The following is a 230021-nucleotide window of genomic DNA, read 5'->3' on the forward strand; positions in this document are numbered from 1 at the left end:
CCAGCGCTTATGTGTTGCACCGCAAGTCCACTCACCAAGTGCTGGTGCAGAACTTCAGCGAAGAGCACGCGGTGCAGCCGACGGGGGTGCTGGTACAGGGCGTGAGTGCGGCGCGTTATGTCGAGCAGATGGTCGGCGTGGTGACCGCTCAAACCGCCCAGCAGGCCGCTCAGGCGGCGCAGGCAGCCGCCGCTGCGGCCGTTGCCGCCGCACAGCAAGCGGCCAGCCGCAGCCAGCCGCCGATCAATCAGGGCCCGGTGGACAACCGAGTCAACAGCCAAATGCCTGCCTCGTACGGGGCAACCGGAGCAACGCAGTGGGAGCTTTGAACGTATCGCGATGGCCAGGTCTTGCCGTTGTCGGCCGTTGCGGACTGAATGCGCTGGGGCTCGCTCTGCTGCTGGCCGGTGAAGCGCAGGCCCAGGTGCCGCCGGCCGGCGTGCCGGGGCAGATCGACCCCGGTTTGCAACGCGAGCAGCTGGAGCGCAACCAGCGCCAGCAAGCCATCGAGGAGCGCGCCAGGCGGGTCGTGGTGCCGGCGCTCAAGGGCGAGGCGCCGGATGCGCAGCAGTTGCCCGAGCAGGGCGAGCGCTTCGAGCTCAGCGGCATCAGTTTCAATGCCTCGGTATTCCTGGAGAAGCAAACGCTCGAAGCACTGGCGCGGCCGTACATCGGTCGCCCGATCACCTTCGCCGACCTCAACGCGCTGCTGCGTGAAGTGAACGCTCTGTACGAACAGCAGGGCCAGCTCACCGCCCGGGCGCTGATCCCGCCACAGACACTGAGCGATGGCCGCCTGAGGATCGTGCTGGTGGAGGCGAAAGTCGACCAAGTGATCTGGCAGGGGCAGCCGCCGAAGGTCGACCAGGCGTTCTACGAGGCGCGCATGCCGGTACAATCCGGCGAGACGCTGGACAGCCTGGCGCTGATGAATTCGATCGAGCGCTTCAATGCCACCACGCCGGGACCCCAGGTCACCGCCAGCCTGGCGCCGGGCCAGAGTTTCGGCACCACACGCGTCGAGCTCGAGGCGTTCGAGCCCGGCACCTTTCAGTGGTCGGCCTTCGTCAACAACTATGGCAACGAAGGCACCGGTCGCGAGCAGTACGGCGGAACGGCCACCTGGTTCTCGCCGACTGGCGTGGCGGATGCGTTCAGCGCCATCGTCGTTGCCACCTCCGGTTCGCAGTACGGCAGCCTGCGCTACAGCCGTCCGGTCAACCGCTACAACGGCATCGCCTATGTCGAGGCCGGGGCCAACACGCTGGAAATTCAGACCGGGCCGTTCGCCGCGTTGAACATCGAGGGCGAGTCGCAGACCTACGGCCTGGGTTACGACCAGCCCTGGTGGATCGATCGCCAGTGGTTGCTGCTCGGCGGCCTTGGCTGGAATCACCAGGAATCCGAGACCACCATCGAAGGGCTCGCGCTCAGCGAAACCAGCGTCGACGAGATCGTGCTCAAGGGCCAGTTCGAATACCGCGCGGCACCGTGGTATGCGCGCTATGAACAGCGCATCCGGCAGGCCAACACCGACAACCAGGTCACCGGCGAAAGCGGCAGCTACCAGCTGCTCAACGGCACGGCCTACCTGAGCCGCTCGTTGGCGGAGCAGCGGTTTGAAGTCGTGGGCCGCCTCGGTTGGCAGTACGCCAGCGATACCGAAACGCTGCCGTCCACCTTGCTCTATCAGTTCGGCGGCATCAGCAGCGTCCGTGGCTACGATCCGGGCGTGATCGCTGCACCACAGGGTATGACGCTGAATCTTGAGGCCTACTGGAATTACAGCGAGCGGTGGCAGCCGTTCGTGTTCTTCGACTACGGTCGCGCCATGGAGCTGGGCACGGCGGACGTGGACCTCGACAGCATCGGCGTCGGGCTCAACTTCAACTGGGGCAAGCACCTGAGCGTCAGCGTGGTTGCCGCCAATACTCTCACCGACGTGGTGCCTGACCAGGATAGCGGACAAGTCCTGGCGCAGATTACCCTTCGCTAATCGCTTCACGGAGATCTTCATGACCACCATGCTGCTGTATAAAGAAATCAAGGCGTTGAACCGCGATGAGCACAAGGGCCTCAAGCTGAAAGCCGCGCCGAATTGCGATTTTGCTGCCAATACCCACCTGGTGCCGATAGCCGGGCTGGAGTTCTTCCAGGCCGCGCGTCACTACCCGATCGTCTTCATCGGTGAAGGTGCTCAGGCCATGCCCATCGCCTTGCTCGGCCTCAAAGACGGCCACAACGGCTACATCGACGAGCAGCACGCTTGGCAGCCCAATACCTACATTCCCGCGTTCGTCCGCCGTTACCCGTTCGTGCTGGCACAGGACGATGCCAACAACTTTACCGTCTGCTTCGATGCCGCCTATCACGGTTGGAACGAAGAAGAAGGTCGTGAACTGTTCGATGCCGAAGGCAAGAACACTGAATTCCTCGATGAGATGATTCAGTTCCTGCAGAACTTCACTGCCGAGATGGAGCGCACCCGCCTGTTCGTCGCCAAACTCAACGAACTGGAGCTGCTTTCAGCGCGCACGCTCAAGCTGAACCACACCAGCGGCGAAAGCTTCGTGCTCAGCGATTTCCAGGCAGTGGACGAAGAGAAGTTCATGGCACTGGGCGACGAGCAGATTCTGGAACTGCACAAGTCCGGTGTGCTCGGGTGGGTCTACGCGCATCTGATGTCGCTGGGCAACACCAACCAGCTGTTCGACCACTACCTGGCGCGCAAGGCGCAGGATGGCGCCGACGCCTGAGTGGACCCGCGCCGGCTCAGCCCTTGCCCTTGGTTCGCGTCAGATGCGGGCCGGCGTTTTTTTCCAGGTACTGGATGATCAAACCGGCGACGTCCTTGCCAGTGGTTTCCTCGATACCGGCCAGGCCTGGCGAGGAGTTCACTTCCATCACCAACGGGCCGTGGTTGGAGCGCAGGATATCGACGCCGGCTACACTCAGGCCCATCACCTTGGCGGCACGGATCGCGGTCATGCGTTCTTCCGGGGTGATCTTGATCAGGCTGGCGGTGCCGCCGCGGTGCAGGTTGGAGCGGAATTCGCCGGGCTTGGCCTGACGCTTCATGGCGGCGATCACCTTGTCGCCGACGACGAAGCAGCGAATGTCCGCGCCGCCGGCTTCCTTGATGTATTCCTGAACCATGATGTCCTGCTTCAGGCCCATGAAGGCCTCGATGACCGACTCGGCAGCCGTGGCGGTTTCGCACATGACCACGCCGATGCCCTGGGTGCCCTCGAGCACCTTGATCACCAGCGGCGCACCGTTGACCATCTGGATCAGGTCGGCAATGTCGTCCGGCGAGTGGGCGAAGCCGGTTACCGGCAGGCCGATGCCGCGACGCGACAACAGCTGGAGCGAGCGCAGCTTGTCCCGTGAACGGGCAATCGCAACCGACTCGTTGAGCGGGAACACGCCCTGCATCTCGAACTGGCGCAGCACCGCGCAGCCATAAAAAGTGACCGAGGCGCCGATCCGCGGGATCACCGCATCGAAGCCTTCCAGTGGGCGGCCGCGGTAGTGAATCTGCGGCTTATGGCTGGCGATATTCATGTAGGCGCGCAGGGTGTCGATCACCACCACTTCATGGCCACGTTGCTGACCGGCCTCCACCAGGCGGCGGGTCGAGTACAAACGTGGATTGCGCGACAGCACGGCGATTTTCATTGGGCACCGGGAGAGGTAAGGGTTTGGGGTTTTTCCTGCACGTAGGTGCGTGCAGGGTCGACCAGCCATTTGCCGTCCATCAGGGCTTTTGACCCCAGCAGCAGGCGATAGCGCATGGTCTTGCGACAGGTAAGGGTGAATTCCACTGGCCACAGGTGGCTGCCCAGCGCCAGCAGCGTACGCACCACGTAGCGGGTCTGTACGTGGCCATTCGAACTCTTGATGATCTTGCGCGCCACCAGCGGCGCTTCGCAGCGATGCCGGCTCTGCACGAGCGTGCCCAGATGCGCGGTAAAACGAACCCAGCGCTTGCCGCCGCGCTCGAATTCGCTGATCTCGGTGGCATGCAGTGCGGAGGTGCTGGCACCGGTATCGATCTTTGCGCGCAGACCGACCACGCCGAGTTCGGGCAGGGCGATCCATTCGCGCAAACCGATGACTATTTGGGGGTCGGGACTATTCAAAAAACGTATCCAGTAGATTTCCGCGCATTCTAGACGGGGTACATGACAACCGCATCTACCTGTACGACCCTATGACAACGAGACGTTACGCAGAGTTGAACGATGAGCGAAAAAGATGACGGCAAAGTCCGCCTGGACAAGTGGTTGTGGGCCGCACGCTTCTATAAGACTCGCGCCCTGGCGAAGGCCGCCATCGAGGGTGGCAAGGTGCATTGTCGCGGCGAGCGCTGCAAACCGAGCAAGGAACCGAAGGTTGGCGAGGAGTTGGTCGTTCGCGCCGGCTTCGATGAGCGCACCGTGGTCATCCGCGCCCTTTCTGCGGTGCGAAAGGGCGCTCCGGAAGCGCAACTGTTATATGAGGAAACCGCTGACAGTCTGGCCCGGCGCGAAAACGCCGCCGCCATGCGCAAGGCCGGGACTCTCGGAGTGGAAACCGATGGCAGACCGAGCAAGAAACAGCGCCGCGCCTTGCAGCGCTTTCGCTCGGACGCCGAATGATTCCACCGGTTGGATGGTCGCCACTTTCGCCCTAGAATGCGGTCCCTTCTCTCAGGCGCCCATGCAGATTCCGAGATTCGATGAATCGCGGTATCCCAGCCAACGGCCCCGGCCTTCCACCTGCTCTGGTCATGCCCATGCTCGATTCCGATTACACCCAGCGTTTCCTTTTCGATAACACCGACGTGCGGGGCGAGTGGGTCGGGCTCGAGCGCAGCTATGCCGAAGTGCTGGCCAAACACGCCTACCCGGAGCCGGTCGCCCAGCTGCTCGGCGAACTGCTCGCCGCAGCGGCGCTGCTGGTCGGTACGCTGAAGTTCGACGGGCTGATGGTGTTGCAGGCGCGTTCAGCTGGCGCGGTGCCTCTGTTGATGGTGGAGTGCTCGAGCGACCGCGAAGTGCGCGGCATCGCCCGCTATCACGAAGAGCAACTGACCCCCGGTGCGACACTGGCCGAGCTGATGCCCGAAGGCGTGCTGGCGATGACCATCGATCCAGCCAAGGGCCAGCGTTATCAGGGCATCGTTGCGCTGGATGGCGCGACCCTGGCGGAAAGCCTGTCGAGCTATTTCGCATCGTCCGAGCAATTACCGACGCGCTTCTGGCTTGCCGCCGATGGCCGCCGTGCCTGCGGCATGCTGCTGCAGCAGCTACCGGCCGATCGCATCCGTGACGGTGAAGAACGCGAAGCCAGCTGGCAGCACTTGCGCACCCTTGCCGATACGCTGTCGACCGAAGAACTGCTCGGTCTCGATACCCAGACCGTGCTGCACCGGCTCTATCACGAAGAGCAGGTGCGCCTGTTCGAGCCGCGGCCGATCGTCTTCCGCTGCAGCTGCTCGCGCGAACGCTCGGCCAATGCGGTGATCAGCCTCGGTCAGCACGATGCCGAGCAGCTGCTCAACGAACAGGGCGGCGCAATCTCCATCGACTGCCAGTTCTGCAATCACAGCTACCGCTTCGATGCGGCCGATATCGCCCAGTTGTTCGCTGGTGCGGGAACCGAGGGCCCTTCCGGCACGCGGCATTAAAAGGCCGTGGGGCGTAGAACCTTTTCGCCATTACGCCCTCATACCCAGCGCAGCGTCATTTCTGTCATAATCGCGCGCACTTTTTTTCGATGTAGTTCACTGTCAGGTGGGCTACAACAGCATGGAGGATTCGGCCCAAGGCCGACGGAAACTCATGACGCAAGCTATTAACGCCGTGTACGTTGATATCAGCACCGCTCGATTGATCGAAGAAGCCATCAAGCGCGGTGAGGGTGAATTGGCCGCCAATGGCGCGCTCGTTGTCAGAACTGGTCATCGGACCGGTCGTTCGCCAGCCGATCGCTATATCGTCGAAGAGCCGAGCACCAAGGATTCCATCGCCTGGGGCCCGATCAACCGTCCGTTCCCTGCCGACAAGTTCGATGCCCTGTGGGATCGCGTCGAGGCCTTCAACAAGGCCCAGGAACACTTCGTTTCCCACGTCCATGTAGGCTCGTCCGAGGGCCACTACCTGGCGGTCAAGATGACCACCGCGACAGCCTGGCAGAACCTCTTCGGTCGCCAGCTATTCATCAACCCGGCGCAGTACAACCCAGCCGGCAAGGAAGAATGGCAGGTTCTCAACGTCGCCAACTTCGAATGCTCCCCTGAGCGTGACGGCACCAACTCCGATGGTTGCGTGATCATCAATTTCGCTGCCAAGAAGGTCCTCATCGCCGGTATGCGCTACGCCGGTGAAATGAAGAAGGCCATGTTCTCCGTACAAAACTATCTGCTGCCCGAAGCCGACGTGCTGCCGATGCACTGCGCTGCCAACATCGGCGAAGAAGGTGATGTCACCCTATTCTTCGGCCTGTCCGGCACTGGCAAGACCACCCTGTCCGCCGACGAATCGCGTTACCTGATCGGCGACGACGAACACGGCTGGGGCACCGGTGTGGTGTTCAACATCGAGGGGGGCTGCTACGCCAAGTGCATCGACCTGTCCGAGAAGAACGAGCCGGTGATCTGGAAAGCCATCCAGTTCGGCACCGTGCTGGAAAACGTCGTGCTCGATGACGAGCGCATCGCTGACTACACCGATGACAGCCTGACGCAGAACAGCCGCGCCGCCTACCCGCTGGAGTACGTCGAGAAGCGTTCCGAGAAGAACCTCGGCGGCGAGCCGAACGCGGTGATTTTCCTGACCTGCGACCTGACCGGCGTGCTGCCGCCCGTTTCGATCCTTAACGATGAACAGGCGGCCTACCACTTCCTCTCCGGCTACACCGCACTGGTCGGTTCCACCGAGATGGGTTCGGGCAGCGGCATCAAGTCGACGTTCTCCACCTGCTTCGGCGCGCCATTCTTCCCGCGTCCGGCCGGTGTTTACGCCGAGCTGCTGATCAAGCGCATTCAGGCGTTCGGTTCAAAGGTCTATCTGGTTAATACCGGCTGGACCGGTGGCGGTTACGGCGTTGGCAAGCGCTTCAATATCCCGACTACGCGGGCTGTGATCGCGGCGATCCAGAGCGGCGCGTTGATCGGTGCGCAAACCCAGCACCTGCCGATCATCAACCTGGACGTGCCGACGGCCGTCCCGGGTGTCGACACTCAGCTGCTCAACCCGCGCAATACCTGGGCTGACCAGAACGCCTACGACGAAGCGGCTAAAGAGCTGGCGAACAAGTTCATCGAGAACTTCAAGAAGTTCGATGTCTCCGACGCCATCAAGGCCGCAGGCCCGCAGCTTTAAGCCGTAAGCCGTTGCGTCAGAACTAGCCGCCCCCGGGCGGCTTTTTCGTGGCTGCTCACCAGAAGATGTGTGTTAGCCGTTCGTGTCCGTAGGGTGGGCCGGGCGGCGCTCCGCTTTAGCCCACCGCCTGCGACATCGGTGGGCTAAAGCCCACCCTACGGCATATACAGAACTATGCGTCTCAAGCCCACCTGTACCGTCCAAAGAATCAACGACTGCGATAGATATCATCAGCAAAGACGCATGGATTCGATCATTCCGTCGACATAGCATGGCAGCCACACTTTCAACCCGTGGAGCCGTTCATGCACATCGAAGAAGCTATCCAAACCCGTCGCGCCATCAAGGCCTACGACACCGACTTCCAGCTCAGCCGGGAAGAAAAGGACGAACTGCTGCAATTGACGCTGCTAGCCCCGTCGGCTTTTAACCTGCAGCATGTGCGCTTCGTCGAGGTCAGCGATCCGGCATTGCGCGCGCAGATTCGTGAGGTGGGTTGGAACCAGGCGCAGATGACCGATGCGTCAATGCTGGTGGTGGTTTGCGCGCAGCTGGACAGCTGGGAGAAGAATGTACGCCGCGTTTGGGAAGGCACGCCGCCGGAAGTGCAGGACTATATGGCTGGCGCCATCGATAACTACTACCGCGGCAGGCCGCAGGTACAGCGCGACGAAGCCATGCGCAGCTGCGGCTTGATGGCCCAAACACTGATGCTCGCCGCCCGTGGCAAGGGGCTGGATTCCTGCCCCATGGATGGCTTTGATTTCGACGCGGTCGGTAAGTTGATCAACCTGCCGGAAAACCATGTCATCGCCATGATGGTCGCGGTGGGCAAGCGGGCCGCCGAACCCAAGCCGCGTGTCGGTAAGCTGCCGTTCGATGAAGTGATCATCCGCGATCGGTTCTAAGCATGCAGCAAGGGGCGCTCGGTATGGCGCCCCTTCGTTGTCAATCAACCTTTCAGTTGACCAGAGCCCTGCAGCCCAGCAAGTCCGTCGGAGCGCCGGCTATCGAGACGGCCGATATCAGTTCTGGTTCTTGCAGGCATCGGACAAGGTCCGATACGAAAGCTTGCGTACCTCGCCGGCGGAATCGCGATAAGTCATGACCGCGTCGGTAACCTCGCAATAGGGTGTGGGTTCGATCTTGATCGACATCACAGACGCGATGTCGGTCTTGGTACCGTAGGTGTAGGTCTCGGGTTCGGCGCTGTTGGCATGGACGAGCGAGGCGGCGGATAGCAGAAGGGCAGTGGTAGCAAGGGTAACGCGCATGGTGGGGCATCCTGTGTTCTGATTCGTATGGCGTCCTGTTCACGAGCCGCATCACCTGATCCAGCTTCGCTTATGGTTTTTCTCAGGGCCCGGCGATCGTAAAAGTAGTGAGCTTGCTAACGATAATTGCGGTTTCCAATGATCGTGATTGAGCGAAATGTTGGCCGCCTCGCTTGCTGCAGACCTGCAAGTGCTCTTGCATCCCTTGGCCGAATTCTCCGAGCGATTATCGACGGCTGACCGCGCCCTGGCCGCCCGTTTGCTTTACCGTCTCCCTCCTTTTGCTACCCTCCGACTCCCAGTCAAAGGAGTGACTCAGCATGATCGAACAGACCCTCGCCCAGACGTTTGGCTACGACGGTTTCCGCTCTGGTCAGGAACAGGCCATTCGCGCCGTGGTGGCCGGTCGCTCGGCTGCAGCGATCTTCCCGACCGGCTCCGGCAAGTCCCTGTGTTATCAGCTGCCGGCGCTGTTGCTGCCGCATCTGACGCTGGTTGTATCGCCCTTGTTGGCGCTGATGCAGGATCAACTGGCGTTCTTGCATCGGCATGGCATCGCCGCTGGCAGCATCGATTCGGCGCAGAGCCGCGAGCAAGCCAGCGAGACCATGGCACGCGCCAAGTCGGGTGAATTGAAGATCCTGATGATCTCGGTGGAGCGTCTGAAGAACGAGCGCTTTCGCCACTTCATCAGTCAGGTGCCGATCTCGCTGTTGGTGGTGGACGAGGCGCACTGCATCTCCGAGTGGGGCCACAACTTCCGCCCGGACTACCTCAAGCTTCCCGATTATCAACGCCAGTTCAATATTCCTCAGGTACTGCTGCTGACCGCCACGGCTACGCCGCCGGTGATCGCCGACATGCAGGCCAAATTCGCCATTGCCACGGGCGATGTGGTGACTACCGGCTTCTATCGTCCCAACCTCAATTTGCTGGTCGAGCCGGTCAGCGGATTCAACAAGCAGCGCCGGCTGGTGGAGTGGCTGGCAGACAAGGCTGGCCAACCGACCATCGTCTACGTTACCCAACAGAAAACCGCCGAGCAGGTCTCCGAGCACCTGGCGCAGCGAGGCTTTCCGGCCAGCGCCTACCACGCCGGCATGGATCACGAGCTGCGCGAATCGATCCAGCGCCGCTTCATGGACGGCGAGCTGAACTGCATCGTCGCCACCATCGCCTTCGGCATGGGCATCGACAAGTCGGATATCCGCAACGTGGTGCATTACGACCTACCCAAGTCGGTGGAGAACTACAGCCAGGAAATCGGCCGTGCCGGGCGCGACGGCCAGCCGTCGGACTGCTTGGTGCTGGCCAATCGCGACAGCCTCAGCGTGCTGCAGAACTACGTTTACGGCGACACGCCGGAGCGCGAGGGCATCCGCTGCGTCCTCGACGAGCTGTTGCAGGCCGCCGCTCCGGATCAACGGGGTGGCGGCCAATGGGAGCTGATGCTCAATCAGCTGTCCGACCAGAGCAACATTCGCCAGCTGCCGCTGAAAACCCTGCTGGTTCAGCTGGAACTCAAGGGCATCATCGCCCCACGCTTCGCCTATTTCGCCGAATATCGCTTCAAGTACCTTCTCGAACCCGAGGCGCTGGTGGCGAAATTTGACGGCGAGCGTCGGCAGTTCGTCGAAGCCATCGTGCAGACCTCGGCCCCAGCGCGAACCTGGTGCACGCTGGACTTCGATGCGCTCTACCAGCAGCACGGCGCCGATCGGGCGCGGGTGGTCAAAGCGCTGGAGTATTTTCAAGAAAAGTGTTGGATCGAGCTGGAAAGCAAACAGATGACCGAGGTCTACGCGCTGCTGGACCCAAGCTTCGATCCTGATTCGCTCAGCGCTGAACTGCACGCCTATTTCAAACAGCACGAAACCAGTGAAATCATCCGTATCGACAACATGCTGGCGCTGTTCGGGTCGCGTGAATGCCTCAGCCAGCGCCTGGCTGCGTATTTCGGTGACCGCCAGGCGCCGCAGCAGTGTGGTCACTGTTCGGTATGCCGGGGACACGTTGCGCAGTTGCCCGAGCCGCCAGCGCTACCCCGATTGGAGGAAATCGACGTCGCCGCCCGCTGTGCCGACTTCAGTCAGCGCTATCAGCAGCTGAAGAGCTCCGCGCCCAGTGTCGAATGCCTGACACGTTTTCTCTGTGGCATCAGCGCGCCGGTATTCACCAAGCTCAAGGCGCGCGGCATCCCAGGGTTCGCTTCGCTGGAAGCCTACCCGTATGCAGAGGTGCGTGAGCGGGTGAGGCGCACGTAGCGCGAGTGGGTCCGTTGGCAGCCGGGCAGTCTCGCCGCTTTTCGTAAGACAAGGGTCTGCCGATAGCCCAAGGGCTTCGGCAGTCATTGTGCATATTTCGACCAATGACCTCATGCGCAAGGGCAGAGCTGCCGATAGCAGGACAATCCGTCTATGGGGCGCCGCCATGTCTCGCTTTTTCACCAATCTGGGCTTTCGCTGGAAAATTACCTTGCCGGTCGGCTTCCTGGCCCTGCTACTCGTGTTGATGGGTTGGTCCGGCATGCGCGGCATCGACCAGACAGCAGAGTCGAGCAGTCTGCTGACCAAGCGTTATTTACCGGCCATCAGCCTGCTGCTGAACGCCGACCGCGACTTGTACCAGGCGTTTGTCGCCGAGCGCAGCATGCTCGACAGCGATGCCGAAGAGCATGTTCAAGCGCTGCGGGAGAGCCATGCGGAAAACCTCCAGCAAGCCCGTGACCGCGTGCAGCAATACGCTGCGATGCAGCCGGGAGCCGAAGCCTTAGCGCTGGTCGAACAGTTCAATCGTGGCTTCGAACAGTGGTCGGCGATCTCACAACGGGTCATTGAGCAGATCGCCGTAGACCCGCAGGCGGCCAGCGCGCTGAGTTTCGGTGACAGCGAAGCGCGTTTCGATGCCATGCGTGATGCTATCGACAAGCTCGGCGAACTCGAAGACCAGGCCTCACAGCGTGAGGGCGAGGCGGCAATTGCCGAGGGCGCGACCGCTGAGTCGCTGCAGGCTGGCCTTCTGCTGTTCGGCCTGCTCGGTTGTGTGCTGCTGGTGCTTGTATTGCCGCTGGTGGTGCTAAGGCCGATGCGCCGACTGCTCGATCGCGTCCAGCAGATCGCCGAAGGCGATGGCGACCTGCGAGCCCGGCTGGATGTGCGCTCGAACGACGAGCTTGGCCGGCTCGGCAATGCATTCAATCGATTCCTCGACAAGCTGCAGCCGCTGATCGCCGAAGTAGGGCGGGTGACCGGAGAGGTCGATGCTGCCGCACGCGGCATGGCCGGAATGGCCGCCATCAACGATCGGCTGATCATCAGCGAACATGCGGCGGTCGATCAGGTCAGCACGGCGGCCACCGAAATGAGCGCCGCCGTACATGAAGTCGCGCTCAATGCGCAGAACGCTTCGAACGCTGCGCGCGATGCCGAAAACCAGTCACGCCAGGGTGCAGCGGTGGTCAGCGGCACTATCCAGTCGATCCGCCAGCTCGCTCAGGAGGTGGAAAGTACCTCGCAGACCATCGAGGCGCTGGCCGAAGAAACCGCCAACATCGGCGCCGTGCTCGAGGTGATTCGCGGTATCGCCGAACAGACCAACCTGCTTGCGCTCAACGCTGCCATCGAGGCTGCTCGGGCCGGTGAGCAGGGTCGCGGCTTCGCCGTGGTGGCCGATGAAGTACGGGCACTGGCGGCACGCACCCAGGATTCGACCAAGGATATTCAGGTACGCATCGAGCGTTTGCAGGGCGGTGTCGCCAAGGCTGTGCAGGCGATGCATGCCGGCAGCGGCAAGGCTCGCGACAGTGTCGAGCGCGCCGCGGATGTCGATCAGGTGCTGGCCGAAACGTCGCAATCGGTTCAGCGCATCAATGACATGGCGGCGCAGATCGCTACGGCCTGCGAGGAGCAGAGCAGCGTCACCGAGGAGATCGCGCGCAACATCACCGACATCCGTGATCTGTCCAACGACGCGGCGGCGAACTCGGCCAAAAGCATGCAGGCCAGTCAGCAGCTCTCCACGCTATCCCAGAGCCTGGCGGAGCTGGTCGGGCGGTTTCGCGTCTGAGTTGGTGCTACAAGAAAGCAGGCGTTGAAGCGCTCGGCTAAAGCGTGGCGCTCGATTCGGCATCCAGCTCGCTGCGCAGCAGCTTGCCCAGGCCGGTATCGCCGGGCAGCAGCAATAGGCTGAGAACGAACACCAACAGCAGACCCAGCGCATAGGCAAGGTTGATCAGCCGGTGCCGCCGCGCCTTGAATCGCCGAGCTGACTGCTCAGGTCTATCAGACGAGGCGGTCGAGGGTTGGCCGGTCGGCTTGGTCGGGTGACTGGACATGGGTGTCTCGATTGTTGCGAACCTGCGCAGGCACCAACGGGTGCGGCGCAAGGATCAACGGCCATCAGGCGCGGCGAAGTAGAACCGAATTGGAGGCATATTGCCATTATCGGAGAAATCGATCCTCTGAAATTTTCGGCTGTGTTCGGTAAAAGCTGACGCAGGTGACCCGCTGTCGAAACAAACTGAAAAGCTCCTGTACGTCGGATGGCCGATGTGTCCGACGGAGTCGACCATACTCAGGCGTCGACGCCGCCGACTGGCCAACACTGACCGACCTGGAGAATTCGCCCATGCAGACGCGCCGCCAGCTCCTCCACCGTTCCGCCGTACTGGCGGCTATCGCCGCTCTCGGACCGTTGCTGCCGTCTCTGGCGCAGGCCGCCGAACCGCTACGGATGCGCACGATTCCGGCCTCCGGCGAAATGTTGCCGGTGATCGGGCTCGGCACTTCGCGTACGCATGACATCAGCCTCGACGATGTCGAAATGGAAGCGTTGCTCGACGTGCTGCGGGTATTCGTCGAAGGTGGCGCCAAGGTCATCGACACCGCGCCGAGCTACGGCAATGCGGATCGCGTGGTAGGCGAACTGGTCCAGCGACTCGATGCACGAGATCAGGTATTCCTCGCCACCAAGGTTTCTTCCACCGGCCGTGAACGCGGTATGGCGCAAATCGAGGCCAGCTTCAAAGCACTACAGACCGACACCATCGACCTGATCCAGGTGCACAACCTGCAGGACACCAGCACCCAGCTCGGTCTGCTGCGCGAGCTGAAGGAGCAGGGGCGCGTGCGCTATATCGGCGTGACCCACTACGTCGAGTCGGCCCATGATCGGCTGCTCGATGTGCTCAAGCAGGAGAAGGTCGACTTCGTTCAGTTCAACTATTCGGTCGGCGAGCGCAATGCCGAGAAGCGGCTGCTGCCGTATTGCGCCGACAACGGCATCGCCACGCTGATCAACCGGCCATTCACTCGAGGCAATCTGTTGTCGCGGGTCAAGGGCAAGCCGCTGCCGGCCTGGGCGGCGGAGATAGACGCAAGCTCCTGGGCGCAGCTGCTGCTGAAGTTCATCCTGGCCGAGCCGGCCGTCACTACGGTCATTCCCGCCACCTCTAACCCGCGCTACATGGCCGACAACATTCTCGCCGGGCAGGGTCGCCTGCCGGACGAGCGCCAGCGGCAACTGATCGTCGAAGCCTTCCGCTAAGCGCCACGCCGCCGCAGTCTTCGCCGCTGGAGGCTATATGTCCGTCCCGCTCGACGCACGCGCTGCCGCACTGATCAATGCCCGCCCCGGCGAGCTACGCGCCGCGCTGGCGGGGTTCGGGCTGTTCTTCTGCCTATTCTCCGGCTACTTCATGCTGCGGCCGATCCGCGAGTCGATGGGTATTCAGGGCGGCGTCGACAACCTGCAGTGGCTGTTCACAGCGACCTTCCTCGCCATGCTGGTTGCGGTGCCGCTGTTCGCCTGGCTCAACTCGCGAGTGGCGCGCATTCATTACATCGACTGGGTGTACGGGTTTTTCTGCATCAACCTGCTGCTGTTTGCCGGACTGTTCTTCCTGTTGCGGGACAGCATCTGGCTGGCACGAGTGTTCTATGTATGGATCTCGGTCTATAACCTGTTCGTGGTTTCGGTGGCCTGGAGCCTGATGGCCGACGTATTCGACGCGCCTCAGGCCCGTCGCCTGTTCGCCTTTATCGCCGCCGGCGCCAGCGTCGGCGGCTTGGTAGGGCCGGCGCTGAGTGCGTTGCTGGTGGGAATGCTAGGGCAGTTCGGCCTGATGTTACTGGCAGCGCTGTTGTTGGCCGCCGCCGTGGCGCTCAAGCATCAACTGATGGCCTGGCGGGAAGTACATGGCGCCGGTCGACCCGGCGCCGAACGGGCAGAAAACCCGCGTCGCCCGGTTGTCGGCAATCCGTTCAGCGGGCTCACGCGGGTACTCGGGTCGACCTATCTGCTGGGCATCGCCGCGTTCGTACTGCTGCTGACTACGGCCAGCACCTTTCTCTATTTCGAGCAGGCGCGGCTGGTGGCCGAACTCTTTCCGGATCGCGCCGAACAGGTACGGGTGTTCGGTGCGATCGACTTCGTGGTGCAGGCTGGCGCGCTGCTGTCACAGTTATTCATCACCGGGCGCATCGCCCAACGCCTCGGCGTGCGCATGCTGCTGGCCGCCGTGCCGGTATCGGTCTGTCTGGGCTTCATCGGCCTGGCGCTGGCGCCGACTTTCGCCGTGCTGGCCGCTGTGATGATCGTGCGGCGCATCGGCGAGTACGCCTTCGTCCGGCCCGGCCGCGAAATGCTCTTCGCCCCGCTGGATGCCGAGAGCAAGTACAAGGCGAAGAACTTCATCGACACCGTGGTCTATCGCGGCGGCGACGCCTTGAGCGGCTGGGCCAAGAGTCTGTTGGATACCCTCGGCCACGGCGCGGTGCTGATCGCCATAGTGGGCGCGGCCTGCGCTGCGGTATGGGGCGTGTTGGGCTGGTATCTGGGCGGTCGTGCAGACCGTGGCAAGGCCGAGCAGGTAAATGCAGGCGATTAGCGTTGAACCGGCCTTTTCAGAGGGGGATGGGGGTGAAGAAAAATGGTGCAACCCGCATACCTTCCAGCCTCATTCGCAGCCTAGCTTCTGCCAGCATTCATTGCTGCCTGAACCGCCATGCAGACAAATCAGCCAGACGAAGCCGCTGAACCTCGGCGCCGCAGATCCCTCGAACCTAACAGGTACGTCATCAATCAGGAGTAGTCGTATGTATGTTCAAGTTAACAGCCAACACGTTCGCGGCAGTGTCGAAATGCATGAATGGGTGGGTTCGACCGTAGAGGAGCGGCTGGAGCGTTTCGACGACTTTCTCACTCGAATCGAAGTCCACGTCAGCGATGAGAACGCGCAAAAAGCCGGCGCCGACGACAAGCGTTGCCAGATCGAAGCGCGGCCCAAAGGCCATCAGGCCGTATCCGTCACGCACAAGGCCGAGTCGCTGCAACTGGCCGTCGACGGTGCGTCGGAAAAGATGCGCCATGCGCTGGAACACCTGATGGGCAAGCTGGACAGCAAGGTTCTTTCCAGCGGCGAACTCAACGACCCGCTACGCGCCGAGCAGCCGCAAGCGGTCAAGGACGCCATGCTCGAAGAAGACTTCCTGGAAAAGCAGGACGCACTCGGCAAGGAATAAACCCGGCGATTCCGCTCGGCAAGACGGGCGGATGCGTCCCCAATTTCATCATGACCCACTCGCGCCAAGCGAAATGGCGGCCGACCGCGATCGTGCTAGCCGTCCGGAACCGCCAGCTCCGGCACGTTTCGAAGGTTCATCTTTTTCCAGCTGGTCCCGCCAATGCAGATAATCCTGGTGCGTCATGGTCGGCCTGGGCACTCGGCCGCTCGCTGGAGCACGCCTGCCGGCATGAAGAGTTGGGTGGAGCGCTACAACTCGGCTAGCGTCGTCGCCACGGAGCGACCTGAAGCGCTAAGGCAGCTGGCCGGCTCGGTCGGTGTAGTGCTGTGCAGCTCGCTAATGCGTTGCGTGGAGTCGCGCGCCTACCTGAGTTGCGAATGCGGCCATGAACCCGAGCCCCTGTTCGCCGAGGCGCACCTGCCGTACCCCGACTGGGCTTACCCGCTGATGCCCTCGCGTTTCTGGCGCATCACCTTTCGCACCGCCTGGTTCCTCGGCTTCGCCAGTCACACCGAGCCGGTCAGCGAATCGAAAAAGCGTGCCAGCGCCGCCGCCGATAAGCTCATCGAGCTGGCCGAGACCCACGGGAGCGTGTTGCTCATGGGCCACAAAATCATGAATGCGCTGATTGCCACGCAGCTGCGTCGACGCGGCTGGCGCGGGCCTGCGTTGCCGCTGCTGTCCGGCTATTGGCACCCCAGCCGCTATTCGAAGCCGTCCTGATCCCACCGAGCATCTAGTCCGCTACGAGCTGCTCGACACGAAGCCGCGGTCAAGGATGCGGACAAACGAGTTAGGGCGATCCTGACCGGACGCCACACGGAGGCGGAAACGAACTGCTGGTGATTGGGCCAAAGGGCTAATCCCGGCCGTGGCCAGACGGCTGCGGCTGCTGAACCAGCGGCAAGTGCCGTTTGCAGAGAACGGTGATGTTTGTGTTGGTCTGTTCGCAAATGATCATCGGCGCAAATGTGCTAATCCGCTCTGACCAGGGGCTTGCCGCCTTTCATATAGCCGGCTCAGCGGCGTTTCCCCGGTGCGCTCCTGAATGCGCCGATGGGCTGCGACTGGTGTAATGAGAAGCGGCTATAGCGAAAGGCTTACAAAACGTCGCGCCGTTCGCCGCTTTAGCTCCCTGCCGCGGATGATTAATCTACACCCACTCTGAAGCGCAGGACGCGCTCAGGATCAGGAAGATCGACCATCGCCAGGACGGCACTCGAAAGGATTCGGTAAGGTCAGAAAAAAACCCGCTTCGGCGGGTTTTTTGCTTTCTGATGAAAAAGCGGCGGTCGGATTAGGCAGTTTTTTCTGCAACAAGCGCCTAGCGTATAGAGCGATCCGTAGACCGTAAGGTGGAAACGCGAAGCGTGGCACCAGACGTCTCTTGCTGCTATGAAAGGCGATTAAGCGTCAATGGCGAGCAACTGCCACAATCTGCTCTATCAACCAATGCAGCGCCGCATCCCGCTCCCGCTGGGCGACGCTGACGATATCCAGCCGGAAGCTGCCGAGATCGAAGGGCAGATCGAACAGTTGCAACGGCAGCAGTTCCGTGAAATAGCGCGCCAGCTCTGTTGGCAGCACGGCGGCCAGGTCGCTGTGGGCGACGATGTGTGCGGCCTGTAGGTAGTTCGGCGTGGTGTAGACAACGTCGCGGCTGAGGCCTTGTTGCTCCAGCCATTGATCGACCATCCCGCGCGTCTGCCCACCGTGGACCCAGAGGTGGCGAAGGCGCAGGAAACCTGGAAGGTCCAGCGTCTCGCCAATCATCGGATGGCCTTTGCGCACTGCGACCTGCAAGGTTTCGCTGGCCCAGCTACGGGTATGGAAGCGCGTCGGCACGTCGACGAAACGGCCTAGTACCAAGTCCAGCCTGCCGTCATCCAGCGCCTCGGCGGGCAGGCTTGGGGTCAGGTGTTGAATGGCGAGCTGGATGCCCGGTGCCACGCGCGCAAGATGCGCCATCAGCGCAGGCATGCAGATTAGCTCGACGTAGTCGGTCACGGCGATTACGAAGCGCTGGCGGCTGGTGGCGGGATCGAAGAAGTCACCGGCGTTGAGCGTATGTTCGATTTGCTGCAACGCGTCGCGGATCGGCGCCTCGAGGTTCAGCGCACGCGGGGTCGGCTGCATGGCGCGTCCGACGCGCACCAGTAGCGGGTCGTCGAGCAGTTCCCGCAGCCGATTCAGCGCATTGCTGACGGCCGGCTGGCTGAGTGAAAGCCGCTCGGCGGCGCGGGAGACGTTGCGTTCGCGCAGCAGGGCGTCCAGCACGCGAAGCAGGTTGAGGTCGAAGCTGTAGATATTCATCTAATGAATCTGAATCATCACAAGACTAAATTTCAAAAATAGTACCTTCTTCATCTAAGGTAGGTCTTCTGATTTTTCTGCTTGCGACGAGGACTGCTGCAATGAGCCAAACCCGCTTCGATATCCAGCGCGCCGCCGTCATCGGTGCCGGCACCATGGGCCGTGGCATCGTCATGAGCCTGGCCAACGCCGGCGTACAGGTGCTGTGGCTGGACAACAACCCCGAGATGCTGGAACAGGCGCTGGGCGTGGTGGCCGACACCTACGCGCACAACGTCCGTCAGGGCCGGATCGACGAGGCGCAGGCCCAGGCGCGCCGCGCCTGCATCGGCAAGGTGGTCGATTACCAGGCGCTGAAGGACGTCGATCTGGTGATCGAGGCGGTCTACGAGAACCTCGAGCTGAAGCAGAACATCTTCCGCGAGCTGGACGGCATCGTTAAGCCAGCCGGCATTCTCGCCAGCAACACCTCGGCGCTGGATATCGACGCCATCGCTGCCGTCACCGGGCGCCCCGAGCAGGTCGTGGGCCTGCACTTCTTCAGCCCGGCGCACATCATGAAGCTGCTGGAAATCGTCCGCGGTGCGAAGACCTCGAAAGCGGTGCTGGACGCCTCCACCGAACTCGGCAAGCGCATGGGTAAGGTCAGCGTGGTCGCCGGCAACTGCCAGGGTTTCATCGGCAACCGCATGCTTGCCACCTACGTACGCGAGGCGCGCATGATGCTGCTCGAAGGTGCCTACCCACATCAGGTGGACGCGGCGCTGCAAGGCTTCGGCTTCGCCATGGGGCCGTTCCGCATGTACGACGTGGTCGGCATCGACCTGGAATGGCGCGCCCGCGAGCTGGCCGGCAAGGGCCAGGACGAGCCTGAGGTGCAGATCGACAACCGCCTCTGCGAGCTGGGCCGCTTCGGGCAGAAATCGCGCATGGGCTATTACCGCTACGCCGAGGGCAGCCGTCAGGCTGAACACGACCCCGAAGTAGATGCGCTGGTGCAGCGCGAGTCCGAGCGGCTGGGCTATCGGCGCCGCGACATCGGTACGGAGGAAATTCTCGAGCGCTGCTTGCTGGCGCTGGTCAACGAAGGCGCGAAGATTCTCCAGGAAGGCATGGCCGAATCCAGCACCGACATCGATACCGTCTATCTCAACGGCTACGGCTTCCCGGCCGAAGTCGGCGGGCCGATGACCTGGGCGGACCGCCAAGGCCTGCCAGCGATTCGCGATCGCTTGAATGCGCTGGCCGAGCGCCACGGCCCGCACTGGAAGCCGGCCGAACTGATCGACAGCCTGGCCACGCTCGGCGGTCGCTTCGTCGACTACAAGAAGGAGGCCTGAGCATGGAGTACAAGGCCCCGCTGCGTGACATGCGCTTCGTGCTGCACGAACTGTTCGATGCCACGGCCCACTGCGAGCTGCTTGGCAACGGTCTGGATCACGAATTGATCGACGGCGTGCTGGAAGAGGCTGCGCGCTACACCGGCGGCGAGATCGCCCCGCTCAATCGCAACAGCGATGAAGAGGGCGTCACCCTGCAGGACGGCGAGGTAAAAACGCCCCAAGGTTTCGTCGAGGCCTACAAGCAGTACGTCCACAACGGCTGGGCGAGCATGACCGGGCCGAGCGAATACGGCGGCCAGGGCTTTCCGCAACTGGTGGCCTGCAACTTCCACGAGATGCTGATGGCGGCGTCGCTGTCGTTTCGCATCTATTCCGGCCTCACCGAAGGCGCGGTGCTGGCGCTGTACAAGCACGGCAGCGATGAGCTGAAGAATGCCTATCTGGAGAAGCTGGTCAGCGGCAGCTGGAGCGGCACCATGTGCCTGACCGAGCCGCAGGCCGGTACCGACCTGGCATTGTTGCGCACCAAGGCCGAGCCTCAAGCGGATGGCAGCTACCGGGTCAGCGGCAGCAAGATCTTCATCTCCGGTGGCGAGCACGACATGAGCGAGAACATCGTGCATTTGGTGCTGGCGCGCCTGCCGGATGCGCCGACCGGGGTGAAGGGCATCAGCCTGCTGTTGGTACCGAAGTTCATCGCCAAGGCCGACGGCACGCCGGGCGCGCGCAACGCGCTGAGCTGTGGCGCCATCGAGCACAAGATGGGCATCAAGGGCGCGGCCACTTGCGTGATGAACTTCGACGGCGCCACCGGTTGGGTCGTCGGCGAGCCCAATCAAGGCCTAGCCTGCATGTTCACCATGATGAACGACGCGCGCTTCCAGGTCGGTTTGCAGGGCCTCGGCATCGCCGAGCAGGCGTATCAGGGATCGCTCACCTATGCTCGTGAACGTCTGCAGTCGCGCGGGCTGACTGGCATACAGCACCCAGACAAGGTTGCCGACCCGATCATCGTCCACCCGGACGTGCGGCGCATGCTGCTGACGCAGAAGACCCTGGTGGAAGGCAGTCGCATGCTGGCGGCCTATTGCGCGCGACAGCTGGATCTCGAACACGGTCACCCCGATACCGCTGCACGCAAGGCGGCGGGCAAGCGCGCCGCGCTGCTGATTCCTATCGTCAAAGCCTTCTTTACCGACATGGGCCAGGAGGTCGCCAGCCTCGGTGTGCAGATCTACGGCGGCCACGGCTATATCCGCGAGTGGGGCATGGAGCAGCTGATGCGCGACAGCCGCATCACCCAGCTCTACGAGGGCACCAACGGCATCCAGGCGCTGGATTACATCCGCCGCAAGCTGCTCGGTGACGGTGGCGCGGAGCTGTCGGCGTTGCAGGCGGAGTTCAGCGAAATCTGCGACCAGCAACTCGACCGGCCGGCGTTGCAGGAAATGGCGCGCAAGGTTCAGGCGCGCATCGGCGAGTGGCGAGAACTGACCGCCGAGATTCTCGCCGCTACCGAGCGCGACCCTCAGGAAATCGGCGCGGTGTCGGTGGATTTCTTACAGTATTCCGCCTATGTGTTGTTAGCCGGGCTCTGGCTGCAGGCGGCCGCTCGGGCGCAGGATGCGCTGGAGCAAGGCGCCGGTGAGGAGGCGTTCTACCAGGCCAAGCTGGCCAGCGCGGACTTCTATCTGCGTCGCGTATTGCCGCGTGCCAGCGCGCACCGGGAAGCGATTCTCGGTGGCGCTGGGTGTTTGATGGCGTTGCCGGAGAGCGATTTCGCGTTTTGAGTGGGGCGAGTTGGTGATCGAGCGGGCGCCGCTGCCCCTCACCCCAGCCCTCTCCCCGGAGAGGGGGCTGGGACAGAGTGGGGTTGAGTTTCGGCGCTCGGGCGAATGCACGGAAATACCCCCTCTCCCTTAGGGGAGAGGGTTGGGGTGAGGGGGCTTTTGATTTGCTCGCTGAATCCGAACCATAACGAAACCAGGAGGCACCGATGCATCCATTCAGCTTCTCCACAACCGCCCAGTTGATCTGCGAGCCTGGCTCGTCGCGGCGTCTGGCCAATATTTGTAAGGAGCGGGGCGCGCGTTCGGTGCTGGTGGTGACCGATCCCGGCATCACCCGTTTCGGCCTGCTCAGCGAGGTGCTGCCGGGCTTCGAGCCTGAAGGCCTGCAGGTTGCCGTCTACGATCAGGTCGTGGCCGACCCGCCGGAAAATATCGTGCTTGCTGCGGTGGAGCAGGCCAGAGCGGCGAAAGCGGATCTGGTCATCGGCTTTGGCGGCGGCAGCTCGATGGACGTCGCCAAGCTCGTCGCGCTGCTGGCCCACCCGAACAACGGGCAGACGCTGCCGGATATCTACGGCGTGGGCAACGCCAAGGGCCAGCGGCTGCCGCTGATCCAGGTGCCAACCACCGCCGGCACCGGCTCGGAAGTTACGCAGATCGCCATCATCACTACAGGCGAAACAACCAAGATGGGTGTGGTCTCGCCGTTGCTGTTGCCGGACCTGGCGTTGCTCGATGCCGACCTTACCCTCGGTCTTCCACCCGCTGTGACTGCGGCTACCGGTATCGATGCCATGGTGCATGCCATTGAGGCCTACACCAGCGCGCTTAAGAAGAACCCTCTGTCCGATTTGCTGGCCCGAGAAGCGCTGCGTCTGCTTTCGGCCAACCTCCACGAAGCCGTGCACAACGGCAAGAACCGTGAGGCGCGCCAGGCCATGCTGCTCGGCGCCTGTCTGGCCGGCCAGGCGTTCGCCAACGCGCCGGTGGCGGCGGTGCATGCGCTGGCCTATCCGCTGGGTGGCAACTTCCACATCCCGCACGGGCTGTCGAACGCGCTGGTGCTGCCGCAGGTGCTGCGCTTCAACGTCAGCGCGGCGACCACCCACTACGGCGAGCTGGCGCCAATCATCCTCGGTGACCGACTGCGCAAGGATGATCCTTCGACCTATGCCGAGCAGTTGATCGAGGAGTTCGAGCAGATGAGCGCCCGTGTTGGCCTGCCGACCCGCCTGCGTGACGCTGGCGTGCCGGAAGAGATGCTGCCGCAGCTTGCCAAGGAGGCGATGCTGCAACAGCGCCTGCTGGTGAACAATCCGCGCGAAGTTACCGAAGCCGATGCGTTGGCCATCTATCGCGCCGCCTACTGATCCCTCCGGCGCATTGCGTTGAACGCGACGCGCCAGCCTGCCTTCAAGGACTTTCGAATGGCCGAACAACCGCAGCATCTGCGCGCTGACTACCGCCGCTTTCAGCCTGTCACCACGCGCTGGCACGACAACGACATCTATGGCCACGTGAATAACGTCGTCTATTACAGCTATTTCGACAGCGCAGTGAATGCCTATCTGATCGAGCACGGCGGGCTGGATATCCACGAAGGCGACGTGGTGGGCTTCGTGGTCAGTTCCTCATGCGATTACTTCGCGTCCATCGCTTTTCCGGATGCCTTGGAAGTCGGCTTGCGGGTGGGCAAGCTCGGCAACAGCTCGGTGCAGTATGAGCTGGCGATCTTCAAGGCTGGGGAACCACAGGCATGTGCGGCGGGGCGCTTCGTCCATGTATTCGTGGATCGCGCCAGCAACCGGCCGACGCCGATCCCGAGTGGTTTGCGCCAAGCGCTTGAGGCGCTGTTGGTAATGGCCGAGTAAACGTCGCCCCGCAACGTCTTGGTGATCGCCCCGCCCGGGTAGGGCGGAACCTGCTTATTGCTGCCTTAGCAACTGATTGGCCGTGTAATCCACCGCTACGGCACAGCAGAATCAGTCGTGATGCTTGTGTTTGTGCTTGTAATGCCCCTTGGCTTTGCCAGGGTGGCCATGGCGATGGTCGTCTCGGTAGCGGCGATCACGGCGATCGTAGTCATCATCGTCGCCGTACTCATTGCCGATCGCCCCACCGGCGCCGCCACCTACCGCTGCGCCGATCAGGCCGCCCGTACTGCCTCCGACGCGCTGGCCGATAACGTTGCCGCCTGCCGCACCAAGACCGCCGCCGATTGCGGCCTCGGTACGGCTGCGCTTATCCGCACCAACCATGCCACCAGCCGCACCGCCGACTCCGGCACCGATGGTTGCACCCGTCGAGCCGCCAAGATGTTCACCGACCACTGAGCCGAGTGCTCCGCCCAGTGCGCCGCCAACGGCCGCTTCGGTGTTGCTTCCGGCAAATGCGGCGCTGCTGAGCAGGCTCGCGGACAACAGCAGAATGGGGGAATACTTCATGGCGAAACCTCTAATGGATGGCGCCGCGATCCTCACGTGCCGACCAAGCTTACGCAAGTATTTGCCGATAAAAGGTGTGATGCCTTTCACTTCTCATAAGTATTTGATTTGGCGTGGGAACTGGAAACAACCGAAGCGGTCCTAGCCCCCTTCATCTGGCGCTATCAGGCGCCTTTATTTTGCGGTTGTGAGAGTGCCTGCGACCAACGGATTTCCCTGCGCGGCGTACAGGCGAATGGCGACGGACTTGGATGTCGGCGTGTGGCTGCCGATACCGACACTGGTCAGCGGTACCAGTGGGTTGGTTTCCGGGTAATAGGCGGCCGCCTGGCCTGGTGGAATATCGAAGGCGAGCAGAGTGAAGCCCTCCACCTTGCGCTCAATACCATCATTCCATAGGGACTGGATATCGACCTGCTGCCCAGGTTCGAAGCCCAGCCGACGGATATCGACCGGGTTGACGAAGATTACCCGGCGCTGGCCGCGAACGCCGCGATAGCGGTCGTCGAGGCCGTAGATGGTGGTGTTGTACTGATCATGCGAACGCAGCGTCTGCAGTGTCAGGTCCGGCAGTTCGCCGGTGCTGCGTACCGCTTCGTCGAGCAAGCTCTCCGGCAGCGGACTGGCCATGAAGCTCGCGCGCCCGCTGGCGGTGTTCCAGAGCCGTGACGCGGCTGGGTTGTCCAAGTGAAAGCCACCCGGTGACAGCAGACGTTGGTTGAAATCGGCGAAACCGGGAATGGTATCGGCGATCAACCGGCGGATGCTCGCGTAGTCGGCAATCAGCGCTTCCCAATCCAGCGGATGCATGCCGAGGGTGGCCTTGGCGATGCCCGCTACGATGGCCGGCTCCGAGCGCATCAGCGGCGAGAGTGGTTCCAGCTGGCCATGGGAGGCGTGGATCATGCTGAACGAATCTTCCACGGTAACCGCCTGCGGGCCGCTGGCCTGACGGTCGATGTCGGTGCGGCCGAGGCACGGCAAGATCAGCGCGTCGCGGCCGACGGTCAGATGGCTGCGGTTGAGCTTGGTACTGATCTGCACGGTTAACGCGCATTGCTGCAATGCCTGATGTACGCGCGGGCTGTCCGGCGTGGCCTGGGCGAAATTGCCGCCCAGCCCGATGAAGACCTTCGAGCGGCCTTCTAGCATCGCTTCGATCGCCTCCACCACGTTGTGGCCGGATTGGCGCGGCACTTGAAAAGCGAAGCGATTTTCCAGCGCATCGAGTAGCGCCACCGGCGGGCGCTCGTTGATGCCCATGGTGCGGTCGCCCTGCACATTGCTGTGGCCACGCACCGGGCACAGGCCAGCGCCGGGCTTGCCGAGGTTGCCGCGCAGCAGCTGCAGGTTGGTGATTTCCTGAATGGTCGCAACCGAGTGGCGATGCTGGGTGATACCCATGGCCCAGCAGACGATAACCCGCTCGGCGTTGCGGTAGATTCGCGCCGCCTGTTCGAGCTGGACCAGATCAAGGTCCGATTGCTGCTCGATGTCTTCCCAACTAGTGGCGTCCAGCATTGCCAGATAGCTGTCCAGGCCGATGGTGTGCTGTTCGATGAAGGCGTGATCGAACACCGATGGCTCGCCTTTGGACTGGGCTTCGCGCTCCCAGAACAACAGCAGCTTGGCGATGCCGCGCATGGCCGCCATATCGCCGCCCAGAGCCGGGCGGAAAAACGCCGTATTCAGCGGAGCGGAGCCGTTGGCGAGCATTTCCAGCGCGTGCTGCGGATGCTGGAAGCGCTCCAGGCCGCGCTCCTTCAACGGATTGAAACAGACCACCTGGGCACCCCGGGCGACTGCTTCGCGCAGCGGTTCGAGCATGCGTGGGTGATTGGTGCCGGGGTTCTGGCCAAGGATGAAAATCGCATCGGCCTGTGCGAAATCCTCGAAAGTAACGCTGCCCTTGCCGACGCCAATGCTTTCACCAAGGGCGACGCCACTGGCTTCGTGGCACATGTTCGAGCAATCGGGAAAGTTGTTGCTGCCGTAGGCGCGGACGAACAGCTGGTAGAGAAACGCCGCCTCGTTGCTGGTCCGCCCAGAGGTGTAAAACTCGGCCTGGTTGGGGTTATCAAGTGCCTTGAGGTGTTCGGCGATCAACGAAAAAGCGGCGTCCCAGCCGATCGGCTGGTAGTGGTCGCTGGCGGCGTCGTAGCGCATCGGCTCGGTGAGCCGGCCCTGGTATTCGAGCCAGTAATCGCTCTGCTCGCGCAGCTGGCTGACGCTGTAGCGCGCAAAAAAGCTAGCGTCGACGCGGCGGGTGGTGGCTTCCCAATTCACGGCCTTGGCGCCGTTCTCGCAAAACTTTACGGTACCGTCTTCCGGCGAATCACCCCAGGCGCAACCGGGGCAGTCGAAGCCGCCGTTCTGGTTGGTCTTCAGCAGCGCGCGCAGATTCTTCAGCGGCTGCTCACTGTCGAGCCAGGAATGCGCGACGCTGCGCAGCGCACCCCAGCCGGCGGCGGCGCCGGTATAGGGTCGATAGCGCGGCTTTTCGGGCTGCAGACTCACCGCTGGTCCTCGGCCGTACCGGCCGCCGTGCTGTAGACCCGCGGCGGGCTGCGGTGGGGGATATGGATCAGGTTGATGTTGTGTCGCTGTGCCCACTGCGCTGCCAGGCCGGTCGGCGATGAAAAGCTGACCAGGGTGGGAATGCCGGCGCGCTGCACCTTGTGGATCAGCTCCAGACTGCAGCGGCTGGTGACTACCGCGACGCCGCCCGCGACGTCATGACCGGCGCGGCTGAGCGCACCGATCAGCTTGTCCAGCGCGTTGTGCCGGCCAATATCTTCGCGGCCCAGGAGGATCTCGCCCTGCGCATCCATGAACAGGGCGGCGTGCACCGCACCGCAGGTTCGTCCGAGGGGCTGGTATTCGGCGATGCGCTGGCGCAGATCGTCCAGCCAATGCGCCGGAGGCAACGGCGCGACTGGCATTACCGGCAGCTGCGGCAGTGCCTGCTCCAGCGCCTCTACGCCGCATAGGCCGCAGCTGGCATTGCCCGGCAGCTGGCGACGCTGCTCCTTGAGTTTCCAGAAGGCGCGACTGGCGATCTCCACGTCGGCCTGCCGGCCGCTGCCGGTGCCGCTGATATGGATGTCGTAGATATCGTCAGCCATTTCGACGATGCCACTACCGAGGCTGAAGCCCACCACGAAATCTTCGAGGTCAGCCGGCGAAACCATCATCACTGCCTGGCTGATGCCGTTATAGGCGATGGCCAGGGCGCATTCCTCGGCCAGCTCGACCGGCTCTTGCCGTGTCTCGCCAATAGCCTGGAAGTGATAGCGCTGGCTGGCATCAGCCGGCGCGCTGCTATCCGGGGGCGCAATGGGGCGGCGTGGGGCGTTCATGGACAAGCTCGATGGTTGATCGTACGAACGGGTTTTTGTGCCGACCGGCTGACTGTGCGCGGCTCAGGCAGGTTTTTCAACGCGTATCGCGCCTGCGTAGTCACGGCCGTTTCAGCGACCTTCATCATCACGATGCGTTACTGGCCAGCATTTCACGCACCCGCGTGGCCAGGTGGTCGATAGCGAACGGTTTGCTGATCATGTCCATGCCCGCCTCGAGAAATCCGCTGCTAGCCGCTTGTTCGGCGTAGCCGGTCATGAACAGCACGCCCAGTCCGGGGCGATGCTGACGGGCGATATCCGCCAGCTGCCGACCGTTCATCCCCGGTAGACCGACATCCGAAACCAGCAGGTCGATGCGTTCGCTGCTTTCCAGAATTTTCACGGCGGCGTTGGCCTCGGCTGCCTCCAAGGCTCGATAGCCGAGCATGCTCAAAACGTCCAACACCAGTTGTCGCACGGCCGGGTCGTCTTCGACTACCAGCACGGTTTCGCCTTGCAAAGCCTGTGGCGGCTGCTCCGCTGGGCTGCTGGTCGCCGCTGGTATCGGCATTGCGTGGTGCGCCGGAAGATATAGCGTGACCTCGGTGCCTTTACCGGGTTCGCTGCGGATTTGCACATGGCCGCCGGCCTGGCGGGCGAAGCCGTAAATCATCGATAGCCCGAGTCCGGTGCCTTGGCCGATCGGTTTGGTCGTGAAGAACGGCTCGAACGCAGCGGCCAGCACCTTGGGCGTCATGCCGCAGCCGCTGTCGATCACGCTGAGAGTGACGTAACGGCCCGGCGCCAGTTCGCCCACTTCCGACTTACGCAACAGCTGCACATTTGCGGTGGCGATATACAGACTGCCGCCGTCGGGCATGGCATCGCGAGCGTTGATCACCAAATTGAGCAGCGCGCTCTCCAGTTGGTTTTCGTCGCTGTTGGCGGCCCACAGGTCCGGCTGCAACTGGGCGTCGACCAGAATATGGCTGCCAAGGGTGCGCACCATCAGGTCGCGCATCGATTCGACCATCGCATTCAGATCAACCCGCTTGAGGTTCAGCGGCTGGCGCCGGGCAAACGCGAGCAGGCGGTGGGTGAGCGCCGCGGCGCGGTTGGCCGAGGTGGCGGCGGCATCGATGAAGCGCTGGGTTTCGGCGTGACGGCCGGTCTGGTTGTAACGCTGGATCAGGTCCAGCCCGCCGATTATGCCGGTGAGCATGTTGTTGAAGTCGTGGGCGATGCCACCTGTGAGCTGACCGACCGCTTCCATCTTTTGCGCTTGGCGCAGGGCCTCCTGAGCTTGTTCGCGGCTGGCCATTTCCTTGAGCAGCCGCTCGTAGACCTCGGCCAGCGCAGTGGTGCGTTCTTGCACGCGGCTTTCCAGTGTCTCGTTGAGTTCGCGCAACGCCTGCTCGGCGCGCCAGCGCTCGGTAACGTCTTGGGTCAGGACAAAGAAACCTTCTACTTTTCCTCCGCCGTCATGGTGCGGCAGGTAATGCATCCAAGCTCGGCGCAGCTCACCGTCGCGGTGGGGCATGGACGCCTCGAAGATAGCCTCTTCACCGGCAAGGGCGGCCTTGATCCGTTCGCGGCGCTCGTTGTAGGCGCGCTCGCCGATCACATCTTTTAGGTGCTTGCCGTAAATGGAGTCGAGGGGCTGGCCGAACCAGGTTTCATAGTGACGGTTGTTGAAGCGATAGCGCTCGTCCCGGTCGACGTAGCCGATGAGAACCGGCAAGGCGTCGGTGATCATGCGGATCTTCGCTTCGCTGCGGCGTAGCGCTTCCTCTTCGCTATTGCGCATGCACAACAGCTGTCCGGCGATCTTCTGGCCGTCGCGGATGGGGCTGAGAGCCAGATCGAACCAGACGTCGTCAGACTCGCCATTTCCAGGCAGGCAGTGGTTGCGTAGCAGACATGCCTGGCTACGCTTATCGCCGTTGCACGCGTCGACCAGCTCCGCCCAGATTTCACCCCAGGTGGAGGCGACCGGCGCACCGAGCGCGGCGGGGTGGCGACCTTCAATCAGTGCCGCGTGGGCGTCGTTGTACAACTGCACGCCACTGTCGTCCCAGAGCACGCACATCGGTAGTGGCGCTTCGAGCAGAGTGGCGACCAGAACCCGCAGCGAGACCGGCCAGTTATCGATCGGGCCCAGCGGCGTTGCGCTCCAGTCGTGGCGACGGATGCGGCCACTCATTTCGCTGCTGTCGTGCGGCCAGAGTTCTGGATCTACTGCCATATGTCGTCCATCGATGCGCGGTGGGTCATTAGGTAAGCGTCGCGCTTGAGGGGCATTCATATGCCCGGTATGGCGCAGCCAGGGCTGGGCCGTGTCGTTGTTGTCGTCACCTCGTATGTTACCGAGCGGCTACCTCCGCTCTCGGGCGAGCATGGTTTTACGCAATCAAACAGACCAGCGGCATGCCTGCGTTCAGCCCGCGTAACCCTGCAGGCTGCGAATCAACTCTAGGTAATCGTCGACGGCGGAGAATTCTTCAGTGTTTTTTTGCCCACGACGGCTATCCGGTTCGCTGATGGCCAAGAGATGCGCGACGCCGAAACCGCGGGCGCTGCGCAAGACCGGCAGGCTGTCGTCGATGAACAGCGAGGTGGCGGGATCGAAATCCAGGTCAGCTTGCAACGCGTACCAGAATTGCGCCTGCTCCTTGGGAAAGCCGTAGTCATGTGAGCTGATCAGACGGTCAAACCAGGGTGCCAGTTCGATGCGTTCGAGCTTCAGCGACAGGGAGTCGCGGTGGGCATTGGTGATCAGGACCACACGTTTACCGGCTTGGCGCAGGGCGGCGAGGAATTCGTCCGCCGCCGGACGCAAGGCGATCAGGTCGGCGATCTCGCGCTTCATCTCGCGGATCGGCAGGTTCAGCTCGCGGGTCCAATGATCCAGGCAGTACCAGGAGAGCTTGCCCTCGTGCTCAGCGAACAGCGGAATCAGCTCCATTTCGGCCATGGCACGACTGATGCCGTGCAGTTCGGCATAGCGCTGCGGCAGGAATTCGAGCCAGAAATGGTTATCGAAGTGCAGGTCCAGCAGAGTGCCGTCCATGTCCAACAGGACAGTGTCGATCTCGGACCAGGGCAGTGAAGCGATCATGGCAGGCTCTCGTGGTTCGGCAATCGGTAATGGTGCGGCAGTGGTCGGATCGATGCAAAGCGTTCACGGTTGGTGCAAAAAGCCGGGTTATGATTGCGGTTCGCGTTTCAAGGAACTTCCCATGCGCCAGAAACCCACTGTGCTTGCCCGTGAGATCGTCGCCACCAGCCGTCTGTTCCGTGTCGAGGAGCTGCAGCTGCGGTTTTCCAACGGCGTCGAACGCACCTACGAACGGCTGGTCGGCAAGGGCACCGGCTATGGCGCGGTGATGATCGTCGCGCTCGATACTGACGGCAGAGCGTTGCTGGTCGAGGAATACTGCGGTGGCACCGACACCTACGAGCTGTCATTGCCCAAAGGGCTGATCGAGCCGGGTGAGGACGTGCTGGACGCCGCCAACCGCGAGCTCAAAGAGGAAGCTGGCTTCGGCGCGCGCAACCTCGAGTTGCTTACCGAGTTGTCGCTCTCGCCGGGCTACATGAGCCAGAAGATACAGGTCGTGCTGGCCCGCGATCTTTACCCCGAACAGTTGCCGGGCGACGAGCCGGAGCCGATGCGAGTCGACCGCATCGATCTGCGCGAACTGTCGAGCCTGGTCCAGAACCCGCAGTTCAGCGAAGGACGCGCCCTCGCCGCGCTATATCTGGCGCGTGATCTGCTCACCCAGCGGGGGGAATTCGCCCAATGAGCCATCCGTATCTGGCGCCGGTCATTGACCTGGTCCGTGCCGCCGGCGAGGCCATCCTGCCGCACTGGCGCAACGATGTGTATGTGCATGAGAAGGCCGACGCATCGCCCGTCACCGCTGCCGACATGGCGGCGCATCATTTGCTGGCCGATGGCCTGCGCGCGCTGGACGCTGGCATCCCGGTGCTCTCCGAGGAAGACTGTGCGCTGAGCCTGGCCGAGCGCGCCGGATGGACGCGCTGGTGGCTGGTCGATCCGCTGGATGGCACCAAGGAATTCATTGCCGGCAGCGAAGAATTCACCGTCAACGTCGCGCTGATCGAACAGGGGCGGGTGCTGTTCGGCGTGGTGGGCATTCCGGCCAATGGCCGCTGCTATTACGGCGGCGCTGATTTCGGTGCATGGCGCGCCGAGGCCGATGGCGCCGCGCGGCCGTTGAAGGTGCGTCAAAGCCCGGCGGAAGGATTCACGGTCGTTGCCAGCCGCCGCCATTCCAGCCCCGCGCAAGAGCGATTGCTCGAAGGCTTGCGTCAGCGTTTCGGTGAGTTGGTATTGGCCAATGTCGGCAGCTCGCTGAAGTTATGCCTGCTGGCCGAAGGCGCCGCTGACTGCTATCCACGATTGGCGCCGACTTCGCAGTGGGACACCGCCGCGGCTCAGGGCGTGCTCGAAGGTGCAGGCGGCGAAGTGCTGGATGTCAGCGGCGCGACCCTGACCTACGAGGCGCGAGAAAGCTATCTCAATCCGTCTTTCCTGGCGCTGCCGCGAGGTGTTGATTGGCGCGCCGGACTGATCGAACTGGCGAGCCGCTAAGCTGGCGTTCGCCGAATCGGACAAGCTCAGGCTGTCCGGTATTGCTGTCTGTTATGCCAATCTTGCCGAAGCCAGCCCGTTGCGGCGATGCTATGACGGCGTTGGCCAGGCCAAGCGTTTGATTCGGATCGCTGGAGGGCGTTGTGTCATCGAAAACCCCTACCGGGATACGACAATGGATCTGGCGCGCCTTCGTCCAGAGCGCGCTGATCCCGCTGGTGCTGGTCGAGGTAGTGCTGATCGCGGCCTACCTGCTGACCAACAATGCCATCCGTGATGCGCAGATCGAGCATCTGCGCGAAACCGCGCTGTCCGAATTACAGGCTGCGGCCGATCGCGAGTCGCGAATCATCAGTCAGCAGCTGCAGCAGGTGGCGAGCGCCACGACGCTGTTTCGCAATTTCACCGTTCGTGCGCTGGACGACACCCGCGTCGAGCCGCAACCGCCCTTAACGCTTGGCTCCGGCGGCGTGCGCTATAGCCCGCGCGACGAGGGCGGTGCGGCGAGCTTCTATTCCGCTGTCACCGCGCCTGAACTGCAGGATCTTGAGAAAGTGGCGCGCTTGCGTCGTCTCGATCCGCTGATGAAGGAGCTGCATGCTGCCAACCCGCTGATCGCCAGCCTCTATTTCAACAGCTGGGACAGCTACAACCACATCTATCCCTGGTTCGACACTGCGGAGCAGTATCCGTCGGACATGAACATTCCGAGCTACAACTTCTATTACCTGGCCAGCTCCTGGCACAACCCGGCGCGCAAGGTCGTCTGGACTGACGTGTACCTGGACCCGGCCGGGCACGGCTGGATGATGTCGGCCATCGCGCCGGCGTATCGAGGTGATTTTCTCGAGGGCGTCAACGGCATCGACATCACCGTCAGCGGCATTCTGAAGCAGATAGGCAAACTGCGGGTGCCCTGGAACGGCTATGGCGTGCTGATCAGCCGCGACCTCAACATCATGGCGCTGCCCGAGGCGGGCGAGCGGCAGTTCGGCCTCGACGAGCTGACCGAACACTCATACGACGAAGCGATTCGCCGGGAGATTTTCAAACCCGAAGACTTTCGCCTCGGCCGCCGGCCGGAAACCCGCGCGCTGGCGCACGCCATCGCCGCGCAGACCGAAGGTGTGCAGCGTCTGAACCTCGATGGCCGGCAGCAGTTGGTGGCTTGGACCACCGTAGAGCAAACTGGCTGGCATTTGCTGGCGGTGGTGGACGAGGCTGAAGTGTTCAGTCAGACCAACGCCTTGGCCAGCCGCTATCGGCAGATCGGCTATCTACTGATCGCCGGGCTGTTGCTGTTCTATCTGTTGTTCTTCGCCTATATGTGGCTGCGTGCGCGACGGCTCAGTCAGGCACTGCTCATCCCGATCGCCAGCATTTCGCGAATGATGGGCCAGATCGGCCGCGGCCAATGGCGGCCGCAGCCAGTCTCATCGGATATTCGCGAACTCGACGATTTGGCACAGCACACTCAGGCTATTGGCGGGCAACTCGAACTCAGCGAGGCGCAGCGTTGGCAAGCACACAAACGTCTCGAACTGGTGCTTGAAAGCGCCACCGAAAGCCTCTGGGAAAACGACATGCGCAGCGCCACGCTGCAGTTCCGCGGACGCCTGCCAGCTCGCTTCGGGTTGCCCTCGTCGCGGCTCAGCGAAGCGCAGTTCCTGCAGCGCATCCATCCGTTCGACGTGTCCAAAGTGCGCGCTGAACTGGCCCGCATGCATCAAGGCGATGCGCTGCATTATGAAAGCGAGTTCCGCTTCGCCGACGCGCTCGGGCAATACCACTGGTTGCTGAGCCGCGGCCGCGTGCTCGAACGCGACCCGCAGACCGGCGAAGCCACGCTGGTAGCCGGCACTCATGTGGATATCGATGCGATCAAGCGGGTCGAGGAGGACCTGCGTCAGGTCACTCAGCAGGCCCAGATCGCCAACGAGGCCAAGACGCATCTGATCTCCAGCATTAGCCACGAGCTACGCACACCGCTCAACGCGATCCTCGGGTTCGCCCAGTTGATGCGCATGGACTGCTCGCCCGAAGCCGATCCGGACGCAGCCGATTACCTCGACGAGATTCTGCTGGCCAGCCGGCATCTGAATCAGCTGCTCGGTGACATCCTCGACTGGTCGAGCCTGCAGGCGGAGCGGCCGCGGCTGGAGTTGAAGCGGGTCGAGGTCACCGCGCTGATGCGTGAGTGCGCCGAGCTGGTTGCTCTGGACGTGCAGCGCCAGGGTCTGCGGCTTGAATTCGATCTGCCGGATGCGCCCATCGAGGTGCTGGCCGAGCCACGGCGGCTGCGCCAGGTGCTGCTCAATCTGCTGTCCAACGCGATCAAGTACAACACGCCGTCCGGGCAGATCCTGCTCAGCATCGAAACGGTGGCCGGGCAGGTGCGTCTGCTGGTCGAAGACACCGGCCTGGGTATCGATGAGACGCTGCAGACGCGGATGTTCGAACCTTTCCAGCGGCTAGGACGCGAAAGTTCGAACATCCAGGGCGCCGGGATCGGGCTGTCGCTGTGTCTGGAATATGCCAAGCTCATGGGCGGCAGCATCGGTGTGAAGAGCGAGCTCGGCGTCGGCAGCCGCTTCTGGATCGCCCTGTCGGTGCTGGAGCCGCAACTTGTGTTGCCAGCCCATGAGCGGCCGCGCATCGTCTATGTCGAAGACGATCCGGCCAGCCAGCTGCTGGTGCGCAAGGCCCTGGCCGACATGGGCGAGGTCAGCGTGATCGGTAACGGCCGGCTGGCCTTGGAGCATCTGCTGACCGACCCGCCGGAACTGCTACTGCTGGACCTGAACCTGCCCGAGCTGAATGGCGAGGAGTTGTTGTCGCTGCTGCGCCAGGCGCCGGCGACCCGCGAGCTACCGGTCATCGTACTCAGCGCTGCCAGCGAGACGCGCGGCGGATTCGATTGCCAGGGCCGCCTGAATAAACCGCTGGACCTCGACGAGTTACGCCGGCTGGTCCGCGCTTGTCTGCAGACGCCGGGTCCTAAGCCGAGCTGAATGGCGTGCGGGTTTCAATCGGCCCGCTCACCGCAGAGATCGAGGGCGAACCAGTGTTCCACTTCCTTCTGCGACATGCCGGTGCCGAGCAGCGAGAACAACTTGCCCAGCGCCGCTTCGCGGGTCATCCCGCCGCCTGAAACCAAGCCAGTGGCCGCCAGTTTGCTGCCGGCCGCATAGATGCCGAATTCGACATGACCCTGCGGACATTGGCTGATCGCCGCCAGCACCACGCCGCGCTCATGCGCTTGCTTCAATGCCGCCAACAGCTCGGCATCGTCAGCCGGGCCGGTGCCGCTGCCGTAGCATTCGAGCAACAGGCCTTGCACGTCACTGGTCAGCATCGCGCGAACCTGCGCCGCCTGGATGCCCGGATACAGCGGCAGCACCGCGAGGCTGACCGGGCGGCGCGGCTGACGATAATCGAGCGCGGCGGGAATATTCGGAGCCCGCTGGCCGTGCCGCTCGCGAGGCTGGACGGCAAAGGCATCCAGCGTGGCGGTGCCCCGCTTGCTGGCCCGCGCGCCATGCATCAGCTGGCCGCTGAAGTACAGATGTACACCCGGCTCGACGCCTGTGTGAAGCGTCTGCATGGCGCCGAACAAATTACTCCAGGCATCGCTGCCGGGCGCACCGGCTGGCAGCATGGCGCCGGTCAGCAGTACCGGGACGTCGAGCCCAAGCAGGAGGAAGCTCAAGGCCGCGGCGCTGTAGGCCAGGGTGTCGGTGCCGTGTAGCACCAGCACGCCATCGCAGCCGTCCTGTTCGACGCCGGCGCGAATGGCCTCGGCTATCGCCAGCCAATTGGCCTGGTTCATGTTGGCGCTGTCGATGGGGGGTAACAATTCGCGAAACTGCCAGTCAGGCAGCTGCAGCTGTGGTTGCTGGTCCTGCTGCTCACGCAGTCGACTGGCGAAACCGGAGGCGGGCATCAGACCCTCGGCGCTTTGCTGCATGCCGATGGTGCCGCCGGTATACAGCACCAGGATATTTCTGGAAGCCGGCATGGAGGACTCCTAAATAAAACAGGGGGTCGAGCCCCCTGTTCATGACACTCGCAGGCTACTGCTGACGAACCGGGGATGGGCTGACGGTACCACTTGTCGGTACCGTGCCGGGCACCTTGTTCGGCCAGGCGGCGTGATCGAGGTCCAGATCAGCATAAGCCTTCGGATCGAACACGGGTGTCTTCACGCCCTCTTTGCGCTGGCTGTCATAGTCACGCATCAGGCGGATGCCAGTCTTGAACAGCAGGAACACAGCCGCGAGGTTGACCAGCGCCAGCAGCCCCATGGTCACGTCGGCAAAGCCGAATACGGTGGACAGATCCTGCATGGAGCCCCACAACACCAGCGCAATCACCAACACGCGGTACACCTGCAGCAGCGAACGTTTGGTGCTAAAGAAGCTGAGCGCGTTTTCACCAAGGTAGTAGTTGTATACCAGGGTCGTGAAGACGAAGAGCAGCAGCGCGGTGCTGACGAAAATCCTGCCCCACTCGCCGACTTCTGCGGCCAGTGCGGTCTGAGTCAGAACCACGCCCGCGACTTCTTCGCTGCCTGGCTGGTAGACGCCTGAAAGCAGGATGATCAGCGCGGTGCTGGTGCACACCAGCAGGGTGTCGATGAACACGCTGAGCGACTGGACGATACCCTGCGCGGCCGGGTGTTTGACCTGCGCCACGGCGGCGACGTTCGGCGCACTGCCGAGGCCGGCTTCGTTGGAGAACAGGCCGCGTTTGACGCCCATGATGATCGCCGCGCCGATGCCGCCTGCGAATGCCGGCTCCAGGCCGAATGCGCTGCGCACGATCAGCCCCAGGACTTCCGGCACCTCGCCAATGTTCATGCCGATCACCACCAGTGCCATACCGATGTAGGAGAACGCCATGATTGGTACCAGCACGTCGGCCATGCTGGCGATGCGCTTAATGCCGCCAAAGATTATGGCGCCGATCACGCAGACCAGGGCCAGTCCGCTGATCCATGTCGGCAGGCCGAAGGTATCGTTCAGCGATGTGGCGACGGTGTAGGACTGCACTGCGTTGAAGCCGAAACCGAACGTAACCAGCAGCAGGATTGAGAAGATCACTGCCAGCCAGCGTTGACCCAGGCCATGCAGGATGTAGAACGCCGGGCCGCCACGATAGGTGCCGTCGGCCTCACGGCGCTTGTACAGCTGCGCCAGAGAACACTCGAAATAACTGGTGGCCATGCCGAGCAGCGCAACCAGCCACATCCAGAATACTGCGCCGGGACCGCCGAGCATGATCGCTACGGCAACGCCGGCGATGTTGCCGGCGCCTACACGGCCGGCTACGGAGAGCATCAGCGCTTGGAATGAGCTGAGCTGCCCCGGCTGACGCTGGAACGCTTCGGCAAAGATGCTGAACATGTCGCCGAAGTAGCGAAACTGCACGAAGCGTGAGCGAATCGAGAAATACAGGCCGAGACCGACCAGTGCGACGATGAGGACCTTGCTCCAGAGCAGGTCATTGAGAAGATCGAGCATGATGAGGTTGTCTCTTGTTGTTCTGGATGGGCGAGGCCGCGTCACTGTACGTGCGGCCCCGGAATGGTTAGTCAAGCGCGCCTTGCAGGCAATTACGCAGATCGCGGCGAACTGACGCGAGTTGATGCTAATATCGCGCCGCTTGCATCATTGGAAATCACATGTACGACCATCTTGGCACTAACCTGAAGCTGCTCTGCAGCCACTACCGCTCCATTGCTGAGGTGTGCCGCAAACTGGCTATCAATCGCGCCCAGTTCAACAAATACATCAACGGGCAAAGCCGGCCGACAGCACACAACCTAAAACGTATCTGTGATTTCTTCGGTGTCGAAAGTTACGAACTGGGTCTGCCGAGCGAACAATTCGCACAGCTGATCGGCATACGCAGCCACGATCAGGAGCGCATCGCTGCCAGCGATCCCTTGCTCGAGCTGTTCCAGCCACTGCGCGACAACGCCAGCAGCCTGTCGCGTTACTGCGGCTATTATTTCGAATACGCCAACTGCCTGTCGGTTCCCGGGCAAATTCTGCTTTCTTTAGTGCACCTGCGTGAGGATCGCGGCAGCTTCGTCTTTGAACGGCAGGAGCGCCAGGAGCAGTCGCGCGCCGACAATCCCAAGGCCGAAGATTGGGTGGTGCGCTGCCGCTACCTGGGCGCTGCCTTTTATCTGCAGGACCGCCTGTTTCTCATCGACTATGAGTCGCTGACGGGCAACGAGATGAGCCAGACGATCCTGATCCCCAGCTTCAAAAGCCGCATCAGTCGCCTGAACGGCCTGAAGACCGGCGTCTCCAGCGGCGACCGTCGTACCCCGGCCTGCACCCGCGTGGTTTGGGAGTACCTGGGCAAGGAGATCAACCGGGTCAACGCTTATCGCCAGGTGATGCTCTATGCCATGGATGACCCGCGGATCGACCCGGAAATCCGTGAGCGGCTTGCGTCGGCGTCGCTGCGAGACGGACTGTTCGAAATCGAATAAAAAGGTGGGTTGCCCGGTTCCGACAACTGGTCAAGCGGGGCCCCTGTCTGAGAGGCGAGCCTGGGCGAGGCGATGAGCGGATACGGTAAAGCGGTCCAGGCTGCGATGGCGCTGTTGCGCCGTCGTCCAATCGGAGGAGCTCAGCAGAGTTCAGGGTGTTTAACGGGAGTTCCGGCATGAACGGCGCCCGCTAACCGGGCGCCTTATTGCCGCACGCAGTGGCGCGTGGGCGTCACCCCTTTAACGGCACCAATCTCGGCGCAATCATGTTTTCGGGACGCAGGATGTCATCGAGGGTGGCATCGTCCAGCAACTGCTCTTCGCGCACCAGTTCCAGCACGCCGCGGCCGCTGAGCAGCGCCTGGCCGGCGATGCGGGTGGCGTTTTCGTAGCCGATGTAGGGGTTCAGCGCGGTGATCAGGCCGATGGAGTTTTCCATCAGGCGTCGGCAGTGATCTTCGTTGGCGGTGATGCCGACGATGCAGTGCTCGCGCAGCATATCCATGGCGCGCTGCAGCAGGCCGATGGAGTCGAATAGCTTGTAGGCGATCAGCGGCTCCATGACGTTGAGCTGCAGCTGGCCGGCTTCGGCGGCCATGGTCAGCGCGAGGTCATTGCCGATCACCTCGAAGGCGACCTGGTTGACCGCCTCGGGAATCACCGGGTTGACCTTGCCCGGCATGATCGAGCTGCCCGGCTGGCGCGGCGGCAGGTTTATTTCGTTGATGCCGGTGCGCGGGCCGCTGGAGAGCAGGCGCAGGTCGTTGCAGATCTTCGACAGCTTCACCGCCAGGCGCTTGAGCATGCTGGAGAAGGTGACGAAGGCGCCCATGTCGGAGGTGGCTTCGATCAGGTCGGCGGCGGGCTTCAGCGGATGGCCGCTGATGGTCGCCAGGCGCTGCACGGCCAAGGCTTGATAGTTGGGATCGGCGTTGATGCCGGTGCCAATGGCGGTGCCGCCGAGATTCACCTCGACCAGCAGCTGTGGTGCGATCAAGCGCAAGTGCTCGAGGTCTTCGCCAAGGGTGGTGGCGAACGCGCGGAATTCCTGGCCGAGGGTCATCGGCACCGCATCCTGCAGCTGAGTGCGGCCCATCTTGAGGATGTGCGCGAACTCGGCCGACTTGCCGGCGAAGGCCTGTACCAGGCTGTCGAGGCTGGCCAGCAGCGTGTCGTGACCCAGTAGCAGGCCGAGACGGATGGCCGTGGGATAGGCGTCGTTGGTAGACTGCGCCATGTTCACGTCGTTGTTTGGATGCAGATGACGGTACTCGCCCTTGGCGTGGCCCATGTATTCCAGCGCCAAGTTGGCGATCACCTCGTTGGCGTTCATGTTGGTCGAGGTGCCGGCACCGCCCTGGATCATGTCGACGACGAACTGATCGTGATACTCGCCGCGGATCAGGTGCGCGCAGGCCTGACTGATCGCCGTGTGCTTGGCCTCGCTGAGGTGTCCGAGCTCGCGGTTGGCGTCCGCCGCCGCCTGCTTGACCATAGCCAGCGCGACCACCAACTTGGGGTAATGCGCCAGCGGCACACCAGATAGGCGAAAGTTGTGCACGGCGCGCAAGGTCTGGATGCCGAAATAGGCTTCAGCGGGTACTTCGAGGGAGCCGAGCAGATCTTTTTCGAGCCGGAATGATGCAGCAGAGGACATGAGGATTCTCATCCGAGAGAAAGCGGTATTTACCGCGAAGGCCACTACCATAAGGGCTGTGGCCTGTTTCCGGCCAATGCCGTTAAACGCTGCCTCATGCGCGATCGGCATAATAAAGCTGTGACGCCGTTTCGATGACAAGCGTTATTGCTGGGCATTCGATAGCAAAAAACCAAGCCAGCCAGGAGCCGGCATGAACATCGAAACCAAATGGCTGGAAGATTTCGTCACACTGGCGGCGACGCGACGCTTTTCCCAGGCGGCAGAACGGCGCTTCGTCACCCAGCCCGCGTTCAGCCGGCGCATCCGCAGCCTTGAAAACAGTCTCGGCTTGACGCTAGTGAACCGCGCGCGCACGCCCGTGGAGTTGACCGAGGCCGGGCAGCTGTTCCTGATCACTGCGCGTAGCCTGGTCGAGCAGCTCGGCGAGGTGCTGCGTCATCTGCATCATCTGGAGGGCCAGCAGGGCGAAGTGCTGCAGATATCCGCCGCGCATTCGCTGGCGCTCGGTTTTTTCCCGCAGTGGATTGCTGGCCTGCGCGAGCTGGGCCTGAACCCCAGCACGCGGCTGATGGCGACTAACGTAGGCGATGCGGTACATGCCTTGCGCGAAGGTGCTTGCGACCTGATGCTGGCCTTTCACGACCCGGATGCCGCGCTGCAGATGGACCCGCAGATTTTCCCATCCATGCACCTGGCTCATAGCGAGATGCTACCGGTCTGCGCCGTGGATGCGCAGGGCGCTGCACTGTTCGATCTCGAAGGTGGGCAGAGCGTGCCGCTGCTGGCATACAGCGCCGGCGCCTTTCTCGGTCGTTCGGTCAACGGCCTGCTGCGCCAGCGCCGCCTGCGCTACACCACGGTGTACGAAACCGCCATGGCCGACAGCTTGAAAAGCATGGCCCTACAAGGGCTCGGCGTCGCCTGGGTGCCGCGCCTGAGCATCGCCGCCGAACTGCAGCGCGGCGAACTGGTGGAGTGCGGCGACGAAACCTGGCGGCTGCCGCTGGAAATCCGCCTATATCGCTGCGCCCTGGTGCGCAAGGCGACGGTACGGTTGCTCTGGCGCAAGCTGGAGGGTGACGCGGGATAAGGCAGCGAGGGCGGACCGGGTGGCGTTCCTTTCGGCGCGAAAAACCATGAAGGGAAAAAGCGCCATTCATCCGATGAAATCGACCTTGCAGTTACGCAGACAGGTCGTAACGCCAGGCTGCGCGACATCTACGGCTTTCCGGTATAATGCCGCGCCTTCGAACCAGCGCCTTTCGCTGGTTTGCCCTACATGCAAGCCACGCTCCTGTTGCGTGGCTTGTTGTTTTGTAGCGCTGCGCAGCGCACCACGAAGAGGCACGACGATGACCGCACTGGTAGGCGTGATCATGGGCTCCAAGTCCGATTGGTCCACCCTCAGCCACACCGCCGAGATGCTGGAAAAACTCGGCATTCCGCACGAAGTCACCGTGGTGTCCGCACACCGCACCCCTGATCTGCTGTTCCAATACGCCGAACAGGCCGAAGCGCGCGGGTTGCGCGTGATCATCGCCGGTGCTGGCGGTGCTGCTCATCTGCCGGGCATGTGTGCCGCCAAGACGCACCTGCCGGTGCTCGGTGTGCCGGTGCAGTCGTCGATGCTTTCGGGTGTGGATTCGCTATTGTCAATCGTACAGATGCCCGCTGGCGTACCGGTTGCCACCCTCGCCATCGGCAAGGCCGGCGCGGTCAATGCGGCGCTGCTTTCGGCCAGCATCATCGGCCACGAATTTCCCGAGTATCACGCGGCGCTGAAGAAATTCCGCGACGAGCAGACGCAGACGGTACTCGACAATCCGGACCCGAGGGACGCGTAAATGAAAATTGGCGTGATCGGTGGCGGCCAACTGGGCCGCATGCTCGCCCTGGCGGGGACGCCGCTGGGCATGAACTTCGCCTTCCTCGATCCGGCACCGGACGCTTGTGCCGCCACCCTCGGCGAACACCTACGCGCCGACTATGGCGATCAGGATCACCTGCGCCAGCTGGCCGATGAAGTGGATCTGGTGACCTTCGAGTTCGAGAGCGTGCCGGCCGAAACCGTGGCCTTCCTCTCGCAGTTCGTGCCGGTTTACCCCAGCGCCGAGGCGCTACGCATCGCGCGTGACCGATGGTTCGAGAAATCCATGTTCAAGAACCTCGGCATTCCTACGCCGGAATTCGCCGACATCCAGTCCCAGGCAGATCTTGACGTCGCCGCATCCAGCATCGGCCTGCCGGCGGTACTCAAGACACGCACGCTTGGTTATGACGGCAAGGGTCAGAAAGTCCTGCGCAAGCCGGCCGATGTCGCCAATGCCTTTGCCGAGCTGGGAAGTGTGCCATGCATCCTGGAAGGCTTCGTGCCGTTCACCGGCGAAGTCTCACTGATTGCCGTGCGCGGTCGCGATGGCGAAACCTGTTTTTATCCGCTGGTGCACAACACGCACGAGGACGGCATCCTGCGGTTGTCGGTGGCCAGCAGCAGTCATCCGCTGCAGCCGCTGGCCGAGGATTACGCCAGCCGCGTACTCCAGCAGCTGAACTACGTCGGCGTGCTGGCCTTCGAGTTTTTCGAGGTTGACGGTGGGCTCAAGGCCAACGAGATCGCGCCGCGCGTGCACAACTCTGGTCACTGGACCATCGAAGGCGCCGAATGCAGCCAGTTCGAGAATCATCTGCGCGCCGTCACTGGGCTGCCGCTAGGCTCGACGGCGAAGCTGGGCGAAAGCGCCATGCTGAACTTCATTGGGGAAGTGCCGCCGGTGGAGAAGGTCATCGCCGTCGAGGATTGTCACCTGCATCACTACGGCAAGGCGTTCAAAGTCGGACGCAAGGTCGGCCACGCCACGCTGCGCTGCCCCGACCGCGCCACGCTGGACCGACAGATCACGGCTGTCGAGTCGCTGATCGCCCGCGACTGATCACCGGCCGTCTGGCCTGCAGCATTTGGCGGCGAACTGCCTAGTCCGCCTCAGGTCCGAAGATACGTAACGCGTATTTTTCGGACCTGAGGAGACTGCCAATGGGCATCATCGGAACCATCATCATCGGCCTGATCGTAGGCCTCATCGCACGCTTCCTGAAGCCCGGCAACGACAGCATGGGCTGGATCATGACCATCCTGCTGGGTATCGGCGGTTCGCTGCTGGCCACCTATGGCGGTCAGGCGCTCGGTCTCTATGAAGCGGGCGAAGCTGCAGGCTTTATCGGTGCGGTGGTCGGTGCGATCATCCTGCTGGTGATTTACGGCATGGTTACTAGCCGTAAACATTGATCCGTCGGGGGCCGCGCCTCTGGCGGCCCCGTTTTCTTCGAATTCTTCGGTTCTCATGCGCTCGATAGTTTTCTCGCTGCTGTGCTTTGCTTCCGTCGCTCACGCTGCGCCAGCTGAGCTCGACTGGCTCGAATTGATGCCCGCCGAAGACCGCAGAGCGTTGGAGGAAATGCCGGAGATCGAGCACAACTCTCCCGAGGCCAACGGCTTTAGCGACCAGGGTGGGCTTAAACAGGGTGCCGGTTTGCCAGAAGTGATGTATTCGGCCAAGACTGTGCCGGCACTGAACGGCCAGACGATCCGCCTCGGCGGTTATCCGGTGCCACTGGAAACCGACAGCAAGGGACGCAGTACCGAGTTTTTCCTGGTTCCCTATCCAGGCGCCTGTATTCATGTTCCGCCGCCGCCACCGAACCAGATCGTGATGGTCCGCTATCCGGCTGGCATCGCTCTGGAGGACATCTATGCACCGCTTTGGGTGGACGGTACGCTGCGGATCGAGCCGGTCAGCAATGATCTGGCCGACGCGGCGTACGTAATAACCGCAGCCGAGGTGTCCTTGGTGGATGAAAGCGACCTCTAAGCCGAAACGGGACCCGATACCGCTCGATCAGGCAGAGCGCGAAGCATTTCGCGCGCTCGCGTCCGAGATCGAAGGCGTCGATGTGTCGGTCTATCAGAAATTCGACAAGGATCCGCTGGAGCCGATCATTGGGCTCGGCCGTGCCGACGCGCCTCTTGCCTTTTTCGGTCGTGACCCCGGCCGTGAAGAGGTCCGATATGGTGAGCCGTTCATTGGCAGTGGCGGTCAGCTGGTGCGCCGTGTGCTCTACCAGCATCTGCACGGCGAAGAAATGCCCGATTTCGAGGCCGGGCGTGCGCTTGGCCAAGCCTTCTTCTGGATCAACACCGTGCCCTACAAGCCGCTCGGCAACCGTGCCTGGTCGATGACTATCAAGCGCCGCTTTCATCCGCTCATGCGGCGCCTGCTGATCGATAACTGGCATGGTCGTGACATCGTCACGCTCGGTCGAGAGGCGTTTCTCTGGTTCGGCATGGAGCAGCCGCGCGAGGTGCGCCAACAGCTCGAAGCGTACTGGCAGCGCGAAGACCGTTTCACTGCGCATTTCAATATCGAACTGGCGACGGAGCAGGGCGCCACGCGGGCGTTTCGTCTGCACCCCTTGCCGCATCCATCGCCGCGCAACCTGGCCTGGTTCAAACGTTTTCCGGCATTGCTGGAGGCGCGTCTGCAGCAGCTGCTCGATTGAACGGGGTCAATCTTCGGCACCGTGCTGACGCATGAAGCTACGGTCGATGTAATCTTTCCAACGCCACAACAACCTGCCTTCCGCTGCCACTCCCGCCCAGCTCAGCATCGCTCCGCGGTGGCCGTCGGCCAGAAGGGCGAGGCTATGGGACGGTGGATGATAGTGACGCAATGGTTGGCCGATCGCTGCCTGCCCCAAATTGGTCGCCAGCACACCAGCCTGGCGCACCGCTTGGACGCCGTTGCGTGCGGCGCCGGGAAGGCTCGCACAGTCGCCGCTGGCAAAAACGTGTGGATGAGAGCGGCTCTGCAGCGACGGCGATACATCGATGAAGCCGCGTGCATCCAAGCGCAGACCAGATTCGCGTAGCCATTCCAGCGGGCTGGGGCCGGTTGCGACGACCAGGCGTCGACCTTGCCAGCGGATCTGCCCATCGCCGACCAGCGTGTTGCCATGCACCGCCTGAATCGGCGTCTGTTCGTGAACCGTTACATCGGCACGTTGCAGATGGTGCAGCGCGAGGCGGCGCAGGCGCGGCGGATGTCCAGCAAGCAACTCGCCATCGGTGAACAGAGTCAATGCCGGCACTCGCCCGGCCATGGCCAGCGCCAACTCGACCCCCGCTGCGCCGCCTCCGAGTACCGCCACCCCTTCGGGAATCTCCTCCCACTGCTGCCAGCGGCGAATGAATTCGGCGAACGGCTTGACCGAAAGCAGCTCCATGCCGTCGCCGCTCTGCTCCGGTAGCCAAGGCAAGGAACCCAGGTTGAGTGACATCCAGGTACTGCGCAGCGTCTCGCCAGTTGCCAGCAACAATTCGGGTGTTTCAGGGAGCAGCGCGACCATGGTGCCCTGGATGAACTCCACTTCCGCCGCCGCGCAGAGCTTGGGTAGCGCGACACGGCACTGGCGGGTTTGGTAATGCTCGGCGATGAGGCCTGGCATCATGCCCGAATACCAGGCGTGGGGTTCGGCCGAGACCAGGCCGATTCGGCCCATGGGACGTTCACGACTGGCCCACTGGCGCAGTACGCCGAGGTGGCTGTGCCCCGCGCCGGCAAGCAGCAGGTCGAAATCGTTATTCATGGCGCATCAGCTGAAAAAAACTGATGCAAATGGCGGCGAATTGGTTGAGGTCTGCTTGAAGTAGCGTGGCTTCCATGACACAGGTCCTCCAGGGCGCTGCGACTGGCCGGCAGGCTCCCTAAGCCGAAACCCGGCGGTATGCCGGCAGCGGCGGGATGGTCGCTTGCAGTATAGATTCAATGCTGCTGGATGCCTGCCGCCTCTTCGTTTCAGACTGGTGTTTGGCTGCTACAACGCCTCGACGCCAATCGAGACGCTCAGGGTATGGCTAGCGCCAGCGCCCAGCCGGACCATGTCGCCCAGCACATTGGCGGTTTCAATGCAGAGCATTCGCTGCCAGGCATCGTCGGCAAATTGCGACAAGCGCTGCGCCTTGGCGATCCATGGATTCCAGAGCACGGCCGAGCGAGAGCCGCGAGTCTCTATGGTTATTCGTCGATTGAGGCCGGGATCGCGCAGGCTCAAGGTCGCGGGGAGATCCAGGTAGATGCGGTCGGTCTCGCCGCTGAAACGGAGGTCGCTCTGCTGTAGGCGCTGCTGCCAGTCATCCAGGGTTTCGATATAGGGGCGACCATCGAGACCTTCTACCGCGACCTGACGGATATCGCTGATGGCGAAATAGCTGTGCAACGCCTGGGACAGAGCGACCGGGGCATCGCCTTGGTTGTGGCTGGTCAGCGACAGGTGCAGGCCTTTCCGATCCAGGCGGATCTGCAGGTTCAGTTCGACAGCGTGTGGCCAGCCGGGCAGGGTGCGATCGGCATTGCAGCAAAATTCCAGGCTGGCGCTGTCGGCATCGCTGCGTGAGTCCTGCAATACCCAGTCGATGCTACGTACCAGACCGTGCGCCGGAGCCGGTTGGTTGCCCAGGTACGCTTCCTGTACTGCTTGAGGATTGCGTGCCAGATCGCCAAACCAGGGCCAGCACACCGGAACGCCGCCGCGCACCGCCTGCCCCTTCTCGAAAGCGGCCTCTTCGCTAAGCCAGATGATCGGCGTCGCTTCGCCTTGGCGGTAGCTGAGTACCTGCGCGCCCTGTTCGGCGACGATCACCTCGGCATCACCGTTACGGAGGCGCCAGCAGGCAAGTTGGTCCATTTCGATGCGCTGAATGTCGGCGGGCATGGGCGGTCTCGTTGGCAATATGATCGGGTTGTTTCTGACCCTGCCCACGCCGGAGGATTCCACCGCCGCGGGACTTTGAGTCAATGGCAGGGGCGGATCGGTAACGTATCGAGCGGTCCGCGGCTGGCGCCAAGGTTGATCGAAATCGAGACTCTCGATTCAGCGCCCCTGGCAGGCATCCACGCGCAGCCAGCGCTCCACCAGCTTGAAGCCCTGCATCAGCACGAACGCGATGATCAGATAGATCAGGCCAGCGGTGAGGAACATTTCCTCGTGCATATAGGTGCGTGCGGCGATCTTGCGCGCCATGCCGGTCAGTTCGAGCAGGGTGATGGTGCTGGCCAGGGCGCTGGCCTTGAGCATCAGTATCACCTCGTTGCTGTAGGCCGGCAGACCGATACGTGCCGCGCGCGGCAGGATGATATGCCACAGCGCCTGGCGGCGGGACATGCCCAGCGCGCGAGCGGCTTCGACTTCGCCCGCGGGCACATTTTGGATCGCGCCACGCAGAATTTCAGCGATATAGGCGGCGGTGTGCAATGTCATGGTGATGATCGCGCACCAGTAGGGATCACGCAGAAAAGGCCACAGGACACTTTCGCGCACGACCTCGAACTGAGCCATGCCGTAATAGACCAGAAATAATTGCACCAGCAACGGCGTGCCGCGGAAGAAGAAGATGTAGCCATAGGGCAACGCGCGCACCGCGAAAATGCGCGAAGACCTCGCGATGCCCAGCGGCAAAGCAAGGATTAGCCCTGTTATGACCGACACGCCGACCAGCTGCAGCGTCAGCCAGGCGCCTTCGAGAAAGTCTGGTAGCCACTTGATGAACAATTCCCAACTCATGCGGCGCTCCTGACAAAACCGCGTCCGGCGCGTTTTTCGAGAAAGTACATGCCAGTCATGGCGATGACCGTAAGGCCGAGATAAATGAAGGCGGCGACGACGAAGAAGGTGAAGGGCTCCTTGCTGGCGGTCACGGCGATTTGCGAGCTGCGCATGATCTCTTCCAGGCCGATCACCGAGACCAGCGCGGTGTCCTTCATCAGAATCATGAACAGGTTGCCCAGACCGGGCAGGGCCAGGCGCCACATCTGCGGCAGGATCAGCCGCAGGAAGATGCGGCGTTTGCCCAGGCCCAGCGCCAAGCCAGCTTCGCGGTGGCCCTTGGGAATGGCGAGCAGGGCGCCACGGAACACTTCGGTCGCATAGGCGCCGAAGCAAAGGCCGAGGGCGATGGTGCCGGCGACGAAGGGACTGAGGGCGAGATTTTCGATACCAAAGATCTCACCGATGCCGCGTACCAAGCCGATGGTGCCGAAATAGATCAGCAGTACCCAGAGCAGTTCGGGCACACCGCGGACGATCGTCGAGTAAGTGCCGCCGACCCAGCGCAGGGTCGCGTACGGAGAAGTCTTGGCGAGTGCGCCGAGCAGACCGAGCACCAGGCCCAGGGCCAGGGATGCGAGGGCCAGCTGAATGGTCATCCAGGTGCCGGCGACCAGCGCCGGACCGAATCCATGAAGGTCGGGAATCATAAGGGCTCAAACACCAAAGCCCGACCTACCAGATTAGCGGCCGGGCTTCGGTTCAGACGGATCAGTAAATATTGAAAGGGAAGTACTTGGCGTTGATCTTCTCGTAAGTGCCGTCGGCAATGATTTCCGCCAGTGCCTTGTTCAGCTTCTCACGCAGCTCATCGTTGTCCTTGCGCACGGCCATGGCAATCTTGTCGTTGTCGAATACCGGCTCGCCCTTGAATTCGAAGTCCTTGCCGGCGTCGCTCTTGAGCCATTCCCACTGTACGAAGGAGTCGGCGAGGATGCCATCGACGCGGCCCGAGGCCAGGTCCAGATAGGCATTTTCCTGGGTGTCGTAGAGCTTGATTTCGACGACGTCGTCCATGTTGTCTTCCAGCCAGGTGCCGGCGATGGTGGCGCGCTGGGCACCGATGACCTTGCCATCGAGGTAGTCTTCGTCTGTCTTGAAGTCGACCGATTTCGGCGCCACGAACTGCAGTTTGTTGGTGTAGTAATGGTCGGTAAAGTCGACGGCCTGCTTGCGCTCCTCGGTGACGGACATGGAGGCGGCGAGGAAGTCGAACTTGCCGGCGTTCAGCGCAGGGATGATGCCGTCCCAATCGGACGTGACCACTTCGCACTCTACTTCCATCTTGGCACAGAGCGCGTGGGCGATATCCAGATCGAAGCCGACCACTTGGCCGCTGGCATCGATCAGGTTAAAGGGTGGGTAGGCGCCCTCGGTACCGATACGCAGCTTGTCGGCGGCGACGGCATTGGCGCCGATCATAAGGGTGGCGGCGGCGGTCAGCAGAATCTTCTTATAGCTTTTCATGCGGTGTTGCTCCATTAATGATGGCTGGACATGAACTGTTTACAGCGTGCCGATTGGGGGTTGTCGAACACCTGCTCGGGCGTTCCTTGCTCTTCGATCCGGCCCTGGTGAAGAAAAACCACTTCACTGGAAACCTGCTTGGCGAAGTTCATTTCATGAGTGACGAGCAGCATGGTGCGACCCTCGTCGGCCAGTGACCGGATCACTGCAAGCACTTCTTGTACCATTTCCGGGTCGAGCGCCGAGGTCGGCTCGTCGAACAGAATCACCTGCGGCTGCATCGCCAGGGTGCGCGCAATCGCTGCACGTTGTTGCTGACCGCCGGATAGTTGGCTGGGGTAAACATGGCGTTTGTCAGCGATGCCTACCTTGGCCAATAACGCTTCAGCGCTTTCGATGGCTTCGGCCTTGCTCAGGCCAAGCACGCGACGTGGCGCCTCGATGATGTTGTCCAGCACGCTCATGTGCGGCCAGAGATTGAAATTCTGAAACACGAAGCCGAGCTTGCTGCGCATCAGGTTGATCTGCTTGGCGTCCGCGGCAACCAGATCGCCGTCTTTTGCACGCTTCAGGCGCAGTTGTTCGCCAGCGACGAGGATCTCGCCCTCGTTGGGGTTTTCCAGCAGATTGATGCAGCGCAGGAACGTGGATTTTCCGGAGCCGGACGAGCCGAGGATGGAGATCACATCACCGTCGCGCGCTGTCAGCGAGATGCCCTTGAGTACTTCCAGATCGCCGTAGCGCTTGTGCAGGTTGCGGATTTCCAGTGCGGATATGGCCTCAGCCATTGAGCTTCCTCTTCTCGGACCAGGGCGTTGCATGGTCCTTTTCTGTTTAAATTGCGCTCCGGCCAACTGCTCGCCATCCTGGCGAGGCGCAAACCTAGCATGGGCTGGGGCATGCGCCAAGCGTGGCGCCGTTTGCCATGAGACTGACCGACCAGTCACTGCATGATCGAGTGACTTGTCTGCTGCGAAGCGGATCGCCTCTATCTATATAGATGAACTTGCGCTCTTTTGCGTCTTACGGCTCGGGCTTTGGTGCATCGGGTTCGTTGCTGAGCATCTCGTCGTGCTCGTCCATCTTCCAGGGCAGGCTGCCGGGCGAGATATGCAGGAAATGCAGGTATTTCTCGAACTGATCAAGTATGTCGCTGATGATGTCCTGCTGGTCGTAACCATAGACGTCGTAGTGCTGGCCGCCGCGGCGTAGGAATACTTCGGCGCGGTAGTACTGCTCGTTTGTATCCGGATCCTCAGTGAGCACGAAGGACGGCATGGCATAGCCGACCAGGCGGATCTCGTAGATGAAATCGACCTGGTTTTCCTTAATGACCTCCAGGTAGACGCGCAAATTATGCTCATCGGTATGCACCTCGGCCGGCCAGCCTTGTTCGGCCAGCGCGCGCTGCACCCGGCGCATGCCCTTGAGCACATTGGTGGCGATGAAGTTTTCCGCTTCCTCGCGGCTGGGGAAGTTGACCAGTCCGGCCAGGCGCTTTTTCCATAGTCCGGGCCCGGCATTGCTGGCCAGCCGGCTGCCCTGCATGTGGCTTTGCAAGCTGACTTCGTGATGACCTTCGATCACCAGGGCGCGCCACATGCCCAGCGCCGCAATAATCATGACGATGGCGAACGGAAGCGCACTGGTGATTGCCATGGTCTGCAAGGCGCTTAGGCCGCCCGCAACCAGCAGCGCGATGGCGACGAAGCCCGCCGAAGTTGCCCAGAACACCCGTTGCCAGATTGGTGTTTGCGCCACGCCGCCCGCCGCCAGCGAGTCAATTACCAACGCCCCAGAGTCGGCTGAGGTGACGAAGAAAGTGGCGATCAGAACCACGGCGACGAAGGAGGTGATGGAGCTCAGCGGTAGGTGTTCGAAGAGTTTGAACAGTGCGATGGCGTGGTCGCTCTGCACGTCGTTGATCAGTTGGGTGTAGCCCTCGACCATGATCAGATGCAGGGCGGTGTCGCCGAAGATCGAGAACCAGAGGAAGGTAAAGATCGTCGGCACGAACATCACGCCGAAGACGAACTGGCGAATGGTCCGGCCGCGGCTGATCTTCGCGATGAACAGGCCCACGAACGGCGACCATGCGATGGTCCAGCCGAAGATGAACAGCGTCCAATTACCAATCCAGTCGCTGCGGCTGTAGGCCTGCAGGTTGAAGGTGCGCTCGATGATGTTGTTGAGATAGCTGCCGGTGTTCTGCAGAAAGGTTTCAAGAATGAAGATAGTCGGCCCCACGAGGAAAACGAACAGCATCAGCGTGATGGCCAGCGCCATATTCAATAGCGACAGGTTCTTGATGCCCTTGTCCATCCCGGCCACCACCGAGCAGGTCGCAAGCGCCGTAATCGCCACGATGGAAATGACCTGCACCATGGTGCTGATGGGAATCTGCGGCCATAGGTAATTGAGACCAGCATTGATCTGAGTGACCGAAAGGCCGAGGGTAGTGGCGATGCCGAACAGCGTGCCGAGAATTGCGAACACATCCACCACATGCCCGATTGGACCGTGAATGCGCTCGCCGATGATCGGATACAGCGCCGAGCGCATCGACAATGGCAGACCGTGGCGGAACGAAAAATAGGCCAACACCAGGCCGGTCAGGCCGTAAATCGCCCAGATATGGAAGCCCCAGTGGAAAAAGGCGATCTGCATCGCTTGCTTGGCGGCATCCACGGTTTCCGGCGCGCCGGCCGGCGGCGTGGAGAAGTGCAGCACCGGCTCAGCTACGCCGAAGAACAGCAGCGCGATGCCGTAGCCTGCAGAGAACAGCATGGCAAACCAGGCAGGGAAGCTGTACTGCGGCTCGGCGTGATCAGGGCCGAGCTTGATGTTGCCCCATTTGGTGCTCGCGATGCCGACGATAAACACAAGAAAGAAGGCCACCGCCAGCATGTAGAACCAGCCGAACGAGCGGGTGATGAACGCCAGCGTCGAGCTGAACACCTCGCCTGCCAGGTCTGGGTTACTAATCGTGCCGATCACCAGAAGCAGGGTCACTACCACTGCAGGGATGAACACCGGGAAGAGGATGATGGCCTTGGGGAGTTTCTTTTCTGCTTCCATATGTCGTTCTGGGCTCTGGTTGGAGAGAGAGGGACGGAAACGCGCTATGGCTCCGAAAGCGAAACTGCTGTCAGAAGGGTAGACGGTGATTTGCCGGGGAATGCTCACTCGGTAGTCGAATTGGGGACGTATCCGCCTGCGTCAGCTGCGTTCGAAGGTACGTCATGCATCATTCAGACTTGTGGCGGACGAGGTCGATGCCAATCCACTGATTAGCGACGCGTGGAGGCGACAAGGCGGGCAATGAAGCGCAGCCAGCCGGGCCTCCAGCTCAAAGTGAACGACAGGCTGAGTGCGCCCGCGCTGAGGAGCGTCATCCAGAGCAATGAGCCGAATGCACCGCCCTGAGTTTCAAGCAGAAGCGACAAGGCGATCCCCAAAAGCAATGCTGCACCCAGCCGCTTCCGTTTCTGGGTCGGACGATCTGGCGCGGGCGCGTTTGGATCTACCACTTTCATATGTGCCGACTGGCTAAGTGCGAGCAGGGCGAAGGCGAAATAGCAAAGGGCGAAGGCAAGTATCGACGCCAATGGTTCAGGCACCTTGCCGTTCCTCTCGTGGCGCGCCAGCGGTGGCTGGCATTGAGCGATGGGCTCGTTGGATACGGGTCGCCGTTAGCAGGCAAAAGCCGGCGAGCACCAGCAACATCAGGTCCATGCCGGCAACGCCTGAATATTCGGCGGTCAAGCTGCGCAGTGGATGGTCGGCGGTGGTGAGCCAGTTCAGCAATACCGCGCTTACTGCCATCACGGCGGCCATCTGCAGTTGTCTGCGCCATGCATGCGCCGGACATAGCATGGCGTGAGCCAGCGCCAGCAGCCAGCACAGATAGAACGCCCAGCCTTCCAGGGCCGCACGGCGATTTCCGATCACCTCGCTATCCAACGGCAGCAGGCGATTTGCGATAAAGAAAGCCAAGGTCGCAATAACCAGTCCGGCGCTGGCGGCCACGCTCAATGCTTCGACCAGGCGCGCGCCGATCCGGCCCTGACGTTCATGCCTGGCCCGTCGTGAGCCGGTCCAGAACAGCAGGCCGGTTCCGATCAGCACGCAGCCACTCAGGCCGCCAGCGAAGTACAACCAGCGCAGCGTCCAGTGATCGAACTGGATGAAATGCAGGCCCGTCATAAATCGCTGCACACCGGCGACGGGTGCCGTCGAATGTTGGTGCAGCAATGCGCCGGTCGCTCCGTCGAAGGTCAGCCGATCAACGTTCATCGTCACCTCGTTCGCGAAGGACCGACGGATTTCCACCAGCGCGTTGCGATCACCGGGATTCCGAATACGCACGAGGTAGCTCTCGCCGGGGGTGCCGTTGTCCGTCCAGATGGCTTTCGCGCTCGTCAGCATGGTGTCGAGCGACGCGCTGTCGGCGGCCATCCCGGAGGCCGGACGCGAGTAGGTGCCCAGCGCTTCAAGTTGGAATTGCGCCTGACCTTGCGGATAGAGCGCCTGGGTAATCCCCGGAAAATAGATCAGGTAGAAAATGACCAACCCGGACAGGGTGATCACGAAATGAAACGGCAGCACCAGCACACCGGTAAGGTTGTGTAAATCGAGCATGCTGCGCTGCAGCCGCTTGCGCGGGCGAAAGGTGAAAAACTCGGCGAACAGCTTGCGGTGCGCCACCACGCCGGACGTCAATATGACCAACATGCCCATGCCAGCTATGCCTACCAGCCAATAGCCGATGCTGCGCCAGCCGAGGTGCAGGCTGAAATGGAAAGGGAAGATGAACCGGGTTCCGCCCCAGCTGCCCTGATCGGTGATCAACTCGCCGGTATGCGGATTGATATAACGGCGTACGGGTCCCTGTTGCGGGTCCTGATAATCTAATTGCAGGGCCGGTGCGCGCGGCGTCGGCAAAGTGATCGTCCACACTGGCGCGCCGGCAGCGAGTCGCTGAGCATGCGGCAACACGAGGCGGTCGAGCGATAGTTGCTCTGGTGGTGCAGCCAGGCGCGTGCCTGGCTGCATCCAGCGGTCGATCTCTCGATCGAAAACCGACAGCGAACCGGTCCAGAAAATCGCCAGTAGCAAACCGCCGAGCAGTACTCCGGCCCAGGTATGCAGCCAACTCATTGATCGGCGAAAGCCTTGTCCAGGTTCCATTCAGCTCTCGATCAGTAAAGAAGCCAGGTTATGCTGCACTAGCAGACCGATCGCAACGCCAGCGACCAATAATGTCCAGATTCGCCAGACTCGGGGTTCGGAGAAGCTCCATAGCAGCAGCACGAGATAGAGGATGAACCCCAGCAGCGCTGTGAGTATCACCGCTTCGCTGCGTGCCATCCCGCCGAGCACAACTAATAGCTGTGCACCGGCTGAACCCAGTGCCACGGTGCAGGCGTAGCCGCCGCCGATGGCCGCGACGACGCGCAACGCCAGACTGCCTCGCCGTGACCAAGGGTCGCTGGATGTCTGCCTGCGAAGCTTCATCGTGGCTGCGCCCCTATGCTCAGAAACTGACCTGATAGCCGAGCGTGAAGGTGCGCCCGCGACCGTTGAATACTCGCCCGTTCCGGGTGACATCCGCGCCGGTGTTGGCGGCCTGGGAATAGTATGTCAGGTAGTCGCGGTTGAGCAGGTTCTCGATGCCGAGGTTCACTTCACCGACCGGCAGGCGATAGCCAACGAAGGCATCCACTAGGCTGTAGCCATCGAACTCCAGGCCGGGCGTATCGAAGTCACGACTGGCGTAGTGGTTGGCTTGCAGCAGGCTGTGCAGTTTGTCGGTCCAGTTGGCTTGCCAGCTGATGCCATAGCGATCCGGCGAGATGTTCGCGCCGTTGAGGTCGGTGTCGACCTTGCCGTCGCCGTCGGTGTCGGATTGGCCATTGACCTGGGCATATATCAGCTTCAGGCGATGCGCATCGTTGACCTGCCAGCCGCCAGTGAACTCGACGCCGTCGATCTCGGTGCGCTCGCGGCGGATCTGATAGACGCCGCCAACACTGTCTAGACGCGAGCCGAGATCGGCGTCGGATTCGTAATAGCTGATCTCGGCATCGAACGGACCTTTGTTCAGACGGAAGCCGATCTCACGGTTCTCAGTGACGATGGGTTGCAGGTTCAGGAAGTTATCGACGCTGGTATCAGGCGTACCGATGCCGCGCAGCACGCGGCCCACATCAGGCATGCCGAAGCCTTCCGAATAGTTGGCGAACAGCTGTACCCAGTCGGTCATCTGCCAGACTACGCCAGCGTTGTAGAGCGTTTCTTCGAAGGTCGGATTGCCGCCTTCGACGTCAACTCCGCCTAGAGCCGGATTGGTCGAGGCGATGGTGCGAAAGCTGTCTACGTCCAGCTCGGCAAACTCGTGGCGGGCGCCAACAAAGAAGGTCAGCTGTTCAAGGGCACGGATCTCGGCCTGGAGAAAAGGCGCGTAATTGCGGAATACCGTCTCTGGCACCCACTCGCGATCGGTGAGGATCAGTTGCTGGCTGGTGGTGTCCTGCAGCACGTCGAGGCCGCCGGTGAGCCTCAAATGGTTGTCGAACATGCCGTCGCGGCTGAGCGTGAGCTTGCCGCCGTACTTGTCTGACTCGTTCTGCGACTGGTCGAACAGCGCGCCGATCGGAGCGATGTCGGCATCCTGGAAAGTGCCATTGGTACCACCGCCGAAGCGGCCGCGGAAGCGCTGGGTATAGAGCTGCAGCCCCAGTTCGTTGCCATACAGATCGGCGTGCTTGTAAGACAGGCTGGTCGCCAGCACTTCGTTCTGTGGCGCCTTACCCAGCGGGTCGCCCTTGCGCGACGTCGCGGGAATCTCGGCGTCGGCATCACCGGGGACGTTGACGTACTCGTGCTCACCTTCAACCTGGTAACGATTGACCATCAGGCCGATGTTCTGATTGTCATCGAGCCAGTAGCCGAGCTTGAGTAATAAGTCGGTGCTGGTCGAATCCATCACGTCACCCTGGGTGTCGTCGACGCCGATAAGATCGCCGTTGGCATCGTAGAACATGCCCTGGGTCTGCCAGCTGGTGCCGACGAGGTAGTCGAAGTTGCCCTGAGTCCCCTCGGCGCGATAGTCCAGCTTGTAGCCGAGGCCTTCGGACTCATAGTCGGTGGGCGCCGTGAAGCTGACCCCGGCGTGCTGGCGAAGGGTGCCGCTTGCAGGGCGACGAGTAACGTAGTTGATAATTCCGCCAGTGGCGCCAAGGCCATGCTCGGCGCTGGCACCGTGGATCACCTCGATTCGCTCGACCATCGACAGGTCGATGACGTAGCCGTCGCGCTGGCTATCACGCAGTGGAGTGGACTGCGGTACACCATCGATGAGAATTAGCGCCGAGCGTCCACGGAAGGTTTCACCCGCGCTGCTCATCTTCTGCCGGCTCGGCGAATAGGACGGAATCAGGTTGCTCAGCACCGCACCGTGGTCCGAAGTAATCGCCAGCTGCTGCTCGATCTGCTCACGACTGATCACTGTAATCTTTTGCGGTGTCTTGCCTGCCTCGCTACGGGCACGCGTTGCGCTGATGGTTACCGCTTCAAGCTCTGTCGCCTCTTCGGCCAAGGCTGGGGCCGAAGAAAGTGAAAGGGTTGCTAGCGAAATGGATAGGCAGAGACAGGATTTGCGAAACACGTGAGCGCTCCCGATGTTGGTCTTATGTGGAAAACGGGGCGGGAATGTAAACTAAATGAAAATAATTTGCATTGTGTTTAGTTGTTTGGTTGGTGCGCTAACTTGCTCCGTTATTAATCGGAAGGAAGCCAAGATCGGGCTTTCGAAACGGCACATGGGGAGGCATAAGTCGAGCGAGCGGAACAGCACGAGCTGCTCATCGATGCCGGTTGGTGCCGAGATGCTCCCGTTCTCCAGCCCAATCGTGGCGAGTCCGATGAATGCGCTGTCCCTGGGTCTAGTAGGGCTGGAGAGTAGGTGCGGCGGGATGTGGCAGGGCAAGACGTGGCTAAGCGAAGCTCAATGCTTTTCTTGTTATCCATCTTGCTGTTTGCTGTGAGAGGGTTTTGCGAATCGCGCCCGGTCGAACCCCGGAAAGCAAAAAGGCCCACCACTAGGATGAGCCTTTTCGTTCGATATTAGTGGTGCCCAGGGACGGAATCGAACCGCCGACACGGGGATTTTCAATCCCCTGCTCTACCGACTGAGCTACCTGGGCAACGGGGCGCTATTAGACGGATTTGGCTTTTGCCTGTCAAGCGCGGCCGGGAAAATATTTAGCCAGAACGGGCGCTTAGCTTTGCGATCGGATTTTTTCGTTGCTGCGGGCCGCTACGGCGAAGGAACACAGCGCGAGCATGGTTGAGGCCGTACTCGCTTGTAATCGAATCATTCGCTCGGCGGTACGTAGCCTTCGGCTTGGGCGTAATCCTCGCCGGAGAAGAACTTGTCCATTTCCGCCTGCAGGAACTTGCGATCCTCGGTGTTCATCATGTTCAGTCGACGTTCATTGATCAGCATGGTCTGGTGCTTCTGCCAGTCATCCCAGGCCTTCTTCGATACGTTGTTGTAGATATCCTCGCCCTTCGGACCTGGATACGGCGGGCGATCAAGGCCGGGGAGCTCTTCTTTGTACTTACGGCAGTTCACGGTGCGAGTCATGACATTTCTCCTGCGTTCAATTCAGCGGTGGCACGCTTGAGCAGCGTCTTCACTGGGGCGGCAAGGCCCAGTCGCGGCGGGGCGGCGAGGTTATACCAGAGCCAGTCTGCCTCGGCCACGGCGCCGGCCTTGGGCTGAACCCGGATCAGCCAGGGCTCGATGGCTAGTTGGAAGTGGCTGAACGTATGAGTCAGGCCGGGCAATGCCCGACGTTCCTGCAATTGCAGGGCGTGACGCTCGGCGAGCGGGTCGAGTGCGGCCAGATCGTCCAGCTCCGGCAAGCTCCAAAGCCCGCCCCAGAGGCCGGTCGAAGGGCGGCGATAGAGCAGGATGGCACCCTCATGGTTCGCCAGCAAGGGCATCAGGGTGCGCTTCTGCGGCAGCGCCTTGCGGGGTTTGGGTACCGGAAACTCGGTTTCTCGGCCGAGCAGATGCGCACGGCAGCCAGCTTTCAACGGACAGAGCAGGCAGCTTGGTTTGCTGCGGGTGCAGAGCGTCGCGCCGAGATCCATCATCGCCTGGGTATAGTGGTTGACCCGATCTTGCGGGGTAAAGCGCTCGGCCACGTCCCAGAGCTGTTTGGCGACTTTTGGTTCGCCCGGGTAGCCATCCTGCGCGACGTAGCGGGCCAGCACGCGCTTGATGTTGCCGTCGAGTATCGGCGCGCGCAGACCCATGCTCAGGCTGGCGATCGCGCCGGCCGTGGAGCGGCCAATACCGGGCAGCTCGGCCAACTGATTGACGCACTTCGGAAACTCGCCGCCATGCTCGGCAACGATCAGCTTGGCTGTCTTGTGCAAATTGCGCGCGCGGCTGTAGTAGCCGAGTCCGGTCCACAGGTGCAACACTTCGTCCTCGGCCGCGCTGGCCAATGCTTCGACCGTAGGTAGAGCGTCCATGAAACGATCGAAATAACCCAGCACAGTGCCGACCTGAGTCTGCTGCAGCATGATCTCCGATACCCAGACCCGGTACGGCGTGATGCCTTGCTGCCAAGGCAGATCCTTGCGGCCGTGGCGGTCGTACCAGTCGAGAACGGCCGCGCCGAACTGCTCGGCACTCATTGGCTCGGGACTCATCGGTTGAACAGGCCCTTTAGTGCATCTTTCAGCTCCGGGCTGACCTTGTCGCCAAGCTTTTCTTCGATTGTCTCGTTGAGCTTTTCCCCGGCAAGCCTCGCGGCGATCTTGCCGAGGCCGTCATTGTCGAAGCGGCAGGCCTTGGCGCCCAGTTCCAGCGGTCCGCGGCAGCGCAGCGGCCATTCGATACCGATATAACGCTCATTTACTTCGCAGGCCGGGTCAGGCATCGCGCCCTTGTCGCCTTCGATGACGATGCCGATGCGGTAATCCATGCCCAGTACGCGTAGGTCGACATCGCCGTTGCCGTTCACTGTCAGACCGGGAATGCTCGCCTTGAGGTCGGGATTGCTAGCCACGCCGTTGCGCAGAGTGAGGTTGCCTTTCAGCTCGCGGAAAGGCGTGTCTTTGCTGCGCGGCTCGCTGGTAAGCGGCTTGCGGTTGAGCGTGGCGATGGCGCGGCAGAGTTGCTGTTCGAGGTTGGCGTCGACGAGGATGCCGTTGTCGATGATGAAGCCGATCTTGCCGTTGAGGTTGTCGATCCAGGCTTTCTGGCTGTTGCCCTGGGTGCGAATGTCGCTGTCCAGATTAAGCAGACCCTTGACCACTACCTTCTCGCCCTGGCTTTCGAGCAAGCGCTCGACCGGGACGTGTGCGAGGCGCGTCTGTGCGGTTATCAGGGGTACCGCGGGCCTTACATCGAGGCTGGCCGAGGCTTCCATCTGGCCGTTGTAGATACCGCCGCGCATTTCTTCCAGCGTTAGCAGGCCGCCGGCGGTTCGGGCTCTTAATACGAAGCCGTCGAGCGGCAGTTTCATTGCGGTGAGGCTGCCGACGTCCAGATTGATTTGCGTGTCGAGGCTGCGCAGCGCTCCGATCGGCAATACCGAGGCCTCGCTCCATGCCTGCTGGGTGGGCTTGTCCGGTAAAGGTGTGGTGCCAGTGCCAACTACGGCTGCTTCGGTGGCGTCTACCTCGCTCTGGCGTGCCGCGCCGGCCGAGTCGTCTGCACTTGGCGGCGGCAGATAACGGTCGAGATTAAGTCGATCGCCTTTGAGATCAACCCGCAGTGCCTGCTTGGCAAAATCGCTGATGCCGATCTGGCCGGTAAAGGTGCTGTCGTCCAGCTTCAGGTTGAGCTCTTCGAGCGTCAGGCTGGTCGATGTGCCGGCCAGACGGGTGACCAGCTCGGCTTTGCTCAGCGCGTTAGTGTCGGCCATTGCTGGGAGCTGCTGGCCGATGCTGTCGAGGAAGGCGCGCAGGTTGAGCTCGGCGATCGACAGGGTGCCGGTGATCTTTGGCTGGTCCTGCAGGTCGCGTGCCTTCAGCTCGCCTAGACCTCGCAGCTGGTTGGCGGTGAACTTGAGGCTGGTCCATTCGGCAATGTCTGCCGCCAGGTCGACCAGCAACTGCCCTTGGGCGCTGAAGGATAGCGTCTTGCCCTGCAGTGGCTCGCCGGAGGCCTCGCCACTCAGTCGCAGATTTTCGAGCTGATAGCGCTGTAGTTTGTTATCGAAGCGCAGTGCGCCCTGTAATTCGGTGCGCGCACGCATCACCGGTTTGTTGCTGCCGAAGAATGCGTTGAGCTTGACCGGAATCGATGTAGCTTCGCGAATCGCGCCGGTTGTCAGCTCGATGCCTTCAGCGCTGAATTGCTGGCCGCTCTGCGCGTCGTGGTAGGCCATCCGTGCATCGCTGACGGTCAAGCTGTCAATGTCGAGCCGCAGCGGGCGGCTGGTTCTGTCCGGTTTTTGATCCTCGGTAGGGGGCTCGGTCTGCTCCGCTGGCGGTGTCTCGCCGGGCTGTTCTTCGCTGGCGGCCGGCTGGCCTACTCCTTCCCAGTTGCCTTTGCCGTTTTCGTCGCGTGCCAGGGTCAGATTGAGGCCGTTGAGTGTAATGTCGCTCATCTGCACTTCGCGGCTGAACAGCGGCAGCACCCGCACCGAGAGGCCGAGCATGCGCAAGTCGGCGAACGGTTGCTGCGGCGTGCGCACGCTGGCCAGAGTGGTCTCGTGCAGTTCCAGGCCGAGCCAGGGGAAAAGACTCCAGCCGATGTCCCCGCCAATATCCAGTTCAAGTCCGGCCTTGTCGCGGGCAAGCGCACGGATTTCGTCCTTGTAGTCGTTGGGGTCGAACAGATGCGTCAGGGCGAAGCCTAGTGCGACGATGAGGAGCAGCAACCCGAGGATTACCAGGCCCAAAGTCTTGCCGAGCGCTTTCATGGACAGGTCCTTTGTGTTTGGCGTTCAAAAGCAGCGAGTATAGCGCCGCGAGCCATGGCTTACGTCGCAGCTGCCGTTTGAGTGGCGCCTGTGGCTGTGGTTCCTGCGAGTGGCCGATGCGCTCTAGAAAGTCCACTAGGCGTCGCTACGCAGTGATCGATAGCTACAGATGATCCAACGGCAAATGCATCCGCGCCGCCAGTGCCTGGGCTTCGAGCTGTTCCGGCGGCGCCGCCAGATGCAGCATCTTGCCGGCTTCACCTGCCAGGCGTCGGCTTTCCTCAAGGATGCGTTTGCCCACACCACGGCGGCGTGTGATCTTGCGTACGCACAGGTGTGACAGGCGCCAATGCTGCTCGCCGCGCTGCAGCAGGGCCGCGCCGAGCAGGCGATCGTTGAAGCGACCGGCGATCAGGATGCCATCGGTCAATGCTGCCTCGATCAGCGCTGTGGCATCCGCATAAGGTGCCAGCAACCAGGTAGGCGCGTCGGCGAAAATCTTCGCCAGATCGATGCGATCCTGCTGGCTGGGCTCGGTGAGGGTTTCGACGAATACGGGCATGCTGACCTGGTGCTCTATGTGGTTGCCGGCAAGCATAACCGTGCCGACCTGCAAGCGCACGACACCCCGGCGCTTCGATCCCTCCGGCTGGACGCTGCAAGGCATCGAGCCGCCAGGCGCGTATCCCCGCTGGAGGGTTTGCGCCTATAATGCCGCTCTTTTTTAGCCCCACGATCAGCGGAGCTGTCGATGTCCGAACGTACGGCGTGCGTAGAGCGCAATACTCTGGAAACCCAGGTCAAGGCCACTATTAATCTCGATGGCAGTGGCAAGGCCCGCTTTGCCATTGGTGTGCCTTTTCTCGAGCACATGCTCGATCAGATCGCCCGTCATGGCCTGATCGATCTGGATATCGAGTGCAAGGGCGATCTGCATATCGATGACCACCACACCGTTGAGGACGTCGGCATCACCCTCGGCCAGGCCTTCGCCAAGGCAGTCGGCGACAAGAAAGGCATGACCCGTTACGGGCATTCCTATGTACCGCTGGACGAAGCGCTGTCGCGTGTGGTGATCGATTTCTCCGGGCGTCCGGGCCTGCAGATGCATGTTCCCTACACTCGTGCGACCGTCGGTGGGTTCGATGTCGATCTGTTCCAGGAATTCTTTCAGGGCTTCGTCAACCATGCCCTGGTTACCCTGCACATCGACAATCTGCGCGGGCACAACACCCATCACCAGATCGAAACGGTATTCAAGGCCTTCGGCCGCGCGTTGCGCATGGCGGTGACGCTGGATGAGCGCATGGCGGGGCAAATGCCATCGACCAAGGGTTGCCTGTAATGCAGACCGTCGCTGTCATCGATTACGGCATGGGCAACCTGCACTCGGTTGGCAAGGCGCTCGAGCACGTCGGCGCCGGCCGGGTGCTGATCACCAGCGATGCGCAGGTCATCCGCGAGGCTGACCGCGTGGTCTTTCCCGGCGTCGGTGCGATCCGCGATTGCATGGCCGAAATCCGTCGCCTGGGTTTCGACGAGCTGGTGCGGGAAGTCAGCGTCGACCGTCCCTTCCTCGGCATCTGCGTGGGTATGCAGGCCCTGATGGAGCGCAGCGAGGAGAACGGCGGTGTCGATTGCATCGGGCTGTTTCCTGGCCAGGTGCGCTTCTTCGGCAAAGACTTGGAAGAAGATGGCGAGCGCCTCAAGGTCCCGCACATGGGCTGGAACGAGATGGAGCAGGCGATCAGCCACCCGCTGTGGCACAACATCCCAGCCGATGGCCGCTTTTACTTCGTGCATAGCTATTACATCGAGGCGGGCAACCCACGCCAAGTAGTCGGTCGTGGCCGTTATGGTAAGGACTTCGCGGCGGCACTGGCTGACGGCTCGCGCTTTGCCGTGCAGTTCCATCCCGAGAAAAGCCACACCCACGGCCTGCAGCTGCTGCAGAATTTTGCCGCCTGGGATGGCCGTTGGTAATGAGCCGGGCGAAGCTCAAGGCACCGGTCCTGACGCTGGATTCCGCTCAGGAGCAAGCTGCGCAGCAGATCATAAAGCGCTTTCTGGAAGACCGTTTCGAGCTGGAGCTTGGCTCCTTCGAGGCGCAGGAAGTGCTTGATCTATTCGCGCGGGAAATCGCTCCGCTGTATTACAACAAGGCGATTTTTGATGTGCAGACGCACCTGAAAGAGCGGTTCGAAAGCATCGAAAGCGACTTATGGGCGCTCGAAAAGAGCTGACCTTAACCGATACCGATTTGAACAGGTTCAAGCCATGCTGATTATTCCCGCGATCGATCTCAAGGATGGCGCCTGCGTGCGTCTGCGTCAGGGTCTGATGGATGACGCCACCGTGTTTTCCGATGATCCGGTGGCGATGGCCGCCAAGTGGGTCGAGGCCGGCTGCCGCCGCCTGCACCTGGTCGACCTCAATGGCGCCTTCGAGGGCCAGCCAGTCAATGGCGAGGTAGTCACGGCGATCGCCAAGCGCTACCCGAACCTGCCGATCCAGATCGGCGGCGGCATTCGCTCGCTGGAAACCATCGAGCATTACGTCCGCGCTGGCGTCAGTTACGTGATCATCGGCACCAAGGCGGTCAAGCAGCCGGAGTTCGTCGGCGAGGCCTGCCGTGCCTTCCCGGGCAAAGTCATCGTTGGCCTGGATGCTAAAGACGGCTTCGTCGCTACCGACGGCTGGGCCGAGGTCAGCAGCGTGCAGGCTGTCGATCTGGCTAAGCGCTTCGAGGCCGATGGCGTCTCGGCGATCGTTTACACCGACATCGCCAAGGACGGCATGATGCAGGGCTGCAATGTCGAGGCCACCGTGGCGCTGGCCAAAGCCAGTCGAATCCCGGTGATCGCCTCCGGAGGCATTCACAACATCGGCGATATCCAGAAACTGCTGGATACCAATACCCCCGGCATCATCGGCGCCATCACCGGCCGTGCGATCTACGAAGGCACGCTGGATGTGGCCGAGGCGCAGGCGCTATGTGATCTGAAGTTCAAGGACGAATAAACGTAGGGTGGGCGTAGCCCACCGTAATCGATGCATTCTTTGGTGGGTTGCACCCACCCTACGGGAAATCCGCTATGGCTTTGGCAAAACGCATCATTCCCTGCCTCGACGTGGACAACGGTCGCGTGGTGAAGGGCGTCCAGTTCGAGAACATCCGCGACGCCGGTGACCCGGTGGAGATCGCCCGGCGCTACGACGAGCAGGGCGCCGACGAGATCACCTTTCTCGATATCACCGCCAGCGTCGACAACCGCGACACCACGTTGCACACAGTCGAGCGCATGGCCAGCCAAGTGTTCATTCCGCTGACCGTCGGCGGTGGCGTGCGCAGCGTGCAGGACATTCGCAACCTGCTCAATGCCGGTGCTGACAAGGTATCGATCAATACCGCCGCGGTGTTTACACCGGAATTCGTCGGCGAGGCTGCCGAGCGTTTCGGTTCGCAGTGCATCGTCGTCGCCATCGATGCCAAGCGGGTCTCCAAGCCGGGCGAAGTGCCGCGCTGGGAAATCTTCACTCATGGCGGGCGCAAACCCACCGGGTTGGATGCGGTGCTCTGGGCGCAGAAGATGGAAGCATTGGGTGCGGGCGAAATCCTGCTGACCAGCATGGATCAGGACGGAGTGAAAAGTGGTTACGACCTTGGCGTGACCCGCGCCATTAGCGAAGCCGTGCATATTCCGGTGATCGCCTCCGGCGGTGTCGGCAACCTCCAACATTTGGCCGACGGCGTCATCGAAGGCAAGGCCGATGCGGTTTTGGCGGCAAGCATTTTCCATTTTGGCGAATACACCGTGCCGGAAGCCAAGGCCTATATGGCCAGCTGCGGCATCGTGATGCGTTGAGCCTGCCCCTTTGGCTGGTTAGAAATCTTTCACGATGCTCGGCTGTAGCGATGCCGGCGTTGCGGCCAGCCAATGTAGAAAAGCTGCAGAGCAGCGGCGCCAGCTCTGGGCAACGGGTGATCCAGCGTCTGCGCCGCCGCTATCTTTGAAGGGGGCCGTCAGCGGTAGATACCGCCAGCGCCGTGAGCGACCATTGCCCGATTGCCCCGCGTGGCGATCATCTGACCGATGTCCACCCAGTCGATTCCCGCATCTTGCAAACGCGGCAGCTCGCGCTCCAGAACCGCAAGCGTGCTGGTGTGAGGATGCCCAATGATCACCACTGAGCCCTGTTTGCGCGCCAGCTCCAAGGCCGCTTGGAACTGCGCGGCAATGGCGGCGGGGCTGGGGTCGTCATCGAGAAAGATGTCGCGGGACAGACTGGCCAATCCGATGCGTTGCGCGACGGCCGCCGCGACCGTCCTGGTACCGGTGCGGCTGTCGAGAAAGAACAGGTGGCGCTGCTGTAACTCAGCCATCAGCGATGTCATGGGCAGCTGCCGATCGGTCATCTGGCTGCCCATGTGATTGTTTACGCCGCTTGCATGGGGGACCTTCGATAGTGCGCGGTCCAGACGGCGCGCCAGCTCCCCTGGCTGCAGTTGAGGCTGCCAGGCGTAGGGACCGTCGGCGGGAGCCATCGGGAGATGCAGCATGACAGTCTTGCCCGCCGCGTTGGCTCGTTCAGCCAATGAGGTGGCGTAGCGGGTATCCGGCAGAATCGCCATGGCCACCGGGCCAGGCAATGCCAGAACCCGTCCGTCTCGGGTGGGGTTCTGGCCTAAGTCGTCGATCACCAAGGCCAGCTTCGGCATTCTCGATACTGCAGCCAGATGTTCCGTTTCAGTGTGTCGTGGCTCTACGGGATTGCCGCCGCCAGCCGGAGCGCCGGTTACGAGCAACGGCGCAAAGATACCCAATAGCAGAAGTGCAAGCCGACACATCCGTTACTGGCCGCGGGTGAGATTCAAGCCCTTGAGCAGATTCAGTGCCTGACCGAGCTGGAAATCCTCGTCCTGAGGGCGCGGAGAGTCGCTGGCGATCTGGGTGCTGGAAGGGCGATCCGGGCCGCCATTGCCGTTGCCCAGATGGCCGGCGAGGTCCGCTTCCCGAATGCCTTCGGCCGTCTGTTCACGAGTGAGCTTGGCGCGGGTCACTTCGATATCCGGCTTGATGCCCTGGGCCTGGATGGAGCGGCCATTGGGCGTGTAATAAAGGGCTGTGGTGAGTTTCAGCGCGCGGTCGTTATTCAGTGGCAGCACGGTCTGTACCGAGCCTTTGCCGAAGCTGTCGGTGCCCATCACTACGCCGCGCTTCTGGTCTTGCAGGGCGCCGGCGACGATTTCAGATGCAGAGGCGCTGCCACCATTGATCAGCACGACCAGCGAAACACCCTCACTGGCATCTGCGGGGTCGGCATTGAAGCGCAATTCGGAGTTGGCGATGCGGCCCTTGGTATAGACGATCAGACCGTCGGTGAGGAAATGGTCGGACACCTCGACAGCCGCCTGAAGCACGCCGCCCGGATTGTTGCGCAGATCGAGCACCAGTCCGTTGAGCTTCTTGCCGTTTTCCTTGCGCAGCTGCGCGAGCGCTTTGCCGACTTCCTCACCGGTATTGATCTGGAACTGCGTGACGCGTAGATAGCCGTAGCCGGGTTCGAGCAGTTGGCTCTTGACGCTGTTGACCTTGATGATCGCCCGGGTAAGCTTGACCGTGAAGGGTTTGCCGCCCTCACGCACCAGCGCCAGCGAGATATCGCTGCCTGGCTTGCCGCGCATCATGCCGACTGCGTCCATCATCGACATGCCCTTGGTCGGCTTTCCATCGATCTTGACGATCAGATCCCCTGCCTCGATGCCGGCTTTGGATGCCGGGGTGTCATCGATTGGCGATACGACCTTGAGGAAGCCGTCCTCCATGCCGACCTCGATCCCGAGACCACCAAACTCGCCGCTGGTGCTTTCCTGCAGCTCGGCGAAAGCTTCGGGTTCGAGATAAGCGGAGTGCGGATCGAGATTGCTGAGCATGCCCTTGATGGCGTTTTCCAGCAGGGTCTTGTCATCGACTGGCTCGACATACGCGGCCTTGATTCGGTCCAGCACCTCGGCGAAGGTGCGCAGCTCTTCCAGCGGCAGCGGTGCCTTGGTGGTCGGAGCTTCCAGCGTGATCGGCTCTGGCGCCAGCTCTGCCGGTGGTTGCTGAGCCCAGGCACTACCGTACATCCCCAGCATGATGGCCAGGGCTAGGGTGGATGGACGGGCGAAACGGCACAGGTGCAGCATGTCTGACTCCAGTTGTGAGGGGCGCGCTAGCAGCCGAACCGGCTTATCCTTGCGCACGACACCATTGTGCCGGATCGCTCGGGCGACCCTGTTGGCGAATGGCGAAATACAGTGCGGCAGATTCCTGCCCGCCACTGTTTCCTACGGTGGCGATCGGATCGCCAGCCTTGACTATTTCTCCTGCGTCGCGAAGCAGGCTCTGGTTGTGGCCATACAGGCTGAGGTAGCCGTTGCCGTGATCGAGGATCACCAACAGACCGGCGCCACGCAGCCAGTCGGCAAATACCACCCGGCCGCCATGCACCGCGCGAACCTGTGTGCCGATGTCGGCACCGATCAGGACGCCGTCCCACTTGGTTCGAGCGTCGCCGCCGCGCGGAGTGCCGTAGCGAGCGACCAATCTTCCATCCACCGGCCAGGGCAGCTTGCCCTTGGCGCTGGAGAAAGGGCCGCCGAAATTGCCGCCTGCACTTGAAACCAACGGGCCGGAAGGTGCTGAAGCGGTGCTACCGGAACGCTGCTGGCGTGACTGTTCCTGGCGTGCGAGTGCCAAGGCTCGCTGACGTTCCTGCTCGGCTTCGCGTGCCTGGCGGGCCAGGGTTTGCTCGATGGTTTTGAGAACGCGCTCGAGTTGAGCCTGTTCCTGTTTGCGGGCTTTGAGCTTCTGGTCTCGACCGGAAATGTCGCGGTCGAGCTTGGCCAGTGTCTGTTGGCGTTCCTCGCGGATTTCGGCGAGCTGGGCGCGCCGCTCCTTCATTCCATCCTGCTGCTCTGCGAGTGTCGCCTGTTGCGCCTCGATGCCGGCTTCGACATTGGCCAGTTGAGCCAACGTTTCGTTAAAACTCTCGACCTGTTCGAAGCGAGCTTTGCTGAGGTAGTCGTAATAGGTCAGGGTGCGGCTGAATTTTTCCGGGTTCTGCTGGTTGAGCAGCAGCTTCAGATATTCTTGCCGGCCACTTTGGTAAGCGGCGCGCGCCTGGATGCCAATCAACCGCTGCTGCTCGATGCGGGCGCCTTCGAGGGTGGTCTTCTCTTCATTGAGGCGTTCCAGCTCCGCTTCGCTGCGATCGATCTCCTGCTGCAGTGAGTCGACCTGCTTTTCCAGCTGGCCCATCTCGCTTTCGGTGGTCTGCAGCTGCTTCTGTACGGCGGACTTCTCCTGCTCGATTTGCTTGAGCAGTTTCTGTAGCTCGGCTACATCTTTGCGCGCCGCTTCGATCTGTTTGCGGGCGTCAGCGCGCTCGTCGGCGATAGCCGAACCAAGCAGGCAGAAAAGCGCGAATGCGAGAAAAATACGAGGCATGAGAGGGTGTAACCGAGAGTTCAACGACCACCGTAGTATGCCTAAAAAACCAGCGGCAAGCTGCAAGCCTTGCGCCGTAAATAGCCGCGACGATAACCGGTACGCCTTTGCAGGCGCACCGGCATTATGGCCTGTCAGTTCGGGGCGACGTGGTTCAGCTCAGCTCGACGATCGAGCGACCGGTCATTTCCGGCGGCACCGGCAGGCCCAGCAGGGTCAGCATGGTTGGCGCCACATCGGCGAGTACCCCGCCTTCGCGGATCGTCAGGTTGCGCTTGCCGACATAGATGAACGGCACCGGCTCGCAGGTGTGAGCGGTGTGCGCCTGCCCCGTCATGACGTCTTCCATCTGCTCGACGTTGCCGTGGTCTGCCGTGATCAAGGCTTCGCCGCCGACCTTCTCCAGTGCCGAGACGATGCGGCCAACGCACATATCCAAGCATTCCACAGCTTTCACTGCTGCCTCGAAGACCCCCGTGTGGCCGACCATGTCGCCGTTGGCGTAGTTGACGATGATGACGTCGTACCGCTGGTTCTCGATGGCGTCGACGATGCGGTCGGTCACTTCCGGCGCGCTCATTTCCGGCTTCATGTCGTAGGTGGCGACCTGCGGCGACGGGATCAGGATGCGCTCCTCGCCGGCGAACGGCTCCTCGCGGCCGCCAGAAAAGAAAAAGGTGACGTGAGCGTATTTTTCCGTCTCGGCGATGCGCAACTGGGTCTTGCCGTTGTTCGCCAGGTACTCGCCGAGCACGTTGGTTAGCGCTTCCGGTGCGAAAGCACTGGGCGCTGGGATGCTCGCGGCGTATTGCGTGAGCATCACGAAGCCGGCCAGTTGCGGCATGCGGGCACGTGGGAATTCGTTAAAATCAGGCTCCACGAAGCAGCGCGTCAGCTCGCGGGCGCGGTCGGCGCGGAAGTTCATGAATATCACTGCGTCGCCGTCTTCCACTCGCACCGGCTCGCCGATGGTGGTGGCCTTGACGAACTCGTCGCTCTCGCCGCGCTCGTAGGCGGCAATCAGACCATCGACCGCGTAATCAGAGTGGTAGTCGGCCTTGCCGTCGACGATCAGGTGGTATGCCTGCTCGACCCGATCCCAGCGGTTGTCACGATCCATGGCGAAGTAGCGGCCGATCAGGCTGGCGACGCGGCCCTTGCCCAGGCGTGTAAAGGTGGCCTGCAACAGTTCGATGGAGTGCTGCGCGCTTTTCGGCGGGGTATCGCGGCCGTCGAGAAAGGCGTGAAGGTAGATTTTCTCGGCGCCACGTTTGGCCGCCAGTTCTGCCATGGCGACCAGATGGTCTTGATGGCTATGAACGCCACCATCTGACAGCAGGCCAAGGATATGCACCGCCTTGCCGGCGCTGGCAGCCTTGTCGACCGCAGCGCAAATGTTCGGGTTCTCGAAAAAATCGCCGTCGCGGATCGATTTGGTCACGCGGGTGAAATCCTGATACACCACGCGGCCTGCGCCCAGGTTCATGTGGCCGACTTCGGAGTTGCCCATCTGGCCATCCGGTAGACCTACGTCCATGCCGCTGCCGGAGATCAGCCCGTGTGGCTGAGTAGCGCACAGATGGTCATAGACCGGCTTGTTTGCTGCGTGAATGGCATTGAATTCCGGGCTGTCGCTATGTCCGAAGCCGTCGAGGATGATCAATACCAAGGGTTTTGGCGCGGCAGGCATGTGTCTGGCTCCTTGCACGGGGGCGCATAAAAATGGCGGCGAGTCTACTGGCTAGCCGGTTTGGCGTCACGATTCGCTAGGGTTCAGCCTGATGGGGTGGGCTGTGTATACTGGCCCGCATTTTATCCTCTGGGTACCCTGTTGATGGTCGCTAACCTGATTGAATTTGTCTCTAACCACTATGTTCTGGTCAGCATCTTTCTAGTGCTGCTGATCCTTCTGGCCTTTACCGAAGCGCGAAAGGGCGGCAAGAGCCTGAGCAATCGCGAGCTGACCAGCCTGGTCAACCGCGAAGAAGGCGTGGTCTTGGACGTGCGGGCGAAGAAGGAGTTCGACGCCGGCCACATCGTCGATTCATTGAACATTCCCTACGAGAAACTGGTCAGCCGACTAGGCGAGCTGGAAAAGCACAAGGGCAAGACGATCATCGTCGTCGATGCCATGGGCCAGCACGCCGGAACGGCCTGCCGCGAGCTGCAGAAGGCGGGCTTTACTGCCGCCAAGCTGTCCGGAGGGATTTCCAGCTGGCGCGGCGAGAATCTGCCAGTGGTCAAGTAACTATGCCTAAAGTCGTCCTCTATACCACCGCCTGGTGCCCGTTTTGTGTTCGGGCGAAGAGTCTGCTCGATCGCAAGGGGGTCAACTACGAAGAAATTGCCGTAGACGGCAAGCCGGCGTTGCGCTCGGAAATGGCAAGCAAGGCCGGGCGTACCTCGGTTCCGCAGATATGGATCGGCGACGAGCATATCGGTGGCTGCGACGAGCTGCATGCGCTGGAGCGGGCCGGTCGGCTGGATGCGATGCTGCAGGCTTGATTCGATTTAACGGAACCTGCTGCAGACGCTGGTGAGAGCCGGTCCTGCCAGGGCGATTTACATACAACACGCACAACAAGAAGGCTTCACATGACTGAACAAGCAAACAACGGCGCGGCCGCGGCTCAGGAAGAGCAGGGTGCACAGTTTTCCCTGCAGCGGATTTATGTTCGCGACCTTTCCTTCGAGGCGCCCAAGAGTCCTGAGATATTCCGCCAGGAGTGGAATCCGAGCGTTGCGCTGGATCTGAACACCAAGCAGAAGTCGCTCGAAGGCGATTTCCATGAAGTGGTGCTGACGTTGTCTGTAACGGTCAAGACCGGTGAAGAAGTCGCCTTTATCGCGGAAGTTCAGCAGGCCGGCATCTTCCTGATCAAAGGACTCGAAGCGCAGGCCATGAGCCACACCCTTGGCGCGTTCTGCCCGAATATTCTGTTCCCCTATGCGCGTGAGGCTTTGGATAGCTTAGTCACCCGTGGTTCTTTCCCGGCATTGATGCTGGCGCCGGTGAACTTCGATGCGCTGTATGCCCAAGAAATGGCGCGCATGCAGCCGGGCAACGAAGCGCCGGCTACCGCTCACTGATAAAAACTCCGGCGGCCGTAGGGTGGGCTTCAGCCCACCACAAGCAGATGGCGATCCCGTCACGGTGGGCTGAAGCCCACCTTACCTCGCTTCCAGCTTGCGTTAGCGCACCTTTACGACCAGTTTGCCCACGGCCTTGCGCTGACCCAGCGTATTGATCGCTTCAGCGGTCTGTTCGAGGGCAAAAATCTGCGATACCAACGGTTTGAGTTTGCCTTCGGCATGCCACGCGAATAGCTGCTTGAAGTTGGCGGCGTTGTCGTGCGGCTGACGTTGCGCAAAGCTGCCCCAGAATACCCCGATCAGCGAGGCGCCCTTGAGCAGCGGTAAATTTGCCGGCAGCGACGGGATGTCGCCAGCAGCGAAACCGACTACCAGCATGCGACCGTTCCAGGCGATGCTGCGGAACGCCTCTTCGAACAGCTGACCGCCCACCGGATCGTAGATTACGTCCACGCCCTGGCCACCCGTAAGTTCCTTCAGACGCTCCTTGATGCTCGTTTCGGTGTAATTGATCAGCTCGTCGGCGCCCGCGTTTTTCGCGACCGCTAGCTTCTCAGCGTTGGAGGCGGCGGCGATTACTTTGGCACCCATAGCCTTGCCGATTTCTACTGCTGCCAGGCCAACGCCGCCGGATGCGCCTAATACCAGCAGGGTTTCGCCAGGTTGCAGGTTGGCGCGTTGTTTCAGCGCATGCATCGAAGTGCCGTACGTCATGCTGAACGCGGCGGCTGTTTCAAAATTCATCTCCGGAGGAATCGGCATTACGTTATGCCCCGGAACGATGACCTGTTCGGCGAAGCTGCCCCAGCCAGTCAGCCCCATTACCCGGTCGCCAACTTTGAGGTGGGTGACCTTCTCGCCGACCGCGGCGACCACCCCAGCAGCCTCGCCACCCGGCGAGAATGGAAAAGGCGGTTTGAATTGATACTTGCCTTCGATCATCAGTGTGTCTGGAAAGTTGACACCGGCGGCATGCACATCGAGCAACACGTCGCCCTTCTTGATTTGTGGGCTATCGACTTCTTCAATGACGAGTTTTTCGGCCGGGCCGAATTCTTTGCACAGGACAGCTTTCATCGGGTTTCCTTTATCGTTATCAGGTGAATGAGGCCGTGGCCGCTTTGTCCGGTCAGTCTAGAAGGCTACTCATTCGGCGCAACGAGCATGGTCTGTCCTGATGGCAATACATAAGGCCGGGCTTGGGTCCGCGCCTGGCACTGGTTATGCTGATCGCTGTTTTCCCTGGAGTTGCCCCGTGACGCGAATTCTTTTCCTTTGTCTGGCTCTTGGCATGGCATTGCCGGCTCTGGCCGAAACATCCGAAGCCGATGCGGCTGCGACGAAAACCATTTATTACGCGCTGGTGCCTGCATTGGTCGGTAATTACGGTTCGGATGGCCGGCTGAAATACTACAAGGCAGATATCGCGCTGCGCGTCAGCGGCAGCGAGGCGGAGGCGAAGGTCAAGCACCACGAACCGTTGATTCGCAACCAACTGGTGTCGCTGTTTTCACAGCAGACGGACGCCAGCCTGGGTACTGTCGAGGCTAAAGAAGCGCTTAGGCAGGAAGCGCTCAAGCAGGTGCAGGCAGTGCTCACTCAAGAAGAAGGCGAGCCCTTGGTGGACGACCTGTTGTTCAATAATCTGATTATCCAGTAGCGCCCGCGGCGCGGCGGAAGGTCCGGCTGGATCAGCGCATGGCCAGGATGGCGTGCCACTCGCTTTCGTTAACCGGCATTACCGAGAGTCGGTTGCCTTTTTTCACTAGCGCCAGTTGTGCCAGGGCCGATTCCATCTTCAGCTGCGGTAGCGTCAGCGTGGAGCAGAAGCACTCGACGAAGCAGACATCGACCGCGCTCCACGGATTTTTCGTTTCGCTGGCCTTGCCGTCGAAATAGGGGCTGTCAGGTTCGAGTGCGGTTGGGTCAGGATAGGCGGCGCGCGTGATCCTGCCGATTCCGGCAATGCCTGGCGTCGCACAGCTGGAGTGATAAAAGAAGAAAGAATCCCCTTCTGCCATCGCGCGCAAGAAGTTGCGGGCCTGGTAGTTGCGTACGCCATCCCAGCGTCCCGTGCCGAGTTGCTGCAGGTTCTGGATGGAAAATTCATCGGGTTCGGATTTCATCAGCCAGTACGGCATGTTCTTTGCTCATCGCTCTTGCTTGGAAAGGGTTCTCGAATGCAAATTCCCCGACAACCGGTCACGACGCTTGTTTGCGCTGTACCGAGGCATGGCGGAGAATGCCGCGCTTGAGGTTGGCAGTGTCGAGTCCAAAACGAAAACGAACTGACTCGATGCAAGATTGTTCGCCTGGCAGGGGGAGGCAAAAACTATGAAACGCAAGCCAGATATTCTTTGGGTCTTGGTGCTGATTTTTGGTCTCGGCGTAGTAACCACGGGCTATACCCAGGGGCTATGGGAGCAATCGGCTGACGCATCTTCGATGGTTCCAATCAGCCACTCGCAACAACTTCAGCGCTAATCAGCTAAGCCGCATGGATGCGGCCGCAACACCGTCTTGGATCGTCCCGCCTCATTTCGCATACCAGCCGCGATCCGTCACCGTAGCCTGCAGGCTCACGTCCCAGATTTCCATCGGCAAACGATCAACCTTCTGGCATTCATGGGCGAGTCCCAAAAGAGTCGGTTTGTGACCTTTTTTGCGCCTTTTGCGATACGCCAGACTGCGATCATAAAAACCTCCGCCCATACCCAGGCGGCCGCCGTACTCGTCAAATCCCACTAGTGGCATCAGAACCAGGTCGAGCGTCCAAATCGGTCGCTGCCGCGCGGGGCGAAAGCCCGGCTCGGCGATACCGAAGCGATTTGGCTTCAGACGTTCGTTCGGCATGATCCGCTGGAACAGCATTCGTGTTCGCGGCCAGGCGTTGAGCACGGGCAAAAAGGTTGCCTTGCCGCGTCGTTGCGCTTCCAGCAAGAGCGGTCGAGGATCTATTTCGCCATCGTTGGGCAGGTACAGGGCAATGTGGCTGGCGCGGCGAAAAAGCGGATGCTGGGCCAGCTGTCGATAGAGCGCTTTCGCCGCTCGACGCTGCTGGATGGGGGAGAGCTGGCGGCGAGCTTGCCGCAACTGGCGTCGCAGCACCCGGCGAGAGAGGCCTTCGGCTACGATCATAGAATCAGGCTCCCCAGCATGCCGCTGCCCGCGTAGGCCCTTGAACCCGAGAGTTCAAGGTGGCGACTACAGAGTACCTTAAGGCTTTCCGTCAGGCGGACATGCACACCGGCACTACGTGTAGCCTCCATGGTGTTGCTTATCGGGAGAGGGTCATCGCCGACTGGCGAACATGCCAGGGAGTTGGCGGGATTATAACGCAATCTGCCTGCCGTTCATCAGTTGCCAGAAGGGTTTGGATCGGTGGCCAGGGCGCTGTCGACCCGCTCCAGCAAGGTACGGACGTGCGCACGGGCGCTGTTAGCCTCAGCGTCCAGGCGATCATGCTTGTGCAGTAGTTCGTGCGTGATATTGAGCGCGGCCATCACTGCGACGCGGTCGGCACCGATGACTTTCCCGCTACTGCGAATTTCGCGCATCTTGCGATCCAGGTAACTCGCTGCACCTTCAAGGTTGCTGCGTTCTTCGGGCGGGCAGGAAATGCAATATTCCTTGTCCATGATGTGCACGGTAACGGTGTTCGGCTGGGTCATGAGTCCTGCTCCAGGGCTTTCAGGCGCGAAATCATTGATTCGACCTTCACCCGGGCCATTTCGTTCTTTTCAATCAGATGAGCGCGTTCCTCACGCCAAGCCTGCTCACTGTGGAGCAGCAGGTGATTTTGCGCCTTGAGTTGCTCGATGCGCTGAATCAGCTGTTCCAGCCTGGCGGTCAGTAATTGCAGGTCGGCGTCTTCCATGGGATTCCCGGTAAGTGGCGCGAGCGTTGGGCGATCCGGCTTCGATGGTCTTGGCTCGTGCGCCGATGCTAGGATACAAGGCCTTCATTCTAGACATTAGCGCCTCTGTGCGCCTAGCTGCCAATGCCCATTCAGAACTCGCCGTATGCTGCTTTCGCCACACTGCTGGCCAACAGTGCCCAACCCGTCACACCCGCCGAGCTGCACGGCCTGTTGCTAGGACGCAGCTGCGCAGGTGCCGGATTCGATGCTGAGTCTTGGCTGGTCGACGCCACCGAGCTGCTCGGTGCCGCGCCGGAGGACTCGGTTCGTCAAGCGCTTATCGGATTGCAGGAGATGGTTAAAGGCGAACTCGCCGGCGACGACATCGCTATTGTGCTACTGCTGCCCTCCGACGATGCACCGCTGGCTGAGCGTGCGCTCGCGCTGGGCCAGTGGTGTCAGAGCTTTCTTACCGGCTTCGGTCTGGTCGCTGGCGATCGTGCGCTGAGCAGCGAGGCGATGGAGGTCCTGCAGGATCTGGCCGCGATTGCTCAGATACAGGATGCGCTGGACGAGTCCGAGGATGGCGAAAGCGATTACATGGAAGTCATGGAATATCTGCGTGTCGCGCCGTTGTTGTTGTTTACCGAATGCGCCAAACCGGTGCCGCCGACACCCAAGCCCTCCTTGCATTGAGGACCAGTTTGCACATGAACCGCATCCCGAAGTCGGATTACGCTCGTCGGCGCAAGGCGCTAATGGCGGAGATGGAGCCCAACAGCATCGCGATTCTGCCAGCGGCGCCGATGTACATCCGCAACCGCGATGTCGAGCATATCTACCGTCAAGACAGCGATTTCCAGTACCTCTCCGGTTTTCCCGAACCTGAAGCGGTGATTGCGCTGATTCCCGGCCGCGAACACGGCGAGTACGTGCTGTTCTGTCGTGAACGTGATCCGGCCCGCGAATTGTGGGATGGGCTGCGGGCGGGGCAGGACGGCGCCATCGCTGAATACGGTGCCGACGATGCCTTTCCCATCGGCGATATCGACGACATCTTGCCGGGGTTGATCGAAGGTCGCTCGCGTGTTTACTACGCCATCGGCAGCAACCAGGAATTCGATCACCGCCTGATGGAATGGATCAACACCATCCGCTCCAAGGCCCGCCAAGGCGCCCAGCCGCCGAACGAGTTCGTCGCTCTCGATCATTTGCTGCACGACCTGCGTTTGTACAAATCGGCGAACGAAGTGAAGGTCATGAAGCAAGCGGCGGAAATCTCCGCCCGCGCCCATGTCCGCGCCATGCAAGCCAGCCGTGCCGGGCTGTACGAATACCATCTCGAAGCGGAGCTGGACTACGAGTTCCGCAAGGGTGGCGCGAAAATGCCGGCGTACGGCTCGATCGTCGCGGCCGGCAGGAATGCTTGCATCCTGCATTACCGCGAGAACGATGCCGCGCTCAAGGACGGCGATCTGGTCTTGATCGACGCTGGTTGTGAGATCGATTGCTATGCCAGCGATATCACTCGGACCTTTCCGGTCAACGGTCGCTTCTCGCCCGAGCAGAAAGCCATCTACGAGCTCGTGCTGGCTGCCAATGAAGAAGCCTTCAAGCACATCGCACCGGGCAAACATTGGAACGAAGCGCACGAAGCGACGGTACAGATCATCACGGCCGGACTGGTCGAGCTGGGGCTGCTCCAGGGCGACGTTGAAGAGCTGATCACCACTGAAGCCTACAAACCGTTCTATATGCATCGCGCCGGTCACTGGCTGGGCATGGATGTGCATGATGTCGGCGATTACAAGATCGGTGGTGAATGGCGGGTGCTTGAGCCCGGCATGGCGATGACCGTCGAGCCGGGTATCTATATCGCTCTCGACAACCAGGACGTGGCTAAGAAATGGCGTGGCATCGGTGTACGCATCGAGGATGACGTAGTGGTGACCCGCACCGGCTGCGAAATTCTCACTGGCGGTGTGCCCAAGAGCATCGCCGAGATCGAGACATTGATGGCGGCAGCCACCGAGGTCGCGTAGCCATGGGCACGCTGGCCATCGTTGGTGGCGGTCTGGTCGGTGCCAGTCTGGCGCTGGCGCTGCAGAAGGGCGCCAAGGAGTACGGCTGGACGATTGAACTGATCGAGCCGTTCGAACCTGGCAACGAATATCAGCCAAGCTACGATGCGCGCTCCACGGCACTGTCTTACGGCACCCGCCTGATCTATCAACGGTTGGGCGTCTGGGGGCGGATTGCCGAGCGTGCCGAGCCGATCACTCATATTCATGTTTCCGATCGCGGTCGCGCTGGCGCCACTCGACTGGATGCCAGCACCGAGCAGGTGCCAGCGTTGGGCTATGTGGTGGAGAACGCATGGATTGGCCATTGCCTGTGGCAGGCGCTGGATGATGAGGTGGTGGTTCGCCATTGCCCCGCCGAAGTCGAACGCATGCAAGCGTCGGCAGGCGGCTATCAGCTGACGCTGACTGACGGAAAACAGCTCGACTGCGATTTGGCTGTGCTTGCCGATGGCGGGCGATCCGCGTTGCGCGAGCAGCTTGGCATCGAGATCAAGCGCACCCCCTATGATCAATCGGCGCTGATCGCCAACGTGACGCCGGGTAAACCCCACGGCGGCCATGCCTTCGAGCGTTTTACCGACGAAGGGCCGATGGCGCTGCTGCCGCTACAGGACAATCGCTGCGCATTGGTCTGGACGCGTCCGGAGCAGGACGCCGCGCGCCTGGTCGCACTTCCCGAAGCGGAATTTCTTGATGAGCTGCAGCAGGCGTTCGGCTATCGTCTCGGTGGCTTCCAGCAAGTCGGGGCGCGGCATCTTTACCCACTGATGCTGATCGAGGCCGATGAGCAGGTTCGCTCCGGTCTGGTCGTGCTCGGCAATGCTGCGCACAGTTTGCATCCTATTGCTGGGCAGGGTTACAACCTGTCGCTGCGAGATACCGAGGCGCTTGCTTCGATGCTGTTGAGTAGTCCGCAGCGGCTGGGTGAGCTGGGTGTGCTGCAGGTTTACCACAAACGCCAGCGTTCGGATCAGCGGCTTACGGTCGGCTTTTCCGACCAGTTGACCCAGCTGTTTGGCGAGTCAGGGCGTCTGGCTATTGCCGGTCGTAATCTCGGCCTGGTTGCGCTGGACCTTTTGCCGCCCGCCAAGAAATGGTTCGCACGTCAGGCGATGGGGTTGGGCGTACGCAAACTCTGATTTGCGGGGCCGCCGGATGTGCGGAACGCGCTGGTCGCGTGGGAACGAAGGCCCTCTATATAAGCCGCAGCCGCAGGCCCGGCACGCAGGAGAGAAGTGATGCAAGCGGACCTCATCATCGTTGGCGCCGGGATGGTCGGCAGCACGCTGGCGCTGGCGCTGCAGCATTCCGGGCTGACCGTCAAACTGATCGACGCGGGCCCGTTGGAAAGCCAGGCCTTTGCGGTCGCCGATCCGTTCGAGCCGCGCGTCAGCGCATTGTCTGCGGCCAGTCAGCGGATTCTCGAGCGCGTCGGCGCCTGGTCGGGCATCGTCGATCGGCGTGCCAGCCCTTATTCCGACATGCACGTGTGGGACGGTTCCGGTACTGGGCAGATCCACTTCTCTGCCGCGTCGGTGCATGCCGAGGTGCTCGGCCACATCGTCGAAAACCGTGTGGTCCAAGATGCTCTGCTGGATGCGTTGAAAACTAACGACGCGATCGAGCTGATGCCTGGAGCGCGCCTCGAACAGTTGCATCAGAATGAAGCCGGTTGGACCCTGACGCTGGCGGACGGGCAGCAGCTCAGCACCGGTCTGCTGATTGCCGCTGATGGCGCCAATTCGGCGGTGCGCCGCCTGGCTGGCTGCGAGACCCGCGAATGGGACTATCTGCATCACGCCATAGTGACCAGCGTGCGTTGTACCGAGCCGCATCAGCAAACGGCCTGGCAGCGCTTTACCGATGACGGCCCGCTGGCGTTTCTGCCGTTACGGCGCGAGGCCGATGATCACTGGTGTTCGATCGTCTGGTCGGTCACCGAAGACGAGGCACAACGCCTGATGGCACTGGACGATGATGCGTTTCGCCAGACGCTTGGGCGGGCCTTCGAATATCGTCTGGGCGAAGTGCTCGAAGCCGATCCGCGTTTATGCATCCCGTTGCGTCAACGCCATGCCAAGCGCTACGTACAGCCGGGCCTGGCCTTGATCGGCGATGCCGCGCACACCATTCACCCGCTGGCAGGGCAGGGTGTAAATCTCGGACTGTTGGACGCTGCGGTGCTCGCCGAAGTCCTGCTCGCAGCGTCCGCTCGCGGTGTCCAACTTGGCGATCCGCGTGTGCTTGGACGTTTCGAACGTCGGCGGATGCCGCATAACCTGGCCATGATGGCCGCGATGGAGGGGTTTGAGCGCTTGTTTCAGGCCGATCCACTGCCGCTGCGCTGGTTGCGCAACGCCGGCCTGAAGGGTGTGCAGGTGCTACCTGAGGCGAAGGCGATGTTCGTGCGGCAGGCGTTGGGATTGAGCGGCGATCTACCGGATCTGGCACGGCTCTGACAGCGGATCAGCGGACATTCATCGTGGTCAGCGATAATGTCGCGTTGAGAAACTAAATGACATTCACTACTATTTGGCCTCGTTCACGAATTTATAAGAGGCTGATCCATGCAGGCAAGCAAAGGTTTACTCGCTGCTCTGGCGCTCACTGCGCTGTCGAGCGCTGCACAAGCTGCCGATGAAGTGGTGGTCTATTCCTCTCGGATCGACGAGCTGATCAAGCCCGTTTTCGATGCCTACACGGCCAAGACGGGTGTGAACGTGAAGTTCATTACCGACAAAGAAGCGCCGCTAATGGCCCGTATCAAGGCCGAAGGCGAAAACACTCCTGCGGATCTGCTACTGACGGTGGATGGCGGCAACCTCTGGCAGGCCGAGGAAATGGGCATCCTGCAGCCGATGAAATCCCAAGTGGTGAAAGACAATATTCCCGCTCAGTACCGCTCCTCCACCGACGCCTGGACCGGCCTCTCGCTGCGTGCCCGAACCATCGTCTACTCCCCCGAGCGCGTCGAGGAAGGCGAGCTGAGCACTTACGAAGCACTGGCCGACAAGAACTGGGAAGGCCGCCTGTGCCTGCGTACCAGCAAGAAGGTCTACAACCAGTCGCTGACCGCCACTTTGATCGAAACCCACGGCGCCGAGAAAACCGAAGAGATCATCGAGGGTTGGGTGAACAACCTGGCTACCGACGTCTTTGCCGACGACAATGCCGTGATTCAGGCAGTCGATGCGGGGCAGTGCGATGTGGGCATCGTCAATAGCTATTATTATGGCCGTTTACATGCGCAGGATCCGGAGCTGAAAGCCAAGCTGTTCTGGCCGAATCAGGAAGGCCGTGGCGTTCATGTCAATCTCTCCGGTATCGGTCTGACCAAGCATGCGCCGCACCCCGAAGCCGCGCAGAAACTGGTCGAGTGGATGACCACTGCCGAGGCGCAGAGCATCTTCGCCGACTCCAATATGGAATTTCCGGCAAATCCAGATGTGAAACCGTCTGCCGAAGTAGCCGCTTGGGGTGACTTCAAGGCTGACACCATTCCGGTAGAGGTTGCCGGCGAGCGGCAGGCCGAAGCGATCATGCTGATGGATCGCGCGGGCTGGCGTTAAGGCAGCTTGCAGCTACGGCTGTCGTTATACTCAACGCCCCCGGCATGCCGGGGGCGTTGTCTTTTTTGCTTCCGAGGCTTGAGTGTCCCACCCCGTCGAGCGCCGCTGGTATCCCATCACTTTCGCAGTCGCCGCGTTGGTATTGCTGCCGCTAAGTGTCCTGTTGTTCAGCTGGAACGACATCGACACCAATATCTGGTCGCACCTGTGGGAAACCCAGATGCCGCGTTTGCTGGGCAATACGTTGACGCTGGTGCTGGGTGTCGGCGTCGGCGTGATCGTATTGGGCGTCAGCTTGGCCTGGCTGACTGCCCTGTGCGAGTTCCCTGGGCGGCGCTGGCTGGATTGGGCGTTGATGCTGCCCTTCGCGATCCCGGCGTATGTGCTGGCGTTTGTCTTTATCGGTCTGCTGGATTTTGCCGGCCCGGTGCAGACGCTGGCGCGCGAGTGGTTCGGCAGCGGCATTCGCTTTCCTCGGGTCCGCTCCACGGGCGGCGTGATTGCCGTTCTGGTGCTGGTGTTTTACCCCTACGTCTATTTGCTTGCACGCGCGGCATTCATTGCCCAAGGCAAGGGATTGATGGAGGCGGCGCGAGTCCTCGGCCAGTCGCCGTGGAAGGCGTTCTGGAGCGTGGCGCTGCCGATGGCGAGACCGGCCATTGGCGCCGGACTGGCGTTGGCGCTGATGGAAACGCTGGCCGATTTCGGCGCTGTCGCCGTATTCAATTTCGATACCTTTACCACCGCCATTTACAAGACCTGGTACGGCTTCTTTAGTCTCACCAGCGCGACTCAACTGGCCAGCCTGTTGCTGCTGGCGGTAATGCTGGTGCTTTACGGCGAGCGCCGTGCGCGTGGCGCCGCCAGGCCCGCGAATGATCGGGCGCGATCTGCTGCACTCTATCGACTGCGCGGGTTCAAGGCTTTCGCTGCCGCCAGCTGGTGCGGCCTGGTATTTCTATGTGCCTTCGTCCTTCCGATGCTGCAGCTGCTGGTCTGGCTCTGGCAACGCGGGCGCTTCGATCTCGACGAGCGCTATGCCGGACTTATCCTGCATACGCTCTACCTGGGCGGGATCGCTGCGCTGATTACGGTCGCGGTCGCACTGCTGTTGGCCTTTGCCCGGCGGCAGGCGCCAGTGCGCTCGGTGCGGGCAGCTGTGGGACTGGCGAATCTTGGTTATGCCCTGCCGGGGTCGGTGCTGGCGGTGTCAATCATGCTTGCGTTCAGCTATCTCGATCGCGAGCTGGTCATCCCGTTCTCCGCCTGGATCGGTGGTGCCGGCAAGCCAATCCTGCTGGGTAGTCTCGGTGCGTTGCTGCTGGCCTATCTGATTCGCTTCATGGCGGTGGCATTCGGGCCGCTGGAAAGTGCTCTGGCACGCATTCGCCCGTCGCTGCCGCAGGCGTCGCGCAGCTTGGGCGTCGGCGGATCAGCGCTGTTCTTTCGGGTCTATCTGCCGCTGTTGTTGCCTGGCACGCTGAGTGCCGCCTTGCTGGTGTTCGTCGACGTGCTGAAGGAAATGCCGGCAACGCTGCTGATGCGGCCGTTCGGCTGGGACACGTTGTCGGTACGAATCTTCGAAATGACCAGCGAGGGCGAATGGGCGCGTGCCGCGCTGCCAGCACTGACGCTGGTGCTGGTCGGCTTGCTGCCGGTGATCCTGCTGATTCGTCGTTCGGCCCGGCGGATCGGGTGACCGCGCTCACTCCATCGCCTCACCGTGACCTGTCACAACCTTGGGGCTACAATGCGCGCCATTCAAAAATCGTCGGGGCCACGTACCCGACTCTAATAAGCTTTACCCACGCCGCTTCGGCGACCTGCCCGGAAGGAGAAACCCATGGGTCAGCGTACTCCCCTCTATGATCAGCACCTCGCACTCGGCGCCAAGATGGTCGATTTTGGCGGCTGGGACATGCCGCTGCATTACGGTTCCCAGGTAGAAGAACATCACCAGGTGCGACGTGATTGTGGAGTTTTCGACGTTTCCCACATGACGGTTGTCGACATCGCTGGTACCGATGCAAAGGCCTATCTCCAACACCTGTTGGCCAATGATGTGAGTCGCCTTGGAGAGGTGGGTAAGGCGCTGTACACCGCCATGCTCAACGAGCGCGGCGGGGTGATCGATGATCTCATCGTCTACCTGACCGACTGGGGTTATCGCCTGGTCGTCAACGCCAGTACTCGTGACAAGGATCTGGCCTGGATGCAGGCGCAGGCCGAAGGATTTTCCGTCGAGATCAAGGAGCGGTCTGAGCTGGCAATGCTCGCGATCCAAGGGCCGCAAGCACGGGCCAGAACTGCGGAGCTGGTTACTCAGCCCAGAGCTGCGCTGATTCAAGAACTCAAGCCGTTTCAAGGTCGTGCCGCCGGTGACTGGTTCATTGGCCGCACCGGCTATACCGGCGAGGATGGGCTGGAGATCATCCTCCCGGCCGATCAGGCACAGGATTTTCTCAGCGAACTGGTCGGTGCGGGCATTTCCCCGATCGGACTGGGCGCGCGCGATACCCTGCGCCTGGAAGCCGGGCTGAATCTGTATGGCCAGGACATGACCGAAGAGGTTTCGCCGTTGCAGGCGAACATGGGCTGGACCGTAGCGTGGGAGCCGGCTGACCGTGGCTTTATCGGCCGCGCCGCGCTGGAAACGCAGAAGGCCAACGGCGATCTGCCGAAACTGGTCGGCCTGGTGCTCGAGGAGCGCGGTGTACTGCGCGCCCATCAGGTGGTGCGTGTTAACGGCGCTGGCGAAGGTGAGATCACCAGTGGCAGTTTTTCGCCTACCCTTGGCAAGTCCATCGCGCTCGCGCGTGTTCCTGCTGGAGCGGGCGACCGTGCGGAAGTGGAGATCCGCGGTAAATGGTATCCGGTGCGTGTGGTGCAGCCGACTTTCGTGCGCCACGGCAAAGTACTGGTGTAAATTCGGCCATCTGCTTCCCTGCGGCGGGTGCTGAATCTGCTTCGTGCCCGCAAACCGAACAGTTTTTTGAGGACTTAAAATGAGCAACATTCCCAGCGATCTGCGTTATGCCGCCAGCCACGAGTGGGCCCGCCTCGAAGCGGACGGCAGTGTCAGCATCGGCATTTCCGATCACGCCCAAGAAGCGCTGGGCGACGTGGTGTATGTGGAACTGCCGGAGATCGGCCAGCAGCTTACCGCCGGTCAGCAGGCGGGCGTAGTGGAGTCGGTGAAAGCCGCTTCGGATATTTACGCACCGATTTCCGGCGAAGTGGTCGCCGTCAATGAGCAGCTCTCTGACTCGCCCGAAATGGTCAACGGCGAACCCTATGGCAGCTGGTTCTTCCGCCTCCAGCCGAGCGACGTTTCGGAATTGAACAAGCTGCTCGACGCGGATGGCTATAAGGCCTCCTGCGACGCCGAAGCCTAAGCGTTCCCTATTAAAGAGCCCCGCTATACAGGCCGTGTGAAAACGTAGCACAACAGTTTTCACACGGCCTGTAAGCCGGGGCTTTCCTTTTTCGAGAGTAGCAGTCATGTCCCTAGTGCCGCGCCTTTCCCAGCTCCAGCAACCCGACGCGTTTCTGCGTCGTCATCTCGGTCCCGATGCGGCTGAACAGCAGGCCATGCTCGACGCGCTAGGCCTGTCCAGCCGCGAGCAGTTGGTCGAACAGACCGTGCCGCCGGCGATCCGCCTGCAGAGTGAGCTGGCACTGCCAGCGGCGCTGGATGAGCAGGGCGCACTGGCTCGCCTGCGCGGCTACGCCGAGCAAAACCAGCTCTGGACCAGCCTGATCGGCATGGGCTATCACGGCACCATCACCCCGCCAGTAATCCTGCGCAACGTGCTGGAAAATCCGGGCTGGTATACCGCCTACACGCCTTATCAGCCGGAAATTGCTCAAGGGCGTCTCGAGGCGCTGCTGAACTTTCAGCAACTGACCATCGACCTTACCGGCCTCGATCTGGCCAACGCCTCGCTGCTTGATGAGGCGACTGCTGCAGCTGAAGCCATGACGCTGGCACGCCGTATGGCGAAGAACAAGAGCAACCGCTTTTTCGTCGACGAAAACTGTCATCCACAGACGCTTTCCGTGATGCAGACCCGTGCCGAAGCCTTTGGCTTCGAGTTGGTGGTTGGTGCGATCGAAGATATCGATGGGCGGGACGTCTTCGGTGCGCTGCTGCAATACCCCGATACCCACGGGGAGATTCGCGATCTGCGTCCGGCCATCGAGCAACTGCACGCCAAGCAGGCGCTGGCCTGCGTTGCTGCCGATCTGCTCAGCCTGTTGCTCTTGACCCCGCCGGGCGAGCTGGGAGCCGACGTAGTGTTGGGTTCGACCCAGCGCTTCGGCGTGCCGATGGGTTACGGTGGCCCGCACGCGGCCTATTTCGCCACGCGTGACGAATTCAAGCGCGCCATGCCTGGCCGCATCATCGGCGTATCCAAGGATGCCCGCGGCAACACCGCGCTGCGCATGGCACTGCAGACTCGCGAGCAGCACATCCGTCGCGAGAAAGCCAACTCCAATATCTGCACCGCGCAGGTGCTGCTGGCGAATATCGCCAGTTGTTATGCCGTGTATCACGGCCCCGAAGGGCTCAAGCGCATCGCTCAACGGACCCATCGGCTGACCTCGATTCTGGCCAGCGCGCTGGAGCAGAACGGCATCCAGCGACTCAACGCGCATTTCTTCGACACACTGACTCTTGAAGTGGGCGGCGCGCAGACGGCGATCCTCGAAAGTGCCCAGGCGGCGCGAATCAACCTACGAATTGTCGGCCGCGGCAAGCTCGGGGTCAGTCTCGACGAGACCAGCAACGAGACAACGGTCGAGCAGCTGCTTGCCGTTTTCCTCGGCGCCGATCACAAGCTGGACGTGGCCAAGCTGGATGACGGCGACATCGCCAGCGGCATTCCTGCCGGGTTGCAGCGCAGCAGCGCGTACCTGACGCATCCGGTGTTCAATACTCATCACAGCGAAACCGAGATGCTGCGTTATCTCAAGCAGCTGGAAAACAAGGACCTGGCATTGAACCAGGCGATGATTCCGCTCGGTTCCTGCACCATGAAGCTCAACGCTACCAGCGAGATGATCCCTATCACCTGGCCGGAATTCGCCAATCTGCATCCGTTCGCGCCGCGCGAGCAGGCCCAGGGCTACAAGCTGATGATCGAGGAGTTGGAAGCCTGGCTCTGCGCGATCACCGGTTTCGATGCGATATCGATGCAGCCAAACTCCGGCGCCCAGGGTGAATACGCCGGCCTGGTAGCAATCCGCAAATATCACGAGAGTCGTGGCGAAGGGCAGCGCGATATCTGCCTTATTCCGTCGTCTGCCCACGGCACCAACCCGGCGTCGGCGCAGATGGTCAGCATGCGCGTGGTAATCGTCGAGTGCGACAAGGCTGGCAACGTCGATCTGGAAGATCTCAAGCGCAAGGCGGCCGAAGCCGGCGATAAGTTGTCCTGCTTGATGATCACCTATCCATCGACCCATGGCGTCTACGAGGAAGGTGTTCGCGAGATCTGCGAAGCGATCCATGCCCAGGGTGGTCAGGTCTACATGGACGGCGCCAACCTCAACGCTCAGGTTGGCCTGGCGCGACCGGCAGATATCGGCGCCGACGTCTCGCACATGAATCTGCACAAGACCTTCTGCATTCCTCATGGCGGCGGAGGTCCAGGCATGGGCCCGATCGGCATCAAGGCGCACCTCGCACCCTTCGTTTCCAACCACCCGGTGATCGAACTGCAGGGACCGAATCCGCAGAACGGTGCGGTCAGCGCAGCGCCCTGGGGCAGCGCGAGCATCCTGCCAATCAGCTGGATGTACATCGCCATGATGGGCCCGCAGCTACGCGACGCCACAGAAGTCGCGATCCTAAGCGCGAACTATTTGGCGATGCGTCTGGGTGATGCCTTTCCGGTGCTCTACAGCGGTCGCAACGGTCGCGTCGCGCATGAATGCATCATCGATTTGCGGCCGCTCAAGGCGCAGACCGGCATCACGGAAGAGGATGTGGCCAAGCGCCTGATCGACTACGGCTTCCACGCGCCGACCATGTCATTCCCGGTGCCCGGCACGCTGATGATCGAGCCCACCGAGAGCGAGTCGAAAGCTGAGCTGGACCGCTTCGTCGAAGCGATGTTGAGCATCCGCGCGGAGATCGCCAAGGTGCAGGACGGAGGCTGGCCTGCCGAGGATAATCCGCTGGTGCGTGCGCCGCATACGCTGGCCGACGTCACCAATCTGTGGGATCGCCCGTATAGCATTGCCGAGGCGGTAACGCCGAGTGCTCACACCCAGGCACACAAGTACTGGCCGGCGGTAAACCGGGTCGACAACGTCTTCGGTGATCGCAACCTGTTCTGCGCTTGCGTCCCGGTCGAAGACTATCGAGAGTAACGGTAATCGGTCTCCCGCTCTGAGCTGAAGCTCAGGGCGGGCGCATCATTTCGTTTGACGGAATCAGTCCTGTGACGCTTGCTCGTCCAGAGGCTCGCCGCTGTCCTCGCCAACCATTCCCAACAGTTGCGCCAGTACCAGCTGCGCTTCTTCCACGCCCTGCCGCTTCGGCGCCGAAAATAGCTGTACGCTGACGCCGTCTCCCCAGCCCTTGCGAATATCTCGCTGAATCGCCAGCAAGGCGTTTTTCGCCGCGCCAAAAGCGAGCTTGTCGGACTTGGTCAGCAGAATGTGCAACGGCATTTCACTGGCGTTGGACCAGTCGAGCATCATCCGGTCGAACTCAGTCAGTGGATGACGAATATCCATCATCAGGAAGACGCCGGCGAGGCTTTCCCGGCTGCTCAGGTAGGCTTCCAAGTGGCGTTGCCAATGCTGTTTCAGCGGGATCGGCACCTTGGCATAGCCGTAGCCAGGAAGATCGACCAGGCGGTGATGATCGTCGAGGCGGAAAAAGTTGAGCAGTTGGGTGCGCCCCGGCGTTTTGGATGTGCGGGCGAGGCTGGCGTGGGTCAGGGTATTCAGCGCGCTGGATTTGCCCGCATTGGAACGCCCGGCAAAGGCGACTTCCAGGCCCTCGTCTGCCGGACATTGGTCGACCTTGGCGGCGCTGGTCATGAAAGTGGCTTGCTGGCAGAGGCCGAGAATCGGGTTTTTGGGGAGCATGGACGTTCCGGTGAGTGCGCGGGGGTGCGGCAATGGTTCATTTCCGTTTCAAGATCACAAGTATATAATGCCGCAGATTTTGTGTGCGCTTTGGTCTGAAACGAGCCCCGCGCAGTAGTCTCGTCGGCCTCCGATCGGAACGCCGATAAGCGGGATTGCACGCCTTTTCGATGTCGGTGCCACATGCCACCATTAACGAGCATTGTCGCGGCCCGAGCGGTCGGCTTGCCGAATAAGATTCTTCTTTAAACCCTTAGCCGTAGTTGGATGAGCTGATGAACAAAGTACTCGTGAGTCTGCTGTTGACCCTTGGCATCACCGGTATGGCCCACGCCGCTGGAAATGCCGAAGCCGGTCAGGAGAAGGTTGCAGTGTGTGGCGCATGCCACGGTGCCGATGGCAACAGTGCCGCACCGAACTTCCCCAAACTGGCAGGTCAGGGCGAGCGCTATCTGTTCAAGCAGCTGCAAGACATCAAGGCGGGTAGCAGCCCTACCGCGGAACCCGGCGTCGGCCGCAAGGTGCTTGAAATGACCGGTATCCTCGATCCCTTCAGCGATCAGGACCTTGCAGATATCGCCGCCTACTTCGCCAGCCAGAAGATGACTGTCGGCATGGCCGATCCGGCATTGGTCGCTCAGGGCGAAAAACTGTTCCGCGGTGGCAAGCTCGACCTGGGCATGCCGGCATGCACTGGTTGCCATGCGCCGAATGGCGTCGGCAATGACCTGGCGGGCTTCCCGCAGCTAGGCGGCCAGCACGCAGCCTACACAGCCAAGCAGCTGACCAATTTCCGCGAAGGCAACCGCACCAACGATGGCGATGCGATGATTATGCGTACCATCGCGTCCAAGTTGAGTAACAAGGACATCGAAGCTTTGTCGAGCTACATTCAGGGTCTGCACTGACAGCAGCGGCTCTCGTCGAAAAAAAGGCGTTCAGGTCATAACCTGGACGCCTTTTTCGTTTTTGGCACCGCTAGAATGATTGTCAAGATATTGAAAAGCGGCGAAAAGCGCTGGCGAGCATGAGTGTTTTGCTGCAGCCTGTGGCGCTATCGGTCAGCCGCTCAAAGCCAAGGGAGTCATCATGCGTAAACTCGTTCTCAGTGCCGTTCTCGTTACCGCCAGCCTGTTCGGTTTGTCGGCTCATGCAGCGGAATTCCAGGCGGGCAAAGAGTACGTCGAGCTGAATAATCCCGTACCGGTAGCTGAGCCGGGCAAGATCGAGGTGGTCGAACTGTTTTGGTATGGCTGCCCGCATTGCTACCAGTTCGAGCCGATCATTAATCCCTGGATCGAGCAACTGCCTGACGACGTTAACTTCAAACGTATTCCCGCCATGTTCGGGGGTATCTGGAATGTCCACGGCCAGATGTTCCTCGCGCTGGAAGCGATGAACGTCGAGCAGCAAGTTCACGACGCGGTGTTCAATGCCTATCACCGCGACGGCAACAAGCTGGACACGCCGGAGAAGATGGCTGAGTTCCTTGCGGGGCAGGGCGTCGACCAGGACGCGTTTCTAAAGGCCTATGAATCGTTCGGTGTGAAGAGCCGTGCCGAGCAGGCCAAGAAGCTGGCGATGGCTTACCAGATCACCGGCGTGCCGGTGATGATCGTCAACGGCAAATACCGTTTCGACATCGGTTCAGCAGGTGGCCCAGAGCGCGCGCTGGAAGTCGCAGACTTCCTCATCGAAAAAGAACGCGCAGCTCAGTAAGCGCCAATGCTACGCCGCTGGAGTTCACCACGCCTGGCCGGACCCGGCCAGGCCCGTGTCAATCCGCTTTGTCTGGATGCCAGCGGACTTCCCTGCGATGGCCGGTTGCGGCTGCTCAGTTTCAACATCCAGGTGGGTATCAGCACCGAGCGCTACCATCACTATCTCACTCGCAGCTGGCAGCATCTGTTGCCGCATCCGGGGCGAGCCGGGAACCTGCAGCGCATTGGTGAAATGCTCGGTAATTACGACCTGGTGGCCCTGCAGGAGGCCGACGGCGGAAGTATGCGTTCTGGCTATATCAATCAGGTGGAACATCTCGCCCAACTTGGGTCGTTCCCGTACTGGTATCAGCAATTGAATCGCAATCTTGGCCGCTTCGCCCAACACAGCAACGGCGTACTCAGCCGTCTCGAGCCGCAGGGGCTGGAAGACCATCCGCTGCCCGGCCCATCCGGTCGCGGCGCCATCCTGTTGCGGTTCGGCGAAGGCGAGGATGCGCTGGTAGTGGTGGTCATGCATCTTGCGCTCGGCGGAGGCGCAAGAACGCGCCAGCTAGCTTATATTCGCGAGCTGATAGGCGGTTATCGGCATCAGATCCTGATGGGCGACATGAATACCCATGCCAGCGATTTGCTGGAGCACTCGCCGCTGCGTGATCTCAGTCTTCAGGCCCCACAGATCGAAGCGACCTTCCCGAGCTGGCGTCCGCAGCGTTGCCTGGATCACATACTGCTGAGTCCCAGCCTGACGCTCGAACGCGTCGATGTGTTGGCACAGGCCACCTCGGATCACCTACCGGTGGCCGTAGAGATTCGCTTGCCCGACTCGCTGCATGGCGGCGCACTGCCAGTACCGGTGGGCGCGCCAACATGAGCGATGAAGCGCAGCGCTGGAAGGAAAAGTACCTGAGTTCGCTGGAGCAGCAGGAACTGCTCGAAGCGCGTTGGAGTACGCGTCTGGATTTGTTGCGCCGCAGCCTAGTGCGTAGCAGCTTCGCGGTGGACGGCGCCGATCCGGCCGTTGAGCAGTGCATGCGCGAGTTGCGCGAAGTCCTGCGCGATGACGATCTGGACGACCGTCTCGGGGCGCTGGTGCCGCGCCTTGAACGTGCGGTGCTAGATACCGAAAGAAGCAAAAAGGATCGCCTCGAACGCCTTACCCAGGCGCTGCACCGGCTGGCGGCGCAGTTGCTGGCGCTACCGCTGCCCAGTGAGGTCCGCAAGCCTCTGAAGTCTTTTGCCCGACAGCTCAACGAGCGCGCCGCGCAGCCGCGTGAACTGCCCGTTCTGCTTGGTGAGCTGGGCGAGCTTCAAGATCGAGCATTGACCCTGCAGATGGCTGGTGCTCCGAGCTCGGTGGGGTTGCTGGGTCGGTTGTTCGGCCAGCGTGAACGCAGCGCAGATAGCGTCCCCGACACCGTCGAGATGGCTTCGCAGACTGTGCCCGATACCGTTCCGACAGCTTTGTCAGAAATCATGGAAACAGCCGGTGCTGTGTCGTTCCGGCAACCTGAAGCGGTTACAGATGGCAGATTGGATGGCGAGGCCGTTAGCGTACAGAGCGAAGAGGCAGACGCTGCGGTAGTTGCGGCTGGTGTCGACGAAGCGAATCGCTATCTGCTGCCCGCATCGCCGGAAGTGGCTTACAGCGCCATTGCCGAGCGAGTGGAGTCAACTCTGTTCCACTTGCTTGACGATCTACAACTGCCGGAACACCAGCAGCCGCAGGCGTTGTCGCTGCGCGAGCGCATACAACATGGTCTGAACTGGTATGAGCTGGTGCCCGTCCTGGACGATCTGGCGCAGCTACTGATTGCGGTAGCCAATCAGGGACAGAGTGAATTCGAAAGCTACCTGAAGCTACTCAACGAACGTCTGGCGACCATGCACGACAGCCTTTGCGCGGCTCATGAAGGCCATACGCAAAGCCAGGAGACCGCGCAGGCGCTGGATGACGAGCTGCGCCAGCAGGTCGATGGGCTGCAGGTCAGTATGCGGGAAGCCGAGGATCTGCCGAGCTTGAAGCAGGCGGTCCAGGCGCGACTCGATGGTCTGCTGCAGACCGTCGGCGCTTATGAACGGCAGCGCGGTGAGCATGAGAAACAGCTGAGCGAGCGGCTGGGCACGCTGGTCGAGCGGGTTGCGAGCCTTGAACAGGCCGCCACCGAGATGCGCGAGCACCTCGAAGCGCAGCGACAAAAGGCATTACGGGACCCGCTCACCGAGCTCCCCAATCGTGCGGCCTGGGACGAACGGCTGGGCATGGAAGTGGCGCGCCAGCAACGCTACGGTGGACAGCTGCTTCTGGCGGTGCTCGATGTCGACCACTTCAAGCGAATCAACGACAGTTTCGGCCATCTTGCCGGTGACCGTGTGTTGAAAATCATCGCTAACGAGCTACGGAAAAGACTGCGCAAGACCGATTTCATTGCCCGTTTCGGTGGCGAGGAGTTCGCGCTGCTGCTCCCCGAGACGCCGCTCGATGCCGGGCAGCAGCTCATCGAAAGCCTGCGCTCGGGCATTGAAAATTGTCCATTTCACTTCAAGGGCTCGCGTATTCAGGTGACCCTTTCGGGTGGGCTCGCAGGCTTCGCCGAGAGCGATGACGCCGAGCGGGTGTTCGAGCGCGCCGACCGAGCGCTTTACCGGGCCAAGGGTAGCGGACGCAACTGTATCGAAGCGGGCTGACCAATCGGTCTGGGACCCTCCAGGTCGCCTGGGTATAATTTCTTTCTTCTCCCAGCCCCACAATGTCGGCGTTGTTCTGCTGGCCGCTACGTTCCGCGCGCAGTGACCGGCCCCAAGATGCCGCCAGTCTGCGTCATTTCGCTGTCGACCAGAGGTGCCGATGAAAGCTTTGATTTTGTTCACGATTGCCCTGTCGCTGGCGGGTTGCGCCAGCGGTCCGCGGATCGATACCAGCCATACATCGTTGGGTCAGGACAGCCGGGCGCAGTTCATCGTTCTGCATTACACCTCCAGCGATCTGCAGCGCTCGCTGGAAATCCTCAAGGGCGACGGCGTCAGCAGCCATTACCTGATCGGTGAATCGCCAGCGACCATCTACCGCCTGGTGGATGAGGATCGCCGCGCCTGGCATGCCGGCGAGAGCCAATGGAACGGCCGTACCTGGCTCAACTCCAGCTCCATCGGCATCGAATTGGTCAACCGCGGCTATATCGAAGACGAGCGGGGGCGGCTCTGGTATCCCTATTCCGAGGAGCAGATCGATGCGCTGATCGTGCTGCTCAAGGACATCATGCAGCGTCACGGGTTGAAACCCGGCGCCATCGTTGGCCACAGCGATATTGCTCCGCAGCGCAAGGTCGATCCCGGCCCATTGTTTCCCTGGAAGCGTTTGGCTGACGCAGGCCTGATGTCCTGGCCGGATGCCGGCGCGGTCGCCCATCAGCGCAGTCTGTTCGCGCGGGAGCTGCCAGACGTCGCTTGGTTCCAGGCGCAACTCGTCAGGCAGGGCTATAAGGTGCCGGAGCACGGCCACCTTGATCTGGAAACCCGCAATGTCATCGCGGCATTCCAGATGAAGTACCGCCCGACACGCTTCGATGGCGAACCCGATGCCGAAACCGCAGCGCTCCTCGCCGTGCTGGGAGCGGAGCGTTAACGCGAGCTGTCAGGCGCGAGGGCTACAGCCGATCAACCGTGAGTCGGCCAACGCAGCGGTACGGTGGATGGTCGCCGCGCGGTATTCAGGGTCCGCGAGCATCGCCAGGAAAGCTTCCGGCGAGGGATAGCGCACCAACAGCATTTCATCCCAGTGTTCTTGTTCCGGTGCGATCAGTGCGACCTGCGCTTCGGCCATCAGCTGAACGTCGCCCCCGGCGGCCCGCACTTTGTATAGCGCGGTGCGGCTGTAACGAGCGTAGGCCGCCTTGCCGCTGCATGGGGATTGTCCGCTACCGTCCGGGTAGGCTGCCTCGCTGTTGAAACGCAGCAGGTTGAGCATGAGGATCGGCTCGCCGGCTGGCATCTGCGCGGCGAACCGCTCCAATTGCTGCGGGCTGGGATTGAGACTGGGCATGGACGGCTCCTTGTTGTTCTTCAAGGCCCTGCCTGGCTCAAATTGGCAGGGCGATGTAGAAGATGGTGCCGTGGCCGATTCGCGAATGCACGCCGATACGACCACCATGCAGCTGGGCGATCTCCTTGCATAAGGCCAAGCCCAGTCCGGCACCACCGCGGCGGCGGCCGATCTGCACGAACGGCTCGAAAATTCGCGCCTGCTGGCTGTAAGGAATGCCCTCTCCGTTGTCCTCGACGCTGAGAATCACCCGTTCGCCGTGATGCCTGGCCAGCAGGCGGATCTCGCCGCCGTCCGGCGTATGTCGTAGTGCGTTGCTGAGGAGGTTGTCGAGCACCCTTTCCATCTGCTGCCGATCCAGCAGCAGGCTGGGCAGTGGCGATTGCAGTTCCAGCTTGATCTCAATGTCGTTCTGCGCGGCAACAGCTTGGAATCGGTGGCGGGCTTGCTCAAGCAACTCGACCGAGTCGCAGGGCACCAATTCCAGCTTCTGCTGACCGCTCTGATAACGCGAAAAATTCAGCAGGTCATTGATCAGCGTGACCAGGCGCTGCATTTCCTCATGCACGGTGCTGAACAGGTCGGCCTCACGGCTGTTGTCGGGGTAATGGGTGCGTTCGCGCAACAGGCTGAACGCCATCTGCATGCCGGTCACCGGCGTGCGTAGTTCATGCGATGCGCGCAAGACGAATTCGTTGCGCACGCGCTCGAAGGTGCGCTGGTCGGTGACATCGTGAAGCACCATCACAGCACCGCTGATGCGCCCGTCATGGTGGTTAACCGGGCTCATGCGCCACGACAACAAACGCCGCTCACCGTCCGCCTCGATGACCAAATCCTCCGGCGGCCCAGACAGTGGCCTGTCGTCGAGAACTTGCTGGGCCGCCTCGTCCAGTTCGGGGTAGCCGAGCGCTTGGCCGAGCGTCGAGCCGAGATGTTCGCTTTCCCACGCCAGCTGCCGCTGTGCCACGGGGTTGGCGTGCTCCAGCCGACCTTGGCGGTCGATGATCAGCAGGCCGTCGTCGATGCTGTCGAGCAGGGCTTGCAGGCGCTGTTGGCCATTGACCAGCGCCTCGACATTGGTCTGCTTGAACTGATGCAGCGCCTGCGACATCAGACCGAAACGGCGAATCAGCGAGGACAGCTCGGCGATGGGCGAGGCGGGTAGGCTGATATTGAAATCGCCGCGGCCGATCTGGTCGGCGACGCTGGACAGTTGCTCGATAGGATCACCGAAGCGGCGGGCGAAACTGTGTGCCGTGACGAAGCCGATCAACAGCACCGCGATGCCGGTCAGGCCGAGCAGCCCGGCAAGCAGCTGGGCCCGCTCACGGCTGCGAATCTCGGTGTCGCGGATCTGGTCGTAAGCGCTCTGTTGCATATCGACCATCAACTCGCGCACGCGGTTGAAGGACTGGCTCAAGGCGTTATCTTCGAGCAGTGTCCAGTTCAAGCTCGATGGGGCTTCCAGCTCGTTGATAAAGCTGGCGTAAGCGTCGCCGATCGCCTGGTACGCCTGCCGGTCATGTTTTTCGGACGCCTCGGACATTCCTTGCGACAGCGCAGTCTGGAACGCGCCACGGGATTCGCTGAACGCCGCGCTGTCGCGATCCTCGCGCATCAGCAGAAGCAGATGATTACTCAGTGCCTGGCGTAGTTGCTGGTTAACCTCGATGACGCCGAAGTTGTCGCGGATCAGCTTCTCCTGGCTCTGAGCCATCTGCACCACGCTGACCAGCGCCAGTACCAGCCCCAGTAGCGCTACGGTCATCAACGCGGAAAAGCCCAGAAATAGACGGGTTCTCAGCTTCATCTGGAGCTTCATAGGCTGTATTGCTTGCGCTTTCGGTACAGCGTCGAGGCGTCGATGCCCAGAATCCGGGCGGCTTGTTCGAGGGTGTCGCTGGTGCTCAGCACGCCGGCTATATGCGCTTTCTCCAGAGCCTCCAGGCTAAGCGGCTCGCCGATGCGCGGGGCATTGCTGACCGCTTGGTCGGCCAAACCAAGATGACTGACTTCGATCATTTCCTGCGGGCAGATGATGCTCGCTCGCTCGACCACGTTGCGTAGCTCGCGCACGTTGCCGGGCCAGCGATAGGCTTTCAAGGCACCGATGGCGCCATCGCTGAAGCCACGTGCCGGGCGGCCGTAACTCTTGACGAAGAAGGCCAGGAAACGCTCGGCCAGGGTCACCAGATCTTCCGGGCGCTCGCGCATTGGTGGCAGGTTGAGGGTGATGACGTTCAGGCGGTAGAGCAGATCTTCCCGGAAGCGGCCTTCGCGCACCATTTCTTCGAGATTTAGATTGGTCGCCGCGAGGATGCGTACGTCGGCGCGCCGTGTGACCGGATCACCGACTCGCTCGTACTCCTTGTCCTGGATGAAACGGAGCAATTTGGGTTGCAATGCCAAGGGAAAATCGCCGATTTCGTCGAGAAACAGCGTGCCGCCATCGGCCTGATTGACCCGACCCAAGGTGCTTTCTGTGGCGCCGGTGAAGGCGCCGCGGTTGTGCCCGAACAACTCGCTCTCCATCAGGTCCGCGGAGAGCGACGGGCAATTGATAGTGATGAACGCCTTCTTCGCCCGCCGGCTCCAATTGTGAATTGCCCGTGCCAGCTCGCCTTTGCCGGTACCGGATTCGCCGAGGATGAGGATGTTGGCATCGGTGTCGGCAACCTGCCGGGCGGTTTCCAGCACGCTCATCATCGCTGGGCTGTACGAACCCAACGCGTCGTTGCGTTTCTGCACCTCGCCTTCCAGAGCTTCCAGGCGCGCCGCCATCTGGCGGACTTCCAGTTGCTTGGCGGCCGACAAACGCAGCTGTTCGGGGCTGCAAGGCTTGACCAAATAGTCCGCGGCCCCCGCCTGCATTGCATCTACTGCAGTGTCCACGGCCGAATGTGCGGTAACGATCACCACGCGCATCCAGGGCGCAAGCACGCGCATCTGCTGTAGGACATCGAGGCCGTTGTCTTCGCCGAGGCGCAGATCCAGAAAGCACAGGTCGAACACTTGGCGTTGCAGGATGGCTTCGGCTTGCGAGGCGCTGGCAGCCGTTACCACCGTGTAGCCGCGATCCTCGAGGCAGTAGCGAAAGGTACGCAATATCGCGGCCTCGTCATCTACCAGAAGAATGCGGCCACCGGCGTCGGTCGTTTGTTCCATGAATGCTCCAATCAGACAAAGACGGTCTTTGTCTGCAAATCGGGTAGAAATCGCGGTGCTGTGTTCTAAAGATGCCGAGCGCGCGTTGGCGCCTGCTTTAGTCTACGAAAAGTCTTGCAAGTTGCACGGTATTTGCGGGCCTTTCCTGCACCATGCAATCAATCCTCAAGCGAGGCGGCACGGCAAGTACCTGATTATAAAAGCACAACACTGTTTTTGCTGCTGGCACGGCGCTTGCGGCCGCAGTCGGGTACGCATTCGCACCTGAACCGGAGGACCCATGAATCAGAACATGACTCAACTCAACGAGCTGATCGAGATCACTCGTGACGGCCAACACTTTTACCAGCATGCGCTGGACGTGGTGAAGGACGTCGAGCTGCAGCATCTGTTTCGCGACATGGCACAGGCCAAGACCCACATCATCCAGGCGTTGTCGGTGAAGGTCGCGGCTAACCAGGAACAACCTGCCCAAGGCGGCACCACGGCCGGCAAGTTACGTGAAATGTATGCAGACACCAAGGCGCGGCTCGGTCATGCCGATGCGGTGTACATCGATCAGCTCGATCAAACCGAGGAACGCATCCTGGCGGCATTCGAAGACGCGTTGAAATCGGCCGAACCCGATGTACGGGCTTTGTTAGCTATCGAGCTGCCGAAAATTCGTGCCTGTCACGAGCGTATCCACAAGCTCAACCACCATGACGATCACTGACGAGCGGGAGGGATTAGTTCGTCGTGCAAATCGCCCGGCGCCGATTGTAGGTATCGTGCAATTTAAGTTGACGCCTCAAAGATTTGTCTTATTAAGTATTTGAAAATAAAGGGAAAAATCTATTTTTATAGGCTGGCATGACGTCTGCAATGTAACTGGAAAGACAGACTGCCCCGCATGCTTAGAAGGAGTTGAGGATGAATCGTCAAGCGCGTTTCTCACTGGTCAGCAAAGGTTTTCTTACCGCTGCGGTTGTAATGCTTATCGTGGGTGCCGAGCGGCCGATGTCGCAACCGCTCAGCCAGGCACAGCATGAATCAGCGGAACGAATTCACATGTATGACGCTCAACCAGTAGGGATCGTGCAAACCGGGCCGGCACCGAAAACGATCGATTACATGCAGGTGCGGTCAGGGCAGCGCTGGGTTTTCTAAGTGGTCGCTCCGATAGCTGATCAAAATGGCGGTCCCGCTGAAGAAGTTCCTGAACGAAGAGGAGTCACACCATGCTGAGTTGGGCTATTACTTTCCTGATCATCGCCATCATCGCTGCTGTACTGGGCTTCGGTGGTATCGCAGGCACCGCAACGGGCATCGCTAAGATCCTGTTCGTGGTTTTCCTGGTGCTATTCGTAGCATCGCTGATCTTCGGTCGAGGCCGGGGCCCGCGCGTTTGATGCAATGATGCCGCCCGCAAGGGCGGCTGCAAAACCTAACGGAGGCAACGCAGGCGGGATGCCGATATTCCTAGCCCTTCGCGCCAGCGGCGCGAGGCTCGCAGTAACCTTGAGTGATCTACCGAGCACTCGTCAGCCCGCGTAGCGGGCGAACCATGGGGTCGGGATGCTCTGTCAACGGAGCGACCTAGAGGTACATGGAGTACTTCCTGCTAACGGACCAGGTTCAGTAAAAGGCAACCGGAGGTGGCTCAGACCGCCTCTGGCTTGCGATCAAACGAATCGTCACCATTCTCCTGTCCATGCTGCCGCTCGCGCAGCGTCGCTCCCAGCTCAATTCGAACGCCCTCGCGGTCTCAGGCTAAGGCTGATCAGGTTCGCTCAGGCGATTCGCGAATCTGCTGGCTGTCTCGACGCTGAGCACAATGGTCGTTGCCCATCTGCGCCGTTATCATCGCGCCCAATCACTTTCGGGAGAACGACATGCTCAACGGCCTATGGCTGGGCTTTTTTCTGATCGCCACGGTTGCTGCGCTTGCACGTTGGCTGGTCGGTGGCGATCCGGCGATCTTCGCCGCGCTGGTCGAAAGCCTGTTCGCCATGGCCAAACTGGCGGTAGAAATCATGATCGTGCTGTTCGGCACGCTGACGCTCTGGCTCGGCTTCTTGCGCATCGCCGAGAAAGCCGGTCTGATCGAACAGCTGGCGCGTCTGCTGGGGCCGCTGTTCCGCCGTCTGATGCCAGAAGTACCAGCCGGGCATCCGGCGTTGGGGCTGATCACGCTGAACTTCGCCGCGAACGGTCTGGGGCTGGACAACGCCGCCACACCTATCGGCCTGCGAGCCATGCGTGCCCTGCAAGAGCTTAATCCCAGCAAGACGGTGGCGAGCAACGCGCAGATTCTCTTCCTGGTGCTTAACACCTCCTCACTGACGCTTTTGCCCGTCTCGATTTTCATGTATCGCGTGCAGCAGGGTGCCGAGGATCCAACGCTGGTGTTCCTGCCTATTCTGCTCGCGACGACCGCGTCATCGTTGGCGGGGTTGCTGGCGGTGGCGCTGGTGCAACGGCTGCGCATCTGGGATCCGGTGGTGCTGGCTTATTTCATTCCCGGTGCGCTGCTGCTGGGCGGCTTCATGGCGCTGCTTGCCGGGCTGTCGGCCACGGCGCTGGCTTCGTTGTCATCGCTGCTCGGTAATTTGACCCTGTTCGGCCTGATCATCGCCTTTTTGATCGTCGGCGCGCTGCGTAAGGTGCCGGTCTATGAAAGCTTCGTCGAAGGCGCGCAGGAAGGGTTCGATGTGGCGAAAAGCCTGCTGCCCTATCTGATCGCCATGCTTTGCGCGATCGGCGTATTGCGGGCGTCCGGCGCGCTGGACTTTGGCCTGGACGGGATTCGCTGGCTCGTTGAAGTGTTGGGCTGGGATACCCGCTTCGTCGACGCGCTGCCCACGGCACTGGTCAAGCCCTTCTCCGGCAGCGCAGCGCGGGCGATGTTGATCGAAACCATGCAGAACCAGGGCGTCGACAGCTTCGCGGCGCTGGTGGCGGCGACGGTGCAGGGCAGCACCGAGACCACCTTCTATGTGCTGGCGGTGTATTTCGGCGCGGTCGGCATCCAACGCGCCCGGCATGCGGTTGGGTGTGCACTGGTGGCGGATTTCGCCGGCATCACCGCGGCAATTCTGGTGTGCTATTGGTTTTTTGGGTGATTGATCTTGCGAGGGCGGAGGAAAGGCTGTGGCGAGTAGCAGTGTAGGGTGGGTTAGCGACGCATGCTCGTCGAAGCAAATAACCACACGAAGCTGGCGCGTCGCGTAACCCACCAAGCGCCGTATCGGCTCACGCTGATGATAGTGCCCAAAAATCCAGCAAATGGCGGATCAAAGCGTCGCCCGTTGCCACAACCGAAATAACGGCTCGGCCAAGAACATCACCAGGAACAATCGCAACACCTGTAACGCCGTCACCAACGCCACCGATAGCTGCAACGCCTCCGCCGTGAGGCATAACTCGGTAATCCCGCCAGGCATCATCCCCAGCGTTAGCGACGTCTGGTTCAGCGTCGCTGCCCAACCCAGCGCCTCGGCCAGGCCGGCCGCGGCGAGCATTGCCAACAGCGTGAACAGCAGAACGCACAGCAGGAACCTCGGAGCGCTGCGAAAAAACGCACGATCGAAATGGCAACCCAGCGAACAGCCGATCAGCCATTGCCCGAGCTGGCCGGCACCTTCAGGCAGGCTCAGGTTCAGGTCGAATGTCACGCTCGCCACCGCGCAGGCGGTCAACGGGCCGAGCATCCAGGGGTTGGGTTGGTCGAGCTTTTTCCATAGAAGTGCCAGCAACGCGCCGGCTGGCAGCAGCAACGCCAGCCACGGCCAGCTAACGGGTGCCGGTGGCGGTGCGTCGACGGGAGGCAGGGTCCAGGTGAACAACGCCGGGATGATCAGTACCACCAGCAGCAAGCGCAGGCTGTGCGCCGCGGCGACTTTCGCCGGCTGCGCCGAGTGACGACCGGCCAGATTGACCATTTCACTGGCGCCTCCGGGCATGCTGGCGAAGAACGCTGTGGCGCGGTCAGTGCCGCTGCGCAGCAGAATGAACAGACCGATCAGGCTCAGCAGCAGCGTGCCCAGTGCACCGGCAAGAATCACGCCGAAATGCTCCAGCACCTGCTGCATGACCTCGCTGGTGAAGTGCAGGCCGATGGCGCTGGCGATCAGCCATTGCCCGGTCTGCCGGCCGTGCGGGACTTCCTTTAGCAGCCAGCCGCTGCAACGCACAACGATGACCGCCAACAGCGAGCCGACCATCCACGGCAGCGGCCAGTTCGCCAGGCTCGCCAGCCAGCCGCCGAGGGTGCCCACCAGCGGTGTTGCCCACCAGACCGGCAACCGGTAGCCGTGCATATCAGCTCTGGACTGCCAGCGTGGCGCGGCGACGGCCGAGGTACCAGCGAATGCCTGGCATGGCCAGCATCAGGACTGCCATCGCCCACAACGCCAGAGTGATCGGGCTGCCCCACAGGATGCCCAGGTCGCCTGCCGAGATCGACAATGCGCGGCGCAGGTTGTCTTCCATCATCTCGCCGAGTACGAAACCCAGAATCAGCGACGACAGCGGAAAGTCCAGTTTGCGCAACAGGTAGCCGAACACCCCGAGCCCGACCATCAGTACCAGGTCGAATGTGGTGCTGTGTACCGAATATACGCCGACCAGGCTGATTGCCGTGATGGCTGGCACAAGCACCCAGTTGGGCACGCTGAGCATCCTGGAGAACAGCCCGACCAGCGGAATGTTCATCACCAGCAGAATCACATTGCCGATGAACAGCGAGGCAATCAGGCCCCAGACCACGTCCGGTTGCTGCTCGAATAGCAGCGGGCCGGGCGTGATGTTGTACAGGGTCAGCGCACCGATCATTACCGCCGTGGTGCCCGAACCAGGCACGCCAAGGGTCAACATGGGAATCAGCGAGCCACAGGCGGAGGCATTGTTGGCCGCTTCCGGTGCCGCCAGACCACGCAGATCGCCTTCGCCAAACTTGCCGCTGGCGCCGGCCATGCGCTTTTCGCTCATGTAGGTCATGGCGCTGGCGATGGTTGCGCCGGCACCGGGCAGCGTGCCGATGACGAAGCCCCCCAAAGCGCTGCGCACCATGGTCCAGAAGGTCAGGGAGAACTCCTTGAAATTGAACAGCAGTCGCCCGCTGGCCTTCACTGCCTTTTGCCCGCTGTGGGTCTTTTCCAGCATCAGCAGCACTTCGCTGACGCTGAAGAAGCCGATCACCACGATGACGAACTGGATGCCATCCGACAGGCTGACACTGCCGAAGGTGAAGCGGTAGACACCGGTGGTCGAATCCACCCCGACGGTTGCCAGACCCAGGCCGATCAATGCCGCCATCAGTGTTTTCACCGGCTTGTCACCGACCATGCCGCCGAGGCAGGCGATGGCGAAGATCATCAGTACGAAGTATTCCGCAGGCCCGAAAGCCACCGCCCACTTCGCCAGCAGCGGGGCGAACAGCACCACGCCACAGGTGGCGATCATGCTCCCCATGAACGAGCTGACCGCGGAGAGCGACAGCGCGATACCCGCCTTGCCCTGACGTGCCAGTGGGTAGCCGTCGAGAGTAGTCATGACCGCGGCGGCATCGCCCGGCACATTGAGCAGGATCGCCGAAATACGTCCGCCATATTCGCAGCCCAGGTACACCGCAGCGAGCAGGATCAGCGCCGTTTCCGGTGGTAAACCCAGAGCAAAGGCCAACGGTAGCAACAGCGCCACGCCATTGATCGGGCCCAGACCGGGAAGCAGACCGACGACGGTGCCGACGAAGGCGCCGAACAGCGCCACCAGCAGGTTGGTCGGGCGGGTGGCGACATCAAAGCCCTGCATCAAGAAATTCAGTGTTTCCATTTTTCAGTTCTCCAACAGGCGCAGCACGCCGAGCGGCAGTGGCACATCAAGCAACACGTCGAACAAGCCATGGAGCAACACACCCATCAGCACTCCGCTGATCACGCAAGGCCAGAGTCGGCCATTGAACAGCAGGCCGAGCGCGAAGCAGGCCAGCGCGGTGGTGATGACGAAACCGAGCTTTTCGAACAGCAGCGCGTACGCCAGCAGTACCAGCACGCAGAGAAGGGCTCGCCGGGCCATCGCCCAGTCGAACGGCGGCGTCGGTTCGCCATGTGGTTTGCAGAGCAGCCAGAGCGCACCGCAGGCCATCAGAAACAGCAGCAGCAGCGGATAGGCGCGCGGACCGACCGGGTCGTAGGCGAAAGGCGCCTCGAAACTCCAGGCGAGCAGCGCGAGACCGGCACAGGCGAGCAGCCAGGCCGCGGCAAAGACACGAACGTACATGGTGGATTACCTCAGAGGAGCCAGCAGCGGCTTCGTGGAAGCCACTGCCAGCAGGGTATTACTTGACCAGACCGAACTCGCCGGCGAGCGCCTTGTACTCCTTGACCTGCTTGTCGACGAACGCCTTGAGTTCGTCACCGGTCATCGACAGCGGGAACAGGTCGCGCTGCTCGCGCAGCTTGGCGAAATCCTCAGCGGCCAGCAGCGTGTCGAACTGGGTCTTCCACCAGTTGAAGTCCTCGTCGCTGACTTCCGGCCCCATGTAGAAGCCGCGAATCACCGGCCAGCTGATGTCGAAGCCCTGTTCCTTTGCGGTTGGGATTTCGCTCATCTCGCCCGGCAGGCGCTCGTCGGAGAGCACCGCGAGGATGCGAATCTTGCCGGCTTCGAGCTGTGGCGCGACCTCACCCAGGCCGCTGCTGGTGACCTGCACGTGGCCGCCAAGCATCGCAGTGAGGGTCTCACCGCCGCCCTCGAAAGCCACATAACGCAGCTTCTTCGGATCCACGCCAGCGGCGCGGGCAATCAGTGCGGTCTGCATCCAGTCCTGTCCACCGATGGTGGCGCCAGCACCAAAGACGACACTGCTGGGGTCCTTCTTCACCGCGGCGATCAGATCGTCGAGGTTTTGGTAAGGCGCATCGGCACGGACCGAGATGGCGCCGTAATCGGTGCCGATACCAGCCAGCCAGCGCACATTGGTTTCGTCGTAGCGACCGAACTTGCCTTGCGCCAGGTTCAGCAGCGAACCGCTGGAGAACGCCGTAATGGTCGCCGGATCGTCGGCACGCTGAGCGATCACCGCGTTGTAGGCGACCGCACCGACACCGCCGGGCATATAGGTGACGCGCATCGGTGCTTCGAGCAGGCCGGAATTCTTCAGGCCGCTCTGGGCCAGTTTGCAGGTCAGGTCGAAACCGCCGCCAGGCTTGGCCGGGGCGATGCATTCAGGGCGCTTGGGCTCGGCCATCAGTTGGCTGGACAGCACCAGGCAGGACGAGAGCAGGGCAAAACGGCGGATTGCAGTTTTCATGAGTGTCTCCTTCGGATTCTTATTGTGGGCGGCTTTACCAGATCGGCAGGCTGTAGCTGACGATCAGGCGGTTTTCGTCGGCGTCACGGGCGAAATCAGAGCGGAACATGGCGTTGCGCATGCGTACGGCGACGTTCTTCAGCGGCCCGGTCTGTACGACGTACTTGAGTTCGATATCGCGTTCCCATTCGCTGCCGTTGCTGCCACCGACATATTCGGCGTTGTCGCCGGAAATGTAGCGGGTCAGGAAAGTCAGTCCGGGAACGCCGATGGACGCAAAGTTGTAGTCGTAACGGGCTTGCCAGGAGCGCTCATCGGCGTTGGCGAAGTCATTGATCTGAACGAAGTTGACCAGGTAGGGATCGCCGCCGTCGATGTAGGCATAGCCGGTGTCGCCGTTCATCTGCTGGTAGGCGAGGCTGACCTTGTGGCCGCCCAGGCTGTAACCCAGCATGCCGTTCCAGGCCTGGTTGTCGATCTTGCCGGCATTGGCCGCGCCGGTGTCATCGCTGATCATCAGACGCAGATCGGCCGTCAGCGCCGAATCCTCACCCAGCGGCTGCACCGCCTGCAGGTTGAAGAAGTGCTGGCGGTAAATATCGTCGAGTTCTGCGGCGTAGTAGGTGCCGGTGAACTTGTCACTGAAGTCGTATTTGGCCCCGGCGAAGGTTAGGTGATCGGCTTCGGCGGCGCTGTCGAAACGACCGTTCTTGTTGTTGATCTGCAGCTCTTGGGAGTTGGTCGAGGCACGGTCGATGACCTTGTCCAGACGGCCACCGCTCAGGGTCAGACCGGTCACTTCTTGAGACACCAGCATGGTGCCTTCGAACACCTGGGGCAGGGTGCGGCTGTCGCTGGCTTTCACCACCGCTGTTTCGGGAATGTGGCTGCCGTAGCGAAGCTCAGTCTCGGAAATCTTAGCCTTGGCCGTCAGCCCGAGACGGCTGAACTCGTCCGGCGTGCTGCCGTCGTCATGCACCGGCAGAAGATCGGTGCCGGTGCGGCCGCCGCCGGAATCGAGCTTGATTCCGAGCATGCCCATGGCATCGAGGCCGAAGCCGACCGTGCCTTCGGTGAAGCCGGATTCAATGTTGAGCAGGAAGCCTTGCGACCATTCCTCACGTTTGGACTGGCCGTCGCCTTCGCGGAAATCGCGGTTGAGGTAGATATTCTGGGTTTGCAGGGTCGCGCTGCTGTCTGCGACAAAATCAGCCTGGGCCACGGGTGCCAACGAGGCGGCTGCGATGGCGAGGGCAAGACTAGCGTGTGCGGGGTGATATCTGACGGCAGTCAGCATCTGATCTCTCCACTATTATTTTTGTTGTGACGGCGGTGTGCCGTTTCAGGTGGGTCGAGCCACCTGGAGAGCGATGCTAGGCGTCGAAACTTTCACCAGGCTTTCAAGACTGAAAGCAGCGTGCCGCATTCCTTGTCGCTACACTGGCGTCCCGTTCCGTATATGGCAGAGGACAGGCAATGCGGATTCTTCTGGTCGAGGACCATCCCCAACTGGCTGAAAGTGTGGCGCAGGCGTTGCGTGCAGCCGGCTGGACGGTGGACTTGCTCAATGATGGCGTGGCGGCCGATCTGGCGCTCGCCACCGAGGACTACGCGCTGGCGATTCTCGACGTCGGTCTGCCCCGGCTCGATGGTTTTCAAGTTCTGGCGCGGGTGCGTGAACGCGGCAAGACTCTGCCGGTACTCATGCTCACCGCGCGTGGCGAAGTCACCGATCGCGTGCATGGACTCAACCTCGGCGCCGACGACTATCTGGCCAAACCTTTCGAGCTGTCCGAGCTGGAAGCGCGGGTCAAGGCGCTGCTGCGCCGCAGCGTGGCCGGCGGCGAGCGCCAGCAGAGCTGCGGTGTGCTGGTTCATGATCTGGATGCGCGGCGGTTCAGCCTCGACAAACAACCGCTGAGCCTGACCTCGCGTGAGCAGGCGGTACTCGAGGCGCTGATCGCCCGGCCCGGACGGGTCATGAGCAAGGATCAGCTGGCGGCGCAGGTGTTCGGCCTCGACGAAGAGGCCAGCGCCGATGCCATCGAAATCTATGTCCACCGCCTGCGCAAGAAGCTGGAGGGCAGTGCGGTGCGTATCGTCACCTTCCGCGGGCTGGGTTATCTGCTGGAGTCGGTGGATGCCTGAGGCCGTGCCGCCACGTGCCGGGAGCCTGCGCGCCGGGCTGTTACGCAGGTTGGCGGTGCTGTTGGCCTTGTTGCTGTTATTCAGCGGCTGGAGCGCTTACTGGAACGGCCGGGCCGCCGCCGATACTGCTTATGACCGCACCTTGCTGGCCTCTGCCCGCGCCATCGCCGAGGGGTTGGTGGCGAATGACGGGCAGCTGCGCGCCAACGTGCCCTACGTGGCGCTGGATACCTTCGCCTATGACAGCGCCGGACGCATCTACTACCAGGTGCTGGATACCAAAGGCCGCCTGGTAAGCGGCTACGAACATCTCCCAGCGCCGGGGCCCAAGGTCCGGCGTACCGATGACTATCCGGCGCTGGCGCGCTTTTATGACGGCGAGTTCAAGGGCGAGGGCGTACGTCTGGTCAGTCTGTTGCAACCGGTCAGTGAGCCTGAGCTCAACGGCATCGCCGAAATCCGCGTGGCCGAGACGCTCGGCGCCCGCGAACGCCTGGCGCGCAGCTTGCTCACCGACACTCTGTGGCGCGTCGGCCTGCTAGCCGTCACTTCGCTGCTGCTGGTGTGGCTCGCTGTCAGTGCTGCGCTGCGACCGCTGGGCAAGCTCAGCGAGGCGGTCGAGCTGCGTCAGCCTGACGATCTTCGGGCGCTGCCGCTGGTGGCGGTGCAGCGCGAACTCAAGCCGCTGGTGGCGGCGCTCAACCATTTTACTGATCGCCTGCGTGGCCAGTTCGAGCGTCAGGCGCAGTTCATCGCCGATGCAGCCCATGAGCTGCGCACGCCACTGGCCGCGCTCAAGGCGCGCATCGAACTGGGCCTGCGTGAACAGCAGCCGCAACGCTGGCAGCAAACCCTGGAAGAAGCTGAGGAACACACCGATCGGGTGATTCACCTGGCCAACCAGCTGCTTTCGCTGGCGCGCATCGAAAGCGGCGCGCAGTCCATCGCGGAAGGCGGGGCGCAGCGTCTCGACCTGAGCCGGCTGGCTCGCGAGCTGGGACTGGCGATGGCGGCGCTGGCGCACAAGCGCGGCGTCGCCTTGGCACTGGAGGCTGAGCAGCCGGTGTGGATCCATGGCGAGCCGACCTTGCTCAGCGAGCTGCTGAGCAACCTGCTGGACAACGCTCTGGCGCATACGCCGAATGGCGGCAACGTGGTGCTGCGAGTGAAGGACGGCGGCGTGTTGGAAGTGGAGGACGACGGTCCGGGAATACCGCCCGCGGAGCGTGAGAAGGTCTTTGCGCGCTTCTACCGGATCCAACACCAAGGTCAGGGCGCCGGCCTCGGGCTCGCCATCGTTGGCGAAATCAGCCGTGCCCACCGCGCCACCATCGAACTGGGTCAAGGCTCGTTGGGCGGACTGTTGGTCACGCTGAGGTTTCCGTCGATCCCAGCTGACTCAGCCGAGTAACCGCTCGGCGCTAGCCGATAAGCGGACTGCAGCCCTGGTGCTGCACGCTAAATTCCGCACACGGCTTTGCGGTCAGCATGCCTAGATCGTTAGGCAAAACGCCAAAACACGCCAGCGAGAGCGAAAGCGCACGTCTTTTTGCAGGTGCCATGCACTTACAGCTTATGTGAACGCTGGGCTGCGCGATCGGTCTCTAGTTCGGTTCATCGATCCGGCGCAGCGGCAGGGCAATGGCGATTCGCAAGGTGTACCAATCATCTGCAGCAGACGCTGCTCGCGGTGGCTGATGGCCTGCTAGACTTCGAACTTCTCGCGAAGGCTCACGAGGCAAAGCGGGACAATCCAAAACAACCAATAAGGAGTGAATCCATGAAAGGCAAATCCTTGGCATGGATATTTTCCGCCGCATTGGCGGGGACTGGGCTGAGCGGTATGGCTCAGGCGCAAGAGCAGTTCGTCACCATCGGTACCGGTGGGCAGACGGGCGTTTACTACGTTGCCGGTCAGTCTATTTGCCGCTTCGTCAACCGTAACGCCGAAAACCTCAAGTGCAATGCCCCAGCCAGTGGCGGCGGTGTGGCCAACGTCAACGGCCTGCGCAGCGGCGAGTTCAATTTCGGCATCATGCAGTCGGACCATCAGTACAAGGCGATGGAAGGCCTTGCGCCCTTCGAGAAGGAAGGCGCGATGGAAGACCTCCGCGCAGTCTTTTCCCTGCAGAGTGAAGTGTTCACCGTACTGGCGCGTCGCGACGCCAATATCAAGAGCCTGGATGATCTCAAGGGCAAGCGCGTCAATATCGGCAATCCCGGTTCCGGCCAGCGCGACACGCTGGAAGAGATCATGAAAGAGAAGGGCTGGGATCAGTCGGTCTTCAGTCTCGCCGCAGAACTCAAGCCGGCCGAACTGGCCAGCGCGCTTGGCGACAACAACATCGATGCCATGACCTACTTCGTCGGTCACCCCAATGGCGCGATTCAGGAAGCGACCACCACTGTCGACGCGGTTCTGGTGCCGATTACCGGCCCGGAAATCGACAAGTTGCTGGCTGAGAAGAGCTATTACACCAAGGCTGAAATCCCGGGCGGCATGTACAAGGGCAATGACAGCGCCACTCAGTCCATCGGCGGCAAGGCCGTGCTTTCCACTACGTCCAAGGTCGACGACGAAGTGGTCTACAAGCTGGTCAAGTCGGTGTTCGAGAACATCGAACGCTTCCAGCGTCTGCACCCTGCGTTCAAGGACCTGAAGCCAGAAGACATGATCAAGGTTGGTCTGTCTGCGCCCCTGCATGAAGGCGCTGTGCGCTACTACAAGGAACGAGGCTGGATGTAACGGCCCGGCAGACCGCAGAGAAATGCTGCGGCATGCCTTGGTTTGCTGCATCGGTGCGGCGGTTCTTTATCGCCGCATTCGCCTGAAAACCCGTGAGCCCAGTGCCACGGGTTTTCGTGGTTCCGCTACTTGAAAAACAGGCCTCATTTCATGCAAGACAATCAACTGTCCACTGAAGAGCTCATTGCCAAGGACGTCGGGGCTCGACTGCCCGAAGGCGCCATGGCGAAAATGATTGCGGGCCTGGCCCTGCTCTGGTCGCTGTTCCAGCTGTGGATCGCCTCGCCGCTACCGTTCATGCTGCGCTTCGGTGTGCTGAATGACACCGAAACCCGCTCGATTCACCTGGCATTCGCGCTGCTGTTGGCGTTTTTGGCTTATCCGGCCTTCAAACGCTCGCCGCGCAATCGAGTACCTCTGACTGATATCGCACTGGGCCTGGTAGCCGCCGCCAGTGCCGCCTATCTGTTTATTTTCTACGAACAACTGGCAAATCGCCCGGGCAACCTGACGACCGCGGATCTGGTCACGGCCTGCATTGGCATTCCATTGTTGTTGGAAGCCACTCGCCGCGCGCTCGGCCCGCCGCTGGCGGTCATCGCGCTGATATTCATCATCTACAGCCTGGCCGGACCCTATATGCCGGGTTTGCTGGCACATCGCGGCGTGAGTTTTACCGCAATGGCGAACCACCAGTGGATCACCACCGAGGGCGTGTTCGGTATCGCCCTGGGCGTATCCACCAGTTTCGTCTTTCTTTTCGTGCTGTTTGGCGCACTGCTCGACCGCGCCGGCGCTGGGCATTATTTCATCCAGTTGGCGTTCGGCCTGCTCGGCCACATGCGTGGCGGCCCGGCGAAGGCGGCGGTGGTGTCCTCGGCGCTGACGGGCATGATTTCGGGATCGTCGATTGCCAACGTGGTCACCACCGGCACCTTCACGATTCCGATGATGAAGAAGGTCGGCTTTTCCAAGGAAAAAGCCGGTGCGGTGGAGGTGGCGTCCTCGGTCAACGGCCAGATCATGCCGCCGGTAATGGGCGCTGCGGCGTTCCTAATGGTCGAGTACGTCGGCATTCCCTATGTGGAAATCATCAAACACGCCTTTCTGCCGGCGACGATTTCCTACATCGCGCTGTTCTACATCGTGCATCTGGAAGCGCTAAAGCAGAACATGCAGCCAATCGGCTCGCGCCAACCCAAGCCTTGGCTGCGCCGTTTGACCGGCTTTGCCTTCGGCGCAGCATTGATTTGCGGGCTTTCGCTGGCGGTCTACTACGGTCTCGGCTGGCTCAAGCCGGTCCTTGGCGATTACGCACTGCCGGGTATATCGGTGCTGCTGGCGCTGGCTTATCTGGCGCTGCTGAAGGTTGCGGCGAGCAATCCTCCGCTGGCTGCCGAAGATCCGGACAAGCCGCTGGAAGAGCTGCCGAACACCCGTGCAGTGCTGCTCTCTGGGCTGCACTTCATGTTGCCCGTGGTGGTGCTGGTCTGGTGCCTGATGGTCGAACGGCTGTCCCCCGGCCTGTCGGCGTTCTGGGGCACGGTGATGCTGGTGATCATCCTCCTGACCCAGCGCCCTCTGCTCACCTGGATGCGCCGCGATGGCAGTCATCAGCACGGTAGCTTTATGGATGGCGTAGTCGACCTGCGCGAAGGTCTGATCGCAGGCGCGCGCAACATGATCGGTATCGGTATCGCCACCGCGGCGGCGGGCATCATCGTCGGTGCGGTCTCGCAGACCGGCGTCGGTCTGGTGTTGGCCGATCTGGTCGAAATGCTGTCGATGGGCAATCTCTTCCTGATGCTCCTGCTCGTCGCGGTCTTCAGCCTGATCCTCGGTATGGGCCTGCCGACTACCGCCAACTACATCGTAGTGTCCAGTCTGCTGGCACCGGTGGTGGTGGCGCTGGGGCAGCAGAACGGGCTGATCGTGCCGCTGATCGCCGTGCATCTGTTCGTCTTCTACTTCGGCATCATGGCCGATGTCACGCCGCCGGTGGGGCTGGCCTCGTTCGCTGCTGCCGCGGTATCCAAAGGCGATCCGATCAAGACCGGAATTACGGCGTTCTACTACAGCTTGCGCACCGCCGCGTTGCCGTTCCTGTTCATCTTCAACACCGATCTGTTGCTGATCGATGTCGGGCTTTGGCATGGCATCCTGATTTTCATGGTCGCCACTGGCGCAATGCTGATCTTTGCCGCCGGTACTCAGGGCTTTTTCCTGGTGCGTAACCGCTGGTATGAAAGCGTTCTGCTGTTGTTGGTCGCCTTCACCCTGTTCCGGCCGGGATTCTGGATGGACATGGTGCACGACCCCTACCGCGACATCCCGCCGGCGCAATTGACTCAGGCGCTGGAAGTGGTGGATGAGGACAGCCAGCTTCGCCTGCGCATCCGCGGTGAGGACGCAGTGGGTGACATGCGCGAGTTCAGCCTGCTACTGGCGGTTCCGGACGGAGCGTCGGGAGAAGAGAAGCTGGAAAAGATCGGCCTGATGACTTATGAGCAAGACGGCAAGGTGCTGGTCGACAATGTGACCTTCGGTAGCCCAGCCGCCGAATTGGGTCTGGAATTCGATCAGGAAATCCTCGCGGTTCGCGCGCCCACCGATCGAGTGGCCAAAGAGTGGATGTGGCTACCCGGCCTCGCGCTTTTCGGCTTGGTGATTTGGATGCAGCGGCGGCGCAGGCTGCGCTGATCGGCGCGTTTTGCTGAACCAGCTGACCCCGGCCTTGCTCACGCATCGCCGGGGTTTCTGCTTTTGAAACCTGGGCTTGACGTCACTGGGGAAGCCAGCGCGGCGAAGGCCGCCAATTCCGTCTTAGGCCGGCTTGCCGGGCAGCCGATGCTTGACGGTAAGCGAATCGCGGTCTGCCTCTGCCGCGGATCGGCCCTTGCCGCCACCCGAACCCTCCAGCGCGGCATAGGCGGCGCTGCAGAACAGCGAATTCAGACGCTTCATATCGGCGATCAGCTCCAAGTGGGCGGAGCTGGTTTCGATACTTTCGACCACCTGCTGATGCAGCCGGTGCACATGAGCGTGGGCCAGCTCGCGCTCGCGCTTACGGAACTGGCGCTTTTGCTGCAAGAGCTGCCGCGCACTGTGCGAGTCTCCAGACAGGAATACCGACAGGCCCAGCGCGAGGTTGGCGCTGAGCAGGGCGTGCAGCTGGCCCAGTTCGTCCCGTCCGCTGTCGGAGAAAGAGCGGCGCTTGGATGTCTTGATGTTTTGCACCTTGCCGAGCATGTGCTCGATGATGTCTCCGGCCTGTTCCAGGTTGATCGCCAACTCGATGATTTCCGCCCAGCGCCGGCTTTCCTGTTCGGCCAGGTCCTCACGCGGCATCCGCGCCAGATAGAGCTTTACACCGCTATAGAGCGCATCGACGTCATCGTCCAGGCGACGGATCTCCTCGCCTGGTTCCGGCCGATCCTCACGCAGCACCTCCAGCAGGCGCGCCAACATGGTTTCCACCAGATCGCCGATGCGCAGGGTTTCGCGCGTGGCATTGGCGAGCGCCAGGCTCGGCGTATCGAGCGCGGTGGGGTCGAGGTGGCGTGGTTGGGCGATGCCATTGTCCAGCACACGCTCCGGCAGTAGCCATTCGCAGAGACGTGACATCAAGCCCACGGTCGGCAGCAATAGCAGGCAGCGCAGCGAGTTGTAGGCCAGATGAAAGGCGATCACGTCGGTCTCGGCGCTGTACCCGAGCGTGCTTATCCAGCTCACCAGTACCGGCAGAAACGGCAACACCAACAATCCGGCGAGCTTGTAAAGAAGATTGCCCAGCGCCACCCGACGCGCCGGTACCGGTTGCGGGCTGGCGTTGAGCCAGGCCAGCACGCCGCTGCCGACATTCGCCCCGATGACCACGCCGAGGGCTACCGGCAGGCTAATCAGGCTTGCGCTGGCCAGGGTCGCAGTGAGCAGCACGGCTGCCAGGCTGGAATAGGAGAGCAATGCGAACACCGCACCCACGACCACGGCGAGCAGAGTGTCTCCGGCGAGCGACGAGAACAGCACACGCATGCCGCGCGCTTCGGTGATTGGCTCGGCCGTTTGCACGATCAGCTGCAAGGCGAGGATGATCAGCCCCAGCCCGATCAGCACGCGGCCAAGCTGGCCCGCACGGGTCTGCTTACGCGACAGAAACAGGCAGACCCCGACCAGCGTAAACAACGGCGACAGCCATGACAGATCAAGCGTCAGTACGCGCGCCATCAGCGCCGTACCGACATCCGCGCCGAGCATGATCGCTAACGCAGTGGGCAGCGCCATCAGCCCCTGAGCGACAAAGGATATAGCCAGCAACGCGGTGGCATTGCTGCTTTGCACCAACGCGGTGACACCGATACCGGCGCTGAATGCCAGCGGGGAATTGGCCATGCTGTGGCCCAGCAGCCGCCGTAAATGCGAACCATAGACCCGCATGATGCCGGTGCGCACGATATGCGTACCCCAGACCAGCAGAGCGATGGAAGACAGCAGGTGCAACAACGTCAGCATCAGGCGGTTTCTCCGGCGAAAGACAACGACACTAAATAGCGCCGAGCGGCGCGATACACATCGCGGGATATTCGGTTGACCCTGCGGCAGTTGGCCCGTTCACGGAACTGTCATTCACAGGCGCGACACAGCTTGTCGCAGGCTTAGAGCAAACTGCCGGTGTCACTCGCTCGTTACGCAGGTGGCCTGTAACCTACTTATCTCATTTCGACGCGGTCCGCCCATGCTAAGCCTCTACCACGCCCCCGATCTGGAAACCCTCGGCGAACTGGCGACCACCTTGCTCGCCCAGCCACTGAGCGACCCCTTCGCGCCGGCGCTGGTGATGGTGCCGAGCCAGGGCATGGGCCGCTGGCTGACACTGGAACTGGCGCGCAAGCAAGGCATTGCCATGCAGCTGGAAATGCAATTGCCGGCCAAGTTCGTCTGGGACCTGAGCCGCACGGTGCTGGGCAGCCTGCCGGAGCAATCGGCGTTTTCCCCGTCGACCCTGACCTGGCGTCTCTATGGATGGTTGTGCGAGCCGGCCAACCTCGAACTAGCGCCGCGCCTGTCGCAATACCTCGACGGCGGCGATGAGCGTCGACGGTTGTCGCTGGCGGCGAAAATCGCCGACACCTTCGACCAATACCTGCTCTATCGCGACGACTGGCTGGCCGCCTGGGAGCGCGGCGAAACTCGTGACCTGGGCCCCGACGAAGCCTGGCAAGCGCTGCTCTGGCGTGAACTGACCAAGGACGGCCATCCGCATCGTGCCCGTCTGCTCGACGATCTGCTGCAGCGTCTTTATGACGACGAACCCTTGCCCGGCCTGCCCGAGCGGCTCCTGGTATTCGGCATCAGCAGCCTGCCGCCGCACCACCTGCGTGTGCTCGATGGCCTGGCCCGGCATATCGACGTGGTCGTCTGCGCGCTCAACCCGAGCCGCGAAGCCTGGGGCGAAATTCGCGATATTCGCGAGCTGGCGCGACAGCCGGAAAGCGGTGCAGACGATTGGTACTTGGACATCGGCCATCCGCTGTTGGCGAGCTTGGGCAAGCAGGGCCGGGACTTCTTCGATTCGCTGTTCAGCCTCGCCACGAGCGAAGGCAGCCAGGAAATCGGCCTGTATTCCGAAGACGAAGACCTGCGCGATGACAGCCTGTTGCACGCGCTGCAGAACGACATCCTGCGCCTGCGCACCCGCCTGCCCGACGAGCGCATGACGCTGGCTGAAGGTGATCGCTCGCTGGAAGTGCATATCGCTCATTCGCCGTTGCGCGAGGTGGAGATTCTTCACGACCAACTGCTGGCGCGCTTTGCCGCCGACCCGGCGCTAAGCCCGGACCAAGTGGTGGTGCTGACCCCCGATATCGAGCGCTACGCCCCATTCATCGAAGCGGTGTTCGCCCCGCGCGAAGGCAGCCCGCGCATTCCCTACAGCCTCGCCGATCGCAGCCTGCGGGCCGAGGTGCCGTTGATCGAGGCCTTTCTCGAATTGCTGATGCTGGCCCAGAGCCGTTTCGCCGCCGAGGAAATTCTCGCCTGGCTGGAGCAGCCGGCCATCGCCCGCCGCGCCGGAATCGAAAGCGAAGACCTGCCACTGCTACGCGACTGGCTGCGCGAGGCGGGTGTGCGCTGGGGGCGCGATGGCAGTCAGCGGGCGCGTCTGGGCTTGCCGGACGAATCGGCCTTTACGTGGCGCCAAGGGCTGGATCGATTGATGCTCGGCTTCGCCGCGCCACCACAACTGGCCGGTGATTCTGCGCCGCTGCTCGGTGAGCATTGGCCGCTGGATGCGCTGGAAGGTGCGCGAGGCCAGCTGCTGGGTCGGCTGGTGGAGTTCGTCGAGCGCCTCGGCAAACTGGCCGATCAGCTGGCCCGGCCACGCCCGCTGGCCGAATGGGCGGACGATCTGCAAGTGCTGCTCGATACCCTGTTCGACGAACGCGAGGCCGGCGACACCCTGCTGTTGCTGTCCCAGGCCTGTGCTTCGCTGCGCGACCAAGCGCAGGCGGCGGACCTTGAACGCCCCATCGAGCTGGAACTGGTGCATCAACAACTCAGCGCCGCATTGCAGCAGGGCGGCGGCGCCTCTGGCTTCCTGACCGGTGCGGTGACCTTCTGCACCATGGTGCCGATGCGCAGCCTGCCGTTCCGTGTGGTCTGCTTGCTTGGTCTGGACGACGGCGCCTTCCCGCGGCGCACGCCGCCGTCGGGCTTCGACCTGATCGGCCGTCATCCGCGGCGCGGCGATCGTGCGCGGCGACTCGACGACCGCTACTTGCTGCTGGAAACCCTGCTCTCGGCGCGCGAGGCGCTGTACCTGTCCTATGTCGGTCGCGACCCGCGTGACAACGCCGTGCTGCCACCGTCGGTGCTGCTCAGCGAAGTGCTGGAAGCCATCGACATGACCGCTCTCTGTAGGAGCGAGCTTGCTCGCGAACCCGCCAACACCGATGTTTCGCAGCCGAAGGAGCCCAAGGCCAGCGAGAAGATCCTTGTCGCCCACCCGTTGCAGCCGTTCTCGCCGCACAACTTCGCCAACGCGCCCTGCGCAGGCTATTCGCTGCCCTGGTTTCGTGCGGCCCAGCGCCTGGCCGAGCCGCCACAGACCAGCACGCAGCCCTTCGCCAGTCTGCTGGCCGAGCCCGACGAGGCCTGGCTGACCATCGAGCCGTCGCAACTGTTGCAGTGCTTCCGTCACCCTGCGCGTTTCCTGCTCGAACAGCGCCTGGGTCTGCGCTTGGCCGATGCGCAGGAATCGCTCGCCAGCGACGAACCTTTCGATCTGGAAATGCCCGCCTGGAACGGCTTGCGGCGGCTGTCATTACAAGCGCTGGAACATCACTGGAGCGACGAGGACGAGCGCCGCATGGCCTGCGCAGCGGGCTGGCTGCCCACCGGCGAGCTGGGCCAGGCGCTGTGGGGCAAGCTGCGTGGCCCGGTGCGCGCCTTTGCGCCGCGGCTGTTCGAGCTGCGTCCCGGCGCGGTACCCGAACCGCTGGCCGTGGACATCACCCTGGCGGGCGTGCGCGTGCATGGCTGGCTCGACGGTGTGACCCCCGGCGGGCTGTTCGGCTGGAAGCTGGGCCGTCTCGGCGAATGGGACCTGCCGCCGTTCTGGCTGCGCCATCTACTGCTCAATCTATCCGCTACGGCGGGCATCGAGCGCAACAGCCTGATGCTCTCGCCGGCCGGCGACTGGCAGCTGGGGCCGCTGGCGAACGCGGCGCAGGTGCTCGAACCCTGGCTCGCCGCCTATCGCTGCGCGATCCGTGAGCCGCTGCCGTTGTTGCCGCGCAGCAGCCATGCCTTCGCCAAGGGTTATCGCAACCCGAGCCGCGGCAGCGAACCGCTCGATACCGCACGCAAACGCGCCCGCGAAGCCTGGTTGGGTGCTGAATTCAGCCCCATCGCCGCCGAGTCGGAAGACCCATGGAATGCCCTGGCCTTCCGCGATCGCGATCCGCTCGACGAGCGCTTCGAAACGCTGGCCGAACAGTTGATCGGCCCGGCTCTGGATGCGTTGGCCAACGAGGAGCAAGAAGAATGAAGCTCGACCTGCTCGATTCGCCCTTCGATGGCCGCTCGCTGATCGAGGCCAGTGCCGGCACCGGCAAGACCTGGACGCTCACCGCTCTCTATGCCCGCCTGCTGCTGGAGCGGCAGTTGTCGGTGGGGCAGATCCTCGTGGTCACCTACACCACCGCTGCGACCGCCGAGCTGCGCGAGCGCATCCGCGCGCGGCTCGCCGATCTGCTGGCGGTGTACGAAGGCACGCCAAGTGATGACGACTTCCTCAACCGCCTCCATGCCCGTTACCCGGACGAGGCCTCGCGCCGCCGCCTGTTGCTGGCGGTACACGGTTTCGACGAGGCGGCGATCTTCACCATCCACGGCTTCTGCCAGCGTGCCCTGCAGGACGCGGCCTTCGAGGCCGGCGGCGATTTCGACAGCGAGCTGACCGCCGACGATCGCGAGATCATCGACGCACTGCTCGCCGATGCCTGGCGCAGCGAACTAGCCGATGCCGACCCGGCCTGGGCGCGCTTTTTGGCCAAGAGCCGCATCACGCCGCTGTGGTTGCGCCAGCGGCTGCGCAGTCATCTGGGCAAACCTTATCTGCGCGTCGAGCCGCAGGATGCGCCCGTTGCAGCCGACCTGCGGCCGGCCGAAGCGGCCTGGCAGCGTGCCGCGGCGTTGTGGCGCGAGGCTGGAAGAGGCTGGGTCGCCGAGCTGTCAGATCACGGCGGCCTGAGCCAGAGCACCCATAAAAGCATCAAGTTCGAACCGTGGCGGGTCGAACTGGACGCCTATTTCGCCGATCCGGCGGTGATGTTCGATCTGCCCGACGGCGCCGCCAAGTTTGGCGTACGCGCCTTGAGCAAGGCCTGCAAAAAGGGCTTCGACGCGCCAGTGTGCGAGCTTGCCCATGCGCTGGACGAGCTGGCCGACCGGGTGGCCGAGGCGCTGCCGGCAGGCAAGCAGCGGCTGATTGCGCTGCAGGTCGCGCTACTCGAACGGCTCAACCGCGAACTGCCGGAGCGTAAAGCGGCGCAGCGACTGCTGGCTTTCGACGACCTGCTCAATCGCCTGGATCAGGCACTGCAAGGTCCGGTCGGCGAGGATCTGGCCGCCTCGCTGCGTGCTACCTATCCGTTGGCGCTGATCGACGAATTCCAGGACACCGACCCGATCCAGTACGCCATCTTCAACCGCATCTATGCCAAGGGCGGCGAAGCCTCGCTGTGCTTCGTCGGCGATCCCAAGCAGGCGATCTATGCCTTCCGTGGCGCGGATCTGGCGACTTACATTACCGCACGCAATCAGGCCGACCGGCCTTACAACCTGCCGATCAACTACCGCTCCACGCCGGCGCTGATCGCGGCGTTGAACCGGCTGTTCACCCATCCGCAACCCTTCGCTCAAAACGACCTGCAATATCCGCCGGTGGGTGCCGCTGAGAAAGCGCGCGCCAGTCTGCGCTTGGTTGAAGAGAGCGAAGCGGCGCCGTTGTCGCTGGTCTGGCTTGGCGACGATCCGCTGGGCAAGGGCGAGGCCGCGCAGTTGGCGGCGGGCGACACCGCACGGCGTATCGCCCTGCAACTGGCGGCCGCCGCCGAGGGCCGCGCTGGCTTCGACAAGGACGGCGGGTTCACTCCGCTGAAGGGCGGCGACATCGCCGTGCTGGTGGCCAATCACCGGCAGGCGGGAATGATCGCCGAGGAACTGGCCACCCGTGGCGTGCCCAGCGTACGTCGTGGGCGCGACAGCGTCTGGCGCAGCGAAGAGGCCACCGAGCTCGCCGCGGTATTGGCCGCCTACGCCGAGCCGGGCCGCGAGGGCTTGCTGCGTTACGCTCTGGCGACGCGCATGCTGGGCCGCAGCGCCGCCGATCTCGCCCGTTGCCAGGACGACCAGCAGCAGTGGGATGCCGAGCGCGAAGCCGCCGAGCGTTATCACCAGCTCTGGCAGCAACAGGGCTTCATGCGTGTGTTCCGTGCCTGGCTCGACGAGCAGGCCGTGGCCGAGCGGCTGCTGGCGCGGGTCGATGGCGAGCGTCGGCTGACCAATCTGCTGCACCTGGGCGAACTGCTGCAGGCGGAGAGCTTGCTGCGCCCTGGCCTCGAACCGTTGCTCGTCTGGTTCAACGCCCAACGCGGCAGCGAAGGCGCCGGCGAAGAAGCGCTGCTGCGCCTGGAAAGCGATGCCGAGCGGGTGCAGATCGTCACTATCCATACCAGCAAGGGTTTGGAATACCCGTTGGTGTTCTGCCCTTTCCTTTGGGACGGCAAGCTGCTGGGCAAGAACCGGGACAGCGCCCGTTGTCACGATGCCGACGGCCAACCGCTGCTGGATCTAGGCAGTGAAGAATTGGAGGAAAACCTTGAACGTGCCCGCCAGGAAGTCTTCGCCGAGCAGCTGCGTCTGGCCTACGTCGCGCTCACCCGCGCCCGTGACCGGCTCTGGCTGCACTGGGGCCCGGTGTGTCTGTGCAAGCCGAAGAAGGATGGCAGCCTAACGGACGAAGGTCTGCACAGCAGCGCCCTGGCTTGGTTGCTGCACGGTCGTGAACTCCCAGGTGCTCAGCCGTTAACCGAGCTGGGCAATCATCTGGCTGATCTCGACGGTGGCGCCCTGCGCCTGGCGATCGAGCGTCTGGTTCAGGGAAGCGAGGGCGGCATGGCCTGCCTGCCACTCGAACAGCGCGATGCGAACGCTCAGGGACCGGGCCGTGCGTCGCCACCGCAGCAACTGTCACAGCTCAACCGCAGCCTGCACAGCGCCTGGCGTATCGGCAGTTTTTCCGGCTTGGCTGCTGGTATGCACATGGAAGCGCCGGACCGCGACGCCCTGGCGATCCCCAATGCCGGCGAGCCGGGCAACGGCTTCTTCGCATTCCCTCGCGGTGCGCGTGCCGGTACCTGTCTGCATGCGATTCTCGAAGACTGGGCACGCGGCAAAGGCGAATTGTCGGAGCTCGTCGAGCCGGCGTTGCAGGCCTATGGGCTACCGCTGGAGTGGAAAGAGGTCGCCTCCGCCCATCTGCAACACGTCTTGGAGACCGATCTGAACGGCGCCGGTCTGAGTCTCTCCTGCCTGCAAGCCGCGCGGCGATTGCCCGAGCTGGGCTTCACCTTCCCGGTTCAGGATCTCGATGTGACGCGCCTGCGCACGCTGCTGACTGATCCGGCCAACGGCCTTGCCGCACCTCTGCGCGAGGCGGCGGCGCGGCTGGAGTTCGACAGCCTCAAAGGCTTTCTCAAGGGTTTTATCGACCTGACATTCGAGCACGACGGCCGCTGGTACATCGCCGACTACAAGTCCAACTGGCTCGGCCCGGACGCCAGCTACTACGGCGGCGAACGACTGCTGCACGCCTTGGCCGGCGAGCACTACTACCTGCAATACCTGATCTATCTCGTAGCGTTGCGCCGCTTCCTGCGCCAGCGCCTGGCGGATTTCCGCGACGAACAGCTGGGCGGCGCCTTCTATCTGTTCCTGCGCGGCATGCCCGAGGCGGGCGTGTACTTCGCACGGCCGGACGATGCGCTGCTCGATGCGCTGGATAGACTGTTCGAGGAGGGTAGATGATGCGAGAAGCATGTTCTGTGAAGTGGGGCGAGCAGAGGTTTGCTTCAGCGCAACGCATATGGGGTGCTGCACGTTTTGGTGGGCTGAAGCCCACCCTACGGGTGGCAAGCCTGGAGCCGGCGCGCTCCAATTTTTCTGTAGGGTGGGCTTCAGCCCACCGCTTGAACGGCGCGACGCCTACCGCGTGGAGGGACGCGCAATGACGCTTCGCTCGGACCTGCCGCTCGGCCCGTTGGAGCGTGCCTTCATTGACAGTTTGCGGCGCCTCGATCCGATGGCATCCGAGCCGGTGCTGCTCGGCGCCGCGCTGTGTTGCGAGGCGCTTGGTAACGGCGACGTTTGTTTGCTATTGGGGAGCTTGGCCGGCAAGCGTCCCTGGCCGGATCACGATGTCAGCCTGCCGCCACTTGCTGGCTGGCGTGAGCAGCTGAAGCTATCCCCGCTGGTCGGTGGGCCCGATGAATACGTCCCGCTCACGCTCGTTGGCGACCGCCTCTACCTGGCCCGTTACCAAGCCTATGAACAGCAACTGGCCGAGCAGCTGCTCCTGCGTGCGGCAGATGCGCCGGAGGTCGACGAACAGCAGCTGAGCGAAAGCCTGGCGCGGCTGTTCGCCTTCAACCAGCAAAGCCCGGACTGGCAGCGTCTGGCTGCGGCGCAGGCGGTACGCCGTCGGCTGGCAGTGATTTCCGGCGGCCCCGGCACCGGCAAGACCACCACCGTGGTGCGGCTGCTGGCGGCGCTGCTGGAGCAGCCTGGGGGCGAGCGCCTCGCCATCGGTCTGGCCGCGCCCACTGGCAAGGCGGCGGCGCGTATGGCCGAGGCGATTCGCAATGCCAAGACCAATTTACCGATAAGCGATGAGCTCAAGGACGCGCTGCCGGACGAGGCGCGCACGCTGCATCGGCTGCTCGGCAGCCGCGGCGACAGCCCTCGGGTGCGTCACGACGCGGCCAACCCGCTGCCGCTGGACGTGCTGGTGGTGGACGAGGCGTCGATGGTTGATCTGGCGCTGATGGCCAAGCTGGTCACCGCATTGCCACCGAAGGCGCGGTTGATTCTGCTCGGCGACAAGGATCAGCTAGCCGCGGTCGAGGCCGGCGCGGTGTTCGCCGAACTCTGCGAGGGGCGCGGTTTCGATGCCCAGGCGGCGATGGATCTGCAGCGCATTACCGACCAGCCTGTGCCGGTCGAGACGCCGCGCTCGCGCCTCGGCGATGCGGTGGTGCTCTTGACCCACAGCCATCGCTTCGCCGGTGACAGCGGCATCGGCGAATTGGCGCGGCGGATCAACGGGGGCGACGCCAAGGGCACCGTCGCGTTGCTGCAGGAGAATCGCGCCGATCTGGCCTGGGACGCGGCACCCAACCCCACCTCGCTAATCGAGCGGCTGGAGCAGGGTTACTCGCCTTACCTGCAGGCTGCACGGCAAGCGGACCCGGCGGGCGCATTCGTTGCCTTCAACGGCTTTCGTGCGCTGACCGCTCAGCGTGAGGGCGCCTTTGGCGTCACCGGCATCAACGAGGCGCTGGAGACGCGCTTCAAGCGACGCCTCGGCGTGCCGCCCCGCGAACGCTGGTATCCGGGTCGTGCGGTGATGGTCCGGCAGAACGACTACGCGCTGGGGCTGTTCAACGGTGACATCGGCCTGTGCCTGAAAACCGAGCACGGCCTGCGCGTGTTTTTCGAGGGGGACGACGGATATCGCGGCTTCGCCCCGGCGCGGCTGCCGAGCCACGACAGCGCCTTTGCGATGACCGTGCACAAGAGCCAGGGCTCGGAGTTCGCCGAAGTTCTGTTGGCGCTGCCGGAGCAGGCCAGCCCGCTGTTGACGCGCTCTCTGTTCTACACCGGGATTACCCGTGCCAAACAGAAGGTGGAAATCTGGGCGCTGCCGGCGCGTCTGGCCGAGGCGGTGACAACCCGTGCCGAGCGAGCGGCTGGACTAGCGGATCGCCTCGCGTTGGACGGAACGCGGCAGGCAACTGCCGAGTCGTTCGCCGAACGCCTACCCAGCGAGCCACCACCGGGCGACCAGCTCAGCCTGTTCTGACAACGGATGGCTAGTGTGATCGAAGCCCGCAAATCGCCGCGCCTAGCTACCCGTTTCCGTGAAGCGGTTTTACATCTGCGCGGCTGAAATCTGTTCCGATGCGTCTTTGCAAAACCCGACAATCGGAACAACCGATGAAAAAGCTTTTCTTTGCCACTTGGGGCGCGCTCAGCCTGCTGCTAGCGGGCGCTGCGCTACGCGCTGTCTGGCTCGCGCCATCGCTGGCCAATGGGGTCTTCCTGCTGCTGGTGGGTTATTACGCCGTTTGTTTCTTCCAACTGATTCGCGCCGCTTATCAACCTTGGGGCCTGCTCGGCCCGCGCCGCCGGACGGGTTACTGGATCTGCCTGGTGTTGATTCCGCTGACCCTGTTACCGCTCAAAGCGGCTTACGAAATATGGGAACAGGGCGCCTACGTGACCGATCCCGATGCCGCCGGCAGGCGCTTGGGTGTCTTGGTACGCCTTCTGGTCTGGTTACAGGAGTTGGTTGGCCATCTTGGCCCGTTGCTGGTACTGGCTACCTTTGGTGTGGGTATGGCGCTTTTGCTGCTACGCGCTTTACGTAGCCAAGTGGTGCGCTAGGCCGATCATCAACGGATCAGCTGCCCAGCAGTGCCAGTACCAGCGGCAGGCTGGCGGCGGCTAACAATGTCTGCAGGGTGATGATGCCCGCCATCAGGTGACTATCGCCGCCCAATTGGCGGGTCAGCACATAGGCGGTCGGTGCGGTGGGCAGCGCGAAGAACAGCACAATGATCGTCGTCTCCATCGCCGGCAGGTTGAGCAGGCGAGCCACGGCGTAGGCAAGCAACGGAACGGCCATCAGCCGCAGCGCGCTGTTCCAGCCCAGCGCTGGGATCTCTCCGCCCAACTCCTTCGGCTTCAAGGCCGCCCCTACGCAAAGCAGGCCCAGCGGCAGGCTGGCGGCGGCCAGCAGGCTCAGCAGGCGGTCGGTGCCCCAAGGAAGGCCGAAGCCGGAAAAATTGACCAGGGCACCGGTCAGACAGGCAAGAATCAGCGGATTCTTCACGATCGGCAGAAGGAGCGAGCGCACGCTGACGCCACGTTCGGCGGTCAGGGCCCAGACAGACATGACGTTCACCGTCGGCACCATCAACGCCAGCATCAGTGCGGCCATTGCCAGGCCTTCCTTGCCGAAAAGGCTGCCGACCACCGCAAGGCCGAGGTAGGTGTTGAAGCGCAGCGCGCCTTGGGCAAAGGCCCCGAAGCGAGCGGCAGGCCAGCCACGTACGCGCTTCATTATCAGCAGCGCGAGCCATGCCAATCCCAGACCCAGCATTACCGCCCCGGCTAGTCGCGGCAGCGCGGGGTTGTCCAGCGGTGCGGTGGCCAGACTGCTGAACAGCAGCGCAGGAAACAGGACGAAGTAATTGATTCGCTCTGCGCCAGGCCAGAAAGCCTCGCTGGGAAACTCACGCAGCCGCAAAAAATAGCCGGCAATAATCAGGGCGAACAAAGGCCAGAGAGCGAGAAGAAGGACAGTCACGCGTATACATCCAGTGGTGCAGGTGGGTGGATAGTGGAGTGTCGCGCCTGCGACCGCAACCTAGACGTGGGCAGCGCAAAGTCGGTGGTACTGGGTGCGTTCATCGGGAAAGCGAGCGCAATGATATCTAAGTGATATCATGCGTCGCGCCTGTACATGAGCACCATCGATGCAATTTCTCGAGAACCAGTCCGCCGAAGATTTTCGGGATACGCCCTACGGGACGCAGCTACGCGAAGGTTTTCGCCGCCTGTCATTTGCGCCGGAACTGGAGCGCGAGTTTCGCCGCTACCTGAACCGTCAAGCCCGCTTGGCGCAGCAGCTTGGCGCCTGCCTGCTGATTCTGGTGGTCGGCGGTTATCTGTACGTCGAACGGCATTTGTTCGCCCATTCGGACCCGGGCTGGCTGCGCGAGCTGACCTTGCTACGCCTGCTACAGATGATGCCTGGAATGGCGATTCTAGTAGTGACCCTTTTTTACAGGCGCGCACGGGTCATCGCCAATCGGCTATTTCCACTATTTATCGTGCTGATTGGATTGGTCGCCGCGCGGATCGATATCCAGTACGAGACGATGCAGCCCGAGCTCGCCTTCCGCTACGGTGCCGGTCTGCTGATCGTCTGTTCGTTTTTCTTTCTCGGCATCACGTTCTGGCGCGCGTTGAGCTGCGCTGCGGCGATCGTCTTGTTCGATGTGCTGATCGCCGCAATGATTCTTTCGGCTAGCGAAATGCAAGTGCATTGGATTTCGGTCAGCTATTACCTGATTTTGCTGGTACTCGGGGCGATCAGCCGTTACGTCCACGAATATTCGCAGCGTGAGCAATTTCTCATGCGCAAGCTGCTGGGCTGGGTTGCACAACACGACGCGCTGACTGGGCTGGCCAACCGCCGCAGCTTCGACATGGCGCTGCAGCAGACGCTTTTGCAGGCGCGGCGCGAGCGCCAACCGCTGGCATTGCTGCTGCTCGACTTGGATGACTTCAAGAGTTACAACGACAACCTCGGCCATCCGGCCGGCGATGCGTTGATCAGAGAATTCTCCGAGCTGCTTGGGCGCTTCGCGCGGCGGCCGCTGGACTTGGCGGCACGGGTCGGCGGTGAGGAATTTGCGTTGGTGCTCTATCACTGCGACGCCGAGTCGGCGCAAACGATCGCCAGTCAGCTGCTGGCGATGCTCGCTGACCGGGCGCTGCCACATCCGGCTTCGGCGCATAGCGGAAATGTCACGTCTAGCGTCGGGGTCGCAATGCTGCAGCCGGGCTATACCCCCGAGCAGCTTTATCAGGCTGCCGATGCTGCGCTGTACCAGGCCAAGCAGGCTGGCAAGAATCGCTACGCCGTGTATGCCGCACAGCCGAAGGCGGCGTGATCGTTGGTGCTTAGCGGCGCGGTGAAACCGGGCGGGTGCGGCCGCTGCCGTCGATGGCGACGAAGACGAACACCGCCTCGGTAACCTTGCGCCATTCGCTGGAGAGCGGGTCGTCGCTCCAAACTTCTACCAGCATGCGAATCGAGCTGCGCCCGACGTCCAGCGTCTGCGTATAGAACGATAGCTGCGCACCCACGGCGACCGGAACCATGAAGGCCATGCGGTCGATCGACACCGTTGCCACGCGGCCAGCGGCAACGCGGCTGGCCATGGCGGTTCCGGCCAGATCCATTTGCGATACCAGCCAGCCACCGAAAATGTCACCGAAGCCGTTTGTTTCGCGCGGCAAGGCGGTCAGCTGGAGGGCCAGATCGCCCTGCGGGATTGGGTCTTCTTGTTCGTATTCGTTCATCGGTCGGACTCGCGGCGCGATTGTTGTTCAGGCGCGAAGAACCCGCGGTAGTGCAGGCCGGGGCCGAGTATAGCGGCTGTATGTGACCGCAGCGACCAACATGGAGCAAGTTACTGATCGTCACCAGATTGTCATATTCCGTTCATAGAGTGTTCACACGGCCTGCAGACAATGGCCCCCGTTCCAACACACTCGAGCACACCCCTGCTAGGAGCAAGGTATGACACTGAATCGTTTGATGGCGGCCCTGACTTTCGTAGCCGCTGGCGTAGGTGCTGCAAACGCAGTTGCCGCGGTTGACCCGGCACTGCCGACTTATGAGAAGACCTCCGGCGTCTCCGGCAACCTGTCCAGCGTCGGCTCCGACTCCCTGGCCAACCTGATGACCCTGTGGGCCGAAGACTTCAAGCGCAGCTACCCCAACGTCAACATTCAGATCCAGGCTGCCGGTTCTTCCACCGCGCCGCCGGCACTCACCGAAGGCACGGCCAACCTCGGCCCGATGAGCCGTCCGATGAAGGACAACGAAATCCAGGCCTTCGAAGAGAAGTACGGCTACAAGCCGACCGAGGTGCCGGTAGCTATCGACGCCCTGGCCGTGTTCGTGCACAAGGACAACCCGATCAAGAGCCTCGATATCGAGCAGGTCGACGCGATCTTCTCCAGCACCCGCCTGTGCGGCGGCGAGAAAGACATCACCACCTGGGGCGATGTTGGCCTGACCGGCGAGTGGGCGAGCAAGCCTATTCAGCTGTTCGGTCGTAACTCGGTATCCGGCACCTACGGTTACTTCAAGGAAGAAGCTCTGTGCAAAGGTGACTTCAAGCCCAACGTCAACGAGCAGCCAGGTTCGGCCTCGGTGGTGCAGTCGATCTCCAGCACCCTGAACGCCATCGGCTACTCGGGTATTGGCTACAAGACTTCCAGTGTCCGCGCCGTTCCCCTGTCCAAGGGTGGCGAGGCCTTCGAGGCCAACGAAGCGAACGCCCTGGCTGGCAAATTCCCTCTGGCGCGCTTCTTCTACGTCTATGTCAACAAGGCGCCAAACAAGCCGCTTAGCCCAATCGACGCGGAATTCCTCAAGCTAGTGCTTTCAAAGCAGGGTCAGGAAGTCGTGGTCAAGGACGGCTACATCCCGCTGCCGAAGAAAGTCGTCGACAAGACGCTGAAGGAGCTGGGTCTGGAAAACTAAGACCCGATGTCAGGCTTGCCGCACCTGCTGCGAGCCTGAATACAACGCCCGCCACGCTTTTCGCGCTGGTGGGCGTCGTCGCGTCAACCTGCTGTAATTTTTCTGTCACACAGCTTGATTAGATTAGGCGCCCGACCGGCCCTCAACAGCCAGGAAACGACTCGCGCTCAACCGAGCGCAGCAGTTTTAGCGGCCTGAGCGGCCAGGACCTTCGCATGAACGATATAGAGACCATGAGCGCGAATTCCGATGTGCAACGGCTGGACTTCAATACGCCTGCGCTGCAACGCAAGCGCCGTATCCGTGCGCTGAAAGACAACCTGGCGCGTTGGTATGTCTCCATTGGTGGCCTCGCCGTGCTCGGCGCGATCACCCTTATTTTCTTCTACCTCGCCCAGGTCGTCCTACCCATGTTTCAGGGTGCCGAGCTGGAGGCGCGCGACGCGCAGCAGCCTGCCTGGCTGGCCGATGCTGGCGAGCCGCTGTTCCTGGCGATGGAAGAGCAGAATCAGGTCGCGATGCGCCTCGGCAGCGACGGCCAGGTGCGTTTCTTCAGCGTTCAGACCGGCGAATCTCTGCGCAACATCGAACTGCCGCTGCCTGCCGGCAGCCGTATCGTCTCGATCGGTCAGGACACCCCGGGTAACCGCCGTTTCGTACTCGGTCTGGACAACGGTCAGGTGCTGGTCGCCGAGCACAACTACAAGATCAGCTATCCGAACGGCAAGAAAACCATCACGCCGCAGCTGGACTATCCGTTCGGCGAGGAGCCGATGCAGCTCGATCCACATGGGCGTCCGATCGCTCACGCTGCGGTCAGCTTGAATGGCGACACGTTGATGGTCGCTGGCGCTACCGATGGAGCGCTACAGGCGCTGAAGATATCCGCTACTGAAAACCTGATGACAGGCGAAACCAGCCTGGAGCAGGAACGTCTGGATCTGCCGCAACTCTCCGAACCGATCAAGGCGCTGCGCATCGATCCGCGCCATATGTGGCTGTTCGCTGTGAGCGGCCGCGCCAGTGTCGATGTGTTCGATCTGCGCCGCAAACAGCTCAACGGCCGCTACAAGCTGCTCAATGGCAAGGGCGAAATCACCACCGTCGCATCGCTGCTCGGTGGCATCTCACTAATGGTCGGTGATTCGGTCGGTGGTATCGGCCAGTGGTTCATGGTGCGTGGCGGCGATGGTCAGGCCGAGCTGAAGAACGTGCGCAACTTCCAACTGGACGGTCAGCCGATCACCCAGATCATTCCGGAGGAGCGGCGCAAGGGATTTCTCGCCCTCGACAACGCTGGCACCCTCGGCATCTTCCATAGCACCGCGCACCGCACGCTGCTGACCGAACAGGTCGCCGATGGCGCGGCAGTTGCCGCCCTGTCGCCGCGGGCCACACGCCTGCTGGTGGAGTCGGGTGATCAGCTGCAGCGCTTCGTGATCGACAACCCACATCCGGAAATTTCCTGGGGCGCGCTGTGGGGCAAGGTCTGGTACGAGAACTATCCGGAGCCTGACTATGTGTGGCAGTCGACCTCCGCCACCGGCGACTTCGAGCCCAAGCTGAGCCTGTCACCGCTGGCCTTCGGTACCCTCAAAGCAGCCTTCTACGCCATGCTGCTGGCGGCGCCGCTGGCTATCTGCGCGGCCTTTTACACCGCCTATTTCATGGCCCCGGCGCTGCGCCGCAAGGTCAAGCCGGTGATCGAGCTGATGGAAGCGCTGCCGACGGTAATCCTCGGTTTCTTCGCCGGGCTGTTTCTCGCCCCCTATCTGGAAAACCACCTTCCCGGCATCTTCAGCCTGTTGCTGCTCACACCGATCGGCATCCTGCTGGCGGGCTGGTTATGGAGCCGTCTGCCGGAAAACGTCCGCCTGAGCGTGCCGGATGGCTGGGAAGCGGTGCTGCTGATTCCGGTGATATTGGCGGTGGGCTGGGGCTCCCTGGCTGTCAGCGGTCATCTGGAGAACTGGTTCTTCGGCGGTGACATGCGCCTGTGGCTGTCCAACGACATGGGCATTCCGTTCGATCAGCGCAACGCTCTGGTAATTGGTCTGGCGATGGGCTTCGCAGTGATCCCGACGATCTATTCGATCGCCGAAGACGCCGTGTTCAGCGTGCCCAAGAGCCTCACCCTGGGTTCGCTGGCGCTCGGTGCGACGCCATGGCAGACGCTCACTCGCGTGGTGCTGCTGACCGCCAGCCCCGGCATCTTCTCGGCGCTGATGATCGGCATGGGCCGTGCGGTGGGCGAAACCATGATCGTGCTGATGGCCACCGGCAATACGCCGATCATGGAAGCCAACATCTTCGAAGGCATGCGCACCCTGGCGGCCAACGTCGCGGTTGAAATGCCCGAGTCGGAAGTGGGCAGCACCCACTACCGCGTGCTGTTTCTCGCCGCGATGGTGCTGCTGATGTTCACCTTCGTAATGAACACCCTGGCCGAGCTGATCCGCCAGCGCCTTCGCCGCAAGTACGCCAGCCTGTAAGCCTGTAACAAAGGCACGCCTGCGGGCGTGCAAGGACGCAGCCGGTGACGGCTGCGACAAGATTTCGACAAAGGTATCGATCCGTGAAAAAGGATTCGCTGAAAACCTGGATCAAGAGCGGCAGCCCCTGGGTCTGGATGAACGCTGGCGCCGTTTCCATCGCCGTGATCATGACCCTCGGCCTGCTGGCGGTGATCGCCGTGCGCGGGCTGGAGCATTTCTGGCCGGCCGACATCGTGGTCGCTGATTATCAGGTGCCCGGTGCCGAGCCGCGAGTAATGGCCGGTGAGGTGGTACAGGCCGAAGAAGTACCCCGCGCTCGTCTGGCCGCCAGCGGCCTGCCGGTGGATGTCGAGGGCGGCGAGTTCATGACGCGCGAGTTGCTGAAAGTGGGCAACCGCGAGGTCTATGGCGCGGACTTCTCCTGGGTCATCGGCGAATGGCTGAGCAACCAGCGCAAGCCTGCCGATCTGGTCGCGCTGGAGCGTCGCGAGTGGGGCAACTTCTATGGCGAGCTGCTGAACGTCAAGGAAAGCGGCCAACTGGTCGCCGAAGGTGACGCAGCCTGGGCCGAGCTGCAGCAGCGCATAGAGCGCATCGATGAACTGCATGCGCAGATCGCTCGGCTGGAGCAGGTCGACATCGGGCGTATCAACTATGGCCTCGAGCGCCTACGCCTGAAAACCCGCAAGCTGGAGCTCGACGGTCAGCTCGACGCGGCCGCCCAGGCCCAGCTCGACGCCGAGCGCGCCGAGTGGGACGCCGAGTACAAGTCGCTCGAAGGCGAGTTGATCTCGCTCTACGAAGGCTTCAATCGCGACAGCATCACCATGCGCACCATGGACGGCCAGGAAAAGGAGCTCAGCCTCGGCAAGATCGTGCGCGCCTACCGGCCGAATTCCATGTCGGCGGTCGAAAAAATAGGTTTCTACTTCGCCAAGGTCTGGGAGTTCGTCAGCGACGAACCGCGGGAGGCGAATACCGAAGGCGGTATCTTCCCGGCCATCTTCGGCACTGTGCTGATGACCCTGATCATGGCGGTGATCGTCACTCCGTTCGGCGTGATCGCAGCGGTCTATCTGCGTGAATACGCCAAACAGGGCCTGCTCACCCGCATCATTCGCATTGCGGTGAACAACCTCGCCGGCGTGCCGTCGATCGTCTACGGCGTGTTCGGCCTGGGCTTCTTCGTCTATGTACTGGGCGGCTCGCTCGACCGCATCTTCTATCCAGAAGCGGCACCGGCACCGGTGTTCGGTACGCCGGGCCTGATGTGGGCATCGCTGACCCTGGCGATCCTGACCCTGCCGGTGGTGATCGTCGCCACCGAGGAAGGGCTGGCGCGGATTCCGCGAATCCTGCGCGAAGGCTCGCTGGCCCTCGGTGCGACCAAATCGGAGACGCTGTGGAAGGTGGTGCTGCCGATGGCCAGCCCGGCGATGATGACCGGTCTGATCCTCGCCGTGGCGCGCGCGGCTGGTGAAGTTGCGCCGCTGATGCTGGTGGGTGTGGTCAAGCTGGCACCGAGCCTGCCGCTCAACGGCAACTACCCCTATCTGCACCTCGATCAGAAGATCATGCACCTGGGCTTTCATATCTACGACGTCGGCTTCCAGAGCCCCAACGTCGAGGCTGCACGACCATTGGTGTATGCGACGGCGTTTCTGCTGGTGCTGGTGATCGCAACGCTCAACCTCAGTGCGGTCATCATTCGTAACCATCTGCGCGAAAAATACAAAGCGCTTGATCATTAACTGCCGACAGACACGCTGGAGGCCGGCGCTGCACGATTCGCCGCCCGCACTTCTGGCCTTCAGCGATACGGAGACATTCCATGTCACAAGCAAAGACGCATTCCATCGATATATCCGCGCTGGGTCGTGACAAGCGCGCGCTGAGCCTGGATAACGAGGCCGTGGCCATCGAAGTGCCCGATCTGAGCCTCTTTTACGGTGAGAAGCAGGCGCTGCACAACGTCAGCATGAACATCCCGCGCCAACGCGTGACGGCCTTCATCGGCCCGTCCGGCTGCGGCAAGTCCACGCTGCTGCGCTGCTTCAACCGGATGAACGATCTGGTCGATGGCTGCCGCATCGAAGGTGCGATCAACCTCGATGGCCATAACATCTACCGCAAGGGCGAAGACGTTGCCGACCTGCGCCGTCGCGTCGGCATGGTCTTTCAGAAGCCCAACCCGTTCCCCAAGAGCATCTACGAGAACGTGGTTTATGGCCTGCGCATCCAGGGCATCAAGCAGAAACGCGTACTCGACGAGACCGTCGAATGGGCGCTCAAGGGCGCGGCGCTATGGGAAGAGGTCAAGGACCGCCTGCACGAGTCCGCACTCGGCCTCTCCGGCGGCCAGCAGCAGCGTCTGGTCATCGCCCGAACCATCGCCGTACAGCCCGAAGTGCTGTTGCTCGACGAACCGAGCTCGGCGCTCGACCCGATCTCCTCGCTGAAAGTCGAAGAGCTGATCTACGAATTGAAAGCCAAGTACACCATCGTCATCGTCACCCACAACATGCAGCAGGCCGCGCGCGTCTCCGACTACACCGCGTTCATGTACATGGGCAAGCTGATCGAGTACGGCGACACCGATACGTTGTTCACCAATCCGGCGAAAAAACAGACAGAGGACTACATCACCGGCCGCTACGGTTGATGCCATGAGAAATCTCCTCTGGCTTTGTCGGGCGCGCTTGCCGTACTACTCGTACTGTCAGCGCACGCCCTCCGCGCCAGTGAAAATTTCCCAAGGGCCGCAACGTTAACTCGACTATTTCCAGGTGCGCTGCGCACCAGCGCCGCCTAGCGGCAGCCTCCTCGGAGCGAAAAAATGATCAGCAAAGACAGCCATACCCAACACATTTCCCAGCAGTTCAACGCCGAGCTGGAAGAGGTGCGCAGCCATCTTCTGGCCATGGGCGGACTGGTGGAGAAGCAGGTCAATGATGCGGTCACCGCGCTGATCGAGGCCGATTCCGGGCTGGCGCAGCAGGTTCGCGAAGTGGATGACCAGATCAACCACATGGAGCGCAACATCGACGAGGAATGCATTCGTATCCTTGCTCGCCGTCAACCGGCGGCCTCTGACTTGCGCTTGATCATCAGCATCTCCAAGTCGGTGATCGATCTTGAGCGCATTGGCGACGAAGCCACCAAAATTGCACGCCGCGCCATCGAGCTGTGCGAAGACGGCGAGTCGCCACGTGGCTACGTCGAGGTTCGTCACATCGGCGATCAGGTGCGCAAGATGGTGCAGGAGTCGCTGGACGCCTTCGCCCGTTTCGATGCCGAACTGGCATTGTCGGTGGCGCAATACGACAAGACCGTCGACCGCGAATACAAAACCGCACTGCGCGAGCTGGTCACCTACATGATGGAAGACCCGCGCTCGATCTCCCGCGTGCTCAGTGTGATCTGGGTGCTGCGCTCGCTGGAGCGGATCGGCGATCACGCACGCAACATTGCCGAGCTGGTGATCTACCTGGTGCGCGGCACCGACGTGCGTCACCTGGGTCTGACGCGCATGGCCGAGGAAGTCGCCAACAAGCGCGATTGATGGTCAGGCGTCGGCGTCCGCTCAGGCAGTCTGTCGCGGCTCGCTGAGTTCGGCGATCAGTACCATAGGTCGGCCGGAAGGCCCTTCGCTGCAGCACCAGAACCCGCCTCGGAGCGACCAATCAAACGGTTACCCGGTGGGCTGAAGCCCACCCTACCAAAGCCCGGTCTAGTCGGGTGGGCCGGCGGCGCTCCGCTTCAGCTCCGTAGAGTGGGCCGGGCGGCGCCCCGCTTCAGCCCACCGAGGGATGCCCGTGCGGTCTAGGCTGCTCAGCGCGTCGCCAACGTCTCGCTCAGCACCGTAGGGTGGGCTTCAGCCCACCAGAAGCCACCCGAGGTCGTTCGGTGGGCTGAAGCAGAACGCCGTCCGACCCACCCACAACTGCTTCACCCTGCACATGACCGAGTTATGCACGACGGTCAGCGCGTCGCCAACGTCTCGCTTAGATAGTCGATCAATACCCGCTGCTTCGGCGGCAGATGCTGGTTCTGCCGCCACAACAGCCAAGCCGCGCCTTGATAAGAATTGGTATAGCGCCACTGCGGCAGCACCTCGCGCAATCTTCCTTTCGCCAGCCCCTGCGCCGCAGTGAAATGCGGCAAAACGGTGATACCCAGGTCGGCCAACGCCGCTTCCAGCCGCGCCTCGCTGTGGTTGCTGATATAGCGACCACGCACCGTCACCACCTCCTGCTGCTCGCCGTTGCTGAAATGCCAGCGGTTGTCGCCCGCACGTTCGCCGAGATATAGGCAGCTGTGCCTGAGCAGTTCCTGCGGGTGCTGCGGTGTGCCGTGTTCTTGCAGGTATTCCGGGCTCGCACAAAGAACCTGGCGTACTGGCCCCAACGGTTTGCCAGCGAGCCCATCCGGCGGCTGATCAGTGACCTGAATCAACAGGTCGAAACCGTCCTCGATCAAATCCGGGCTCTGGTCGCTGATCTGCAGCTGCACGTCGACATCGGCGTAACGCCGCAGAAAGCCCGGCATCAATGGGCTGATGACGAACTTGCCGTAGGCCTTGGGCACGCTCAAACGCACCAGTCCGCGCGGGCCACTCATCAGCCGTTCGCCGATGGCCAGTGCCTGATCGGCGGCGTCCAGCATCGTCCGACAATGCACATAGAACTCGCTGCCGGCTTCGTTCAGCCGTAGTTGGCGCGTGGTGCGCTCCAGCAATCGCAGCGACAGCTGCTGCTCCAGCCGCGCCACCTGACGGCTCACTGCCGAGGCGGTCGTGCCCAGCTGCCGGGCTGCGGCGGAAAAACTGCCAGCCTCGACCACGCGCACAAACACGGCCATGCCGGGCAAAAGCGCCGCGTTGTCATTCGTTCTCATGGCGAACAAGTCCTTTGTCGAATCGCTGGATTATCGACCTCGGAGTATCAATGGACAATCGACCCGTTCAGTTGAAACGGGTGACGACGATGCAGAATTGGCGCGGTATAGCACGACGCAACCTCTGGCTGGCCGATGCCATGCTGCTGATGGTGGCGATCATCTGGGGCAGCAGTTACGCAGTGGCCAAGCAAGCGCTGTGGTTCTATCCGGTGCTGGGGTTTCTGGCGATTCGCTTTGGCCTGACCTTCATCCTGCTGTTGCCGCAGCTGCGCGGTGACGGCCAACGCGCGGTTCGGCCTGGATTGCCGCTGGGGCTGGTGATGCTGGGGATCTTCCTCTGCGAGACCTGGGGCGTGATGCTCACCAGCGCCAGCAACGCTGCCTTTCTCATTAGCCTGTGCGTGGTGTTCACGCCGTTCGTGGAGTGGGCGATGCTGCGCCAGCGACCGAGCAATCGATTGTTCGCGGCCTGCGCACTGTCGCTGGTCGGCGTCTGGCTGCTGACAGGCGGTACGAGCCTGTCGCTCAACCTCGGCGACGGGCTGATGTTGGCGGCGGCGCTGCTGCGTGCGCTGTTGGTGTGCCTGACCCGACGCCTGACAGCCGACATGCAGGTACCGCCGTTGGCGTTAACGGCCGTGCAGAGTGGTGTTGTCGCGACGGGCTGTCTGGTACTGGGTTTCACGTTACCTGGTGGTTTGCCGGCGTTACCGCAGAGCCCAACGTTCTGGGCGGCGACGTTGTATCTGGTGTTCTTCGCTACGCTGTTCGCGCTCTATGCGCAGAACCTGGCGCTGGGCCGTACCAGCGCGACGCGAGTGTCGCTGCTGATGGGGTCTGAGCCGCTATTCGGCGCGATTATCGCCGGGCTCTGGTTGGGCGAGCGGTTGGAACTGATGGGCTGGGTAGGAGGACTGCTGATCATGGTGGCGACGCTGGGAACTTTGCGTTTTGGCCGTTCGGCGGCACCGGTTGCGGTCGAGGGCGGGTTGCCGGCCCGCAACTGACGGAGGCTTGTACCCGTCAAGGTAGGGCGAGCGCTGTGAAGTGGCAAATGGTGGGCTGAAGCCCACCCTACAGCCTGTGGTTGCCGAACGGAGGATGAATCGCAGCATTGTAGGGTGGGCTTCAGCCCACCAGAAGTCACTCGGGAGTGTGTCGGCCGGCCAACCGGCGCTCGGTGGGCTAAAGCCCACCCTACCTGCTGAAGCGGAACGCCGCCCGGCCCACCCTACGGGTTTCTGCAGCCGCCGTACCAATCCCGCCGCAGCCTGCTAGCTGCCCTGCAAGCTAATGACCAGTTCCGCCAGTTGCTGTTGCCGCTCGACCTGCTCCAGGCGTGCGCCGAGGTTCAGCGACGACCATTGCGGATGCGCACGGCAACGATGCAGCGCCTCGGGCAGCTTGCCCTCGCGCCACGCTTTATCGTCCGGCGCATCGAGGCGAATCGCGTCCATCGCGGCATGCCCGCGCGCGGCAAGGGCGCCCAGCAATTGTCGCTGGCGCAGGGCGAGCAGGCGCAGCACCGCATCATCGACGGTCAGTTCGCGCTCACCCTTGAGCTTGCCCAGCAGACGATTTCCATAGTGCCGCGCGGTCTGTGCACCGCCGCCGGCGATGGCCCCGAGCAACGCGGCGGCGCCGAGCGTGATGCCGCCTACCATCAGGTCGACACCGGCCCCGGCTGCCGCGCCTGCGGCCATTCCGCCGCCGATCTTCACACCCAGTTCCTTGAGTGTTTCGGGATTGAACAAGTCATCACCCCAGCGGCCATCGAGCAATGGCAGGTCGGCCGCTGCGGCGTCCTGTGGCCGGAAGCCGTAGAGACGCAACAAGGCTTCGACACAACGTTGCTCGCGGGCGCGGATGGCGTCATGCAGTTCGCGGATTGCGCCGCGCTCGAGTTCGGGTTGGGCGGCGACGCTGCGACGGCAGGCGGCGACATCCACCAACAATTCGGCGATCAGGCGGTTGCCCTCGCTCAGCCGGGCTGCGGCCTGGGCTTCGTGATCGTCGATCAGACGTTGCAACTTGGGGCGGGACTGCTCCAGTAGCAGCGCCAGGCTTTCATACAGGCGGCGCTCGCCATCGATCGGCGGCGCCACGCTGTCGAAGCGCACCAGCGCATGCAGACCCAGCCGCGCAAGTGCCTCGCGCCACTGGTCCTCCCGGTGACCGGGCTGGGCGACGAAGTTGAGCACCGGCAAGAGGGGTTTGCCACACCCGGCCAGCACCGCCAGCTCGTCCTTGTACTTGGCCAGCACCGGCTCGCGGGCGTCGATCACGTAGAGCCCGGCATCGCTGGCGAGCAGCTGGCGCAGCACCTTGGCTTCTTGTTCGAAACGCTGGCGCGCCTCGCTGCCGTCGAGAAACCGTGCGGTACGCGCCGGACCATCGAGGCGTTCACCGGGGCGTTCGATTCGTTCGAGATGGTCGAGCAGGGCGATGGCGTCTTCCAGGCCAGGCGTGTCGTAGAGCTCCAGCAACGGCTCGCCATCGACGGAAAGTCGTGCTCCTTCGACGTGACGGGTGGTGCTTGGCCGGTGCGAAACCTCACCAAAGCTGACGTCTCGGGTCAGCGTACGCAGCAGCGAGGTCTTGCCGACATTGGTATGGCCGACGAGGGCGAGTTTCAGGGGCGCGCTCATGGCTCGGACTCCGCTGCTATGGCATGTGCGTAGCCATGGGTTAACCGCAAATCCGCCAGGACCATCTGCTGCTTTTGTAGGAGCCAGCTTGCTGGCGATCCCGTCGCCGAGGTCGCTTTGATCGTCAGCACGCTAGCTCCTACCAAAACCGAGCCGAGGACATCAATCATGGCCACTCTCCAGCCAGTTAAGCGGTGCGCTGCAGTAATAGGGCAGGCCGAGGCTGTCCAGTGCTTGCTTCCAGTCCTGCAAGCGGTGGCTGTCCAACGCTTCGTCGGCAGGTGCCTGCAACAGCCAGACGCGGCTTTCGGCGGCACAACGGCTCAGCTCTCCGATCAGCGCCAGGGTTCCACGATCCGGCGAGCGGCGCGGATCGCAGGCGATGGCCAGGCGCTGCGGCGGAAAGCGGGTCAGTTGTTCCAGCAGGCGCCGACGCTGCTCGCGGTCGTCCAATACGCCGGCGTCGGCGATCCCCGTCGGCAGTTTCGGTGGCCAGGGATGGCTCGGGTCCAGCTCGATGGCGACGAGCACCGCGCCTTCGCTGCCGTCCAGATGCGTACCGATGCTGGGCGAATACAGCTGTTCAGGTGCCGCGTCGCTTATGCCGAGACGCTCGCTGGGCGGTTGTAGTCGCTCGCGTAGCAGGCGGTAGGCGGGTAGCTGCAGATCCAGACGGAGCAAGGCGCGGCCGCGGCGCCAGCGCCACAGGCAGAACAGCGCCAGCAGCAAGCGCGGCAGCAGCCCGTAGATCAGCGATACGCCGACCAACCAGCCGGCCCAGCTCTGCCGCGCGCTTTCGAAGCCATTGTTCAAGGTTCCGCTGGCGCGGATCTGGTCGATATCCGGCACGCTGAAACCCAGCAGCGAGGGCAGCATTCCGAGCGCCTGGGTCAGATTGATGAACGTGCCTTCGCCAAGGATGGTGGTTTCCCAGACGAAGCCGTAGCGCCGCGTGGCGAGCAGCGCCAGCAAGGTCAACAGTGCGCTGACCATCGCCAGCAGCCACAGCCCGTGCACGCCCATCCCGAGCAGCCAGCGACCGATGCGGCGCTGCTCCAGCACTACGAGTAGCGCAGGCGCCAGCTGCATCGCACGAGCATCGCGCGCGAGCTTCTCGCTGAGCCAGAGCCACAACCGGCCCAGCGCGCCGCCGCTGTCACCGGCCAGCACGAAGCCCAGCAGCCAACCAAGCAATGTCAGCAGATTCAACCCGAGCAGGCTGCCCAGCGCCCAGAACACGTTGACTGGCTGCACGCCGTCACCCAGTGCCGCTAGCGCTAGCCCGGCACCGGTGAGCAGTGCCAGCAAAACTAGCGCGAAGCCGGCCAGCCGCGCGCCCTGACGCCAGTGCCGCAATGCATCGATCAAACCGCCACGGCGTGCCAGCCACAGCGCGCGAAACTCAATCAGCTCGGCCAGTTCGCCGCCCTGAGCGCGAGCCTGACGGTTGGCCTCATCATCATCCAGCGGCCCGGCGTGCTCTTCGCGCAGGCGCACGGCTTCGGTGAGCCAAAGGCGGTCGAGTGGATTGGATAGCGGCGGGAGAGATGCGGACACGCGGTTTCTCTTAATAGACGAACTCGGTCCCGAGAATAACCGTTGCCGCCGGAAGGGTGAAATGGCCGTCCCGCCCGCGCAACGCGCGGATCTCTGCTGCTACCCGTCGCCAATCATTCGATCGCTCCGGGGTTCGCCGCATCATCTGCCGTGGCTTCGCGAACCCTGATGCGCTCCTGCCAGTAGCGTCGAACGGCGAAGAACAGCGACAACGCGGTGAGCACGATGAAAATCCAGGTAATCGGTCCACGGAAGAAGATCATCGGGTCGCCACGGCCGATCAGCAGCGTGCGCCGCAGGTTGTCTTCGAACATCGGACCGAGAATGAAGCCGAGCAGGAAGGGGGCGGTGGCGAAGCCGGTGCGGTTGAAGACATAACCGACTACCCCGAACAGCAGCATCAGGCCGATATCGAACAGGCTGTTGTTCACCGCAAAAGCGCCGTAGACGCAGAACATGAGCACGATCGGCAGCAGGATCTCCTTGGGGATGTCCGCCACCAGCGAGAAGTACTTGATCACCCCGTGGCCAACGAAGAGCAACACCGCTGAACTCAGCATGATCCCGCAGAACAGCGCGTAAACGATCGTCAGGTTCTCTTGGAACAGCACTGGTCCGGGGGTCAGGCCGTGGATCATGAATGCGCCAAGGATGATTGCGGTGATCACATCTCCCGGGATGCCCAGCGACAACAGCGGAATCAGTGTGGCGCCAGCCACGCCGTTGTTGCCTGATTCAGCCGCGGCCACACCCTCGAGCTCGCCTTTGCCAAAGTTCTCCCGGTTGGCTGAGCGCCGCTTGGCTTCGCTGTAGGAAATGAAGGAGGCGGCGGTGGCTCCGGTGCCAGGCACTGCGCCGATGATCACGCCGATGAGCGAGCCGCGTACGATGGTTTTCAGGCTCGCCTTGAGTTCCTTCAATGTCAGCCCGGTTCCGCCCGAGGTAGCACGGATATGCGGCGCGGCCTTCTTGAGGTAGAAGTCGATGACTTCCGGCACGGCGAACAGGCCGATCAGCAGCGGAACGAAGGACACGCGGTCCATCAGGTTGTAGTTATCGAAGGTCAGGCGCTGGCTACCGTACACCACGTCCATGCCGATCGAGGCGACGATTACTCCGAGCGCCGCGGCGATCAGGCCCTTGATCGCAGATTCGCCAGCGATGGAGATGATGATCGTCAGCGAGAAGCAGATCAGCCAGAAGAACTCAGGCGGACCGAAGTTCAGTGCGATCTTTGCCAGGTAGGAGGCGAACAGGATCAGCGCCAGGTTCGATAGCAAGTCGGCGATGCACGACGAATAGAGCGCCATTTGCAGCGCCTTTTTCGCCTTGCCCTGCTGCGTCAGCGGATAGCCGTCGAGTAGTGTGCAGGCGGCGGCCGGCGAACCAGGCGTATGGATGAGGATGGCGGTGATCGAGCCGCCGTACATGCCGCCCTTATAGATCCCGACCAGCAGCAGGATGGCGGTCACTGGTTGGAGGGTGAAGGTGAAGGGCAGTGCGAGGGCGACGGCCATGGTCGCGGTCAGCCCTGGAATCGCGCCGACCACCACGCCAATCAGCACGCCGATGCCGATCGCGATGAAATTGTCGACACTGAGGAACAGGCTCAGGACTTCGGAAAAATTTTCCATTCGGTCACTCGCGAGGAGGGGTGGGTCAATCCCACAGCGTGCCGGACGGCAGCGGGACGTTCAGCACGTGAATGAACAGCAGGCTCACCAGCCACGGCAGTGCGATCGCCAGTAGGTAGAGCCAGGGTTTTCGCACCGGGTGCGCGGCAAACAGCAGCAAGGTGCCGAGTATGCCGGCCGCAATGGCGCCAAGTGCTTCGAACAGCAACCAGTAAGCGCCCAGCCCGGCGAGCATCAGCAGCCAGCGCCAAGGCGGCGCGGTCCCGCTGTCGTCGTCTGCGGTCGGGCGCACCGGCGGGCGCAGGCAGCCTTCGACGATCAGCGCCAGCGACAGTGCGGCGACCAGCCAGCCGGCCACGCTGGGGAGCCAGCGTGGCGACTGCATGGGGTTGTCGACCATCGGTGCTTCGTCGATATGGTTCGGCACCAGGTAAAACAGAAACACCAGCGCCGCCACCAGCCAGAACGCGCCCAGCAGCGTGTTGAGGTTGGCCCAGCGAGGGCGGCCGTTGGCGAGGGTCATGGCTGTCTCCCTACTGCAGCTCGGCCTGGCCCGCGACGCGCTGCCAGCGCTGAACGTCCTGCTCGACGTAGTCGCGGAAGGCGTCGCCTTCCTGCGGTGCCACTTCGCCGCCGATCTGCGCGACGAAGTCTTTGAAGCTTTCGTCCGCCATCACCTTGTCCAGCGCGTCCTGCAGCGTCTTTACGGCTTCGTCCGACATGCTGTCATCGGCGATCAGCCCAAACCATGCGGTGGTGACGAAGTCACCGAGGCCCAGGTCGGCACCGATCTTCGAGAGCGGCTCGACGCCCGGCAGATAAGGCGAAGGCTCGGCGGATGTGACCGCCAGCGCCTTGAGCTTGCCGGCCTTGATGTGTGAAAGCACGGTCGGCATGTTCTCGAAAGAGACGTCGACGTCACCGCTAAGCAAGGCCGGCAGTGCTTCGCCGCTTCCGCGGAAGGGCACGTGGGTCATCTTGGAGCCGGTCATGGTTTTGAACAGCTCGCCGGACATGTGGATCGAGCTGCCGACACCGGCGGAGCTGAAGGTCATTTCTCTCGTCTTGGCAGCTTCCATGAACGCCTCTACCGAGTCGTAAGGACTATCTGCCGGCACGACCATGACGTTGGGAATTTCGATGACGTTGCGGATGAATTTGAAATCCTTAACCGGATCGTAGGGCAGCTTCTTGTAGATCACCGGGCCGATGGTGTGCCCCGGCGAGGCCATGAGGATGGTGTGATCGGCGCCTCGACCGCCGCGGGCCAGTTGTCCGGTGGCGGTGGTCGAGCCGGCGCCCGGGCGGTTCTCGACGACAACGGTACCGATCTGTTGCTGCAGCAGGTCCGCGACCTTGCGTGATAGCACGTCCGTGGTGCCGCCAGGGGCGTAGGGCACCACCAGGCGAACGGTGTCGGTCGGCCAGTCAGCGGCCTGGGTCAGTGAGGCGAGTGGGAAGGTGGCGGCCAGCATGAGCAGGCACAGCGTGCGCTTCAGGGTGAGGGGCATGGCGATATTCTCTTCTTGTAGTTGTACGGCAGGATGCAGCCAGTGGTCTAACAGACAGCCCGGACACCTTAAAGGGGCAGAGCCCTACCGGTCGCACAGCGAACGAAAATTCCGTTCGGTAATCGCACATATGTACGTCGGCCATCTGTTGTGGTTTCGACCCACTTGAGCCAATTTCGATTCCCTTGTCTGTTCACAAATACCGAAAGGAAGTGCGATGAGCGTTCTGCAAGGCATCAAGGTACTGGATCTGACACGCATCCTCGCCGGCCCCTGGTCGACCATGGCACTGGCGGACCTTGGCGCCGAGGTGTGGAAAATCGAAAGTCTGGAGGGCGACGACACTCGCAGCTGGATGCCCCCGGCCAAGGCCGGTATTTCCACCTACTACCTCAGTGCCAATCGCAACAAAGAGAGCTTGGCCATAGACATGCGCAAGCCGCAGGGGCGTCAGCTGATACTCGATCTGGCCGCTCAGGCCGACGTGGTGGTGGAGAACTTTCTGCCGGCAAGCCTCAAGCGCCTCGGGCTCGACTACGAGACGCTGGCGGCGATCAATCCACGCCTGATCCATTGCTCGATCACCGGTTACGGGCGCGGCAATCCGCTGGAAAATCGTCCGGGTTATGACTTCATCATCCAGGCCGAGAGCGGCTTCATGTCGATCACCGGCGAAAAAGACGGTGAGCCGATGCGCCTCGGTGTGGCCTTCATCGATCTGGTCACCGGCATGAACGCCGTGCAAGGCATCCTCGCTGCCCTGTATGAGCGGGAGAAATCCGGCCTGGGGCAGTCGGTGGATATCGCTTTGTCCGACAGCGCGCTGCACTTTCTCGCCAACATCGCTTCGGGCTATCTCAACACCGGCACGGTGCCGCAGCGCTACGGCAATGCTCACGCCAGCATCGTTCCCTATCAGCTGTTCGAAACCTCCGATGGCACCATCGCCCTGGCAGTCGGTAATGACGAGCAATATCGGCGACTTTGCCTGGAGGTGTTGAAGCGGCCGGAGCTGCATGGCGATCCGCGCTTTTCTCAGAATAAGGGCCGTACCGAGCATCGCGAAGAGCTGCTGCCATTGCTTCAGACGGCTTTTGCCGAGTGGCAGAGCGAGGCGCTGATCGCCGCGCTGCGCAACCAGGGGATTCCCGTCGGGGAAGTGAAGAACGTCGCTCAGGCGTTCGACACCGAGACGGCACGCTACCGCGAGTTGGTAATCAGCGCCGCGCATCCGGTTGCTGGCGAGGTGCGCATGGTGCGAAGCCCGCTACGGTTATCGCGAACGCCCACCGTGCCGATGAAGGCGCCGCCGCTGCATGGGCAACATACCGATGAAGTGTTGCAGCGGGTGCTCGGCAAAAGCGAGGCCGAACTGGCATCGCTGCGCCAGGCCGCCGTGATTCGCTGAACGGATGGTAAGTTGCGGCCGAACGGCCGCTCCGCGTCAGCCCCGGTTGGCACACCGTAGGGTGGGCTTTAGCCCACCGACCAGGTTTGCAAATGGTGAAATTCAGCCCACCGACAAGGGTTGCAAACGGTGGGCTGAAGCCCACCCTACGCGGCTGACCGAGTTGCACGAGGCCGCCGTGATTGCTTGAGCTGGCTTGGCTGCAGATCCTGCGATCAACCGCGGAAGGCCCAGCCATCCCGGCTGGGCCTTGTTCGAACGCGCTTTATTGCGCGCGCAGTTTCACCGCGATGTCCGGCTGGTCGATGAATAGCCCGTCGATGCCGGCATCCAGATACGCACGAATATCGGCCTCGACGTCGCCGCGGTCGGCCGGTGAGTCGCCGTTGCGCAGGCTGGTCGGCAGAAAGGCATTCTCGGCGCGGAACGTATAGGGGTGCACCTTCAGCCCCGCCGCGTGGGCGTCCGGGACGAAGTCGGTGGGCTCGCCAAGATTGCCGTTGGCGTCGCGCGGAATGATGTAGCTCTTGTCCGGCCCGACGCCCGCCGCGTAACGCGAGATCGCTTTGAGTCCTTCAGCTGTGGCCATCTGCGCGTAGGTCAGGTCGCTGCCGCGCACTTGCTGGTCGTAGGGCTGGCCGCCGCCGAACAGTTGCACCAGGCGCAGCTGCGTCAGGCGGCTGAGGGTTTTCAGGTTGTCGACTTCGAACGACTGGATGTACACCGGCGCGTGGCGCCCCGCATAGCCGTTGCGGTGGAGGGTACGCACCAGCGGTTTTTCCATCGCCAGGCCGAGCTTCCGGAAGTGGGTTGAATGCTTGGTTTCGACATACAGACCGATGCGCCGGCGTTCGCTCAGTTGCATGGTTTTTACCAGGTCAATGATTTCCTGCAGCGTTGGGATTTCCAGGCTGCCGTCGAGCCGAGCGTTGCCGGGACGAATCGCCGGGATGCGTTCGATCGCCCGTAATGTCTTCAGCTCCGCCAGGGTGAAATCTTCGCTGAACCAACCCGTAAGGCTGACGCCGTCGACCATTTGGGTGCGCTTGCGATCGGCGAATTCGGGGTGCTGGGATACATCGGTGGTCAACCCCAGCTCGTTGTCGTGGCGCGCGACCAGTTCGCCGTCGCGGGTCATCACCAGATCCGGCTCGATGTAGTCGGCGCCCTGCAGAATGGCCAGCGCATAAGCGCCGAGGGTGTGCTCGGGGACGTAACCGCTGGCGCCGCGGTGGGCAATGACCAGCGGCCTGGGTTCGGCGCGACCGTCATGCAGCTTCGCCTCGCTCGACATGTCAGCCGGGGCAGCGAACGCGGTGATTGGCAGCAGCAGACTGCAAGCGGTAAACCAGTGGCTCAGGGTCGCGCGGGTTGGGCGGGCCATGGGGCGTCTCCTCGGGATGGAGCGATTAGACTGACGCGCTTGAATGACGGCGGGTTGACGCTTTGGTGGAGCGAAGATGACGATTGGATGGTCACGACGTTTATCCAGCGTCCGCTGACCTACCGCCTGACGCTCTGATATTCTCGTCGCCATGAATCAGACCTCTCTTCCGCTCGCAATGATCGCGGCCCTCGCGCAAAACCGCGTCATCGGGCTCGATAACCAGATGCCGTGGCATCTGCCTGCCGATCTCAAACACTTCAAGGCCACGACGCTCGGCAAGCCGATCATCATGGGCCGCAAAACCTGGGATTCGCTCGGTCGCCCGCTACCGGGTCGGCTGAATCTGGTAGTCAGCCGTCAGCCGGATCTGCAGCTCGACGGTGCCGAAACCTTCACCAGCCTGGACGAAGCATTACGCCGCGCGGAGGCGTGGGCGCGCGAGCAGGGTGTCGACGAACTGATGCTGATCGGTGGGGCGCAGCTGTACGCGCAAGGTTTGGGTAGGGCCCAGCGTCTTTACCTCACACGCATCGATGCGAATCCCGAAGGCGATGCTTTCTTCCCTGCCTTCGATGAATCCGAATGGCAGTGCATTGATTGTCAGGCGCATGCGGCTGTAGGCGAAGCGCCCGCATACAGTTTCGAGACTTGGCAGCGGCGCTGAGTCTAGCTGTCTCTTGAATTGGCGAGGTGAGCATCCTTGCTTGTATTCCCGGATCGATCTTCGCAAATGCTAAATGTCAGCCAAGCGTGACCAGCTGAGCGCGCGGCTGGCCATCCTCGATATCCAGCAGGGCCAGGCTGATCGGCAATTTGAAGCGGCGGCGTCCGGCACTGCCGGGATTGAGATAAAGCACGCCTTCGCGCTGTTCGATCACGGGCTGGTGCGAGTGGCCGGCGATGACTACGTCGATGCCCTCCGCGACCGGGTCGAGGTCCAGCGTCTTTAGATCGTGCAGCACGTGGATGCGCAGCCCGCCGAGCCGCAGGTCCAACCGCTCGGGGATCATCGCAGCCCAAGCGTCGGAGTCGACATTGCCGCGGATCACCTCCAGCGGCGCGATTTCCCGCAATACGTCGAGCACTTCCGGCTTGCCGATATCGCCCCCGTGAATGATCCGCTCGCAGCCTTGTAGCACGGCGAGTGCCTCTGGCCGCAACAGCCCGTGAGTGTCGGAGATGACGCCGATGCGCATGCTGGCTCCAGTCATAATTGAGTGTTGAATGTTGGGTATCGAGCATTGGGCAAGCGAGACTTGGCCGCGGTTCGATATTGCGGCAGTCTAGCGGCCGTTTTGGGGCGGGGGTGTGTATGGAACGGGTCGATTGCGTTGTCATCGGAGCTGGCGTCGTAGGGCTGGCCGTGGCGCGCGCCATGGCGCTGGTAGGGCGCGAAGTGCTGGTGCTGGAAGCCGAGGCTGCCATCGGCACGGGTACCAGTTCGCGCAACAGCGAAGTCATCCATGCCGGCATCTACTATCCGCAAGGCTCGTTGAAGGCGCGCCTGTGCGTGGCGGGAAGGGATGCGCTGTACGCGTTCTGCGACAGCCACGGCGTGCCTTATCGGCGCTGCGGCAAGCTGATTGTCGCGACCGATGAGTCACAACTGTTGGGACTTCTGGCATTGCAGGAGCACGCGGCGGCCAACGGCGTCGACGATCTGCAGCGGCTCGATGCCAACGAGGTGAAAGCGCTGGAGCCGCAGCTCAACGCCGTCGCCGGGCTGCTATCGCCAAGTACCGGAATCGTCGACAGCCATGCGTTGATGCTGGCGCTGCAGGGTGACGCCGAGGCGGCAGGTGCGCTGCTGGCGCTGCGCGCGCCGGTGGATGCGATCGACGTGTTGGACGAGGGGCTGCGTGTCGATGTGGGCGGTGATGAGCCGATGATTCTGCTCGCTACGACGGTGATCAATTGCGCCGGGCACGCGGCGCCAGTGATCGCTGCGCACACTCGCGGCCTGCCTGCCGAGTCGGTGCCGCCGCGTTATTTCGCCAAGGGAAGTTATTTCAGCCTGTCGGCGTCGACACCTTTCCGGCATCTGGTCTATCCGTTACCCGAGCCCGGCGGGCTAGGTGTGCACCTGACGCTGGATCTCGGCGGTCAGGCCCGTTTCGGCCCAGACGTGCAGTGGGTCGAATCACTCGACTACCAGTTGGACGCCCGCCGTGCTGATAGTTTTTATGCCGCAATCCGCCGCTACTGGCCTGCGCTGCCGGATGGCGCGCTGCAACCGGCTTACACCGGTATCCGACCGAAGATCAGCGGTCCCGGTGAGCTGGCCGCTGATTTTCGCATCGACGGCCCGGCGCAGCATGGCATTGCCGGGTTGGTGAACCTGTTCGGCATCGAATCGCCAGGGCTGACTGCATGCCTGGCGATTGCTGACGAGGTGTGCCAGCGCCTCGGGCGCACCGTTTGATCAGGCCTCTTCGCGCGTAGCGGCTGGCGATTCCGGGAGGAACCAGTTCATCACCAGCGCGCAGATTCCGCCGGTAGCAACGCCCGATTCAAGCACGCTGCGCAGCCCGGCCGGGAGGTGAGCAAGAAACTCCGGCACTTGGGAAAAACCAAGGCCGAGCGCCAGCGATACCGAGATGATCAACAGCGCGCGGCGATCCAGCTGAATACCGGCAAGGATGTTGATGCCAGCTGCTGCCACTGCGCCGAACATCACCAGCGCGGCGCCACCGAGTACCGGCTCGGGCACAGCCTGCAGCACGCCGGCGACCGCTGGGAACAAGCCGAGCACCACGAGCATCACGGCGATCCACATGCCGATGTAGCGGCTGGCGATGCCGGTCAGCTGGATGATGCCGTTGTTTTGTGCGAACACCGAGCTGGGGAAGGTGTTGAACACCCCCGCCAGCAGCGAGTTGGCGCCATTGACCAGTACGCCGCCCTTGATGCGCTGCATCCACAACGGGCCTTCGACCGGCTGACGCGAAAGTTTGCTGGTGGCCGTGATGTCGCCGATGGCTTCCAGAGACGTGACCAGATAGATCACTACCATCGGGATGAACAGACTCCAGGAGAAGCCCAGGCCGAAGTGCAACGGCATCGGTACTTCGAACAGCTCCGCTTCGCGCATGCCGGTGAAGTCCAGGCGACCGAGATACGCCGCCAACGCATAGCCAATGGCTAGAGCGATGATGATCGCGCAGCTGCGCATCCAAACAACCGGTAAGCGGTTGAGCACGACGATCGCCGCCAGCACGACGCCGGAAAGCAGCAAGTTCTCGCGGTTGGCGAAAGTGCCGTCGCCCATGGCCGCGTAGCCGCCTCCCATGCTGATCAGGCCGACCTTGATCAACGTCAGGCCGATCATCAGCACCACGATGCCGGTGACCAGTGGTGTGATCAGGCGTTTGATGAACGGCAGGACACGCGAGACGCCCATTTCAATGAAGGAACCGGCGATCACTACGCCGAAGATCGCCGCCATCACGGCCTCGACCGGTGTGCCTTGCTTGACCATCAGCACGCCGCCAGCAATCAGCGGGCCGACGAAATTGAAGCTGGTGCCCTGCACGATCAACAGGCCGGCACCGAGCGGGCCAAAGCGTTTGCATTGAAGAAAGGTCGCAATCCCGGATATCACCAGCGACATGGAGACGATGATGTTGGTATCCCGCGGCGATACGCCAATGGCCTGGCAAATCAGCAGGCCGGGCGTGACGATCGGCACGATGATCGCGAGCAGATGCTGCAGCGCGGCGAGAAAGGTAATCCACGGACGCGGACGGTCATCGAGCCCGTAGACCAGTTCATCCGGTGTTTCGGGGGCGGTTTTATTATCGGGAGCGCTCATGGCCGTCCTTTCAGCGAAAGAGCGCGATTCTACTGACCGGTATGCTGTCCGGACAGCGCGGTAAGCAAGGTCCAAACGACGTTGCAGCTGCTCGCCACAGTCCTGTTGAATCGTCGTCTTGGATTTTCCAGAACTGCAGCATCGAGCGTGCCCCAACCAATTGGCCACACGCCCGCTACTATCATTGGGGCCAATCGAGGGGGAGTACCGAATGAAAACCATCGTCGCAGTGACAATACTGTTGCTCACTACTGGGCTGGCGCATGCGCAGGAAAGCTGTGCCGAAAAGGAAGCAGAGATTCGCCGCCAGCTGGAGAATGCCCGTGATCAGGACAACACCGGGCATATTCGCGGTCTGGAAACCGCGCTGAGCAAGGCCCGAACTAACTGTACCGAAGCGGGACTGCGGGCCGACCGGCAGAAGGATATCGACGAGGCGCAGGAGGAAATCAGCGAGCGTGAGGCTGATCTGCAGAAAGCGTTGCGTGATGGCGATCCGAAGAAGATCAAAGCGCGCAAGCATAAGCTGGACGAATCCAGGAAAGAGTTGCGCGAGATATTGAAAGATTAACGTTGAGAACCTGGCGTAACAGTACCGATGCTGCACGCGGTACAAAAAACAATGCCCGTCTCGATGAGGCGGGCATTGTCGTCAGCCGGGGTTGTAGTGCCGCGCCTTATCCGTGGGTCGGGACTGCCGCTGTCACCTTGGCTTGTGGTGCCTGCGAAGGTGCGCCATGGTCGTCGGGACTGATCACTGGCACCTCGTTGCCGTCCACGTCAAACAGCTTGCCGTCGTGGAAGTGGTCGCCGTCGTGCAGCGCGGCGATGTCCCGATAGCGCAGGGTGCGCTCGCTGGCGGCGGCGAACACCGACTGCTGGTCCGAGTTGCCGGCCTTCAGGTGGTTGAACACCAGATTCAGCAGGATCGCCATGATCGCCGCCGAGCTGATGCCGGAGTGGAAGATGGTTTCGAACCAGGACGGGAAGTGGTGATAGAAGGTTGGCGCGGCGATCGGGATCATGCCGAAGCCGATCGATGTCGCGACGATGATCAGGTTCATGTTGTTGCGGTATTCCACCTGGGCCAGGGTCCGGATACCGGCCGCCGCTACGGTACCGAACAGTACGATGCCGGCACCGCCGAGCACCGCGGTGGGCACCGCGGCGATCAGCCGGCCCATGACCGGAAGCAGGCCGAGTGTGACCAGGATGAGGCCGGCGGTAGCCACCACGTAGCGGCTTTTCACGCCAGTCACGGCTACCAGGCCGACGTTCTGGGCGAAAGCGCTCTGGGTGAAGGAGCCGAAGATAGGCGCCAGGCTGCTGGAAATCATGTCGGCACGCAGACCGTTGCCCAGACGCTTGGAGTCGACTTTGGTATCGATGATTTCACCGACCGCGAGGATGTCTGCCGAGGTCTCCACAAGGGTGACGATGATCACGATCAGCATCGACAGGATCGCCGCCACGTGGAACTCCGGCATGCCGAAGTGCAGCGGTGTAGGCAACGCTACCAGAGGGCCGTCGAGCACGCCGGAAAAATCGGCCATGCCGCAGAACGCCGCTGCCACGGTACCGATCACCATGGCCAGGAGAATCGAAAGCCGCGAGATGCTGGCGCTACCGAGCTTGCTGAGCAGTAGCACGGCAGCCAGCGTAAAGGCAGCCAGGCCGATGTTGGCCATGCTGCCAAATTCCGGCGACTGGCTGTTTCCGCCCATTGCCCAGCGCGCCGCAACCGGCATCAGGGTCAAACCGATGATGGTGATGACGATGCCAGTGACCAGCGGCGGGAAGAATTTGGTAATTCGCGAGAATATGGGCGTGATCAACAAACCGATCAGTGAGGCGGCGATCACCGCTCCAAGCACTGCGGGAATGCCTCCGGCACCATCGCTGCCGATGATCGCGATCATGGTCGCCACGCCGGCAAAGGATACACCTTGCACGAGCGGCAATTGGCAGCCAAAGAATGGCAGGCCGAGGGTTTGCAGCAGGGTTGCGAGCCCGCCGGCGAACAGCGAGGCGGCAATCAGCAGGCCGATGTCGGCTGGTGACAAGCCGGCCGCCTGGCCGATGATCAACGGTACCGCGACAATGCCTCCATACATAGTCAGGACATGCTGCAGGCCGTAGGCCAGGTTGGCACCGATGCCGAGATTTTCATCTTCCGGGCGCTTCTCGGGAGATGTTTTTGCGGATGAGAGTGTCATGGTGATCCCTTTCTCGCTGTTGTTCTTGTTGGCCTAATGTAGACAATTGATTGTCGAATTGACTACCAATTTGTATACATTTCGACTTATGCGAGTGTGGCTCCCATGGCAGCCAGTTGCGCCAGCACGCGGATCAAGGCCTTCCGAGCGATCTTTTGCGCAAAAAAGGGGGACAACAAACCGACGACTGGTTGCGACGGAGACGCAATTTCGGCGGCCGCGATCGCCGGCGGGCGACCGTCGATGGGGAATGGAGGGGTTTTGGTCGGACTGGGCGAGGCGTAGACCAACCGTGAGTATCAAAGCGTCAAGTGAGCGGCCTTCCAGCGAAGGCCGCGCACATGAAAGGACGATAGGCGCCGCCGGTCAGTCTTCCAGCATCGCCTTGTTGCGCACCGCGCCCTTGTCGGCGCTGGTGGCGAGCAGGGCGTAGGCCTTGAGCGCCGTGGTTACCTTGCGCGCGCGCGGCGCAGCGGGTTTCCAGCCTTTCTTGTCCTGCTCGATACGGCGGTGGGCCAGCTCCTCATCGCTGACTTGCAGGTTGATGCTGCGGTTGGGAATGTCGATCAACACTTTGTCGCCGTCCTGCACCAGGCCGATAGCGCCACCTGCGGCGGCTTCCGGCGAGGCATGGCCGATGGACAGACCGGAGGTGCCGCCGGAGAAACGGCCGTCGGTGAGCAGGGCGCAGGCCTTGCCCAGGCCCTTGGACTTCAGATACGAGGTCGGGTAGAGCATTTCCTGCATGCCCGGGCCGCCTTTCGGACCCTCGTAGCGGATGATGACGATGTCGCCAGCCTTCACTTCGTCGTTGAGGATGCCCTTTACGGCGCTGTCCTGGCTTTCGAAGATCTTCGCCGTACCTTCAAACACGTGGATGGATTCGTCCACGCCCGCGGTCTTCACCACGCAGCCGTCGAGGGCGATGTTGCCGTAAAGCACGGCCAGACCGCCTTCCTGAGAGTAGGCGTGCTCGACGCTGCGGATGCAGCCGTTTTCGCGATCATCATCCAGGCTGTCCCAGCGGGTCGACTGGCTGAATGCCGTCTGCGTCGGGATGCCCGCCGGGCCTGCCTTGAAGAAGGTGTGTACCGCCTCGTCCTGAGTCTGGGTGATGTCCCACTGGGCTATGGCTTCTTCCAGACTGCGGCTGTGCACGGTGGACACGTCGGTGTGCAGCAGGCCGCCACGGGCCAGCTCACCAAGGATGGAGAAAATACCGCCGGCGCGGTGCACGTCTTCCATGTGGTACTTCTGAATGTTCGGCGCGACCTTGCACAGTTGCGGCACCTTGCGTGACAGGGCGTCGATGGCGCGCAGGTCGAAGTCCACCTCGGCTTCCTGAGCGGCAGCCAAGAGGTGAAGGATGGTGTTGGTGGAACCGCCCATGGCGATGTCCAGGGTCATGGCGTTCTCGAAGGCGCGGCGGCTGGCGATGTTGCGCGGCAGCACTGACTCATCACCCTCACCGTAGTAGCGCTGGCACAGCTCGACGGCGGTGCGGCCGGCGCGCAGGAACAGCTGCTCGCGGTCAGCGTGGGTGGCCAAGGTCGAACCGTTGCCGGGCAGGGCGAGGCCCAGGGCTTCGGCCAGGCAGTTCATCGAGTTGGCGGTGAACATGCCGGAGCAACTGCCGCAGGTCGGGCAGGCGCTGCGCTCGTACTCCGCGACCTTCTCATCGCTGGCGCTTTCGTCCGCGGCGATGACCATGGCGTCAACCAGGTCCAGGCCATGGCTGGCCAGCTTGGTCTTGCCGGCCTCCATCGGGCCGCCGGAGACGAACACCACCGGGATGTTCAGGCGCAGCGCGGCCATGAGCATGCCGGGAGTGATCTTGTCGCAGTTGGAGATGCAGACAATGGCGTCAGCGCAATGCGCGTTGACCATGTATTCCACCGAGTCGGCGATGATCTCGCGGCTGGGCAGCGAATAGAGCATGCCGTCGTGGCCCATGGCGATGCCGTCATCGACCGCAATGGTGTTGAATTCCTTGGCGACGCCGCCGTGCTTCTCGATCTCGCGCGCGACCAGCTGGCCCAAGTCCTTCAGGTGCACGTGGCCGGGCACGAATTGGGTGAAGGAGTTGGCGATGGCGATGATCGGCTTTTTGAAGTCTTCGTCCTTCATGCCGGTGGCACGCCACAGCGCGCGGGCACCGGCCATGTTGCGGCCGTGCGTGGAGGTTTTCGAACGGTAATCGGGCATGACGGTTCCTGCGGCTAATCAGCTGGTCGAATAGTACTTATGGTGAGCGTCACCTGCGCCGCGTGCAACGGCAGGTGACCGTGCGTGCGGAGGGACCGGATCGAGGCGGGGTATCGCTCGGGCGGCCTGGGCCCACTGGCTCGCCGGGGGATAATGGCGAGGAATGGGCTCGATTCTACGCTCGCCAACGGCGCCGGGGAAAGGTTGATGGTCGGCGGGAACTGGTGTGCTGGCATCGTGGTGGCTTGTGGGATGGCCGGAGCCGTCTGACAGGACGGTAGCCGGGGCCAGTGGCGCGCAGATTGCCGACGAATATCGGGTGCTCAGGGCACCGATTCCGGACGCAACGCTAGCCTCGGTGGGCTGAAGCCCACCCTACATGGCTGAAGGCAAGGAACGGCTTTCGTAGGGTAGGCCGGGCGGCGTTCCGCTTCAGCCCACCGAGACTAGGTTTGCGCATGGGATAGGCGCATTGAAGCATGCCCGACAGGCCAATCGACCGAGCTGTCCTTCAACTGTTCGGCAGAATCCGGCAGGTGATGCTTTTTATGTAGCGGGTCTCGGGAATCGCCGGATGCACCGGATGGTCAGGGCCCTGGCCTCCGCGTTCGAGCAGCTGGATATTGCGATCCAGATGCCGTGCGCTGCCGAGCAGAATGTTCTGCAGGTTGTCTTCTTCCAGATGCATGGAGCAGGAGGCGCTGACGAGGATGCCGTCCTTGTTCAGCAGGCGCATGGCGGTTTCGTTTAGCCGGCGATAAGCGGCTTCGCCGTTCTTGATGTCCTTCTTGCGTTTGATGAAGGCTGGCGGGTCGGTGATGACGACGTCGAAACGCTCCTCGGCGTTTTTCAGTTCCTTCATCGCCTCGAAGGCATCGCCTTCCACGCAGGTCATTTTTTCGGCGACGCCATTGAGCGCGGCGTTGCGCTCGACACCATCGAGGGCAAATGCCGAGGCATCGACGCAGAACACTTCGCTGGCGCCGAACGCCGCGGCCTGCACGCCCCAGCCGCCGATGTAGCTGAACAGGTCGAGCACCCTCTTGCCTTTCACGTAGGGCGCCAGGCGAGCGCGGTTCATACGGTGGTCGTAGAACCAGCCAGTCTTCTGGCCTTGCAGCACCGGCGCTTCGAACTTCACGCCGTTCTCTTCGAGAGCGACCCATTCCGGCACCACACCGAAGGCGGTATCGACATAGCGCTCCAGGCCCTCGGCATCGCGTGCGCTGGAATCGTTCTTCCACAGCACGCCGCGCGGCTTGAGCACCTGAACCAGGGCTTCGAGCACAGCGTCTTTGTTGCGCTCCATGGTGGCCGAGGCCAGCTGCACCACCAGATGATCATGGAAGCGATCCACCACCAGGCCTGGCAGCAAATCCGAATCGCCGTAGATCAGGCGATAGCAGGGCTGATCGAACAGTCGCTCGCGCAGGGAGAGGGCGACCTGGATGCGATGCACCAGTAGCGACTTGTCCAGGCTGTGTTTGAGATCGCGCGACAGCAAGCGGGCGCAGATCAGGTTGTTCGGCGAGATGCCGACGATGCCCAGCGGCTTGCCGCCAGCCGCTTCGAGGATCGCCTGATCACCAGCGGCGAAACCGCTCAGCGGGGTGGCGGCGGTGTCGACCTCGTTGCTATAGACCCACAGATGGCCGGCGCGCAGTCGGCGATCGGCGTTGGCTTTGAGGCGCAGGCTGGGCAGGGTCATCAGTGGGCTCCCGGAAAAAGACGGGCATTGTATAGGAGCCACAAGCTGCAAGCCTCAGGCGGCAAGGAAAAGCACGCTCCCCTTGCTTGTAACTCCTAGCTGAGCCAGGCCATGGGCCATCAGGCCGCGGCGAGCGCCTTTACCAGCGCTTCGCTGAACGCAGGAATGTCGTCCGGCTTGCGGCTGCTGATCAGGTGACCGTCGATAACCACCTGCTCGTCCACCCACTCGGCGCCAGCATTTTTCAAGTCGTCGGTCAGTGACGGCCAACTGGTCATGCGCTTGCCCTTGACCAGTTCGGCTGAGGCCAACAGCCAGGCGCCGTGGCAGATAACGGCAATGGTCTTGTTCGCCCGCGCCGCATCCCGAACCAGTTCCTGAGCCATGTCATCCGTGCGGATGGTGTCGGAGTTGACTACGCCGCCGGGTAGCAGCACGGCGTCATAGTCTTCCATGCGGATGCTGTCGAAGGTCTTGTCGACATGGAACTTGGTAGCGGGTGTGGTGTGGTTCCACCCGGTCACTTCGCCATTGGATGAAGAAATGATCTCGGCGGTGGCACCGGCTTTCTCGAGTGCGTCCTTCGGGCCGGTCATTTCGACCTGTTCGAAGCCATCGGTTACCAGGATAGCTACGCGTTTGCCTTTCAGAGAATCGGCCATTTCGTTTCCTCCTCGTCGGTTTGCAAATTGGTCTACTTGAAATCCGACCATGAACTCGGCCAAAGTTCGCATTCTTTCTATAGTGGCCTTGTGCTAGTCGCGAGGTTAGGCCGCCTTCATGTCCATCGAACTCACCGACGAGCAAATCCGCAGCGTGCTGCAGGGAATCAGCGTTCCCCCGCAGCCACAGATCATGGTCGACCTGCAGATGGAGCAGGTCATGCCGGACCCCGATCTGCGTGCCATTGCACGACTAATCAGCCAGGATCCGGGGCTCTCCGGTGCGCTGCTGAAGACGGTCAACTCGCCTTTCTTCGGCCTGGCCAACCGCATCGCCTCGATTCAGCAAGCGGTCAATCTGCTGGGCTGCAACTCGGTGATCAACCTGATCAATGCGCAATCGATCCGCGGCGAGCTTACCGATGCGGCCATCGTTACCCTCAACCGCTTCTGGGATTCGGCGCAGGACGTGGCTAGCACCTGCCTCACCCTGGCTAAACGCATCGGTCACCCGTCACCCGACGAGGCCTACACCCTCGGACTGTTCCACAACTGCGGCATCCCGCTGATGCTCACCCGCTTTCCTGAGTACATGGCGGTGCTGGAAGAGGCCTATGCCAGCGTAGGGGCAGATACGCGCATCACCGACGTCGAGAATCGCGTACTGAACACCAACCACGCGGTGGTGGGCTATTTCGTGGCGCGTTCGTGGAAGCTGCCGCAGCATCTGTGCGAAGCCATCGCCAACCACCACAACGCGCTGGCGCTGTTCAACGACGAATGGAGCGATCCGCAGATCAAGACGCTGCTGGCGATCCTGAAAATGGCCGAGCACATCTGCGCCTGCCATCGAGTGCTGGGCGAGCAGCCAGAGGATCATGAGTGGGACGCCGTGGCGCAGCTGGTCCTCGAATACGTCGGTTTGTCGGGGTACGACTTCGAATGCCAGCGCGACAGCATTCGCGAGCTGGGCGTCGGCTGACCCGACAGCGCATTAGCTGCTAAGGTCGCCTCCCGGTCCATTGTCGATTGCTCGTATGCCCGAACTTCCAGAAGTCGAAACCACCCGCCGCGGCATCGAGCCGCATCTCGTCGGTCAGCGTGTCATCCGCGTCATCGTGCGCGAGCGGCGGCTGCGCTGGCCGATTCCAGAGGATCTGGACATACGCCTTTCCGGCCAGCGTATCGAGGCGGTCGAGCGGCGCGCCAAGTACCTGCTGATCAAGGCCGAGGCCGGCACGCTGATCGCTCACCTGGGCATGTCCGGCAGCTTGCGCCTGGTGCCGGCGGATCTCCCGGTCGGCAAGCACGAGCATGTCGATATCCTCCTCGAATCCGGTATGGCGCTGCGCTACACCGATCCGCGGCGCTTCGGTGCGCTGCTCTGGAGCGAAGATCCGCTGAGCCACGTGCTGCTCGCCAATCTCGGCCCAGAGCCACTCAGCGATGTCTTCGACGGTGAGCGTTTGTTCCAGCTGTCGCGGGGCCGCAGCATGGCGATCAAGCCATTCATCATGGATAACGCGGTGGTGGTTGGTGTTGGCAACATCTACGCGAGCGAGGCGCTGTTCGCCGCAGGCATCGATCCGCGCCGGACCGCGGGGGCGGTATCGCGAGCGCGTTATCTGAAGCTTGCCGTGGAAATCAAGCGCATCCTGGCCTACGCCATCGAGCGTGGCGGTACCACGTTGCGCGATTTCGTCGGTGGCGACGGCAAACCGGGATATTTCCAGCAGGAGCTGTTCGTCTATGGGCGCGGCGGGGATTTCTGCAAGAGCTGCGGCTCGACCCTGCGCGAAATTCGCTTGGGTCAGCGCGCCAGTGTCTATTGCGGACGCTGTCAGCGATGATGCCGACGATCTGCCATGCGACTGGCGCAGGCATTGACGGTGTTCACGATCAACAACCGATGGCCACTGCTATAGTGACCGTCACTACAATTATCTGCCTCGTTTCGCCCAGCTGAAGGACCACACCATGAAACTGTTTCGCTCCACTGCTGTTGTCTTGGCCCTGACCACTGGCCTGCTGGCGATGCCGGCTCAGGCGCAATCGGTGCAGCAGAACGCCAGCGGCGATCCTATGTACGCCGTCGAAGCCCCCAAAGCCTTTTCCATCGTCGGCGATTTGCTGATCGCTCGTCCGCTGCTGATTGCCGCTACTGTTGTCGGCGCCGGCCTGTTCGTTGTCAGCCTGCCGTTCAGCGCTATGGGTGGTGGAATCAAGGAAACCGGCCAGGCACTGGTCGTCGAGCCTGGCGCCGCGGCTTTTGCCCGCTGCCTGGGTTGCACCCGCGTTGGCTACAACCGCCAGGACTGATCCTCGGCCTGCATCATCAGGTCGGAACTGCTATCGACCTGCTTCCCTACGGCTTCGCCGCTTGACTGCGTGCGAAGCCGCGTTGTTTCTGAATCGCCGATTGCGTTCCTAAATGCCGGCACGCAGCTGCGGGGTCTTCGTCGGCGCGCGCAGGCGCATCCGGAACGCGGAACGCGTTATCGGAACGACGAAGGTTAGTTTGTGGATCGAGCGAGAGGGGGACTAGCCGACCCCACCTAGCGGATGAGGTCGCGAAGGTTTGCTGATCAGGCCTTGCCGGTGATGATCAGGTATTTCTGCATCAATTCATCCTTACTCTCGACATTGCTTTCATCGAGCGGAATGCAATCCACCGGACAGACCTGTTGGCACTGCGGCTCATCGTAATGGCCGACGCATTCGGTGCAGAGGTTGGGATCGATGACGTAGATTTCCTCGCCTTGGGAAATCGCGTTGTTCGGGCACTCGGGCTCGCACACATCGCAGTTGATGCAGTCATCGGTGATTATCAGGGACATCCAGCTAACTCCAGCTGCGGGGCGAGCCGCAGCGCAGGTAAAAACGACGCGCCAATTTTGCCGCATCAGCTCGCCCGGTGCACGCGGCAACGATCGGAGTTTGTCGGGGCCGCTTATTCGCCGCGTAGCTGAATGCGCTTAACGCGAGGCGTAACGCTCGGTCAGCGCTTTCATCACCGAGGGGTGGACGAACTTGCTGACATCGCCGCCGAGCCGGGCGATCTCGCGCACCAGCGTCGAAGAAATATAGGAAAACTTCTCCGACGGAGTGAGAAACAGGCTTTCCACATCGGGAGCCAGTTGTCGGTTCATATTGGCCAACTGGAACTCGTATTCGAAGTCGGACACCGCGCGCAGGCCGCGCAGCAGGACATTGGCTTTCTGTTCGATGACGAAGTGAGCCAGTAGCTTGGAGAAGCCCAACACCTTGACGTTCGGCAGATGCGCCGTCACTTCCTGGGCTAGCGCCACGCGCTGTTCGAGCGGAAACAAAGGATTCTTGTTAGGGCTGGCAGCGACAGCGATGATCACCTCGTCGAACAGGCGCGAGGCGCGCTCGACCAGGTCGGTGTGGCCCATGGTGATTGGATCGAAGGTTCCTGGATACAGCACTCGATTCATCGCGGCGTCCTGACGCATGCGTGGGGGGTGGATGGTAGCGGCTCGGTATTGGCAGCGTAAAGCATCAAAGCGGATCACCGCCGGGAGTGGCACAACGCCGCTGTTCAGGCATTTTTCAATCGCTCGGCCAATTGACTGGCGAGTTTGGCGGCCAGTCCGTAGATCGATAATTGGGGATTGGCACCGATGCTGGTGGGAAACAGCGAGCCGTCGTGAATCGACAGATTCTCCAGCTGATGATGGCGACCGAGGCTATCGGTGACGGCGTGTTGCGGGTCTTCGCCCATCGCGCAACCGCCCATGACGTGAGCGCTGCCGAGCCGCATGCGGAACAGCTCGAGGCTCAGCCCGTCGATCATCTGTCGAGCCTGCTCAGGGTTCTTTGCGTACGCCGCATCGTTGTGCAGCGGCAGTACCGCCCGCGCGCCAGCGGCGAACTGGATTTCCGCCATGCTGTGATAGGCGCGGCGGATGCCATCCCAGGTGTAGGCGGTCATGCGGTAGTCGAGCGTGGGCGAGCCGTCACCGCGCAATTGCACCCGGCCCTCGGCGCTGTCGGGATGAAAACCGTCGCGCATCAAGGCGATCATCGCGTTGGTTTGCGGCAGCTGCTCCATGCGCAGGGCATTGTCGACTCCGAATCGGCCCAACAGCGTTGCCGCCAGGGCCGGATGAATTGGCGGCACTTCCAGTTTGTAGGACATGCGCCCCTTGGTGCCGTCGTCCCATTGAAAATGGTCGGAATAGATCGATTGCGGCGCGCCGTAGAAGGGGTTGATCGCGTGATCGAATTGCGCCGCGGAGAAATTCACCAGATGCAGGAAAGTGCGTTTGCCGACGCGCTGATGCGGGTCCGGCGTCTCCGAGCGCAGCAGGATCGCTGGCGTATTGATGCCCCCGCCGGCGAGGATGTAGTGACGCGCACGCACACGAATCCTGCGCCCGGTGGGCGTGACGCAACGCGGGTCCATGGCCAGGCAGTCGAGCGCTACGACGCGCTCCTTATCGACTAACAGACGCTCGGCCCGAGCCAGATAGAGCAGCTCGCCGCCTTTTTCAAGGGTGGCCGGGATGCTGGTCACCAGCATCGATTGTTTGGCGTTGGTCGGGCAACCCATGCCGCAATACCCAAGGTTCCAGCAGCCTTTCACATTGCGCGGGATCACCGCCCAGCTGTAACCAAGGGCTTGGCAGCCGTCGCGTATGACTTGGTTGTTGGCATTCGGTGGCAGCTGCCAGGGCTCGATGCCCAGGCGTTGCTCCATGCGTTCGAACCAGGGCGCCATTTCGGTCATGGAAAGCCCTTTGACATCATGCTCCTTCGCCCAATGTTCCAGCGTCGGCACCGGGGTGCGAAAGCTCGAGGTCCAGTTCACCAGGGTTGAGCCGCCCACCGCACGGCCCTGCAGGATGGTAATGGCGCCGTCCTTACTGGTGCGGCCGATGGCCTCCTGATACAGCGAGGCGTAGGCGGCCGGCTCCTGCATGTCGAAATCGCGGCTGCTACGCAGCGGGCCTTCCTCGATCAGCAATACTTTGAATCCCGCCGCGCTGAGAATTTCCGCGCTGGTGCCGCCACCGGCACCGCTGCCGATGATGGCGATGTCGGCTTCGAGGGCAATGTCTTGCTCAAGCCGCGAGCCGTCATGGGTTTTCCAGCCGCGGGCGATGCCATCGGCAAAGGGGTCGGCAACGGGCATCTTGGGTCCTCGGTATCGGTGGGCGGCAGGGCAGGCGAATCGTTAAACGACGGGTGGGCCGGGATAACCGCAGTGGCCCCAGGATTCCGGGCGGCCATACCACGCCATCAGGATCATCTGCAGCAGTGAGGCGTGGCCTTGGCGCAGCAGCGTCAGCGAGCTGTTTTCCCAGCGCTGCAAGAACGCATGGATGTCTTCACTCGGTGCCTGCTCCCAGCCGCCCCAGATACCGGTCACAGGACCTCGGGTAAACGGCAGACTGAGCAGATCGAACAACTGCAATACCTGATGTGAGAGCGCTGGCGACAAGTGAGCGAGCCCCTGGTCAAGGCTCGCCAATGTTCCCTGTACCGCCGCTGGCATATCTGCTGCGGCGTTCTTCAGCACCACCGGTATCAGGCGGCGCAGCATAGGCAGATCACTATCGCGCAGCAGGACGAAACCGCTCGCAGCACGCTCACCACTGCAGCCGGACAGGCTACCGAGAAGACCGGCACCGGCCAGGGTCGCGCTGCCGAACAGGCCGACCTTGAGCAGGCCGCGCCGGGAAAGCGGTAAGGCGGCGATAGTCATCGTTGTTATCTCACCAGCGCGCGCAGAGATCAGCGCACGAACAGTTTGTAGATCAGCTTCTGCAGGGGCTTGCCGTACGGCGGGTAGATCAAGCGGGCTGCATTTAAACGCTGTTTGATGAACACGCTCTTGGCCTTGCTGAAGGTCAGAAAGCCTTCGTGTCCATGGTAATGGCCCATGCCCGACGGGCCGACGCCGCCGAATGGCAGATCGTCCTGGGCGACATGTAGCAAGGTGTCGTTGAGGCAGACGCCACCGGAGTGGGTATGGCGCAATACGCGGCGCTGCTCGGCCTTGTCGTAGCCGAAGTAGTACAGCGCCAGCGGGCGAGGGCGCGCATTGACGTAAGCAAGCGCCTGTTCAATGTCGTCGTAGGGCACGATCGGCAGCAGCGGCCCGAAGATCTCGTCCTGCATCACTTGCATGTCATCGTTTACGTCGAGCAACAGATAGTGCGGCATGCGCCGCTCCTGGGCTTGATCGAACAGGGGCAAAACCTGCGCGCCTTTGGCCTGGGCATCGTCGAGATAGCTCCGTAGCCGCACATGCTGGCGTTGGTTGATGATCGAGGTGTAGTCGGGGTTGTCGGCCAGTTGCGGATAGAAGCGCCGGACTACGCCGCGATAGGCCTCGACGAAACCATCGACACGATTCTTCGGCACCAGCACGTAATCGGGCGCAACGCAGGTCTGCCCGGCGTTCAGCGTCTTGCCGAAGGCGATGCGCTCGGCGGCGTCGGTCAGCGGTACATCCTTCGAGACTATGGCTGGTGACTTGCCGCCCAGCTCAAGCGTGACCGGTGTCAGGTTCTCCGCGGCGGCGCGCATCACATGCCGGCCGACACTGGTACTGCCGGTAAATAGTAGATGATCGAAGGGCAGTCGCGAGAAGGTTATGCCCACGTCCGCCTCGCCGAGCACTACCGCCACCTGGTCCTCCGGAAATATCTGCGCCAGCAGCGATTTGAGCAACAGACCGGTGGCCGGGGTGGACTCGCTCAGCTTCAGCATCACCCGGTTGCCTGCGGCCAGTGCACCGACCAGCGGGCCGATGGCGAGGTATAGCGGATAGTTCCAGGGCACGATGACGCCCACCACGCCGAGCGGCTGATAAACCACTCGCGCACTGGCCGGCTGAAAGGCCATTCCCACGCGGCGTCGCGATGGCTTCATCCATTTGCGGAGATGGTGCTTGGCGTAACGAATGCCGTGCAAGCTGGGCATGATTTCCGCAAGCCGCGTTTCGTCTGCCGAGCGGTTGCCAAAGTCCTGACTGATAGCATCGATCAACGCCTGTTGATTGCTGGCGAGGATATCGTGCAGTGCCTCCAGCCATTGCAGACGATCCTCTGCGAGCGGGCTGGGGTTGGCCTGAAAGGCGCTGCGCTGGCGCTCGAACAGCGGCTGGAGGCGTTCGGTTTCCAGGCGCGTCTGGTCTAGGTAGGCGATGTCGGCAAGCATGGGCGATGCTCCAAAAAACGTGCAATGATGAGCTTTATTAGAGTAAAGACTCTAGCCTGTCAATCGAGGTGCTCTGTCGTGATTGCTGGGTTACCTTTGCACTCCAGTTTTAGCGCGACGGATGAACCTCTCCCGCAATGTCTCCGAAATCGAAAACCCGCGATCGCATCCTTCAGGCCAGCCTCGAACTGTTCAATGCACAGGGCGAACGGAGCGTGACCACCAACCACATCGCCGCGCATCTGACGATTTCACCGGGCAATCTCTATTACCACTTTCGCAACAAGCAGATGATCATTGCCGAGCTGTTCGACCGTTACGAGGCGGGCGTCGATGGCTTCCTGCAACTACCCGAAGGTCGCGCGCTGACCATCGACGACAAGACCGCTTACCTCGAAGCGCTGCTCTCGGTAATGTGGGACTACCGCTTTCTGCACCGGGATCTCGAGCATCTATTGAGCAACGATGATCAGCTGGCGGAGCGCTACCGCCTGTTCGCCAAGCGCCATCTGGTGAGCGCGCAGCGGATCTATCAGGGCTTCGTCGAAGCCGGCATTCTCGACATGACACCGCCGCAGGTGGAGGCGCTGTCAGTTAATGCCTGGATCATCATGACGTCTTGGGTGCGGTTTCTTTGTACGGTAAGCAGCGCGACCGCGCTTAGCGAAACGATGCTGCAGCGGGGTATCTATCAATTGCTAATGCTTGAGGATGGGTTTGTCGTGCCGCAAGCGCGTGGGGCTTTCGAGGCTCTGCAGCAGCGGCTGTCGGTGACTTTGCATTTCTGATTTAAGACGGCGGTCTCACTGAAGGGCGATTATCTTTTGGTTTCAGTGGTTTATTGGCGTTTCTCTTTGCGTGGGTCAAACTCTTGTCACCAATAGTGGCATTTTGCTTGTATTGGTGTTTTGCATATGGATTAATACCGGTTCACAAATGACTCTGAGTGAACCATGCGGTTCTTTCATGCCTTCGTCTGTCGAATCGACGCAACGGGCAATGCGCGGCGTTTGTCTTTGGCATCGCGCGTCTTCACGGGGCTAATCGGCACCGTTTTGGCCTTGTTCTGCGCCGCTCTGTTTGCGGCTGACGGACCAGTGATCGGCAACCCGCAAGCCCCACGCAGCGTGGTGTTCTGGTACGCCGATAGCCCGCCTCTCGCCGAACTGTCCCAGTTCGATTGGGTGGTGCTCGAATCTGCTCACGCGAACACTGCTGGCGTCGGATTTTTGCGCGATCAAGGCAGCCAGCCGTTCGCCTACCTGTCGGTGGGTGAGTTCGATGGAAGTTTCAGTGGGTCGAGCAGCGCTCTGGCGGAAGGCGCCAGCAGCGTGCGTAACCAGGCCTGGAACAGCCACGTCATGCTGATAACTTCGCAAGCCTGGCGTGACTATTTGCTGAATCGTGCTGGCGAGCTGGCAAAGCAGGGCTATACAGGGCTGTTTCTCGATACCCTTGACAGTTTTCAGCTGCTTCCAGCGGACGAGCGAGAGGCGCAGCGGGTCGCATTACGAGACTTTCTCATCGAGCTCAAGCACCGCCAGCCGACCCTCGAGCTCATCTTCAATCGCGGTTTCGAAGTGCTGCCGGAACTGCCTGGAGTCGCCTCGGCAGTGGCTGTGGAGTCGATTCATTCCGGTTGGGATGCCAACACCGGGCGCTACCGAACGGTTCCCCAAGACGACCGCGATTGGTTGGAAACGCATCTCGAACCGCTACGCGCCCAGGGCGTACCCCTGATTGCGATCGATTATTTACCAGCCTCGCGTCGTGACGAGGCGCGAGCGTTAGCCCTGCGATTACAGCGCGAGGGCTTCGTACCCTTCGTGACGATACCCGAACTGAATTACCTCGGCGTTAGCGGCGTGGAGGTACAGCCGCGGCGCATCGCGCTGGTCTACGACCGCCGCGAGAGCCCGCTGGAATCCAACCGAGGCCATCTTTTTCTTGGCGGCCTGCTGGAATACATCGGTTATCGCGTCGACTATCTGCCTGCTGACCAATTGCCCGATGGGCCGATGAGCGGGCTTTATGCTGGCGTCGTTACCTGGATGACCAGCGGCCCCCCTGACGAACCCGCGGTGTTCAACCGGTGGCTATCGGCACGGATGGATGAAGGCGTTCCGCTGGCGATCATGGGTGGCCTTCCACTGGCCAACGACGATCTGCTCAACCGCATGGGCCTGCGTCGTGTCGGTGCGCCAGCGGAGGGAGAGGTCGTCGTCGCCAGCCAGGACGAGACGCTACTAGGGCAATTCGAGGCGCCGCTGACGATCCGGGTTCGTGATCTCGTAGCCTTGACGGTCCACGAAAGTGGCGCGACGACGCCGGGGCTGGTGCTGGTCGATAGCGAAAAGCGTAGATACGTGCCGGTGGCAACCGGGCCTTGGGGCGGCATCGCTCTGAAGCCTTATGTTATCGAGGAGGGTCCGGGTAGCCAGCGCTGGATGCTCGATCCCTTCGCTTTTTTGCAGCGCGCCTTGCAATTGCCGCCACTGCCACGACCGGATGCAACCACCGAGAACGGCCGCAGGATCGCCACGGTGCACATCGATGGGGATGGCTTCCTGTCACGCGCCGAGGTCACCGGCTCCCCCTATGCCGGGCGCGAGGTGTTCGATGCCTTCATCAAGCCGCATCCATTTCTGACATCCGTCTCGGTGATCGAGGGCGAGATCGGGCCCAAGGGCCGTTTCCCGCACCTGGCACGCGAACTGGAGCCGATCGCCCGGCAGATTTTTGCCGACCCCAAGGTCGAGGTCGCAACCCACTCATTCAGTCACCCGTACTTCTGGCAGCCGGAGCGGGCGCAACATCGCGAAGGGTTCACCGCCGAGTACGGGTTGATGTTGGCTATCCCGGGTTACGACAAGCTTGATTTCAAGCGTGAGGTGTTTGGTTCCACGGCCTATATCAACCAGCGTCTGACCACTGCCGACAAACCGGTGAAAATGATTTTCTGGTCGGGTGATGCTTTACCGGACGCAGCGACCATCAAGCTGGCTTACGAGGCAGGTCTGGCCAACGTCAATGGTGGCACCACTGCGCTAACCCGCGCATACCCATCCTTGACAGGTCTGTCACCGCTGATCAGGCCTACCGCGGGGGGCGTTCAATATTACGCGCCGGTCATCAACGAGAACCTCTATACCAATCTCTGGAAGGGCCCTTATTACGGCTTTCGAGGCGTGCTCGATACGTTTGCGCTGACCGATAGCCCTCGGCGGTTGCGCGGGTTGCACCTTTATTACCACTTCTACTCGGGGACCAAGCAGGCCTCGATCAAGGTAATGCAGGACATCTACCGCTCGATGCAGGCCGAGCAACCGATCTCCTTATGGATGAGCCAATACATCACCCGCATGCACGGCTTGCATCAGGCCAGTCTGGCGCGCTTGCCAGACGGTCGCTGGCAAGTTCGCGGCCTGGATGGCCTGCGCACTCTACGCCTGGATCCGGCGCTGGGCTGGCCTGACCTTGCGCGTTCGAGCGGTGTCGCTGGCGTGCGTGACCTGCCGCAGGGACGCTATGTACACCTGAGCGACGCCAATGCCGTGCTGGCCCTGCGCCGCGAGCGCGATCCGCGTCCCGCGCTCGAGGAAGCCAACCTGCCGTTACTCGCGTGGGAGTATCTCGGCGATGGCAGTATCAGGCTGTCCTTCGCCGGTGAAGTGCCGCTGCGCTTTTCGGTGCGCGCGGCGGCGGCTTGTTCGCTCGATGTCGCGGGCAAGCGCTATCAGGCGACCGGCAAAGATGGCCTGTGGCAGTTCGATCTACCAATGAAGCGGATGGCCGATGCGCAACTACGCTGCCACTGAGTCCGCACGTTTGCTGAGTCCCTGGACGATGCTGCTGGTAGTGGTATTGGTGGGCGGAGTGCTGGTTTGGACCTACGCTGGCGAAGATGTCTTCATGCCCGGTGAAAAGCGGCCCGATGCTGTCTCCATCAACTATGCAGAACTGTTGCTCGAAGCTCATCCGGACGATACCGACCTGCGCCGGAAACTGGTCGAGCAACTGATCGAGCTGGGCGACTATGCACGCGCTCGCTCGCATGTGTTTCAGCTGGCCGCAAGCGAGGCGGGTAGCGTGCGCTTCTATCTCATGGAGCTAGCGATTCTCGAGGCCACTGCCAATCCTGACGGCATATCGGATCAGGCGCGCAAAAGATTGCTCGATCAACTGCGTGGCGTGGAGAGCGGCACTCTTTCTATCGACCAGTTGGTTCGTCAGGCCGGCTACGCGCTCGCGCTGTCAGCTCCCCGACTGGCTGCGCCGATCTACCGTGATCTGGCGAAGCGCGACGTACCCAAACGTGCCTACTGGCTTGAGGAGGCCGCCCGTGCCCATCTGGCGGCGGGTGAACCGTTGTTGGCCGCACAAATATTCACCGGACTGATTTCAACCGCGCAAACCAGAGCTGAAAAACACCAATACCTGCAGCAGGCATTCTCTGCCCTGCGGTCGGCCGATCGCGCTGAGCAAGCCGCCGAGTTGATCCACCGCAACCTGACGTTACTGACCGAAGCCGATGGCGCGCTGTTTGGCTCGGCGGCGCAGGCAGCGGTCGGTAGCCAGCGCTTCGATCTGGCGAGCGAAACCGTGGCGCGATGGCGCACGCTGGCACCGGATGACGTAGCGGCCTTGAACGTGGAGTTTGACCTGCGCTTGGCCGCCGGGCAGATCGACGAGGCTTGGTTGATCGGCCAGCGTCTGGCGACCCTAGGCCCGCTGAATGCCGCGCGGCTCGAACAACTGGCTCAACTCGGCGAATGGACCGGTCACTCCGCTCAGGCGCTGGACTTCTGGCTGCGGTTGGTCGAGACCGATGACCGTCCGGCAATACGCGAACATACTTGGCGCCTGGCCGCACAGCTGTTCGACTTCGATCACACAGTCGCGCTGCTGGCGGCGCTGTCCGAGCAGCGCCGGCTATCGGACGCGGAGCTGGAGGCATTGGTTTATAGCCACCAGGCTCGTGGTACGCCGAGCGAGGCTGAGCGCTGGCTGCGTGGTTACCTGCAGTTGCACCCCGACCATCAACTGGCCTGGCTGCGCCTGCAACTGGTTCTCGAACAGACTCAGCAACTAGCCGCGCAGGCCAAGCTTTGGGCCGAGATCGAACGCCGCTTCGGGCTGAACGTTGACCAGCGTGTGAGCTGGGCGCGGGTCAACTGGGAGCTGTTCGACCCGAAAGGCGCCTGGCAAGTGCTAAATGGTCTGGATGCCGACGCGGTCACTGACGAAGCCTATTGGCATCTGCGCGCCGAGCTTGCCTGGGAACTGGAACGCGATACCGATGCACTGGACAGCTATCGCAGGCTCGAAACCCTGGGTGTTGACCTGGACGATACTGGCGAGGAACGCCTGATCAGGCTGTACAGCCGCAGTTCACCGGCCAGCGCCCTGGATGTGATGATCGCCAGCTGGCAGCGCAACCGCACACCGGCGAACCTCAGCCGGGCGCTACAGCTCGCCGAGGACCTTGATGACATGGCGCGGCTCGAGGTGCTGGTTGCCGAAGGGCAGCGGATGCCAGACAGCCGATCGGTCGCGGCTCTGTGGAGCGCACGTGCGTTGCTGGCCGAACGAGCGGGCAATTCTGCCGAGGCTGGGCGGCTATACCGGCAGGCGTTGATCCGGTTTCCGCGCTCGAACCGGTTCCGTGAGCAGCTGCTGTGGCACTACATCGATCACAATCAGGCCGATGCATTGGTGCCGTTACTGGCTCAGTGGCGTCCTCTGGCAACCGGCAGCAGTCGTTTATGGCTGCCGTTTGCCAGTGCCAGCCTGCTGCTCAACCGCAGTGACGAGGCTTTGCGCTGGTTCGACCTGTATTTGCGTGCCAACCCCAACGATTGGCTCGTGCAGGCGGCTTATGCCGACGTCCTGGACAGTACCGGCTATAGCGATCGCGCGTTACGCCTGCGTCGCCATCTGCTACGCACGAACCAGGTGCACCCGGCCGCGGCGAACCCGGCGCGGTACCGGACGTATCTGCGGTTATTGAGCAATAGCTGGTCGACCCGTTTGGCTACGGAGCAGGCGCTGCGCTGGCGCGATGGATCCCGGCCGATGCTGCAACTGTGGTTCGAGCAGTTCAGCGCCCAGCTCGATGCATTGGGTCAAACGGCAGTGAAGGGCGAATGGATCTCCTGGGGGCGCCGCAACGGTTTGCGGATCAATCAGTACGCCGAGTTGCAGCAAGCGTTGCAGGCAAACAACCGTGGCCTGCTCGAGCGCTTGCTGGCGCAGGGCGGGCTGGACCCGGCGCAACGCGTCGAGGCCTTGATGCGGCTGGGCGGCACCGGCCAGCCGCTGGCAGAGAGCCTTGCGGCATTGTCCGCCGAGCAACCCGCTGCGATACGCCAGCAGCTGTTGAGACAAAGCCTGGCGTTGCAGGAGAGCAGTCCGCAGGGCTTCCAGTTCGGCCTGCGCCAGCAGGATTTCGGCACCATTCGGCTGCAGGGCGAGACAGCACGAGTCGCCAGGCATCTGAATGCAGATTGGCATGCGCAGCTGTCCCTGGCGCGGCTCGACTATTCCGGTACCGGGTTGTTAGGTACGCGACCCGGGGTCGAGCAGACAACCGAGCTGGAACTGACCCGTACGCTGGCCAACGGTGCATTGGGCGTTGCGCTGGACCGCAGCCAGCACGATGAGGGCGAGCGTCGCGGGGCGAGCGTTTCGCGCAGCTTGCAGTTGGGCGATTCCGACGCGCTTGAATTGCAGTTCGACTGGCACCGCCAGGCCGAAGAAAGCGGACTGCTGCGGGCCTTGGGCAGGCGCGACGCGCTGAGCATCAATGGTCGCCATGGGATCAGCGCGCGCGATCAGCTCAGCTGGTCGCTGGCTCATCAGCGCTTCAGCACTTTGGATGGCGAAGCCGTGGGTAACGGTCATCAGTTCAATCTCGAACTGAGCCATGCGGTTTTTTTCGAGGGGCCGAGCTGGACCCTGCGTAGCGGGCTCAGCTACTCGAGGTACAGCCAGGCGGGCGAGTTGAGTTCGATACAGACGGACGGGCCGGAGCCAGCATTGGCAGCCGATCTGCTTCAAGACCGCTTCGGCCAGCTGTACGTCGGCAGTACCTGGCGGCGTGGTTTTCCAGGCGCTTTGAACCAAGGAACCGCTCAATACAGCTGGCTGCTCGATGTGCTGGCGGGCTGGCAGTGGACGGAGCAGCAGCCCAATTACGCGATCACCACCGGCGTCGGCATGCGAGTGCTCGGCGACGATGAACTGGCCTTCACCTTTGGCTTCCAGTCCGCACCGCGCAGCGGTGACGGCGAACCGGGTGGAACACTGGGCATGACTTACAGCGCCCGTTTCGGACGCTGATGCGCGATCTACAAGGAGAATCAACCATGTCATCCATTCGCTGCCTGGCCTTGCTGGCTGTGGCGTTTTTCCTCAGCGGCTGCTCCAGCTTCACCGACCAGAGCGCTTCGGCGTTGCCGCGCGATGCGGCTTGGGGGCTGGTGCCGATCGTCAACTACTCCCAGGCGCCCCAGGCCGGTGAGCGGGCCGAGCAGATCCTGCTCAGCGTACTTGCCGAGCGCGGTCTGCAGCCACGGCACTATCCCTTCGTGGCTCAGGGTGTGGCGCCACTGATCGATGATCGCGAACGGCTCAGCCATGCGATGGCCTGGGCTCAAGCCGAGCGGCTCGATTACGTCATCGGCGGCAGCGTCGAGGAATGGCAATACAAGAGTGGGCTCGATGGTGAGCCCGCCGTGGGCATGAGCCTGAAAGTGATCGAGGTGGCTAGCGGTCGCGTAGTGTGGAACAACAGTGGTGCGCGTGCCGGCTGGTCCCGCGAAAGCCTCGCAGGCACGGCGCAGAAGGTACTGCGCGAGCTGGCCGGCGCGTTGCGTCTCGAATAATGGCGATCGGATCGGCACACAAGGACTTCAGCCTGGCGCCGCGCGCCAGCGGTGCGGTCTCCTGGCTGGAAACCTGGTTGCTCAGCGGGCTGGCGATTGCGCTCGGCTACTGGATTTCGCCTGACGATCCGCTGATGGTCCATGGCTCTTTTCCCTGGACGGTGATGGCGCCACTTCTGCTGGGCATGCGCTATGGCTTCATGCGCGGCCTGGTCAGTGCCGTGCTGCTGATCCTCGCCTTGATCGCCTATCACCGCTTCGGTGGCCACTATCCAGAAATGCCCGCCTCGTTCATCGTCGGCGTCTTGGTGAGTGGCATGTTGGTGGGTGAGTTTCGTGATATCTGGGAGCGCCGGCTGGAGCGGCTCGACCTGGCCAACGATTATCGGCAACTGCGACTCGACGAGTTCACCCGCGCGCACTACATCCTGCGCATTTCGCATGACCGTCTCGAACAGCGCGTTGCCGGCAATGACCAGAGCCTGCGCAGTTCCCTGTACGGGCTGCGCAACCAACTGCGCAACCTGCCGCGCGGTGACGATACGCTTGCCGCATTGGCCGAGCCGGTAATGAATCTGCTCGCGCAGTACGGCTCGTTCCGGGCCGCCGGTCTGTATCGCGTGCACGGCGGTAGCGTCGTGCCGGAGCCCTTGAGCCTGATCGGTGAAGCGGCACCTATGAACACCGATGATCTGCTGGTGCGCATGTGTGTGCAGCGCGGTGAACTGGTGAGCATTCGCGAGCAGCTACTCGAGCGTGGCGAACACCGCCAGCACTCGCAATACCAGCTATGTGTGCCGCTGGTCGATACCGAAGGGCTCGTCGTGGCGCTGCTGGCGGTGGAGCAGATGCCGTTCTTCTCGTTCAATGAGCGGATCTTCGGACTACTGGCGATTCTCGCCGGGCATATCGCCGACTTGATGCTCAGCGACCCGCAAACGCGTCATCTGCAGGACATGGACAGCCAGCTGTTCAGCCAGAATCTCAAGCGCTCGCTGACCGATGCGCAGCGGCACGGGCTGGACGCCTGTCTGTTCTCGTTCGAGATAAGCGCCTCGCCGCGCGGCGCCGAGGTGCTGCGTCTGATCGAAGACAGCCGGCGCGGCCTGGACCTGCAGCTCAGGCTGAGCAACCAGCGCGGCAATACCTGTGTGCTGGTGTTGTTGCCGCTGACTTCTGCCGAAGGCGCTCAAGGCTATCTGTTCCGTCTGAACACACTGCTCGGTGAACGCTTCGGCACCAGCGAATCGCTCGAAAGCCTGGACGTGCGCGTGCTCGACCATGACCTCGGCACGGCAAATGGCCGCGATGCGCTACGTAATTTTCTTTTCCGTGAGTGCGACCTGAATGATCAGCAAGTGGCTATTTAGCGGCGCGCTGCTGTTCGAGGTGGGCAGCTGGGCCGCCTTCCGCCAGTCCCTCGGGCTTGTTCAGGCGACGCTCCTATACATAGTTGCGCACGCACTCAGCAGTGCCATGCTCAGCGGTGGCATTTGGTTGGTATTGCCGCGGCGTTACAAGTTTCCGTTGCCCTGGAGCCCGTTGTTCATCTTCAGTCTGGCCTTTTTCGTGCCGCTGCTGGGGGCCGTGGGCGTCGCGGCTGCGCTGTTCCCGGCCTTGTATCTGCCGCGTCGTCGACAGGAGCAGAGTTGGGACTCAATGGCTGTGCCCGAACTGCCGTTTCGCCCGCAGGAACGCGGCCGTGAGCTGATGTTCAGTGATGGCGGCCTGAAGGATGTCTTGCGCCATGCACCGGACACGGAGAAGCGCTTGGCGGCGCTCTTCGCCACGCGGCGCATGCCGGGTCGCGAGGCGATTCCGATTCTCAAGCTGGCGCTGCGCGATCCAGCCGATGACGTACGGCTGCTGGCCTATTCCATGCTCGACAAGCAGGAAAGCGAGATCAACCATCGTATCGAAATGGCACTCCAGCAGTTGGCTACCGCCGATACCCGGCACAAGGCTGCGCTGCACGACGCCCTGGCGCGCTGGTACTGGGAGTTGGCCTACTTGGGGCTGGCCCAGGGAAGCGTGCTCGACCATGTGCTTGGCCAGGCCCGAGAACATGTCGAGCAAACCCTCGCTGATGCTGACAATCCCTACGCGCACGTCCTGGCAGGACGCATCGCACTGGAGCACAAGCGCCTGGATGCCGCCAAGACACACCTGGCGAATGCCGAGGCCGCGGGCGTCGGCGCGCAGCAACTGGCGCCTTTTCGCGCAGAGATCGCATTTATCGAGAGGCGCTATGCGGAGGTCCCGGAGCAGTTGGCAAAGCTGCCGGAGGATGTGTTGAACCGCCCACCATTTGCCGCCTTAGGGAAATACTGGTTGTGACCAAGAATCTACCCGAAGCCCCTGTCGCTGATATCTGCCTGCTGCTCGAGGGCACCTGGCCCTATGTGCGTGGCGGTGTATCCAGCTGGGTAAATCAGTTGATCCTTGGCCTGCCGGAGTTCACCTTCTCGGTGTTTTTCATTGGCGGACAGCGAGAGGCCTATCCCAAGCGCCAGTACAAGATCCCGCCGAATGTGGTGCACATCGAGGAGCACTTTCTGGAAAGCGCTTGGCGACCGGGGGATGCGGTCGCCGCCGCCAAGCGCGAGGGTTCACGCGGGCCGATGCACCAGATGCACCAGTTTTTCCATCACCCGGACCCGCCGGATGCGGAGCAGGGCGAAGCGATTCTCGAGATGCTGGCCTCGTGCCGGCTAACGCTGGACGACGTACTGCACAGCCGGGCGAGCTGGGATGCGATCACCGAAGGGTATACGCGGCATTGCAGCGACCCATCGTTCATCAATTACTTCTGGACACTGCGCACCATGCAAGCGCCGTTGGTGATGCTGGCGCAGGCGATCACACGACTGCCGCGAGCGCGTGCCCTGCATGCCATTTCCACTGGCTATGCGGGTTTGGTAGGGAGTGTTCTTCAGCGCCGCTGGCAATGCGCCTATCTGCTTAGCGAGCACGGGATCTATACCAAGGAGCGCAAGATCGACCTGGCCCAGGCCAGCTGGATATCCGACAGCCCGGACGAAGCTTTGCGCATGGGCCTGGATGCCGAATTCAGCTATGTTCGCCGGCTATGGATCCGATTTTTCGAGCGGATCGGGTTGCTGACTTATCGCTCGGCCGATCCGATCATCGCCCTGTACGACGGCAACCGCCAACGGCAAATCGCCGATGGCGCGGAACCAGCGCGCACCCGTGTCATCCCCAACGGTATCGCCATGTCCGGCTGGTCCGATGCGCTGGAACGGCGGCCACCAGGCATCCCTCCGATTGTCGGGCTGGTCGGCCGAGTGGTGCCGATCAAGGACGTGAAAACCTTCATCCGCGCCATGCGCGGCGTGATCAGCGCCATTCCCGAAGCAGAGGGTTGGATAGTCGGGCCTGATGAAGAAGATCGGGAATATGCTGCCGAATGTCGCAGCCTGGTGATCAGTTTGGGGCTGGAAGGCCGCGTTAAGTTTCTCGGCTTTCGTCAGATACACGAGCTGCTGCCAAGCCTGGGGCTGATGGTGCTGACATCTATCAGCGAGGCGCAGCCGCTGGTCATTCTCGAAGCCTGGGCTGCAGGCACGCCGGTGGTCAGCAGCGACGTGGGCTCATGCCGAGAGTTGATCGAAGGAGCGCCGGACGAACAACCCGCACTGGGGCGCGCCGGTGAGGTAGTGCCCATTGCCGATCCGCAGGCCACCGCGCGCGCCATCGTCGACCTGCTGAGCGATTCCGAGCGCTGGCGGGCGGCGCAGGCGGTGGGGTTGGAACGCGTCAACCGCTATTACACCGACGCACTGATGCTCGAGCGTTATCGCACCCTCTATCGCAACGCCATGGGAGCCGTCTGACATGGCCGGTATCGGATTCGAGCTGCGCAAAATTCTTTCTCGCGATTCCTACACCGCAACGCTTAGAGCCTATCTCTACGCAGGGCTGATCAGTTCTGGCCCCTGGGTGTTGTCCATCATCAGCGTCATGGTGATCGGCGTTATGAGCTTGGGTGTAGTAATCCCCGAACTGCTGATTCGCCAGTTTCTGGTCAGCGTGACTTATCTGATGGCGGCCTCGCTGATCATTACCGGTGGCGCTCAGCTGTTCTTCACCCGTTTCATCTCCGACCGGCTGTTCGAGAAGCAGGAGGAGCGCATCCTGCCGAACCTGGTGGGCATCCTGCTGGTCGTTACCGTGTCGTCGGGGCTACTCGGCTTCGCCCTGCTGAGCGTGCTGTTCGACCAGCCGTTCCTTTACCGGTTGCTGATGCTGGCCAACTTCGTGGTGCTCTGCAACCTGTGGCTGACGATCGTTTTCCTGTCTGGAATGAAGGCCTACAACCGCATCTTGCTAGTGATGGTGGCAGGCTATTCGCTGATGGTGCTGTGTTCGTTCCTGCTGCGGTTCCTCAAGCTCGAAGGATTGCTGATGGGCTTGCTGATAGGGCACGCCAGCCTGTTCTTCATGTTCCTGTTCGACATATTGCGGGAATACCCGGCCAAACAATTGGTGGCTTTCGATTTTCTGAAACGCAAGCAGGTATTTATCAGCCTGTTGCTGACCGGTCTTTGCTACAACCTCGGTATCTGGATCGACAAGATTCTGTTCTGGTTCAACCCCAGCACTTCCAGTCAAGTCATCGGGCCACTGCGGGCTTCGATGCTTTATGACCTGCCGATTTTCCTGGCCTATCTGGCCATTATTCCTGGCATGGCGGTATTTCTGGTGCGCATCGAGACGGACTTTGCCGAGTGGTATGACCGCGTCTATTCGGCCATTCGCGGTGGCGAGACCTTGCAGCATATCGGCCAGCTCAAACACCAGATGATCCTTTCCGTGCGCCAAGGGCTGCTGGAGATCTGCAAGGTTCAGGGGCTGACTGTCGTGTTGCTGTTCCTGATCGCCCCGCAGCTGCTGGCGTGGTTGGGTATGTCCGCCTATTACCTGCCACTGTTTTACGTTGACCTGATTGGCGTCAGCATCCAGGTCGTATTCATGGCGTTATTGAACGTCTTCTTCTATCTCGACAAGCGCAGCATCGTTCTGGAGTTGTGCCTGATCTTCGTTCTGCTCAATGCCGCGCTGACCATGGCCAGCCAGCAGCTGGGACCGAGTTTCTTCGGCTACGGCTTCACTCTCTCAGTACTGGCTTGCGTGCTGCTTGGGCTGGTTCGTCTATCCAGTTCGCTGGATGATCTTGAGTACGAAACCTTCATGCTTGGCCGCTGAGCTGGGTTTTGGTTACTCAGTCGCTGCCTGCGGCCAGCCACTCCGGTATCCGCCGCTCCAGGTAGTAGCGCGGCTTGGTCGGTGAGCCTTCGACGAAGCCGACATGTCCGCCGCTGCGGTGCAGCTCCAGGGTTGTGGTCGTTGAGAGTTCTGCCGGATCGGGAATGCTGTGGCGGAATACGAAGGGGTCATCTTCCGCCTGGATCAGTAGCGTCGGGATGCGGATATCCGGCAAAAAATAGCGGCTCGACGCACGGCGGTAGTAGTCGCTGGCATCGGTGTAGCCATGCAGCGGGGCGGTGAAGCGGCCGTCGAAATCCCAAAAGGTGCGCAGGCCTTTCAGCGAGCCGAGCCGTTCCAGGGCGGACAGATGATCCGCGGCGCCCTGCTGGGTGAATAAGCGCTGCTTGTCCTTCACGTAGCCCACCATCTCGCGCATGAAGTGCGCCTGATAGACGCGCGAAAAACCAAGGCCGATGCGGTCGGCGCACTGATCCAGCCGGAACGGTACGGAGACCGCCACGGCCTTCTGCAAGGGTGCGCTGTTGCCCGTCTCGCCGAGATACTTGAGCAGCACGTTGCCACCCAGCGAGTAGCCCACCGCGTGCAGAGGCGCCAATGGACGGCTGGCGCGCAGATGCGAGATGACTTCGGCAAGATCATCGCTGGCACCGGAATGGTAGGCACGCGGTAGCAGGTTCGGTTCACCCGAGCAGCCGCGCCAGTTGATCGCCACGCTGGCCCAGCCTTTGGCGGTCAGTCGTTGTTGCAGGCCGAGCACGTAATGCGAGCTCGAAGAACCGGTCAGCCCATGCAGGACCAGCGCCAGCGGAGTCGCAGGATCATGCGGGCCGTGCCAATCGAGATCGATGAAATCCCCGTCGGTGAGCCACAGGCGCTCGCGGCGGCGCGGCAGCGCAGGCGAGCGCCGGCAGAAGGGATTCCAGAGGGTCTGCAGGTGCCCGCCAGGTAGCCACCAGGCCGGTGCGAAGGCCGGGCTCGTTTCAGGTTCGGCGGCGATGTCAGGAAAGGTCACGGACACTGAATGGCCCCGTTGCTGGTTACGGTACGGGTCGGTACCGCGGTTCTGGTTGGTCCACGTCTGGTTGCTGTGCGCATCACCTTGGTGTCATCAAGCAGGCGAATGGCTACGACTCGCCGCTGCGCTCCCACAGCGCGTAGTGCACTTTGCCGGCCTGCTTCTCCCGGTGCAGCCGCCAGTTGCCGGGCAGGCCGAGGCTCGAAGGCACAGCTTCGCTTTCGGTATAGACCCAGGCGTGTTTGGCCAGCCAGCCGTTGGTTTCCAGCAATTGGCAGGCGGGTTGCAGCAGGTTCTTGTTGAATGGGGGGTCGAGAAAGACCAGATCGAAAGGCGTTGGTGTCTGGGTTTCCAGGTAGCGCAGGGCATCGCTTTGCAGCAATTGGCCCTGCCCACACTTGAGCGTGTCCAGATGTTTGCGCAGGCTGGCGATGGCGTTGGCGTTCACATCCAACGCCAGGGCCATGCTGGCGCCGCGGGAGAGGGCCTCCAGGTACAGCGCACCGCTACCGGTGAAAGGATCGAGCACACGCGCACCGGACATATAAGGCGCGAGCCAGTTGAACAATGTTTCGCGTACCCGGTCAGGTGTCGGTCGCAACCCTTCGGCGTCGGGAAAGCTGAAGCGCCGGCTGCGCCATTCGCCCCCGATAATGCGTAGCTGCCCCTGACCACCATGAGCGGAAGGACGAATGGGTGGGTTGGCCATCAATGCTCCGGAACGCTGCTGGGTTGCTCAATGGGTTTTGCGCTTGGTGCCGGCAGTGGCTTTTGCTCGACTTGCGGGCCCGCAGTGACGATCACGAAGCCGTCCGCGCTGAGGTGCTTGCTCATCGCGGTCCTGACATCTTCGACCGACAGCGCCTGGACCTGTTGCATGAAATCTTCGAGGTAGGTCAGCGGCAAATCATAGAAGCCGATGCTGCCCAGCTGGCCAACGATATCGGCATTGCTGGCGGTGGATAGCGGAAAGCTACCAGCCGTTTCACGCTTGCTGCGTTCGAGTTCGGCCTTCGTCGGGCCTTGTTCAAGGAACTCCGCGACCAGGCGTTGCACCAGCCCGAGAGTCGCTTCGGAGAGTTCGGCGCGGGTCTGCAGATTGATCATGAACGGGCCCTTGGTCTGCATCGGACTGAAGCCCGAATACACGCCATAGGTCAGCCCGCGCTTCTCCCGGACTTCTTCCATCAAGCGGGTGCCGAAGCCGCCACCGCCCAGGATCTGGTTGCCCAGGTAGAGCGCGGCGTAGTCCGGGTGCCCGCGGGGGATGCCCAGTTGCGCGAGTAGCAGGTGGGTCTGGTTGGAAGGAAAGTCGATGTGGTGCTTGCCGGCAGTGGGCTCGTTCGGCACGGGTGGTGGTGGCAGTGCCGGCCCTTGCGGCAGCGCACTGGAAACCTGAGCGGCGATGGCTTCGGCTTCCTCGCGGCTGAGGTCGCCGACCAGGGCAATCACGGCATTGCCAGCGGTGTAGGCCTTGGCATGGAACGCGCGCAACTGCTCGGCGGTGATGCCGGGGATCGATTCCGGTGTGCCTTCGCTGGGGTGTGCGTAGGGATGGTCCTGGTAGAGCTGCTCGAACAGTTCGAGGCTTGCCAGCTTGCCGGGGTTTTGCTTCTGGAATTCGAAGCCGGCGAGTACCTGGTTCTTGATCCGCTGCAGCGATTCCGCCGGGAAAGTCGGTTGGCCCAGCACCTGGCTGAACAGTTGCAACGCCGGTTCCCGTTTGTCCGCCGTGCTGAGACTGCGCAGGCTGGCGATCGCCATGTCGCGGTAAGAACCATTGCCGAAGTCGGCGCCGAGCCCTTCGAAACCCTCGGCGATGGCGGTGACGTCCTTGCCTTCGATTCCTTCGTTGAGCATGGCGTTGGTTAGCATGGCCAGTCCTGGCACACCGCCGTCCTGGCTGCTGCCGGCGGCAAAGGTCAGGCGCAGGTCGAACATCGGGAGCTGATGGGCCTCGACGAACAGCACCTTGGCGCCGCCTTCGGTTTGCCAGCTCTGAATATCCAGCTCACGTCGCGGCAGAGGTTGGTCGCCAAGCTCGTCCAGCGATTCCAGCCGAGACTTATCCTCTTCGGCTGCCTTGGCGATGGCTTGTCCGGACTCTGCCGGCGTGGCAACTGTTTCTTCGGTCGGTACGGGAATCGATGCAGCGGTTTCGCCGGTTTTGCCATCGCAGGCGGCCAGCCCCAGGCAGGACACCAGCGCCAGGCCAAGCAGGCTGCGACGCACCAGGTTGCGATCACTCATCGCCGGTCTCCTCGGGCAGAACATGGGCAACGCTCAGGCGCGAGCGGGTGAAATAAGTGCGGGCGGCTTGCTGGATGTCTTCTGGCGTCACCGCCTCCAGGGCGCTGAGTTCATCGTCCATCAGTCGCCAGGACAGTCCCACGGTTTCCAGCTGGCCGATGGTGGTGGCCTGTTGCGTGATCGAGTCACGTTCGTAAACCAGGCCAGCAATGACCTGAGCGCGGACCCGTTCGAGTTCTTCTGCCGAGGGAGCAGTCTGCTTGAGCAGGTTGAGTTGCTGCCAGAGACCGTCCTCTACTTCTTCAAGGGTTCGGCCCTTCTGTATGTTGGGCGCCGCGCTGAGAACGAACAGGCTGTCGCCGCGAGCGTAGGCGTTGTACCAGGCCGAGGCGCTGGTCACCAACTCCTGGCCGCGCTCGAGTCGCTGCGGCAGGCGCGCGCTGTAGCCGCCATCGAGCAGCGCGCTGATCAGGCGCAGGGCGTGGATTTGCGTCGAATTCTCGCTCGTGGCCAGGCCAGGGGTATTGAAGGCCATGATCAGGCTGGGCACCTGCGTCTGCACATGTAACTGCAGGCGGCGCTCGCCTGGCTCGTCCAGCTCCAGCGGGCGCTTGGCAATGGGCACCGGCTGCTTGTCGATAGGCCCGAAATAGCGCTCGGCCAGGCTACGAACTTCGTCCGGCGTGACATCACCGACCACCACCAGCGTAGCGTTGTTGGGTGCATACCAGGCTTTGTACCAGGCGCGCAGTTCCTCCACGGTCATGCGCTCAAGATCCGCCATCCAGCCAATCGTGGGCGTGTGGTAACCGCTGGCAGGGTAGGCCATGGCCTTGAAACGCTCGAAGGCCAGGGCGCTGGGTTTGTCGTCGGTGCGCAGCCGCCGTTCTTCTTTGATCACTTCGATCTCACGGGCGAACTCGTCGGCCGGCAGCTTGAGGCTCGCCAGGCGATCGGCCTCCAATTCGAAGGCAACGGCCAGGCGATCACGTGCGAGCACCTGGTAATAAGCGGTGTAGTCGTCGCTGGTGAAGGCGTTTTCTTCGGCGCCCAGTTCACGCAGGATGCGCGACGCCTCGCCTGCTTCAAGCTTGCGGCTGCCCTTGAACATCATGTGTTCGAGCGCATGGGAAAGCCCGGTCTTTCCGGGCGACTCGTAGCTGGACCCGACCTTGTACCAGAGCTGGGATACCACCACCGGGGCGCGATGATCCTCGCGCACGATCACCTTGAGGCCGTTATCCAGAAAGAATTCGTGGGTGGGTTGGGTGTCGGCTGCGACGACCAATGGCAGGTACAGAGCGCCGAGTAACAGGGCTGCGGCGCGGCGTAGCATCAAGGGCATATTCAGGGGCTCGTTCAGGGATAAATCCCGCCGAGTGACGTCGGCAGGCGGGAGCACACAGGGCATGGTACTGGGGCGTCGGTGTCAGGGCAAAGCGGCGGAACGTTGGATATGCATCGCGCCGCGTGGCGGGTGGCTGCCCGCGCTTAGCGCAGGCGGTTGCGCAGTGCTAGGATAGCCCCCGTCTGGCCGGTGGCGTGGCCGCCGGCGTTCGCCCTCTTGAGAAAATCTTCTCCATGTTTGGTTCCAACGACGATAAGAAGGCGCCGGCCGAGGCTGGCGAAAAGAAAGGCTTGTTCGGCTGGTTGCGCAAGAAGCCGCAGACCCCGGCGGCTGAGCCACCCGCTGCCGAGCCGCTGGAAGACAGCCAGCCGTTCGCCGACGAGGTCGATGCGATCCCGGCCGCTGAGCCGCGCCCGACAGATGCTCAGCCCGAGCCGGAAACCGCGCCGGAGCTCAAACCGGAAGCAGTGCTGCAGGCTGAGTCCGAACCCGAGGCCATCCCCGAAGTCGTTCAGACCAAGGAAATTCCCGAGGCACCGGTGCTCGCCGAGATTGCCGTCGAGCCGGCAGCTGTTACCACTGCCGAGCCGGCTGCCAAAATCGGTTTCTTTGCGCGGCTCAAGCAGGGCTTGTCGAAAACCAGCGCCAGTATCGGCGAGGGCATGGCCAGCCTGTTTCTGGGCAAGAAGGCCATCGACGACGATCTACTGGATGAGTTGGAAACCCGCTTGCTGACTGCCGATGTCGGCGTCGAGGCAACCACGGCAATCATGCAGAACCTCGCGCGCCGGGTGTCGCGCAAGGAGCTGGCCGACAGCGGCGCGCTGTACAAGGCGTTGCAGGAAGAGCTGACCAGCCTGCTCAAGCCGGTGGAGCAGCCGCTGACGATCGAAGCCGGCAAAAAGCCTTTCGTGATTCTGGTGGTCGGTGTCAACGGCGTCGGCAAGACCACCACCATCGGCAAGCTGGCAAAGAAGCTGCAGCTCGAGGGCAAAAAAGTCATGCTCGCTGCCGGCGACACCTTCCGGGCGGCCGCCGTGGAGCAACTACAGGTCTGGGGCGAGCGCAACAAGATCGCCGTGATCGCCCAGCACACCGGCGCGGATTCCGCTTCGGTGATCTTCGACGCCGTGCAGGCCGCCAAAGCCCGCGGCATCGATGTGCTGATTGCCGATACCGCCGGTCGTCTGCATACCAAGGACAACTTGATGGAAGAGCTGAAGAAGGTCCGTCGGGTCATCGGTAAGCTGGACGAGACGGCTCCGCATGAAGTGCTGCTGGTGCTCGACGCCGGCACTGGCCAGAACGCCATCAACCAGACCCGCCAGTTCAATCAGGCCGTGGAGCTCACCGGCCTGGCACTGACCAAGCTAGACGGTACGGCGAAGGGCGGTGTGATCTTCGCGCTGGCCAAGCAGTTCGGCACGCCGATCCGCTATATCGGTGTCGGCGAAGGCATCGATGATTTACGCACTTTCGAAGCGGACTCTTTCGTCAATGCGCTATTTGCCGAGAAAGGGGCGAGCGGAGGTAACGTCTCGTCATGATTCGATTCGAACAGGTCGGCAAGCGTTATCCCAACGGTCACACCGGATTGCACGAACTGTCGTTCCATGTGCAGCGCGGAGAATTTCTCTTCGTTACCGGCCACTCCGGCGCAGGCAAGAGCACCCTGCTGCGTCTGCTGCTGGCGATGGAGCGCCCCACCAGCGGCAAGCTGCTACTGGCCGGGCAGGACCTGTCGCGGATTAGCAATGCGCAGATCCCGTTCCTGCGCCGGCAGATCGGCGTGGTATTCCAGAATCATCAGCTGCTGTTCGATCGCACCGTATTCGACAATGCCGCGCTGCCTTTGCAGATACTGGGGCTGAACAAGCGCGAGATCGGTCAGCGAGTCATGACCGCGCTGGAGCGGGTGAGCCTCAAGGACAAGGCGTTGCAGTACCCCTCGGATCTTTCCACTGGCCAGCAGCAGCGCGTCGGCATCGCCCGCGCAGTGGTGCATCGGCCGGCTCTGCTGCTCGCCGACGAACCGACCGGCAACCTCGACCCGCGACTGGCCGCTGAAATCATGGGTGTTTTCGAAGATATCAATCGCCTCGGTACCACCGTGTTAATCGCCAGTCACGACCTGGCGCTGATCGCCCGCATGCGTCATCGCATGCTCACCCTGCAGCGTGGTCGCCTGATTGGCGACGGGGAGGCGGCACGATGAGCGCACCCGAGAATAATCCGAACCCGGCCGAGCGCGCGGGTGGCGTGCGGAACAAGCCTGAGCAGCCCAGAAGCGACGAACCGGATTTCAAGACGCTGTTTCACGCCTGGCTGGAAAGTCACCGCGCCAGCATGGTCGATAGTGTTGGCAGGCTGATCAAACAACCGATCGGCAGCTTCTTCACCTGTCTGGTCATGGCCGTCGCGCTGAGTTTGCCGATGGGCCTGGCGCTGCTGCTGGACAACGTCGAGCGGCTCGGCGGGTCCTGGCAGCGTGCGGCGCAGATTTCACTGTTCATGCAGTTGGATGTGGATGCGCAGGAGGGCCAGGCGCTTCGCGAGCAGATCCTGGCGATGCCGGATGTGTCGGAAGCTGACTGGATCAGTCGCGAGCAGGCGCTGGAAGAGTTTCAACAGCTATCGGGACTGGGCGAGGCGCTGCGCGAGCTGCCGGAAAATCCTTTGCCCGGTGTGATCTTGGTGACGCCCAGCGAGGTCGACCGAGACAACCTCGAAGCCCTGCGCCAGCGCCTGGCCGACTTGCCCGGCGTGGAGCAGGCGCAGCTCGACCTGCTGTGGGTCGAGCGGCTGACGGCGATTCTGAAACTCGGCGATCGCTTCGTCTTCGGCCTCAGCCTGCTGCTTATCGCGACCTTGCTGCTGGTGATCGGCAACACCATTCGTCTGCACATCGAGAACCGCCGTACCGAGATCGAAGTGGTCAAGCTGGTCGGTGGAACCGATGGCTACGTACGGCGACCGTTTCTTTATATGGGAGCCCTGTACGGTCTGGGTGCCGGACTGATCGCCTGGTCGCTGCTGGCTTACGGGCTGGGCTGGTTGAACGAGGCGGTGACTGGCTTGGCCGGCCTGTATGGCAGTGACTTCGGTCTGGCCGGGGTGCCGGTCGGAGATGGCCTATCGCTGGTTCTCGGTGCCTTGCTGCTGGGCTATATCGGCGCCTGGCTGGCTGTTGCGCGGCATTTGAGTGAGCTTGCGCCGCGATGATAACTCATTGATATTTAAGTAATTTAATAGGTGTAAGGGAATTTTACCCCAAGCTTGCAGTCTCACCCGGCAATGCTAAACTGCTGCAGCTTCATTATTGGAGGACCTGCATGACAACTTCTCTGCAACCTGTTCAAGCCCTGGTCCCGGGAGGCAATCTCGAGGCCTACGTGCAGACGGTCAACAGCATTCCGCTGCTGACGGTCGAGCAGGAACGCGAGCTGGCTGAGCGCCTGTTCTATAAACAGGATCTCGAGGCCGCTCGCCAGATGGTGCTTGCCCACCTGCGTTTCGTCGTACACATCGCCCGCAGCTATTCCGGTTATGGTCTGGCCCAGTCCGACCTGATCCAGGAAGGTAACGTCGGCCTGATGAAGGCTGTCAAGCGCTTCAACCCCGAGATGGGTGTGCGCCTGGTGTCTTTTGCGGTGCACTGGATCAAAGCCGAAATCCACGAATTCATTCTTCGCAACTGGCGCATCGTCAAGGTCGCCACGACCAAGGCGCAGCGCAAGCTGTTCTTCAATCTGCGCAGCCAGAAGAAACGCTTGGCCTGGCTGAACAACGACGAAGTCGAGCGGGTTGCCGACAGCCTCGGCGTTGAAGCCCGTGAAGTGCGCGAGATGGAGAGCCGTCTGACGGGGCACGACATGGCGTTCGATCCGTCGGCCGACGCCGACGACGACAGTGCCTTCCAGTCGCCTGCGCATTATCTGGAGGATCATCGCTACGATCCGGCGCGGCAACTCGAGGACGCCGACTGGAGCGACAATTCCAACTCCAGCCTGCACGAGGCGCTGGAAACGCTGGACGAGCGTAGCCGGGATATCCTTCAGCAGCGCTGGCTGAGTGACAACAAGGCGACCCTGCATGACCTCGCCGCCAAATATGGGGTCTCCGCAGAGCGTATTCGCCAGCTGGAAAAGAACGCTATGAACAAGCTCAAGGGCTCGATTCAGGCCTGATTTTCCAGAGCCTAAGAGGGCGCTACAGGTTTTGCCTGTAGCGCCTTTTTTATACCTGTCAGGTCACGCCCTCGTCGGCAGCCCGCGTTCCGGCGGTTCAAGGAATGGACCGGGAGTTTTCCAGGGTATCGGTGAGTGCGATCAGCAGCTGCGCCGCGCTGATGGGTTTATGTAGCCAGGTGATGCTGGTATCGCTGTCGTTCTGCTCGAACTGGCTAGCGGCTGATATCACGATAATCGGTAATGCTTGCGTGTCGGGATTGCGGCGTACCTCGTCGATCAGCTCTTGCCCGCTGCCGTCGGGCAGATGCAGATCAAGTGTCATCGCCTCGTAGCGGACGCTGGCGAGCTTGCCCCGCGCGGCATGCAGACTCTGCACGCGATCGACCGAATAGCCGGCATCGCGCAGCATAAGGTGCAGCAACCGGCCAGTATCCGGCTCGTCTTCGACAACCAGTAGCCGCAGCTGGCCCTGGTCGGTCGCAGAGCCGGATGATTCGATTATCGGCAGTTCGCACCAGAACGTCGTGCCTTGACCCTCTGCTGTATCGAAGCCGACCCGCCCGCCCATTCGCTCGATGAACTCCTTGGTGATCGCCAATCCCAGGCCGGTACCGCCTTTCTGACGGCTGTCCGAGGCATCTGCCTGAGCGAATTTTTCGAATACCCGCGCCTGGAAGCCCTGGGGAATACCTGGGCCTTGGTCGGTAACGTTGATGCGCACATGGCCTGCATCGGGCAGACTGCAGTGCAATGTTACTTCACCACCTTCCGGGGTGTACTTGATGGCATTGGAGAGGAAATTGCTCAGCACCTGTTGCAGGCGCAGACCATCGACCCAAACGCTGACTGCGGCAGAGTTACGCAGTACGCAGTTCACGCCGAGATGGCTGGCGAAGGCTTGGTTGCTTGCCAGCGCCTCGTCCAGCAGTCGGCTGAGCGAATGTTCGCGCATATCGAACGACATCTTGCCCGCCGCGATTTTTTCCATATCCAGCAGGTCATTGATCAGATAACCCAGGCGCAGGCTGTTGCGATGAGCAATTTCCAGCATCTGCCGCATGGGTGGTGGCACCTCGCCCAGCGCGCCACCGGTAACCAGGCCCAGGGCACCACTGATCGAGGTCAGCGGCGTGCGCAATTCGTGGCTAACGGTTGAGACGAATTCGTCTTTCATCTGCTCGATGCGCTTGTGCTCGGTCAGGTCCATGCTGGTGCCGCTGATGCGCAGCGGCTGACCATTCCGATCGCGCTGGATATAGCCGCGGATCAGAGCTGGTATCACCTTTCCGCTTTTATGCTGGAAGCGTAGTTCGGTGGTGAAATGATCGACCGTCGAGAGCATGGTGTGCGCCAACTGCCTTTTGGCCTGAGGCAGGTCGTCAGGCACCAGAACCTGTTCCCATAGTTTCAGATCCGACTGCAGCTCGCCGGGGCGGTAGCCGAGCATGTGCCAGGCGCGCGGCGATGCGTAGAAGGTTGCGGCGTCGAGGTTCAGGTCCCAAAGGCCGTCGTTACTGCCTTTCAGTGCAAGACTCAAACGCTCCTCACTGAGCTGAAGGGCGCGTTTGTTCTCCCGGATATGCTCGGTCATCTGCTGCGCCAGCGCCTCGGCGCGGCTACGCCTTAGCGAGAGCGATGAGGTCAGGAAGAACAGCAGCAGGCTCAGGCCAATACCAAGGCCGATGACCAGCTCGTTGTTGACATGAAAGAAGCGATCATACTCCGGCAGGCTCTCCAGCCGCAGGGTCCATATCTGCCCGTAGAGGTCGAGCCGTGCGACTTCGCTGTGCCGGGCAGATTCGGCACGTGGCAGCTCACGACTGGCGAAGATGAGATTCTCTGGCCGTTCCTGGTCGCCGGCATAAATGTGCAAGCTGAGGTTCGGGTCGGCGGCTCCGAGAATTCCACGCATTAGATCGTCCATCCGATAGGGGCTATAGACGAAGCCTCGGAGCGCCTGCAGACGCTGTTGTGGCGAGTCGGTCGGCGCGCCAGGTAGGTACAGCGGCACATACATCAGTACGCCGGCCTGCACCTTTCCGTGGGTTTCCTGTCGGAGCGTGACCTTGCCGGTAATGCGGGTCTGCCCTGACTCGGCTGCTTGCAGCATGGCTTTCCGGCGCACCGGTTCGGCGAACATGTCATAGCCGAAAGCGGCGAGGTTGCGTTCACGGAACGGCTCAAGGTAGACGATGGGCGTGTAGAGCGCGCGATCCCTATCGAGTGGATGAACGTCGTAATCTGCGAATCCTTCGCCGCGGACGCTCTGGATGTGGGTCGCAAGACCTTCGGGGCGTACGGCCTTGGCGAATCCGACTCCCTGAATTCCGGGGTAGCGCTCGGCCAGTTGCAGGCGCTCGTTATAGGCGCGCCACTGTTCACGCGAGACCTCACCGCTGACGTCGAACAATCCTGTTGCGCCAAGTAAAACCTGCTCATGGTTGATCATGCGCTTGCCGATGGCTTCGGTGGTTTTTTCTACCATGAACTCGAATTGCTGGCCTGCGGCGCGATCTTCCTTCAGCTCCAGTTGCTTAAGGATGATCAACTGCACCAGCAATGTGAAAGCCAGGACGAGCCAGGCGATGCTGTTACGCCAGTTGAAGAGTTGCCGCACCTTGTTTAGGGGTGCGCTGTGTTCGATCACGGTTTCGCTCATGCTTTCGCTGCCATGCGTTCAGTGGCGAATGGGCGAGAAGATTACGGCATTGGTCCGTCTGCCCCGGCGGCCTTTCTGCGTGCGGGGGAAGCGCCGCGCATCTCGCAACATGTGAGTTTCAGCTTACTCGTTGAGATGGCTTACTGCCATAACGCTCCGTCAGGCCGCGCCGGTATCGCTGGCGTCGCTCAGTTTCGTCTGGCTGTGGATTCCCGCATGCTGTTCAGATAATGGCTACCGCCCAGCTGCCGTACCTGCTGGCGAATCCAGGCGGCGCGGCGGCGAACATGCGGGCCAGGCCGGCCGGCATTCCACTCGCGCGGATTGGGCAGCACGGCGGCTAGCTGGCTGGCCTGAGCGGCTGAAAGATAGGGCGCGCCGACATTGAAATGATGCCGCGCCGCCGCCTCTGCGCCGAAGATTCCGCTGCCCCATTCGACACTATTCAGGTAGACCTCAAGGATTCGCTGCTTCGGCCACAGGAGCTCGATCCAGCCAGTGAACCAGACCTCGAGCCCTTTTCGCACCCAACTGCGCCCGGACCAGAGAAACAGGTTCTTCGCCACCTGTTGGCTCAGGGTGCTGGCGCCCCGCAGCGAGCCACCGCGTTCGTTATGGGCGAACGCGGCGCGAATGGCAGCGATATCGAAGCCCCAATGGTCGGCAAATTTTTGATCTTCGGCGGCAATGACCGACATCTTCAGGTTGTCTGGCAATTCCTTCCATGGTCGCCAGGTGCGCTGAAGGTCGATGCTTTCGCCGCTGCTCCAGGATTCCAATTTGCGCTCGACCATAAGTGCGGTGAAGGGCGGCGGAACCCAGCGCAGCACCAATACCAGCAGCACGGAAAGCGCGGCCAGCCATAGCAGCAATTTAGAGAGGCGACGCAGCAGGGCTCGGAACATGGGTCGTGGTCGCAGCCAGGGAGAACGGGCATTATAACGGCGCTCAAACTTCCTGACCGGACACTACCGAATGATTCGTTCCTTTCTTCTGCTTGCCGCATTTTTCGGGCTGACCGGCGTTGCTCTAGGCGCCTTCGCCGCCCATGGCCTGAAAAGCCGCCTCGGCGCCGACTATCTCGCGGTGTTTCAAACGGGCGTGCAGTATCAGTTGATCCATGCGCTGGCGCTGTTTGGTGTGGCCCTGCTCGCACTGCACGCGCCGAGCCGTCTGCTGGTTGCGGCAGGTTGCCTCTTCGCGCTGGGCGTCCTGCTGTTCTCTGGCAGTCTTTACCTGCTCACCCTGACGGGTGTGGGCAAGCTCGGCATCATCACCCCAATCGGCGGCACGGCTTTTCTGGCGGGCTGGATCTGTCTGATGTTAGCGGCGTGGAACCTTCGAGGCTGACCACAGCGACGCCGGCGATACACGGATGAATGGCGACGCTCGCCGCCTTGGTGGTCCGGGTCGATCGGGCTAGAATGCTGGCCCCTTCGCAATGGTGGCGATCACTATGCACATTCAGTTGAACGGCGAGCGCTATGAGCTCCCTGACGGTCAGTCGGTGGCCGATCTGCTGCAACGCCTGGAACTGACTGGGCGCCGGCTGGCGGTCGAACTTAACCGCGACATCGTTCCACGCAGCCAACATGCCTTAACCGTGCTGGTCGAAGGCGACCAGATCGAAGTCGTGCATGCCATTGGTGGTGGTTAGCGGTCTACGCCGCATCGCATATTTTTTCCGGATGCCGCTCCGTGCGGCGGCGTACTTCTCGCTTTATAACGTCTGAACAGGATGGTCCCATGAGCCCAGTTCCGCACGACAAACCCTTTACGCTCGCTGGCCGCACTTATCAGTCGCGTCTGCTGGTGGGCACTGGCAAGTACAAGGATCTCGAAGAAACCCGCTCGGCGATCGAGGCCTCGGGCGCCGAGATCGTCACCGTGGCCGTGCGCCGCACCAATATCGGTCAAAATCCGGGCGAGCCGAATCTGCTCGACGTCATCTCGCCGGACCGCTACACCATTCTTCCGAATACCGCCGGCTGCTATGACGCCGACGAGGCCGTCCGTACCTGTCGTCTCGCCCGCGAGCTGCTCGACGGGCACAAGTTGGTCAAGCTGGAAGTTCTGGCCGACCAGAAAACCCTATTTCCCAACGTGATCGAAACCCTCAAGGCCGCTGAAGTGCTGGTCAAGGACGGTTTCGATGTGATGGTCTACACCAGCGACGATCCGATCATCGCGCGCCAGCTGGCCGACATGGGTTGTATCGCGGTGATGCCGCTGGCCGGTTTGATCGGCACCGGCTTGGGCATCTGTAATCCTTACAACCTGCGCATCATCCTTGAAGAAGCCAAGGTGCCAGTGCTCGTCGACGCGGGTGTGGGCACGGCGTCCGACGCGACCATCGCGATGGAGCTGGGCTGTGAGGCGGTGCTGATGAACAGCGCCATCGCCCATGCGCAGAATCCGGTGTTGATGGCCGAGGCCATGAAGTACGCCATCGATGCTGGACGTCTAGCCTATCTGGCGGGGCGTATGCCGAAGAAACTCTATGCCAGCGCCTCTTCGCCTCTGGAAGGCCTGATCCGCTAATTTCTCCCTTCCTAGCCGCGCGCTCATCCAATCGCGCGGCTGGTCATTGTTATTTTGCAGGTTCGTTCATGAGTGACACTTCCATCCCGGCCGATGGCCAACGGCGCATGCGCACCATCAAAAGTTTCGTGATGCGTGCAGGACGCATGACCGAAGGTCAGCAGCGCGGCCTGGATCAAGGCTGGCCGCGGTTCGGCCTCGAATTGGGTGATGGCCTGCGCGACTTCGGCCAGGTGTTTGGCCGGCAGGCGCCGCGGACATTCGAAATCGGCTTCGGTATGGGTCATTCCACATTGGAAATGGCCGCGGCAGCGCCTGAGCAGGATTTCATCGGCGTGGAAGTGCATTCGCCAGGAGTGGGTGCGCTGCTGAGCGGACTTCTGTCACAAAATCTCGATAACGTGCGGGTCTACAGTTGCGATGCGCTTGAAGTGCTGCGTGAATGCGTCCCCGACGCCAGCCTGGACCGGGTCTTGCTGTTTTTCCCCGACCCCTGGCACAAAAGTCGCCACCACAAGCGGCGCATCGTCCAGCCGGCATTCGCCGAACTGGTGCGACAGAAACTCAAGATTGGTGGTGTGCTGCATATGGCGACCGATTGGGAGCCCTATGCCGAGTACATGCTCGACGTCATGAGCGTCGCGCCTGGTTATCGCAACCAGGCTGCAAACGGGCAGTACATTGAACGTCCGCAGGAGCGCCCGACGACCAAGTTCGAGCGCCGCGGTGAGCGCCTGGGCCACGGGGTCTGGGATCTGAAGTTCGAACGCATCGACTGACTAGCAAGCGTGGGTGCCATAGCTGCGCCCGCTAGAGCCGTTTCACGCGGCCCAAGGAAGATCTGAAAACAACGAATGCCAGGACGGCACAACCTCCCCAACGCCTCAAGAGAGCCCTGCCTGCTGGCAGCGGTCGTTACGTGCGGCGTGCCCGTTGCGCTGCAAAGGAGCAAAAATGTTTAGAAAGTTTGGAATTCTGCTACTGGCGGCCTGCGCCAGTCAGGCACAGGCCAAGGTGGATGAAACCCAGGCCGCGCGCCTGGGGCAGGACCTGACCCCGCTGGGGGCCGAGCGGTCGGCCAACGCCAGCGGTAGCATCCCGGCCTGGACTGGTGGGGTACAGCCGCCGGCCAGCTACTCGGTCGGAATGCATCATCCGGACCCGTACGCGGCCGATCCGGTGCTTTATCGGGTCGACAGCCGCAATGTCGCGCAATACGCCGCGCTCCTGCCCGAAGGCCTGCGGGCGCTGATCGAGCGGCATCCGGACTTTCATCTGCGCGTATTTCCGTCACGCCGCAGCGCCGCGGCCCCACAGCGCATCTATGACGAGACGCGCGCCAACGCCGTGTCTGCCGAACTGATTGCCAACGGCAACGGAATCAAGGGCGCTGTCGCCGGTATCCCGTTTCCGCTACCGCAAGACGGCATGGAAGTGATCTGGAACCACATCCTTCATTACAAGGGTGAGCAGACCCACATGATCAACAACCAGGCCGTGGTGATCAACGGCAGGGCCAACCTGATCAAGCGGGACCGGCATATCTATTACGTCTACAACCGTGAGGGAATGGACAAAGCGCAGCTGGACAACACCCTTCTTTATTACAAGTACCGGGTCACCGCACCGGCGAAGCTGTCTGGCACCTCGCTGGTCGTGCAGGACCCAATGGATCAGGTGCTGGCGATCCGCAAGGCTTGGCGCTACAGCCCGAGCGACCGGCGTGTGCGGCGTTTGCCTTCGCTGGCCTACGACTCGCTGCAGCCGGACACCAGCGGGCTGGCCACGGCTGACGTGGTCGACTCCTTCAATGGCGCCCCGGATCGCTATGAATGGAAGCTGGTCGGCAAGCGCGAAATGCTGGTGCCCTACAACAGCTACGCGGTTCATCAGCAGGGCATCCCTTACGAATCGATCGTCGGCCCACGCACGCTGAACCCCGAACTGCTGCGCTATGAACAGCATCGCGTCTGGATCGTCGAGGCTACGCTGCGCAAGGGCTTCAGCCATCCTTACGACATGCGCCGGTTCTACATTGACGAAGACAGCTGGCAGATTCTGGCGGTCGATCTGTACGACGAGAACAACGAGCTGATCGGCCTGCAGGAAAGCCATCCGATCAGCTATTACGAGGTGCCAATGTTTGGCAGCACGCTAGAGACGCTGTACCACCTGAAGGACGACAACTATTTCGTCGACGGACTCGACAACAACGAGCCGATGTACGACTTCAACGCCAAAATGGGGCCACGAGACTTCTCGCCAGCAGCGCTACGTCGGGGCGCCAACTAAGCGATTGGTGCATGCCAAAAGAAAACCGCCTGTTCACAGACTGTTCAGGCGGTTTTTTTATGTCAGGGGTGCGGTCAGTTGCGGTCGGCGACCACGCCAATGATAAACAGCACCAACAGCAGCACCGGTGCCAGGGTGTAGTTGTTGAACTGAGCCAGGCCTTTGGCTAGCCAAGGGCTGAGATAGATGATGCCGAGGCCGTAGACCAGTGCGCAGAACACCACGAAGGCCAGCGTGCGCAGGACAAAGTTCAGTCCGCCAATGTTCTTCTGTACCCAGGCGTTCAGCGCCGGGCCGAATAGCACGAAGAGCGTGGCCATGATCGCCAGGGAAATGTCGAACAGGTGGTGACGGCTCCAGCGCGACAGGGTGGCGATGAGGTCGAGTACAAGATCCATGCGGGGTCCTTAGGGCAGGAAAAGTTGCAGCAGGTCGTTCAGAAATAGTTGGCCTTTGGCTGTGGCGACCAGTCGTTCCGGATCGCTTGCCAACAGGCCTCGGGCTTCGGCTTTGCGTCGGGCTTCGGCTAGCAAATCCAGCGGCAGACCGGTGCGCTGAGTGAACAACAGCGCAGGGACACCGTCAGTGAGGCGCAGCACATTCATCAGGAATTCGAACGGTAATTCGTTCTGCTGGAGGCGTTTGTCGCCAGCACGAAAGCGCTTTGCCGGATCGAGATAATCCCGGGGCAGGCGAGTCTTCCAGTTGCGCCGAATCTGCCCGTCGGGCCGGGTCGACTTGCCGTGCGCCCCAGCGCCGAGGCCGAGGAAATCGCCGAAGGTCCAGTAGTTCAGGTTGTGCCGCGCCTGGCGTCCGGGTTGTGCGTAGGCGGACGTCTCATACTGACCGTAGCCGTGCCCCGCCAGTAATGCCTGGCCGGCTTCCTGGATATCCCATAGCGTTTCGTCTTCTGGCAACTTGGGTGGTTTGCTCCAGAACTCGGTGTTCGGCTCGACGGTGAGCTGGTACCAGGACAGGTGCGTCGGTTGCTGTGCAATGGCAATGCGCAAATCGCTCAGCGCATCGTCCAGGCTCTGCTCAGGCAGCCCGTGCATCAGGTCGAGGTTGAAATTATCGAAGCCGGCTGCGCGCGCCATATCCGCGGCACGAATGGCTTCGTCGCCGTCGTGGATGCGGCCCAGCGCCTTCAGCTTGGCGGCTTGAAAGCTCTGGACGCCAATCGACAGACGATTGATTCCGAGGCTGCGATAGTCGCGGAATTTCGCCTGTTCGAAGGTGCCTGGGTTGGCCTCCAGGGTGATCTCGATGCCTTCGGCAAATCCTACCCGCTGCTCCAGCCCATCGAGAATCCGGCCCAGTGCCTCGGCGGAAAACAGGCTCGGGGTGCCGCCGCCGAAGAAGATCGAGGTGAACTTGCGGCCCTGCACCTGATCCAGCTCGCATTCAAGATCGGCGAGCAGCGCAGCGATATAGGCGTCTTCAGGCAGATCCGGGCCAGCGGCGTGTGAGTTGAAGTCGCAGTACGGGCATTTGCGCACGCACCAGGGGATATGGATGTAGGCCGCTAGAGGCGGCAGCTCGATCGCTTGTGCCTGGTCTTCGCTGGACGCTAGAGGCTGAACGAGGGTGTCGCTTTTTCTTCCAGCATTCAGCCTTGGGTCTTTAGCGGTTTTCAAGCGATCCCCAACCGCGCTTTCAGCAACCTCATGGCCCGGGCGCGGTGGCTGAGCTGGTTTTTGTCCGACGGAACCATCTCGGCGCTGGAGCAGTCGCGCTCCGGTACCCAGAACAGCGGGTCATAGCCGAAGCCATGTTCACCCTGGGCCGCATGGAGGATACGGCCATGCCACAGGCCTTCGCAGATGATCGGCAACGGGTCGTCGGCATGTCGGAGCAGCGCGAGTGCACAGACGAACTGAGCGCCACGCTCTGCATCCGGCACGTCTTTCAGTGCATCCAGCAGCTTGGCGTTGTTCGCCGCATCGCCCTGGCCGTTTGCGTAGCGCGCCGAGTAAATGCCCGGCGCGCCGCCGAGGTGGTCCACGGCCAGTCCCGAGTCGTCGGCGAGCGCCGGCAATCCGGATATTCGCGTCGCGTTTCGCGCTTTGAGAATGGCGTTCTCGACGAAGGACAGACCGGTTTCTTCCGGCTCTACATCACTGAATTCGCCAATCGAGCGCACATGCACCGCGTCGCCCAGCATGGCCTGTAGTTCCTTGAGCTTGCCGGCGTTATGACTGGCCAGCACCAGTTCTTTAAAAGGCATCATTCGTCCGGGAAGAATTCTTGGGTGAAGTCGAAGTTGATCGGGGCGGCGCCCGTCGGCTGAACGTTCAGGTTGAAGCGCAGCGTCTCGCGCGATTCGAACGGGAACTGAGCGAGGTAGTAGATGGCCTCGTCGCCTTCCTTGAGCTGCTTGAACGTCAGTGGGTAATCCTGGCCCAGCAGGTTCTTCACCGTGCCGCTGACCTGCGCAGCCACTGGCTTGCCAGCCTTGAGCACCGAGACGTTGACCACGCCCTGGGCCTTGCTGCGCACCAGTCCGGCGGCAGCGGCGATGTCGGGCTGCAAGAAGCTCGAATTGAAGGCGATGTAATGCACGTCGTGTTGACCGACGCTGTGTTTGCGTTCGGCCAGTGCAGGCAAGGCGAACAGTAGAGTGAGCAGGTAGATCAGGCTGCGTTTCAAAAATAGTTCTCCATATGAAGCAGGTCAGCGGGCGGGCCCGGTGACGCGATAGATGCCGATTTCCCCAATCAGGTTGGGCCAGATGCGGCTCGCCAGACCATGCTTGTGATGCCGGTCAACGGCGAGGCGTTCGAGTACACGGGCACCGCGCTCCCGGCACAGCCTTTCGAAATCCTCGAAGGTACAGAAGTGAATATTTGGCGTGTTGTACCACGTGTAGGGGAGAAATTCTGACACCGGCATGCGGCCCTTGCTGGCCAGGTACCAGCGGCAACGCCAGTGACCGAAGTTAGGAAAAGTAATAATGCATTCGCGGCCGACTCGGAGCATTTCCTTGAGCAACTCATCGGGGTAATGAACCGCCTGCAGGGCCTGGGTCATGACCACCATGTCGAAGCTGTCGCTGGCGAAGTTGCCCAGGCCCTTGTCGAGGTCCTGTTCGATGACATTGACGCCCTTTTCGATACAGGCCGCGATGTTGTCAGGATCGATTTCCAGGCCGTAGCCACTGACCTGCTTGTTGTCTCGCAGCCAGGCCAGCAAATCGCCGTTGCCGCAACCGAGGTCGAGCACACGGCTACCCGCCGGTATCCAGTCTTGGATGATTTCCAGATCGGCGCGCATGTGGGTTCCTTATACGGCGATGCGGTTCATGTAACCGCGAAAGGCTTGTAGATAGCGGGGGATCGGGATCAGGAACGCATCGTGGCCCTGGGGCGCGTCGACTTCCAGATAGCAGACGTTCTTGCGTGCCGCCATCAGTGCGTCGACGATCTCATGCGAGCGCTCCGGCGAGAAGCGCCAGTCGGTGGTGAAGGAGATCACGCAGAAATCCGCCTTGGCGGTCGACAGGGCGCTGGCCAGATCGTCGTCATAAGCCGCGGCAGGGTCGAAATAATCCAGTGCCTTGGTCATCAGCAGATAAGTGTTTGCATCGAAGCGACTGGAAAATTCCTCGCCCTGGTAGCGTAAATAGCTCTCAACCTGGAATTCGACGCTGTTGAAGTCATAGTTGAGCTTCTCGCTCTTCAGGCCGCGGCCGAACTTGGTACCCATGGCGTCATCGGACAGATACGTGATGTGTCCAACCATTCGGGCCAGCATCAGCCCGCGCTTGGGAATTACGTTCTGCTCCTGAAAATGCCCGCCATGGAATTCAGGGTCGGACAGAATCGCCTGACGCGCCACCTCGTTGAAGGCGATGTTCTGCGCCGACAGCTTGGGCGCCGAAGCAATGGCCACGCAGTGACGGATCCGCTCCGGATAGCTCATGGTCCACTGCATCGCCTGCATGCCGCCAAGGCTACCGCCGACGACAGCCGCCCATTGTTCGATACCCAGCACATCGGCCAGTCGCGCCTGGCTGTTGACCCAATCTTCCACCGTGACTACCGGGAAGTCCGCGCCGTAAGGCTTGCCCGTCAGCGGATTGATGCTGCTTGGACCGGTCGAGCCGTTGCAGCCGCCGAGGTTGTTCAGGCTGACCACAAAGAAGCGGTTGGTATCGATTGCCTTGCCTGGGCCGATGCAGCTGTCCCACCAGCCCGGTTTGCGCTCTTCCATATCGTGGAAGCCGGCCGCATGGTGATGGCCGGACAGGGCATGGCAGATCAGCACGGCATTGCTGCGTGCGGCGTTCAGTTCACCGTAGGTTTCGTAGATCAGCTGGTAGTCGTTGAGCGTGCGGCCACAGGCGAGTGCCAGCGGCTCGGCGAAGTGCGCGACCTTCGGACTCACCAGACCAACGGAATCGGCTGGAATAGCAGTGGGCATCGACCCTGGCTCGTGCTGGAAGAAGGCGGCAAAGTCTAAAGGTTAGCGCGCGCCAATTCATCCTCAAATCGCAACGCCAGATTAACCCACAACGGCGCCGGTAAGACTGACCACCTTACCTTGGCGGCGGATCGGCGCCGGGCGTCGCAGCAGCCGCAGCATTTCGCCGGCCTGCGCCAGTTGCTCTTCCAGCTCAAGACTGTAGCGTGCCAACAGGCGACCGCGCTGGCTGCTTTGCTGGCTGTCCTGCGCCAGGCTCTTAAGGCGCAGCATGTGCGCTTCGAGTTGCTGTTTATGCTCCAGCGAATGCTGCATCAGTGGCATCAGGGCTTCGCTGGCCCACTGCTCGGCTTCCTGGCGCAGACGCTGATGCATTCCAATTACCTCCTGCACCAGGGTGGCGAAGAAGCGCCGGGTCAGGGTGCGCTGCTCAGTGAGCAAAGTCTTGAGCTGCAGGCGAAACTGATCGGCCTTGTTCTGCAAGCCCTTGAGCTCCTTCTGGTAGGGTGCAAGGCGGAACAGCGGCGCGTCCACGCCGTGCAAGGGGTTCTCTTCGTTGTGGCGGCGGTAAATCGCCGACACCATTTTGTTCGCCAGTACCGCCTCATTCTCGAGCGCGCCCAGATCCTGCTCGACTGAGCGGAAGAAGTGCAGAATGCTGAGATTGATGCCCAGTGTGGTTAGGCTGCCGGTCAGGCTGCGACGCAGGCGGGTCAGATGCTCTTCCAGGCGTTCGGCCCGCACCGTCCCACGTAATAGTTCACCTTGGCGTTGCAACAGGCGCTGGTTGGTTTTCAGTTGCAGCAGACGCTTGTGGTGCTGATTGTGATCGTGGCGAGTGCGGGCGGTTAGCTCCACCAGCATTTGGCCGCGGTCCTGACGACGACTATCGAGCAGCTCGCTCTGCTCGCGCACCTTGTTCAGGCGCTCAGTCAGGATGTGTTGGCTGTTCTGCAGCAAAGCCAGAACCTGGCGCACCACTTGTTGTTCGAGCAGGCGCTCCTTCTGTGCCAGGATGCGTTCGCAAAGCAGCTGTTCCAGTGCCGCCAGTTGACTGCGCTCCAGCAGCGCCTGGTCGCCACGGATCTTGGCCAGCAGCGCCTGTTTGGCCGACAGGGGCAGCACATCTTCGACAGCGATGCCCAGTTGCTGTGCGGTGCTGGTCTGCATCTGTTGAATCGCGGCCTGGACGAACGCATCGCCTGAGACGTCGTCCCAGAGCACATCGATCTTGTTCAGTACGGCGAACAGACGGTTCCGGTTGCCATCGTCGAGCTGGCGGATATGTTGTTGCCAGATATCCATGTCACTGGCGCTAACGCCGGCATCGGCCGACAGCAGAAAAATCACCGCCTGGGCATTCGGCAGCATCGAAAGGGTGAGTTCCGGCTCGCTACCCAGCGCGTTGAGGCCGGGCGTATCGAGGATGCGCAGGCCCTGACGCAGCAGTGGGTGGTCGAAGTTGACCATGGCATGCCGCCAGGCCGGCACCAGCACCTCGCCGACGATATCCGAGCTTTCCAGTGAGTCGGGGTGAAAGCCGAGCTGAATGGCTTGGTCCGTCGGCATCGACTTGGTTGCGGCAACCTGGGTGAAGGCTTCGACCATGTTGTCCGGATTGTCGGGCTCCAGCGGAATGTCCCGCCAGAAATGAGGGGCGCGCTTGAGCTGAGCGATGCTGGTGTCTTCCAGGCGCGATTCGATGGGTAGCAGGCGAATATAAGAGCGTTCCGCGCGCGGATCGAAGAATAGTTCGGTGGGGCACATGGTGGTGCGACCCGCCCGCGAGGGCAGAATGCGCTGGCCGTAGCTAGAAAAGAATAGGCTGTTGATCAGCTCGGTCTTGCCGCGTGAAAACTCGCCGACGAACGCCAGGGTAATGTGATCGGTGCGCAGCAACTTCAGCGCGCGTTCCAGTCTTGCTTCGACCGCGTCGGAGGTCAGGCGGTTATGCGCTAGCCAGCTGCGGTAGCGGGTGATTTCACGAATCAGGTCGCGTTTCCAGGCGACATAGGCATCCACCTGCCGGTCGAGTCGTTCCATGATCGTGATGTTCCTGATAGGCGTAATCGGGCGATTATCCCAGTCGCCTTGTGTGGGTCAATCAAGCTGCTGTGAACTACCGCCCAAAGGCTGCATGAGGCGAATGGGCGGTAGCAACTTTTAAATCAGCGAGCGCAGGATGTTGGGCATGTGGCTCATCATGGCCAGGTTGTTGATTACCAACATATCCAACAGCTTTATCGCGAGGAACGCGAAGATCGGTGATATATCCAGCCCGCCAAGATTAGGCAGCAGGCGGCGAAAGGGCGCTAGCGCCGGCTCGCATATCTGGCTGACCAACTGGGCGCCAGGATTGTGGCTGCCGGGCGCAACCCAAGACAGAATCACACTGATGATCAGCGCGTAGAAGAAAATGTTGAGGAACAGGCCGGTGACACCAATCATGGCCCAGACCAGCAGCTGTAGCGGATTGCCGATAGTGCCGTAAGCGATCATCAGGATCGCCGCCATCAGCAGTATCTGCACAATGATTGCAAGTACCAATGACGACAGGTCGAGCCCGCCGATGCTGGGAATCACCCGGCGCAACGGCCGTAGCAAGGGGTGAGTGGCACGCACGATGAACTGACTCAGCGGGTTGTAGAAATCGGCCCGGACCAATTGCAGGATGAAGCGCAGCAGCACGATCAGCAGGTAAAGGCTGCCGAGCGTCTGGATGATCAGGATCAGGGCTTGCGAGAGTTGCGACATGAAGATTCCTTATTTGCCCAATTGTTCGGCGAGTTCGGCCGAGCGTTGCGCGGCTGCGTTTACCGCCTGTTGTACCAGGGTCTCGAAGCCGCCTGCCTGAAAGGCTTTGATCGCCGCTTCGGTGGTTCCGTTCGGTGACGTAACCCGGCGCCGTAGTTCCGCTGCTTCTAGATCATTCTCACAGGCCATTCGCGCCGCGCCCAGCGCGGTCTGCAACGTCAGTTGAGCGGCAGTGGCGCGCGGCAATCCGAGCTGTTCGCCAGCTGCCGTCATGGCTTCGATCATCAAAAAGAAATACGCCGGTCCACTGCCGGATACGGCGGTAACGGCGTCGATCAGGCTTTCCTCATCGAGCCACAGCGCCACGCCGACCGCCGACAGCAACTGCTCAGCCTGCTGCTTTTGCGTGTCGCTGACCTGGGCGTTGGCGTAGAGCCCGCTGACACCCTGACGCAACAGTGAAGGCGTGTTCGGCATGCAGCGCACGATTGCCCGCGGCGCTTGCTCGCCCAGCCAGTGTTGGAGGCTCGCGCAATTGATGCCGGCAGCGATCGAAACGATCAGCTGATCTGATTGCAGATGAGCGCCCAAGTCCCGGCAGACGATTTGCATCACCTGCGGCTTAACGGCCAGTACCACCAAATCGGCGTTGGCCACGGCCTGGCCGTTGCTCTCAAAGGTCTCGATTCCGTGGGTAGTTTCAAGCTCTGCGCGCTTGTCTGCACCGGGATCGCTGGCGCAGATGGACCTGGCTGGAATGCCTTGGGCTCGCAGCCCGCCGATCAGGCTCGCGGCCATATTGCCGCCGCCAATGAAGGCGATACGGGGAGTGCTCATGCGTGAGTTCCTTTAATCATGCGGAGGGGCGACCGTAGCTGTCTGCGACGGATAAGCGCGGGCGCCGAACAGGGCAGTGCCGATGCGGACCCAGGTGGCACCTTCGGCGATGGCGGCCTCCAGGTCCTGGCTCATGCCCATGGAAAGTGTATCGAGACCGAGGCCGAGTTCGCTTTGCAACTGACCCAAGCGGGCGAACGCGGCGCGTTGCTCGGCGAGGTCTTCGGTCGGTTCGGGAATTGCCATCAGCCCGCGCAGCCGCAGACGAGGCAGCATGGCAATTGCGCGGGCTAGCACGGGCACGTCCTGCGGCTCACAGCCCGACTTGCTGGCCTCGCCGCTGACGTTGACCTGTAGACAGATGTTGAGTGCCGGCAATTCGGCAGGCCGCTGATCGGATAGGCGCTGGGCGATCTTCAGGCGATCAACTGAGTGAACCCAGTCGAAGTGCTCGGCGATCGACTTGGTCTTGTTCGACTGAATGGGGCCAATGAAATGCCAGACAAGAGGGAGGTTGGAGAGATCGGCCTGTTTTTCGAGCGCTTCCTGCAAGTAGTTCTCGCCGAAATCGTGCACGCCGGCGTCGCAAGCCTGGCGAATGGCGTCGGCCGATTGCGTCTTGCTCACCGCCAACAGGCGCACCTCGTCGGGATCGCGCGCTACAGCTTGCGCCGCCTCACGGATGCGCGCTGTGACCTTTGCAATATTGCTCTCTATCGTGGACATTACCTGCGCCTGCCACCTTAGGGTCTGCGCGGCATTCTACCTGCTTGCTTGTAATTGGGGAGTCCCATGGATATCACAGAGCTGCTGGCCTTCAGTGCCAAGCAGGGTGCGTCTGACCTGCACCTTTCGTCCGGCTTGCCGCCAATGATCCGCGTTGACGGCGATGTTCGCCGGATCAACCTTCCGGCGATGGATCACAAGCAGGTACACGCGCTGATCTACGACATCATGAACGACAAGCAGCGCAAGGATTTCGAAGAGTTCCTCGAGACCGACTTTTCCTTTGAAGTGCCTGGCGTGGCGCGTTTCCGGGTCAACGCGTTCAACCAGAACCGCGGTGCCGGCGCGGTGTTCCGGACCATTCCGTCCAAGGTCCTGACCATGGAGGATCTCGGCATGGGTGAGGTTTTCCGCAAGATTACCGATGTGCCGCGCGGCCTGGTGCTGGTGACCGGCCCTACCGGTTCGGGCAAGTCGACCACCCTGGCGGCGATGCTCGACTACCTGAACAACACCAAATATCACCACATTCTCACTATCGAAGACCCGATCGAATTCGTTCATGAGTCGAAGAAGTGCCTGGTTAACCAGCGCGAGGTGCATCGCGACACCCTGGGCTTTTCCGAAGCGCTGCGCTCGGCGCTGCGGGAAGACCCGGACATCATCCTCGTCGGTGAGATGCGCGACCTGGAAACCATCCGCCTGGCGCTCACCGCGGCGGAAACCGGGCACCTGGTGTTCGGTACCCTGCACACCACCTCGGCTGCCAAGACCATCGACCGTGTAGTCGACGTGTTCCCGGCGGAAGAAAAATCCATGGTCCGCTCGATGCTTTCCGAGTCGCTGCAGGCGGTGATTTCCCAGACCTTGCTGAAGAAGGTCGGCGGCGGCCGGGTGGCGGCCCACGAAATCATGATCGGTACTCCGGCGATCCGTAACCTGATCCGCGAGGACAAGGTGGCGCAGATGTATTCGGCGATTCAGACCGGTGGTTCGCTGGGCATGCAGACGCTCGATTCATGCCTCAAGGGTTTACTTGCCAAGGGTCTTGTCTCTCGAGATAGCGCCAAGGAAAAAGCCAAGCAGCCGGAAAACTTCTAACCTCAGCAGGAAGCCTGGCTGCGCGATCGCCAGCGCCTCCGTTTCGCTTCAACGCGGCTTTGCCAGACTACGAGAACGATGATGGAATTCGAGAAACTGTTGCGCCTGATGGTGGAAAAGGGCGGCTCCGATCTGTTCATTACCGCTGGTGTGCCGCCGTCGATGAAGGTCAACGGCAAGATCATGCCGGTGAACAAAACGCCGATGTCGCCGGAGATGACTCGCGAAACCGTGCACGCGGTCATGAACGAGCAACAGCGCCGGGAGTTCGCTGAAAACCACGAATGCAACTTCGCCATCAGCGCGAGGGGCATCGGCCGTTTTCGTGTCAGTGCGTTTTACCAGCGCAATCTCGCCGGCATGGTGCTGCGGCGCATCGAGACCAATATCCCGACGCTCGAAGATCTCAAACTTCCGGACGTACTGAAGAAGCTGGCCATGACCAAACGCGGGCTGGTTCTGTTCGTCGGTGCGACCGGTACCGGCAAGTCGACCTCGTTGGCGGCGATGATCGGTTACCGCAACAAGAATTCCAGCGGGCACATCATCTCCATCGAAGACCCTATCGAGTTCATCCATCAGCACCAAAGCTGTATCGTCACCCAACGCGAAGTTGGCATCGACACCGATTCCTTCGATGTAGCGCTGAAGAACACCCTGCGACAGGCGCCCGACGTGATTCTCATCGGTGAGGTGCGGACCCGCGAGACCATGGACTACGCGGTCGCGTTCGCCGAGACCGGGCATCTTTGCCTGGCGACCTTGCACGCGAACAACGCCAACCAGGCGCTGGACCGGATCATCAACTTCTTCCCCGCCGACCGGCAGCAACAGGTCTGGATGGACCTGTCGCTGAACCTCAAGGCTATCGTTGCCCAGCAACTGATTCCAACGCCCGACGGCAAGGGCCGTCGCGCGGTCATCGAGGTGCTGATCAACACCCCGCTGGCCGCCGATCTGATCCGCAAGGGCGAGGTACACGAGCTCAAGGGGCTGATGAAGCGCTCCACCGATCTGGGCATGCAGACCTTCGATCAGGCGCTTTACAACCTCTATGTGCAAGGTGAAATCACCTACGAAGACGCCTTGCTGCACGCCGACTCGTCCAACGACCTGCGCCTGATGATCAAGCTGGGCTCGGAAACCGACGGTGAGCACCTGAGTAGCGTCTCCCAGGGGCTGACGCTGGAGGTCAGCAATGACGATCCGGGGCGCAGCTTTCGCTAGTCGTTGCGCTAACGAGGCCGGCCGATACGCTTGCCGGCCTTATTGGTCACGCTGTCGGCTTGGCCGTCACATTGTGCCCCGGCTCGCGCGCGACTCATGAGTTGAGGAATCAGCATTCCTTCCGGCAGATTCTTCCAGAAGCGCACTGGCAGATTGCTCTGCATCACGCCGCGATTGAGTCGAGCCGGATTAAAGGTGCTTTCGTAGTAGGTCTTCCACAGTTCTACGCCAGGATCTTTTGCTGTCTGCGCCAGCTGTCGCCAAGCGGGCGGACAAGGATTGGCGTAATGCATGTCCTGTCCATCCCATAGCACTGCATCATTCGGCGTTGCAATCAGCCAGGAATGTAGCCCCATCCGTTCGGCGAAGTGCGGTGCCGCACTGCACAGGATGTCGTGCGCAGGCTCGAACCAGGCCACATAGTCCGGAGCGCTCTCGGAGCTTGCCGGGCTGAAGCGTAGAAAGGCATGCATATGATGCGCTTCGCGGCGTACCGCCTTGATTCGCGAATGCAGTTCGCTGCCATCGATATCGCCGACTAGCCGAGCCGTTTGATCGCCTTTGACGACCCGCCAGAGGATGCGATACAGCAAGCTCCAGCGGTCATCGATGCGGAAGCGCGCCGCGTTTTCCAGCTCGACGACCAATTGCCGCGGGATGCGTACCGGTGGCGCCGGCTCGATCGGTTCGAGCGCATCGGGCTCATCGAACAGGCCGCCTGCATCGCTACCGCCAAGCCACTCTGCCTGGTGGGGCGCGACCCCGCAGCGGAGCAGATCACGCGCGGCGTCGCGCCAGCCAGCGAAGCTGCCGTCGAAGCTTATCTGACGCATCACCATAGCCCCATCTGCACAGGACCTTCGCTGAACTGATGGCGTAAGGCGGCGGATTCCAGGTTCGCCAGGTTCGGTCGGTAGTCCTGGGTGATGACGAAAGGTTTGGCTTTTTCCAGCGAGCAACGAAGGCGTGTCAGGTCTTCGAAGCGGATGCGCTTTTGCCGGCGCAGGGCGACCAGGCGTTTGGCGCTGAGTATTCCAATCCCGGGGATGCGCGCAATCAGCGCCGGCTCGGCCCGGTTCAGGTCGACAGGAAAATGCTCGCGGTTGAAAAGCGCCCAGGCGAGTTTCGGGTCTATATCGAGCGCTAGATTCCCTGGCCCTGTGAGCAGTTCGCCGGCCTTGAAGCCGTAGCCGCGCATGAGAAAGTCGGCCTGATACAACCGATGCTCACGCAACAGTGGCGGCGCCTCGAAGGGAACGGTCTTGGGACTGTGTGGGATGGGGCTGAACGCCGAGTAATAGACGCGGCGCAGGCGGAAATCACCATATAACGCCTGTGCGGTATGCAGGATGGTGCTGTCGTCGGTTGCGTCGGCACCGATGATCATCTGCGTGCTTTGCCCGGCAGGAGCGAAACGCGGCGCGCTTTTTTCTGCATTGGCTTCGGTCTCGCCCTGGTGGATCGACTGCATGGCCTGCTTGATGGTCACGACCTGCTTTTCCGGCGCCAGGCGGATCAGGCTGCTTTCGGTAGGTAGTTCGATATTGACGCTGAGGCGGTCGGCGTAACGGCCGGCTTCTGCAATAAGCTGCGGATCAGCGTCGGGAATGGTCTTCAGATGGATGTAGCCCCGAAACTCGTGCTCCTCGCGCAACAGCTTGGCCACGCGGATCAGCTGCTCCATGGTGTAGTCCGCCGAGCGAATGATCCCGGAACTGAGAAACAGGCCGCTGATGCAGTTGCGGCGGTAGAAGTCCAGGGTCAGCGTGACTACTTCTTCGGGCGTGAAACGGGCGCGAGGCACGTCGCTGGAGCGCCGATTTACGCAGTACTGGCAGTCGTACAGGCAGAAATTGGTCAACAGAATCTTTAGCAGCGCCACGCAGCGGCCGTCGGGCGTAAAGCTGTGGCAGATGCCCATGCCATCGGTGGCGCCCAGTCCGCTTCGGCCTTTTGAACTGCGCTTTGGCGCGCCACTGCTAGCGCAGGACACGTCGTATTTAGCAGCATCGGCGAGTACGCTAAGTTTATCGATTAGTTGCATATCGGCTGTCGTGATACTGTTTGTGCATACAGTATCACGACTGTTTCATGGAGCAACGTCCACTCGGCAGAAGGTCTGAGCCGCAGGAATTCAGATAAGCTGAACGACGCAACGCCAAAACAGATAGAGAGGCTCAGATGCGGCAGAACACCCATAGCAAGTTGATCGGATATCTCCTGTGGATTTTTGGATTCCTCGGTTCGCACCGCTTCTACTACGGCAAGCCGATCACCGGCACCATCTGGTTCTTTACGCTCGGCCTGTTTTTTATTGGCTGGATCATCGATCTGTTTCTAATCCCCTCCATGGATCGCGAGGCCGACCTGCGCTTTCAACCTGGCCCGATTGATTACACAGTCGCCTGGATTCTGCTGACCTTTCTAGGGATTTTTGGCGTGCACCGGATGTACCAGGGCAAGTGGATTACCGGACTGATTTATCTCTGCACGGGCGGGCTGTTTTTTATAGGCGTCTTGTATGACTTCTGGACACTGAACAGCCAAGTGTCGATGCGCAACCTAGAAAAGCGTTGACGTAAGCGGCGCAGATTCGACCAGCGTGGTTCTGGTCGGTCTGGGCCGCTCGATTAATACTCAGCTCTGAAAAGCGACTCGACCGTCGACAAGCGTATAGCGCACCGCGCCTGGCAGGCAGTGACCAATGAAGGGACAATTGCGGCCTTTCGAATGCCAGGCTTCGCCAGCCAGGGTCGAGCTGCGCGGGTCGAACAGAACCAGGTCCGCGGCTTCGCCGACCGCCAGGCGCCCGACCGGTAACTGCAGCGCCGCAGCAGGGCCGCTGCTCAGGCGCGCCAGTAGCGTCGGCAGATCCAGCAGCCCGTCTTCCACCAGGGTCATTGCCAGCGGCAGCAATATCTCGGCGCTGCTGATGCCTGGCTCCGTCTCGCCAAAAGGCGCCAGCTTGGCATCCGCCTCGTGAGGCTGATGGTGGCTGGAAATTGCCGAAATGACGCCGGTGCTGACCGCTTCGCGTAGGCCGTCACGGTCCGCGGCACTGCGCAGCGGCGGCTGTACGTGGTAAAGACTGGAAAAACCGTGCAACGCTTCGTCGGTCAAAATCAATTGATACATCGCGACATCGGCAGTGACCGGCAAGCCGCGTGCCTGGGCGTCGGCGATCATCTGCGCGCCGCGGGCGGTGGTGAGCTGGCTGAAATGCGCACGCACGCCTGCCTGCTCCACTAGCAACAGATTGCGGGCGAGTGCAACAGTTTCTGCGGTCTCGGGAATTCCGGCGAGGCCGAGGAAGGCTGCCGAGGGGCCTTCGTGGGCGAGGCCGCCTTCGGCAAGGTCGCTGTCCTGGGAATGGATCACAACAGTGAGGTTGAAAGTCGCTGCGTATTCCAACGCGCGGCCCAGGTTGCGATTGCTGGTGAAATTGGCCAGGCCATTGCCGAAGGCTACGCAACCCGCATCGCGTAGCGCGACCAGTTCCGACAGTTGTTCGCCAGCCAGATTGCGCGTCAGCGCGCCGATGGGGAAAACCTTGGCGTGGCCGGATTCGCGTGCTCGGTCGAGAATCAGTTCTGCGACCGCGGCGGTATCCAGCACCGGTTTGGTTTGCGGCGGGCAGCACAGGCTGGTGATGCCGCCAGCGGTGGCGGCCAGTGTCTCGCTGGCGATATTGCCCTTGCGGCTGTAACCCGGCTCGCGTAGCGCGACCGCAAGGTCGACCAGGCCCGGCGCTGCAACCAAGCCTTGGGCATCTATGGTATGTACTGCGCTGAAGCCAGCAGGTGCCTGACCAATGGCGGATATCTTGCCGTCCTGACAATAAAGATCGGTGACTTCATCGCGGCCGGTGGAAGGATCAATCAGGCGAGCACCGAGGATCTGGGTTGGCATCAGTTCTGCTCCTCGGCGGCGTTTTCGTTTTCTATTTGTCGTTGCGCGGTCTGGCCGCTCATGGCCATGGAAAGCACGGCCATGCGAACCGCAATACCGTAGGTCACCTGATTGAGAATGACGGACTGGATGCCATCTGCCACGGCCGATTCTATTTCTACGCCGCGGTTGATCGGTCCCGGATGCATAACGATGGCGTCCGGCTTGGCCAGCGCCATGCGCTGAGTGGTCAGACCATAGAGGCGGTAGAACTCGCCCTCGCTGGGCAGTAGCCCACCCTGCATGCGCTCGCGTTGCAGGCGCAGCATGATGACCACGTCTACATCGCGCAGGCCTTCGTCCATGTCGTTGTAGATGCTGACGCCATATTGCTCCAGGCCTACCGGTAGCAGGGTCTTTGGGCCAATAACGCGAATATCCGGACAGCCCAGTGTCTTTAGCGCAAGCATGTTGGAACGCGCTACGCGCGAGTGCAGGATATCGCCAACGATGGCGACCGATAATTTTGTGAAATCACCTTTGTGTCGGCGGATGGTGAGCATATCGAGCATGCCCTGGGTTGGGTGCGCATGGCGTCCGTCTCCGCCGTTGATTACTGCCACGTCGGGGCAGACGTGTTCGGCAATGAAATGCGCCGCACCCGAATCGGCGTGGCGCACGACGAACATGTCTGCAGCCATGGCTTCGAGGTTGCGAAGCGTGTCGGTAAGCGTTTCGCCCTTGCTGGTAGACGAAGTCGAGACGTTCAGCGTGATCACGTCCGCCGACAACCGCTTGGCTGCCAGTTCGAAGGTGGTGCGCGTGCGCGTGGAGTTCTCGAAAAACACGTTGCAGACAGTTTTGCCGCGCAATAGCGGGACCTTCTTAACCGCTCTGGCCCCGACCTCGAGAAAGGAGTCGGCGGTGTCGAGGATTTCGGTAAGCAGTTCGCGGGGCAGGCCATCCAATGATAGGAAATGGCGCAGCTGACCGTTGTCGTTCAACTGTAGCGGGCGCTTGGCGTCGGTGGGCGTCATCGCAAGGATCTCAATTGGCGGAAGCGAGGGTCTGATACTCGAGCGCGAGCGGTGCCGGGCCGATCAGCTTGACGCGCTGCTCAGGTGCAAGCGAAAGCGTTGCTCCGACCACGTCCGGCCTGATTGGCAGTTCGCGAGCGTTGAGGTCGAGCAGGCAGACCAAACTGACACTGGCGGGACGGCCATAGTCGAACAGTTCGTTGAGAGCGGCACGGATGGTGCGGCCGCTCATCAGGACGTCATCGATCAAAACCAGATGCTGGCCTTCAATCTCGAACGGTAATTCTGACGGACGAACCTGCGGATGCAGACCGTTCTGGGTGAAGTCGTCGCGGTAGAAAGAGACGTCCAGCACGCCCAGCGATTCGTCCTTGTCGCGCAATGTCAGCAACGCCTGGGCCACCCACACGCCACCGGTGCGGATGCCAATGAATCTCGGCTCGGCGACGCCGTGGCTGCTCAGGTGCTGGTCCAGTGCGGCGGCCATTTCTGGAAGCAGCTGTTCGGGGTTGGGCAGGGTCATCATTTCTCCTTGAAGGCCACGTCATCAGACAGTCGTGCAGCCAGCCAGCCTTCGAGCAAAAGGGCCGCTGCAAGCGCGTCCACCGGTCGCTCGCGATAGCCGCCTTGCTGGCCGCCGCGAAGGCGCTCACCTTTTGCTTCGTACGTGGTCAGTCGCTCGTCGTGGGTATGTACCGGAAGGTTGAAGCGGCCATTAAGACGACGGGCAAACTTTTCTGCCCGTGCGCTCATCTCGCTGGGACTGCCGTCCATGTTCAGCGGCAAACCTACCACCAGTGCGTCCGGCTGCCATTCACGCAGCAATGCCTCGATTTGTGACCAGTCGGGCACGCCATTCTGTGCTTTCAGTACGCAAAGCTCGCGGGCTTGGCCGGTAATCATCTGGCCGACGGCGACGCCAATCTGCTTGGTGCCGTAGTCAAAGCCGAGTAACAGACGCAACGCGCTCATGCGTGCCCGACCTGGCTGCTGAGCAGCCTGAGATCGACCCCCAGGGATGCGGCGGCGGCATTGATGCGGTGATCGTGCGGAACGTCAAAGAGTATGTCTGGCTGTGCCGGGCAACTCAGCCAGACATTGTCGATCAGCTCCGCCTCAAGCTGACCCGGCTCCCAACCTGCATAGCCCAGGGCAATAAGGTGTCGTTTGGGGCCGTAACCGTCGGCAATAGCAAAAAGCACATCCTGTGAGGTGGTCATGCCCAACTGACCCAAGTCGAGAGTCGCCTGAAAATGGACGTCGGCCGGGTGCAGCACGAACCCTCTGTCGGTCTGTACCGGCCCGCCGGAGAGAATCGGCAGGTCTTGGCTAGCGAGAGTAACGGGTTCGTCTGGGCGCAGCTGTTCAAGTATGTCGGTCAGATTCAGCCCATTTGGGCGATTGACGATGAGGCCCATTGCGCCATCCCTGTTGTGCTCCACCAGGTAAATCAGGGCCTGGGCAAAATTGGGGTCTGCCATATGCGGCATGGCAATCAGGAAGTGATGCTTGAGATAGGACGTCGTGGCGATTTTCATGCGGCTAGTTTCGGGCTTCGGCGTGGCGGCTTCAAGCTTCAAAAAGCGGCGGCAAGCTGCAAGCCACAAGCGTAAAAGGAAAAGCGAAACAGCTTGGTGGCATTCCGGTGCAAGACGGCTGCCTTATTGGCTCGATAGCCGATCGCCGCGCTCGAAGCGCCAGGTTCTGATGATCTCTACCTGGTCGAACTTTTGCGCCAGTTCGCCCGAGAACGGGGCGAAAGGGGCCGCGAGCCTGACGATGCGCATGGCGGCCTCGTCGAGCACCGGTTGGCCGGAGGATTCGAGTACTCGAAGCTCCCGCACTGTGCCGTTGCGGTCTATGACCACCAGCATTCGCAGGCTACCGTAGATCTGTTGGCGGCGGGCTTCGCCGGGGTAATTGAGATTGCCAATGCGCTCGACCTTCTTGCGCCACTCGTCACGGTACCAGGCACTGACGTCGCGCATGGTGGCGGCGCTATTCTGACGGCTGACGCGCGGGCGCTTGGCGTATTCCTGTCGCTCTTGCGCAAGTTCCGCTTCGAGGCTGGCAATTTCTGCGCTCAGCTGCGAGCTGTCATAAACAGGTGCCGGTTGCGTCTGTGGTTGTGGCTTGTTCTTCTGGGGCTTTTCCGGTGTCTTGTCCGGCTGTGGCGCGCGGGTCGCGACGGCGGTTTTAGGCGCCTCGCTGCGGCTGCTAGGTGGCGGCGAGGAAGCCGGAGTCACCTTGCGTACCTGGGTATCTTGAAAGGGCGCCTGCTCGGTCGTTTTCGGCGATGCCTTGTGCTCCAGCGTACCGCTGCCCTGTTGGTTGTCCTGGGCTAGGAAGTCGGCCTCTTTGGGCTTGTCTTCGCTCTTGAAGGTGGACAGCGTGATTTCGAGCGTCTTGCTGATCTGATTCGGTTCGTCCAGGGTAAAGCCGAGACCCAGGATCAGGGCAGCATGCAGCGCGGCGGCAAGAAATATCGTAAAACCGAGGCGATCCGCCGGGCGGACGCCGGAGCTGGCAGGAATAGGTTGGCGTGTAGCGGCGTTCATCGCATTTCAGTCGGCTCGAAGTGCGCGCAGTCTGCAGACTTTGAACGTGAAGCCGCAAGCTTCAAGTTCAAAGCTGTTAGGTCGGTCATAAAAGCGGTTGCGAGACACAAGCACAAGCTAGGTGCGAGAGCGGAAAGGCTTTCCGCGTTAGTCACCTCTTATTAGCTTGCGGCTTCTAGCGCTTCAGCTTCCCGGCAATCGCGTCCATTAGTCGTTCGCCAATATGCGTGTCGAAGGCATTATCGATCTCGCGAATGCAGGTCGGGCTGGTGATGTTAATTTCGGTGAGGTAATCACCGATTACATCCAGCCCAACGAACAACAGCCCACGCTTGCGCAACTCAGGCCCTACGATGGCGGCAATCTCTCTGTCGCGATCGGAAAGTGGTTGCGCAACGCCGCGCCCGCCAGCGGCGAGGTTTCCGCGGGTTTCCCCAGCAGCAGGAATGCGTGCCAGGCAGTAAGGCACTGGCTCTCCATCAATCATCAGAATTCGCTTGTCACCGTCCTTGATGGCCGGGATATAGCGCTGCGCCATGATTTGTCGGCTGCCATGTTCGGTCAGCACCTCAAGAATCACCGAAAGATTCGGATCTCCTTCGCGATGACGAAAAATCGAGGCGCCACCCATTTCATCCAGCGGTTTGAGAATAATGTCACGCTGCTCGCGGGCGAACTCCCGCAGAATGTCGGACCGTCGGCTGACAAGCGTCGGTGGAGTGCACTGAGGAAATTGAGTGGCGAAGAACTTCTCGTTGCAATCGCGCAGGCTTTGCGGACGGTTTACCACCAGCGTACCGGCCTGTTCGGCAAGTTCCAGTAGATAGGTTGCGTACACATACTCGCTGTTGAAAGGCGGGTCCTTGCGCATCAGGATGACGTCGAGCTCGGATAATGCGCTATCGATCTCTTCTCCTGCCTCGTACCAACGCAGGGGGTCGTTGAAGACTTGTATCGAGCGCATGCGGGCCCGCGCTTCGCCGCCGAGCTGATAGAGATCGCGCTGCTCCATGTAATAGATCGTCCAGCTGCGAGCCTGGGCTGCCAGCAGCATGGCGAGAGAGCTGTCCTTCTTGAAGGCGATCTGCGCGATTGGGTCCATGATGATCCCGACGCGAACAGTCATGTGATGATCTCCAACGAGGGGGCAGAACGAAGCTGCCGTGGCCTGAAATGTCGACGCAGATTGGCGGCGGTTGTGCGTTGGGTCAAGGAAAATCCCGCTGCCCTGGCAGTAGATGGCTTGCGCATGAGGAGTGTGCTAAAAAGGTCCGGCGATTGGGTGCAGCCCATCGATGGCAGGGCCTCCGGTGCACTGACATAACGATAAACTACGACTCACCGAGGCGATGGTAGGGCGAAATGGAACAGCACTCCGAGGGCTTGAAGGTCATGGTGATCGACGATTCGAAAACGATTCGTCGCACCGCCGAAACGCTGCTGAAGAAGGTAGGTTGTGATGTGATCACGGCGGTGGATGGCTTCGATGCGCTCGCCAAAATAGCGGATACACACCCGCGCATAATTTTCGTCGATATCATGATGCCCCGACTTGATGGTTATCAGACCTGTGCGCTGATCAAGAACAACAGTTCTTTCAAGTCCACCCCTGTAATCATGCTGTCCTCCAAGGATGGCCTGTTCGACAAGGCCAAGGGGCGGATCGTGGGGTCGGATCAATACCTCACCAAGCCTTTCAGCAAAGAAGAGTTGCTTGGTGCAATCAAGGCGCATGTGCCTGATTTTGCACCGGTAGAGCAAGTATCCTGAAGTTCGGCCCTGTGTGCCGCTGAAGCCTTTCCCACGGAGAAATCATGGCTCGCGTTCTGATTGTTGATGACTCGCCGACCGAGATGTACAAGCTGACAGCCATGCTGGAAAAGCATGGTCATGTCGTTCTCAAAGCCGAAAATGGCGCGGATGGTGTAGCGCTTGCCCGCCAGGAGAAACCTGACGCCGTCTTGATGGATATCGTCATGCCGGGCCTGAATGGTTTTCAGGCTACTCGCCAGCTGACCAAAGATGCTGAAACCAGTCACATTCCTGTGATCATTGTGACCACCAAGGATCAGGAAACCGATAAGGTCTGGGGCAAGCGTCAGGGTGCTAAGGATTACCTGACCAAACCAGTGGATGAAGCGACACTGCTTAAGACCCTGAACGCCGTACTTGCCGGTTGATTTCGGCGGATTCGTAATTCGGACAAAGGGATGTTGCCAGCATGTCGGATTTGCCAACGCCGTTTCAGCGACTCCTGGAAATTGATGTTCGGTGTCGAATGCTGGCTGCTGGTCTGCCATCTCAGCAGGAAGCTATCCAGACGTGGGCCGGTATTGGTTTTCGGATGGGAGGGCGCCTGTTTGTCGCACCGATGGGAGAGGTCGGCGAGATACTGCATGAGCCGCGCTATACGCTTTTGCCGGGCGTAAAATCCTGGGTCAAGGGGGTAGCCAACGTTCGCGGCAGGTTGCTGCCGGTCATGGATCTCTGCGGCTATTTCGGTCTCGAACTCTCGCCGCTGCGCAAGCAGCGGCGAGTACTGATAGTCGATCATAAAGAAGTGTTTGCGGGGCTTACCGTCGATGAGGTGTTCGGCATGCAACATTTCCCGGTAGATGCTTTTTCCGAGCAGCTGCCGCCGGTCGAGGCATCGATTCAACCTTTCATTCATGGCGTCTTTCAGCGCGAGCAGCCCTGGTTGGTATTTAGTCCGCATGCGCTTGCCGCGCATCAGACATTCCTGGACGTGGCGTATTGATTTAGGTGGGTCGGCTGATGCCGGCCTTTTGGTTCTTGGAAGGAAACGTACGGGTGGTCCAGGCGGGGGCCGGAAAAATGAAAAAAATGAACGCAAATGCATTGCTGGCAGGGATACGTAGCAATACGTTGATCGCCGGGCTGTTTATCCTTCTTATCGTGTCGATGGTGTTGTTGTTCGTGAATTTCGCGTACATCAATACTCAGGCCGACTATGACAATGAATATATTGGACACGCAGGTGAGCTGCGAGTTCTCTCCCAGCGCATCGCAAAAAACGCGGTGGAAGCGGCAGCCGGTACTCCGGAAGCGTTCGGCTCGTTGAAAGATGCACGAAACGACTTCAGCCAGCGTTGGGGGTATCTGTCCGAGGGTGACGAGCGAATCGGTCTGCCTGCCGTCCCGCAGTCGCTGCAAGCTGAGGTCGCTGCGGTACAACAAGACTGGGATACGCTGCGGCAGAATACTGACGCGATTCTTTCCAGCGAACAGACCGTTCTTTCCCTGCATCAGGTAGCTGCGACGCTCGCCGAAACCATTCCGCAGTTGCAGGTCGAGTACGAAGAGGTTGTCGACATTCTTCTCGAAAGCGGCGCGCCGGCAGCTCAGGTTTCTGTGGCTCAGCGCCAGTCCTTGCTCGCTGAACGTATTCTCGGCTCGGTGAACAAGGTGCTTTCCGGTGACCAGGACTCAGTTCAGGCCGCTGACATGTTCGGTCGTGATGCAAGCCTTTTTGGTCGGGTACTCAGCGCGATGCTTGAGGGCAATGAGGCCATGGGCATTACCCGCGTCAGCGATGTCGAAGCGCTGGATCGTCTGGCGGCAATTTCGGAGCTGTTCCAGTTCGTTTCCGGCTCTGTGGACGAGATTCTTGAAACTTCACCGGAACTGTTCCAGGTGCGTGAATCATCCAACAGCATCTTCGAAGTTTCGCAGACCCTACTCGACAAGACTTCGACCCTGACCCAAGGACTCCAGGGTCGTGCCGATGCTCGTTACGTCAATACTTTCGCGGGGTACGTACTCGGTGCCCTGGCCCTGGCCTCGATCATGTTGATCGGTCTGGTCATGGTTCAGGAAACGCGTCGCCGCTTGAGTGAAACCGCCGAAAAGAATGAGCGGAACCAGACGGCAATTCTGCGTCTGCTGGACGAGATCGGCGATCTTGCCGACGGTGACCTGACGGTGGCTGCGACGGTTACCGAGGATTTCACCGGTGCCATCGCTGACTCGATCAACTATTCCATCGACCAGTTGCGCGACCTAGTCGAAACGATCAACCAGACGGCGGTTCAGGTATCAGGCGCGGCCCAAGAGACACAGGCAACTGCGATGCATCTGGCTGAGGCTTCCGAGCATCAAGCTCAGGAGATTGCCGGCGCGTCGGCGGCGATCAACGAAATGGCGGTATCGATTGACCAAGTATCGGCGAACGCCGCCGAATCATCGGCTGTAGCGGAGCGCTCCGTAGCCATCGCCAATAAAGGTAACGAGGTGGTGCACAACACCATCACTGGCATGGATAACATCCGTGAGCAGATCCAGGACACCTCCAAGCGGATCAAGCGCCTCGGTGAGTCGTCTCAGGAGATCGGTGACATCGTAAGCCTGATTAACGACATTGCTGACCAGACTAACATCCTCGCGTTGAACGCAGCCATTCAAGCCTCCATGGCCGGCGACGCAGGTCGAGGCTTTGCGGTTGTTGCGGACGAAGTACAACGCCTTGCGGAGCGTTCCTCAGCGGCTACGAAGCAGATCGAAGCGCTGGTCAAGACTATTCAGACCGATACAAACGAAGCCGTTATCTCCATGGAACAGACCACCTCCGAGGTGGTGCGAGGTGCTCGCCTGGCCCAGGACGCGGGTGTCGCACTCGAAGAGATCGAGAAGGTATCCAAGAGCCTCGCGGCGCTAATCCAGAACATCTCCAACGCTGCACGCCAGCAGGCTTCGTCGGCCGGTCATATCTCCAACACCATGAACGTCATTCAGGAAATTACCTCGCAGACATCTTCGGGCACCACTGCTACCGCGAAGAGCATCGGTAACCTCGCGAAGATGGCTAACGAGATGCGCCATTCGGTATCCGGCTTCACATTGCCGGAAACTCAGGATCAGGCCTGACTGAGAGCACGGCGGCCGGCAACGGCTGCTGTGAAAGTTCATGAGTAAGGGGCAGGACATGCAGCCAAGTGTTGAATGGTCACTGAGACCCTTGGCCGATATGTCGTCCGCGGAGTTCCATGACTGGCAGGCATTGCTCGAAGAGCGTTCCGGCATGGTCGTGTCCGAGCAACGGCGGTCATTTCTGCAGGCGAACCTGAGTACCCGCATGCGTGAGGTCGGTGTGGCTGATTACACCAGCTACTATCGCCACGTCACAGCCGGCCCTCGAGGCGCGGTGGAATGGTCGACCTTGATGGATCGGTTAACGGTGCAGGAGACACGCTTCTTTCGGCATCCCCCTTCGTTCGCACTTCTTTCAGCCTATATGCAGCGGCGTCGCCAGTTGCGTGATGATGCGCTTCCATGGTCGCTATGGAGCGTGGGGTGTTCAAGCGGTGAAGAAACTTATTCGTTGGCGATTTGCGCTGCCGAAGCACTGTCATATAACGGTGGTGACGCGCGTTACGGTGTGATCGGTACCGATATCAGCCTCAGTGCGCTGGGCAAGTCGCGGGAGGGCATCTATAGCCAACGCCGGCTCGAACAGGTGGAGCCTGAACTGCAAAGGCGGTATTTTCAGCCGCTGCCGGATGATCGATTTCAAGTGATACCCAGCCTGGCAGCGCGTGTGTGCTTTGCCAGACTCAATGTGCTGGAGCTGGCCGGCGCGCCAATGTCCGATATGGACGTCATTTTTTGTCAAAACCTGTTGATCTACTTCCGTCGCTGGCGTCGCCGCGAAATCCTCAGTCGCCTGGTCGAGCGCCTGGCTCCTGGAGGATTGTTGGTTATTGGTGCAGGCGAGGTGGTCGGCTGGCAGCATCCGGACTTGGTGCCGGTAGCTGATAGTCAGGTTTTGGCCTTTACCCGGAAAAGTTTATGAGCGGAGTCGCTATGGGTGATCGGCACGATTATGTCGCCCTGGAGTGGGTGAAAGGCGAGATTGCCGAAACGCTAAAGCAGGCGCGGCAGGCTTTGGAAGCGTTCGTCGAAAACCCGCAAGACTCAACGCGGATGCGCTTCTGCCTGACCTACGTGCATCAGGTGCATGGCACCTTGCAGATGGTTGAATTCTACGGCGCCGCACTGCTTGCCGAAGAAATGGAGCAGCTTGCCCGTGCTCTGCTGGACGAGCGTGTCGCCAGCCAGGCAGAAGCGCTTGAAGTGCTCATGCAGGCGATTCTGCAAATGCCGGTGTATCTGGATCGCATCCAGAGTGCTCGCCGCGATCTGCCTATGGTCGTGCTGCCGTTGCTCAATGACCTACGTGCCGCGCGTGGTGAGAAACTGCTCTCGGAGACCAGTCTGTTCTCGCCTAACATGTCCGCTCGTCTTCCGGCACTTTCGACCGAATTTCTGGCTCAGCGGCAAACGGCTGATCTACCAAGCTTGTTACGCAAGTTACGACAGATGCTGCAAGTTGCGTTGGTCGGGGTTATCCGCAATCAGGACATGCCAACCAACCTGGGCTACATGGCGCGAGTTTTCGCTCGCCTGGAAATGCTCTGCAAAGACGCGCCACTAGGCGCGTTGTGGCAGATTGCGTCGGGCATAATCGAGGGATTAGCCAGCGGTGGCGTCGTTAACAGCCCCTCGGTCCGTACCTTGTTGCGCCAGGTGGATAAGGAGCTCAAGCGTCTCGTCGCGCAGGGCGCGGACGGAATCAACCAGGCTGCGCCTGACGAGTTGATCAAGAACCTTCTGTTTTACATCGCCAAGGCGCCCGCACAATCTTCGCGGATCCAGGCCTTGAAGGCCAAGTACAGCCTGGACGACGCGCTACCCGACAGCACCGTGGTCGACGAGGAGCGAGCCCAGCTGGCGGGCCCGGATCGCGGGGCCATGCGCTCGGTTGTAGCTGCATTGTGTGAAGAACTGGTTCGGGTAAAGGACAGCCTGGATCTGTTTGTACGCAGCGATCGGAAGGGGTTGGCCGACCTGAGTGCGCTACGGGCACCGCTCAAGCAGATCGCCGATACGCTTGCAGTTTTGGGCTTCGGCCAGCCCCGCAGGATCGTTCTCGATCAGATTGGTGTGGTCGAAGCTCTGGCGCAAGGGCAACAGCAGCCCGATGATGCTGCTCTGATGGATGTGGCAGGTGCACTGTTGTATGTCGAGGCGACACTGGCCGGCATGGTTGGCGGCACGTCTGACGAGCAAGGCGAAGAGAGCCACCTTCCGACTACTGATGTTGCGCAGATCCATCAACTGGTCATTCGTGAAGCGCGAACGGGCCTTGAGCAGGCTAAGGACGCCATCATCGAGTTCATTGCCTCGCAATGGAATCATCAGCATCTGGCACGCGTGCCCGAGCTGCTGACTCAATCGCGTGGCGGGCTTGCGATGATACCGCTCGCGCGGGCCGCGGCGTTACTGGACGCCTGCAACCGCTATATTCAGGAGCAATTGCTCGCGCAACAGGCGATCCCTGATTGGCAAAGCCTAGATACGCTCGCCGATGCGATAACCAGCGTTGAATATTATCTTGAGCGCCTAAGCGAAGACTGCGGCTCGCAGGGTGATCTAATTCTCGATGTGGCCGAAGAGAGCCTGCAGGCGCTGGGCTACCCACTACGTGAGCAACCATCGACTGTCGGTAGCGAAGAGGTCGGTTCCGCTGCGGACGTCGAGCTGTCCGATCCGCTGAATGAGATAGAGGTTCTGTTGCCGGAGCCAGCGTTGGACTCTCTGGGCACTAAGCGCTTGGATCAGGACAATCTTGAGCTCGAGTCGAGCGATCCATCCGATGCAGAGCCGTCGACCGACTCGGGATTGGGTGTGGATTGGAGTGTCGAGCAAGGCGGCGGTACCGACGACGAACGACATCACGAGCGATCCGCTTCGCCGGACGATGTGTTCGAGCTATCCGAGGCATCGTTTTCGCAAACGACCGCCACCGAAATTGATGACCTGACGGCGGTATCTGACGACCAAGGTGCCGATGAATCGCTCGGCTACTCGGTGGAGTGGAGCGAGGCTGAAATGGCCGAGCTGAATATGCCTGAGGTCGTGCTGCCGGAGCTGGCGGAGCAGCTAGTTGCCGCCGAACCCGCGATGAGCTTGGACGACGTCATGGCCGCCCCGATCGTCGCGATCAATCCGCCCGCGCAGAATGTTCCGCCGAGTTTGTTGCCACCTCCTGAGGGGGAGGAGGCGGTCGATGACGACCTACTCGAGGTCTTCATTGAGGAAGCCGCCGAGGTACTCGACACCATCGGCGAATACCTGCCCCGCTGGTGCGTCGACACTTCTGACAAGGATGCGCTAGGCGAAGTACGGCGAGCTTTCCACACGCTCAAGGGCAGCGGCCGCATGGTGCGTGCGCTGATTATCGGCGAGCTGGCCTGGTCTGTTGAAAACTTGCTCAACCGCGTCCTCGACCGCAGCATTGATGCAAGCGAGCCGGTAAAGAAACTAATCGCCGACGTCGTCGCGCTCATGCCGGCATTGGTTGAGGAATTTGCTGCCAAGGCACAACGTCAGCGCGACGACGTCGATCGGTTGGCGGCCGACGCCCATGCACTGGCCAAAGGGCAACCTATAGATCCTGATCCGCAGGGCGGCGTCAAAGTCAATTCGCTGGCGATGCAGGAGCACCCCCCTGCCGATGATGTGCTGGATCCACAGCTGCTAGAAATTTTCCGCAACGAGGCGGAGTCCCATCTCACCACTTTGGTCGACTTTCTAGCCGACTGCACGCAGCGCCTTCCACAGCCGGTGACCGATGCATTGCAGCGTGCTCTGCATACCCTCAAGGGAAGCGCACATATGGCCGGAATTCTGCCGGTCGCAGAAATTGCCACACCGCTCGAAAAGATGGTCAAGGAGTTCAAGGCCAATCTGATTCCAATGAATCTGGCCGAGGCGGAACTTCTGCACGCTGCAGAACAACTGCTGCGTCGAGGACTGGAGAACCTCGAACGTGAAGCGCTGGCACCCATCGAGGGCGCCGATGATTTCATCGCGCAAGTGCATGCACTGCATCAGACTCGCCTGGCGGGCGAGCGTGGCGAGAACGAACACGGCGAGCCACGCGACCCTGGCATGATCGCACTGTTTCTGTCGGAAGGCATGAACATCCTGCTGGACGCCGAAGATCTTTTGCGCAGCTGGCGTGAGCACCCGGCCGAGCGCCAGGAGTTGACTGCATTGCTGGAGGAGCTGACGACTCTCGGACTCGGTGCGCAAATGGCCGATCTGCCGCAGATCGACGCGCTCTGCCAAGTGTTGCTCGATTTGTATGCCGTAGTACAGGACGGCCGTCTTGCGGTCAGCGCACGTTTCTTCGATGACGTCGAGCAAGGTCATGAAGCGCTGGTTGGCATGATGGATCAGGTCGCCGCTGGGCTGCAGGTCACTGGCCAGCCTGAGCTGGTCGCTCGCCTCGAGGATCTGCTTGCCCAGGCAATCACCCCCCTGACATACGAGCTACCGGGCACCGACACATATCAGGAAGATCCTACCGTTGCTGCGGTTGATGAGTTTTCGCAAGGTGCTCTCGAAGCCGAAGCCGAAGCCGAAGCCGAAGCCGAAGCCGAAGCCGAAGCCTGGCCTGCCGCTTCCCAGTCGGAGCACGACGAGCAGGACGAGGAAATGGTCGAGATTTTCCTCGACGAGGCCGTTGACCTGCTTGAAAGTGCCGGTGGCGCGCTAGACCGCTGGCTGAGCGATCCTGCCAACCAGCTGGCGCTCTCCGCACTGCTACGTGATCTGCACACCCTCAAGGGAGGGGCGCGGATGGCGGAAATCCGCCCGATCGGCGATTTGGCGCATGAGCTCGAAACGCTCTATGAGGGGCTTTCGGACGGTCGTTACGTTCATGCCAGCGATCTCGCCACCCTGCTGCTTCGCAGCCACGATCAACTTGCGGTGCAGCTGGAGCAACTTCAGGCACACAAGCCAATGGGCGACGCAGCCGACCTCATCGAGCGCATCCGAGCTTATCGCCAAGGCGTCACTCCGGTATTCGGAAGCGATGCTTCTGCGGTCAATGAAGCCATAGCTGCCGATGCCGCACTGCCGGGCTTCGAACCGTTCGCCGGTGAACCGGATACATCGGAATTGCCAGGCTCGACCGATCATGACGGGCACGTGACCGAAGGGATGGCTGGCCAAGTCGATGCAAATTCAGCCGATGCCGATGCCGATCAGGCTGAAGCCGAACAGCGATTAGGCGATGCCTTGATCTCCGAACCAGAAATTTCGGAAGAGGGCGCGGAGCAGGTTGAAGCGTGCTCGCCTGAGGCAGAGGAGTCTGAGCATTTCGATATCCAGGCGCCGCCAGCGGTAGCGGAGTCAGCCAACGTGGGTGCCGGCAGCTGGGAGGATCGCGATCCCGAACTGGTAGAAATATTTCTCGAAGAAGGCTTCGACATCGTCGAGCGTGCCGGTATGTCGTTGCAGCGCTGGATGGATGATGTTGACAATACCTTTGAAGTCGAAGCACTGCAGCGTGATCTGCACACCCTTAAAGGCGGTGCGCGGATGGCGGACATTCGTGAGATTGGCGATCTTGCGCATGAATTGGAGTATCTGTACGAGGGATTGTGTGCCGGCAATTACCGGGCGAGCCCGACGCTTTTCACCCTGTTGCAGACTTGTCACGACCGGTTGGCGGCGATGCTCGATGCGGTGCGCTCCTATCGCGAGCTGCCGAGCGGTCTGGACCTGATCGAAACCATTCGGCGCTTTCGGGCGAATCCCGAAGAGCAGTTGAGCATGCCGAGTAGCGTCGCGCTGAGGGCGGCGCAAGATGCTGCTCAGGACGCCGCCGAAGTCGAGATTCTGGACATTTTCGTAGAAGAAGCGGATGACCTTCTGGAGGAAATGGAATCCGCGCTGGGTCGCTGGGAGGCCTCGCGTGACAGCGCCGCTCCACTGGTCGACATGATGCGCATTTTGCATACGCTCAAGGGCGGTGCACGCCTGGCGGCTCAAGGCTGCCTGGGCGATATGGCGCATGACCTCGAGCAGCGCCTTAGCGATGCCCAGCAGCAGGGCGCACCCTGGACGGACAGTTTGTTTGTGGATGTACAACGCGGTTATGACGCGTTGCTCAAGGAAGTCGAATCGATGCGCTCCCGGTTGGTGAGCGAATCTGATGCGAGCTCAGCCGGGCATTCGCCAATGAGTCTCCCGGAGCCGCAATCGGACTCGCCGATAATCATTCTCGAAACCCCGATCGTTGCCGCCAGCGCCCAGGCGCCAACGGCCAACGCTTCGGCTAAGGTGTTGCCTTTCATACGTCGCGCCGAGCAGGCTGCGCTGGACGCCGCGTCACGTCGTGCGCCGCAGGAGCTGGTCAAGGTACCTGCCGATCTGTTGGAAGGATTGGTTAACCTGGCGGGTGAAACCTCGATTTTCCGCGGTCGGGTCGAGCAGCAGGTCAGTGATGTCGGTTTTACGCTGGGCGAGATGGAAGCCACCATCGAGCGGGTTCGTGATCAGTTGCGACGACTGGACACCGAAACCCAGGCGCAGATTCTCAGCCGCTATCAGGCCGAAGCCGAGCGTGCTGGATACGATGACTTCGATCCGCTGGAAATGGACCGCCACTCGCAACTCCAACAATTGTCCCGCGCCCTGTTCGAGTCGGCCTCCGACCTGCTTGATTTGAAAGAAACCCTGGCCGCGCGCAACCGCGATGCTGAAACCTTGCTGTTGCAGCAGGCTAGGGTCAATACGGAGCTTCAGGAAGGTCTCATGCGCACGCGCATGGTGCCCTTCGATCGTCTGGTGCCGCGGTTGCGCCGCATTGTCCGTCAGGTTGCCGGCGAGCTGGGCAAACAGGTCGAATTCCATGTTGGCAACGCAACGGGCGAAATGGATCGCAGCGTACTTGAGCGTATCGTCGCGCCGCTCGAGCACATGCTTCGCAATGCCGTGGATCACGGTATCGAAGCCGTTGCCAAGCGTGCCGCCGCAGGTAAACCTGAGCAGGGCAACATCCGCTTGGATCTGACGCGCGAAGGTGGGGACATCGTCCTTGCATTAAGCGACGATGGAGCGGGCATCAATCTTGACGCGGTGCGTCGCAAGGCAATTGAGCGCGGCCTGATGGTTCCCGGCGGCGACCTGTCGGACCATGAAGTTTTGCAATTCATTCTTGAGGCAGGTTTCTCCACCGCCGAACAAGTAACCCAGATATCAGGCCGCGGCGTCGGTATGGATGTGGTGCACTCGGAGGTAAAACAGCTCGGCGGTTCGATGAGCATCGAATCGAAGCTCGGCAGTGGCACGCGCTTCCTGATCCGTCTGCCATTTACCGTATCGGTCAACCGTGCGCTGATGGTGTATTCAGGTGAAGACCTCTACGCGATTCCGCTGAACACCATCGAAGGTATCGTGCGTGTGTCGCCCTATGAGTTGGAAGCTTACTACCAGCCGGGCGCTTCCCGCTTCGAATACGCTGGGCAGACTTACGAGTTGCGTTATCTGGGAGAGCTGCTGAACAACGGTCAACGGCCGAAACTGGTCGGCCAGAGTCTGCCCCTACCGGTGATTCTGGTGCGTTCGAACGAGCACAGCGTGGCGGTGCAGGTCGACAGCCTCGCCGGCTCGCGCGAAATCGTGGTTAAGGGCTTGGGGCCGCAGTTCGCTACCGTACCGGGCATCTCCGGTGCAACCATCCTGGGCGATGGCCGCGTGGTGGTGATTCTGGATCTGCTCGCGACAATTCGTGTGCTGCATGCACATCTGCTTACGCAGCAGCAACCGCTGCGCCTGCTTGGTGAAGACGAACCGGGCGAGGTGGAGGTTGATCGGCCTATGCTGGTCATGGTGGTGGACGATTCCGTTACCGTGCGTAAGGTAACCAGTCGTCTTCTCGAGCGGAACGGCATGAACGTGCTGACCGCCAAGGACGGTGTCGACGCCATCACCCAGCTGCAAGAGCGTAAGCCGGACGTCATGCTGCTGGACATCGAGATGCCACGTATGGACGGTTTTGAGGTGGCAACACTGGTGCGCCACGATGAGCACCTGAAAGATCTTCCGATCATCATGATCACATCGCGAACCGGCGAAAAGCACAGGGACAGAGCAATGGCCATCGGTGTGAACGAATATCTCGGCAAGCCGTATCAGGAATCCCTGCTGCTCGAGACCATTCAACAATTGGTCAAGAGCCATGAGTGAGATGGCTGCGGCACGCATCGGCGTTATCGCCGACACCTCGCTGCAACGACATGTCCTGCAGCAGGCATTGAGCGCCAATGGCTATCAGGTTGTTCTCAACAGCGATCCTGCACGGCTGCAGGAAGCGGACTTGGAAGCGCTCGAAGCCGACCTGTGGCTCGTCGATCTGGCGCAGACTGAGGATTCGCCACTGGTCAACGCGCTGCTCGAACGCGACCACTGCCCGGTGCTGTTCGGCGAAGGGCACGCCCCGGAGCGTCACTCCGAGAATTATCCGCGCTGGGAGCGGCGTTTGTTCGGCAAACTGAAGCGACTTGTAGGGGACCCCTCCCGGGTCGTTGGTCCACGCCTCGAGGTTCTGCGAGACGAAGAGCACCGCCCCGCGCGCCTGGAGCTGCCGAGCAGCCTAGTAAACGCCAGTTCGGTAGTTGGCGAACCGGCTCGTGAGGTCTGGTTGCTGGCCGCATCTCTGGGTGGTCCCGAGGCAGTGAAAGCATTTCTCGATGCGTTGCCAAGCGGGCTGCCGCTTGGCTTCGTATATGCACAGCATATCGAGGCAAGCTTCGAGTCGGCGTTATCGCAAGTGGTGGGTCGTCACAGCCAATGGAGCGTCAATCAGAGCCGCGAGAACGACGCGATTCGCTGCGGGGAAGTCGTGATCGCGCCCATCGGCCAAGAGATGGGGTTCGGCAAGGATGGCACCATGCAGCTTAGCGGACGTAGCTGGCCCGAGCCCTACAGCCCATCTATCGATCAGATGATGCTCAATCTGGCTCAGCAGTTCGGCAGCCGTTGTGGTGTCATTGCCTTCAGCGGCATGGGCAGCGACGGAAACGCTGCAGCCGCTTACGTGTTGCGCCAGGGTGGCAAAGTCTGGACCCAGCGTGCTGAGTCTTGTGTCTGCTCGAGTATGCCGGATAGCCTTCGCGAAGGCGGTTATAGCTCTCTCAGTGGGGACCCGCGCGAACTGGCCCAAGCCCTGGTCAATCATCTAACGCAACAGGCCTGCCAGCCCGCTGCGGCTCTGCAATTGGATACCCCATGAGCCAATCTGTTGTTACTCAGGAAGCCCCAGCGAGCATTACCGGCTTGCTGGTTCCATTAGCCGATCGCACGCTGTTGCTGCCCAACGTCGCCGTTGCGGAGCTGATCCCCTACCGCGCACCGCAGCCTGCTCAGGGAACGCCGTCCTGGTTTCTTGGCCAGGTACCGTGGCGAGACCTCACGTTGCCGCTGCTGTCATTCGAGGCGGCGTCCGATGGTCATCCCGAAACGGGTCCGGGAGCACGAGTGGCGGTCCTGAACGCCTTGGGCGGACGCGATCATGTGAAATTCATCGCGTTGTTGGTTCAGGGCATTCCCCGCTCAATCAAGGTCGATCCAAGCCTGGCTCGGTCAGATGTAGCGCTGGCGCCGCTGGAGCTGGAAGCGGTCAATCTAGGCGACGTCGAGGCGCGAATTCCAGATATGGTCGCGCTGGAGCAGAAGCTGGCAGACGCCGGGCTGATCTGACGGTGATAAAGGCAGCCGCAGGCCTCAAATGGAAGCGAAAGGCCTGACCGGCTTTCGGCGCCAGCCACTGCCCTGATTTGCTTGCAGGTTAAAAATCGCCCCAGAGTTGCTGGGCCAGGCTCAACGCCACCACCGGTGCCGTTTCTGTACGCAAGACACGCGGGCCAAGGCGAGCAGGCCGGAATCCAGAGAGTCGTGCCTGTTCGACCTCGGCGTCAGTCAGTCCGCCTTCGGGGCCGATCAGAAACGCCAGTGTGGCGGGCGGTTGGTGAGCTGACAGCGGTTCGGCCACCGGATGCAGGACCAGCTTCAGCTCCGCGTCGATGGCCAGCCACTCATACAGCGGCGTCGGTGGATGGATAATCGGAATGATGGAGCGACCGCATTGCTCGCATGCGCTTATGGCGATCTGACGCCAATGGACAAGGCGCTTGTCAGCCCTTTCATCCTTCAAACGTACCTCACAGCGTTCACTGACGACCGGCGTAATCTCTGTGGCGCCCAGTTCCGTCGCTTTCTGGATCGCCCAATCCATCCGCTCGCCACGAGATAAACCTTGGCCAAGGTGTATCCGTAGCATTGGCTCCGGCAATCCGCGAAGCTGCTCGCGAAGTTCGACATTGACGTGCTTTTTGCCTACTTCTGCCAACTCGCCGCGGTATTCGTCGCCGCTGCCATCGAATAGCTGCACGGCCGCACCTGCCGATAGCCGCAGCACGCGGCTTATATAGTGTGCAGAGGCTTCGGGAAGCGCATGGATACCGAGGGAAAGCGGGGCATCGATAAAGAAGCGGGAAAGGCGCATAAGAGCAGCTGCAAACGGCAAGTTGGAATCGGCAAGTTTAAAGCATCGACCGTCCGGCTGCAGTTCTTGGCTTGCTTGAAGCTTGCCGCTGCTATCAGCCCGGGTCGCGAAACTCGCTGGGCGCGCCGGGCACCACCGAGACGCTTACAGTTGCTCGCGTCGCGATATCAATGCTTTCGGTAGCGACCTCTGCAAGAAAGTCGATCTGCTCTTCTGTGATGGTATAGGGCGGCAAAAAGTACACGACGCTGCCAAGGGGACGTAGCAGGGCGCCGCGCTGCAGCGCATGCTGGTAAACCTTGAGGCCGCGCCGTTCCTGCCAGGGATATGAGGTCTTGCTAATCTTGTCTTGAACCATTTCGATGGCCACCGCCATGCCGGTCTGCCGTACTTCGCCGACCTGTGGATGGTCGCGCAAATGAGCGGTGGCCTTGTTCATGCGCGCGGCGAGTGCCTTGTTGGCTTCGATTACATGGTCCTGCTCGAAAATGTCGAGCGTCGCCAGAGCGGCGGCACAGGCCAGCGGGTTGCCGGTATAGGTGTGAGAGTGCAGGAACGCGCGCAGCGTCGAGTAGTCGGCGTAGAACGTCTGATACACCTCGTCGGTCGTCAGGACCGCAGCCATCGGTAGATAGCCTCCGGTTAGTGCCTTCGACAGGCAGAGGAAGTCGGGCGTAACGTTCGCCTGCTCGCAGGCAAACATGGTTCCGGTGCGGCCGAAGCCAACGGCGATCTCGTCGAGGATCAGGTGCACCTGGTAGCGATCGCAAGCGTCACGCAGCAACGAGAGGTAAACCGGATGGTACATGCGCATGCCGCCGGCGCCTTGGATCAGCGGCTCGACGATCACCGCTGCAATCTCCGCGTGATGCTCAGCCAAGGTCTGCTCCATATGAGCGAACATGTTGCGCGAATGGTCTTCCCAGCTCATACCGTCGGGGCGCATGAAGCAATCCGGGCTGGGCACCTTGAGGGTGTCCAACAGCAACGGCTTATAGGTGTCGGTAAATAAAGCCACGTCGCCAACCGACATGGCCGCGACGGTTTCGCCGTGGTAGCTGTTGGTAAGGGTGACGAAGCGCTGCTTGTTCGGCTGATCACTGTTGCGCCAGTAGTGGAAGCTCATCTTCAGCGCGACCTCGATGCCGGTCGAGCCGTTGTCGGTGTAGAACACCCGGTCGAGGCCGGGCGGCGTAATCTTTACCAGCCGTTCCGAGAGCTCGACCACCGGCTGATGGCTGAAGCCGGCGAGCATTACGTGTTCGAGCTGGTCGAGCTGATCCTTGATGCGCTGATTGATTCGCGGGTTCGCATGGCCGAATACGTTCACCCACCAGGAACTGACCGCGTCGAGGTAGCGTTTGCCGTCGAAATCTTCGAGCCAGACACCCTCGCCACGACGAATCGGAATCAGCGGAAGCTGCTCGTGATCTTTCATCTGGGTGCAGGGATGCCAGAGTACGGATAGGTCGCGCTGCATCCAGCTGTCGTTCAGGCTCATCGTCGCTCCTTACGCGGGTGAAATCGGCGCAGCCTAGCAGAAAGCGGTCTATCGGCCTGGCCGTTCAATCGATCTATCTGCATGCTCGATATTTTGAAACGAAAAATGAGATTCATTTCGATCGGTTAGTCGTTAGGCTTATCGCATCTCAAATCCGGGGCTTACCGATGCAATGGCGAAACTCATCCAGCAACTACGGCTTGGTCAGCATCGTCATGCACTGGTTGGTGGCGATTGCTGTGATTGGGCTTTTCGCGCTGGGTTACTGGATGGTGGGCCTAACCTATTACAGCAGCTGGTATCGCACTGCGCCGGATATTCACAAGAGCGTCGGGCTGCTTCTCCTCGGGCTGATGGTGATACGGGTCATCTGGCGATTTTTCAGTAGCGGCCCAGCTCCGCTGGCTAGCCATGGACGTACTACGCGCCTTGCAACCAAGGCAGGGCACGGGATTCTTTATCTTGGCCTGTTTGTCCTGATGATTTCCGGTTACCTGATTTCCACCGCTGATGGGCGTGCAATCAGCGTGTTCGACTGGTTCGAGGTGCCTGCATTGATCACATCGATCCCGAACCAGGAGGACATCGCCGGCCTGATCCACGAATACCTCGCCTGGGGGCTGGTGATTTTCTCCGGCTTGCATGCCCTCGCGGCACTGAAGCACCACTTCATCGATCGCGATCCGACCCTTAAACGGATGTTCGGCCGCGCCGATGCCTGATAGCACTCAAAGGAGAACTCCATGAAGAAAACCTTCGCTGCACTTGCTCTTGGTTCGATGATTCTCGCAGGGCAGGCCGTTGCCGCCGATTATGCGATCGATACGAAGGGCCAACACGCCTTCGTCAATTTCAAGATCAGTCATCTTGGCTACAGCTGGCTGTGGGGCACATTCAAGGAATTCGACGGTAACTTCAGTTTCGATGCCGAGCAGCCGGAAGCGAGCAAAGTCAACGTCACGCTGCAGACCGCCAGCATCGATTCGAACCATGCCGAGCGTGACAAGCATCTGCGCAGTGATGACTTTCTCAACGTCTCCGAGCACCCAACCGCTACCTTTGAATCCACCTCGGTAAAATCCACCGGTGAGGGTACGGCTGATATTACCGGGGACCTGACGCTCAACGGCGTGACCAAACCAGTCGTGATTGCGGCTAAATTCATCGGCGAAGGCAAGGACCCGTGGGGCGGCTACCGCGCCGGCTTCGAAGGCACCACAACGCTAAAATTGAAAGATTTCGACATCAAGATGGACCTCGGCCCAGCTTCGCAGACCGTGGATCTGATCATCTCGGTAGAAGGTGTTCGTCAGTAAGCACGACGGGCATTGCATTGTGGAACGCCGGCTCTGAAGCCGGCGTTCTGCTTTATACGATCATGCGGTCACGCCCATAATGCTGGCGGATGGCTCTGGAATCGCTTGATTCACGGCATTTACATTGTGATCGCTTGTTTACAGACATTCATGAATGTAAGTATATTAATCGCATTCTGCCATTCGAGTCTGCCAGGGCTGTTCTGCTCCGGCTCTGTCTGTTCAACGAGGTCTCTCTCCATGTCAATCAAGCCAGCCAGTGCTGCTCTGATCACCATCTTCGCTGCTGCTTCTCTGCTCGTCGGTTGTCAGGAAGAGGCCGCTGCGCCCGCCGCCCAGCAAATTCCCAAAGTCGGCTTCGTAACACTTGAAGCCGAGCCGTTTGCGCTTACCACGGAACTTCCGGGGCGGGCACAGCCGTTTCGTATCGCCGAGGTGCGCCCGCAGGTCGATGGCATCATTCAGAAGCGTCTGTTTACCGAGGGCAGCGAGGTCAAGGCTGGCCAGCAGCTCTATCAAATCGACGATGCGATCTATCAGGCCACGTATAAGAGTGCCCAGGCCAGCCTCGCATCGACCAAGTCCCTCGCTGATCGCTACGCATTGCTGGTTGAAGAGCAGGCGGTAAGCAAACAGGCTTATGACGAAGCGCGCGCTGCCAACCTACAGGCCGAGGCGGAGCTGGAGCGTGCGAAGATCAATGTGCGTTATACCAAGGTGCTCGCTCCGATCTCGGGGCAAATTGGCCGTTCGGCCGTTACCGAGGGCGCGCTGGTCACCGCAGGCCAGGCCCAAGAGCTGGCAATCATTCAACA

General features: G+C 61.6%; 203 protein-coding genes, 1 tRNA gene and 1 other RNA gene (2 of these 205 running past the window's edge). 108 read left to right on the forward strand and 97 right to left on the reverse strand.

The annotated features are described in order from the left end of the window. The 3 genes in view from D7241_RS12175 to D7241_RS12185 are tightly spaced (at most 19 nt apart) and all read left to right on the forward strand, a layout consistent with a single transcriptional unit that may run on beyond the window. A protein-coding gene (locus D7241_RS12175) for a leukotoxin LktA family filamentous adhesin (protein WP_408101743.1) crosses the window boundary here: on the forward strand, positions 1-329 show its final stretch. The gene continues 19702 nt to the left of window position 1, outside the view; 329 of the gene's 20031 nt are visible here — the last part of the coding sequence; its start codon lies off the left edge, out of view; it ends in the stop codon at positions 327-329. Next, a complete protein-coding gene (locus D7241_RS12180; RefSeq protein WP_408101744.1) occupies positions 317-1996 on the forward strand; it encodes a ShlB/FhaC/HecB family hemolysin secretion/activation protein in 1680 nt (559 codons plus the stop codon). Before D7241_RS12175 ends, D7241_RS12180 begins: the two co-directional genes overlap by 13 nt. Before the next feature lie 19 nt (positions 1997-2015). Continuing rightward, a complete protein-coding gene (locus D7241_RS12185; RefSeq protein WP_408101745.1) occupies positions 2016-2756 on the forward strand; it encodes a SapC family protein in 741 nt (246 codons plus the stop codon). A gap of 16 nt (positions 2757-2772) precedes the next feature. Here the strand turns inward: D7241_RS12185 and rimK are convergent, their stop codons facing one another. Both rimK and D7241_RS12195 read right to left on the reverse strand, forming a co-directional pair. Next, the gene (gene rimK, locus D7241_RS12190) at positions 2773-3678 is read right to left on the reverse strand and encodes a 30S ribosomal protein S6--L-glutamate ligase (RefSeq protein WP_019340871.1); all 906 of its coding nucleotides are present in this window, start codon (positions 3676-3678) and stop codon (positions 2773-2775) included. Continuing rightward, positions 3675-4142 carry an ATP-dependent zinc protease gene (locus tag D7241_RS12195; protein WP_255983691.1) on the reverse strand — a complete coding sequence of 156 codons (468 nt, stop codon included), beginning with the start codon at positions 4140-4142 and terminating at the stop codon, positions 3675-3677. Before D7241_RS12195 ends, rimK begins: the two co-directional genes overlap by 4 nt. A 102-nt stretch (positions 4143-4244) precedes the next feature. On the opposite strand from D7241_RS12195, the gene D7241_RS12200 reads away from it, so the two are divergent. The 4 genes from D7241_RS12200 (at position 4245) to D7241_RS12215 (ending at position 8275) form a co-directional block, all read left to right on the forward strand. Next, the gene (locus D7241_RS12200) at positions 4245-4640 is read left to right on the forward strand and encodes an RNA-binding S4 domain-containing protein (protein WP_408101746.1); all 396 of its coding nucleotides are present in this window, start codon (positions 4245-4247) and stop codon (positions 4638-4640) included. A 137-nt stretch (positions 4641-4777) separates the two neighbouring features. After that, on the forward strand, positions 4778-5671 hold the full coding sequence (gene hslO / locus D7241_RS12205) for an Hsp33 family molecular chaperone HslO (protein WP_408102326.1): 894 nt from the start codon (positions 4778-4780) through the stop codon (positions 5669-5671). A gap of 154 nt (positions 5672-5825) precedes the next feature. Further along, positions 5826-7367, forward strand: a complete 1542-nt coding sequence (locus tag D7241_RS12210) for a phosphoenolpyruvate carboxykinase (RefSeq protein ID WP_408101747.1) — start codon at positions 5826-5828, stop codon at positions 7365-7367. A gap of 305 nt (positions 7368-7672) precedes the next feature. Next, positions 7673-8275 (forward strand): nitroreductase family protein, encoded by a 603-nt coding sequence (locus tag D7241_RS12215; RefSeq protein ID WP_408101748.1) that lies wholly within the window; start codon positions 7673-7675, stop codon positions 8273-8275. A 117-nt stretch (positions 8276-8392) separates the two neighbouring features. Here D7241_RS12215 and D7241_RS12220 read toward each other — a convergent pair whose 3' ends face one another. Beyond that, positions 8393-8641: a DUF2790 domain-containing protein gene (locus tag D7241_RS12220; protein WP_255983686.1), complete on the reverse strand. Its 249-nt coding sequence runs from the start codon at positions 8639-8641 to the stop codon at positions 8393-8395. Positions 8642-8961: 320 nt separating this feature from the next. On the opposite strand from D7241_RS12220, the gene D7241_RS12225 reads away from it, so the two are divergent. Further along, entirely contained in the window at positions 8962-10905 is a 1944-nt protein-coding gene (locus D7241_RS12225; protein WP_408101749.1) for an ATP-dependent DNA helicase RecQ, read from the forward strand. 166 nt (positions 10906-11071) lie between these two features. Further along, the gene (locus D7241_RS12230; RefSeq protein ID WP_408101750.1) at positions 11072-12706 is read left to right on the forward strand and encodes a methyl-accepting chemotaxis protein; all 1635 of its coding nucleotides are present in this window, start codon (positions 11072-11074) and stop codon (positions 12704-12706) included. Between the two features lie 37 nt (positions 12707-12743). Here D7241_RS12230 and D7241_RS12235 read toward each other — a convergent pair whose 3' ends face one another. Then, on the reverse strand, positions 12744-12974 hold the full coding sequence (locus D7241_RS12235; protein ID WP_408101751.1) for a hypothetical protein: 231 nt from the start codon (positions 12972-12974) through the stop codon (positions 12744-12746). A gap of 293 nt (positions 12975-13267) precedes the next feature. Here D7241_RS12235 and D7241_RS12240 point away from each other — a divergent pair, with 293 nt between their 5' ends. From D7241_RS12240 to D7241_RS12255, 4 genes are all read left to right on the forward strand, one after another. Further along, complete coding sequence (locus D7241_RS12240) at positions 13268-14185, forward strand: aldo/keto reductase (protein ID WP_408101752.1); 918 nt, start codon at positions 13268-13270, stop codon at positions 14183-14185. A gap of 37 nt (positions 14186-14222) precedes the next feature. Further along, entirely contained in the window at positions 14223-15527 is a 1305-nt protein-coding gene (locus tag D7241_RS12245) for an NTP/NDP exchange transporter (RefSeq protein ID WP_408101753.1), read from the forward strand. 208 nt (positions 15528-15735) lie between these two features. Continuing rightward, positions 15736-16161: an HPF/RaiA family ribosome-associated protein gene (locus tag D7241_RS12250; RefSeq protein ID WP_408101754.1), complete on the forward strand. Its 426-nt coding sequence runs from the start codon at positions 15736-15738 to the stop codon at positions 16159-16161. Between the two features lie 162 nt (positions 16162-16323). After that, positions 16324-16887, forward strand: a complete 564-nt coding sequence (locus D7241_RS12255; protein WP_408101755.1) for a fructose-2,6-bisphosphatase — start codon at positions 16324-16326, stop codon at positions 16885-16887. Positions 16888-17577: 690 nt separating this feature from the next. Here D7241_RS12255 and D7241_RS12260 read toward each other — a convergent pair. Next, positions 17578-18477, reverse strand: coding sequence for a LysR family transcriptional regulator (locus D7241_RS12260; RefSeq protein ID WP_408101756.1), 900 nt, complete (start codon positions 18475-18477; stop codon positions 17578-17580). Positions 18478-18578: 101 nt separating this feature from the next. Between D7241_RS12260 and D7241_RS12265 the strand changes: the two genes are divergently transcribed. From D7241_RS12265 to D7241_RS12280, 4 genes are all read left to right on the forward strand, one after another. After that, positions 18579-19817: a 3-hydroxyacyl-CoA dehydrogenase NAD-binding domain-containing protein gene (locus D7241_RS12265; protein ID WP_408101757.1), complete on the forward strand. Its 1239-nt coding sequence runs from the start codon at positions 18579-18581 to the stop codon at positions 19815-19817. 2 nt (positions 19818-19819) lie between these two features. Further along, positions 19820-21610 (forward strand): acyl-CoA dehydrogenase C-terminal domain-containing protein, encoded by a 1791-nt coding sequence (locus D7241_RS12270; protein ID WP_408101758.1) that lies wholly within the window; start codon positions 19820-19822, stop codon positions 21608-21610. Positions 21611-21816: 206 nt separating this feature from the next. After that, positions 21817-22980 carry an iron-containing alcohol dehydrogenase gene (locus tag D7241_RS12275; RefSeq protein ID WP_408101759.1) on the forward strand — a complete coding sequence of 388 codons (1164 nt, stop codon included), beginning with the start codon at positions 21817-21819 and terminating at the stop codon, positions 22978-22980. Positions 22981-23037: 57 nt separating this feature from the next. Further along, a complete protein-coding gene (locus D7241_RS12280; protein WP_408101760.1) occupies positions 23038-23481 on the forward strand; it encodes an acyl-CoA thioesterase in 444 nt (147 codons plus the stop codon). Between the two features lie 111 nt (positions 23482-23592). Here the strand turns inward: D7241_RS12280 and D7241_RS12285 are convergent, their stop codons facing one another. The 5 genes from D7241_RS12285 to yrfG all read right to left on the reverse strand — a co-directional run bounded on the left by D7241_RS12285 (position 23593) and on the right by yrfG (position 30513). Continuing rightward, a complete protein-coding gene (locus D7241_RS12285) occupies positions 23593-24054 on the reverse strand; it encodes a YMGG-like glycine zipper-containing protein (protein WP_408101761.1) in 462 nt (153 codons plus the stop codon). Positions 24055-24228: 174 nt separating this feature from the next. After that, positions 24229-26571, reverse strand: coding sequence for an FdhF/YdeP family oxidoreductase (locus tag D7241_RS12290; protein WP_408101762.1), 2343 nt, complete (start codon positions 26569-26571; stop codon positions 24229-24231). Further along, a complete protein-coding gene (fdhD, locus tag D7241_RS12295; protein WP_408101763.1) occupies positions 26568-27413 on the reverse strand; it encodes a formate dehydrogenase accessory sulfurtransferase FdhD in 846 nt (281 codons plus the stop codon). Before fdhD ends, D7241_RS12290 begins: the two co-directional genes overlap by 4 nt. Before the next feature lie 127 nt (positions 27414-27540). Next, entirely contained in the window at positions 27541-29640 is a 2100-nt protein-coding gene (locus D7241_RS12300) for a PAS domain-containing protein (protein ID WP_408101764.1), read from the reverse strand. Between the two features lie 192 nt (positions 29641-29832). After that, entirely contained in the window at positions 29833-30513 is a 681-nt protein-coding gene (gene yrfG, locus D7241_RS12305; RefSeq protein WP_408101765.1) for a GMP/IMP nucleotidase, read from the reverse strand. 121 nt (positions 30514-30634) lie between these two features. Between yrfG and nudE the strand changes: the two genes are divergently transcribed. The 3 genes from nudE (at position 30635) to D7241_RS12320 (ending at position 35024) form a co-directional block, all read left to right on the forward strand. Next, positions 30635-31201, forward strand: a complete 567-nt coding sequence (nudE, locus tag D7241_RS12310; protein ID WP_255978137.1) for an ADP compounds hydrolase NudE — start codon at positions 30635-30637, stop codon at positions 31199-31201. After that, the gene (gene cysQ, locus D7241_RS12315) at positions 31198-32013 is read left to right on the forward strand and encodes a 3'(2'),5'-bisphosphate nucleotidase CysQ (protein WP_408101766.1); all 816 of its coding nucleotides are present in this window, start codon (positions 31198-31200) and stop codon (positions 32011-32013) included. Before nudE ends, cysQ begins: the two co-directional genes overlap by 4 nt. 143 nt (positions 32014-32156) lie before the next feature. Continuing rightward, positions 32157-35024 (forward strand): ATP-binding protein, encoded by a 2868-nt coding sequence (locus tag D7241_RS12320; RefSeq protein ID WP_408101767.1) that lies wholly within the window; start codon positions 32157-32159, stop codon positions 35022-35024. A gap of 14 nt (positions 35025-35038) precedes the next feature. On the opposite strand, the gene D7241_RS12325 is transcribed toward D7241_RS12320, so the two are convergent. Continuing rightward, positions 35039-36031, reverse strand: a complete 993-nt coding sequence (locus D7241_RS12325) for an asparaginase (RefSeq protein WP_408101768.1) — start codon at positions 36029-36031, stop codon at positions 35039-35041. A 55-nt stretch (positions 36032-36086) separates the two neighbouring features. Continuing rightward, complete coding sequence (locus tag D7241_RS12330; protein ID WP_408101769.1) at positions 36087-37535, reverse strand: alanine/glycine:cation symporter family protein; 1449 nt, start codon at positions 37533-37535, stop codon at positions 36087-36089. A 161-nt stretch (positions 37536-37696) separates the two neighbouring features. On the opposite strand from D7241_RS12330, the gene D7241_RS12335 reads away from it, so the two are divergent. Further along, a complete protein-coding gene (locus D7241_RS12335) occupies positions 37697-38518 on the forward strand; it encodes a helix-turn-helix domain-containing protein (protein ID WP_408101770.1) in 822 nt (273 codons plus the stop codon). A gap of 232 nt (positions 38519-38750) precedes the next feature. Here the strand turns inward: D7241_RS12335 and D7241_RS12340 are convergent, their stop codons facing one another. Next, positions 38751-40175 carry an aspartate ammonia-lyase gene (locus D7241_RS12340; RefSeq protein WP_255978126.1) on the reverse strand — a complete coding sequence of 475 codons (1425 nt, stop codon included), beginning with the start codon at positions 40173-40175 and terminating at the stop codon, positions 38751-38753. A gap of 193 nt (positions 40176-40368) precedes the next feature. Between D7241_RS12340 and D7241_RS12345 the strand changes: the two genes are divergently transcribed. The 6 genes from D7241_RS12345 (at position 40369) to D7241_RS12370 (ending at position 44732) form a co-directional block, all read left to right on the forward strand. Continuing rightward, complete coding sequence (locus tag D7241_RS12345) at positions 40369-41268, forward strand: LysR substrate-binding domain-containing protein (RefSeq protein ID WP_408101771.1); 900 nt, start codon at positions 40369-40371, stop codon at positions 41266-41268. A gap of 262 nt (positions 41269-41530) precedes the next feature. Beyond that, the gene (gene purE, locus D7241_RS12350) at positions 41531-42022 is read left to right on the forward strand and encodes a 5-(carboxyamino)imidazole ribonucleotide mutase (RefSeq protein ID WP_255978122.1); all 492 of its coding nucleotides are present in this window, start codon (positions 41531-41533) and stop codon (positions 42020-42022) included. Continuing rightward, positions 42023-43108, forward strand: a complete 1086-nt coding sequence (locus D7241_RS12355; RefSeq protein WP_408101772.1) for a 5-(carboxyamino)imidazole ribonucleotide synthase — start codon at positions 42023-42025, stop codon at positions 43106-43108. It begins immediately after the preceding gene. A 101-nt stretch (positions 43109-43209) separates the two neighbouring features. After that, positions 43210-43461: a GlsB/YeaQ/YmgE family stress response membrane protein gene (locus D7241_RS12360; RefSeq protein ID WP_255978118.1), complete on the forward strand. Its 252-nt coding sequence runs from the start codon at positions 43210-43212 to the stop codon at positions 43459-43461. Positions 43462-43516: 55 nt separating this feature from the next. Beyond that, positions 43517-44044, forward strand: a complete 528-nt coding sequence (locus D7241_RS12365; RefSeq protein WP_408101773.1) for a DUF3299 domain-containing protein — start codon at positions 43517-43519, stop codon at positions 44042-44044. Further along, complete coding sequence (locus D7241_RS12370) at positions 44028-44732, forward strand: uracil-DNA glycosylase family protein (protein WP_408101774.1); 705 nt, start codon at positions 44028-44030, stop codon at positions 44730-44732. Before D7241_RS12365 ends, D7241_RS12370 begins: the two co-directional genes overlap by 17 nt. A 6-nt stretch (positions 44733-44738) precedes the next feature. Here D7241_RS12370 and D7241_RS12375 read toward each other — a convergent pair whose 3' ends face one another. The 16 genes from D7241_RS12375 to panM form a co-directional block, all read right to left on the reverse strand. Continuing rightward, positions 44739-45818, reverse strand: a complete 1080-nt coding sequence (locus tag D7241_RS12375; RefSeq protein ID WP_408101775.1) for an FAD-dependent oxidoreductase — start codon at positions 45816-45818, stop codon at positions 44739-44741. A gap of 228 nt (positions 45819-46046) precedes the next feature. Further along, complete coding sequence (locus D7241_RS12380) at positions 46047-46943, reverse strand: D-hexose-6-phosphate mutarotase (protein ID WP_408101776.1); 897 nt, start codon at positions 46941-46943, stop codon at positions 46047-46049. A gap of 159 nt (positions 46944-47102) precedes the next feature. After that, complete coding sequence (locus D7241_RS12385) at positions 47103-47792, reverse strand: ABC transporter permease (RefSeq protein WP_408101777.1); 690 nt, start codon at positions 47790-47792, stop codon at positions 47103-47105. Continuing rightward, the gene (locus D7241_RS12390) at positions 47789-48484 is read right to left on the reverse strand and encodes an ABC transporter permease (protein ID WP_408101778.1); all 696 of its coding nucleotides are present in this window, start codon (positions 48482-48484) and stop codon (positions 47789-47791) included. Before D7241_RS12390 ends, D7241_RS12385 begins: the two co-directional genes overlap by 4 nt. A 61-nt stretch (positions 48485-48545) precedes the next feature. Next, the gene (locus tag D7241_RS12395) at positions 48546-49301 is read right to left on the reverse strand and encodes an ABC transporter substrate-binding protein (RefSeq protein ID WP_408101779.1); all 756 of its coding nucleotides are present in this window, start codon (positions 49299-49301) and stop codon (positions 48546-48548) included. A 14-nt stretch (positions 49302-49315) separates the two neighbouring features. Next, positions 49316-50089, reverse strand: a complete 774-nt coding sequence (locus D7241_RS12400; RefSeq protein ID WP_408101780.1) for an ABC transporter ATP-binding protein — start codon at positions 50087-50089, stop codon at positions 49316-49318. A gap of 235 nt (positions 50090-50324) precedes the next feature. After that, positions 50325-52379 carry a BCCT family transporter gene (locus tag D7241_RS12405; RefSeq protein ID WP_408101781.1) on the reverse strand — a complete coding sequence of 685 codons (2055 nt, stop codon included), beginning with the start codon at positions 52377-52379 and terminating at the stop codon, positions 50325-50327. A 212-nt stretch (positions 52380-52591) separates the two neighbouring features. Beyond that, on the reverse strand, positions 52592-52909 hold the full coding sequence (locus D7241_RS12410; protein ID WP_408101782.1) for a DUF3325 domain-containing protein: 318 nt from the start codon (positions 52907-52909) through the stop codon (positions 52592-52594). Between the two features lie 4 nt (positions 52910-52913). Beyond that, positions 52914-54491, reverse strand: coding sequence for a PepSY-associated TM helix domain-containing protein (locus D7241_RS12415; protein WP_408101783.1), 1578 nt, complete (start codon positions 54489-54491; stop codon positions 52914-52916). Next, on the reverse strand, positions 54492-54818 hold the full coding sequence (locus tag D7241_RS12420; RefSeq protein WP_408101784.1) for a hypothetical protein: 327 nt from the start codon (positions 54816-54818) through the stop codon (positions 54492-54494). A gap of 19 nt (positions 54819-54837) precedes the next feature. Continuing rightward, entirely contained in the window at positions 54838-56970 is a 2133-nt protein-coding gene (locus D7241_RS12425; protein WP_408101785.1) for a TonB-dependent receptor, read from the reverse strand. 462 nt (positions 56971-57432) lie between these two features. Continuing rightward, a tRNA-Phe gene (locus tag D7241_RS12430) sits at positions 57433-57508 on the reverse strand. Between the two features lie 170 nt (positions 57509-57678). Continuing rightward, on the reverse strand, positions 57679-57951 hold the full coding sequence (locus D7241_RS12435) for an oxidative damage protection protein (RefSeq protein WP_255978098.1): 273 nt from the start codon (positions 57949-57951) through the stop codon (positions 57679-57681). Beyond that, the gene (gene mutY, locus D7241_RS12440; RefSeq protein ID WP_408102327.1) at positions 57948-59015 is read right to left on the reverse strand and encodes an A/G-specific adenine glycosylase; all 1068 of its coding nucleotides are present in this window, start codon (positions 59013-59015) and stop codon (positions 57948-57950) included. Before mutY ends, D7241_RS12435 begins: the two co-directional genes overlap by 4 nt. A gap of 11 nt (positions 59016-59026) precedes the next feature. Then, on the reverse strand, positions 59027-61252 hold the full coding sequence (locus tag D7241_RS12445) for an AsmA family protein (protein ID WP_408101786.1): 2226 nt from the start codon (positions 61250-61252) through the stop codon (positions 59027-59029). Positions 61253-61415: 163 nt separating this feature from the next. Continuing rightward, on the reverse strand, positions 61416-61814 hold the full coding sequence (panM, locus tag D7241_RS12450; protein WP_408102328.1) for an aspartate 1-decarboxylase autocleavage activator PanM: 399 nt from the start codon (positions 61812-61814) through the stop codon (positions 61416-61418). A 189-nt stretch (positions 61815-62003) separates the two neighbouring features. Between panM and hisB the strand changes: the two genes are divergently transcribed. From hisB to hisF, 5 genes are all read left to right on the forward strand, one after another. Further along, positions 62004-62597, forward strand: a complete 594-nt coding sequence (hisB, locus tag D7241_RS12455; RefSeq protein ID WP_255978090.1) for an imidazoleglycerol-phosphate dehydratase HisB — start codon at positions 62004-62006, stop codon at positions 62595-62597. Beyond that, the gene (gene hisH / locus D7241_RS12460) at positions 62597-63235 is read left to right on the forward strand and encodes an imidazole glycerol phosphate synthase subunit HisH (RefSeq protein WP_408101787.1); all 639 of its coding nucleotides are present in this window, start codon (positions 62597-62599) and stop codon (positions 63233-63235) included. The genes hisB and hisH overlap by 1 nt, the downstream gene beginning before the upstream one ends. After that, positions 63235-63495, forward strand: a complete 261-nt coding sequence (locus D7241_RS12465; protein ID WP_025243529.1) for a DUF2164 domain-containing protein — start codon at positions 63235-63237, stop codon at positions 63493-63495. Before hisH ends, D7241_RS12465 begins: the two co-directional genes overlap by 1 nt. A gap of 34 nt (positions 63496-63529) precedes the next feature. Further along, positions 63530-64273, forward strand: coding sequence for a 1-(5-phosphoribosyl)-5-[(5-phosphoribosylamino)methylideneamino]imidazole-4-carboxamide isomerase (hisA, locus tag D7241_RS12470; protein ID WP_255978086.1), 744 nt, complete (start codon positions 63530-63532; stop codon positions 64271-64273). Positions 64274-64347: 74 nt separating this feature from the next. Then, positions 64348-65118 carry an imidazole glycerol phosphate synthase subunit HisF gene (hisF, locus tag D7241_RS12475; RefSeq protein WP_255978084.1) on the forward strand — a complete coding sequence of 257 codons (771 nt, stop codon included), beginning with the start codon at positions 64348-64350 and terminating at the stop codon, positions 65116-65118. Between the two features lie 158 nt (positions 65119-65276). On the opposite strand, the gene D7241_RS12480 is transcribed toward hisF, so the two are convergent. The 4 genes from D7241_RS12480 to gpmI all read right to left on the reverse strand — a co-directional run bounded on the left by D7241_RS12480 (position 65277) and on the right by gpmI (position 70435). Further along, positions 65277-65972: a divergent polysaccharide deacetylase family protein gene (locus tag D7241_RS12480; protein WP_408101788.1), complete on the reverse strand. Its 696-nt coding sequence runs from the start codon at positions 65970-65972 to the stop codon at positions 65277-65279. 132 nt (positions 65973-66104) lie between these two features. Continuing rightward, positions 66105-67442 (reverse strand): S41 family peptidase, encoded by a 1338-nt coding sequence (locus D7241_RS12485; protein WP_408101789.1) that lies wholly within the window; start codon positions 67440-67442, stop codon positions 66105-66107. Between the two features lie 43 nt (positions 67443-67485). Then, positions 67486-68745: a murein hydrolase activator EnvC family protein gene (locus tag D7241_RS12490; protein ID WP_408101790.1), complete on the reverse strand. Its 1260-nt coding sequence runs from the start codon at positions 68743-68745 to the stop codon at positions 67486-67488. Between the two features lie 154 nt (positions 68746-68899). After that, positions 68900-70435: a 2,3-bisphosphoglycerate-independent phosphoglycerate mutase gene (gene gpmI / locus D7241_RS12495; RefSeq protein ID WP_408101791.1), complete on the reverse strand. Its 1536-nt coding sequence runs from the start codon at positions 70433-70435 to the stop codon at positions 68900-68902. A 144-nt stretch (positions 70436-70579) separates the two neighbouring features. Between gpmI and D7241_RS12500 the strand changes: the two genes are divergently transcribed. The 3 genes from D7241_RS12500 to secB all read left to right on the forward strand — a co-directional run bounded on the left by D7241_RS12500 (position 70580) and on the right by secB (position 71835). Beyond that, positions 70580-70993 (forward strand): rhodanese-like domain-containing protein, encoded by a 414-nt coding sequence (locus tag D7241_RS12500; RefSeq protein WP_255978074.1) that lies wholly within the window; start codon positions 70580-70582, stop codon positions 70991-70993. Positions 70994-70995: 2 nt separating this feature from the next. Next, positions 70996-71250 (forward strand): glutaredoxin 3, encoded by a 255-nt coding sequence (gene grxC, locus D7241_RS12505; RefSeq protein ID WP_255978072.1) that lies wholly within the window; start codon positions 70996-70998, stop codon positions 71248-71250. A 90-nt stretch (positions 71251-71340) separates the two neighbouring features. After that, positions 71341-71835, forward strand: a complete 495-nt coding sequence (gene secB / locus D7241_RS12510; protein WP_255978070.1) for a protein-export chaperone SecB — start codon at positions 71341-71343, stop codon at positions 71833-71835. 102 nt (positions 71836-71937) lie between these two features. Here the strand turns inward: secB and D7241_RS12515 are convergent, their stop codons facing one another. Continuing rightward, on the reverse strand, positions 71938-72915 hold the full coding sequence (locus D7241_RS12515; RefSeq protein WP_408101792.1) for an NADPH:quinone oxidoreductase family protein: 978 nt from the start codon (positions 72913-72915) through the stop codon (positions 71938-71940). 178 nt (positions 72916-73093) lie between these two features. Between D7241_RS12515 and D7241_RS12520 the strand changes: the two genes are divergently transcribed. After that, positions 73094-73498, forward strand: a complete 405-nt coding sequence (locus D7241_RS12520; protein WP_408101793.1) for a flagellar basal body-associated protein FliL — start codon at positions 73094-73096, stop codon at positions 73496-73498. Positions 73499-73529: 31 nt separating this feature from the next. On the opposite strand, the gene D7241_RS12525 is transcribed toward D7241_RS12520, so the two are convergent. After that, positions 73530-73979: an EVE domain-containing protein gene (locus D7241_RS12525; protein WP_408101794.1), complete on the reverse strand. Its 450-nt coding sequence runs from the start codon at positions 73977-73979 to the stop codon at positions 73530-73532. A 193-nt stretch (positions 73980-74172) separates the two neighbouring features. On the opposite strand from D7241_RS12525, the gene D7241_RS12530 reads away from it, so the two are divergent. After that, positions 74173-74322, forward strand: coding sequence for a hypothetical protein (locus tag D7241_RS12530; protein ID WP_408101795.1), 150 nt, complete (start codon positions 74173-74175; stop codon positions 74320-74322). 51 nt (positions 74323-74373) lie between these two features. On the opposite strand, the gene D7241_RS12535 is transcribed toward D7241_RS12530, so the two are convergent. From D7241_RS12535 to D7241_RS12550, 4 genes are all read right to left on the reverse strand, one after another. After that, positions 74374-74976, reverse strand: a complete 603-nt coding sequence (locus tag D7241_RS12535) for a 5-formyltetrahydrofolate cyclo-ligase (protein WP_408101796.1) — start codon at positions 74974-74976, stop codon at positions 74374-74376. 6 nt (positions 74977-74982) lie between these two features. Further along, positions 74983-75161, reverse strand: a non-coding RNA gene (gene ssrS, locus D7241_RS12540) — 6S RNA. A gap of 33 nt (positions 75162-75194) precedes the next feature. Then, positions 75195-75509, reverse strand: coding sequence for a cell division protein ZapA (locus tag D7241_RS12545; protein WP_255978062.1), 315 nt, complete (start codon positions 75507-75509; stop codon positions 75195-75197). After that, complete coding sequence (locus D7241_RS12550; protein WP_255978060.1) at positions 75506-75715, reverse strand: TIGR02449 family protein; 210 nt, start codon at positions 75713-75715, stop codon at positions 75506-75508. Before D7241_RS12550 ends, D7241_RS12545 begins: the two co-directional genes overlap by 4 nt. A 123-nt stretch (positions 75716-75838) precedes the next feature. Here D7241_RS12550 and D7241_RS12555 point away from each other — a divergent pair, with 123 nt between their 5' ends. The 9 genes from D7241_RS12555 to gcvP all read left to right on the forward strand — a co-directional run bounded on the left by D7241_RS12555 (position 75839) and on the right by gcvP (position 87728). Beyond that, positions 75839-76393 (forward strand): YecA family protein, encoded by a 555-nt coding sequence (locus D7241_RS12555; RefSeq protein ID WP_255978058.1) that lies wholly within the window; start codon positions 75839-75841, stop codon positions 76391-76393. A gap of 14 nt (positions 76394-76407) precedes the next feature. Continuing rightward, positions 76408-77739 carry a Xaa-Pro aminopeptidase gene (pepP, locus tag D7241_RS12560; protein ID WP_408101797.1) on the forward strand — a complete coding sequence of 444 codons (1332 nt, stop codon included), beginning with the start codon at positions 76408-76410 and terminating at the stop codon, positions 77737-77739. A 2-nt stretch (positions 77740-77741) separates the two neighbouring features. Further along, a complete protein-coding gene (gene ubiH, locus D7241_RS12565) occupies positions 77742-78920 on the forward strand; it encodes a 2-octaprenyl-6-methoxyphenyl hydroxylase (RefSeq protein ID WP_408101798.1) in 1179 nt (392 codons plus the stop codon). A gap of 99 nt (positions 78921-79019) precedes the next feature. Then, the gene (locus D7241_RS12570; RefSeq protein WP_408101799.1) at positions 79020-80240 is read left to right on the forward strand and encodes a 2-octaprenyl-3-methyl-6-methoxy-1,4-benzoquinol hydroxylase; all 1221 of its coding nucleotides are present in this window, start codon (positions 79020-79022) and stop codon (positions 80238-80240) included. A gap of 108 nt (positions 80241-80348) precedes the next feature. Then, positions 80349-81350: an extracellular solute-binding protein gene (locus tag D7241_RS12575; protein ID WP_255978050.1), complete on the forward strand. Its 1002-nt coding sequence runs from the start codon at positions 80349-80351 to the stop codon at positions 81348-81350. Positions 81351-81432: 82 nt separating this feature from the next. Then, positions 81433-83049: an ABC transporter permease gene (locus D7241_RS12580; protein WP_408101800.1), complete on the forward strand. Its 1617-nt coding sequence runs from the start codon at positions 81433-81435 to the stop codon at positions 83047-83049. A 144-nt stretch (positions 83050-83193) separates the two neighbouring features. Continuing rightward, a complete protein-coding gene (gene gcvT / locus D7241_RS12585; RefSeq protein WP_408101801.1) occupies positions 83194-84276 on the forward strand; it encodes a glycine cleavage system aminomethyltransferase GcvT in 1083 nt (360 codons plus the stop codon). Between the two features lie 79 nt (positions 84277-84355). After that, positions 84356-84745, forward strand: coding sequence for a glycine cleavage system protein GcvH (gene gcvH / locus D7241_RS12590; RefSeq protein ID WP_255978044.1), 390 nt, complete (start codon positions 84356-84358; stop codon positions 84743-84745). Between the two features lie 106 nt (positions 84746-84851). Beyond that, on the forward strand, positions 84852-87728 hold the full coding sequence (gene gcvP, locus D7241_RS12595) for an aminomethyl-transferring glycine dehydrogenase (protein WP_408101802.1): 2877 nt from the start codon (positions 84852-84854) through the stop codon (positions 87726-87728). Positions 87729-87791: 63 nt separating this feature from the next. Here the strand turns inward: gcvP and yihA are convergent, their stop codons facing one another. Then, the gene (gene yihA, locus D7241_RS12600; protein WP_408101803.1) at positions 87792-88454 is read right to left on the reverse strand and encodes a ribosome biogenesis GTP-binding protein YihA/YsxC; all 663 of its coding nucleotides are present in this window, start codon (positions 88452-88454) and stop codon (positions 87792-87794) included. 275 nt (positions 88455-88729) lie between these two features. Here yihA and D7241_RS12605 point away from each other — a divergent pair, with 275 nt between their 5' ends. From D7241_RS12605 to D7241_RS12625, 5 genes are all read left to right on the forward strand, one after another. Further along, a complete protein-coding gene (locus D7241_RS12605; RefSeq protein ID WP_408101804.1) occupies positions 88730-89362 on the forward strand; it encodes a c-type cytochrome in 633 nt (210 codons plus the stop codon). Between the two features lie 181 nt (positions 89363-89543). Continuing rightward, entirely contained in the window at positions 89544-90173 is a 630-nt protein-coding gene (locus tag D7241_RS12610) for a thiol:disulfide interchange protein DsbA/DsbL (RefSeq protein ID WP_408101805.1), read from the forward strand. Positions 90174-90179: 6 nt separating this feature from the next. Beyond that, on the forward strand, positions 90180-91049 hold the full coding sequence (locus D7241_RS12615; protein ID WP_255978035.1) for an endonuclease/exonuclease/phosphatase family protein: 870 nt from the start codon (positions 90180-90182) through the stop codon (positions 91047-91049). Next, positions 91046-92863 (forward strand): GGDEF domain-containing protein, encoded by a 1818-nt coding sequence (locus D7241_RS12620; protein WP_408101806.1) that lies wholly within the window; start codon positions 91046-91048, stop codon positions 92861-92863. Before D7241_RS12615 ends, D7241_RS12620 begins: the two co-directional genes overlap by 4 nt. 160 nt (positions 92864-93023) lie before the next feature. Further along, positions 93024-93800, forward strand: coding sequence for an N-acetylmuramoyl-L-alanine amidase (locus D7241_RS12625; RefSeq protein ID WP_408101807.1), 777 nt, complete (start codon positions 93024-93026; stop codon positions 93798-93800). A 9-nt stretch (positions 93801-93809) separates the two neighbouring features. On the opposite strand, the gene D7241_RS12630 is transcribed toward D7241_RS12625, so the two are convergent. From D7241_RS12630 to algB, 3 genes are read right to left on the reverse strand one after another with little or no spacing between them, the layout of a single operon-like run. Next, positions 93810-94217: a DUF1330 domain-containing protein gene (locus D7241_RS12630; protein WP_408101808.1), complete on the reverse strand. Its 408-nt coding sequence runs from the start codon at positions 94215-94217 to the stop codon at positions 93810-93812. A 37-nt stretch (positions 94218-94254) separates the two neighbouring features. Beyond that, positions 94255-96042, reverse strand: coding sequence for a KinB sensor domain-containing domain (locus tag D7241_RS12635; protein WP_408101809.1), 1788 nt, complete (start codon positions 96040-96042; stop codon positions 94255-94257). Then, a complete protein-coding gene (gene algB, locus D7241_RS12640; RefSeq protein ID WP_255978024.1) occupies positions 96039-97385 on the reverse strand; it encodes a sigma-54-dependent response regulator transcription factor AlgB in 1347 nt (448 codons plus the stop codon). The genes D7241_RS12635 and algB overlap by 4 nt, the downstream gene beginning before the upstream one ends. Positions 97386-97665: 280 nt before the next feature. On the opposite strand from algB, the gene D7241_RS12645 reads away from it, so the two are divergent. The 4 genes from D7241_RS12645 to D7241_RS12660 all read left to right on the forward strand — a co-directional run bounded on the left by D7241_RS12645 (position 97666) and on the right by D7241_RS12660 (position 100489). Then, positions 97666-98100, forward strand: a complete 435-nt coding sequence (locus tag D7241_RS12645) for a ferritin-like domain-containing protein (RefSeq protein ID WP_408101810.1) — start codon at positions 97666-97668, stop codon at positions 98098-98100. Between the two features lie 197 nt (positions 98101-98297). Further along, positions 98298-98534 (forward strand): hypothetical protein, encoded by a 237-nt coding sequence (locus D7241_RS12650; protein ID WP_255978020.1) that lies wholly within the window; start codon positions 98298-98300, stop codon positions 98532-98534. 71 nt (positions 98535-98605) lie between these two features. Then, positions 98606-98776, forward strand: coding sequence for a DUF1328 domain-containing protein (locus tag D7241_RS12655; RefSeq protein ID WP_003282841.1), 171 nt, complete (start codon positions 98606-98608; stop codon positions 98774-98776). A 483-nt stretch (positions 98777-99259) separates the two neighbouring features. Continuing rightward, entirely contained in the window at positions 99260-100489 is a 1230-nt protein-coding gene (locus D7241_RS12660; protein ID WP_255978018.1) for a nucleoside recognition domain-containing protein, read from the forward strand. 171 nt (positions 100490-100660) lie between these two features. Here D7241_RS12660 and D7241_RS12665 read toward each other — a convergent pair whose 3' ends face one another. The 5 genes from D7241_RS12665 to D7241_RS12685 are packed head-to-tail and all read right to left on the reverse strand — an operon-like array spanning position 100661 to position 105976. Then, on the reverse strand, positions 100661-101686 hold the full coding sequence (locus D7241_RS12665; RefSeq protein ID WP_408101811.1) for an AbrB family transcriptional regulator: 1026 nt from the start codon (positions 101684-101686) through the stop codon (positions 100661-100663). A 1-nt stretch (position 101687) separates the two neighbouring features. Continuing rightward, positions 101688-103199, reverse strand: coding sequence for a tripartite tricarboxylate transporter permease (locus D7241_RS12670; protein WP_408101812.1), 1512 nt, complete (start codon positions 103197-103199; stop codon positions 101688-101690). Between the two features lie 3 nt (positions 103200-103202). Then, positions 103203-103646: a tripartite tricarboxylate transporter TctB family protein gene (locus D7241_RS12675; RefSeq protein WP_255978012.1), complete on the reverse strand. Its 444-nt coding sequence runs from the start codon at positions 103644-103646 to the stop codon at positions 103203-103205. A 58-nt stretch (positions 103647-103704) separates the two neighbouring features. Beyond that, complete coding sequence (locus D7241_RS12680) at positions 103705-104679, reverse strand: tripartite tricarboxylate transporter substrate binding protein (RefSeq protein WP_255978010.1); 975 nt, start codon at positions 104677-104679, stop codon at positions 103705-103707. A gap of 34 nt (positions 104680-104713) precedes the next feature. After that, a complete protein-coding gene (locus D7241_RS12685) occupies positions 104714-105976 on the reverse strand; it encodes an OprD family porin (RefSeq protein ID WP_408101813.1) in 1263 nt (420 codons plus the stop codon). 179 nt (positions 105977-106155) lie between these two features. Here D7241_RS12685 and D7241_RS12690 point away from each other — a divergent pair, with 179 nt between their 5' ends. The 4 genes from D7241_RS12690 to D7241_RS12705 all read left to right on the forward strand — a co-directional run bounded on the left by D7241_RS12690 (position 106156) and on the right by D7241_RS12705 (position 112273). After that, positions 106156-106827: a response regulator gene (locus D7241_RS12690; RefSeq protein WP_408101814.1), complete on the forward strand. Its 672-nt coding sequence runs from the start codon at positions 106156-106158 to the stop codon at positions 106825-106827. Then, positions 106820-108238: a sensor histidine kinase gene (locus D7241_RS12695; protein ID WP_408101815.1), complete on the forward strand. Its 1419-nt coding sequence runs from the start codon at positions 106820-106822 to the stop codon at positions 108236-108238. Before D7241_RS12690 ends, D7241_RS12695 begins: the two co-directional genes overlap by 8 nt. A gap of 369 nt (positions 108239-108607) precedes the next feature. Continuing rightward, a complete protein-coding gene (locus D7241_RS12700; protein WP_408101816.1) occupies positions 108608-109573 on the forward strand; it encodes a TAXI family TRAP transporter solute-binding subunit in 966 nt (321 codons plus the stop codon). Positions 109574-109723: 150 nt separating this feature from the next. After that, positions 109724-112273 (forward strand): TRAP transporter permease, encoded by a 2550-nt coding sequence (locus D7241_RS12705; RefSeq protein WP_408101817.1) that lies wholly within the window; start codon positions 109724-109726, stop codon positions 112271-112273. A gap of 123 nt (positions 112274-112396) precedes the next feature. On the opposite strand, the gene D7241_RS12710 is transcribed toward D7241_RS12705, so the two are convergent. After that, positions 112397-114082, reverse strand: coding sequence for a Na/Pi cotransporter family protein (locus tag D7241_RS12710; protein WP_408101818.1), 1686 nt, complete (start codon positions 114080-114082; stop codon positions 112397-112399). Positions 114083-114305: 223 nt separating this feature from the next. Between D7241_RS12710 and recC the strand changes: the two genes are divergently transcribed. The 4 genes from recC (at position 114306) to D7241_RS12730 (ending at position 123796) form a co-directional block, all read left to right on the forward strand. Then, positions 114306-117617: an exodeoxyribonuclease V subunit gamma gene (gene recC, locus D7241_RS12715; RefSeq protein ID WP_408101819.1), complete on the forward strand. Its 3312-nt coding sequence runs from the start codon at positions 114306-114308 to the stop codon at positions 117615-117617. Beyond that, positions 117614-121159, forward strand: coding sequence for an exodeoxyribonuclease V subunit beta (recB, locus tag D7241_RS12720; RefSeq protein WP_408101820.1), 3546 nt, complete (start codon positions 117614-117616; stop codon positions 121157-121159). The genes recC and recB overlap by 4 nt, the downstream gene beginning before the upstream one ends. Positions 121160-121358: 199 nt before the next feature. Further along, complete coding sequence (recD, locus tag D7241_RS12725; protein WP_408101821.1) at positions 121359-123212, forward strand: exodeoxyribonuclease V subunit alpha; 1854 nt, start codon at positions 121359-121361, stop codon at positions 123210-123212. A gap of 134 nt (positions 123213-123346) precedes the next feature. Further along, complete coding sequence (locus D7241_RS12730; protein ID WP_408101822.1) at positions 123347-123796, forward strand: hypothetical protein; 450 nt, start codon at positions 123347-123349, stop codon at positions 123794-123796. Positions 123797-123812: 16 nt separating this feature from the next. Here the strand turns inward: D7241_RS12730 and D7241_RS12735 are convergent, their stop codons facing one another. Further along, positions 123813-124721, reverse strand: a complete 909-nt coding sequence (locus D7241_RS12735) for an AEC family transporter (RefSeq protein WP_408101823.1) — start codon at positions 124719-124721, stop codon at positions 123813-123815. A 169-nt stretch (positions 124722-124890) separates the two neighbouring features. Here D7241_RS12735 and D7241_RS12740 point away from each other — a divergent pair, with 169 nt between their 5' ends. Beyond that, positions 124891-126093: a diguanylate cyclase domain-containing protein gene (locus D7241_RS12740; protein ID WP_408101824.1), complete on the forward strand. Its 1203-nt coding sequence runs from the start codon at positions 124891-124893 to the stop codon at positions 126091-126093. 10 nt (positions 126094-126103) lie between these two features. On the opposite strand, the gene D7241_RS12745 is transcribed toward D7241_RS12740, so the two are convergent. Continuing rightward, a complete protein-coding gene (locus D7241_RS12745) occupies positions 126104-126505 on the reverse strand; it encodes an acyl-CoA thioesterase (RefSeq protein ID WP_255977988.1) in 402 nt (133 codons plus the stop codon). Positions 126506-126725: 220 nt separating this feature from the next. Here D7241_RS12745 and D7241_RS12750 point away from each other — a divergent pair, with 220 nt between their 5' ends. From D7241_RS12750 to phoU, 5 genes are all read left to right on the forward strand, one after another. Further along, complete coding sequence (locus tag D7241_RS12750) at positions 126726-127697, forward strand: PstS family phosphate ABC transporter substrate-binding protein (protein WP_408101825.1); 972 nt, start codon at positions 126726-126728, stop codon at positions 127695-127697. A 215-nt stretch (positions 127698-127912) separates the two neighbouring features. After that, positions 127913-130189 (forward strand): ABC transporter permease subunit, encoded by a 2277-nt coding sequence (locus tag D7241_RS12755; protein ID WP_408101826.1) that lies wholly within the window; start codon positions 127913-127915, stop codon positions 130187-130189. A gap of 83 nt (positions 130190-130272) precedes the next feature. Next, a complete protein-coding gene (pstA, locus tag D7241_RS12760; RefSeq protein ID WP_408101827.1) occupies positions 130273-131943 on the forward strand; it encodes a phosphate ABC transporter permease PstA in 1671 nt (556 codons plus the stop codon). A gap of 80 nt (positions 131944-132023) precedes the next feature. Beyond that, positions 132024-132854 (forward strand): phosphate ABC transporter ATP-binding protein PstB, encoded by an 831-nt coding sequence (gene pstB / locus D7241_RS12765; RefSeq protein WP_255977982.1) that lies wholly within the window; start codon positions 132024-132026, stop codon positions 132852-132854. A 174-nt stretch (positions 132855-133028) separates the two neighbouring features. Then, a complete protein-coding gene (gene phoU, locus D7241_RS12770) occupies positions 133029-133754 on the forward strand; it encodes a phosphate signaling complex protein PhoU (protein WP_255977980.1) in 726 nt (241 codons plus the stop codon). A gap of 419 nt (positions 133755-134173) precedes the next feature. On the opposite strand, the gene D7241_RS12775 is transcribed toward phoU, so the two are convergent. Beyond that, entirely contained in the window at positions 134174-135088 is a 915-nt protein-coding gene (locus tag D7241_RS12775; RefSeq protein ID WP_408101828.1) for a LysR family transcriptional regulator, read from the reverse strand. An 89-nt stretch (positions 135089-135177) separates the two neighbouring features. Here D7241_RS12775 and D7241_RS12780 point away from each other — a divergent pair, with 89 nt between their 5' ends. Beyond that, positions 135178-136098 carry a DMT family transporter gene (locus tag D7241_RS12780; protein ID WP_408102329.1) on the forward strand — a complete coding sequence of 307 codons (921 nt, stop codon included), beginning with the start codon at positions 135178-135180 and terminating at the stop codon, positions 136096-136098. A 267-nt stretch (positions 136099-136365) separates the two neighbouring features. Here D7241_RS12780 and D7241_RS12785 read toward each other — a convergent pair whose 3' ends face one another. The 6 genes from D7241_RS12785 to D7241_RS12810 all read right to left on the reverse strand — a co-directional run bounded on the left by D7241_RS12785 (position 136366) and on the right by D7241_RS12810 (position 142441). Continuing rightward, positions 136366-137739, reverse strand: a complete 1374-nt coding sequence (locus tag D7241_RS12785) for a GTPase/DUF3482 domain-containing protein (RefSeq protein ID WP_408101829.1) — start codon at positions 137737-137739, stop codon at positions 136366-136368. Continuing rightward, complete coding sequence (locus D7241_RS12790) at positions 137736-137909, reverse strand: hypothetical protein (protein ID WP_408101830.1); 174 nt, start codon at positions 137907-137909, stop codon at positions 137736-137738. The genes D7241_RS12785 and D7241_RS12790 overlap by 4 nt, the downstream gene beginning before the upstream one ends. Beyond that, a complete protein-coding gene (locus D7241_RS12795) occupies positions 137902-139296 on the reverse strand; it encodes a DUF2868 domain-containing protein (protein WP_408101831.1) in 1395 nt (464 codons plus the stop codon). Before D7241_RS12795 ends, D7241_RS12790 begins: the two co-directional genes overlap by 8 nt. 113 nt (positions 139297-139409) lie before the next feature. Further along, positions 139410-140930, reverse strand: coding sequence for a tripartite tricarboxylate transporter permease (locus D7241_RS12800; RefSeq protein WP_408101832.1), 1521 nt, complete (start codon positions 140928-140930; stop codon positions 139410-139412). A gap of 25 nt (positions 140931-140955) precedes the next feature. Further along, on the reverse strand, positions 140956-141453 hold the full coding sequence (locus tag D7241_RS12805; RefSeq protein WP_408101833.1) for a tripartite tricarboxylate transporter TctB family protein: 498 nt from the start codon (positions 141451-141453) through the stop codon (positions 140956-140958). A gap of 10 nt (positions 141454-141463) precedes the next feature. Continuing rightward, entirely contained in the window at positions 141464-142441 is a 978-nt protein-coding gene (locus D7241_RS12810) for a tripartite tricarboxylate transporter substrate binding protein (RefSeq protein WP_255977963.1), read from the reverse strand. Between the two features lie 217 nt (positions 142442-142658). Between D7241_RS12810 and D7241_RS12815 the strand changes: the two genes are divergently transcribed. Next, positions 142659-143849 carry a CaiB/BaiF CoA transferase family protein gene (locus D7241_RS12815; protein WP_408101834.1) on the forward strand — a complete coding sequence of 397 codons (1191 nt, stop codon included), beginning with the start codon at positions 142659-142661 and terminating at the stop codon, positions 143847-143849. 265 nt (positions 143850-144114) lie between these two features. Here D7241_RS12815 and D7241_RS12820 read toward each other — a convergent pair whose 3' ends face one another. Further along, complete coding sequence (locus tag D7241_RS12820) at positions 144115-145233, reverse strand: glycerophosphodiester phosphodiesterase (protein ID WP_408101835.1); 1119 nt, start codon at positions 145231-145233, stop codon at positions 144115-144117. 151 nt (positions 145234-145384) lie between these two features. On the opposite strand from D7241_RS12820, the gene folA reads away from it, so the two are divergent. Next, a complete protein-coding gene (gene folA / locus D7241_RS12825; protein ID WP_408101836.1) occupies positions 145385-145900 on the forward strand; it encodes a type 3 dihydrofolate reductase in 516 nt (171 codons plus the stop codon). Positions 145901-145976: 76 nt separating this feature from the next. Here the strand turns inward: folA and D7241_RS12830 are convergent, their stop codons facing one another. Then, complete coding sequence (locus D7241_RS12830) at positions 145977-146432, reverse strand: metallophosphoesterase family protein (RefSeq protein ID WP_408101837.1); 456 nt, start codon at positions 146430-146432, stop codon at positions 145977-145979. A gap of 116 nt (positions 146433-146548) precedes the next feature. Here D7241_RS12830 and D7241_RS12835 point away from each other — a divergent pair, with 116 nt between their 5' ends. Then, positions 146549-147658 (forward strand): NAD(P)/FAD-dependent oxidoreductase, encoded by a 1110-nt coding sequence (locus D7241_RS12835; protein ID WP_408101838.1) that lies wholly within the window; start codon positions 146549-146551, stop codon positions 147656-147658. On the opposite strand, the gene D7241_RS12840 is transcribed toward D7241_RS12835, so the two are convergent. Then, on the reverse strand, positions 147659-149047 hold the full coding sequence (locus tag D7241_RS12840) for a uracil-xanthine permease family protein (RefSeq protein ID WP_408101839.1): 1389 nt from the start codon (positions 149045-149047) through the stop codon (positions 147659-147661). A gap of 211 nt (positions 149048-149258) precedes the next feature. Here D7241_RS12840 and D7241_RS12845 point away from each other — a divergent pair, with 211 nt between their 5' ends. Then, on the forward strand, positions 149259-149618 hold the full coding sequence (locus D7241_RS12845; protein ID WP_408101840.1) for a DUF1090 domain-containing protein: 360 nt from the start codon (positions 149259-149261) through the stop codon (positions 149616-149618). A 106-nt stretch (positions 149619-149724) separates the two neighbouring features. Here the strand turns inward: D7241_RS12845 and D7241_RS12850 are convergent, their stop codons facing one another. From D7241_RS12850 to D7241_RS12865, 4 genes are all read right to left on the reverse strand, one after another. Continuing rightward, a complete protein-coding gene (locus D7241_RS12850; RefSeq protein WP_408101841.1) occupies positions 149725-151263 on the reverse strand; it encodes a nucleobase:cation symporter-2 family protein in 1539 nt (512 codons plus the stop codon). A gap of 366 nt (positions 151264-151629) precedes the next feature. Continuing rightward, positions 151630-153468: a dihydroxy-acid dehydratase gene (gene ilvD, locus D7241_RS12855; RefSeq protein ID WP_408101842.1), complete on the reverse strand. Its 1839-nt coding sequence runs from the start codon at positions 153466-153468 to the stop codon at positions 151630-151632. Between the two features lie 511 nt (positions 153469-153979). Beyond that, positions 153980-155176, reverse strand: coding sequence for a class I SAM-dependent rRNA methyltransferase (locus D7241_RS12860; protein ID WP_408101843.1), 1197 nt, complete (start codon positions 155174-155176; stop codon positions 153980-153982). A gap of 119 nt (positions 155177-155295) precedes the next feature. Then, a complete protein-coding gene (locus D7241_RS12865) occupies positions 155296-155838 on the reverse strand; it encodes a type 1 glutamine amidotransferase domain-containing protein (RefSeq protein WP_255977941.1) in 543 nt (180 codons plus the stop codon). Positions 155839-155956: 118 nt separating this feature from the next. Here D7241_RS12865 and D7241_RS12870 point away from each other — a divergent pair, with 118 nt between their 5' ends. From D7241_RS12870 to D7241_RS12880, 3 genes are all read left to right on the forward strand, one after another. After that, entirely contained in the window at positions 155957-156820 is an 864-nt protein-coding gene (locus D7241_RS12870) for an HDOD domain-containing protein (RefSeq protein ID WP_408101844.1), read from the forward strand. Between the two features lie 55 nt (positions 156821-156875). Then, entirely contained in the window at positions 156876-157688 is an 813-nt protein-coding gene (gene mutM / locus D7241_RS12875; RefSeq protein WP_408101845.1) for a bifunctional DNA-formamidopyrimidine glycosylase/DNA-(apurinic or apyrimidinic site) lyase, read from the forward strand. Between the two features lie 127 nt (positions 157689-157815). Beyond that, complete coding sequence (locus tag D7241_RS12880) at positions 157816-158157, forward strand: multidrug transporter (protein WP_408101846.1); 342 nt, start codon at positions 157816-157818, stop codon at positions 158155-158157. Positions 158158-158423: 266 nt separating this feature from the next. Here the strand turns inward: D7241_RS12880 and D7241_RS12885 are convergent, their stop codons facing one another. From D7241_RS12885 to D7241_RS12905, 5 genes are all read right to left on the reverse strand, one after another. Further along, positions 158424-158675 (reverse strand): YfhL family 4Fe-4S dicluster ferredoxin, encoded by a 252-nt coding sequence (locus D7241_RS12885; RefSeq protein ID WP_255977934.1) that lies wholly within the window; start codon positions 158673-158675, stop codon positions 158424-158426. A gap of 138 nt (positions 158676-158813) precedes the next feature. Further along, the gene (coaD, locus tag D7241_RS12890) at positions 158814-159296 is read right to left on the reverse strand and encodes a pantetheine-phosphate adenylyltransferase (RefSeq protein WP_255977932.1); all 483 of its coding nucleotides are present in this window, start codon (positions 159294-159296) and stop codon (positions 158814-158816) included. A 104-nt stretch (positions 159297-159400) separates the two neighbouring features. Continuing rightward, positions 159401-160996: a GMC family oxidoreductase N-terminal domain-containing protein gene (locus D7241_RS12895; protein ID WP_408101847.1), complete on the reverse strand. Its 1596-nt coding sequence runs from the start codon at positions 160994-160996 to the stop codon at positions 159401-159403. Positions 160997-161038: 42 nt separating this feature from the next. Continuing rightward, complete coding sequence (locus D7241_RS12900; protein ID WP_408101848.1) at positions 161039-161569, reverse strand: twin-arginine translocation pathway signal protein; 531 nt, start codon at positions 161567-161569, stop codon at positions 161039-161041. 29 nt (positions 161570-161598) lie between these two features. Next, entirely contained in the window at positions 161599-163029 is a 1431-nt protein-coding gene (locus tag D7241_RS12905; protein ID WP_408101849.1) for a coniferyl aldehyde dehydrogenase, read from the reverse strand. Positions 163030-163166: 137 nt separating this feature from the next. Between D7241_RS12905 and D7241_RS12910 the strand changes: the two genes are divergently transcribed. The 8 genes from D7241_RS12910 (at position 163167) to pelG (ending at position 176141) form a co-directional block, all read left to right on the forward strand. Continuing rightward, entirely contained in the window at positions 163167-163817 is a 651-nt protein-coding gene (locus D7241_RS12910; protein ID WP_408101850.1) for a TetR/AcrR family transcriptional regulator, read from the forward strand. A 165-nt stretch (positions 163818-163982) separates the two neighbouring features. Beyond that, positions 163983-166847, forward strand: a complete 2865-nt coding sequence (locus tag D7241_RS12915) for an endo alpha-1,4 polygalactosaminidase (RefSeq protein WP_408101851.1) — start codon at positions 163983-163985, stop codon at positions 166845-166847. After that, complete coding sequence (locus tag D7241_RS12920; RefSeq protein ID WP_408101852.1) at positions 166825-170370, forward strand: tetratricopeptide repeat protein; 3546 nt, start codon at positions 166825-166827, stop codon at positions 170368-170370. The genes D7241_RS12915 and D7241_RS12920 overlap by 23 nt, the downstream gene beginning before the upstream one ends. 26 nt (positions 170371-170396) lie before the next feature. Beyond that, positions 170397-170915 carry a penicillin-binding protein activator LpoB gene (locus D7241_RS12925; RefSeq protein WP_408101853.1) on the forward strand — a complete coding sequence of 173 codons (519 nt, stop codon included), beginning with the start codon at positions 170397-170399 and terminating at the stop codon, positions 170913-170915. Beyond that, positions 170915-172285, forward strand: a complete 1371-nt coding sequence (locus D7241_RS12930) for a PelD GGDEF domain-containing protein (RefSeq protein ID WP_408101854.1) — start codon at positions 170915-170917, stop codon at positions 172283-172285. Before D7241_RS12925 ends, D7241_RS12930 begins: the two co-directional genes overlap by 1 nt. Further along, positions 172263-173252, forward strand: a complete 990-nt coding sequence (locus D7241_RS12935) for a HEAT repeat domain-containing protein (RefSeq protein WP_408101855.1) — start codon at positions 172263-172265, stop codon at positions 173250-173252. The genes D7241_RS12930 and D7241_RS12935 overlap by 23 nt, the downstream gene beginning before the upstream one ends. Then, positions 173249-174769 carry a GT4 family glycosyltransferase PelF gene (gene pelF, locus D7241_RS12940; RefSeq protein WP_408101856.1) on the forward strand — a complete coding sequence of 507 codons (1521 nt, stop codon included), beginning with the start codon at positions 173249-173251 and terminating at the stop codon, positions 174767-174769. The genes D7241_RS12935 and pelF overlap by 4 nt, the downstream gene beginning before the upstream one ends. Position 174770: 1 nt before the next feature. After that, positions 174771-176141: an exopolysaccharide Pel transporter PelG gene (pelG, locus tag D7241_RS12945; RefSeq protein ID WP_408101857.1), complete on the forward strand. Its 1371-nt coding sequence runs from the start codon at positions 174771-174773 to the stop codon at positions 176139-176141. A 16-nt stretch (positions 176142-176157) separates the two neighbouring features. Here pelG and D7241_RS12950 read toward each other — a convergent pair whose 3' ends face one another. From D7241_RS12950 to D7241_RS12965, 4 genes are all read right to left on the reverse strand, one after another. Beyond that, positions 176158-177183 carry a hydrolase gene (locus D7241_RS12950; protein ID WP_408101858.1) on the reverse strand — a complete coding sequence of 342 codons (1026 nt, stop codon included), beginning with the start codon at positions 177181-177183 and terminating at the stop codon, positions 176158-176160. A 106-nt stretch (positions 177184-177289) separates the two neighbouring features. After that, a complete protein-coding gene (gene rsmD, locus D7241_RS12955; protein ID WP_255977909.1) occupies positions 177290-177889 on the reverse strand; it encodes a 16S rRNA (guanine(966)-N(2))-methyltransferase RsmD in 600 nt (199 codons plus the stop codon). Further along, positions 177889-179430, reverse strand: coding sequence for a M16 family metallopeptidase (locus D7241_RS12960; protein ID WP_408101859.1), 1542 nt, complete (start codon positions 179428-179430; stop codon positions 177889-177891). Before D7241_RS12960 ends, rsmD begins: the two co-directional genes overlap by 1 nt. Next, entirely contained in the window at positions 179423-180775 is a 1353-nt protein-coding gene (locus D7241_RS12965; RefSeq protein ID WP_408101860.1) for a M16 family metallopeptidase, read from the reverse strand. The genes D7241_RS12960 and D7241_RS12965 overlap by 8 nt, the downstream gene beginning before the upstream one ends. Positions 180776-181011: 236 nt before the next feature. On the opposite strand from D7241_RS12965, the gene ftsY reads away from it, so the two are divergent. From ftsY to rpoH, 4 genes are all read left to right on the forward strand, one after another. Next, a complete protein-coding gene (ftsY, locus tag D7241_RS12970) occupies positions 181012-182325 on the forward strand; it encodes a signal recognition particle-docking protein FtsY (protein ID WP_408101861.1) in 1314 nt (437 codons plus the stop codon). Next, the gene (gene ftsE / locus D7241_RS12975) at positions 182322-182993 is read left to right on the forward strand and encodes a cell division ATP-binding protein FtsE (RefSeq protein WP_025243434.1); all 672 of its coding nucleotides are present in this window, start codon (positions 182322-182324) and stop codon (positions 182991-182993) included. Before ftsY ends, ftsE begins: the two co-directional genes overlap by 4 nt. Further along, entirely contained in the window at positions 182990-184000 is a 1011-nt protein-coding gene (gene ftsX, locus D7241_RS12980) for a permease-like cell division protein FtsX (protein ID WP_408101862.1), read from the forward strand. Before ftsE ends, ftsX begins: the two co-directional genes overlap by 4 nt. A gap of 110 nt (positions 184001-184110) precedes the next feature. Further along, a complete protein-coding gene (gene rpoH, locus D7241_RS12985; RefSeq protein WP_255977899.1) occupies positions 184111-184965 on the forward strand; it encodes an RNA polymerase sigma factor RpoH in 855 nt (284 codons plus the stop codon). Positions 184966-185062: 97 nt separating this feature from the next. On the opposite strand, the gene D7241_RS12990 is transcribed toward rpoH, so the two are convergent. Together D7241_RS12990 and mtgA are read right to left on the reverse strand one after the other, a co-directional pair. After that, on the reverse strand, positions 185063-187627 hold the full coding sequence (locus D7241_RS12990; RefSeq protein ID WP_408101863.1) for a CHASE domain-containing protein: 2565 nt from the start codon (positions 187625-187627) through the stop codon (positions 185063-185065). A gap of 188 nt (positions 187628-187815) precedes the next feature. Further along, a complete protein-coding gene (gene mtgA / locus D7241_RS12995) occupies positions 187816-188532 on the reverse strand; it encodes a monofunctional biosynthetic peptidoglycan transglycosylase (protein ID WP_408101864.1) in 717 nt (238 codons plus the stop codon). 70 nt (positions 188533-188602) lie between these two features. On the opposite strand from mtgA, the gene D7241_RS13000 reads away from it, so the two are divergent. From D7241_RS13000 to D7241_RS13020, 5 genes are all read left to right on the forward strand, one after another. After that, on the forward strand, positions 188603-188977 hold the full coding sequence (locus D7241_RS13000; protein WP_255977893.1) for a DUF423 domain-containing protein: 375 nt from the start codon (positions 188603-188605) through the stop codon (positions 188975-188977). Between the two features lie 106 nt (positions 188978-189083). Then, complete coding sequence (gene thiS / locus D7241_RS13005; protein ID WP_255977891.1) at positions 189084-189284, forward strand: sulfur carrier protein ThiS; 201 nt, start codon at positions 189084-189086, stop codon at positions 189282-189284. Between the two features lie 89 nt (positions 189285-189373). Then, positions 189374-190168 carry a thiazole synthase gene (locus D7241_RS13010; protein WP_408101865.1) on the forward strand — a complete coding sequence of 265 codons (795 nt, stop codon included), beginning with the start codon at positions 189374-189376 and terminating at the stop codon, positions 190166-190168. A gap of 68 nt (positions 190169-190236) precedes the next feature. Continuing rightward, the gene (trmB, locus tag D7241_RS13015; RefSeq protein WP_408101866.1) at positions 190237-190947 is read left to right on the forward strand and encodes a tRNA (guanosine(46)-N7)-methyltransferase TrmB; all 711 of its coding nucleotides are present in this window, start codon (positions 190237-190239) and stop codon (positions 190945-190947) included. A gap of 175 nt (positions 190948-191122) precedes the next feature. Next, positions 191123-192460, forward strand: coding sequence for a DUF1329 domain-containing protein (locus D7241_RS13020; protein ID WP_408101867.1), 1338 nt, complete (start codon positions 191123-191125; stop codon positions 192458-192460). A 74-nt stretch (positions 192461-192534) separates the two neighbouring features. Here the strand turns inward: D7241_RS13020 and D7241_RS13025 are convergent, their stop codons facing one another. The 10 genes from D7241_RS13025 to D7241_RS13070 form a co-directional block, all read right to left on the reverse strand. Continuing rightward, entirely contained in the window at positions 192535-192858 is a 324-nt protein-coding gene (locus tag D7241_RS13025) for a DUF3392 domain-containing protein (RefSeq protein WP_046161601.1), read from the reverse strand. A 9-nt stretch (positions 192859-192867) separates the two neighbouring features. Continuing rightward, positions 192868-194004, reverse strand: a complete 1137-nt coding sequence (hemW, locus tag D7241_RS13030) for a radical SAM family heme chaperone HemW (RefSeq protein ID WP_408102330.1) — start codon at positions 194002-194004, stop codon at positions 192868-192870. Between the two features lie 89 nt (positions 194005-194093). Beyond that, positions 194094-194690 (reverse strand): RdgB/HAM1 family non-canonical purine NTP pyrophosphatase, encoded by a 597-nt coding sequence (gene rdgB / locus D7241_RS13035; RefSeq protein ID WP_408101868.1) that lies wholly within the window; start codon positions 194688-194690, stop codon positions 194094-194096. Further along, positions 194687-195109 carry a DUF4426 domain-containing protein gene (locus D7241_RS13040; protein ID WP_255977882.1) on the reverse strand — a complete coding sequence of 141 codons (423 nt, stop codon included), beginning with the start codon at positions 195107-195109 and terminating at the stop codon, positions 194687-194689. Before D7241_RS13040 ends, rdgB begins: the two co-directional genes overlap by 4 nt. 24 nt (positions 195110-195133) lie before the next feature. Continuing rightward, positions 195134-195733, reverse strand: a complete 600-nt coding sequence (gene metW, locus D7241_RS13045) for a methionine biosynthesis protein MetW (RefSeq protein WP_255977880.1) — start codon at positions 195731-195733, stop codon at positions 195134-195136. Between the two features lie 9 nt (positions 195734-195742). Further along, positions 195743-196882, reverse strand: coding sequence for a homoserine O-acetyltransferase (locus D7241_RS13050; RefSeq protein ID WP_408101869.1), 1140 nt, complete (start codon positions 196880-196882; stop codon positions 195743-195745). 81 nt (positions 196883-196963) lie between these two features. Continuing rightward, complete coding sequence (locus D7241_RS13055; RefSeq protein ID WP_408101870.1) at positions 196964-198925, reverse strand: dynamin family protein; 1962 nt, start codon at positions 198923-198925, stop codon at positions 196964-196966. Positions 198926-199045: 120 nt separating this feature from the next. Next, entirely contained in the window at positions 199046-199636 is a 591-nt protein-coding gene (locus D7241_RS13060) for a YggT family protein (protein ID WP_131649514.1), read from the reverse strand. A 9-nt stretch (positions 199637-199645) separates the two neighbouring features. Further along, positions 199646-200473 carry a pyrroline-5-carboxylate reductase gene (proC, locus tag D7241_RS13065; RefSeq protein ID WP_408101871.1) on the reverse strand — a complete coding sequence of 276 codons (828 nt, stop codon included), beginning with the start codon at positions 200471-200473 and terminating at the stop codon, positions 199646-199648. A 12-nt stretch (positions 200474-200485) separates the two neighbouring features. After that, positions 200486-201199: a YggS family pyridoxal phosphate-dependent enzyme gene (locus D7241_RS13070; RefSeq protein WP_408101872.1), complete on the reverse strand. Its 714-nt coding sequence runs from the start codon at positions 201197-201199 to the stop codon at positions 200486-200488. Positions 201200-201265: 66 nt separating this feature from the next. On the opposite strand from D7241_RS13070, the gene pilT reads away from it, so the two are divergent. Together pilT and D7241_RS13080 are read left to right on the forward strand one after the other, a co-directional pair. Further along, positions 201266-202300, forward strand: coding sequence for a type IV pilus twitching motility protein PilT (pilT, locus tag D7241_RS13075; protein WP_255977867.1), 1035 nt, complete (start codon positions 201266-201268; stop codon positions 202298-202300). Positions 202301-202381: 81 nt separating this feature from the next. Then, positions 202382-203527 (forward strand): PilT/PilU family type 4a pilus ATPase, encoded by a 1146-nt coding sequence (locus D7241_RS13080; RefSeq protein ID WP_408101873.1) that lies wholly within the window; start codon positions 202382-202384, stop codon positions 203525-203527. Positions 203528-203535: 8 nt separating this feature from the next. On the opposite strand, the gene D7241_RS13085 is transcribed toward D7241_RS13080, so the two are convergent. Both D7241_RS13085 and D7241_RS13090 read right to left on the reverse strand, forming a co-directional pair. Continuing rightward, positions 203536-204360, reverse strand: a complete 825-nt coding sequence (locus D7241_RS13085; RefSeq protein ID WP_408101874.1) for a TIGR03915 family putative DNA repair protein — start codon at positions 204358-204360, stop codon at positions 203536-203538. After that, on the reverse strand, positions 204360-205571 hold the full coding sequence (locus D7241_RS13090; protein ID WP_408101875.1) for a putative DNA modification/repair radical SAM protein: 1212 nt from the start codon (positions 205569-205571) through the stop codon (positions 204360-204362). The genes D7241_RS13085 and D7241_RS13090 overlap by 1 nt, the downstream gene beginning before the upstream one ends. Before the next feature lie 137 nt (positions 205572-205708). On the opposite strand from D7241_RS13090, the gene D7241_RS13095 reads away from it, so the two are divergent. Next, on the forward strand, positions 205709-206104 hold the full coding sequence (locus D7241_RS13095; protein WP_255977858.1) for a TM2 domain-containing protein: 396 nt from the start codon (positions 205709-205711) through the stop codon (positions 206102-206104). 60 nt (positions 206105-206164) lie between these two features. On the opposite strand, the gene D7241_RS13100 is transcribed toward D7241_RS13095, so the two are convergent. The 7 genes from D7241_RS13100 to gshB form a co-directional block, all read right to left on the reverse strand. After that, a complete protein-coding gene (locus D7241_RS13100) occupies positions 206165-207436 on the reverse strand; it encodes a dihydroorotase (RefSeq protein ID WP_408101876.1) in 1272 nt (423 codons plus the stop codon). Further along, on the reverse strand, positions 207436-208452 hold the full coding sequence (locus D7241_RS13105) for an aspartate carbamoyltransferase catalytic subunit (protein ID WP_408101877.1): 1017 nt from the start codon (positions 208450-208452) through the stop codon (positions 207436-207438). Before D7241_RS13105 ends, D7241_RS13100 begins: the two co-directional genes overlap by 1 nt. 10 nt (positions 208453-208462) lie before the next feature. Beyond that, positions 208463-208975: a bifunctional pyr operon transcriptional regulator/uracil phosphoribosyltransferase PyrR gene (gene pyrR / locus D7241_RS13110; protein ID WP_408101878.1), complete on the reverse strand. Its 513-nt coding sequence runs from the start codon at positions 208973-208975 to the stop codon at positions 208463-208465. After that, on the reverse strand, positions 208975-209424 hold the full coding sequence (gene ruvX / locus D7241_RS13115; RefSeq protein ID WP_255977850.1) for a Holliday junction resolvase RuvX: 450 nt from the start codon (positions 209422-209424) through the stop codon (positions 208975-208977). The genes pyrR and ruvX overlap by 1 nt, the downstream gene beginning before the upstream one ends. Then, positions 209421-209990, reverse strand: coding sequence for a YqgE/AlgH family protein (locus tag D7241_RS13120; protein WP_408101879.1), 570 nt, complete (start codon positions 209988-209990; stop codon positions 209421-209423). Before D7241_RS13120 ends, ruvX begins: the two co-directional genes overlap by 4 nt. Before the next feature lie 123 nt (positions 209991-210113). Next, positions 210114-211010, reverse strand: a complete 897-nt coding sequence (locus D7241_RS13125) for an energy transducer TonB (protein ID WP_408101880.1) — start codon at positions 211008-211010, stop codon at positions 210114-210116. A 175-nt stretch (positions 211011-211185) separates the two neighbouring features. After that, the gene (gshB, locus tag D7241_RS13130) at positions 211186-212136 is read right to left on the reverse strand and encodes a glutathione synthase (protein WP_408101881.1); all 951 of its coding nucleotides are present in this window, start codon (positions 212134-212136) and stop codon (positions 211186-211188) included. 236 nt (positions 212137-212372) lie between these two features. Here gshB and pilG point away from each other — a divergent pair, with 236 nt between their 5' ends. From pilG to D7241_RS13170, 8 genes are all read left to right on the forward strand, one after another. Next, positions 212373-212780, forward strand: a complete 408-nt coding sequence (pilG, locus tag D7241_RS13135; protein ID WP_255977842.1) for a twitching motility response regulator PilG — start codon at positions 212373-212375, stop codon at positions 212778-212780. A gap of 44 nt (positions 212781-212824) precedes the next feature. Beyond that, positions 212825-213190, forward strand: a complete 366-nt coding sequence (pilH, locus tag D7241_RS13140) for a twitching motility response regulator PilH (RefSeq protein WP_021206021.1) — start codon at positions 212825-212827, stop codon at positions 213188-213190. Between the two features lie 41 nt (positions 213191-213231). Further along, positions 213232-213768 (forward strand): chemotaxis protein CheW, encoded by a 537-nt coding sequence (locus D7241_RS13145; RefSeq protein ID WP_408101882.1) that lies wholly within the window; start codon positions 213232-213234, stop codon positions 213766-213768. A 77-nt stretch (positions 213769-213845) separates the two neighbouring features. Beyond that, positions 213846-215894 (forward strand): methyl-accepting chemotaxis protein, encoded by a 2049-nt coding sequence (locus tag D7241_RS13150; RefSeq protein WP_255977838.1) that lies wholly within the window; start codon positions 213846-213848, stop codon positions 215892-215894. A 58-nt stretch (positions 215895-215952) separates the two neighbouring features. Beyond that, positions 215953-216819: a CheR family methyltransferase gene (locus tag D7241_RS13155; protein WP_408101883.1), complete on the forward strand. Its 867-nt coding sequence runs from the start codon at positions 215953-215955 to the stop codon at positions 216817-216819. 11 nt (positions 216820-216830) lie between these two features. Continuing rightward, complete coding sequence (locus D7241_RS13160) at positions 216831-224072, forward strand: Hpt domain-containing protein (RefSeq protein ID WP_408102331.1); 7242 nt, start codon at positions 216831-216833, stop codon at positions 224070-224072. Next, entirely contained in the window at positions 224065-225117 is a 1053-nt protein-coding gene (locus D7241_RS13165; protein WP_408101884.1) for a chemotaxis protein CheB, read from the forward strand. The genes D7241_RS13160 and D7241_RS13165 overlap by 8 nt, the downstream gene beginning before the upstream one ends. Further along, on the forward strand, positions 225114-225584 hold the full coding sequence (locus D7241_RS13170) for a chemotaxis protein CheW (protein ID WP_255977832.1): 471 nt from the start codon (positions 225114-225116) through the stop codon (positions 225582-225584). Before D7241_RS13165 ends, D7241_RS13170 begins: the two co-directional genes overlap by 4 nt. A gap of 88 nt (positions 225585-225672) precedes the next feature. Here D7241_RS13170 and D7241_RS13175 read toward each other — a convergent pair whose 3' ends face one another. Together D7241_RS13175 and D7241_RS13180 are read right to left on the reverse strand one after the other, a co-directional pair. Beyond that, positions 225673-226389: a 16S rRNA (uracil(1498)-N(3))-methyltransferase gene (locus D7241_RS13175; RefSeq protein ID WP_408101885.1), complete on the reverse strand. Its 717-nt coding sequence runs from the start codon at positions 226387-226389 to the stop codon at positions 225673-225675. Positions 226390-226483: 94 nt separating this feature from the next. Beyond that, a complete protein-coding gene (locus D7241_RS13180) occupies positions 226484-227890 on the reverse strand; it encodes an adenosylmethionine--8-amino-7-oxononanoate transaminase (protein WP_408101886.1) in 1407 nt (468 codons plus the stop codon). Positions 227891-228057: 167 nt separating this feature from the next. Here D7241_RS13180 and D7241_RS13185 point away from each other — a divergent pair, with 167 nt between their 5' ends. The 3 genes from D7241_RS13185 to D7241_RS13195 form a co-directional block, all read left to right on the forward strand. Beyond that, positions 228058-228612 carry a cytochrome b gene (locus D7241_RS13185; RefSeq protein ID WP_255977825.1) on the forward strand — a complete coding sequence of 185 codons (555 nt, stop codon included), beginning with the start codon at positions 228058-228060 and terminating at the stop codon, positions 228610-228612. 21 nt (positions 228613-228633) lie between these two features. Next, the gene (locus D7241_RS13190; RefSeq protein WP_255977823.1) at positions 228634-229206 is read left to right on the forward strand and encodes a YceI family protein; all 573 of its coding nucleotides are present in this window, start codon (positions 228634-228636) and stop codon (positions 229204-229206) included. 240 nt (positions 229207-229446) lie between these two features. Next, positions 229447-230021, forward strand: the 5' portion of a protein-coding gene (locus D7241_RS13195) for an efflux RND transporter periplasmic adaptor subunit (protein ID WP_408101887.1). It continues 550 nt past the right edge of the window; 575 of the gene's 1125 nt are visible here — the first part of the coding sequence; its start codon is at positions 229447-229449; its stop codon lies beyond the right edge, outside the window.

The sequence above is a fragment of the Stutzerimonas sp. VN223-3 genome (assembly GCF_045999685.1).
Classification (GTDB): domain Bacteria; phylum Pseudomonadota; class Gammaproteobacteria; order Pseudomonadales; family Pseudomonadaceae; genus Stutzerimonas; species Stutzerimonas stutzeri_AR.

Bases quoted from the DNA above. Each gene is read 5' to 3' on its own strand.
- D7241_RS12185 (WP_408101745.1), top strand. From the start codon at position 2,016: ATGACCACCATGCTGCTGTATAAAGAAATCAAGGCGTTGAACCGCGAT.
- rimK (WP_019340871.1), bottom strand. From the start codon at position 3,678: ATGAAAATCGCCGTGCTGTCGCGCAATCCACGTTTGTACTCGACCCGC.
- D7241_RS12200 (WP_408101746.1), top strand. From the start codon at position 4,245: ATGAGCGAAAAAGATGACGGCAAAGTCCGCCTGGACAAGTGGTTGTGG.
- hslO (WP_408102326.1), top strand. From the start codon at position 4,778: ATGCTCGATTCCGATTACACCCAGCGTTTCCTTTTCGATAACACCGAC.
- D7241_RS12210 (WP_408101747.1), top strand. From the start codon at position 5,826: ATGACGCAAGCTATTAACGCCGTGTACGTTGATATCAGCACCGCTCGA.
- D7241_RS12215 (WP_408101748.1), top strand. From the start codon at position 7,673: ATGCACATCGAAGAAGCTATCCAAACCCGTCGCGCCATCAAGGCCTAC.
- D7241_RS12220 (WP_255983686.1), bottom strand. From the start codon at position 8,641: ATGCGCGTTACCCTTGCTACCACTGCCCTTCTGCTATCCGCCGCCTCG.
- D7241_RS12225 (WP_408101749.1), top strand. From the start codon at position 8,962: ATGATCGAACAGACCCTCGCCCAGACGTTTGGCTACGACGGTTTCCGC.
- D7241_RS12230 (WP_408101750.1), top strand. From the start codon at position 11,072: ATGTCTCGCTTTTTCACCAATCTGGGCTTTCGCTGGAAAATTACCTTG.
- D7241_RS12235 (WP_408101751.1), bottom strand. From the start codon at position 12,974: ATGTCCAGTCACCCGACCAAGCCGACCGGCCAACCCTCGACCGCCTCG.
- D7241_RS12240 (WP_408101752.1), top strand. From the start codon at position 13,268: ATGCAGACGCGCCGCCAGCTCCTCCACCGTTCCGCCGTACTGGCGGCT.
- D7241_RS12245 (WP_408101753.1), top strand. From the start codon at position 14,223: ATGTCCGTCCCGCTCGACGCACGCGCTGCCGCACTGATCAATGCCCGC.
- D7241_RS12250 (WP_408101754.1), top strand. From the start codon at position 15,736: ATGTATGTTCAAGTTAACAGCCAACACGTTCGCGGCAGTGTCGAAATG.
- D7241_RS12255 (WP_408101755.1), top strand. From the start codon at position 16,324: ATGCAGATAATCCTGGTGCGTCATGGTCGGCCTGGGCACTCGGCCGCT.
- D7241_RS12260 (WP_408101756.1), bottom strand. From the start codon at position 18,477: ATGAATATCTACAGCTTCGACCTCAACCTGCTTCGCGTGCTGGACGCC.
- D7241_RS12265 (WP_408101757.1), top strand. From the start codon at position 18,579: ATGAGCCAAACCCGCTTCGATATCCAGCGCGCCGCCGTCATCGGTGCC.
- D7241_RS12270 (WP_408101758.1), top strand. From the start codon at position 19,820: ATGGAGTACAAGGCCCCGCTGCGTGACATGCGCTTCGTGCTGCACGAA.
- D7241_RS12275 (WP_408101759.1), top strand. From the start codon at position 21,817: ATGCATCCATTCAGCTTCTCCACAACCGCCCAGTTGATCTGCGAGCCT.
- D7241_RS12280 (WP_408101760.1), top strand. From the start codon at position 23,038: ATGGCCGAACAACCGCAGCATCTGCGCGCTGACTACCGCCGCTTTCAG.
- D7241_RS12285 (WP_408101761.1), bottom strand. From the start codon at position 24,054: ATGAAGTATTCCCCCATTCTGCTGTTGTCCGCGAGCCTGCTCAGCAGC.
- fdhD (WP_408101763.1), bottom strand. From the start codon at position 27,413: ATGAACGCCCCACGCCGCCCCATTGCGCCCCCGGATAGCAGCGCGCCG.
- D7241_RS12300 (WP_408101764.1), bottom strand. From the start codon at position 29,640: ATGGCAGTAGATCCAGAACTCTGGCCGCACGACAGCAGCGAAATGAGT.
- yrfG (WP_408101765.1), bottom strand. From the start codon at position 30,513: ATGATCGCTTCACTGCCCTGGTCCGAGATCGACACTGTCCTGTTGGAC.
- nudE (WP_255978137.1), top strand. From the start codon at position 30,635: ATGCGCCAGAAACCCACTGTGCTTGCCCGTGAGATCGTCGCCACCAGC.
- cysQ (WP_408101766.1), top strand. From the start codon at position 31,198: ATGAGCCATCCGTATCTGGCGCCGGTCATTGACCTGGTCCGTGCCGCC.
- D7241_RS12325 (WP_408101768.1), bottom strand. From the start codon at position 36,031: ATGCCGGCTTCCAGAAATATCCTGGTGCTGTATACCGGCGGCACCATC.
- D7241_RS12330 (WP_408101769.1), bottom strand. From the start codon at position 37,535: ATGCTCGATCTTCTCAATGACCTGCTCTGGAGCAAGGTCCTCATCGTC.
- D7241_RS12335 (WP_408101770.1), top strand. From the start codon at position 37,697: ATGTACGACCATCTTGGCACTAACCTGAAGCTGCTCTGCAGCCACTAC.
- D7241_RS12340 (WP_255978126.1), bottom strand. From the start codon at position 40,175: ATGTCCTCTGCTGCATCATTCCGGCTCGAAAAAGATCTGCTCGGCTCC.
- D7241_RS12345 (WP_408101771.1), top strand. From the start codon at position 40,369: ATGAACATCGAAACCAAATGGCTGGAAGATTTCGTCACACTGGCGGCG.
- purE (WP_255978122.1), top strand. From the start codon at position 41,531: ATGACCGCACTGGTAGGCGTGATCATGGGCTCCAAGTCCGATTGGTCC.
- D7241_RS12355 (WP_408101772.1), top strand. From the start codon at position 42,023: ATGAAAATTGGCGTGATCGGTGGCGGCCAACTGGGCCGCATGCTCGCC.
- D7241_RS12360 (WP_255978118.1), top strand. From the start codon at position 43,210: ATGGGCATCATCGGAACCATCATCATCGGCCTGATCGTAGGCCTCATC.
- D7241_RS12365 (WP_408101773.1), top strand. From the start codon at position 43,517: ATGCGCTCGATAGTTTTCTCGCTGCTGTGCTTTGCTTCCGTCGCTCAC.
- D7241_RS12370 (WP_408101774.1), top strand. From the start codon at position 44,028: ATGAAAGCGACCTCTAAGCCGAAACGGGACCCGATACCGCTCGATCAG.
- D7241_RS12375 (WP_408101775.1), bottom strand. From the start codon at position 45,818: ATGAATAACGATTTCGACCTGCTGCTTGCCGGCGCGGGGCACAGCCAC.
- D7241_RS12380 (WP_408101776.1), bottom strand. From the start codon at position 46,943: ATGCCCGCCGACATTCAGCGCATCGAAATGGACCAACTTGCCTGCTGG.
- D7241_RS12385 (WP_408101777.1), bottom strand. From the start codon at position 47,792: ATGAGTTGGGAATTGTTCATCAAGTGGCTACCAGACTTTCTCGAAGGC.
- D7241_RS12390 (WP_408101778.1), bottom strand. From the start codon at position 48,484: ATGATTCCCGACCTTCATGGATTCGGTCCGGCGCTGGTCGCCGGCACC.
- D7241_RS12395 (WP_408101779.1), bottom strand. From the start codon at position 49,301: ATGAAAAGCTATAAGAAGATTCTGCTGACCGCCGCCGCCACCCTTATG.
- D7241_RS12400 (WP_408101780.1), bottom strand. From the start codon at position 50,089: ATGGCTGAGGCCATATCCGCACTGGAAATCCGCAACCTGCACAAGCGC.
- D7241_RS12405 (WP_408101781.1), bottom strand. From the start codon at position 52,379: ATGGAAGCAGAAAAGAAACTCCCCAAGGCCATCATCCTCTTCCCGGTG.
- D7241_RS12415 (WP_408101783.1), bottom strand. From the start codon at position 54,491: ATGGAACCTGGACAAGGCTTTCGCCGATCAATGAGTTGGCTGCATACC.
- D7241_RS12420 (WP_408101784.1), bottom strand. From the start codon at position 54,818: ATGAAGCTTCGCAGGCAGACATCCAGCGACCCTTGGTCACGGCGAGGC.
- D7241_RS12435 (WP_255978098.1), bottom strand. From the start codon at position 57,951: ATGACTCGCACCGTGAACTGCCGTAAGTACAAAGAAGAGCTCCCCGGC.
- mutY (WP_408102327.1), bottom strand. From the start codon at position 59,015: ATGAGTGCCGAGCAGTTCGGCGCGGCCGTTCTCGACTGGTACGACCGC.
- D7241_RS12445 (WP_408101786.1), bottom strand. From the start codon at position 61,252: ATGAAAGCGCTCGGCAAGACTTTGGGCCTGGTAATCCTCGGGTTGCTG.
- panM (WP_408102328.1), bottom strand. From the start codon at position 61,814: ATGCCCGTATTCGTCGAAACCCTCACCGAGCCCAGCCAGCAGGATCGC.
- hisB (WP_255978090.1), top strand. From the start codon at position 62,004: ATGTCCGAACGTACGGCGTGCGTAGAGCGCAATACTCTGGAAACCCAG.
- hisH (WP_408101787.1), top strand. From the start codon at position 62,597: ATGCAGACCGTCGCTGTCATCGATTACGGCATGGGCAACCTGCACTCG.
- D7241_RS12465 (WP_025243529.1), top strand. From the start codon at position 63,235: ATGAGCCGGGCGAAGCTCAAGGCACCGGTCCTGACGCTGGATTCCGCT.
- hisA (WP_255978086.1), top strand. From the start codon at position 63,530: ATGCTGATTATTCCCGCGATCGATCTCAAGGATGGCGCCTGCGTGCGT.
- hisF (WP_255978084.1), top strand. From the start codon at position 64,348: ATGGCTTTGGCAAAACGCATCATTCCCTGCCTCGACGTGGACAACGGT.
- D7241_RS12480 (WP_408101788.1), bottom strand. From the start codon at position 65,972: ATGCCGAAGCTGGCCTTGGTGATCGACGACTTAGGCCAGAACCCCACC.
- D7241_RS12485 (WP_408101789.1), bottom strand. From the start codon at position 67,442: ATGCTGCACCTGTGCCGTTTCGCCCGTCCATCCACCCTAGCCCTGGCC.
- D7241_RS12490 (WP_408101790.1), bottom strand. From the start codon at position 68,745: ATGCCTCGTATTTTTCTCGCATTCGCGCTTTTCTGCCTGCTTGGTTCG.
- gpmI (WP_408101791.1), bottom strand. From the start codon at position 70,435: ATGCCTGCCGCGCCAAAACCCTTGGTATTGATCATCCTCGACGGCTTC.
- D7241_RS12500 (WP_255978074.1), top strand. From the start codon at position 70,580: ATGGTCGCTAACCTGATTGAATTTGTCTCTAACCACTATGTTCTGGTC.
- grxC (WP_255978072.1), top strand. From the start codon at position 70,996: ATGCCTAAAGTCGTCCTCTATACCACCGCCTGGTGCCCGTTTTGTGTT.
- secB (WP_255978070.1), top strand. From the start codon at position 71,341: ATGACTGAACAAGCAAACAACGGCGCGGCCGCGGCTCAGGAAGAGCAG.
- D7241_RS12515 (WP_408101792.1), bottom strand. From the start codon at position 72,915: ATGAAAGCTGTCCTGTGCAAAGAATTCGGCCCGGCCGAAAAACTCGTC.
- D7241_RS12525 (WP_408101794.1), bottom strand. From the start codon at position 73,979: ATGCCGTACTGGCTGATGAAATCCGAACCCGATGAATTTTCCATCCAG.
- D7241_RS12530 (WP_408101795.1), top strand. From the start codon at position 74,173: ATGAAACGCAAGCCAGATATTCTTTGGGTCTTGGTGCTGATTTTTGGT.
- D7241_RS12535 (WP_408101796.1), bottom strand. From the start codon at position 74,976: ATGATCGTAGCCGAAGGCCTCTCTCGCCGGGTGCTGCGACGCCAGTTG.
- D7241_RS12545 (WP_255978062.1), bottom strand. From the start codon at position 75,509: ATGACCCAGCCGAACACCGTTACCGTGCACATCATGGACAAGGAATAT.
- D7241_RS12550 (WP_255978060.1), bottom strand. From the start codon at position 75,715: ATGGAAGACGCCGACCTGCAATTACTGACCGCCAGGCTGGAACAGCTG.
- D7241_RS12555 (WP_255978058.1), top strand. From the start codon at position 75,839: ATGCCCATTCAGAACTCGCCGTATGCTGCTTTCGCCACACTGCTGGCC.
- pepP (WP_408101797.1), top strand. From the start codon at position 76,408: ATGAACCGCATCCCGAAGTCGGATTACGCTCGTCGGCGCAAGGCGCTA.
- ubiH (WP_408101798.1), top strand. From the start codon at position 77,742: ATGGGCACGCTGGCCATCGTTGGTGGCGGTCTGGTCGGTGCCAGTCTG.
- D7241_RS12570 (WP_408101799.1), top strand. From the start codon at position 79,020: ATGCAAGCGGACCTCATCATCGTTGGCGCCGGGATGGTCGGCAGCACG.
- D7241_RS12575 (WP_255978050.1), top strand. From the start codon at position 80,349: ATGCAGGCAAGCAAAGGTTTACTCGCTGCTCTGGCGCTCACTGCGCTG.
- gcvT (WP_408101801.1), top strand. From the start codon at position 83,194: ATGGGTCAGCGTACTCCCCTCTATGATCAGCACCTCGCACTCGGCGCC.
- gcvH (WP_255978044.1), top strand. From the start codon at position 84,356: ATGAGCAACATTCCCAGCGATCTGCGTTATGCCGCCAGCCACGAGTGG.
- gcvP (WP_408101802.1), top strand. From the start codon at position 84,852: ATGTCCCTAGTGCCGCGCCTTTCCCAGCTCCAGCAACCCGACGCGTTT.
- yihA (WP_408101803.1), bottom strand. From the start codon at position 88,454: ATGCTCCCCAAAAACCCGATTCTCGGCCTCTGCCAGCAAGCCACTTTC.
- D7241_RS12605 (WP_408101804.1), top strand. From the start codon at position 88,730: ATGAACAAAGTACTCGTGAGTCTGCTGTTGACCCTTGGCATCACCGGT.
- D7241_RS12610 (WP_408101805.1), top strand. From the start codon at position 89,544: ATGCGTAAACTCGTTCTCAGTGCCGTTCTCGTTACCGCCAGCCTGTTC.
- D7241_RS12615 (WP_255978035.1), top strand. From the start codon at position 90,180: ATGCTACGCCGCTGGAGTTCACCACGCCTGGCCGGACCCGGCCAGGCC.
- D7241_RS12620 (WP_408101806.1), top strand. From the start codon at position 91,046: ATGAGCGATGAAGCGCAGCGCTGGAAGGAAAAGTACCTGAGTTCGCTG.
- D7241_RS12625 (WP_408101807.1), top strand. From the start codon at position 93,024: ATGAAAGCTTTGATTTTGTTCACGATTGCCCTGTCGCTGGCGGGTTGC.
- D7241_RS12630 (WP_408101808.1), bottom strand. From the start codon at position 94,217: ATGCCCAGTCTCAATCCCAGCCCGCAGCAATTGGAGCGGTTCGCCGCG.
- D7241_RS12635 (WP_408101809.1), bottom strand. From the start codon at position 96,042: ATGAAGCTCCAGATGAAGCTGAGAACCCGTCTATTTCTGGGCTTTTCC.
- algB (WP_255978024.1), bottom strand. From the start codon at position 97,385: ATGGAACAAACGACCGACGCCGGTGGCCGCATTCTTCTGGTAGATGAC.
- D7241_RS12645 (WP_408101810.1), top strand. From the start codon at position 97,666: ATGAATCAGAACATGACTCAACTCAACGAGCTGATCGAGATCACTCGT.
- D7241_RS12650 (WP_255978020.1), top strand. From the start codon at position 98,298: ATGAATCGTCAAGCGCGTTTCTCACTGGTCAGCAAAGGTTTTCTTACC.
- D7241_RS12655 (WP_003282841.1), top strand. From the start codon at position 98,606: ATGCTGAGTTGGGCTATTACTTTCCTGATCATCGCCATCATCGCTGCT.
- D7241_RS12660 (WP_255978018.1), top strand. From the start codon at position 99,260: ATGCTCAACGGCCTATGGCTGGGCTTTTTTCTGATCGCCACGGTTGCT.
- D7241_RS12665 (WP_408101811.1), bottom strand. From the start codon at position 101,686: ATGCACGGCTACCGGTTGCCGGTCTGGTGGGCAACACCGCTGGTGGGC.
- D7241_RS12670 (WP_408101812.1), bottom strand. From the start codon at position 103,199: ATGGAAACACTGAATTTCTTGATGCAGGGCTTTGATGTCGCCACCCGC.
- D7241_RS12675 (WP_255978012.1), bottom strand. From the start codon at position 103,646: ATGTACGTTCGTGTCTTTGCCGCGGCCTGGCTGCTCGCCTGTGCCGGT.
- D7241_RS12680 (WP_255978010.1), bottom strand. From the start codon at position 104,679: ATGAAAACTGCAATCCGCCGTTTTGCCCTGCTCTCGTCCTGCCTGGTG.
- D7241_RS12685 (WP_408101813.1), bottom strand. From the start codon at position 105,976: ATGCTGACTGCCGTCAGATATCACCCCGCACACGCTAGTCTTGCCCTC.
- D7241_RS12690 (WP_408101814.1), top strand. From the start codon at position 106,156: ATGCGGATTCTTCTGGTCGAGGACCATCCCCAACTGGCTGAAAGTGTG.
- D7241_RS12695 (WP_408101815.1), top strand. From the start codon at position 106,820: ATGCCTGAGGCCGTGCCGCCACGTGCCGGGAGCCTGCGCGCCGGGCTG.
- D7241_RS12700 (WP_408101816.1), top strand. From the start codon at position 108,608: ATGAAAGGCAAATCCTTGGCATGGATATTTTCCGCCGCATTGGCGGGG.
- D7241_RS12705 (WP_408101817.1), top strand. From the start codon at position 109,724: ATGCAAGACAATCAACTGTCCACTGAAGAGCTCATTGCCAAGGACGTC.
- D7241_RS12710 (WP_408101818.1), bottom strand. From the start codon at position 114,082: ATGCTGACGTTGTTGCACCTGCTGTCTTCCATCGCTCTGCTGGTCTGG.
- recC (WP_408101819.1), top strand. From the start codon at position 114,306: ATGCTAAGCCTCTACCACGCCCCCGATCTGGAAACCCTCGGCGAACTG.
- recB (WP_408101820.1), top strand. From the start codon at position 117,614: ATGAAGCTCGACCTGCTCGATTCGCCCTTCGATGGCCGCTCGCTGATC.
- recD (WP_408101821.1), top strand. From the start codon at position 121,359: ATGACGCTTCGCTCGGACCTGCCGCTCGGCCCGTTGGAGCGTGCCTTC.
- D7241_RS12730 (WP_408101822.1), top strand. From the start codon at position 123,347: ATGAAAAAGCTTTTCTTTGCCACTTGGGGCGCGCTCAGCCTGCTGCTA.
- D7241_RS12740 (WP_408101824.1), top strand. From the start codon at position 124,891: ATGCAATTTCTCGAGAACCAGTCCGCCGAAGATTTTCGGGATACGCCC.
- D7241_RS12745 (WP_255977988.1), bottom strand. From the start codon at position 126,505: ATGAACGAATACGAACAAGAAGACCCAATCCCGCAGGGCGATCTGGCC.
- D7241_RS12750 (WP_408101825.1), top strand. From the start codon at position 126,726: ATGACACTGAATCGTTTGATGGCGGCCCTGACTTTCGTAGCCGCTGGC.
- D7241_RS12755 (WP_408101826.1), top strand. From the start codon at position 127,913: ATGAACGATATAGAGACCATGAGCGCGAATTCCGATGTGCAACGGCTG.
- pstB (WP_255977982.1), top strand. From the start codon at position 132,024: ATGTCACAAGCAAAGACGCATTCCATCGATATATCCGCGCTGGGTCGT.
- phoU (WP_255977980.1), top strand. From the start codon at position 133,029: ATGATCAGCAAAGACAGCCATACCCAACACATTTCCCAGCAGTTCAAC.
- D7241_RS12775 (WP_408101828.1), bottom strand. From the start codon at position 135,088: ATGAGAACGAATGACAACGCGGCGCTTTTGCCCGGCATGGCCGTGTTT.
- D7241_RS12780 (WP_408102329.1), top strand. From the start codon at position 135,178: ATGCAGAATTGGCGCGGTATAGCACGACGCAACCTCTGGCTGGCCGAT.
- D7241_RS12785 (WP_408101829.1), bottom strand. From the start codon at position 137,739: ATGAGCGCGCCCCTGAAACTCGCCCTCGTCGGCCATACCAATGTCGGC.
- D7241_RS12790 (WP_408101830.1), bottom strand. From the start codon at position 137,909: ATGATTGATGTCCTCGGCTCGGTTTTGGTAGGAGCTAGCGTGCTGACG.
- D7241_RS12800 (WP_408101832.1), bottom strand. From the start codon at position 140,930: ATGGAAAATTTTTCCGAAGTCCTGAGCCTGTTCCTCAGTGTCGACAAT.
- D7241_RS12805 (WP_408101833.1), bottom strand. From the start codon at position 141,453: ATGACCCTCGCCAACGGCCGCCCTCGCTGGGCCAACCTCAACACGCTG.
- D7241_RS12810 (WP_255977963.1), bottom strand. From the start codon at position 142,441: ATGCCCCTCACCCTGAAGCGCACGCTGTGCCTGCTCATGCTGGCCGCC.
- D7241_RS12815 (WP_408101834.1), top strand. From the start codon at position 142,659: ATGAGCGTTCTGCAAGGCATCAAGGTACTGGATCTGACACGCATCCTC.
- D7241_RS12820 (WP_408101835.1), bottom strand. From the start codon at position 145,233: ATGGCCCGCCCAACCCGCGCGACCCTGAGCCACTGGTTTACCGCTTGC.
- folA (WP_408101836.1), top strand. From the start codon at position 145,385: ATGAATCAGACCTCTCTTCCGCTCGCAATGATCGCGGCCCTCGCGCAA.
- D7241_RS12830 (WP_408101837.1), bottom strand. From the start codon at position 146,432: ATGCGCATCGGCGTCATCTCCGACACTCACGGGCTGTTGCGGCCAGAG.
- D7241_RS12835 (WP_408101838.1), top strand. From the start codon at position 146,549: ATGGAACGGGTCGATTGCGTTGTCATCGGAGCTGGCGTCGTAGGGCTG.
- D7241_RS12840 (WP_408101839.1), bottom strand. From the start codon at position 149,047: ATGAGCGCTCCCGATAATAAAACCGCCCCCGAAACACCGGATGAACTG.
- D7241_RS12845 (WP_408101840.1), top strand. From the start codon at position 149,259: ATGAAAACCATCGTCGCAGTGACAATACTGTTGCTCACTACTGGGCTG.
- D7241_RS12850 (WP_408101841.1), bottom strand. From the start codon at position 151,263: ATGACACTCTCATCCGCAAAAACATCTCCCGAGAAGCGCCCGGAAGAT.
- ilvD (WP_408101842.1), bottom strand. From the start codon at position 153,468: ATGCCCGATTACCGTTCGAAAACCTCCACGCACGGCCGCAACATGGCC.
- D7241_RS12860 (WP_408101843.1), bottom strand. From the start codon at position 155,176: ATGACCCTGCCCAGCCTGCGCCTCAAAGCCAACGCCGATCGCCGACTG.
- D7241_RS12865 (WP_255977941.1), bottom strand. From the start codon at position 155,838: ATGGCCGATTCTCTGAAAGGCAAACGCGTAGCTATCCTGGTAACCGAT.
- D7241_RS12870 (WP_408101844.1), top strand. From the start codon at position 155,957: ATGTCCATCGAACTCACCGACGAGCAAATCCGCAGCGTGCTGCAGGGA.
- mutM (WP_408101845.1), top strand. From the start codon at position 156,876: ATGCCCGAACTTCCAGAAGTCGAAACCACCCGCCGCGGCATCGAGCCG.
- D7241_RS12880 (WP_408101846.1), top strand. From the start codon at position 157,816: ATGAAACTGTTTCGCTCCACTGCTGTTGTCTTGGCCCTGACCACTGGC.
- D7241_RS12885 (WP_255977934.1), bottom strand. From the start codon at position 158,675: ATGTCCCTGATAATCACCGATGACTGCATCAACTGCGATGTGTGCGAG.
- coaD (WP_255977932.1), bottom strand. From the start codon at position 159,296: ATGAATCGAGTGCTGTATCCAGGAACCTTCGATCCAATCACCATGGGC.
- D7241_RS12895 (WP_408101847.1), bottom strand. From the start codon at position 160,996: ATGCCCGTTGCCGACCCCTTTGCCGATGGCATCGCCCGCGGCTGGAAA.
- D7241_RS12900 (WP_408101848.1), bottom strand. From the start codon at position 161,569: ATGACTATCGCCGCCTTACCGCTTTCCCGGCGCGGCCTGCTCAAGGTC.
- D7241_RS12905 (WP_408101849.1), bottom strand. From the start codon at position 163,029: ATGCTTGCCGACATCGCCTACCTAGACCAGACGCGCCTGGAAACCGAA.
- D7241_RS12910 (WP_408101850.1), top strand. From the start codon at position 163,167: ATGTCTCCGAAATCGAAAACCCGCGATCGCATCCTTCAGGCCAGCCTC.
- D7241_RS12915 (WP_408101851.1), top strand. From the start codon at position 163,983: ATGCGGTTCTTTCATGCCTTCGTCTGTCGAATCGACGCAACGGGCAAT.
- D7241_RS12920 (WP_408101852.1), top strand. From the start codon at position 166,825: ATGCGCAACTACGCTGCCACTGAGTCCGCACGTTTGCTGAGTCCCTGG.
- D7241_RS12925 (WP_408101853.1), top strand. From the start codon at position 170,397: ATGTCATCCATTCGCTGCCTGGCCTTGCTGGCTGTGGCGTTTTTCCTC.
- D7241_RS12930 (WP_408101854.1), top strand. From the start codon at position 170,915: ATGGCGATCGGATCGGCACACAAGGACTTCAGCCTGGCGCCGCGCGCC.
- D7241_RS12935 (WP_408101855.1), top strand. From the start codon at position 172,263: ATGATCAGCAAGTGGCTATTTAGCGGCGCGCTGCTGTTCGAGGTGGGC.
- pelG (WP_408101857.1), top strand. From the start codon at position 174,771: ATGGCCGGTATCGGATTCGAGCTGCGCAAAATTCTTTCTCGCGATTCC.
- rsmD (WP_255977909.1), bottom strand. From the start codon at position 177,889: ATGGCCAACCCACCCATTCGTCCTTCCGCTCATGGTGGTCAGGGGCAG.
- D7241_RS12960 (WP_408101859.1), bottom strand. From the start codon at position 179,430: ATGAGTGATCGCAACCTGGTGCGTCGCAGCCTGCTTGGCCTGGCGCTG.
- D7241_RS12965 (WP_408101860.1), bottom strand. From the start codon at position 180,775: ATGCCCTTGATGCTACGCCGCGCCGCAGCCCTGTTACTCGGCGCTCTG.
- ftsY (WP_408101861.1), top strand. From the start codon at position 181,012: ATGTTTGGTTCCAACGACGATAAGAAGGCGCCGGCCGAGGCTGGCGAA.
- ftsE (WP_025243434.1), top strand. From the start codon at position 182,322: ATGATTCGATTCGAACAGGTCGGCAAGCGTTATCCCAACGGTCACACC.
- ftsX (WP_408101862.1), top strand. From the start codon at position 182,990: ATGAGCGCACCCGAGAATAATCCGAACCCGGCCGAGCGCGCGGGTGGC.
- rpoH (WP_255977899.1), top strand. From the start codon at position 184,111: ATGACAACTTCTCTGCAACCTGTTCAAGCCCTGGTCCCGGGAGGCAAT.
- D7241_RS12990 (WP_408101863.1), bottom strand. From the start codon at position 187,627: ATGAGCGAAACCGTGATCGAACACAGCGCACCCCTAAACAAGGTGCGG.
- mtgA (WP_408101864.1), bottom strand. From the start codon at position 188,532: ATGTTCCGAGCCCTGCTGCGTCGCCTCTCTAAATTGCTGCTATGGCTG.
- D7241_RS13000 (WP_255977893.1), top strand. From the start codon at position 188,603: ATGATTCGTTCCTTTCTTCTGCTTGCCGCATTTTTCGGGCTGACCGGC.
- thiS (WP_255977891.1), top strand. From the start codon at position 189,084: ATGCACATTCAGTTGAACGGCGAGCGCTATGAGCTCCCTGACGGTCAG.
- D7241_RS13010 (WP_408101865.1), top strand. From the start codon at position 189,374: ATGAGCCCAGTTCCGCACGACAAACCCTTTACGCTCGCTGGCCGCACT.
- trmB (WP_408101866.1), top strand. From the start codon at position 190,237: ATGAGTGACACTTCCATCCCGGCCGATGGCCAACGGCGCATGCGCACC.
- D7241_RS13020 (WP_408101867.1), top strand. From the start codon at position 191,123: ATGTTTAGAAAGTTTGGAATTCTGCTACTGGCGGCCTGCGCCAGTCAG.
- D7241_RS13025 (WP_046161601.1), bottom strand. From the start codon at position 192,858: ATGGATCTTGTACTCGACCTCATCGCCACCCTGTCGCGCTGGAGCCGT.
- rdgB (WP_408101868.1), bottom strand. From the start codon at position 194,690: ATGATGCCTTTTAAAGAACTGGTGCTGGCCAGTCATAACGCCGGCAAG.
- metW (WP_255977880.1), bottom strand. From the start codon at position 195,733: ATGCGCGCCGATCTGGAAATCATCCAAGACTGGATACCGGCGGGTAGC.
- D7241_RS13050 (WP_408101869.1), bottom strand. From the start codon at position 196,882: ATGCCCACTGCTATTCCAGCCGATTCCGTTGGTCTGGTGAGTCCGAAG.
- D7241_RS13055 (WP_408101870.1), bottom strand. From the start codon at position 198,925: ATGGAACGACTCGACCGGCAGGTGGATGCCTATGTCGCCTGGAAACGC.
- D7241_RS13060 (WP_131649514.1), bottom strand. From the start codon at position 199,636: ATGTCGCAACTCTCGCAAGCCCTGATCCTGATCATCCAGACGCTCGGC.
- proC (WP_408101871.1), bottom strand. From the start codon at position 200,473: ATGAGCACTCCCCGTATCGCCTTCATTGGCGGCGGCAATATGGCCGCG.
- D7241_RS13070 (WP_408101872.1), bottom strand. From the start codon at position 201,199: ATGTCCACGATAGAGAGCAATATTGCAAAGGTCACAGCGCGCATCCGT.
- pilT (WP_255977867.1), top strand. From the start codon at position 201,266: ATGGATATCACAGAGCTGCTGGCCTTCAGTGCCAAGCAGGGTGCGTCT.
- D7241_RS13080 (WP_408101873.1), top strand. From the start codon at position 202,382: ATGGAATTCGAGAAACTGTTGCGCCTGATGGTGGAAAAGGGCGGCTCC.
- D7241_RS13085 (WP_408101874.1), bottom strand. From the start codon at position 204,360: ATGCGTCAGATAAGCTTCGACGGCAGCTTCGCTGGCTGGCGCGACGCC.
- D7241_RS13090 (WP_408101875.1), bottom strand. From the start codon at position 205,571: ATGCAACTAATCGATAAACTTAGCGTACTCGCCGATGCTGCTAAATAC.
- D7241_RS13095 (WP_255977858.1), top strand. From the start codon at position 205,709: ATGCGGCAGAACACCCATAGCAAGTTGATCGGATATCTCCTGTGGATT.
- D7241_RS13100 (WP_408101876.1), bottom strand. From the start codon at position 207,436: ATGCCAACCCAGATCCTCGGTGCTCGCCTGATTGATCCTTCCACCGGC.
- D7241_RS13105 (WP_408101877.1), bottom strand. From the start codon at position 208,452: ATGACGCCCACCGACGCCAAGCGCCCGCTACAGTTGAACGACAACGGT.
- pyrR (WP_408101878.1), bottom strand. From the start codon at position 208,975: ATGACCCTGCCCAACCCCGAACAGCTGCTTCCAGAAATGGCCGCCGCA.
- ruvX (WP_255977850.1), bottom strand. From the start codon at position 209,424: ATGAGCGCGTTGCGTCTGTTACTCGGCTTTGACTACGGCACCAAGCAG.
- D7241_RS13120 (WP_408101879.1), bottom strand. From the start codon at position 209,990: ATGAAAATCGCCACGACGTCCTATCTCAAGCATCACTTCCTGATTGCC.
- D7241_RS13125 (WP_408101880.1), bottom strand. From the start codon at position 211,010: ATGAACGCCGCTACACGCCAACCTATTCCTGCCAGCTCCGGCGTCCGC.
- gshB (WP_408101881.1), bottom strand. From the start codon at position 212,136: ATGACTGTTCGCGTCGGGATCATCATGGACCCAATCGCGCAGATCGCC.
- pilG (WP_255977842.1), top strand. From the start codon at position 212,373: ATGGAACAGCACTCCGAGGGCTTGAAGGTCATGGTGATCGACGATTCG.
- pilH (WP_021206021.1), top strand. From the start codon at position 212,825: ATGGCTCGCGTTCTGATTGTTGATGACTCGCCGACCGAGATGTACAAG.
- D7241_RS13145 (WP_408101882.1), top strand. From the start codon at position 213,232: ATGTCGGATTTGCCAACGCCGTTTCAGCGACTCCTGGAAATTGATGTT.
- D7241_RS13150 (WP_255977838.1), top strand. From the start codon at position 213,846: ATGAAAAAAATGAACGCAAATGCATTGCTGGCAGGGATACGTAGCAAT.
- D7241_RS13155 (WP_408101883.1), top strand. From the start codon at position 215,953: ATGCAGCCAAGTGTTGAATGGTCACTGAGACCCTTGGCCGATATGTCG.
- D7241_RS13160 (WP_408102331.1), top strand. From the start codon at position 216,831: ATGGGTGATCGGCACGATTATGTCGCCCTGGAGTGGGTGAAAGGCGAG.
- D7241_RS13165 (WP_408101884.1), top strand. From the start codon at position 224,065: ATGAGTGAGATGGCTGCGGCACGCATCGGCGTTATCGCCGACACCTCG.
- D7241_RS13170 (WP_255977832.1), top strand. From the start codon at position 225,114: ATGAGCCAATCTGTTGTTACTCAGGAAGCCCCAGCGAGCATTACCGGC.
- D7241_RS13175 (WP_408101885.1), bottom strand. From the start codon at position 226,389: ATGCGCCTTTCCCGCTTCTTTATCGATGCCCCGCTTTCCCTCGGTATC.
- D7241_RS13180 (WP_408101886.1), bottom strand. From the start codon at position 227,890: ATGAGCCTGAACGACAGCTGGATGCAGCGCGACCTATCCGTACTCTGG.
- D7241_RS13185 (WP_255977825.1), top strand. From the start codon at position 228,058: ATGCAATGGCGAAACTCATCCAGCAACTACGGCTTGGTCAGCATCGTC.
- D7241_RS13190 (WP_255977823.1), top strand. From the start codon at position 228,634: ATGAAGAAAACCTTCGCTGCACTTGCTCTTGGTTCGATGATTCTCGCA.